Source organism: Peptoniphilaceae bacterium AMB_02, from assembly GCA_036321625.1.
GTDB classification, from domain to species: Bacteria; Bacillota; Clostridia; order Tissierellales; family Peptoniphilaceae; genus Microaceticoccus; species Microaceticoccus formicicus.
In genome coordinates, this window is the sequence record CP143259.1 from 1,902,747 (window position 1) to 2,133,432 (window position 230,686).

194 protein-coding genes, 1 tRNA gene, 3 pseudogenes and 1 riboswitch (2 of these 199 only partly in view) are annotated in these 230,686 nt (G+C 34.9%); of the genes and pseudogenes, 55 read left to right on the plus strand and 143 right to left on the minus strand.

The genetic code is table 11. The annotated features are described in order from the left end of the window. The 4 genes from VZL98_09140 to VZL98_09155 all read right to left on the minus strand — a co-directional run. Positions 1 to 984, minus strand: partial view of a sigma-54 dependent transcriptional regulator gene (locus tag VZL98_09140; GenBank protein WVH62856.1) — the 5' portion only. The gene continues 402 nt to the left of window position 1, outside the view; only the first 984 of its 1,386 coding nucleotides appear in the window; the start codon lies at positions 982 to 984; the stop codon falls past the left edge of the window. Then, positions 962 to 2,686: a transporter substrate-binding domain-containing protein gene (locus tag VZL98_09145; protein WVH62857.1), complete on the minus strand. Its 1,725-nt coding sequence runs from the start codon at positions 2,684 to 2,686 to the stop codon at positions 962 to 964. The genes VZL98_09140 and VZL98_09145 overlap by 23 nt, the downstream gene beginning before the upstream one ends. A gap of 156 nt (positions 2,687 to 2,842) precedes the next feature. Continuing rightward, a complete protein-coding gene (locus tag VZL98_09150; protein WVH62858.1) occupies positions 2,843 to 3,433 on the minus strand; it encodes an isochorismatase family cysteine hydrolase in 591 nt (196 codons plus the stop codon). A gap of 9 nt (positions 3,434 to 3,442) precedes the next feature. Further along, positions 3,443 to 4,495: an NCS2 family permease gene (locus VZL98_09155; GenBank protein WVH62859.1), complete on the minus strand. Its 1,053-nt coding sequence runs from the start codon at positions 4,493 to 4,495 to the stop codon at positions 3,443 to 3,445. A 413-nt stretch (positions 4,496 to 4,908) separates the two neighbouring features. Here VZL98_09155 and VZL98_09160 point away from each other — a divergent pair, with 413 nt between their 5' ends. After that, positions 4,909 to 5,796 carry a LysR family transcriptional regulator gene (locus tag VZL98_09160; protein WVH62860.1) on the plus strand — a complete coding sequence of 296 codons (888 nt, stop codon included), beginning with the start codon at positions 4,909 to 4,911 and terminating at the stop codon, positions 5,794 to 5,796. A 180-nt stretch (positions 5,797 to 5,976) separates the two neighbouring features. Beyond that, positions 5,977 to 7,203 (plus strand): IS256 family transposase, encoded by a 1,227-nt coding sequence (locus tag VZL98_09165; GenBank protein ID WVH62861.1) that lies wholly within the window; start codon positions 5,977 to 5,979, stop codon positions 7,201 to 7,203. A 662-nt stretch (positions 7,204 to 7,865) separates the two neighbouring features. Here VZL98_09165 and VZL98_09170 read toward each other — a convergent pair. The 3 genes from VZL98_09170 to VZL98_09180 all read right to left on the minus strand — a co-directional run bounded on the left by VZL98_09170 (position 7,866) and on the right by VZL98_09180 (position 12,396). Beyond that, on the minus strand, positions 7,866 to 9,044 hold the full coding sequence (locus tag VZL98_09170; protein ID WVH62862.1) for an iron-containing alcohol dehydrogenase: 1,179 nt from the start codon (positions 9,042 to 9,044) through the stop codon (positions 7,866 to 7,868). Positions 9,045 to 9,359: 315 nt separating this feature from the next. Next, complete coding sequence (gene mcrC, locus VZL98_09175) at positions 9,360 to 10,424, minus strand: 5-methylcytosine-specific restriction endonuclease system specificity protein McrC (protein ID WVH62863.1); 1,065 nt, start codon at positions 10,422 to 10,424, stop codon at positions 9,360 to 9,362. Continuing rightward, entirely contained in the window at positions 10,411 to 12,396 is a 1,986-nt protein-coding gene (locus tag VZL98_09180; GenBank protein ID WVH62864.1) for an AAA family ATPase, read from the minus strand. The genes mcrC and VZL98_09180 overlap by 14 nt, the downstream gene beginning before the upstream one ends. A gap of 274 nt (positions 12,397 to 12,670) precedes the next feature. On the opposite strand from VZL98_09180, the gene VZL98_09185 reads away from it, so the two are divergent. Beyond that, positions 12,671 to 13,105 (plus strand): OsmC family protein, encoded by a 435-nt coding sequence (locus VZL98_09185; GenBank protein WVH62865.1) that lies wholly within the window; start codon positions 12,671 to 12,673, stop codon positions 13,103 to 13,105. A 69-nt stretch (positions 13,106 to 13,174) separates the two neighbouring features. On the opposite strand, the gene iadA is transcribed toward VZL98_09185, so the two are convergent. From iadA to VZL98_09245, 12 genes are all read right to left on the minus strand, one after another. Further along, positions 13,175 to 14,326: a beta-aspartyl-peptidase gene (iadA, locus tag VZL98_09190; GenBank protein ID WVH62866.1), complete on the minus strand. Its 1,152-nt coding sequence runs from the start codon at positions 14,324 to 14,326 to the stop codon at positions 13,175 to 13,177. Beyond that, positions 14,323 to 16,023, minus strand: coding sequence for a M28 family peptidase (locus tag VZL98_09195; protein WVH62867.1), 1,701 nt, complete (start codon positions 16,021 to 16,023; stop codon positions 14,323 to 14,325). Before VZL98_09195 ends, iadA begins: the two co-directional genes overlap by 4 nt. Before the next feature lie 10 nt (positions 16,024 to 16,033). Further along, the gene (locus VZL98_09200) at positions 16,034 to 16,795 is read right to left on the minus strand and encodes a creatininase family protein (protein ID WVH62868.1); all 762 of its coding nucleotides are present in this window, start codon (positions 16,793 to 16,795) and stop codon (positions 16,034 to 16,036) included. Between the two features lie 60 nt (positions 16,796 to 16,855). Then, positions 16,856 to 18,352, minus strand: a complete 1,497-nt coding sequence (locus VZL98_09205; GenBank protein WVH62869.1) for a sodium/proline symporter — start codon at positions 18,350 to 18,352, stop codon at positions 16,856 to 16,858. Continuing rightward, entirely contained in the window at positions 18,345 to 18,602 is a 258-nt protein-coding gene (locus tag VZL98_09210) for a hypothetical protein (GenBank protein ID WVH62870.1), read from the minus strand. The genes VZL98_09205 and VZL98_09210 overlap by 8 nt, the downstream gene beginning before the upstream one ends. Positions 18,603 to 18,808: 206 nt before the next feature. Continuing rightward, a complete protein-coding gene (locus VZL98_09215; GenBank protein ID WVH62871.1) occupies positions 18,809 to 20,806 on the minus strand; it encodes a sigma 54-interacting transcriptional regulator in 1,998 nt (665 codons plus the stop codon). Between the two features lie 126 nt (positions 20,807 to 20,932). Beyond that, the gene (locus VZL98_09220; GenBank protein ID WVH62872.1) at positions 20,933 to 22,003 is read right to left on the minus strand and encodes an alanine/ornithine racemase family PLP-dependent enzyme; all 1,071 of its coding nucleotides are present in this window, start codon (positions 22,001 to 22,003) and stop codon (positions 20,933 to 20,935) included. Positions 22,004 to 22,030: 27 nt separating this feature from the next. Further along, on the minus strand, positions 22,031 to 23,473 hold the full coding sequence (locus VZL98_09225; protein ID WVH62873.1) for a Na+/H+ antiporter NhaC family protein: 1,443 nt from the start codon (positions 23,471 to 23,473) through the stop codon (positions 22,031 to 22,033). A 10-nt stretch (positions 23,474 to 23,483) separates the two neighbouring features. Beyond that, positions 23,484 to 24,608, minus strand: a complete 1,125-nt coding sequence (locus tag VZL98_09230) for an ATP-NAD kinase family protein (GenBank protein ID WVH62874.1) — start codon at positions 24,606 to 24,608, stop codon at positions 23,484 to 23,486. A 1-nt stretch (position 24,609) separates the two neighbouring features. Further along, a complete protein-coding gene (gene gcvPB, locus VZL98_09235; GenBank protein WVH62875.1) occupies positions 24,610 to 26,169 on the minus strand; it encodes an aminomethyl-transferring glycine dehydrogenase subunit GcvPB in 1,560 nt (519 codons plus the stop codon). Positions 26,170 to 26,186: 17 nt separating this feature from the next. After that, positions 26,187 to 27,584, minus strand: a complete 1,398-nt coding sequence (gene gcvPA / locus VZL98_09240) for an aminomethyl-transferring glycine dehydrogenase subunit GcvPA (protein ID WVH62876.1) — start codon at positions 27,582 to 27,584, stop codon at positions 26,187 to 26,189. 13 nt (positions 27,585 to 27,597) lie between these two features. Next, a complete protein-coding gene (locus tag VZL98_09245) occupies positions 27,598 to 28,374 on the minus strand; it encodes an SDR family NAD(P)-dependent oxidoreductase (protein WVH62877.1) in 777 nt (258 codons plus the stop codon). A 218-nt stretch (positions 28,375 to 28,592) separates the two neighbouring features. Between VZL98_09245 and VZL98_09250 the strand changes: the two genes are divergently transcribed. The 3 genes from VZL98_09250 to VZL98_09260 all read left to right on the plus strand — a co-directional run bounded on the left by VZL98_09250 (position 28,593) and on the right by VZL98_09260 (position 32,374). Then, on the plus strand, positions 28,593 to 30,299 hold the full coding sequence (locus tag VZL98_09250; protein WVH62878.1) for a sigma 54-interacting transcriptional regulator: 1,707 nt from the start codon (positions 28,593 to 28,595) through the stop codon (positions 30,297 to 30,299). Positions 30,300 to 30,959: 660 nt separating this feature from the next. Beyond that, complete coding sequence (locus tag VZL98_09255; protein ID WVH62879.1) at positions 30,960 to 31,109, plus strand: hypothetical protein; 150 nt, start codon at positions 30,960 to 30,962, stop codon at positions 31,107 to 31,109. Positions 31,110 to 31,357: 248 nt separating this feature from the next. Continuing rightward, positions 31,358 to 32,374: a hypothetical protein gene (locus VZL98_09260; protein WVH62880.1), complete on the plus strand. Its 1,017-nt coding sequence runs from the start codon at positions 31,358 to 31,360 to the stop codon at positions 32,372 to 32,374. Positions 32,375 to 33,079: 705 nt separating this feature from the next. Here the strand turns inward: VZL98_09260 and VZL98_09265 are convergent. The 5 genes and pseudogenes from VZL98_09265 to VZL98_09285 all read right to left on the minus strand — a co-directional run bounded on the left by VZL98_09265 (position 33,080) and on the right by VZL98_09285 (position 37,894). Further along, positions 33,080 to 35,161 carry a heavy metal translocating P-type ATPase gene (locus VZL98_09265; protein WVH62881.1) on the minus strand — a complete coding sequence of 694 codons (2,082 nt, stop codon included), beginning with the start codon at positions 35,159 to 35,161 and terminating at the stop codon, positions 33,080 to 33,082. Between the two features lie 73 nt (positions 35,162 to 35,234). After that, complete coding sequence (locus tag VZL98_09270; protein ID WVH62882.1) at positions 35,235 to 35,588, minus strand: DUF6110 family protein; 354 nt, start codon at positions 35,586 to 35,588, stop codon at positions 35,235 to 35,237. 243 nt (positions 35,589 to 35,831) lie between these two features. Further along, a complete protein-coding gene (locus tag VZL98_09275; protein ID WVH64558.1) occupies positions 35,832 to 36,608 on the minus strand; it encodes a M13 family metallopeptidase in 777 nt (258 codons plus the stop codon). Beyond that, positions 36,597 to 37,526, minus strand: a pseudogene (locus tag VZL98_09280) (hypothetical protein). Before VZL98_09280 ends, VZL98_09275 begins: the two are co-directional and overlap by 12 nt. Positions 37,527 to 37,687: 161 nt before the next feature. Next, on the minus strand, positions 37,688 to 37,894 hold the full coding sequence (locus VZL98_09285; GenBank protein ID WVH62883.1) for a hypothetical protein: 207 nt from the start codon (positions 37,892 to 37,894) through the stop codon (positions 37,688 to 37,690). Positions 37,895 to 38,105: 211 nt separating this feature from the next. Between VZL98_09285 and VZL98_09290 the strand changes: the two genes are divergently transcribed. Together VZL98_09290 and VZL98_09295 are read left to right on the plus strand one after the other, a co-directional pair. Next, a complete protein-coding gene (locus VZL98_09290) occupies positions 38,106 to 39,116 on the plus strand; it encodes a macro domain-containing protein (protein ID WVH62884.1) in 1,011 nt (336 codons plus the stop codon). A gap of 77 nt (positions 39,117 to 39,193) precedes the next feature. Then, complete coding sequence (locus VZL98_09295; GenBank protein WVH62885.1) at positions 39,194 to 39,847, plus strand: vWA domain-containing protein; 654 nt, start codon at positions 39,194 to 39,196, stop codon at positions 39,845 to 39,847. 534 nt (positions 39,848 to 40,381) lie between these two features. On the opposite strand, the gene VZL98_09300 is transcribed toward VZL98_09295, so the two are convergent. The 4 genes from VZL98_09300 to VZL98_09315 form a co-directional block, all read right to left on the minus strand. Next, positions 40,382 to 40,903 carry a cyclase family protein gene (locus VZL98_09300; protein ID WVH62886.1) on the minus strand — a complete coding sequence of 174 codons (522 nt, stop codon included), beginning with the start codon at positions 40,901 to 40,903 and terminating at the stop codon, positions 40,382 to 40,384. A gap of 204 nt (positions 40,904 to 41,107) precedes the next feature. Further along, a complete protein-coding gene (locus VZL98_09305; GenBank protein WVH62887.1) occupies positions 41,108 to 41,839 on the minus strand; it encodes an AraC family transcriptional regulator in 732 nt (243 codons plus the stop codon). A gap of 219 nt (positions 41,840 to 42,058) precedes the next feature. After that, positions 42,059 to 43,075, minus strand: a complete 1,017-nt coding sequence (locus VZL98_09310; GenBank protein ID WVH62888.1) for an ABC transporter permease — start codon at positions 43,073 to 43,075, stop codon at positions 42,059 to 42,061. Beyond that, the gene (locus VZL98_09315; GenBank protein WVH62889.1) at positions 43,062 to 44,540 is read right to left on the minus strand and encodes an ATP-binding cassette domain-containing protein; all 1,479 of its coding nucleotides are present in this window, start codon (positions 44,538 to 44,540) and stop codon (positions 43,062 to 43,064) included. Before VZL98_09315 ends, VZL98_09310 begins: the two co-directional genes overlap by 14 nt. A 147-nt stretch (positions 44,541 to 44,687) precedes the next feature. Between VZL98_09315 and VZL98_09320 the strand changes: the two genes are divergently transcribed. Beyond that, complete coding sequence (locus tag VZL98_09320; GenBank protein WVH62890.1) at positions 44,688 to 46,139, plus strand: nicotinate phosphoribosyltransferase; 1,452 nt, start codon at positions 44,688 to 44,690, stop codon at positions 46,137 to 46,139. Between the two features lie 45 nt (positions 46,140 to 46,184). On the opposite strand, the gene VZL98_09325 is transcribed toward VZL98_09320, so the two are convergent. Together VZL98_09325 and deoD are read right to left on the minus strand one after the other, a co-directional pair. Beyond that, entirely contained in the window at positions 46,185 to 47,396 is a 1,212-nt protein-coding gene (locus tag VZL98_09325; GenBank protein WVH62891.1) for a BMP family ABC transporter substrate-binding protein, read from the minus strand. A gap of 30 nt (positions 47,397 to 47,426) precedes the next feature. Beyond that, on the minus strand, positions 47,427 to 48,125 hold the full coding sequence (deoD, locus tag VZL98_09330; GenBank protein ID WVH62892.1) for a purine-nucleoside phosphorylase: 699 nt from the start codon (positions 48,123 to 48,125) through the stop codon (positions 47,427 to 47,429). A 150-nt stretch (positions 48,126 to 48,275) separates the two neighbouring features. Here deoD and VZL98_09335 point away from each other — a divergent pair, with 150 nt between their 5' ends. The 4 genes from VZL98_09335 (at position 48,276) to VZL98_09350 (ending at position 51,716) form a co-directional block, all read left to right on the plus strand. Continuing rightward, positions 48,276 to 48,956 carry a response regulator transcription factor gene (locus VZL98_09335; GenBank protein ID WVH62893.1) on the plus strand — a complete coding sequence of 227 codons (681 nt, stop codon included), beginning with the start codon at positions 48,276 to 48,278 and terminating at the stop codon, positions 48,954 to 48,956. Positions 48,957 to 49,089: 133 nt separating this feature from the next. Continuing rightward, positions 49,090 to 49,995: an ABC transporter ATP-binding protein gene (locus tag VZL98_09340; GenBank protein ID WVH62894.1), complete on the plus strand. Its 906-nt coding sequence runs from the start codon at positions 49,090 to 49,092 to the stop codon at positions 49,993 to 49,995. Then, positions 49,992 to 50,747, plus strand: a complete 756-nt coding sequence (locus VZL98_09345; GenBank protein ID WVH62895.1) for a hypothetical protein — start codon at positions 49,992 to 49,994, stop codon at positions 50,745 to 50,747. The genes VZL98_09340 and VZL98_09345 overlap by 4 nt, the downstream gene beginning before the upstream one ends. A 63-nt stretch (positions 50,748 to 50,810) precedes the next feature. After that, entirely contained in the window at positions 50,811 to 51,716 is a 906-nt protein-coding gene (locus VZL98_09350; protein ID WVH62896.1) for a HAMP domain-containing sensor histidine kinase, read from the plus strand. A 76-nt stretch (positions 51,717 to 51,792) separates the two neighbouring features. On the opposite strand, the gene VZL98_09355 is transcribed toward VZL98_09350, so the two are convergent. From VZL98_09355 to VZL98_09375, 5 genes are all read right to left on the minus strand, one after another. After that, positions 51,793 to 53,043 (minus strand): MFS transporter, encoded by a 1,251-nt coding sequence (locus VZL98_09355; protein ID WVH62897.1) that lies wholly within the window; start codon positions 53,041 to 53,043, stop codon positions 51,793 to 51,795. 162 nt (positions 53,044 to 53,205) lie between these two features. Continuing rightward, positions 53,206 to 53,634 (minus strand): winged helix-turn-helix domain-containing protein, encoded by a 429-nt coding sequence (locus tag VZL98_09360; GenBank protein ID WVH62898.1) that lies wholly within the window; start codon positions 53,632 to 53,634, stop codon positions 53,206 to 53,208. A gap of 149 nt (positions 53,635 to 53,783) precedes the next feature. Beyond that, positions 53,784 to 55,478, minus strand: a complete 1,695-nt coding sequence (locus VZL98_09365; protein WVH62899.1) for an ABC transporter ATP-binding protein — start codon at positions 55,476 to 55,478, stop codon at positions 53,784 to 53,786. Then, positions 55,471 to 57,171, minus strand: a complete 1,701-nt coding sequence (locus tag VZL98_09370; protein ID WVH62900.1) for an ABC transporter ATP-binding protein — start codon at positions 57,169 to 57,171, stop codon at positions 55,471 to 55,473. Before VZL98_09370 ends, VZL98_09365 begins: the two co-directional genes overlap by 8 nt. 21 nt (positions 57,172 to 57,192) lie before the next feature. Next, positions 57,193 to 59,622: a radical SAM protein gene (locus tag VZL98_09375; GenBank protein WVH62901.1), complete on the minus strand. Its 2,430-nt coding sequence runs from the start codon at positions 59,620 to 59,622 to the stop codon at positions 57,193 to 57,195. A gap of 309 nt (positions 59,623 to 59,931) precedes the next feature. Here VZL98_09375 and VZL98_09380 point away from each other — a divergent pair, with 309 nt between their 5' ends. Further along, positions 59,932 to 60,822, plus strand: coding sequence for a helix-turn-helix transcriptional regulator (locus VZL98_09380; protein WVH62902.1), 891 nt, complete (start codon positions 59,932 to 59,934; stop codon positions 60,820 to 60,822). A gap of 372 nt (positions 60,823 to 61,194) precedes the next feature. Here the strand turns inward: VZL98_09380 and VZL98_09385 are convergent, their stop codons facing one another. Together VZL98_09385 and VZL98_09390 are read right to left on the minus strand one after the other, a co-directional pair. Next, positions 61,195 to 62,532 carry a nucleobase:cation symporter-2 family protein gene (locus tag VZL98_09385; protein ID WVH62903.1) on the minus strand — a complete coding sequence of 446 codons (1,338 nt, stop codon included), beginning with the start codon at positions 62,530 to 62,532 and terminating at the stop codon, positions 61,195 to 61,197. 125 nt (positions 62,533 to 62,657) lie between these two features. Then, positions 62,658 to 62,834, minus strand: a pseudogene (locus tag VZL98_09390) (CC/Se motif family (seleno)protein). A gap of 420 nt (positions 62,835 to 63,254) precedes the next feature. Next, positions 63,255 to 63,398: riboswitch (Lysine riboswitch) on the plus strand. A 76-nt stretch (positions 63,399 to 63,474) separates the two neighbouring features. Between VZL98_09390 and lysA the strand changes: the two are divergent. From lysA to VZL98_09420, 6 genes are read left to right on the plus strand one after another with little or no spacing between them, the layout of a single operon-like run. Then, entirely contained in the window at positions 63,475 to 64,776 is a 1,302-nt protein-coding gene (gene lysA, locus VZL98_09395; protein WVH62904.1) for a diaminopimelate decarboxylase, read from the plus strand. Then, positions 64,773 to 65,963: an aspartate kinase gene (locus VZL98_09400; protein WVH62905.1), complete on the plus strand. Its 1,191-nt coding sequence runs from the start codon at positions 64,773 to 64,775 to the stop codon at positions 65,961 to 65,963. The genes lysA and VZL98_09400 overlap by 4 nt, the downstream gene beginning before the upstream one ends. A 14-nt stretch (positions 65,964 to 65,977) precedes the next feature. Beyond that, the gene (locus VZL98_09405; protein ID WVH62906.1) at positions 65,978 to 66,958 is read left to right on the plus strand and encodes an aspartate-semialdehyde dehydrogenase; all 981 of its coding nucleotides are present in this window, start codon (positions 65,978 to 65,980) and stop codon (positions 66,956 to 66,958) included. 18 nt (positions 66,959 to 66,976) lie between these two features. Then, on the plus strand, positions 66,977 to 67,864 hold the full coding sequence (gene dapA, locus VZL98_09410) for a 4-hydroxy-tetrahydrodipicolinate synthase (GenBank protein WVH62907.1): 888 nt from the start codon (positions 66,977 to 66,979) through the stop codon (positions 67,862 to 67,864). A gap of 4 nt (positions 67,865 to 67,868) precedes the next feature. Beyond that, entirely contained in the window at positions 67,869 to 68,618 is a 750-nt protein-coding gene (gene dapB, locus VZL98_09415) for a 4-hydroxy-tetrahydrodipicolinate reductase (GenBank protein WVH62908.1), read from the plus strand. Further along, positions 68,618 to 69,589 (plus strand): diaminopimelate dehydrogenase, encoded by a 972-nt coding sequence (locus VZL98_09420; protein WVH62909.1) that lies wholly within the window; start codon positions 68,618 to 68,620, stop codon positions 69,587 to 69,589. Before dapB ends, VZL98_09420 begins: the two co-directional genes overlap by 1 nt. A gap of 156 nt (positions 69,590 to 69,745) precedes the next feature. Here VZL98_09420 and VZL98_09425 read toward each other — a convergent pair whose 3' ends face one another. The 3 genes from VZL98_09425 to VZL98_09435 all read right to left on the minus strand — a co-directional run bounded on the left by VZL98_09425 (position 69,746) and on the right by VZL98_09435 (position 72,739). Beyond that, complete coding sequence (locus VZL98_09425; protein WVH62910.1) at positions 69,746 to 70,963, minus strand: MFS transporter; 1,218 nt, start codon at positions 70,961 to 70,963, stop codon at positions 69,746 to 69,748. An 868-nt stretch (positions 70,964 to 71,831) separates the two neighbouring features. Beyond that, positions 71,832 to 72,128 (minus strand): hypothetical protein, encoded by a 297-nt coding sequence (locus VZL98_09430; protein ID WVH62911.1) that lies wholly within the window; start codon positions 72,126 to 72,128, stop codon positions 71,832 to 71,834. Positions 72,129 to 72,130: 2 nt separating this feature from the next. After that, positions 72,131 to 72,739 (minus strand): hypothetical protein, encoded by a 609-nt coding sequence (locus VZL98_09435; GenBank protein ID WVH62912.1) that lies wholly within the window; start codon positions 72,737 to 72,739, stop codon positions 72,131 to 72,133. A gap of 787 nt (positions 72,740 to 73,526) precedes the next feature. Here VZL98_09435 and VZL98_09440 point away from each other — a divergent pair. Then, complete coding sequence (locus VZL98_09440; GenBank protein WVH62913.1) at positions 73,527 to 73,667, plus strand: hypothetical protein; 141 nt, start codon at positions 73,527 to 73,529, stop codon at positions 73,665 to 73,667. A 241-nt stretch (positions 73,668 to 73,908) separates the two neighbouring features. Here the strand turns inward: VZL98_09440 and VZL98_09445 are convergent, their stop codons facing one another. From VZL98_09445 to VZL98_09460, 4 genes are all read right to left on the minus strand, one after another. Then, positions 73,909 to 74,079 carry a hypothetical protein gene (locus tag VZL98_09445; GenBank protein WVH62914.1) on the minus strand — a complete coding sequence of 57 codons (171 nt, stop codon included), beginning with the start codon at positions 74,077 to 74,079 and terminating at the stop codon, positions 73,909 to 73,911. A gap of 807 nt (positions 74,080 to 74,886) precedes the next feature. Next, positions 74,887 to 76,146: a GHKL domain-containing protein gene (locus VZL98_09450; GenBank protein ID WVH62915.1), complete on the minus strand. Its 1,260-nt coding sequence runs from the start codon at positions 76,144 to 76,146 to the stop codon at positions 74,887 to 74,889. After that, complete coding sequence (locus VZL98_09455; protein ID WVH62916.1) at positions 76,125 to 76,835, minus strand: LytTR family DNA-binding domain-containing protein; 711 nt, start codon at positions 76,833 to 76,835, stop codon at positions 76,125 to 76,127. The genes VZL98_09450 and VZL98_09455 overlap by 22 nt, the downstream gene beginning before the upstream one ends. A 241-nt stretch (positions 76,836 to 77,076) precedes the next feature. Then, positions 77,077 to 78,297, minus strand: a complete 1,221-nt coding sequence (locus VZL98_09460) for an MFS transporter (protein WVH62917.1) — start codon at positions 78,295 to 78,297, stop codon at positions 77,077 to 77,079. Positions 78,298 to 78,741: 444 nt separating this feature from the next. Between VZL98_09460 and VZL98_09465 the strand changes: the two genes are divergently transcribed. Then, on the plus strand, positions 78,742 to 80,124 hold the full coding sequence (locus tag VZL98_09465) for a tryptophanase (protein ID WVH62918.1): 1,383 nt from the start codon (positions 78,742 to 78,744) through the stop codon (positions 80,122 to 80,124). A 184-nt stretch (positions 80,125 to 80,308) separates the two neighbouring features. Further along, positions 80,309 to 81,634, plus strand: coding sequence for a sodium-dependent transporter (locus tag VZL98_09470; GenBank protein ID WVH62919.1), 1,326 nt, complete (start codon positions 80,309 to 80,311; stop codon positions 81,632 to 81,634). Between the two features lie 1,135 nt (positions 81,635 to 82,769). Here VZL98_09470 and VZL98_09475 read toward each other — a convergent pair. Then, entirely contained in the window at positions 82,770 to 84,203 is a 1,434-nt protein-coding gene (locus tag VZL98_09475; GenBank protein ID WVH62920.1) for an amino acid carrier protein, read from the minus strand. A 271-nt stretch (positions 84,204 to 84,474) separates the two neighbouring features. On the opposite strand from VZL98_09475, the gene VZL98_09480 reads away from it, so the two are divergent. Beyond that, on the plus strand, positions 84,475 to 85,749 hold the full coding sequence (locus tag VZL98_09480; protein WVH62921.1) for a helix-turn-helix domain-containing protein: 1,275 nt from the start codon (positions 84,475 to 84,477) through the stop codon (positions 85,747 to 85,749). A gap of 55 nt (positions 85,750 to 85,804) precedes the next feature. On the opposite strand, the gene VZL98_09485 is transcribed toward VZL98_09480, so the two are convergent. The 3 genes from VZL98_09485 to VZL98_09495 form a co-directional block, all read right to left on the minus strand. Beyond that, positions 85,805 to 86,014: a TOBE domain-containing protein gene (locus VZL98_09485; GenBank protein WVH62922.1), complete on the minus strand. Its 210-nt coding sequence runs from the start codon at positions 86,012 to 86,014 to the stop codon at positions 85,805 to 85,807. Positions 86,015 to 86,103: 89 nt separating this feature from the next. Continuing rightward, a complete protein-coding gene (locus tag VZL98_09490; GenBank protein ID WVH62923.1) occupies positions 86,104 to 86,862 on the minus strand; it encodes an S-methyl-5'-thioinosine phosphorylase in 759 nt (252 codons plus the stop codon). Positions 86,863 to 86,875: 13 nt separating this feature from the next. Beyond that, complete coding sequence (locus tag VZL98_09495; protein WVH62924.1) at positions 86,876 to 87,919, minus strand: s-methyl-5-thioribose-1-phosphate isomerase; 1,044 nt, start codon at positions 87,917 to 87,919, stop codon at positions 86,876 to 86,878. Between the two features lie 278 nt (positions 87,920 to 88,197). On the opposite strand from VZL98_09495, the gene VZL98_09500 reads away from it, so the two are divergent. The 4 genes from VZL98_09500 to hemB are packed head-to-tail and all read left to right on the plus strand — an operon-like array spanning position 88,198 to position 92,204. Next, positions 88,198 to 88,824, plus strand: a complete 627-nt coding sequence (locus tag VZL98_09500) for a bifunctional precorrin-2 dehydrogenase/sirohydrochlorin ferrochelatase (GenBank protein ID WVH62925.1) — start codon at positions 88,198 to 88,200, stop codon at positions 88,822 to 88,824. Continuing rightward, the gene (gene hemC, locus VZL98_09505; GenBank protein WVH62926.1) at positions 88,821 to 89,729 is read left to right on the plus strand and encodes a hydroxymethylbilane synthase; all 909 of its coding nucleotides are present in this window, start codon (positions 88,821 to 88,823) and stop codon (positions 89,727 to 89,729) included. Before VZL98_09500 ends, hemC begins: the two co-directional genes overlap by 4 nt. Then, positions 89,729 to 91,237, plus strand: coding sequence for a uroporphyrinogen-III C-methyltransferase (gene cobA, locus VZL98_09510; protein ID WVH62927.1), 1,509 nt, complete (start codon positions 89,729 to 89,731; stop codon positions 91,235 to 91,237). The genes hemC and cobA overlap by 1 nt, the downstream gene beginning before the upstream one ends. Next, positions 91,230 to 92,204, plus strand: coding sequence for a porphobilinogen synthase (hemB, locus tag VZL98_09515; GenBank protein WVH62928.1), 975 nt, complete (start codon positions 91,230 to 91,232; stop codon positions 92,202 to 92,204). Before cobA ends, hemB begins: the two co-directional genes overlap by 8 nt. Before the next feature lie 74 nt (positions 92,205 to 92,278). Here the strand turns inward: hemB and VZL98_09520 are convergent, their stop codons facing one another. Next, the gene (locus VZL98_09520; protein ID WVH62929.1) at positions 92,279 to 92,743 is read right to left on the minus strand and encodes a hypothetical protein; all 465 of its coding nucleotides are present in this window, start codon (positions 92,741 to 92,743) and stop codon (positions 92,279 to 92,281) included. Positions 92,744 to 92,956: 213 nt separating this feature from the next. Between VZL98_09520 and VZL98_09525 the strand changes: the two genes are divergently transcribed. From VZL98_09525 to VZL98_09540, 4 genes are read left to right on the plus strand one after another with little or no spacing between them, the layout of a single operon-like run. Then, complete coding sequence (locus tag VZL98_09525; GenBank protein WVH62930.1) at positions 92,957 to 93,535, plus strand: sigma-70 family RNA polymerase sigma factor; 579 nt, start codon at positions 92,957 to 92,959, stop codon at positions 93,533 to 93,535. Between the two features lie 44 nt (positions 93,536 to 93,579). Then, a complete protein-coding gene (locus VZL98_09530) occupies positions 93,580 to 93,795 on the plus strand; it encodes a DUF1659 domain-containing protein (GenBank protein ID WVH62931.1) in 216 nt (71 codons plus the stop codon). 17 nt (positions 93,796 to 93,812) lie between these two features. Next, on the plus strand, positions 93,813 to 94,031 hold the full coding sequence (locus tag VZL98_09535; GenBank protein ID WVH62932.1) for a DUF2922 domain-containing protein: 219 nt from the start codon (positions 93,813 to 93,815) through the stop codon (positions 94,029 to 94,031). A 15-nt stretch (positions 94,032 to 94,046) separates the two neighbouring features. After that, on the plus strand, positions 94,047 to 94,193 hold the full coding sequence (locus tag VZL98_09540; GenBank protein WVH62933.1) for a YvrJ family protein: 147 nt from the start codon (positions 94,047 to 94,049) through the stop codon (positions 94,191 to 94,193). Positions 94,194 to 94,233: 40 nt separating this feature from the next. On the opposite strand, the gene VZL98_09545 is transcribed toward VZL98_09540, so the two are convergent. The 3 genes from VZL98_09545 to VZL98_09555 all read right to left on the minus strand — a co-directional run bounded on the left by VZL98_09545 (position 94,234) and on the right by VZL98_09555 (position 98,913). Further along, entirely contained in the window at positions 94,234 to 95,094 is an 861-nt protein-coding gene (locus VZL98_09545; protein WVH62934.1) for a hypothetical protein, read from the minus strand. 600 nt (positions 95,095 to 95,694) lie between these two features. Beyond that, entirely contained in the window at positions 95,695 to 97,218 is a 1,524-nt protein-coding gene (locus tag VZL98_09550) for an IS1182 family transposase (GenBank protein ID WVH62935.1), read from the minus strand. Positions 97,219 to 97,650: 432 nt separating this feature from the next. Next, positions 97,651 to 98,913: a DUF2254 family protein gene (locus VZL98_09555; protein ID WVH62936.1), complete on the minus strand. Its 1,263-nt coding sequence runs from the start codon at positions 98,911 to 98,913 to the stop codon at positions 97,651 to 97,653. Between the two features lie 99 nt (positions 98,914 to 99,012). On the opposite strand from VZL98_09555, the gene VZL98_09560 reads away from it, so the two are divergent. Beyond that, positions 99,013 to 100,230: an IS256 family transposase gene (locus tag VZL98_09560; GenBank protein ID WVH62937.1), complete on the plus strand. Its 1,218-nt coding sequence runs from the start codon at positions 99,013 to 99,015 to the stop codon at positions 100,228 to 100,230. A gap of 313 nt (positions 100,231 to 100,543) precedes the next feature. Beyond that, complete coding sequence (locus tag VZL98_09565) at positions 100,544 to 100,924, plus strand: hypothetical protein (GenBank protein ID WVH62938.1); 381 nt, start codon at positions 100,544 to 100,546, stop codon at positions 100,922 to 100,924. A 98-nt stretch (positions 100,925 to 101,022) separates the two neighbouring features. On the opposite strand, the gene saoD is transcribed toward VZL98_09565, so the two are convergent. The 10 genes from saoD to saoT form a co-directional block, all read right to left on the minus strand. Continuing rightward, the gene (gene saoD / locus VZL98_09570) at positions 101,023 to 101,355 is read right to left on the minus strand and encodes a DsrE-related protein SaoD (GenBank protein ID WVH62939.1); all 333 of its coding nucleotides are present in this window, start codon (positions 101,353 to 101,355) and stop codon (positions 101,023 to 101,025) included. A 146-nt stretch (positions 101,356 to 101,501) separates the two neighbouring features. Continuing rightward, a complete protein-coding gene (gene saoL / locus VZL98_09575; protein ID WVH62940.1) occupies positions 101,502 to 101,975 on the minus strand; it encodes a MerB-like organometallic lyase SaoL in 474 nt (157 codons plus the stop codon). Between the two features lie 12 nt (positions 101,976 to 101,987). Continuing rightward, entirely contained in the window at positions 101,988 to 102,740 is a 753-nt protein-coding gene (gene saoA, locus VZL98_09580) for an ABC transporter ATP-binding protein SaoA (protein WVH62941.1), read from the minus strand. Next, a complete protein-coding gene (gene saoP / locus VZL98_09585) occupies positions 102,737 to 103,537 on the minus strand; it encodes an ABC transporter permease subunit SaoP (protein ID WVH62942.1) in 801 nt (266 codons plus the stop codon). Before saoP ends, saoA begins: the two co-directional genes overlap by 4 nt. Next, complete coding sequence (saoB, locus tag VZL98_09590; GenBank protein ID WVH62943.1) at positions 103,498 to 104,016, minus strand: ABC transporter substrate-binding (seleno)protein SaoB; 519 nt, start codon at positions 104,014 to 104,016, stop codon at positions 103,498 to 103,500. The genes saoP and saoB overlap by 40 nt, the downstream gene beginning before the upstream one ends. A gap of 42 nt (positions 104,017 to 104,058) precedes the next feature. Next, positions 104,059 to 104,307 carry a hypothetical protein gene (locus tag VZL98_09595; protein WVH62944.1) on the minus strand — a complete coding sequence of 83 codons (249 nt, stop codon included), beginning with the start codon at positions 104,305 to 104,307 and terminating at the stop codon, positions 104,059 to 104,061. Continuing rightward, the gene (saoX, locus tag VZL98_09600; GenBank protein WVH62945.1) at positions 104,270 to 105,364 is read right to left on the minus strand and encodes an ABC transporter substrate-binding subunit SaoX; all 1,095 of its coding nucleotides are present in this window, start codon (positions 105,362 to 105,364) and stop codon (positions 104,270 to 104,272) included. The genes VZL98_09595 and saoX overlap by 38 nt, the downstream gene beginning before the upstream one ends. A gap of 20 nt (positions 105,365 to 105,384) precedes the next feature. Next, a complete protein-coding gene (gene saoC, locus VZL98_09605) occupies positions 105,385 to 105,858 on the minus strand; it encodes a Cys-Cys-COOH (seleno)protein SaoC (protein ID WVH62946.1) in 474 nt (157 codons plus the stop codon). Further along, positions 105,858 to 106,934, minus strand: coding sequence for an efflux transporter SaoE (gene saoE, locus VZL98_09610; protein ID WVH62947.1), 1,077 nt, complete (start codon positions 106,932 to 106,934; stop codon positions 105,858 to 105,860). Before saoE ends, saoC begins: the two co-directional genes overlap by 1 nt. A 10-nt stretch (positions 106,935 to 106,944) precedes the next feature. Further along, on the minus strand, positions 106,945 to 107,217 hold the full coding sequence (gene saoT, locus VZL98_09615) for a thioredoxin-like (seleno)protein SaoT (protein ID WVH62948.1): 273 nt from the start codon (positions 107,215 to 107,217) through the stop codon (positions 106,945 to 106,947). A gap of 232 nt (positions 107,218 to 107,449) precedes the next feature. Here saoT and VZL98_09620 point away from each other — a divergent pair, with 232 nt between their 5' ends. After that, positions 107,450 to 107,767 carry a zinc ribbon domain-containing protein YjdM gene (locus tag VZL98_09620; GenBank protein WVH62949.1) on the plus strand — a complete coding sequence of 106 codons (318 nt, stop codon included), beginning with the start codon at positions 107,450 to 107,452 and terminating at the stop codon, positions 107,765 to 107,767. A 449-nt stretch (positions 107,768 to 108,216) separates the two neighbouring features. Here VZL98_09620 and VZL98_09625 read toward each other — a convergent pair whose 3' ends face one another. The 3 genes from VZL98_09625 to VZL98_09635 form a co-directional block, all read right to left on the minus strand. Next, positions 108,217 to 110,235, minus strand: a complete 2,019-nt coding sequence (locus VZL98_09625; GenBank protein ID WVH62950.1) for a urocanate hydratase — start codon at positions 110,233 to 110,235, stop codon at positions 108,217 to 108,219. Between the two features lie 30 nt (positions 110,236 to 110,265). Next, complete coding sequence (locus VZL98_09630) at positions 110,266 to 111,579, minus strand: YjiH family protein (protein ID WVH62951.1); 1,314 nt, start codon at positions 111,577 to 111,579, stop codon at positions 110,266 to 110,268. Positions 111,580 to 111,867: 288 nt separating this feature from the next. Next, entirely contained in the window at positions 111,868 to 113,511 is a 1,644-nt protein-coding gene (locus VZL98_09635; GenBank protein ID WVH62952.1) for a sigma 54-interacting transcriptional regulator, read from the minus strand. Between the two features lie 436 nt (positions 113,512 to 113,947). On the opposite strand from VZL98_09635, the gene VZL98_09640 reads away from it, so the two are divergent. The 5 genes and pseudogenes from VZL98_09640 (at position 113,948) to VZL98_09660 (ending at position 119,173) form a co-directional block, all read left to right on the plus strand. Next, the gene (locus tag VZL98_09640; GenBank protein ID WVH62953.1) at positions 113,948 to 114,514 is read left to right on the plus strand and encodes a pyridoxamine 5'-phosphate oxidase family protein; all 567 of its coding nucleotides are present in this window, start codon (positions 113,948 to 113,950) and stop codon (positions 114,512 to 114,514) included. Then, positions 114,501 to 115,178, plus strand: a complete 678-nt coding sequence (locus VZL98_09645) for a Crp/Fnr family transcriptional regulator (GenBank protein ID WVH62954.1) — start codon at positions 114,501 to 114,503, stop codon at positions 115,176 to 115,178. The genes VZL98_09640 and VZL98_09645 overlap by 14 nt, the downstream gene beginning before the upstream one ends. A gap of 85 nt (positions 115,179 to 115,263) precedes the next feature. Continuing rightward, positions 115,264 to 117,091, plus strand: a pseudogene (hcp, locus tag VZL98_09650) (hydroxylamine reductase). A 10-nt stretch (positions 117,092 to 117,101) separates the two neighbouring features. Continuing rightward, on the plus strand, positions 117,102 to 117,653 hold the full coding sequence (locus tag VZL98_09655; protein WVH62955.1) for a hemerythrin domain-containing protein: 552 nt from the start codon (positions 117,102 to 117,104) through the stop codon (positions 117,651 to 117,653). Positions 117,654 to 117,832: 179 nt separating this feature from the next. Then, positions 117,833 to 119,173 carry an MATE family efflux transporter gene (locus VZL98_09660; protein WVH62956.1) on the plus strand — a complete coding sequence of 447 codons (1,341 nt, stop codon included), beginning with the start codon at positions 117,833 to 117,835 and terminating at the stop codon, positions 119,171 to 119,173. Positions 119,174 to 119,267: 94 nt separating this feature from the next. On the opposite strand, the gene VZL98_09665 is transcribed toward VZL98_09660, so the two are convergent. The 5 genes from VZL98_09665 to VZL98_09685 form a co-directional block, all read right to left on the minus strand. After that, complete coding sequence (locus VZL98_09665) at positions 119,268 to 120,296, minus strand: hypothetical protein (GenBank protein ID WVH62957.1); 1,029 nt, start codon at positions 120,294 to 120,296, stop codon at positions 119,268 to 119,270. Between the two features lie 333 nt (positions 120,297 to 120,629). After that, on the minus strand, positions 120,630 to 122,225 hold the full coding sequence (locus tag VZL98_09670) for a cell wall-binding repeat-containing protein (GenBank protein WVH62958.1): 1,596 nt from the start codon (positions 122,223 to 122,225) through the stop codon (positions 120,630 to 120,632). A gap of 73 nt (positions 122,226 to 122,298) precedes the next feature. Beyond that, positions 122,299 to 123,351, minus strand: coding sequence for a M20/M25/M40 family metallo-hydrolase (locus tag VZL98_09675; protein WVH62959.1), 1,053 nt, complete (start codon positions 123,349 to 123,351; stop codon positions 122,299 to 122,301). Beyond that, positions 123,351 to 123,962 (minus strand): NAD(+) synthase, encoded by a 612-nt coding sequence (gene nadE, locus VZL98_09680; GenBank protein ID WVH64559.1) that lies wholly within the window; start codon positions 123,960 to 123,962, stop codon positions 123,351 to 123,353. The genes VZL98_09675 and nadE overlap by 1 nt, the downstream gene beginning before the upstream one ends. Further along, on the minus strand, positions 123,910 to 124,158 hold the full coding sequence (locus VZL98_09685; protein ID WVH62960.1) for a hypothetical protein: 249 nt from the start codon (positions 124,156 to 124,158) through the stop codon (positions 123,910 to 123,912). Before VZL98_09685 ends, nadE begins: the two co-directional genes overlap by 53 nt. Before the next feature lie 195 nt (positions 124,159 to 124,353). Between VZL98_09685 and VZL98_09690 the strand changes: the two genes are divergently transcribed. After that, a complete protein-coding gene (locus tag VZL98_09690; protein WVH62961.1) occupies positions 124,354 to 125,346 on the plus strand; it encodes a hypothetical protein in 993 nt (330 codons plus the stop codon). 115 nt (positions 125,347 to 125,461) lie between these two features. Continuing rightward, positions 125,462 to 126,940, plus strand: a complete 1,479-nt coding sequence (locus VZL98_09695; GenBank protein ID WVH62962.1) for a hypothetical protein — start codon at positions 125,462 to 125,464, stop codon at positions 126,938 to 126,940. 102 nt (positions 126,941 to 127,042) lie between these two features. Here VZL98_09695 and larC read toward each other — a convergent pair whose 3' ends face one another. Continuing rightward, entirely contained in the window at positions 127,043 to 128,413 is a 1,371-nt protein-coding gene (larC, locus tag VZL98_09700) for a nickel pincer cofactor biosynthesis protein LarC (GenBank protein WVH62963.1), read from the minus strand. A gap of 120 nt (positions 128,414 to 128,533) precedes the next feature. After that, complete coding sequence (larB, locus tag VZL98_09705) at positions 128,534 to 129,286, minus strand: nickel pincer cofactor biosynthesis protein LarB (GenBank protein WVH62964.1); 753 nt, start codon at positions 129,284 to 129,286, stop codon at positions 128,534 to 128,536. Positions 129,287 to 129,440: 154 nt separating this feature from the next. On the opposite strand from larB, the gene VZL98_09710 reads away from it, so the two are divergent. Next, the gene (locus tag VZL98_09710; protein WVH62965.1) at positions 129,441 to 130,346 is read left to right on the plus strand and encodes a TraX family protein; all 906 of its coding nucleotides are present in this window, start codon (positions 129,441 to 129,443) and stop codon (positions 130,344 to 130,346) included. 26 nt (positions 130,347 to 130,372) lie between these two features. On the opposite strand, the gene VZL98_09715 is transcribed toward VZL98_09710, so the two are convergent. The 13 genes from VZL98_09715 to VZL98_09775 all read right to left on the minus strand — a co-directional run bounded on the left by VZL98_09715 (position 130,373) and on the right by VZL98_09775 (position 141,843). Continuing rightward, positions 130,373 to 130,855, minus strand: coding sequence for a metallophosphoesterase (locus tag VZL98_09715; GenBank protein WVH62966.1), 483 nt, complete (start codon positions 130,853 to 130,855; stop codon positions 130,373 to 130,375). After that, positions 130,830 to 131,462 carry an RdgB/HAM1 family non-canonical purine NTP pyrophosphatase gene (gene rdgB / locus VZL98_09720; GenBank protein WVH62967.1) on the minus strand — a complete coding sequence of 211 codons (633 nt, stop codon included), beginning with the start codon at positions 131,460 to 131,462 and terminating at the stop codon, positions 130,830 to 130,832. Before rdgB ends, VZL98_09715 begins: the two co-directional genes overlap by 26 nt. Beyond that, a complete protein-coding gene (locus VZL98_09725; GenBank protein WVH62968.1) occupies positions 131,459 to 131,983 on the minus strand; it encodes a DUF5698 domain-containing protein in 525 nt (174 codons plus the stop codon). Before VZL98_09725 ends, rdgB begins: the two co-directional genes overlap by 4 nt. A gap of 34 nt (positions 131,984 to 132,017) precedes the next feature. After that, complete coding sequence (locus VZL98_09730) at positions 132,018 to 132,539, minus strand: DUF5698 domain-containing protein (protein WVH62969.1); 522 nt, start codon at positions 132,537 to 132,539, stop codon at positions 132,018 to 132,020. Position 132,540: 1 nt separating this feature from the next. After that, the gene (gene gatB / locus VZL98_09735; protein ID WVH62970.1) at positions 132,541 to 133,968 is read right to left on the minus strand and encodes an Asp-tRNA(Asn)/Glu-tRNA(Gln) amidotransferase subunit GatB; all 1,428 of its coding nucleotides are present in this window, start codon (positions 133,966 to 133,968) and stop codon (positions 132,541 to 132,543) included. Continuing rightward, complete coding sequence (locus VZL98_09740; protein WVH64560.1) at positions 133,968 to 135,002, minus strand: amidase family protein; 1,035 nt, start codon at positions 135,000 to 135,002, stop codon at positions 133,968 to 133,970. Before VZL98_09740 ends, gatB begins: the two co-directional genes overlap by 1 nt. Beyond that, complete coding sequence (locus VZL98_09745; GenBank protein WVH62971.1) at positions 134,953 to 135,369, minus strand: amidase; 417 nt, start codon at positions 135,367 to 135,369, stop codon at positions 134,953 to 134,955. Before VZL98_09745 ends, VZL98_09740 begins: the two co-directional genes overlap by 50 nt. A 9-nt stretch (positions 135,370 to 135,378) precedes the next feature. Next, complete coding sequence (locus tag VZL98_09750; GenBank protein ID WVH62972.1) at positions 135,379 to 135,663, minus strand: Asp-tRNA(Asn)/Glu-tRNA(Gln) amidotransferase subunit GatC; 285 nt, start codon at positions 135,661 to 135,663, stop codon at positions 135,379 to 135,381. A gap of 58 nt (positions 135,664 to 135,721) precedes the next feature. After that, on the minus strand, positions 135,722 to 137,710 hold the full coding sequence (gene ligA / locus VZL98_09755; protein ID WVH62973.1) for an NAD-dependent DNA ligase LigA: 1,989 nt from the start codon (positions 137,708 to 137,710) through the stop codon (positions 135,722 to 135,724). Then, entirely contained in the window at positions 137,710 to 139,923 is a 2,214-nt protein-coding gene (locus VZL98_09760; GenBank protein ID WVH62974.1) for a UvrD-helicase domain-containing protein, read from the minus strand. The genes ligA and VZL98_09760 overlap by 1 nt, the downstream gene beginning before the upstream one ends. A gap of 139 nt (positions 139,924 to 140,062) precedes the next feature. Continuing rightward, positions 140,063 to 140,758: a hemerythrin domain-containing protein gene (locus tag VZL98_09765; GenBank protein WVH62975.1), complete on the minus strand. Its 696-nt coding sequence runs from the start codon at positions 140,756 to 140,758 to the stop codon at positions 140,063 to 140,065. Between the two features lie 41 nt (positions 140,759 to 140,799). Next, positions 140,800 to 141,357, minus strand: coding sequence for a TIGR01440 family protein (locus VZL98_09770; GenBank protein ID WVH62976.1), 558 nt, complete (start codon positions 141,355 to 141,357; stop codon positions 140,800 to 140,802). 21 nt (positions 141,358 to 141,378) lie between these two features. Continuing rightward, the gene (locus VZL98_09775; protein ID WVH62977.1) at positions 141,379 to 141,843 is read right to left on the minus strand and encodes a YbaK/EbsC family protein; all 465 of its coding nucleotides are present in this window, start codon (positions 141,841 to 141,843) and stop codon (positions 141,379 to 141,381) included. An 81-nt stretch (positions 141,844 to 141,924) separates the two neighbouring features. On the opposite strand from VZL98_09775, the gene VZL98_09780 reads away from it, so the two are divergent. Together VZL98_09780 and VZL98_09785 are read left to right on the plus strand one after the other, a co-directional pair. Next, positions 141,925 to 142,001: transfer RNA gene (locus VZL98_09780), tRNA-Pro, on the plus strand. A gap of 197 nt (positions 142,002 to 142,198) precedes the next feature. Next, complete coding sequence (locus VZL98_09785; protein WVH62978.1) at positions 142,199 to 142,375, plus strand: hypothetical protein; 177 nt, start codon at positions 142,199 to 142,201, stop codon at positions 142,373 to 142,375. A gap of 35 nt (positions 142,376 to 142,410) precedes the next feature. Here the strand turns inward: VZL98_09785 and VZL98_09790 are convergent, their stop codons facing one another. The 8 genes from VZL98_09790 to VZL98_09825 are packed head-to-tail and all read right to left on the minus strand — an operon-like array spanning position 142,411 to position 151,084. After that, a complete protein-coding gene (locus VZL98_09790) occupies positions 142,411 to 143,343 on the minus strand; it encodes a hexose kinase (GenBank protein WVH62979.1) in 933 nt (310 codons plus the stop codon). A gap of 1 nt (position 143,344) precedes the next feature. Next, positions 143,345 to 144,454: a sn-glycerol-3-phosphate ABC transporter ATP-binding protein UgpC gene (ugpC, locus tag VZL98_09795; protein WVH62980.1), complete on the minus strand. Its 1,110-nt coding sequence runs from the start codon at positions 144,452 to 144,454 to the stop codon at positions 143,345 to 143,347. Then, positions 144,442 to 145,419: a BadF/BadG/BcrA/BcrD ATPase family protein gene (locus VZL98_09800; GenBank protein WVH62981.1), complete on the minus strand. Its 978-nt coding sequence runs from the start codon at positions 145,417 to 145,419 to the stop codon at positions 144,442 to 144,444. The genes ugpC and VZL98_09800 overlap by 13 nt, the downstream gene beginning before the upstream one ends. Continuing rightward, entirely contained in the window at positions 145,420 to 145,599 is a 180-nt protein-coding gene (locus VZL98_09805; GenBank protein WVH62982.1) for a hypothetical protein, read from the minus strand. It abuts the gene before it with no gap. Between the two features lies 1 nt (position 145,600). Further along, positions 145,601 to 147,763, minus strand: coding sequence for a 1,3-beta-galactosyl-N-acetylhexosamine phosphorylase (gnpA, locus tag VZL98_09810; GenBank protein ID WVH62983.1), 2,163 nt, complete (start codon positions 147,761 to 147,763; stop codon positions 145,601 to 145,603). Positions 147,764 to 147,799: 36 nt separating this feature from the next. After that, a complete protein-coding gene (locus tag VZL98_09815; GenBank protein ID WVH62984.1) occupies positions 147,800 to 148,657 on the minus strand; it encodes a carbohydrate ABC transporter permease in 858 nt (285 codons plus the stop codon). Positions 148,658 to 148,701: 44 nt separating this feature from the next. Further along, positions 148,702 to 149,592, minus strand: coding sequence for a sugar ABC transporter permease (locus tag VZL98_09820; protein WVH62985.1), 891 nt, complete (start codon positions 149,590 to 149,592; stop codon positions 148,702 to 148,704). A gap of 58 nt (positions 149,593 to 149,650) precedes the next feature. Beyond that, positions 149,651 to 151,084, minus strand: a complete 1,434-nt coding sequence (locus VZL98_09825) for a carbohydrate ABC transporter substrate-binding protein (protein WVH62986.1) — start codon at positions 151,082 to 151,084, stop codon at positions 149,651 to 149,653. Between the two features lie 259 nt (positions 151,085 to 151,343). On the opposite strand from VZL98_09825, the gene VZL98_09830 reads away from it, so the two are divergent. After that, positions 151,344 to 152,222, plus strand: coding sequence for an AraC family transcriptional regulator (locus VZL98_09830; GenBank protein WVH62987.1), 879 nt, complete (start codon positions 151,344 to 151,346; stop codon positions 152,220 to 152,222). Positions 152,223 to 152,253: 31 nt separating this feature from the next. On the opposite strand, the gene VZL98_09835 is transcribed toward VZL98_09830, so the two are convergent. From VZL98_09835 to VZL98_09950, 24 genes are all read right to left on the minus strand, one after another. Continuing rightward, positions 152,254 to 152,943: an amino acid racemase gene (locus VZL98_09835; protein WVH62988.1), complete on the minus strand. Its 690-nt coding sequence runs from the start codon at positions 152,941 to 152,943 to the stop codon at positions 152,254 to 152,256. A gap of 4 nt (positions 152,944 to 152,947) precedes the next feature. Beyond that, complete coding sequence (locus tag VZL98_09840; protein ID WVH62989.1) at positions 152,948 to 154,162, minus strand: dicarboxylate/amino acid:cation symporter; 1,215 nt, start codon at positions 154,160 to 154,162, stop codon at positions 152,948 to 152,950. A gap of 126 nt (positions 154,163 to 154,288) precedes the next feature. After that, positions 154,289 to 155,605: a sodium-dependent transporter gene (locus tag VZL98_09845; GenBank protein ID WVH62990.1), complete on the minus strand. Its 1,317-nt coding sequence runs from the start codon at positions 155,603 to 155,605 to the stop codon at positions 154,289 to 154,291. A 229-nt stretch (positions 155,606 to 155,834) separates the two neighbouring features. Continuing rightward, entirely contained in the window at positions 155,835 to 156,566 is a 732-nt protein-coding gene (locus tag VZL98_09850) for a biotin--[acetyl-CoA-carboxylase] ligase (GenBank protein WVH62991.1), read from the minus strand. Beyond that, on the minus strand, positions 156,550 to 157,020 hold the full coding sequence (locus tag VZL98_09855) for a winged helix DNA-binding protein (GenBank protein WVH62992.1): 471 nt from the start codon (positions 157,018 to 157,020) through the stop codon (positions 156,550 to 156,552). Before VZL98_09855 ends, VZL98_09850 begins: the two co-directional genes overlap by 17 nt. A 66-nt stretch (positions 157,021 to 157,086) precedes the next feature. Then, entirely contained in the window at positions 157,087 to 157,515 is a 429-nt protein-coding gene (fabZ, locus tag VZL98_09860) for a 3-hydroxyacyl-ACP dehydratase FabZ (GenBank protein ID WVH62993.1), read from the minus strand. Continuing rightward, complete coding sequence (fabF, locus tag VZL98_09865; protein WVH62994.1) at positions 157,515 to 158,756, minus strand: beta-ketoacyl-ACP synthase II; 1,242 nt, start codon at positions 158,754 to 158,756, stop codon at positions 157,515 to 157,517. Before fabF ends, fabZ begins: the two co-directional genes overlap by 1 nt. Then, the gene (gene fabG, locus VZL98_09870; protein WVH62995.1) at positions 158,756 to 159,487 is read right to left on the minus strand and encodes a 3-oxoacyl-[acyl-carrier-protein] reductase; all 732 of its coding nucleotides are present in this window, start codon (positions 159,485 to 159,487) and stop codon (positions 158,756 to 158,758) included. Before fabG ends, fabF begins: the two co-directional genes overlap by 1 nt. Next, a complete protein-coding gene (locus VZL98_09875) occupies positions 159,484 to 160,410 on the minus strand; it encodes an ACP S-malonyltransferase (GenBank protein WVH62996.1) in 927 nt (308 codons plus the stop codon). Before VZL98_09875 ends, fabG begins: the two co-directional genes overlap by 4 nt. Then, positions 160,407 to 161,459, minus strand: a complete 1,053-nt coding sequence (locus VZL98_09880; protein ID WVH62997.1) for a nitronate monooxygenase family protein — start codon at positions 161,457 to 161,459, stop codon at positions 160,407 to 160,409. The genes VZL98_09875 and VZL98_09880 overlap by 4 nt, the downstream gene beginning before the upstream one ends. Next, positions 161,449 to 162,381: a nitronate monooxygenase gene (locus tag VZL98_09885; protein ID WVH62998.1), complete on the minus strand. Its 933-nt coding sequence runs from the start codon at positions 162,379 to 162,381 to the stop codon at positions 161,449 to 161,451. Before VZL98_09885 ends, VZL98_09880 begins: the two co-directional genes overlap by 11 nt. A 7-nt stretch (positions 162,382 to 162,388) precedes the next feature. Beyond that, positions 162,389 to 163,318, minus strand: a complete 930-nt coding sequence (locus tag VZL98_09890; protein ID WVH62999.1) for a beta-ketoacyl-ACP synthase 3 — start codon at positions 163,316 to 163,318, stop codon at positions 162,389 to 162,391. 2 nt (positions 163,319 to 163,320) lie between these two features. Further along, a complete protein-coding gene (gene accA / locus VZL98_09895) occupies positions 163,321 to 164,109 on the minus strand; it encodes an acetyl-CoA carboxylase carboxyl transferase subunit alpha (protein ID WVH63000.1) in 789 nt (262 codons plus the stop codon). Then, entirely contained in the window at positions 164,106 to 164,981 is an 876-nt protein-coding gene (accD, locus tag VZL98_09900) for an acetyl-CoA carboxylase, carboxyltransferase subunit beta (protein ID WVH63001.1), read from the minus strand. The genes accA and accD overlap by 4 nt, the downstream gene beginning before the upstream one ends. Beyond that, the gene (locus VZL98_09905) at positions 164,971 to 165,591 is read right to left on the minus strand and encodes a hypothetical protein (protein ID WVH63002.1); all 621 of its coding nucleotides are present in this window, start codon (positions 165,589 to 165,591) and stop codon (positions 164,971 to 164,973) included. The genes accD and VZL98_09905 overlap by 11 nt, the downstream gene beginning before the upstream one ends. Further along, positions 165,557 to 166,357 (minus strand): biotin carboxylase N-terminal domain-containing protein, encoded by an 801-nt coding sequence (locus VZL98_09910; protein WVH63003.1) that lies wholly within the window; start codon positions 166,355 to 166,357, stop codon positions 165,557 to 165,559. The genes VZL98_09905 and VZL98_09910 overlap by 35 nt, the downstream gene beginning before the upstream one ends. After that, positions 166,350 to 166,787 (minus strand): biotin/lipoyl-containing protein, encoded by a 438-nt coding sequence (locus VZL98_09915; GenBank protein ID WVH63004.1) that lies wholly within the window; start codon positions 166,785 to 166,787, stop codon positions 166,350 to 166,352. The genes VZL98_09910 and VZL98_09915 overlap by 8 nt, the downstream gene beginning before the upstream one ends. A 6-nt stretch (positions 166,788 to 166,793) precedes the next feature. Beyond that, positions 166,794 to 167,018: an acyl carrier protein gene (gene acpP / locus VZL98_09920; protein WVH63005.1), complete on the minus strand. Its 225-nt coding sequence runs from the start codon at positions 167,016 to 167,018 to the stop codon at positions 166,794 to 166,796. A gap of 267 nt (positions 167,019 to 167,285) precedes the next feature. After that, the gene (locus VZL98_09925) at positions 167,286 to 167,561 is read right to left on the minus strand and encodes a DUF4368 domain-containing protein (GenBank protein ID WVH63006.1); all 276 of its coding nucleotides are present in this window, start codon (positions 167,559 to 167,561) and stop codon (positions 167,286 to 167,288) included. A 449-nt stretch (positions 167,562 to 168,010) separates the two neighbouring features. Next, a complete protein-coding gene (locus tag VZL98_09930) occupies positions 168,011 to 168,424 on the minus strand; it encodes a sigma-70 family RNA polymerase sigma factor (GenBank protein ID WVH63007.1) in 414 nt (137 codons plus the stop codon). 302 nt (positions 168,425 to 168,726) lie between these two features. Next, positions 168,727 to 169,482: an ABC transporter permease gene (locus tag VZL98_09935; protein ID WVH63008.1), complete on the minus strand. Its 756-nt coding sequence runs from the start codon at positions 169,480 to 169,482 to the stop codon at positions 168,727 to 168,729. A gap of 2 nt (positions 169,483 to 169,484) precedes the next feature. Next, entirely contained in the window at positions 169,485 to 170,423 is a 939-nt protein-coding gene (locus VZL98_09940) for an ABC transporter ATP-binding protein (GenBank protein ID WVH63009.1), read from the minus strand. 1 nt (position 170,424) lies between these two features. After that, positions 170,425 to 170,880, minus strand: a complete 456-nt coding sequence (locus tag VZL98_09945) for a GyrI-like domain-containing protein (protein WVH63010.1) — start codon at positions 170,878 to 170,880, stop codon at positions 170,425 to 170,427. Next, complete coding sequence (locus tag VZL98_09950; protein ID WVH63011.1) at positions 170,880 to 171,743, minus strand: AraC family transcriptional regulator; 864 nt, start codon at positions 171,741 to 171,743, stop codon at positions 170,880 to 170,882. Before VZL98_09950 ends, VZL98_09945 begins: the two co-directional genes overlap by 1 nt. A gap of 331 nt (positions 171,744 to 172,074) precedes the next feature. On the opposite strand from VZL98_09950, the gene mobC reads away from it, so the two are divergent. The 4 genes from mobC (at position 172,075) to VZL98_09970 (ending at position 175,658) form a co-directional block, all read left to right on the plus strand. After that, positions 172,075 to 172,425 carry a plasmid mobilization relaxosome protein MobC gene (gene mobC / locus VZL98_09955; protein WVH63012.1) on the plus strand — a complete coding sequence of 117 codons (351 nt, stop codon included), beginning with the start codon at positions 172,075 to 172,077 and terminating at the stop codon, positions 172,423 to 172,425. Positions 172,426 to 172,430: 5 nt separating this feature from the next. Then, complete coding sequence (locus tag VZL98_09960; protein ID WVH63013.1) at positions 172,431 to 173,690, plus strand: relaxase/mobilization nuclease domain-containing protein; 1,260 nt, start codon at positions 172,431 to 172,433, stop codon at positions 173,688 to 173,690. A 125-nt stretch (positions 173,691 to 173,815) separates the two neighbouring features. Next, positions 173,816 to 174,223, plus strand: a complete 408-nt coding sequence (locus tag VZL98_09965; GenBank protein WVH63014.1) for a transposase family protein — start codon at positions 173,816 to 173,818, stop codon at positions 174,221 to 174,223. A gap of 118 nt (positions 174,224 to 174,341) precedes the next feature. Continuing rightward, entirely contained in the window at positions 174,342 to 175,658 is a 1,317-nt protein-coding gene (locus VZL98_09970; protein WVH63015.1) for an ISL3 family transposase, read from the plus strand. Positions 175,659 to 175,773: 115 nt separating this feature from the next. Here the strand turns inward: VZL98_09970 and VZL98_09975 are convergent, their stop codons facing one another. From VZL98_09975 to VZL98_10005, 7 genes are all read right to left on the minus strand, one after another. Next, the gene (locus VZL98_09975) at positions 175,774 to 195,687 is read right to left on the minus strand and encodes an isopeptide-forming domain-containing fimbrial protein (protein WVH63016.1); all 19,914 of its coding nucleotides are present in this window, start codon (positions 195,685 to 195,687) and stop codon (positions 175,774 to 175,776) included. 101 nt (positions 195,688 to 195,788) lie between these two features. Beyond that, entirely contained in the window at positions 195,789 to 201,482 is a 5,694-nt protein-coding gene (locus tag VZL98_09980; GenBank protein WVH63017.1) for a SpaA isopeptide-forming pilin-related protein, read from the minus strand. A gap of 350 nt (positions 201,483 to 201,832) precedes the next feature. Continuing rightward, the gene (locus VZL98_09985) at positions 201,833 to 202,627 is read right to left on the minus strand and encodes a class B sortase (GenBank protein WVH63018.1); all 795 of its coding nucleotides are present in this window, start codon (positions 202,625 to 202,627) and stop codon (positions 201,833 to 201,835) included. Further along, positions 202,614 to 203,201: a TlpA disulfide reductase family protein gene (locus VZL98_09990; protein WVH63019.1), complete on the minus strand. Its 588-nt coding sequence runs from the start codon at positions 203,199 to 203,201 to the stop codon at positions 202,614 to 202,616. The genes VZL98_09985 and VZL98_09990 overlap by 14 nt, the downstream gene beginning before the upstream one ends. Positions 203,202 to 203,284: 83 nt before the next feature. Further along, entirely contained in the window at positions 203,285 to 203,491 is a 207-nt protein-coding gene (locus tag VZL98_09995; protein ID WVH63020.1) for a group II intron maturase-specific domain-containing protein, read from the minus strand. A gap of 173 nt (positions 203,492 to 203,664) precedes the next feature. Then, positions 203,665 to 203,985: a reverse transcriptase domain-containing protein gene (locus tag VZL98_10000; protein WVH63021.1), complete on the minus strand. Its 321-nt coding sequence runs from the start codon at positions 203,983 to 203,985 to the stop codon at positions 203,665 to 203,667. After that, positions 203,946 to 204,215, minus strand: coding sequence for a metallopeptidase TldD-related protein (locus VZL98_10005; GenBank protein ID WVH64561.1), 270 nt, complete (start codon positions 204,213 to 204,215; stop codon positions 203,946 to 203,948). Before VZL98_10005 ends, VZL98_10000 begins: the two co-directional genes overlap by 40 nt. 299 nt (positions 204,216 to 204,514) lie before the next feature. Here VZL98_10005 and VZL98_10010 point away from each other — a divergent pair, with 299 nt between their 5' ends. Both VZL98_10010 and VZL98_10015 read left to right on the plus strand, forming a co-directional pair. Beyond that, a complete protein-coding gene (locus tag VZL98_10010) occupies positions 204,515 to 204,730 on the plus strand; it encodes a hypothetical protein (protein WVH63022.1) in 216 nt (71 codons plus the stop codon). Positions 204,731 to 204,900: 170 nt separating this feature from the next. Then, positions 204,901 to 206,379, plus strand: a complete 1,479-nt coding sequence (locus tag VZL98_10015) for a hypothetical protein (protein WVH63023.1) — start codon at positions 204,901 to 204,903, stop codon at positions 206,377 to 206,379. A 171-nt stretch (positions 206,380 to 206,550) separates the two neighbouring features. Here VZL98_10015 and nagB read toward each other — a convergent pair whose 3' ends face one another. The 16 genes from nagB to VZL98_10095 form a co-directional block, all read right to left on the minus strand. Next, entirely contained in the window at positions 206,551 to 207,285 is a 735-nt protein-coding gene (nagB, locus tag VZL98_10020; protein WVH63024.1) for a glucosamine-6-phosphate deaminase, read from the minus strand. Positions 207,286 to 207,442: 157 nt separating this feature from the next. Next, positions 207,443 to 208,411, minus strand: a complete 969-nt coding sequence (gene galE / locus VZL98_10025; GenBank protein ID WVH63025.1) for a UDP-glucose 4-epimerase GalE — start codon at positions 208,409 to 208,411, stop codon at positions 207,443 to 207,445. Continuing rightward, positions 208,399 to 209,586 (minus strand): galactokinase, encoded by a 1,188-nt coding sequence (locus tag VZL98_10030; GenBank protein WVH63026.1) that lies wholly within the window; start codon positions 209,584 to 209,586, stop codon positions 208,399 to 208,401. Before VZL98_10030 ends, galE begins: the two co-directional genes overlap by 13 nt. Next, positions 209,573 to 210,553 (minus strand): galactose-1-phosphate uridylyltransferase, encoded by a 981-nt coding sequence (gene galT, locus VZL98_10035; protein ID WVH63027.1) that lies wholly within the window; start codon positions 210,551 to 210,553, stop codon positions 209,573 to 209,575. Before galT ends, VZL98_10030 begins: the two co-directional genes overlap by 14 nt. Further along, positions 210,554 to 211,396, minus strand: coding sequence for a hypothetical protein (locus VZL98_10040; protein WVH63028.1), 843 nt, complete (start codon positions 211,394 to 211,396; stop codon positions 210,554 to 210,556). A gap of 8 nt (positions 211,397 to 211,404) precedes the next feature. Then, on the minus strand, positions 211,405 to 212,439 hold the full coding sequence (gene mglC, locus VZL98_10045; protein ID WVH63029.1) for a galactose/methyl galactoside ABC transporter permease MglC: 1,035 nt from the start codon (positions 212,437 to 212,439) through the stop codon (positions 211,405 to 211,407). 9 nt (positions 212,440 to 212,448) lie between these two features. Then, positions 212,449 to 213,921 carry an ATP-binding cassette domain-containing protein gene (locus tag VZL98_10050; protein ID WVH63030.1) on the minus strand — a complete coding sequence of 491 codons (1,473 nt, stop codon included), beginning with the start codon at positions 213,919 to 213,921 and terminating at the stop codon, positions 212,449 to 212,451. 94 nt (positions 213,922 to 214,015) lie between these two features. Continuing rightward, positions 214,016 to 215,143 carry a galactose ABC transporter substrate-binding protein gene (locus tag VZL98_10055; GenBank protein WVH63031.1) on the minus strand — a complete coding sequence of 376 codons (1,128 nt, stop codon included), beginning with the start codon at positions 215,141 to 215,143 and terminating at the stop codon, positions 214,016 to 214,018. A gap of 288 nt (positions 215,144 to 215,431) precedes the next feature. Next, positions 215,432 to 216,649: a hypothetical protein gene (locus VZL98_10060; GenBank protein WVH63032.1), complete on the minus strand. Its 1,218-nt coding sequence runs from the start codon at positions 216,647 to 216,649 to the stop codon at positions 215,432 to 215,434. Then, positions 216,646 to 217,218 (minus strand): prepilin-type N-terminal cleavage/methylation domain-containing protein, encoded by a 573-nt coding sequence (locus VZL98_10065; protein ID WVH63033.1) that lies wholly within the window; start codon positions 217,216 to 217,218, stop codon positions 216,646 to 216,648. The genes VZL98_10060 and VZL98_10065 overlap by 4 nt, the downstream gene beginning before the upstream one ends. After that, positions 217,157 to 217,504 carry a type II secretion system protein gene (locus VZL98_10070; protein ID WVH63034.1) on the minus strand — a complete coding sequence of 116 codons (348 nt, stop codon included), beginning with the start codon at positions 217,502 to 217,504 and terminating at the stop codon, positions 217,157 to 217,159. Before VZL98_10070 ends, VZL98_10065 begins: the two co-directional genes overlap by 62 nt. Beyond that, positions 217,504 to 217,944 (minus strand): type II secretion system protein, encoded by a 441-nt coding sequence (locus VZL98_10075; GenBank protein ID WVH63035.1) that lies wholly within the window; start codon positions 217,942 to 217,944, stop codon positions 217,504 to 217,506. The genes VZL98_10070 and VZL98_10075 overlap by 1 nt, the downstream gene beginning before the upstream one ends. Then, the gene (locus VZL98_10080; GenBank protein WVH63036.1) at positions 217,944 to 218,684 is read right to left on the minus strand and encodes a prepilin peptidase; all 741 of its coding nucleotides are present in this window, start codon (positions 218,682 to 218,684) and stop codon (positions 217,944 to 217,946) included. The genes VZL98_10075 and VZL98_10080 overlap by 1 nt, the downstream gene beginning before the upstream one ends. A 14-nt stretch (positions 218,685 to 218,698) precedes the next feature. Further along, the gene (locus tag VZL98_10085) at positions 218,699 to 219,082 is read right to left on the minus strand and encodes a prepilin-type N-terminal cleavage/methylation domain-containing protein (GenBank protein WVH63037.1); all 384 of its coding nucleotides are present in this window, start codon (positions 219,080 to 219,082) and stop codon (positions 218,699 to 218,701) included. A 43-nt stretch (positions 219,083 to 219,125) separates the two neighbouring features. Continuing rightward, positions 219,126 to 220,226 (minus strand): type II secretion system F family protein, encoded by a 1,101-nt coding sequence (locus VZL98_10090; protein WVH63038.1) that lies wholly within the window; start codon positions 220,224 to 220,226, stop codon positions 219,126 to 219,128. Next, positions 220,192 to 221,418: a GspE/PulE family protein gene (locus tag VZL98_10095; GenBank protein WVH63039.1), complete on the minus strand. Its 1,227-nt coding sequence runs from the start codon at positions 221,416 to 221,418 to the stop codon at positions 220,192 to 220,194. Before VZL98_10095 ends, VZL98_10090 begins: the two co-directional genes overlap by 35 nt. Before the next feature lie 259 nt (positions 221,419 to 221,677). On the opposite strand from VZL98_10095, the gene VZL98_10100 reads away from it, so the two are divergent. Both VZL98_10100 and VZL98_10105 read left to right on the plus strand, forming a co-directional pair. Continuing rightward, entirely contained in the window at positions 221,678 to 222,379 is a 702-nt protein-coding gene (locus VZL98_10100; GenBank protein WVH63040.1) for an ABC transporter ATP-binding protein, read from the plus strand. A gap of 6 nt (positions 222,380 to 222,385) precedes the next feature. Next, positions 222,386 to 226,555, plus strand: coding sequence for an FtsX-like permease family protein (locus tag VZL98_10105; protein ID WVH63041.1), 4,170 nt, complete (start codon positions 222,386 to 222,388; stop codon positions 226,553 to 226,555). Between the two features lie 152 nt (positions 226,556 to 226,707). Here the strand turns inward: VZL98_10105 and VZL98_10110 are convergent, their stop codons facing one another. Continuing rightward, complete coding sequence (locus VZL98_10110; GenBank protein WVH63042.1) at positions 226,708 to 227,613, minus strand: NAD(P)/FAD-dependent oxidoreductase; 906 nt, start codon at positions 227,611 to 227,613, stop codon at positions 226,708 to 226,710. 175 nt (positions 227,614 to 227,788) lie between these two features. Here VZL98_10110 and VZL98_10115 point away from each other — a divergent pair, with 175 nt between their 5' ends. Then, complete coding sequence (locus VZL98_10115; GenBank protein ID WVH63043.1) at positions 227,789 to 229,021, plus strand: MFS transporter; 1,233 nt, start codon at positions 227,789 to 227,791, stop codon at positions 229,019 to 229,021. A gap of 90 nt (positions 229,022 to 229,111) precedes the next feature. Here VZL98_10115 and VZL98_10120 read toward each other — a convergent pair whose 3' ends face one another. Together VZL98_10120 and hutH are read right to left on the minus strand one after the other, a co-directional pair. Continuing rightward, positions 229,112 to 229,996, minus strand: a complete 885-nt coding sequence (locus VZL98_10120) for a patatin family protein (GenBank protein WVH63044.1) — start codon at positions 229,994 to 229,996, stop codon at positions 229,112 to 229,114. A 245-nt stretch (positions 229,997 to 230,241) separates the two neighbouring features. Further along, a protein-coding gene (gene hutH, locus VZL98_10125) for a histidine ammonia-lyase (GenBank protein ID WVH63045.1) crosses the window boundary here: on the minus strand, positions 230,242 to 230,686 show its final stretch. It continues 1,085 nt past the right edge of the window; only the last 445 of its 1,530 coding nucleotides appear in the window; the start codon falls outside the window, past its right edge; the stop codon is at positions 230,242 to 230,244.

The window sequence follows — 230,686 nt, forward strand, 5'->3', positions numbered from 1 at the left end:
GTAAATAAAGAGTTCAATTAACTTAAAAAGATCTTCCTTTCTTTCTCTCAGCGGTGGGACATGGATGTTAATAACATTTAATCTATAATAAAGATCTTTTCTGAATTTTCCTTTATTTATCAGTTCTATTAAATCTTGATTGGTTGCTGCTATTAGCCTTACATCAACTTTTTTTGGACTAGACCCTCCCAATGGAAAAACTTCTTTTTCTTGAATTACTCTAAGTAATTTTGTTTGAAGGGCTAAATCCATTTCTCCTATTTCATCAAGTAAAAAAGTTCCCCCATTTGATAATTCTATCATTCCTGCTTTATCGCTTGCGGCTCCAGTAAAAGCTCCCTTTTTATAGCCAAATAATTCTGACTCCAGTAAGTTAGAGGGAATAGCAGCACAGTTAATTGCGCTAAATCTATTCATTTTTCTATTGCCTTGATAATGAACATGTTTGGCTAACATTGTCTTCCCTGTTCCACTCTCGCCTGTCAAAAGTATTGTGGAATTAATATCCTTAACCTTTTCAATTGTTTCTATTACCCTTTTCATTCCGGGAGATTCTGCTATTATGCCGTAGTCTGAGTACTTTACATTTAGCCTTTCATTTAAATATTCTATCTCTTTATATAAGTCACTAAATTTTAATCCTTGTTCTATAATAAGCTCAAGCTCATCCAAATCGACAGGTTTATTAATATAATGAAATATACCTTCTTTAATTGCCTTTATTATTAAATCAACACTACCATATGCTGTCATCAAAATTACAACACAGTTGGTGTTAATGGATTTTAATCTACTATAAAGATCCATTCCTGATTCTAGTCCAAGTTTTAAATCCGTTATAACAAGATTAATAAACTCACCGTTGTAAATATCAAGTGCTTCTTCGATATTTGTCGCAGTAAAGATATCATACTTATCTTTCAATGCAAACCGTAAGGTTTCACATATTAATATATCATCATCAACGATTAATAATTTCTTCATTTAACTCTCCCATATATTTTAACAAGCTCAGTGTTACTTTTGTTCCATTTTCAGTACTGTCAATATTTATTGAACCTTTATTCTCTGCCATTAGCTGATGGCATATATATAAACCAAGTCCAGTTCCTGTATCTTTGTCGGTAAAAAATGGATCAAAAACATAGTCTATCTTCTCTAAACTAATTCCAGAACCTTCATCGATTACTTCAATATTAAAAGATTTTTCATCATCACTTCTTCCTGTCTTTATAATAATTTTATCCCCGTCCTTCGATGCTTCTACAGCATTAAGTACAACATTTGTAATTATTTGCCTCAAGTTCTTTTTGTCGACCCAGACTAATTGATTTTGTTCTATTTCATTAAGGATATCGATTTTTTTATTAAATTTCATAAGTTTAATTGTTAAATCAACAACTTCCCTACAGTCAATTACTTCCATATATGGTTTTTGTGGTTTAGTATATTGCAGAAGCTCATCTATTAGCTCGTTAATTAATTCTACTTGTTGAGGTAAATTGTTTATTATAGACTCTCTAAACTTTGTATCATCATAAAGTTTTGGTAATAAATCAACATAATTTTTTATAGATGTCAACGGATTTTTAATCTCATGAGCTACACCTCCTACAATCCTACTTAAAGATTTTAACTTATTATAGTTCTTCAGTTTCTTATCTGCTATCCTTGCCTTAGTTTCATTTCTAATACTTAAAACTGCACCATTTATATTTCCCAAATTATCATGGACTGGAGTTGCACAATAAGATAGGTATAAATCTTGTTCATTAATTCTGGTCTTTACATTATTCAAGATACTCTCTTCATATCCATCCATAACTCTCCTTATAATTGCTACTGGAATGATTCCATCAATTCCAGAAGATAACACATCTTTTCCTACCAGTTCTATGTTGCCAAAAAGTCCTGCTGCTATCTTGTTTGCTCTTATAATTTTCCCGAAAGCATCTATATATATTACAGCTGTATCAGTATAGTCAACAAATCGCTGATCAAACCTACTTATTATAACACCAAACCATTTCTCATAAATTCTATTATATTCACCTGTACTAATAATTATTTTAAGTCCTTCGTTTATTAATTCCATTACCTGTTTATTATAAGGTCTTACAGCATAACAAAGCTTAGACATTTCAATTGGTTCACCTATAGTCATAACCTCTTTATCCTTAAAATGCTTGTTCATTAAATAGAGAATGGTCATTCTGTTTCCAGCAACAGCATCAATATTTCCTTTGAATAATTCATCTAGAATAACCACATGATCTGAGTAAAGCTTTAAATCACCAATTTTGATAGTCTCTTTTCTTTCCTCAAGAAAATCGTGTGTAACAGCATCCTTTTGAACCCCAACTCTCATGTCTTTCAACTGTCCGAAACAAACTGAATTATTGCAAGACTTATCAACAAAAAACGAATGTGAAACAGTAAGATAACTATCTGAAAACTCTAAATATTTTTTTCTTCCTTCAGACCAGAATATTCCTTGATATATGTAATCAAAATCTGACTTAGTGAACTTAATAACCTTCGCCCAGTCTATTAATTCTATACTTGACTCCAATCCCAAAACTTTGCAAATAGCATTAGTTATATCTGCATTAAACCCCATAATCTTACCATCTTCTATATAATCAAATGGGGGATAGTTACTCTCCCCTAAAAATTTGTATATCATGATACCTCCCTCTTTTGATTAGATATTTAATCTTAGAAAATTTTTACTGTTAACTTGTTTTTTACATCCCGTATAATATAGTATGCAATTATTAAGCCAAGTATTCATCAAATAAAAGACTGTTATATTATCAACTATATAACAGTCTTTATATTATTATTTGATATTCTCTTTTAATTGATTTGAAGTCACAACATCACCGATTACATAATCAATGTTTTGCAAAAAAGCCTCATGCAGTTGTATGCTCGTTCCCGCAACAGCATCTTCTACTACTATTGGTTGGATATCACGTTGTATAGAATCAAATGCAGTCCCATAAACACATACATTAGTAGCAACTCCAGTAATTATTAAACAGTCCCTATCAAAAGCTCTCATAAGGATTTCTAAGTCAGTTAAATAATAACCACTATATCTTCGCTTTTTTATTACATACTCATCATCTTTTGGTTTAAGTTCTTCTACTATTTCTACACCCTTTGTTCCCTCAACACAATGCTCAGGTTCACTTCGTATTAACTCTAATCCAAAATCTATTTTTTGAAATCTATGTTCTTCTTGAGTATAAAATACGGGTATTTTCAAAGAATGAGCCCATTTCTTTAAATCTTGAATCACAGGTATTAATTTTTTCCCATTTGGACATTCTATAGGTGCTCCTTCTTGTATAAAGTCATTTTGCATATCAATTATAATCAAAGCACAATTTTTTGCGTTCACTCTTGCTAGATTTGAAATACTCATATTCTCCTCCTAAAATATCATTAATATAAATTTTACTACTAGACCCGCCAACATCCCAATGAACGGATCTACTAACGCAGTTACTAAGCTTGTAACACCAGCGATTGCAGGATCTGCTTGAACTGCAGCAAAGATATTACTTGGAAACACTATTACTGCACCTAAAATAAACAAAAATCCACATATAGTCTCATTTTTTATGTATTTCGCAATTCTAGGTAAAATTTTAAGTAACAATACAACCATTAATATTAACATCATAATTATTCCACTCATTTTGGGGTTGGGAGCCACTGCAGTTCCACTAATAATTGCTTCTACTGGACCACCTCCGAATAGAGCACTTACAGAATCTCCAATACCAGAGTATATAGTTATGAAATCAACATTAACTTTTGTTTTTGCCAATTCTCCAGTTATACTACCGTAAGCTATATTCCCACCGATTTGCAATGTAACTAAGGCCAAGGTATTTCTTATTATTTTTTTTGTTAATTTTATTTTTAATAAACTAAACTTTTCGTTTTTTAGATCTGTAACTTGATTACTGACGTTGTTTTTATTAATAATATTGTCCAACAAAGCACTACCAAATACACAAAATACAATGGTCATAACTAAATCTTTTGAGATGAAGTAGCTTAATAATGCAATGGCAAGTGAAGTTCCTCCTACCATTTTATTGCTTTTTATCATATCGATTGATACTTTACAAAGTGTTATACCAACTCCCGCCATCATTCCTTGTAAAATTGCAGGTCCAATAAACTGAATAGTAGGCTCTAAAAGTCCTAACACTCCTATTATAGTCATTACAATCCCAGTAAAAAATACTATGTTCAACCGTTCTTGCCTATTATCTCCTAATTTACCAGCTAATACAATGGATTCAGCTTGGAAAGATATTGGTGCTATTTGATTGAAAGCTACCATGCCGATTATTCCTACTCCAAAAGCAATGGCTGTAGGGAATGCAGCAAACCCATAAGTTAAAGCTAGTAAACCTTGGGGTAGTCCATTCATAACAACAGCAATTGCTGCTAAAATATCTTGAAAGTTCATATTCTCTCCTTTAATTATAGTAATTTTATCGATTATCTAAACAAATTTCACAAATCGTCCCAACCTATTCGTGTACACAATTATTGAACAGTATAAATATCCAATATAAACCAACTTACTACCACTTCAGTTCCATATTCTAAGCATTGGTTTTATACTTGTATACCTCTTTCAATAAGTCTTTACAAAGTTCTAAACTCGCATCAACATAAATCACTATATTAGTATATCGATAAATATACTTGCTTTAACCTAGGTTGTTTTTAGTATAGCACTAAACTAAAGTTATGTATAATACCGATTTGCAATCGTTATTATAGCATTGTGCTATATTACCTTGCTATAATTGTTTATGATGTATATAATGATATAAAAATAATATAATCTATATAGAAAAGGATGATATGAATAGTATGAAATTTAATATTTATAAGTATGTATTAATATTAGCAGAAGAGCGGAACTTTACAAAAGCTGCAAAGAGATTATATATATCACAACCATCATTAAGTCAAATAATAATGAGGGAAGAAGAAAGACTTGGAATGGAGTTATTTCATAGACAACGTAACTCTATAGTTCCAACTATTATAGGAGAAGAGTATATAAAATGGGCTGAATTAATTTTAGACATTCGAAATAAGATGGATAAAAGACTTCAAGCTGTATCTAAGTCAGAAACATATATTATAAACATAGGAATCCTGCCTGAATGCTCTGCCTTTATATTACCAACACCACTAAAACAATTTAGGGAACTATATCCGAATACAATTGTAAGAATATTGGAACTCAGTAGTAATGATTTAGAAGATAAACTAGAAAATGATGGGCTAGATTTTATAGTTGGACTAACTCATCCAGATGCAATTCGTTTTAAAAATATCCCACTTTATAACGAAACAATTGTACTTGCATACTCAAAATACAATCCTATTATAAATGATGCATTAATGGAAATTAATTTATCTGATTTAGAAGATATTCCCTTTATTACTATGAATGAAGGGCAGTTTTTAAATAAAGTCACGTTCAATTTATGTAAAGAAGCTGGGTATCTTCCTAAGATAGTGACTGAATGTTATAACCTTGAGACCGCATTACACATGGTTAAAGCAGGTGTTGGAGTAGCATTAATTCCTGATTTAATGATAAACTTAGTCGATGGCATAAAAGGTTTGAATTTAAAAGAAACCAAAATGAATTCTCAGATTTCTATTGTGTTCCAAAGAGAACAGTATTTAAGTAGACAAGTATTAAAACTGATTGATTTGATTAAATACAACGCTAACAATAGTTAGCAATTAATTATACTCATTCGATTAAATCTCTTCAGATTGTATATATTTTTTTGCAATAACAATAATCCATCTTGATAAAGTCTATATAATGGTGTAAATTGGTTTTACAAAAAAATATGAACTATCCCCAACCTTTTGGTATAATAGTTTCACCACAAAACTAACCAGGAGGTAAAAGAGATGGTCTGGCTATATTTTACACTAGATTCAGAAATAATTAAAGGTTTATTTTCAGCTTCAGCTAAAGAAAATGCTATTGCAAAACTCTTAGAATCAATTTTAAACCAAGTTTTAGAGGCTCAAGTTACTGAGGCAATCGGAGCTAAGCCTTATGAACGTACTGAAGAACGTACATGTTACAGGAACGGTTCTAGAGTTAGACAAATTAAAACTCGTGTAGGAACGTTAGAATTGCTAGTACCAAGAGTTAGGGGTGGTGAGTTTTCTCCTGATTTATTCAATCGATATCAACGAAATGAACAAGCTTTTGTACTGGCTATGATGGAGATGGTAATCCAGGGTGTCTCCACAAGAAAAGTAACAAAAATCACCGAAGAATTATGTGGAACATCATTTTCAAAATCAACAGTATCAAACCTCTGTTCAAACTTGGATCCTTTAGTTGATGAGTTTCGAAACAGACCATTAGAGTCACAATATCCTTTTATCGTAGTTGATGCTATGTATTTAAAATCAAGAGATGCAGGAAAAGTTAGAAGCAAAGCTCTAATGATTGCAATAGGAGTTCGCTCTGACGGTATCCGTGAAATTCTTGGTTTTATGTGTGGTGATAGTGAGACTGAACTAGGATGGAGAAACTTCTTTTCATCATTAAAGGATAGAGGATTATCAAATGTTGATATAGTTGTTAGTGATTCACATAAAGGCTTAAAATCTGCAATCCTTAAAGAGTTTCAAGGCAGCTCATGGCAGAGGTGTCAAACACATTTTAGTAGAAACATACTTGATGTATGTCCTACTAGACTACAGCCTGAGATAAAAAATCGATTAAGAGAGCTTTATGATGCGCCAACTACAGAAGTTGCCAGAACAGTATTAAATGATATCCTTGATGAATACTCAAATACTGCACCAAAGGCTATGGAATTACTAGATGCTGGTTTTGACGACATAACCCAAGTATTAAATATTCCAATAAAGTATCGAAAAAGATTAAGGACATCAAATATCATTGAACGTCTAAATCAAGAGATTCGTCGTAGAGAACGAGTAATACGAATATTCCCAAACGATGAATCCATGAACCGTTTAATTGGAGCAATATTAATTGATTTAGATGAGAAATGGAGTAGCGGGAGAATATGGTTGGATATGCATGAATACCATGAATCCAAGCAAGATCAAGCCGAGCTTCAACAAGTTGAACCTACAAAGGTAGTTGCATAAGTCTGAGTTTAAGCTAATGCACCGCCAGCCTTGCACCAAGAACTTAAAAAACGGTAAGTGTTAACCACCGAAGGCGATAAACTCACAACAAAATGGTGTAATTATCCTTCGTTTTTTTAGTGTACCATTTTTTAAGTACTTGCCACAAGGCCAAGCCCTTCGGGTGGCTGATGTAATACCTCAGGCTCCAAATCTACAACAAATCAAAAAAAGAAACTGCTAATCAAAAGGTAAGATAAAACAATTTACACACTAATTTGGACTTGACTTCCATCTTTGGATAGGCAACCTTACTTTAAACAAAATCATGTTTTATCCTTTTGACTTATAAACTTACCAATCTATAATATTACTTACTTTTATTAGTTTAAATTTATTAGTAGCTTTTCATTTTTCCTTTATCAACTATTTAATCTCTCACCAACTTACAATCCTTTAACCATTGGATTCCGTTTTGGTTCGTTGAATCAAGATATCGCTATCGTTTCTTCTTTCAACACTTTAATATTTGAAACATTCAAGTTACTATCAGATTCGTCGATAAGTACGCTCTTTAAGAATCTCACCTCATCATTGAGACGTGCCCGTTATAAAAAACCCCTCAATCCCATTTCCGGATTTCGGGGTTTGTTTCTCAATATTATGAGTTTTATATTATTCTATTAAAAATCTACATCTTTACCTTCATAGATATATTTAAATAGTTTTTCCATGTTTTCAGGATCTATAGTTCTTGGGTTGGTTCCTGTGCAGGCGTCTACTACGGCATTTTTAGAGATTTCAGCGATTTTTTCTTTGAATTCTTCTTCAATTATACCGAAGTCTTTAAGATTTAAAGCTATTTCAAACTCTCTGTTTAATTCACGAATCATTTCGATTAATTCTCTGGTTACTTCTTCGTCTGATCCGGTTAGGTTTAGGGCATGGCCTATTTCAGCATATCTTTTTAAAGTGTTTTCGTCTTTCATATTGTACTGAATAACATATGGTAGGTACATTGCATTTGCGTAACCGTGGATGATGTGGCCTGTTGAGAATATTGCGCCTGTCTTGTGAGCCATTGAATGGACAATTCCTAGAAGTGCATTTGTGAATGCTTGTCCTGCAAGGCATTGTGCATAGTGCATTTGCTCTCTTGCGTCTTTGTCTCCATTATATGATTTTCTCAAGTATTCAAAGACCATTTGAATAGCTTTAATTGCAAGTGGATCTGTAAATGGGCTATTTGCTGTAGAAACATAAGCTTCAACTGCATGAGTAAGTGCGTCCATTCCAGTATATGCAGCTAGGTGTGCAGGCATTGTCTCTGGGATAGTTGGGTCAAGTATTGCAACATCAGGTGTAATTTCAAAGTCTGCTAATGGGTATTTAATTCCCTTATTGTAGTCTGTGATTACTGAAAAAGCTGTAACTTCAGTTGCTGTTCCAGATGTAGAAGAAACTGCAGCAAATCTAGCTTTTTTTCTTAGTTTAGGGAAATTAAACGGTATGCAAAGTTCTTCAAATGTTACTTCAGGATACTCGTAAAATGCCCACATAGCTTTGGCTGCATCTATTGGTGATCCTCCACCAAGTGCTACTATCCAATCAGGACCAAACTCTTGCATTTTTTTAGCTCCGGCCATTACAGTCTCTACTGAAGGATCCGGCTCAACATTTTCAAATAGTTCAACTTCCATGCCGCCCTCTTTAAGATTATTGACAACTTTATCTAAGAAACCGAATCTTTTCATTGAACCGCCACCAACTACTACAATGGCTTTTTTACCGCCTAAGTCTTTAAGTGCATCTAATGCACCTTCTCCATAGTACATATCTCTTGGTAATGTAAATCTTTTCATATAAACAACTCCTTTTATTGTTAAACATTTTTCATTCAAGAATAAATTATACTCCCCTACTGTTTTGCTGTCAATTTATTAGTTAATGTTTTATCCTTAAAAGTTGTTATTTTGCATTTTCTTATAAAACATTATTTATCATGTTATTTTAACACTTTATAACCAGCGTTATTAACATAATGAAACCCCAAGAGTTTCAAATCTCTTGGGGTTGTTCAGTTACTCTATTTTCTAATATCTGCTAGTTTGGTTTTCATATCCAAAAATAAAAAATTAATTCATAAGGTTTTTATATTATTATTACTTTAGTTTCCATTAGGATATGCATGCATAACTTTTCCATTCATCGACTATGTCGTCAAGCTGTTTGGCAATATAACTAAATTCACGATTTAAATCTAAGGTTCTAATGTATATTTTATTGCCTCCTATTACATATTCACTATTTGGAGATATTTCTTCATCTGTCTTAGCATATAGTAATAGTCCTGAGATATCACCTAAATTATTTATATCTTCATTTTTTACATAAGTAAATATTTGATAAAGATTATTCGATCTGAGTGTGCTCTTATTGTACTGGCTATGTGTTTGCCAACTCTTCGAGTAATATTTTGTGTCTATTATAAGCTTTTTATTCTTACTTTTTAGAACTATATCCGTTTGCATTACCGGTAAGAAGCTTTCTATACCCTCTTCAATATCCCAAGGTATCTGAGGAGATGAGACAGATAGTCCACTATGATGTTTCTTATAATACTCTCTTACAAAACTCTCAAACAGTGCATACATTCTTTGCTCATCTAAGAAATTCGCCATCTTATGTTTGCCTTTTTGAGTAGATAAAATCAGCCCACTGATTACATAATTGCAAATATTAAGCAGCATCTTGTAGTTTTGATTACTTTTGTGAAATATTAATTTATTCCACATAATCTTATCTACTTCAAGTTCATCTACTTCTCCGAAAAATATCATAACACTTTTTAGTGCTTCCCTATTCTCTTTACTCACTCTATTTTCTCTAATTAATAGTAGAGAAGTAGTTTTTAGTATCTGATTAAAAATATTGTTTTCTGAGAATTCATCAAATTCACAAACCAAGGAATGTTTTTTCTGTATATTGTTTTGTAAGGATCCATAGATATCAAGCTTACCTCGTAATGTCTTGAGATTTTCAGTTCTTGATATATATTCCCTATATAGTCCTTGTTTAAGTTGAGCAGAGATTCCTTTATATAAAATAGCCGCAAATAAATTATGGATTTGTTCAAATTCTTCAATTTCTATTTCTTCAAAATTCTTTTGATTCAGTACCTTAAAAGCATATGCCAACATATAGTAGATATTCTTAATTAGAATATGTTTATTTTTGTTCATCTAGTATCCCTAATAATTCATTTTTCCACTTTACATAGTTGTTTTCGTCATCAAAAAAGTACTCTTTTAGCATAGGTAATAAATCATAATTAATAACAAGTCTGATCCAATCATCATCAGATACCGTCCTACCGCAAAAGTAGCTATGCCCTATACAAAATCCTCTTCCAAGTGAACTGTCTTTTTCTATCGCATTATTAAGATCTTCAACTTTACTTATCAGCCTATCAAAGCTGTCGTGATTTAGCGTTTTCTGATATTCTTTAAATCCGATTGACTTAAAAGCCGGTTCCATTTCAAAAAAGCTGAATCTTCTCCTAAGAGCATAATCTATCATTGCCAAACTTCTGTCCGCTGTATTCATCATTCCGATGATATAGAGATTTTCAGGCACACTAAAAGACTCTTTACTATATGCTAAAGTCAATTTCTCTCCTCTTTTATCAGCTTCAATTAACATCAATAACTCTCCAAATATCTTGCTTAGATTCCCCCTATTAATCTCATCAATGATAAAAAAGTATTTGCTTCCCGGATTCTCATTCGCTTTTTTGCAGAATTTATAAAAAATACCATCTTCAAGCTTAAATCCATCATCGATAGGCTTATATCCCATAACAAAATCTTCATAAGAATAATTTTGATGAAACTGAACCACTTCTATCTTGTCATCATCTTTTTCTCCTAAAATAGAGTATACAAGCCTTTTAGCCATAAAAGTCTTGCCAACTCCTGGAGCGCCTTGAAGTATTATATTCTTTTTTTCATCCAGTAAATTTACAAGCTCGATGTATTTGTCTTCTTCAAGATATACATCCTTTAAAAAGTCTTGTTTTGTGTATTTTATGACATCCACTTCTTCTAATTCATATAATTTTATCTCTGTGAAATCAAATTTTTCTAAAGCTTTTTTAAGTTCAGGGCGAAGTCTCCATTTATATATTCCATCATCCTTATTTTTTGTATATCTGCCTAGGTATAGAATTGGCCACCATTTGGAATTTTCTGTATCTCTTTCCATTACCGGACAACCAGTTTCTCTTGCTATTCTCATCGCTAAAGAACTCGATCCTGAATTGTATAGATTTATATGTCCACCATATTTTTCCGAAAGCTGTTTACAGGTAGCTGAACCTCCTATATCAAGCATTCGTTTCATAATACGTAAACTTTGATTATTGAAAATTCTTTCATTATGAAGTAATTCTTCCCATTTTTCTGAAGATATTCCAGGATGATAATGTTCAGGAAACCAACCTTCAAGAGTATTGTTTTCGTCATTTGCCTTCACGTCTTTATATTCTCTACTTGTAAAATAACCGAAATCTATCGCCAAAGTTTTTGACTCGGGATCAGGATAGGACTTATCAGACAAGAAAGTTTTAACCATCTCCTGTAGCTCTTCATCTTGCTTTAAAGCCAATGAAATCTGATTATAAAGTTTATATCCTTCTAATACATTATCAACTTTCCCATTTCTTTTTGGTGTAAATGAGCTTTCGATTATTTCTGCAAGTCTTAAATACTCTGAATATTTATATATATAGTATTTATCAGGATACTTGAGCCATAAATATGTACTTATAGCATTTATATCTTGATAATGGTTTTTACCAGGTTCTCCAAACTTTTCATTAAGATCATTTGCTGTAATCATAAAATTACCAATCCTAGTTTCTAGCGGTAAACTTTCATCGTAGAGAATTAAAAACATTTCTCTAACATCACTTTCTGCAGCTTCAATTAATCCTAAAAGTACCCCTATTGGAAATCTATTATATGATGTCAACAAATTGTCTGTCATACTTAATGATTCCTTTACCATCTGGTAAAAATCAGACGTTTCTATATCCCAATGTTCTTGAAAATGCTGTACAGCTTCCCATTTATATACTTCCACCTTCCAATCTGGTGTTGGAAAAACTTTTTTGTACTCAGTTAAAACTTGTTTGAATTTAGTTTCGTTATACATTTTGCCTCCAGTTAAACAATTTTTTATTTACTGTATTTTTTATGAAATTCAGTATTATTTCTCAACTATATTTATTTCACACGTTAACTAACCGATAATTATATACATATAATACCATAACTCCCACTTTTTCAACAATCATCCCCAAAGGTTAGACAATGTATCATTTGTAAAATTTTTCTATACTTTTCACATATTTTTCTCAATCTATGCATTAAATTTAACAAATGTGGTATAATAAATAGTGTAATATAATTAGAAAGGTGGATTTGAAATGGCAAAAGAAGTTTTTAAAGCAGTGGTTGAACCTAGAGAAGGACTTACAATGGCTTGTAAGGTTAGAGAGTTTGAGATGTTGCTTGATGAACCTGTTGAGCTTGGAGGAAATAATAAGGCTATGAACCCTGTAGAAGCTCTACTTTCTTCTCTTGGAGCTTGTAAGGCTATCGTTATGAGATGTTTTGCACCTGCTCACAATATTAATCTGGTTGATTTCAAAATTGAGCTTGAAGGAGATTTAGATCCCGATGGATTCCTTGGTAAAAATCCGGAAGCAAAGATTGGTTTCTCTGAAGTTCGTACACATATAACTATAGATGCTGAGAATACTCAAGAAGAAATAGAAGCTTTTATAGAATTTGTTGAAAAGACATGTCCGGTTCAAGACACATTGGTAAACGCTGCTAATTACAAGATTATAATTAACTAAAAAAGATGGCAAATCAGATTTTATAATTTCTGATTTGCCATTTTTGTTTAAAAGCTTAATTAGTGCATATTATAAAACTACATTTTCATATGTGCCTAATTTTAGTATTTTTTCCCCTTCCATTAAAACTTCACCTTTAGCAATAACACCATATAGCGACAAATCTTCATTCAGGATTAATAGGTCTGCATCAAGACCATCATTTAATCGTCCTTTTTGCTTCGAGATTTTTAGGGCATCTGCTACATTTGAAGTAAAGAGCGAAATTACATCTTTCATACTATGGCCTAAACTTACTAGTTCCTTGATTTCTGCCAAGAGGGTATCTATCGGTGTGACACCTATTTTTACTAGATTACCTGCATCGTCATAACTTGACCAAGATCCATATCCGTCAGAGCTTACAGTTATATTTTTGAGGGGAATATTCTCTTCCTTGGCAATATCTAAAATATCAGATATCGATATTTCTGAAGGTATACCACAGGTTATATCAATAAAGCCACCATTTTTTGCAAACTCAAGAGTTTCAAGACAAAGACTTCTCTTTCTATTGATATGAGTAGGTCTAAATACAGTCACGGGAAGATTGGATAGTTTTATTGCCTCGTTTATCTCACTCATATTATATTTTCCGCTACCCATATGGACTGTAACATGTCCTGATTTACCGGATAACATACCTGCAACCCTTGCTTCAGTTCCAAGCCTTGCAAGTTCACGTACCGATATTGCAGAATCTCTATGGTCATTGGTCGCAATTTTTACGCCAATTATCTCTTCAATAAATGTTATATCTCTCTTAACAGAACCGGTTATAGTAGGTGAAGGATACTCATAAGCTCCGGTTAATGCATATGCCGTTATTCCTTCTATGTTTAAAGCCTTTGCTTTTGCAACTAGATTCTCAACAGATCTTGTAGTGGAGTCAGTCCCTAGCAGACCAACAACTGTAGTAATTCCTGCTTTTATAAATGAACTAAGCTGCGCTTCAGGAACCCTTGTATTAAATCCACCTTCTCCTCCACCACCGGTAATATGAACGTGCTGATCGATCAGTCCCGGAATTATTATTTTCCCGGAAGCATCTATAATTTCGGCATCTTCTATTTTAGGGATATCTTTACTGATCCTTAGTATCTTCCCTCCACCGATTAGGATATCTGATTTACCGATAGGCTCGGGTGTGTAGAGATTTCCACCTTTAATTATTTTAATCATAGTTTCTCCTTTGTTCTCGACTTTAATAACCTCATCACTTCAATCAAAATATTCAAAACTCTATTTTTTTCAGAAGTTAAATGCTTATCTAATATAAATCTATATTCTATTTTATTAGAAGATTCATAAATTCTAAATATTTCACTAAGTCGAGGTATAGGTTTCTCTTGTAGGGCATAATCCTGTAAATAAATTTCTCTACTTACATAATATATTCGATTAAGTAGCTTAATCAGATTCAATTTTTCATCTTGGTTTAAGGTATCTTCTAAACTTGTAAATAAACCCCATGTTTCCTCAACCTTATCTATTAATGAGTCCAGATTTTTAATATAAAAATATTCTTTATTATATTCATTAAGTGTATCATATATTAATTTAAACAATTCTTCTATATTGAAGGCGTTTAATCCATAAAGTAATAGGTCATTAATTGCAGAAATATATAGAATTGTATCCTTTTCCAATACATCCATGTCAGAATATTTTAGTAAATCTTTTTCCGTATGCCACCACCAACTCATAAATGTATCGTTTGTTGTATCCGGGTGGTTTTTTTCTAATGTTGATCCCCAGATAAAATACGGTGTTATTCCAATATTTTGAAAGGATTGATCCCACCCACGAACTGTACCTGAATAAAATCCTATTTGATTTGTAACTTCAAATATCTTCTGCTTCGATAATTCAATCAAGCTAGGCCCCGAACTGATATTTGTGTAGTCATTAGCTCCTCTTAACCCTGGCATATCAATATTTACATATGCTATGCACCCTTCTAGAAGTTCCTCGAATTTATCAGCTGCATAAGCAGAAGAACCTGCATATCTTCCATTTGAATGACCTGACCACCATGCAATCTTTACTCCTATGTTAAATTTACTTATTATACTTTTATAATACTTTGCCAGGTATAGTGCAAGTGCATTTCCAGTACCATTATCGGTCGCACCATAATGCCATGAATCGATGTGATTACCAATTAATATAAATTTACCATCGTTATCATTCTTAGGTTCAATATTTGCTTCAAGAATAGGTATTAATTGTATGCCTTCTTCTAAAACTGTACACATTGATACATCAATTCTTTCGTAAGATAGTTTTTCAACAATTTTCTTACCATATTTACCATTAATAGCGATTATAGGTATTCTTGGATAATAGTCTATATCTTCGTATCCTGGAGCTCCCCAAATCGGATTATAAATTCCCTCATGTATTTCGTTTTCATTACCGTTCCAGTACTGAATAAATCCTATTGCTCCCCTGTTCTGGACTTCAAGAACCGATATGGGATTTAAAGACTCACTGATTACTATTTTGTTTTCTAAATCTTTTTTTAAGTCTGTTTTTTTAAGATTGTATTCAATAATAGAATCTATTAAACTTCCCTCATCAATATAGATTAGTTCTCCTTTGATTTCTTTGCCAAAGGTATTCTTTGAAAAACTCCTTGTCTTAGCTTCTATTTCTGTTTTACTTGAATCTTCTAAAATATACAACTTCCCATAAACTGGATTGCTTAAATAAGCAGGATATTTATATAAAGTATTTGATATACCACACTTATTTAGTTCTTCTTGAATAAACTCTAGAGCATTTAGTTCCCCTTTCCCTCCAGATAATCTATCATATTTTACAATGTTATTAAGATAATAAGTAAGTTCACTTTTATTAATGTCATGATCTATCATTAATATACTCCTATCTGTCTAGCTTTATTTTTTTAAACTCCTCAATAAAATCAACTAGATATTTAGCAGTTGCGTTTAACATACTCTCTCCTTCTTCTTTTGTTGCAAAAGCAGGATCATCTTTACCAAACCAACCACTTTCTACTACATCTCTAACATCTCTCATTATTTTAATGCTTGCACCTTTAAACTCCACAGTATTTATATTTAAACATTTTAACTCATCTGTTAAATTCTTATAATCCAATGGTACCACTTCATTTAAGTCAATTAAATCTTCATCTATTGCCATAATTGCAGAAGCTTCTTCTCTTCCTGCATGCCCTCCAACCCATTCATTATTGAGTTGTCCAGCTAAAACCCACCAATCAACAGTTGCAGCAATGCCACCTCGATTGTAGAGTTCCAGTGCAACCATATCAAGCGAACTATCATTACCTCCATGTCCGTTCAAAAACACGAATTTTTTGATTCCTTGTTCAAACAATGAAAAAACTATGTTTCGTACTACCATTTGTAAAGCATCATGTCCAATATTAATTGTCCCAGGAAAACTCTTATGATGTGGACATACTCCATATGGTATTACTGGCAATACTATTACTTCAGTTTCTTTTTCTATCATCTCTGATAATCTTTCTGGTATTAAATAATCTGTCCCTAAAGGACCATGCGTTCCATGATTTTCAACACTTCCAACAGGTAAAATTGCTATATCTACTCTTTTAAAGATATTTTCTGCTTGTTTCCAACTCAAATGTGATAATTTCATTATATACCTCCAAATTCACATGGACAAAAGTGATGAAATATCACCTTTGTCCAATTTTGATTAGTTTTGTAATTTATAATCATCTAAATAATTAAAATGTCTATCTATTATTTCATCACTTGGTGGATTTGTAACTAAACTTACTACGATCATAACTATTGATCCTATTGCTGCAGACACAATTAAGGGATGAAAACCAAACGCTAAGTTTTTGAATTTAAATGTTATAGAAATCATTATTACTACTGTAACAATTACTGAAGATATAGCACCTTGTAATGTAGCTCTTTTCCAGTACATCCCGAAGAGTACAGGAATAACGAACGCCCCCATTCCACCAAAAGCGAATAATATTATCTGGAATATACTTGCTGGTCTAAAAATACCAAATAAAATAACTACAATACCAATTGCCACTGTTACGAATTTTGATATCTTCATAACATCGTCATCTGTAGCATCTTTATTAATTACTTTCTGATATAAATCCCTAGTTATCGCACCTGTTGACATAATCAAAACACTGTCAATAGTTGACATCCCTGCTGCGACTATTCCTGCAATAAACAATGATGCCATGAACGGATTTAATCCTCTTTGTAATATCATAGGGACTATATTATCAGATTCTTTTCCAACCAATCCCTTAATAAATACCGATGCATTCACACCTGACCATTCTATCAATGTAGCTGCAAACCACATTCCCAACGTCCCAAGTAATACTGCTTTAAACATTGTTTTATGATCTTTCATGGCGAAAAATTTTGTAAAAAGTTGTGGTTGTCCCATAGTAAAGAAACTCCACAAAACTATTTGAGAAACATAATTTTGCCAAGGCATATAATTGTTTCCACCAGGGAATGAGAGCATTTCTGGACTTGTAGAAGCTAAAGTTTCATTTATGCTCGACAATCCACCTCCCATTTTTACAGATAATACAAATGTTATAATAGCTGTACCAACCATAAGTAAACCTTGAATTACATCAGTAATCATTGCCCCTCGTATTCCACCAGCCATACAGTAAATAATTACAATAATACCCATACCTACAACTCCTACCCATACGGGTAAACCTGTAAAGACATTTACTATTACACCAGCTCCTATTGTTTGAGCACCCATGTTAGGAATTAGAAAAATAATCATTAATATAGCTAATAAGATTCGTATTGTGTTCGATCCATATCTATCAGCTAAATAATCCGCCATAGTTAAAAGATTAAATTTTCTACCCATAACTATCAATTTCCTACCGATTAATATGGCGGGAATTATCATACTAAAAACTAAGCCTGGAACTGAAACCGCTAATCCTGCATAACCAACATTATAAATTGTTCCTGGTACTCCCATAAATGTACTCATGCTATATTGTGTTGCAAAGTACGCTAATCCACTAACTAAAGCGCCTGCTTTTGCATTCATAACAAAAAATTCACTCAAGCTTGTAGTTTTTTTTGATGCATACCAACCTATGTATGCCATACCAATTAAATACAATGCTAACACAGTATAAAATGGCAATGGTGTAGCTTGTACAGAATTATTCATAATCTTGCCCCTCCTCATTATTAAATATTTGGTATTCTTTCCTAGCCAATGCTTGTCTTGAATAGATGAATATTAAAACAAAGGTCATTGCTGTATGCACTATCCACCCAACTAAAAACAACGGAATCCCAAGTATTGACGGGATGTATCGTGTACTATAAAAGAATGGAAATGGTAGCATGATAAGTACATACATTGCAAAGAAAATCAGTATCCATTTTTTTTCAAATTTTTTATAATCAGAACTCATATTCTTAACCTCCCTATTAGTTTTATAATCTAAGGAACTATCCTCCTTTCATTTTTAGAATTCTTATTTAACATATAATGCACATACTATGCCAAAATAACACTTTACTATATGTTAGTATTTTTAGTGCTTTTCATGCATCCAAAGCCATAAAACAAAAAAACAAAGGGGTATTCATCCCTTTGTTATCCCGATTGTCCCATTATTTATAAAGACTCTGTTTTCAAGTAATTAAGTCCTTTTATTGTAATTTGTAGTCCTTTCCGTCCTATGCAAATATCAACTAATCCATTTGCGCTCATATTATTTATTATCTTACGAACTTTGCTTTCTGATATTCCAGTTAGCTCAGATAAAGATCTTCTCCCAATAGGGATATTCATCCCATTATAATTTTTTATATTCTCCAGAATTACTAAATCAATATTTGATTTTACCTGTTTCATGGTATTTAAATTTTGAAGTTCAATTGGCAAATCAACTTCCTCTGGAATAGTATTCTCTGCTATATTTATTAAATATTCAACTACATTTCTTAATTCACGTATATTACCTGGCCAATTATATTTGAGCATAGCATTCTTAATCTTAGAAAAATATTGTTCCTCATCAATATTATTATCTGGATGAAAATTCTTATAGAATGAGTGTGCTAATATCATTATGTCGTTATTTCTATCTTTTAAAGAAGGTATATGAAATGGTAAAACATTTAATCTATAATAAAGATCTTCTCTAAATTTTCCTTCTTGTATAAGCTTTTTTAAATTTTTATTGGATGCAGAAATAATACGAACATCAATGGGAATTACTTTATTAGCTCCAATCCTTCTCACTTGTTTTTCTTGTAATACTCTCAATAATCTAATCTGAAAATTTACCGGAGCATCACCTATCTCGTCCAAAAAAATTGTACCTCCATGAGCCTGCTCAAATAATCCTCTCATACCACCTTTTTTTGCACCTGTAAAAGATCCTTCTTCATACCCAAATAATTCACTATCTAATAAAGTGTCTGGTAATGCAGCAAAATTAATTGCTACAAAAGGTCCTCTTTTTCTTTTAGAGGAATTATGAATTGCTTGAGCAAAAAGTTCTTTTCCTGTTCCACTCTCTCCTTGTATTAAAATAGGAGAATCAGAACTTGAAATTTTGAGAGCTTTACTCTTAGCATTTTTAATTGCGACACTCGATCCTTCAATATCTCCAAATGTGTATTTTGCAAAATGTTGTGATAAAACAAGCTTCCTACGCAATTCTTCCTCTAACCTTATTATTTCTGTCACATCTTTTAATGTATAAACTTCTCCCTTATGCTTACCTGTGTATTTCATTCTCCTCTTTTTAACAATAAATTCTTTATCTTTAATCTTAATAAACTCTTCTTTATCTGTTCTACTGTTTGAAAGTGCATCGTCTACAAATTTTTTTAAGTTCTTGTCAAAACTATTAGACAGTAAGATGTTTTTTGATATGTTGAAAATCGTCTCAGCTATGGGATTAAAGACAGTTATTTCTTTATTTTCATCATAAGCAATAATACCATCATTCACAGTATTTATTATCGTTTCAAATTTTAGGCTAGAATTCTTTTGAGTTTCCATCATTTGTTCTTTTTTCTTTATCAAATCTATAATATCAACAACATACTTTGCTGATAGAATGTTTGCTTTTTCATCCATCAAGTTAAACTTGATTAATATTTCTACCAATGTTGTAAAATCAATATTTCTAGTCTTTATGTCAACTATTTTATTAATATTCTTTGGCACTAAATCTATTTCTCCTACTGTTACTGCAATATTACAATCAACGTATTCTGTTATCCCCGGATAATAAGGATGAAATGTAATAAAATCTATACCTAGTGCATAAAGTAACTGAATAGTCTCATTAGCAGTATCTTTTAGATCATTAACTAATAATACATCACTTCCTTCTTTAATGCTGAATAATTCACTAATCTCATGATAGTTTATAGACCTTCTTGCTATTAAAATATCAGATTTCTTGTCTATATATTTTTTTGCATCATCGTAGATACTTTTACTAGTTATGAGTATTAAATCATCGCTAATTTGGGTGTGTATTTTTTCATCCAAATGAAATCCACGTATAGCAATTTTATCTCCAATGAGGTTATGTATTTGACTTTTTAAAACTTCAAGTGTAAGTTTTGTACTTGTAATAATCGTTAATCCCATGGTTTCCCCTCCTTCCTTCACTCTTAATCAGTTTATCATATATTGAATTTAAATTGTATTTATTACATAAAAAAATAAAACAACAACTTAATACTAGCACATTAGAAAGTTGTTGTTTCTTAATATTTAGAATTTACTGTTCAGAAATACTTTTTCGACATAGGGAGAATTCATAACTCTAAGTATACTCATATACCCAAGTGTAAAACTAACTATATCTCCTACTTTATAATCAACATCTGCTAAGGTACAATCTAATATAAAATGGTCTGAGCTTCCTCCCAAAATTCTTAAAGAATCATCTTTTGGTATAATAAAATCGAAATCAATATCTTGGCTCCCTATCGCGCAAATCATCCTTTTGATATTACCCCTATCATCAAATGAGGGTACTTTATTGAATGCATTTAATGCAAGTTTCCCATGTGGTATTGAAGGTTTTTCTTTAACTTCAATTACTTCTGCCTCAAGTGTAAAAGCATCATTGTAACAGCCAGGTATAATTTTATTAAATGATGCTTCTGTGCCAAGTATTAAAGCCTCTCCTAATCGTATATTATTTATACCATGAAATCTTTCAGTCTCAATCAAATAAAAAGAAGATGAATTTCCACCAGATAACGTATTTACATTCAGCTTATACTTGTCGGCCAACTGCTTAGTAGTTACTGTTAACTCTTCAAGCGTTTTTTCTGTAGGAATTATAGCTCCAAAACACTTCATATTTATCCCAAAACCTACAATATCTATGTTTTTAAGCCGCAGGGTTTCTTGAATTATTTCTTCTAATTCAATCAAACTATAAACCCCTTCTCTCAAGTCTCCTTTATCTATCATAATGATTATTTTATGTCGTTTACCATTTTTTTGTGCAGCTAAGGACAAACCTTTAATAGTTTTTATTTCCGTGTTGTAAGAAATATTACAATATTTTACTACATCTTCAACTTCTGACAACATTGGTATGCGGATTAGAACTTTTACAACATTGTAACTCTCTAGTTTTTTGAGGTTTAAAATCCTAGAATCTCCAATTGTTTTAATTCCAGCTTGTATCATCACTTCAACTATTTGTGGATCTGCACAGAATCCCTTCGTTATAGCTAAAATCTCGATTCCATGTTTTTTACAAATCTCTAAAACTATTCCTGTATTTTCTTTAATCTTTTCTAAGTTTACCAAGAGTCTAGGGTACATCCATGCATTCCTTTCTAGTACATTTCATTAGTCCTTTCTCAATTTCACATCTGGTTCACTTGGAATTGCAAAAAATGGTATATACTTATCAAATCCTGTTATAGTTAATATAAGTATTGAAGCTACTGCTATCATGGCCATATAATTCTTTGAGATAACTTGTATAGCATTAACTTGCTCTAAAGGATAAACTGTATTTGCTATTGTAACAAAAAACGCCATATATACATGCCATGGTACTAGTTGAGATCCAAATACTCCCATAGCATCTGAAAAAGTAGCATTTCTTAAATCTAATTTATACATATTTTCTTTAGAAGCTTCAACATTTTCGTGAGTCATTTCTCTAATAATCGGCCCAACAGTAACTATTTGTGCCATTTCATCAGCCAATGCAGCATTTCCTATCAATGTAAATATTCCATTATAAAACATAAGTTGTCTTACACTTTTACTTATCCTTAAGAAAAACTTAGATATAGGTTCAAAAGCATGCATAGCTGACATAATTCCTCCAAAAGCACCAATCCATAACATCATCGCTATAGAAATACTACCTGCATCTTGAAAACCTGTAAGCACTAATTCTAAAAATTCTGATACACTTCCTATTGTGCCTGCAATAAGACCTAAAACACAAGATAGTATTATTCCTGCACCTAAACATATTAGAGTTGGTTTCGCCATAAAAGCTAATGCAATAACTGCTAGCATAGGTATAACCATATAGTAAGGTACACCAGATTCTACCTGATTTAACAATGCTACTGCAGCTGGACGTTCTTGAGCAAGACTTTCAAATACTTCATTAGGTATTGCAGCAATAGCAGCATTAGCATCCCCTTGTACCGATGAGAGTCCCATGGTAGAACTTACAAGAAATATTACTAGTGCACTGATTATCAAAAGTAATCCTGACCATACACCTTGATGCCTAACTCTATCAGTTATTTTTACTCCTTGTAAACCTGAACTCACTACTGTAGTATCAGATATTAATCCAATATTATCACCAAAACATGATCCTCCAGCTATAGATGCAATTACTAATACTATTGGTCCATTTACTATATGTGCTAGCCATAAAAAAATTGGTGCACAAGATGCAAATGTACTCCATGAAGAACCAGTCGCAATTGATAACACACAAGTTACAATAAACCCAACTGTAGCAACCGTTTTCCCTGTTACTCCAAGCTTAAGTGCTATTAATATAACTGATGCTCCAACACCAGTAGCCATAAATGCCTCCGCAACAGCATAAGCAAACATAAGTACAAAAAACACCATAATCATTTCTTTTACAGCTTCAATACCTTTGTCCATGGCCTCTTCGAATTTATATTTTTCTACAATTGCAGCAATTATAACCGCATAGAAGAAAGCAATTGGTGCAGCTATTAATAACTCCATTCCATATACCATTAGTCCTGCTAGCAAAAATATAGGTGATATTTTAATTAACGCCATAATTCTCCTCCTAGAATTTATTAGTTACTTTATACAACATATCTCTTCCATACCCAATCTTAACTTTGTAATAACCCGAAAAATCGTCGTCGATTACATCATTGCCAGTATATATTATTAATGGCCTTCCTCTTAGATTAATTAACTTACTTATATCTGCAAGTATTCTTATATTCTCCTTTCCTATTTTCCGCAAAACTACATCACTTATTTGTTGATTACCTCTTCCAAATATAAATCCTTGTCCTCCAGTTGGTGTGATATATAGTATGCACTTTCCCTTTTTAGCGAATTCTAATAAGTCTTTTTCATTACAATCCCTTCTTATTAGCTCTCTATTCCTTATAACATCTACACCAAGTAGTGAGTAATCAAGACTTAATTTTTTCATTATATAGCTAGTTGTTGTACCTGCTCCAATAAAATAATAGATATCATTTTCTAAATTATCTATTACATCCAAACTAATTGCTTGTAGTGTTTCTTCTTGCGAAAGTGGAGTAGGTGCTTTTTTGTTTTGTAAATATTTTTCTTTACGTGGAATTTTCAAATATCCATATAAATCAGTTACTACTATATTATTTCTATACATTTCTTCATTTAGATCAACGACCTCTTCTAATCCTGTTGTTAATCCTTCAATTAAATACTCTTTCGTAAGCTTACCTGATACTTTAGGGTTTATTGCAAAAACTGATGAGTGAATTTTAACACCTGTTGGTATTGCTACACAAACAATGTTTTCTTTTATAATATTAGCAACCAATCGTGCTGTTCCATCTCCGCCTGCAAATAATAATATATCAATATCATAGTTTATTAAATTTCTCAGGAGATTTTCACTATCTTTTTCTGTTGTATAAATTATTCCTTCTGACTCTTTATACGCTAACTCATATTTAAAGCCAAGTTGTTTCAGAACATTCTCACCCAATTCACCTGCTCCTGTTATGAACATAACTTGATCTTGTATTTCATTTAATTCTTTCAATGATTCAATGACTTTGTTAGGAGCGTTTGGTAACGCCCCTAATTTTATCGCCTTGAAAAGAGTATCTTTCCCGTCTGTACCCTTTAACCCTACTGAACCTCCCATGCCCGATATGGGATTTATTAATAACCCTATTTTTTTCATATTACTTCCCAATTTTTTCTAGATACACCCTCCATGTTGGACACCAGTTCTCAGGATCATCTAAAGATGACTCATCCACTCTATGAATCGTACTCTTTGTAGGTGCATCTATTATAACCTGCGGATTTTCATATGCTTCATCAAATATTTGATGCAATGTAGCCACATATTCATCAAGATCTTGTTTTGAAGGCGTCTCTGTTGGTTCAAGAGTAATGGGCTCTGGTATATATTGAGGATGGTGACTAGACCAAATATGTTTGCAAAAATCCATCATTCTATTTGACACTTCTCCAAACCCTATTCCTGTTTCATTTTTCATTTTTTCAATGGTATATCTGTTTTGCTCAATTCTTTGGATATTATCAGGATATGGATTACTAATTGCTTTGTGCTCTAGTACTTTTTTCATTAAATACAGATTATTTAACGCTGCAACTTTCCCGACTTCATATAAACCATCAGCGCCAAGACTCATCATCCATGCATAAGCCTTTACCATAACTTGTGGTGTACCTAAAAACATTTTTACTCTACCAATGGTATTCTTAAGGTTATAATTTAAGAAATATTCATCATTTCTTTTATCTATGAGTGGTACTGGAAGATACTCTATTAATTCTTTTACAACCCCTATCGCACCCGATCCGGGACCACCACATCCATGAGGTGTTCCAAATGATTTATGCATATTAAAGTAACAAATATCAAAACCAGCTTCTTTTGCTCTGGCTATTCCAAATAAACCATTAGCATTCGCTTGATCATATAAACATAACCCACCATTTTCATGTATTATGTCTGTGAACTCCTTAATTCTAGGATTGTATATTCCAGTATCTTCAGGATTAGCCACAATCAGACCAGCAGTTCTTTCACTAACTGCATTTTTGAATGCTTCATAATCTGGATGACCACTTTCATCTGCAGGTATATATATTATCTTGTAACCTTTTAAAGCTGGAGCCGCTGCATCAGAAGGGTGCGAATACAATGTAGTTATCATTTCATCTCTTTTTTCTTCTTCGCCTCTTACTCTATGATACATTCTTACTATTGATGCCATAGCCATCGTTGCTTGGGAACCACCACCTGGTTGAAAACTAAATTTATCCATTCCTGAAATTTCTTGCATCATTAAGTCTGACTCATGCATTATTTTCAGTATGCCTTGTAGTGTTTCAACTGGTTGTTCTGGATGCAAAAATTTAACTTTATCTCTATTTGCTAAATCGTCATTTACAATAGGATTATATTTGACTGTACATGTCCCTTGACCAATTTCAGGGTTCAGATTTCCACCAAGTACTTCTTGTGATAATCTAAGATAGTGCATTAAAACTCGTTTTTGGTTTATTTCAGGTAATTTAGGTAGTTTCTTTCTTCTTAATGATTTAGGAATACTATCTACTCCATTTCCAACAATATCTTCTATAGCTTTTTCACATTTTGGTACTAAAATTCCTCTTTCTCCTGGTTGATGAAGTTCAAAAATTATTGGTTCATTCCACCTTGCTTGGTGAACATCTCTAACGAGTCCTTCTCTATTAATAGCTTTCATTATATTACTCCTTTACTCTAAATAATAGTCGATAATTCTTTAATAAGCTGATCGATATCTTGTTTGAAATGAACTTCTGTTACAGAAAAAAGTGCACAATTTTTTAATTCAGGAAACTTTTCACTAAGATCAATCCCTCCGAATATGCCTTTTTTAAGTAGTTCTTCATTGATTTCTTGAATAGTCTTCCCGGTGTCAGAAAAATCTACTACAACATCTCTGAAGTTAAATGAATTAAATCGTTTGCTTTTAACTCCATCTAACTTTGATAATTCCGATACTAGATACTGTCCTTTCTGAATAATATTTTGACCTAGTTCATATAATCCTTTTGGTCCCATAAGCGAAAGATATACACCAGCAGTAATCGCAATTAACGAAGTTTGTGTGCCGACATACTCTTTTCCTTTTTCTCTTAAATCTCCAAATGATGTCCTATCATATGCAATATCTCCAAATCCATATTCACCTTCTTTAATAGTTGGTGCAATTCCAAAAAGTCTTGAAGGGAATTCAAGAACAAATTTAGGATCATTTAAAGTTGAAATAAAACCAGACTGACTTCCACCACAATTCATATTATTACCAAGTGATTGCAAATCTCCTACAATTATGTCTGCTCCAAATTCTCTTGGAGATTCAACTATACCTAGACTAATAGGATCTACCCCAACTATTAGAATGCTTCCATTTTCTTTTGTCATTCTTCCGATTTCATTAGCCTCATCTTCAAAAACTCCAAAATAATTTGGATTCTCAAAATATACTGCTGCTACTTTTTCATTTAATTTTCTTTTTAAATCTTCAAGGTCTAATCTACCTGTTTTTTTACAATAATCTACTAATACAAGTTCAACACCTGGATCACAATAATTTCTCATAATCAATAACTTATTAGTGTCTATGGAACCATTAACCAGTACTATTTCTCTTCCTTTAATTCTAGATGCCATCCTTGCACCGGTTGCTGCAGCTTGAGCCCAATCAAATGTTGGTACATTTACCACTTCCATATCAATTAACTCTGCTAATAAGGATTCATATTCAAAAAGACTTTGAAATCTACCATGATCATTGTACGGTTCACCAGCATACCCACTCAAGAACTCAGCTCTTCCATTTATCTCGTTACAAATAGCAGGAACATAGTGATTCCAACATCCTCCACCAAGAAAACTAATATACTCATTTGCTGTCATATTCTTATTAAGTATCCTATCTACACCACGTACTAATTCATATTCAGATTTATAAGGTTCAGGTAGATTCATCTTTCTATTAAGTTTCAAATCCTTAGGAATTTCAGCATGTAAATCTTCCAATGATTGCAGACCAACCTCTTTCAGCATCTCTTCCTGAATTTTTCTATCTGAATTAGGAATATATGGGTGATTCTTATAACCTATGTTTTTCATTTTCTTCCTCCTCTTATGCTATTCCTCCACCATCGACAACCAAAGCTGTTCCAGTTATCCATGATGATAAATCACTAGACAAAAATAGTACCGCGTTTCCAATATCCTCTGGCATACCTATTCTCGCTAATGGTCTACCTACTCCACAGTCTTTAAGATATGCGTCCATATCCTTTTCTCCAGTTTGAACACCTTCATCTCTCAACATTTCAGTATCGGTATCCCCAGGGTTAACCGAGTTTACTCTAATATTATCTTCTCCATGATCTATTGCCATCCCTCTTGTCATGTTAACAATTCCACCTTTTACGGCATTATAAGCTACAGCAAGATTACCTCCTTTTAACCCCCATCCAGATCCACAATTTATAATACTCCCACCTCCACTTTTTCTCATCAGTGGTATAGAGTACTTACTCATTAAAAAAGTCCCTTTTAATCCTACATCAATAACAAAATCCCATTCTTCTTCAGATAATTCAGTAATCTTTTTTCTAACAGTTGCCCCTGCATTATTGAAGAGTATATCTAATCTACCAAATTTTCTATCTACTTCTTCAATACAGCTTTTACAACTACTTTCACTAGTTACATCACCTTGAATGAACATCACATCTAGTCCTAAATCCATTAATTCCTTTTCAACTTTTTTACCTTTATTCTCATTTGTGCCTACCATTACAACAGTCGCTCCATGTTCAGCTAATACTTTAGTACTTCCTAACCCAATTCCTGATGCTCCACCAGTAACGACAGCAACTTTTCCCGTTAAATCTAATAAATTTTTCATATACCCTCCTATTTAGTCGTTTAACTAAAGAGAATGCAAATGCCATGCCAGAAAAACGTTTGCATATTATTTTGTATTATCTTTGTTGAAATTTAAACATCTATTTAGTAAATTTAAATTCTCTTCCTTTGTTAAGTTTGACATTTTAAATTGATATGGTAATATATAATTGTCATATATGTCAATTTTATAGGTTTTTATTGCCAAAGGAGTCAAATATGAAACTTGTTAAACTAAAACCAATAATTAATCAACTACTTGCAACTATGTCTCACTTAACAAAAGTTGAATTTGCGGTGTTTAGCTCTACCGCTGAATTAATAACCTGTACACCTATGTACTTAGAAAAAAAAGGGAAAAATGTTCATTCTGAATCTATTTATGAAGTAATAAATCAAGGGAATGTTATTGTAAACAAGCCCGGGGAAATGAAATCATGTCTTGGATGTAGGTTTGTAAATAACTGCCCCGCAACTATTGAAATCCTGTCTTGTATAGATTTGAAAGATCACCCAATTGGCGTATTAAGTTTGACCTCATTTTCAAAAGAAGGTCATAAAATGATTGAAGAGGACATTAGAGTTTACTCAAGTATTTTAGAAAACATAACAAAACTAATTGTAATGTATGCTGAGCACGAAGAATTGTACTCTAAAAATGACGCTCTACATAAAGCTATAGAAAACCTTGTAAATACGGATCAATTTAATCATATTATTATTGATTACAAAGGATCTATAATTCACATGGATGCTAAAATTGAAGAATTATTTCCTACCTGTGAACTCTTATACCACAATATTGAAACCATATTTCCCATTGATTTGATTAACTGGATTCAAACCACAAAAGTTCCAAAGAGGAAATATTTCTCATCAAAGACCTTTAGTGGAATGATTTATCTATCCCCGCTCGAAGTAAAAGGAACGATAGTCGGATATTCCATTAAAATAGAAATAGATAAAGAAAACAAAATCTATGAAGGTAGTACTTATCTAGATCAAATATTATCTAGTGACAAAAAAATCGAAGATATAAAGAATAAAATAGTTAAAATTTCTACCTCTCCTTCCACAGTTCTAATTACAGGAGATACTGGAACAGGTAAGGAATTAATAGCTAAAGCAATACATTATACTAGCTCAAGATTATCTGCTCCTTTCGTCCCTCTAAACTGCGCAAATATTCCAGATAATCTATTTGAAACAGAACTGTTTGGATATGAAGAAGGTGCATTCTCTGGTGCTAAAAAGGGTGGTAAACCTGGAATTTTTGAAGTTGCAAATGAAGGAACAGTATTTTTAGATGAAGTTGGAGAACTACCTTTGCATTTACAAGCTAAGCTTTTAAGAGTATTGCAAGAAAACGCTATTCAAAGAATAGGTGGTTTTTCGATAATACCTGTTAATATTCGTATAATTGCAGCAACCAATCGTAACCTTGAAGATATGATGCAAGAGGGATTATTTAGGGAAGATTTATTCTACAGATTGAATGTAATCCCTTTACATATACCACCTCTTACAGAAAGACCAATTGATATCGAGTTATTGACTCATCATTTTATCGAAAAATACTCAAAACGATTAAACAAATCTATACTAGGCATTTCAAAGGAATGTATGAGTATACTAAAAACCTATGATTGGCCGGGTAATATAAGGGAACTAGAAAACGCAATCGAGTATGCAGTCAATTTAGAAGATAAGGAAATTATTAGTATTAATTCGATTCCAAGTAGGGTGTTTGTAAAAAAAGAAAATCCTCAAGAGATTAAAGAAATAGTTCATCAAACTGAATATGAACTATTGATAAATACTTTAGATAAACATGGTTGGAGTTTAGATGGAAAAACTGCTAGTGCAAAAGAGCTAGGAATAAGTCTAAGAACACTGTATAGAAAACTTAAAACTCACGGGATTTAGTTACTTAATACATTTTATAAACCTTACATTAATCATAAACAAGAGTAAGTCAATTAAGAATTACAAATATTCTTATACAAATTTCATAATAACTTAGTACATTCCACGACAAAAACCACTTACTGCTGCAATCAGTAAGTGGTTTATAGTTTGTATGATTTTTTAACGTAAGAAAATTTCTATTTAAATCTGTCCAACAATTAAGTAAAGGACGATGCTATGCCACCTAAGACTCTAAATCAGTTCATCTATTTAGGTTTTATAAAGCGGCTTCTTATATTCCATCTTTTCTTTATTTTAATTCCTGTACTCATTTGTTTTTTCGTGTAATGTAATTTCTTATTACAAGTATATTTTACATTTAACTTGTGTATAAAATGTATGTTTTTTGCTACAGTTTTGTAAAGAAATTTCAATATTTTGATAAATTCTTCAAAACCAAAGTTTTTATATTTTTTGACTGAAGTACGAATAGTATAGTTCCTCTTACAATAAATGTTTTTTGGACGACAAGACTTCCGAGGATAATTTCTGCATTTCTGTTCGATGCCGCTCTATCTGTTTCAGATGCAGTTTTCAAATATCTTTTTAAAAATTCACTAGACTCGCCATATTATAGCTCTAGTCGAAAAACTTAAAGAAAAACATATTGGAGTCATGATGACAACACATTTTCCCGATTATGCCCTTCAGTTAGAATGTACTACAGCAATACTGGACAATAAATCCATAACAGCGATTGGACCGGCTTCAGAAGTCATAACCAATGAAAATATGTCGTGTATCTACGGCATCGACGTGAGTGTATAAAAAATAGGAGACAGAAGTTTTTGCATCCCCGGGAAATACGATTTTAATAGAGTGCTGCTTTAAAATTAAATATTTACTACCGCCTAGTCCCTATGTCGACTGGGCTTTTTATTTTTTTGGCAATAAATTTTCACTTTCTACTATTTCATCTTTCCTAATTATATGATATGATTATGGACACAATTTCTCTTTTCTATAAAATTTCTAATAATAATGCAGTTTAATTCTGCAACTCAAGGAGGTATCATTTGTTTAATAGTAATGACCCTTATGATGTAGAAATATGGCAAAATAATTATGAAACAACCGGTAAATTTCTAAAAGCTGATCCTTGGAAATATTTTTCTGACAATAACATGCTCATTTATTATGTAAGTGATTACGCCACTATGTGTTTTTGTGTTTTATCAAAACCGACAGAAGAACCCTTAAGTATAAAAATATTTGAAGACCAACGGATGGCATTAAACTACCTTGATGCTAAATATAAGAATAATATAAAAGATAATGATTTTTCTGATTATTATTTTGAGTACACCGAAGTCCTATTCGACAAGCCTGAAAATATACCCGAAGAACAATTAGAAATCTATTCAGATTTTAATGTGTTTACTAATAAGGAAGAGCTATTACCTCTCTATATTCTTAGAAATAGTGGCTTTAAACCTATTCTTTGCTGTTATGACGACCTTTTAATAATAAATGAAATATTGGAACAGGTGGTAGTGATTATTAATAAAATAAATTATGGTGAACTAAGTACCAATACCAATGAAGGCTTTTTTGGATATGTGTATTATAATCAAAATATCCATACTTGGGACTATGATGAAACCCATATTGATAGTGATTTTAACTCATTTCACCGTTTTTACCTAGATGGAGAAGAACTAATAAATGAAATTAAAGATACTCCTATAAATTCTCATTCAGTCGAGCTTGATTTGTTTTATTTAAATGGAGAAAAATATTGTATTTATGAAAGAAGACAAAAAAAGCTGTTAATTCTATCTTTTGTCGATAGAGAAACCCGTAAATTATTAGATTTTACAGTAATTGAAGAACCTGAGCGAGTCCCTTATATTATAGCCGACTTCGTTACCAATGACTACATTCCAAAATATGGACGAATGAAAAAAATATTATACAGAAGCAATATAGTTCTTCCATCACTAATAAAACTTTTTGGACTATTCGGTATAGATATGGAATACGATAATTTATATGCTACAGATGAATCCATTAATGAATTAGGCTTTATGTAATTGATAAAGGTAGTGTGTCAGAATAAATAAATTCTGATACACTACCTTTTTTAATTCATTTACTAGGTAGAGGAAGTGCCCACACTTCCACGTTTGTACGCTCATGAATTATTGGTATTTGATATTCAATGGAGCAAAGGTTAATTAGTTGCAAAAATGGAGCTGAGGCAGCTCCTCTACTTTCAAGCAAGAGTAATGGTTGCCTGGGTTTTCTCTCCCTCCGAGTTTGCTTCGCAAACCCACCTCCCTCGTCAGAGTGAGGCTTTCAAAGAGCTCTCAACTAAATCTATGAAAGAAGTAGAGGAAGTGCCCACACTTCCACGTTTATACGTTCATGAATTATAGGTATTTCATATTCAATGAAGCAAAGGTTAATTAGTTGCAAAAATGGAGCTGAGGCAGCTCCTCTACTTTCAAGCAAGAGTAATGGTTTCCTGGGTTTTCTCTCCCTCCGAGTCGCTTTAGCGACCCACCTACCTCGTCTGGCAGTCGAATTCTAGCCAATCACCTTGTTCTTGGGAATTCTTTGCATAAAACCTACCATAATTTCGAAATGCATCTCAATTGGTTAGGTTGTTAATGGAGGCTCTCAAAGATCTCAAAACTAAACCTATAAAAAAAGTAGAGGAAGTGCCCCCACTTCCACGTTTGTACTTCAACGTACCCATTTAATCTCAGGTATTATTTCTAAATAGCTCCTTTTCCCTAGGCTTTCAGTACATTTTTCATATTATTTAAAGACAGGGCGATGGTCGATGCATTGTGAATGAGAGCTGATGTTGTCGGCATCATAAATCCGCCTACGCCGAGCAGTATAAGAGCTGCATTTATCCCTACTATCCACTTATAGTTGGAGTCTATTCTTTTCATAGATTCCATACTTAATTTTCTAAATGTGACTAATAGATTTAAGTCATCCTTCATCATCATTACATCGGATATCTCTCTGGCGAGTTCCGCACCTTGGTCCATTGCAATACCGACATCAGCTGCCGATAGAGCCGGTGCATCATTTATACCGTCTCCAAGCATCGCAACTGTATTGCCATTATTTCTAACTTCTTCTACATAATGAGCTTTCTGATCGGGCAGTACCTGTGCATAGTATTTGTCGATTCCCACCTTTTCAGCAATCGAACTGGCTACTCTGTCATTATCTCCGGTCATCATAACAGTCTTCTTGATTCCAAGTTCTTTTAATCCGCTTACGACTTTTGCTGCCGACTTTCGTAAAGGATCTTCTATAAGCAAGACTGCCTCTAGTTTATCCTCAACTGCATAGAAAAGGTGCGAGTATTCTTTTGGAAGATTTTCATAAACTTCTAGATATTCTTCCCTTACATGACATCCTTCGTCCTGGAATATAAAGTGTTCACTTCCTACCATTACTTTAAGTCCATCCACATAAGACACTATGCCATGAGCTACTATATACTCTACATCGGAGTGCATCTCCTCGTGTTCCAAACCTCTTGCTTTTGCTTCGTTTACAACAGCTCTTGCAACGGAATGAGGGAAATGTTCCTCCAAACATGCAGCAATCCTGAACTTTTCGTTTACATCACCTGGACCAAAGTTTACGATATCTACAACTGAAGGTGTTGCTTCAGCGAGCGTGCCCGTCTTGTCAAATACTATTGTATCAGCTTCAGCCATGGCTTCGAGATATTTTCCACCCTTGATATTGATATCCAGCTGTCTACCTTCTCTTATAGCCGATAGAACGCTGATTGGTATTGCGAGTTTTAATGCACAAGAAAAGTCTACCAAAAGCACAGTCAAGGTCTTAGAGATATTTCTAGTGAGAAGCCATACCAAACCGGTTCCAATAAAAGTGTATGGTACAAGTCTATTTGCCAAATCCTCTGCCTTATTTTCAACTTTTGATTTTAAGTTCTCGGAATCTTCAATCATTTTGACAATCCTGTCATAACGTGTTGTTCCGGACAACTCTTTAACGCAAATGGTGATTTCACCCTCTTCAACAACCACCGTTCCGGCATATACATAGGAATCCACCTTCTTATGAACCGGCGTTGACTCTCCCGTAAGTGAAACCATGTTTACCATGGCATCACCCTCTACGACCAGTCCATCAAAAGGTATCATATTTCCCATGTTAACGACCACATTGTCTTCAACTTCTATAAGTGATGAATCAATAAGTGAGCTCTCTCCATTCGTCTTAATCCAGACCTTGCCGGTATTTAGTGCCATGGTATTTGCCAGGTCTGTAACTGACTTCTTATGAGTCCATTCTTCAAGTATTTCCCCAATAGTCAAAAGAAACATTATTGAGCCGGCAGTTTTAAAATCTCCAAGCAAGAACGAAGTTCCAATCGCTGTAGCATCGAGCACTGATACATCGACTTTCCCTTTTGCGAGCGACTTAAGACCTGTATAAATAAACTTTAAAGACCTTATGGCTATATATGCAAATCCAAATACCTGAGGCATAACAGATTTCATAAAATACCTTAAGGTTATCGTCTTAATCAGTTTTTCTTTGTATTCTTCATTTAATTTTCTTGAAGAATGCTTTCCAAACCTCTCAGGAACAGTGACATTCTCATAACTAAAATCATCCAGTTTTTTAAGTAGTGAATTTATGTTTCCCAAATATGTTATCGCCACCCCACCTGTTCTTAGGTAGGTTTTGACCGATGTTACAAATGGCAATCTCTTGAGGTAGTACTCAATACAATCAGCTTGATCAAAGCTTAGAGCACTGGATTTCATACGAATTCTTACCCTACCCTTAGCCATATGTTCTAGAGTATATTCCATATGTGACCTCCTCTTCTTTCATAGATTTACTTAAAAAGGACCTGAGCAAAATCAAGGTCCAATTTAAATTCTATTATTCGTTTGGCTCTTCAGTTTTATTCATTTCCTCAGCATATGCAGCTTGTTCTGTATTTTTATCAGTTTCGCTGTTGCCTTGAGCATAAGAAGCCTCTGCAGCAGCTTTAGCCGCTTCTCTTCTAGCTCTTTCTTCATTTATAAGTTTTGCTTCATAAATAATATCCTCAGTATGCTCTTGAACAGTGGTTGCTGTTTTCACTACCTCGTCCTTTGCACGAAGAGCTGCTGCCATACCCTTAGTATAGACTTTTTTAGCACGTTTTCCGGATAGTACCTTAATCCCTGCAGTACCGAAAAGTACACCTCCTAAAAATATTCCAACTCTTTTTAGTTTTAAATGGTCTAACATAAAATCCTCCTGTATGTATATATTTGATAATCCCTATATTCACGGAAGTTATACAGCCCTACCCCATGATATCGATTATCATTATCATTATAATTTTACCAAATATTTTTCTTTTTGTCACCATTTTGGAGATATATTTTAGTTATCACTAACCATCGTTAAACCTTGATATATACGGTAAATATAAAAGACATTTCACCCCGGTCATAAAGCACCGTTTTGAACTGTCTTTTTAAATATTTATTAATATAATGCGATTCTCTTTTCAGGAACTACATACATTTTATCTCCTTCTTTAACGTCAAATGCCTTATAAAAACCCTCAGATGAACTAAGGGCTGCATTTATTCTTACATTGTTTGGAGAATGTTCATCATGCTGAATCTGATCTTTAATCTCATCATCACTTACTATACTTGCAAATGAATACGCATAATTGGTATACATCTCCTTCAATGCATTTACATCATCTGACAGTATCGACGAAACTACGGAAATTCCACCAAGATCTGCTATATTTTCTCCAAGAGTGAGCTCGCCATCTACCTTGTGACCTGGTATAGCTTCAAAATTCCCGTAATATTCGATGAACTTATTAGAGAGTTTATTGAATTCATTATGGTCACTATCCGACCACCACTGTCTAAGATTACCTTTTTCATCGTATTTTGAACCATTGTCATCAAAAGCATGCGTAATCTCATGACCGATTACAGCACCTATGCCACCGAGGTTTTTAGCATAACTTTGATTTTCATCATAGAATGGTGCTTGAAGCATTGCTGCCGGAATCACGATATCATTTGTAAGATGATCATAATATCCATTTATAGTCTGTGGTGAAATACCCCATGCACTACGATCCACAGGAGTATTTACTTTCTCAGTTTCTAATTTTGCACTCCATTTATTTATAGCTACAATTTTGTCTATAAAACTACTTCCCTTGCCACTTGTTTTTATTACACCTTCATTAACCCAGGTCTTGTATTTATCTGGATATGCAATCTTTAACTGCATTGTTTCAAGTTTTTTAATTGCACCTTTCTTACCTTCTGCACTCATCCATGTCAAATTCTCAATTCTCTTTTTGTATGCTTCTACGATATCTTTAACTATTTTTTCTACTGCTGCTTTCTTTTCAGGAGAAAAACTTCGTTTTGCATATAAATCTCCTATTTCTTTCTCAGCCGCTTTCTTAACGGCATCCCATGCAAGGTCTTCCCCTTCGGATGGAAGCTGATTATACTCTGCATTAGCGCTTACATATTCATTATTTAAATATGGTGCATAGTCATTTAGCAACATGACTAGAGAGTAGTTCTTTAAAAGTTCCAGGTTTTCTTCTGTAATATATTTATTTAAAATCGGTAGCATTTTCGGATTTGTAACTATGATATTCTCGTATCCTGCTCGTCCACTATTCTCTAGATAAGAATTTACATTAAGATTTGGCATCTTCTCAGTAATCTGTGCAGATGTTAAATAGTTAATTACCTTTTCAGTATCATATAATTCATTCTTAGACAGTGAATTTTCTGCAAGTTCCTTCTTTAAATCTACAATCTTAGAGCTCCATTCTTTGGCTTTATTTGAGTCCATACCATTGATGCTTAGTAATTTCTCTATATATTCTTTCATTTTATCTATTGTTTCATCATCTTGCATATGCTCTTTTTTTGCGATAAGATGTGGGTCTTCCATCACTAATGCATGTACATTTGTATCTTTAACATTTGGTTCAGGATTTAGTGAAATTAAACTCTTACTGCCCAGCTCCTTTTGAATCTTCGCAATAGCTGAAAGATATGCATCGACAGAATTAGCTGCCTTTAATTCATCTATATATGTGGCAAGAGTACCAAGTCCAACTTTTTCTCTAGTTTGAGAGTCCAATGCACCTTTGTATAACTCGGCAATAGCTCTTTCTACAGTGCCTTCCTTGTACTCTTCCCTCTTATTTTTAAATCGTCAGAAGTTTTCATAAGGTCCTCTTCAATTTTGCTTTCCATATCTGCAAAATGATCCCATCCTTGAGAATCCTCTTCCTGTACTTTATCCTTTAACTTTTCATTTTTAACATATTCATAAAAATTATCTTACGGTCTAACAGTTTCATTCTTAGAGTCAGTCCCTTTTTCATCTCCCACTTCCTTGGAAGTATCTTCTTTAACTACATTTTCTGTGGTTTCACTCTTAGGTTTTACATCTGTTTTGGTCTTTTCTACATTTTTACCACAAGCTGATAATAATGCCGTAACTGAGATAATCCCAACCAGCATAATCGCTATAATTTTTTTATTCATATCATTCTCCTTTAATCATATTTCAATACTCAAATTAGAAAATTTATCTTCTTTCTAAAGGAATTATAAACTGGAAATATGTACAATTTATGAAGAAAGTATTACTTATTTAACTTCTAAAAATTATCTGTATCGGATGCAAATCCCATATCCTTGCAATGATTATTTTTTTAACCTATACTTAATATAAGAACCAGATATGGAGGTTAATATGCCATTATTAATAGTACATGACGACATTACAAAACTTGAAGTCGATGCCATTGTGAATGCTGCGAATAGAGAACTTAGCATGGGCGGAGGTGTTTGCGGTGCTATTTTCAGAGCTGCAGGACCCAGTCAAATGCAAGCTGCTTGCGATGCACTATCCCCTATAAAGACTGGCGAAGCAGTTCGTACTCCGGGTTTTAATCTGCCTGCAAAAAACGTAATTCATACTGCCGGACCTATATATGATGAATATCAAAGAAGTGAGTCTAAAAAACACCTGAGTGATGCATATCTGAATTCATTAGAAATCGCAAAAGTTGAAGGTTATGAAAGTATTGCCTTTCCTCTGATTTCAAGTGGAATTTATGGATACCCTAAGGCTGAGGCTTTAGAAGTTGCCACTGATTCGATTAAGAGTTTTCTGGATGAATACGACTTGGATGTCTACCTAGTAATTCACGATAGAGATACATTTGAAATAAGTAAAAGTCTTGAGGAAGAAGTATCGGAGTATATCGATAATAGGCTAAATATAATGCCGGTATCTGAAGAAATTACGAGATTTGAATATGAAAAATACCTTGAATCATATACTGTTCAAAGCATTGAAACGGATACAGAACCCACAAGAAAATCAGAGTCTAAAGACTTAGATGAAGTGCTATCTCAGTTGGATGATAGTTTTTCCACAACATTATTAAAATTAATTGACTCAAAATCCATGACAGATGTTGAGGTCTATAAAAGAGCTAATATTGATAGAAGACTGTTTTCCAAAATAAGATCTGATGAAAACTACTCTCCAAGTAAACGTACTGCCATAGCATTATCCATCGCTCTTAAACTAAATCTCAAAGAGACTAACAAACTGCTTGAACTTGCAGGATTTGCACTTTCTCCGAGCTGTATTTTCGATGTTATAATCGAATACTTCATTATAAACGAAAAATACGATATCTTCGATATCAACGAGGTACTCTTTAAATACGAGCAACCGCTACTAGGTAGTTAATTTGTCGCTTTGAAAGCGACCATCTTACACATCTTCCATGTTATTATCTAATTAAATAAAACAAGGAGGACAAAAAGATGAAAGCAAACAAAAAAACTATAACGGAATTAGTATTTATATTGGACAATAGCGGATCTATGGACGGACTGGAAAGAGATACAATTGGAGGCTTTAACTCCATGTTGGACAAACAGAAAAAGCTAAATGATGAATGTTATGTGACTACTATCCTTTTCAATCATGAGTTTGAAGTGCTTCATGAAGGTATCAGAATTGAAGATATCCCTCATATTACTGAGAGAGAATACTATGTAGGCGGCATGACAGCATTATACGACGCAGTCGCGATGACCATACAAAGAATGCCTCTTTACCGTGATTTGCCTAATAAAAAGAAACATAATCGCAAAGTACTTTTTGTCATAATCACTGATGGTCACGAAAACTCAAGTAGAGAGTACAGCCAGGCCGCTGTTAAATCCCTAATAGAGCATAGAAAATCTGAGTTTGGATGGGAATTCATCTTTCTTGGAGCAAATATCGATGCACCTAGCGTTGCAAAAGATATAGGAATTGATACAGAGCGTTCAGCTAATTACATTGCAGACAGTAAAGGAACGGAGCTTAACTTTAATATACTCGAGTCGATGATTTATGAATACAGAAAATTCGATAATATATCTGACAATCATTTGAATAAGATTAGAGATGATGAGAAAAAAAGAAGATAGAATGAAGGAGCTTTGAAATCTTCAGATTTCAAAGCTTTTTTTAATGTTTTGTTTTTGACCTACCTATAAAAAATGTGGTGTGAGAGGAAGTAGCGACGTGAAGATGTCATCTTTTGTTTTTTATGGCTCCATCTTTTGGCAGTCGAATTCTAGACAATCACTTCGTTCTTGGGAATTCTTTGCATGAAACCTATCATAATTTCGAGAAGCATCTCAATTGATTAGGTTGGAAAGGGAGCTGTCAACTCGGTTGACTGAGGGAGAGACTAGCAATGAAGAATTTGAAAAATTCAACTTTTATATTTTGAAATCTTTTCACTTGGTATACTGAATGTAACGACGTGAAGATTTCGCTTTGTGTAAATCTCTCCCTCCGAGTCGCTTTAGCGACCCACCTCCCTCGTCAGATGGAGGCTATGTGATTGCCCCACTTCCACGTTTGTGAGCTTTTTAGAGGCCTTCGAAGAATTCTACCTTTATATTTTAATCTGTTTTGTCATCATAATCTTAAATGTGCTTTTATCTAAGCACCCTCTATTCCTCAATTATTGCAATGGCTCTTACCGGAGAGCCGTCGCCGGACTTTATTTTTAACGGTAGACCTATGAACATAAAAGTCTTTGATTTAGGAATTTTGTCCAGGTTCACCAAATCTGTATAAGTTATTATTCCATGCTTCAATAACTCCCTTTCCAGTTCTTCGTCTAAGTCTCCGCCGACAAATCTCGGCTTGGATTTAAGAATCCTCTCGAGGTCTTCAATCCCAATCATTTCTTGAAAAAGTAATCCGATTCCCGGTTCCCAATCGTCTTTTCTGGCTACCAACTGAGCTTTTCCCATAAATCTCTCTATGGGTATTTCATCAATCGACTCCATGCCAATATGCATATGCGAAAAGGCATCTACATGAGTTCCCGTATGAGAGCCCATCTGAATATAGCTAAGCTCCCAAGTATGAGAGCTCATAGTTTGAACTTTTTCTATTTTCACTTCCGGATCTCCCGGGTAAACATGCATTCCTTCTTCTATTGTACGACTTAAATCAATTATCCTCATCACTCTCACACCCTTCTCTTTAGTAAAATTACCGTTCTTACTAATATCATTTTACCCAATTTTTCTTATATCTACTTTTTTGCAAAGAAAAAGAACTGAAAACTTAGTTCAGTTCAAAATCGTAGACTACGCCCAATTAGACCAGAATTCTTCTATAGTCTGCCAGCTTTTTCCAAGTTACTGTCTTTTATAACTTCAACTTTCTTACCTTTTATCTCTAATGTACTTTCTGTACTGAGATGGTGCTAAGCCTATTCTTTTTTTAAATATCCTACTGAAGTAGTAAGGATCATTATACCCTAAAAGTAAACTTATTTCCGAGATTTTATACCTGTCCTCGGCTAATAATACACATGCGATGTCCATTTTAATATCAATAAAATAATCTATAGGTCTTTTTTTCGTGTATTTATAAAATATATAGGAAATTCGATTTGTACATGTCTTGCAATGCTCTGCCAATATACTCAGGTCTATTTTCAGATTTGGATTGTCGTTCATAAAATCAATAGCATTAAACAAGATATCCAGGTCTTCATTAGCTCTTTCAGGCTTTCCAAATAATGTCCTGAAGAAGTCTTGAAATAAAAGATGGATTTGTATCTTATCCGGATATTCGGTCTTCTGAATTTCATATATGGAAAACAGTATCTCGTGGAGTTTCTTGGAACCTCCCAATATTACCCTAAACGAATCCACTTCCACATCCGAATAATAGAAAAGATTAATATGCTTAAATACTCCATCCTCGGTACACTTAAAAGATATCTTGGTACCGGCTTTTATATTAAAGAAACTATTTCCATCACAGGGATACTCAATTCCGTCCATAGTAATACATCCCTTATTCAAAGGCATTACTATGGCATTGTACACGGCAGGATATTCGACACTGTCTCTATGATGCTCAAATACCGAAACATGATTTAATCTCATATCTCCCAAATCATATAGTTCTTTTAATTTACTTAATATAATAACCTCACACCAGTTCTTTAAATTCCTATGTATTTTATCTTTTATATACTTTTTCTCGATTGTGTATTGTATTTAAAAATCACTGTAATAATATTATACCCCCACCGGTTAGTTATGTCTAATATGGTGAGGGTATATTTAAGTTTTATAAAATTCTAGTAAAATACCCGGATAAATTTATGCACCGGTCTTAGTTGCCTTGCTCTGTACTTCTCTTACTTTAGGCATTAGGATTATAATAATCAAAACTCCCTGTATTATCATCGTTAAATCCGGACTTATACCTGTTTGTCTGGACATAATATTCATGCCCGTTCTAATATAGGCAATTAAAAGTGATGAAAAGATAACCTTTATGGGATTTTGTTTTGCCATCAGTGCAATGAGAACTGCATCCCAACCAAAACCCGGCATTCCGAGCCAGTTAAACCTCTTAAATGCACTGAGAAGGTATAATCCTCCGGCCATACCGGATAGTGAACCTCCAATAAATTGAGAGAAGATGGAGATTAAGGGTGCATTTATGCCGAGATTCCCGGCGTATTTTAGATTATCTCCCGTAATTTTAAGCTTTAAACCGAATTTTGTTTTGTATAGTACAAAGTATATAAGGATTGCAAGTGCTATTGCTACTAAAATCCCCAAATCAATATTTCTAAATATAAAAGGCAATTTAGCTGTTTTGGGTATTTCTTTGGAGACTATCATCCCGGCATTCGGATCCCTCATATGATTGGTTAAGTAATAGTTGGAGAAATAAAATACTATATAATTAATCATTAGAGAAGCTATGATAATATCGGTTTTTAAGTATTCATCAACAAGCGCACATATAAGACTTACAATTCCTCCGGCGACTGCTGCCATTGTAATTACAAGAACGGGATGTAATGCAGAAGACACTATAAACTGAGTTGCTATTATGGACGCAGTTAATCCTCCCAATATAAAGGAACCTTCACCCGACAGATTAATCTTTCCGGAATAGAGCATCATGGTAAATCCAAGACCTGCTACCATCAGTGGTACAGTTAGAATGAGTACTTCTGTAATACTTCTGATACTACTCACCGGTCCTATAAATAAGTATTTTAATGCTGTAATAGACTCCCCGGTCATCATTATCATAGCTAATAGTAGGAGAGTAAAGGTAACTGCTATAATTGTTATTCCTCTTCTTTTAAGCCTTTCCACTTTTACCTCCAATTAGTTTTACTGCAATTTCAGATGCAGTAGTATCCCTTGTTTTTTTAACCTCTCTTATCATTCCGTCAATCACTATCCCAATCCTGTCGCAAATCTCTACTAAAGTATCCATCTCGGAACTTATTAGAATAGTTGCCGATCCGCTTTCAGCTTTTTCCTTTAGCAAATTCTTTAAATTATAAACAGATGCAATATCCAGTCCTCTCTCAGGTTCGTGAGCTATAATCAGTTTTGGGTTTACTGAAAACTCTCTAGCCATAATGAGTTTCTGGAGATTCCCACCGGACAAACTTCCTGCAGTGGCATTTTTGTCCTTACATTCTATCCTATATTTTTTAATACATTTAGCTGCATTTTGCTCTAGCTTGACCTTATTCAAAATACTCTCCGATGTCATTTCCGGATTTATAAGATTTTCTGAAATACTTAATGTTAAAGCAGCTCCCTCATTTATCCTGTCTCTGGGTATATACGAGATACCAGCATTTCTTCTTTTTATAGTGGAGTAGTTACTAATGTTTTCACCATCAAGGATTATTTGACCCTTGTTTCTTTCAAAGCCCATAATCCTTCCAATCAATTTCTCGCTGACTGCATTTTCAATTTCTGCAATCCCAAATATTTCTCCTCTTCCAATTTCAAGACAGTTTATCCCATCGATTTCTATTAATTCGCCGTCGCAGATTTCAAATCTTGTTCGTGTAATCTCTTTATCCTTTTCGGATTTTACAAAATCCAAGTAATCACCGGAAATCATTCTCTCTATTTCTTTTAATTCTGGCTTATCATGATAAAAACTCCCTATGACTTTCCCTTTACTCATTATGGTAATTCTGTCCGAGATTTCAACCATTTCTTCTAAATCATGAGATATGATTACTATGCTTTTCCCCGATTCTTTCAGCCTTTTTAAAATCTTAAAGAATTCATCTTTCTCTTCTATATTGAGTATGGTCGTAGGTTCGTCAAAGATAAGGATATCATTATTTTGATATAGAAGTTTTAGTATAATTGCCTTTTGTTTCTCCGACATATTGAGTTTTGAAGACTCTGTATCGAGATTCATATGTATTTTGTACATTTCAGATATCTTTGAAATTTCCGATTTAGTTTTATTCCTATCAAAAAATGAGAAGATAGACGAAAATTCGAAGCCAAGAGCAATATTTTCAAATACTTTCAGTTCATCAATGAGATGGGGTTCTTGCGGAGAATATCCTACATGGTTTGATGCTTTTGCCTCACCTTCATTTACCATTTCTATGCTTCCCGAATCATAATCAAGTAGACCGGACAGGATTTTCATAATAGTAGTTTTACCTGCACCGTTTTCCCCAATCAGTGCATGTATCTCACCCGGGTATAGATTAAGGTCTATATCTATATTTGCTCTTACTCCATTGGCATAGGTTTTATTCAGTTTTTTAATTTTGATAATTGGCTTGGCATCCATATTCTCTCTCCTTTATAACTGCTTAAATGTTATCATATGCGGAATATCATGTCTACATAGATTTTAGTTATTTATAAATGGCAGTATCTAGAGTTTATGGTATAATAAATAGATAGTATTTAAGTATTTTAGAGAAGGAGAATATATATGAACTGGAAAGACCAAAGAAACCTGACCATGCTTGCCGATTTTTATGAATTTACGATGGCAAATGGTTACCTTGAAAACGATATGCATGATATAGTTGCATATTTCGAACTTTTTTTTAGAAATGTACCTGATAACGGAGGTTTTGCTATAGCAGCTGGACTTGAGCAGGTTATTGAGTATATCCAAAATTTAGAGTTTACAGAAGAAGATATTGAATACTTTAAATCTAAAAATATTTTTTCAGAAAAGTTTTTGGATTATTTAAGAAATTTTAAATTTACATGTGATATCTGGGCTGTCCCCGAAGGAAGAGTTGTTTTCCCGAGAGAGCCTCTTGTAATCGTTAGAGGACCTGTAATTCAGGCACAGATGCTTGAAACCATGCTTCTACTGACTATAAATCACCAAAGTTTGATAGCTACGAAGGCCAACAGAATAGTTAGAGCCTCCCAAGGAAGAGCTGTTATGGAATTCGGATCCAGGAGAGCTCAAGGTGCGGATGCGGCAACATATGGTGCAAGAGCTGCATATATTGGAGGTGTGGTTGGTACTGCAAATACCATTGCAGATAGGGATTTTAATGTTCCGGCACTTGGTACCATGGCGCATTCTTGGGTGCAATTATTCCCAACTGAATTAGACGCATTCAAAGCCTATGCCAGAGTATTCCCTACCAATTGTGTACTTCTCGTAGATACTTATAATACTTTAAAATCCGGAGTACCTAATGCTATCAAGACATTTGACGAAGTATTAAAACCGCTGGGCATCAGACCTAAGGGAATAAGACTTGATAGTGGAGATATTGCATACCTTTCTAAAAATGCCAGAATTATGCTTGATGAAGCGGGCTATGAGGACTGTCCAATCGTAGCATCCAGCTCACTTGACGAATATAAGATTAGAGATATGCTGCTTCAGGGATCTAAACTGGATTCATTTGGCGTTGGCGAAAGACTTATTACCTCTATGACAACACCGGTATTTGGTGGAGTATACAAGATCGTAGCCATAGAAGAAGAAGGAAAAATAATACCTAAGATAAAAATCAGCGAAAATATAGAAAAGATTACAAATCCTGGATTCAAGAATCTTTACAGACTATATGACAGATCGACTAATAAAGCTGAGGCAGATCTTTTAACTTTACATGATGAAGTAATCGACGATACAAAACCGCTTGAAATATTCCATCCGATTCACACTTGGAAGAGAAAGACACTGACTAATTTCTACTCGGAAAAACTACTTGTTAAAATCTTTGAGAATGGTAATTTAATCTATGATATGCCAAGCTTGGATGAGATAAAGGAGTTTTGTCATAAGGAAGTAGAATCATTATGGGATGAGGTTAAGAGATTTGAATATCCTCACACTTATATTACTGACCTAAGCCTGGACCTTTGGACTATCAGAGATACAATGCTTGCCAGTAATGATAAAATTTAGAACAAAAAGAAACCTCGGAAGCACTAAGGCTTTCGAGGTTCGTTTTTATTTTACGCTCTCTATTATTCTTTCTATATCTTCGTTTGACTTACCAAAAGCTGATTGAACTTCAAGTTCGCCGGCAATCAATCTCTTTTCGGTTTCCTCTATTTCCATTTGTATATTTTCAGGGATCATCTTTTTATAATTGTCGTTCTTTATAAGCCCAACTGCACCTTCTTTTATTCCCAGCACTTCTTCCTCGCCAAATTTAAGCTCACCGTTTTTATACAGCTTGATGGCTCTTTCAATTGCCTTATCTACATTTTTAAGCATTGAAGTCGGGATATGAGCTGATCTTGGTTCTCCAACGAGTTCAGCTTGGTCTGAGTCAACTCCTATGGCATATTTATTTGCTTCAAGAGCTGCATCCAGCTGACCTAGTCCTGCAAGAGATGCTACATTGAAACCAACGTCGACTCCGTCATTTTGGTATTGAACAAGAGCAAGTGATTTACCCTTCGGAGCATCAAAGAAGTCATTAATGTAAGAAACCACAACTTTTACATTTGTATCGGCAGCTACAGCTCCCTGAATGTATCCAACTAAAAAGTCGTTTATAACCGGGTTTGACATGCCACCTAAGAATCCGATTTTGGATTCGCTTGGATCAATTTTCGGGTCACCTTCTACTTTGCTGAGTTTTGCCGCTAAATAGCCTGCCAAATAAGAACCTTCATTTTGTTTAAACTTTACCGAATAAACATTTCCATATTTTCCTTCAGTATAATCAAGTGCATCATCATATATGATGAACTTTTGTTTAGGATGAGCTTCAGCTACTTCCATTAGTGGTTCAACCATTTGCCAAGTACCAACTATTATAATATCCCAATCTCCTGATTCGGCATACTCGTATAGTGTCGGTAAATGTTTTGTAGTATCATCAGTCATCTCAACTGATTTATACTCAAAATCATCTTTAAGCTGAGCCTTTAGATTCGACAGTCCTCTCTCAGCAGAATCGTGAAAAGATTTATCACCTAGAAAACCGTTAACCAAATGAGCAACTCTGACTTTTCCCCTACTGACAATGATGTCTTTTTCCTTTTCCGGTTCCTTGGTTTCCAATGCACTTTCTTCAGAGATTGTCTTTTTCTCTTCGACTTTTGGAGTATCTTCTTTTGTTTCTGTTACATTTTTCGTTTTTTGTTCACATGCAGTGAATATAAGTACTAAACATAGTATAATTCCTAAAAAGTATTTAATCTTCTTCATAATCAATTCTAGAGATTTAGATCAAAAGACCTAAATCTCTAGCGCTACCTCCATCATATTAGTAAAACTTTTTTCTCTTTCTTCTGCTGTTGTAAGAGTTTGGTGTACTAGTGAATCTGAAACTGTAAGTATTGTAAGTGCATTTACCCCTGCCTTTGCAGCATTACAGAACAGTGCATAAGACTCCATCTCTACTGCAAGCACGCCCATTCCTGCCCATTTTTTCCAACTTTCCGGATTATCATCATAGAATATATCCGATGTCATGATATTTCCTACAAAATGTCTCAAGTTCTTCTCCTCAGCTATTTTTACAGCTTTATAAAGCAGTTCCCAAGATGAGATTGCTGAATAAGTTCCATTCAATCCGTATTGAGAAGCATAACTGGAGTTTGTACATGCAGCTTGTGCTATAACCAAATCATATAATTCAAGTTCAGGTAAATAAGCACCACAGGAACCGACTCTTATCAGATTTTTTACACCATATTCGTGAATTAATTCATAGGAATAGATACCTATAGAAGGAACTCCCATTCCTGTTCCCATTACAGAAACTTCTTTTCCCTTGTATTTTCCTGTAAATCCAAACATATTTCTTACAGTGTTAAACTGTTTTACATCGTCGAGAAAATTCTCAGCTATATACTTTGCTCTAAGTGGATCTCCCGGCAATAGTATTTTTTCAGCTATATCTCCCTTTTTTGCACTATTATGTGGTGTAGTCATATTAACCCTCCTATTTTTAATAATTAAATAACCATAAACAACTTGTAATATTGTTCACTTCTAGTATATCATAGATTCATGAACTGATTTATTAAATCTTTTTATAGCTTTAATATTGATATAATATGTAAATTATGAAAGGAATAAAATATGGAAACCAAGAGAATACTTATCGTAGAGGACGATTCTGAAATAAATAAATTATTATCTATAATAATCTCTGAGATGGGACATGATTTTGTTTCAGCCTACTCAGGTACAGAAGGCTTGTTGCAGCTGGAAAATCATGATTTCAACTTAGTTCTTTTAGATTTAATGCTGCCGGGCATGGACGGTATAGAAGTGCTTAGTGAAATCAGAAAAAAGTCGTCTATCCCCGTTATTATTATCTCAGCAAAGTCAGGAATTGAAGATAAGGTAAAACTACTTAAGATAGGTGCAGACGACTACATGACCAAGCCTATTGAAAGAGCAGAAGTAGAGGCCCGCATTGAGGTTCAACTAAGAAGAGAGGTTAATTTTAGGCATGATGATATGGATCTAATAAAATATAAGGAGATAAGCATAGATAATAATAAGCGAAAGGTGAGTCTTGATGGTGTGGTTGTCGAACTTACGAATTCCGAATATGACATCCTGCTCTTAATGGTACAAAGACCTGGTCATGCATTTTCAAAATCTGAAATTTACACAGGTATTTGGAATGGACCGTATTTAGGTGATGACAATACTATAAGTGTTCATATTTCAAATATTAGAAAGAAATTCTCCAAGATTACCTCAACAGAATACATCAAAACCATTTGGGGAATTGGCTTTAAACTGGAATAAAGTACCGAGCTGACAGTCATAGATTTTGATTGCCGGCTTTTTTTATACTTTAATCTTTATGATTTCTTTAAACTTTCTTTAAAGTATATTAAAACCGCTTATTTTATAATAAAGCCATAAGGAGGATCGAAATATGAATACAATAATAAAAACGGATAACCTTACAAGAGTCTATAAATCAAAAGCAGCATTAAGTGGCATAAATTTCAGTTTATATGAAGGAGATATATGTGCACTGATTGGAAATAATGGTGCCGGAAAAACTACTCTAATGAAAACAATAGCCGGAATAATATTTCCGAGTAGCGGAAGCTTCTCATTATTTGGAGATACAGGTTCGGAGGTTTTAAGGCAGAGAAAGAGAATAGGTTTTGTCTTGGAAAATAATTTCTTTGAAAATTATAATGCGTATCAAAATCTGGACTATTTCAGAAGACTAAAAGGTATAACAGATAAGAGAATAATTTCAGAAGTTCTAAGAATTGTAGATATGGAAAAAAACTCTAAAAAGAAATTTAAAGAGTATTCCACAGGAATGAAACAAAGACTCGGTTTGGCCCTAGCGCTTATGTCTCATCCGGATGTCCTCGTACTTGACGAACCTACAAATGGACTTGATCCTGAAGGAATAAATGATATGAGGAGACTTCTCGTAGATTTAAATAGAAACGAGAACATAACAATCTTAGTTTCAAGCCATATTCTTTCGGAACTTCAAAGTTTTGCAACCAGATTCGTCTTCATCGATGAAGGTAAGTTGGTTGGAGATATCAGCAGGGAAGAATTTGATAATTTGAACACCGGGAAAATCCTGGTTACAGTTGATGATGCAGCAAAAGCTTCTCAGATCTTAGAATCACATTTTGATAATATAAATTATTCGGTAATGCCAAACAATACCATCTCTATAACTGACAAGATAGAAATTAAGCAGGTCAGTAAGGTTCTTATAAATGCAAATATTGGTATTTACGAAATCAAAAATGTACATGAGACTCTGGAAGAACACTTTCTAAATACAGTAGGAGGCAAAAAATGATAAACTACTTAAATGCAGAAAATAATAGATTTTTAAAATCCAAGACTTTTCATATAACAAATTTAGTATTACTGTTATTGATAATAGCCGGAACAACTGCCGTCTATATATCTTCAGGTCAGGCACCGGAAAACGCCTCTCCTACTCCTGCAGATGTGTATTTTAGAATAACTCTCGGAATGGTTACAATGATAATATTTGTGAATATCATTTATGCATCTGTATTAAATTCAAAAGACCTGAATACAATTCCCCTCGCTCTACAAAACGGAGTTAGTAGGAGAGAAATATATATTACAAAGCTAATCATAATTCTCTTTTATATTCTAGTTACAGAAGCAGTTTTCATGGGTATAATTGTAGCATTTAGTGAACTGCTATTTAAGTCAGGAGATATGAAATTATTATCAAGATTCATTTTCTCATACTTAAATCTACTTCCTATGATAATAAGCTCCCTTGTGTTGACTTATGTACTAATAGTCAATAAAGTAAAAGAAATATTCGCAACAGGACTAGTGTTCTTATTGTTCGGTGGTCCACTGAAGTTTTTGATATTGATGATTGGCAATATATACCCGGACGTTCTAAAAATAATGCCCTACACGCCAACATATATTATAGAAAAGACAATATTAATGATTGCATTTGATAAGGTCGGTTTTTACAAAGAATCCTATTTAGTTGGATTAGTTATTACTGTATTGTGTTTAGGAATAAGTTATAATATATTTGTCAAAAGAGATTTTTAATAGATTTAGGAGATCGAATGATCTCCTAATCTTAATATAGAATAATAAAAAGAGGATCTAAAAATGATTTATTTTACAATTGCTTCGGTCATAGCTCTTATAATAGTCTCAGTTTTATTGTATCTTCATGTCCAAAATAAAAAGAGTATGACAAAACAGATAAGAGATATAATTGAATTTGAACAAACAAACTACAAAGTTCAGGACCTAGTCCCGCTCAAAACTTATAGTGAACTAAATTTTGAGATAAATAGACTACTTGAAAACATAACAAATGACAGAATCCAGTTCAATAAAAAGACCAAAGCATATCAAGAGGAAGTGCTCAATATTTCACATGATTTGAGAACACCCCTGACGTCAATGAAGGGATTTATGGATATTATTGAATCGAAATATCGAAATGGTGAAGATATTAGCGAGTATTTAGCAATTGTAGACAATAAAATTGAAGTCCTCAACAATCTGGTGGAAACTTTTTATGAAATATCTCAAATTGAGTCGGATGACTATTTAATAGAACCTGAGTTTTTAAATTTAAACGAACTGATATCCGATACCATGCTTGCATTTTACGGCGATTTTGAGATGAAGAAATTGGATGTCGAAATGAACCTTTCAGACGCATTACCGGATCTTTACCTGGACAGAAAGCTAGTCCTCCGTGTAATAACCAATATAATACAAAATATCTTAAAATACGGGAAAACTCACTGTGGAGTAAAAACAATATCTGCTGAAAATGCAATTCAATTGGTCTTCATAAACGACATAAGTGAAGATCTCGCACTAAATGAAGACCTTGAGAAAATCTTTAACAGATCCTATACAGCAGATAGTTCTAGAACCAAAGGCAGCCTCGGACTGGGTCTTGTAATAGTAAAAAAACTGGTAGAACTACAAAATGGTAGAATATCTCCACAACTGGAAGATAATATCTTCCGAATAACCATCGAATTTAAAAAGTAAAAACCTATAAAAAGATAGCCGAAATTATACAAATAATTGAGGCTATCTTTTTTTGCGATAAGTATTAAGATTTTAATTATCTTGCTTCACTTATTCTTTCTGCTTGTACTTCATTTAAACTACCCATTTTCTTTAAAGCCCCTTGTAGCATCCAATAACAAGACACCAGCATTATCAAAACTCCAAAAAACTTAATTACATCTGTTAATATAAAATATTTCCCTAAAAATCCACCTAATAGTGCTCCTAATGGTGCAAGAGCCACGGACAATCCAATCATTCCTCCCATTGCACCGGCAACGCTCTCTTTTGGAATCATAAGCTGAACTATGGTTTGAGAATAGATATTTAACATACCGATAAAAACCCAGCCCGCTGTAAAAAGGAGTATGGTAATAATGCTGTTTGATGCATGCATAGAATCAAATAAACTCATCCCCATCCAAGCTAAACCTGCCAATGCAATACCATATATATATACTTTCCCAAGTTTTATTTTTTTGACATACCCTAGATTTGCAATGAAAGAACCCAATAGTATCCCTATTCCTGAAGCACTTAAAAATAAACTATAGTAAAGTTCATTTTCTGAATATGCCGGAAGTATCGAATAGATTCCCGAGGCAGCAAAGTTTATTATAATCACGCCTAATAGAAGTGGGAACAGGATTTCATTTTTCCACAGTTTTAACCCACTCTTCAGTCTTGAAAAATGGCTACTTATCAGATTTTCATTTTTACTAGAACTGCTTGAATTTACTTCTGAAACAGCCCTAGACAAAAATAGAAACAAAAAAGAGTTAATAAAAAAAGTCGCACTGTCTATATAGTAAGCACTCATTAGACCGTATGCTAAGATGACAACACCGCTTAGTGCATTAAAAATAGCATCTGTCCCTTGATATGCAATACTGAAAAGTGAGTTTGCAGCAATCAGTTTACTTTCATCCATAATCTTTGGTAAAAGGGATAGCTGACCCGGATACACTAACTGGTTTATAAAGCTGACAATCGGCATTATAATAAGAACATGGTAGACTTCTAATGCTCCCATAATTTTAAGAAGCGGAATGATTAAAAGCAATATACCTTGGCACAATTGCGAAAGTATTAAAAATCTCTTCATATTGATTCTATCTAGTATAGGACTTAGTATGAGCTGAAAGATTCCCATTATCGATGTCAAGAAAAGTGCCAAGCCGGTATATAAAGTCGACCCGGTCATATTGTAAACCAGAGACATCGTTGCAATCGTATAGATACTGTCTCCAAAATTAGTGATAAACCTTCCCAACAAAAGCAATAAAAAATCATAATTCTTTAACATGTCGTTCTCCTTTAACGTTGTAATTTATTTTTCTGTTTGCCATTTTTTTATGACCTCTCGGTCATTTAAGTAATCATAAAATTATATGCATGTGTTTATATATTATTTATCGTTGTAATTATTTTTACTGTTAGCCTTTTTTAATGACCCTTTAAAGGGTCATTAATCAATCTTCCATAGATTAAATCTTATACTGTCTTTTCCTCCATTGTCCACTGAGTATCTTTTTACCAATTCTTTAAATTCGGACATGAACTGTTTTTCATCATCCATAGAAATGCTGAAAACCTCACTTTCCCCATTTAGAAAATTACTAAAAATACTCGGGTCCGGAACAAAAGCAAGAGCTGTCGGAAGATAGTATTTTTGTACTATACCATTTACCATATCAGTGTCCACAACTTCAATAAAACCCATATCTTCCATAATTTTCAGATGATAATGTATCCTGCTTCTAGGAATCCCCAGTGAGTTTGCAATCTCTTGACTGTTTTGTGGAGTCTTCCCAAGCTTCATCAGGATATCTACCCTTAGTGGATCACTTAATGCCTTAAGTTCCTCTAAATCACTTATATAGTATATTTCTTTCATATAAAACACATCCATTTAATTATATTCTATTACTTATAAACTAGTATACAATATAAAATAGTTACTGTCAAATATATTTTATCGTTTATTAACTATTTTACGTTTGATTTATTCTTTATGATTTGATTTCTTTCTTTGATTGTTTTGTATTATTTTTTGTTCGCAGAAAAATATAATTCTTTAAAGTATGAATGGTTTCTGATTAGCTCTTTAAACCTTCCTTCTCCAACTAAACGACCATGATTCAATACATATATTTTGTCATAATTTTCTATGATTTCTTTATTTAGTCTATGTGCTATGGAGATTATTGTTAGCTCTGAACTTAACAGCTTTTTCTCAATCTTCTCAAATGTATTTATGTCCAGGGCAGAAGTGGATTCATCTAATAGAATTATTTTCTTTTTGTTTAGTATTCCTCTTGCAAGAGATAATCTCTGTTTTTCTCCTCCGGAAAATGAGCTTGAATTCCTGTCTGTCTTGTATTCCTTTCCTCCTTCAAGTTCATATACTCTATTTTCAATCTCTGAGAAACTCAATGCAAAGTCTATATCTTCGTCTTCTATTGTTTCAAAAAGTGTGGTGTTTTCTTTTATACTACCATCAAAAAATACCGGTTTTTGAGGTACATATGAAATATTATCGTAAATATATTTAGAATCCAATGTCTTAAAATCTTCACCATCAATTGATATATCACCGGTATACATCGAAAAGAATTTTAGTAACAGTTTTAAAATTGTGCTCTTACCCGATCCACTGCCTCCAACTATTAAATATTTTTTCCCTATCTCAAAATCCAATGAGATGTCCTTTAATATTTCTTTATTACCGAGTGTTAAGATCACATTTTTAAAAGATATATTGTTTTTTATTGGATTGCTTGGAATTTTAAACTTTTTATCAGATTTTACATATATATGTTTTTCTATATAATCATCGCATCCTTTTATCTTAGGTAGAAGACTACTGATTCCAGATAATGGACCTAGAATATTTCCGGACAAAAAGCTTATCGTAAATACTTGTCCTATTGTCAAAAAACCCGATATTCCCAAATACATGGCAACTAGTAGAGAGCTGAATACTACAATTAATGCTGATATATTTCCAACCATCGACACTATATCTATAAATCGAAAGGCATCCCTCTTATTTAATGCCATCTGATCATTACTGTCCATATGTTTATTTATTGCTTTGTCTTGTGCATTGTATGTTTTAAATACTTCATAACCCGAAATTATTTCATTTAAACTCATAGTATATGATTGCATACTGGCATTATATTTAGCGACTTTATTCCTTAATTTACCCATAAACATTTTAGGAAGTAATATTGGAAGTAAACCTATTACTAGGATGAATAAAGTTATATATGGACTTATTACCATTAATGTATATAGGGTTACAACTAGTACTATCATCTGATTTATCAATAAAAAGATAGGTTCAAAGAACTGTTTTTCCAGTAAATTTATCTCATTTATTAGTAGTGAACTATAATAAGAAGGCTCTTTGGAGATTAAGTATGCCATTTCTTTATTAATATTCTCTCTAAATATTTCCGTTCTTGTATAAAACAGTATTTTAGAGTAACACTTTTTTTCAAGTAGTTTGGATATTAGATATAAAACGAGAGTCAGAGTTAGTACGTATAATACTCTAATTAGATATAATCTAAATTGATTTTCATCTTTTAAAGCTATGTCAAAGCCTTTCCCCATCAATTTAGTAACTTCGGTAATGAAAATTGTATAGGCAAATAGAGCGATAATCATCATTGTCAGAATTATTTTGTTTGTTATGAAAGCTCTAACTAAAACACTGTTTTTCTTATTCATGTTTATCACCATTATTCTCGAATTTTAATTTTTCCAAGCCATGACTGTTATTGTTCAACAGTTCTTCATAACTTCCACTTTCATTTACTTTCCCATTCTTTAAGAATAAAATTTCATCATATTCACGAATTAAGTGATTTACTCGATGTGAAATAGAAAAAATTGTTCTGTCGGACTCCAACAACTTCTGTTCAACTTCCAGTGCTTTTATATTATCTAAGGCAGATAATGCTTCATCCATTATTAAGATTTCCTTATCCATAACTATTGCTCTCGCAATTGATATTCTCTGTTTTTCACCTCCGGATAAGTTTGAGCCTCCTTCTTTGACCGGTTCGTAAATTCCACGTTCAAATGATTTTACAAGTTCACTCAAACCTGATATTCCTACAGCTTTTTCCACAGACTCATCAGGGATATCTTCATTAAATAGAGTAATATTATCCTTCAAATTTCCATTCATCACAAAGACATTTTGATCTATAAAAGCTATCTTATCCCAAAACTTTTCAATATTTAGCTCTTTTAACTCAGTGTCATCTATAAGGACTTTTCCTTCATAGTCTTCCTCATACCCCATTAAAACTTTTAAAAAGGTTGATTTGCCAGATCCACTTTCTCCAAAGATGATATATTTCTTGCCCTTCTCAAATCTATAATTGAAATTATTAAGCACTTCATTATTACCATATGAGAAGCTAAGATTATTGAAAGTAATCTGTTTATTAAACTCGAAGTCAGTTCCTACTGAGTCTTTATTTTTTATATTCTTCTCTAAAATCTGATTAATCTCTCCTCTGATTTTCTTTGTAGAGTCAATCATGGATAAATTTATAAGTATCTTGGATAATGGTTCTCCAATATTATTTACATATCCAAATAGCACCGTTGCAAGTGACAATAAGAGTATTCCGTTTATGCTGTCATTTACAAAAAACAATAATGATACAACTTTTACTATGTATACTGCCAAGAGAATAAATGTATTATTTGTCGCCTTCCATCTCTCTTCGTATAACCTGATATCTTCATAATTTTTTACATCTGTTATGTACTTATTTATAAAAACATCATCCTTATTGTATGTCTTGATTAATTCTATGCCCTCAGAATATTCCAAGGTCTTTTCTGTTAAAACTCCTAAACCCTTAGCAGTTTTTTGCCCTGAATCATTTATTACCTTCCTAAATATAAATTTCTGAATTACTGATGGAATTAAAAGTATTAAAACCAGAAACACATACCTGATATTGATTCTCCCTATTGCCACTAACATAATTAAAAACATCGATAGACTATTTATTATATTTAGATAAGCTTCTAGGAATAATGATTCCAACTTTTCAACATCATTGATAATTACCGATAATAGATTCCTCTCTTTCAGCTTTCTAGCCTCGGAAAAACTTGTCGAAAAAAATTTTCTTATAATGTCTTCTCTTAGTTTCTTAGAAAACTTATAAATGATATTTCTTTTAACAAAGATACCTATGATATCCAAAATGAAAAGTGTTGCAATAACCAGCATTGTATAAATAGTTATCTGGTATGCCGCATCCATATTTGAAGATTGTACTGTCTCTGTAATAAGTCCATAGATTTGAAACAATACCACTCCAACAAGTCCTGTTATAACTGAGAAAATTGTATATATTAGAATATGTGTATTTATTTTTTTAATATTGTTTTTCAAAGATATCACCGTCTTTTGTAATTATAATACTCTTCTAACATCAATTATAGCATTCTTGTTCATTCTAAGTTCTATTTCAATAGGTTCCTCAATTTCTTCTTGATTCAAACTCATTTTTTGTAATTTTATAACATTAACCGGGAACTTTATTCTCTGAATCTCCTTCTTTTCTAAGGCAAAAAAATACAAGCTTTTCCCTAATTCAAACATTACATCTAAGTGTTGATCATTTATTTTCTTCTTTAATCTGTTTTTAATTATTTCAATCATTTTCACATTATTATCCCTTAATTCTTTGTACAAATCTATATCTTTTTTTGACTCTCTTAAGGTCTCAATACTATGTATGATTAAATCTTCGTTATTTTTATACATTCTTAAATAATCATTATTATACGCTTCTGAGTATTTCTTATATATATACTTAAAGTACTTATTCATGAATAATAAATTTGCTACAAAGATATCTAGATGTTTGAAATTCAGTCTAATCTCAGTATCATAGGTATAAAAATTCGAAAACAATGCTTTATGCTTTCTTATCAACTCAACCATTTCACTTAAATATCTTTCTTCGGCAGGAAAAGCATTGATGTTTTTTTCATCAAAATACAGTAAATTTTTAGTTTTTCTCATTTCTTCGGTTTTTGGTAAAACCATTAAAGGATGCATTTGTATATTAGTAATTCCTAACTCTAACATTTTTGATACAAGTCGCATCGAATCTTCTAGGTCTTCTATAGATTCATCTAAGAAGCCATATATAAATGAACACGTCACTCTATACCCTTTCATGGCCAGATAGCTTGTTTTTAACAATATATCATCTATTTTTATGTTTTTGTTTATTATTCTTTGCATTTTAGCTGAACCCGTTTCAATCCCTAGGTATATATTTCTACAGCCCGCTTCATACATAATATCAATTATTTCTTTACTTAGAGTATCAACTCTAGCAGAACATCCCCATTCTATATCTAACTTCTGTTTAATCATTTTCTCGCATACAGATCTAACTAATTTTTTATTGAGAGTAAACAAATCATGATTAAAAGAATATCTTTTTATACCGTATTTGTTCTTAATATATTTTATCTCTGCTACAATATCATCTGGACTTTTCAACCTATACTTTCTTTTCCAATAATAACTAGTACAACAGTAACTACATGAAAATGGACATCCTCTTCCAACATCTACTGGATAATAATATATATCATCTTTCAAATATCTATCCAATATATTTTCATCAATTAAAGGAATTGTTTTTAAGTCCACTAGTTCAGTATGCATAATATTATTAAATATCTTATTTCTAATTTCTCGTTCTAAAGGTTCTACTTTGCCATGGATTGCCATGTTTCCTAAATGGAATAGTTTACTTTCTAGACTTGTCATGTTCAAGTTTTTTGTCGTAATAAGTTTTCTTTTTGCCATTGTCAATTCTTCATCACTCACACCGCTAAAAGTTATCTTATTTAATTCTTCAATAACTACCTTAAAAACCTCCTTGCTTTTAGATTTTTCAAAAACCGATGTTAACCCTAGTGTGCAACAATCCTTATACTTCGCTACAAATCCACCCATAATATAAACTAAACTTCTTACCTCTCTTAACTCTTTATATAACCTATTACTTAAAATAGGGTCAGCTAAGATTATTGAGAGTAATTCTGTATATAATACTTCATTATTAGCGTATATAGGAATTCTAAATCCAATAGATGCAGTGTTGTTATTAGTTACACTATTGTTATCATAATATACGCCAGTTTCATTATCAGGTAACTCACTATAAACTTTGGTCGATCTGTCTTCTAAACTTTGAAATTTCTCATAAATTAAGTGTTTTAATTCAGAGTAATCTATATCTCCAACTACAATAATAATTGTATTCTCGGGTGTATATGTATCCCAAACTAACTGTTCTACCTCATCTATCGTAAAATTATTTAAATTTTGAATAGACCCTAGTATAAGCTTACCTATATCAAAATTGCCATACAAGGCTTGTCCTGTTCGTTCTGCTATCTGATTAAAAGATGAGAAAAAACTAGAAAGTTCTCTTTCTATAACTTTTTTTTCTTTTTCAAAAACAGTATTTTCAAATTTAAAATTTTTTATCATAGCTAACATAGTGTCAAGACAAATTCTAATATTATAACTCATAGTTTCAAAGTAAAATCTAGTACACTCCTTAGTAGTCGATGCATTACACATGATTCCATTTTCATTTATTTCATTAAAACAATTTTTTAACTGAGTATTATGTATATTATTTCTATTAAACACCATATGTTCTGCAACGTGTGAAATTCCATTATTATCTATATGTTCATTCCTACTTCCTTGTTTTATCCACATACCAATTCCGACAACTTTTGCTTTTGGTATTTTATGAAATATAACTTCAATCCCATTATCTAAAAAAAACGTAAATAATTCATTCATTATTTTCTCCTATTTCCATATAGCTATCTATGTCTTTATACACTTGTAATTAACATCGTTTTCTCTCTTTATAGCTCATATCCCCCAATGTTAGAGTACTTTGTAGAATAATTATTGTCCTTTTCTACTACATAAGAGTTTAAGCTTAAAAGATTTACAAAAACTACAAATAGTAGTAAAATTAAACATGAGTATGTTTTTAATAACTTTTTCAATTTTCCCCTCCACAAATATTATTACTAGGAAAATATTACAACGAAACACAACTTATTTCCAGTTGGAATTACAACTTGACAAGTAGGTGAATTTATGTTATCTCATGAAAAGATAGGAAAAAATTTAAAGTCTATACGTACTAATTATGGTATAAGCATTGAGACAATGAGTCTAGAAACCGGAATTTCTCAAAGTGTCATCAAGGGGATTGAATCGGGTAATAATTCGATAAATCTTTATACCCTTAATATTATCTGTTTGTTTTTGGGAGTTGAGGTAATTGAGTTAATGAATAATAGTATAAGCGAAGAGATCCTGATATTTAGAAAAACTTTGAGTAAAATAGAAGATAAAATTCACAAGTATGACTTTGCTAATATTACTGCTGACTTAAGGACATTGAATGAAATCTCGAAACTTGGAAGTATATCCCAATTGTATGAAGTTGATTCTATTTTAAGTTTTTACTACGCGCTGGACTTTTTTGCAAAAGAAGAATACTCTGAGTCCATAATCACATTAAAATCAAGTTTGAATAGAAGTAGCAAAAGCCTTCGTAATTTAACTACAGTAATTGATAAGTCACGAGTCGACATGTTAATCGCTATAAATTTAGCATCAAAAGGAGATTTAAGTGGTGCAATTAAACTTGAACTGGATCTTATTTCTCAAAACAAAGATCCCATCGTTAACTCCAAGATTCGTCTTAACTTAGCCAAACACTACTATTCAAAAAAACAATACTTAAAAGCTTATGAATTAACTTTGGGTAATATAGATATGCTTAAAAATAATAAACTATTTAGCAGATTACAAGGTGCCTATTGGATGAAAGGCATTTGTGAGTACATGATGAATAAAGAATTCTCCCAAAGTCTTAAAACAGCCATACATATTGCTCACTCATTTAATCTGACCAATCAATGTAAACTATTTATAAACTCCGCAAAAAACGATTATGGCTTAAATATACAGCTCCCCTAACCCCTATATGCCAATGCAATTAAATAAATAAAAAAGAAAATAATATTTTCTAGAATTTTGAATCAAAAAAACAAAGATAAACCCAATGACCCTAAGGTTTATCTTTGTTTTTGTAATGAAATATCTAATTTAATTATCTTTTAGGGTTAATGCAATAGCTAAAGTAATTGTAGCCTTGGTTTTTCTCTCCCTCCGAGTCGCTTAAGCGCCCCACCTCCCTCGTCAAATGGAGGCTATTAAAGACTAAAATCCATTGTTGAAAGTTCTACAATAAACATTAGACCATGGATTAAATTCAAGTCTTTTAATCTCTTTACCTAAATAAAAAACCAAGCCATTTATGACCTGGTTTGGTTTTTCTTTATTTGTTTATTATTCGGTTTCCTCTTGTATTTCTCTACCGGGTAGTATTAGGTTTAGGGCTATGGCGAAGATGGTGGCGGTGGTCATTCCGGATCTGAATATTATTTGGACAGTTTCAGGAAGATGTGATAGGATTTCAGGTTTTACTGCTACTCCCAGTCCAAGTCCTAATGAGATTGCCAGTATCAGACTATTCCTTTTATTAAAGTCTACTTCTTGAAAGTTTTTAATTCCCCCTACTGCTATCATTCCGAACATTATGACTCCTGCTCCCCCGAGAACAGGGCTTGGCATTATGTTTACAAGTGCTGCAAGTTTTGGAAATACTCCCATAAGCATAAGGATTCCTCCTGCAATTGCAACTACATATCTGCTTGCAACTCCGGTTAGAGGTATAATTCCTATATTCTGACTAAACGAAGTATTTGGTCCCGCTCCAAAAATACCTGCCAGCATCGATCCTACTCCATCCCCGAGCACAGATCCCGAAAGCTTTTTAGAGCTGTACTTTTCATCACATGCTTTGAATATCAGCAGTCCTCCTCCGATAGTCTCAACAGTTGTTACTAAATATGCAGGGACAAAGGCCAATAATGCGGGCAAATCAAATTTTAATCCATACTTCAATGGCTGAGGCATTACGAAATAGCCGGCTTCAAATACTGATGAAAAGTCTATCATATTCATAAATGCAGCGAGTATATATCCCACTATAATTCCGATAAGTACTGCAGCTGAGCTGAAAAATCCTTTACCGAACTGGTTTAATAATATGATTACTATCATAACTGTAGCTGCTAGAAATAAATTCTTTAGTATTCCGTATTCTCCATATCCTCCAATCCAGTCTATGGCCACAGGTATCATTGTAAGTCCAATGGAAACTATTACAGTTCCGGTTACAATTGGAGGAAATATATTTCTTAACTTTTTAATAAATCTGCTAAGTATGATTTCTATAAATGATCCGAAAAATGTAGCTCCAAAATATCCCGGTAATCCCAATGTCGAAGCAACTGCGATTCCCGGTCCAACAAATGTAAAGTCAGTTCCCATTACCATAGGAATCTTTCCTCCTACCGGTCCAATACCCACAGCTTGGATTATGGTTGCAATACCTGAGACAAATAATGTCATACTAATGATATATGTATTTTGTTCAGCTGTTAATCCGAGTGCGTTTCCAACAATTAGCGGTACTGCTACAATCCCTGTAAATGCCGCAAGTATATGCTGGATTGCAAGGGCAATTGACAATGCCAATGGCGGTTTATCATCCACTCTGTACTTTATTTCCGATTCTTCTCGGCTCTTTTTATCTACTCCATCTGTCGTTAAATGCTCCATATATTCACTCCCCTTTAATAAAATCTCTTACTAATTTTATCACATAATTGGAATGAAGTTAAGTTAATGTTTTATCAATGCTGCATATAAAAAAACCGATACAAAAAGTATCGGTAATTTTAAACTTAAGCTAAGGCTCCATCCAGTACCAAACCTTCATTCCATAGGAATTTAGCATGGTCTATTTTCAATGTATCGTCTTTTGCTTCGACGCCTTTCTTTACGTAAACCTTAACTCCATCCACATTATACTCGGTGTAATTGTGGTCATCCGAGGGTATTCCCACCAAAACTGATGGTCTATATACTACGCCTGCTCAGGAGCTACAAGCAACAACTTCTGCTCTTACAGCTTCCATCTTATGTTCTTGGATGTATTCTTTAGCTTTTTCTGTAATAATTATTTTCATAATATTTACCTCCTTAGTTTTATTATAAAGTATATCTACTTTATGCGATATATACCCATATTTATAAGCTTATAAACAATATTTATAATACGTTAATTTCAATGTTATAAGGATATAGTTTAGAACTTTATGATTCCCGGTACTTAAAGCGTCTTTGATTTCTCGCAAGTCTAAATTTTTCATTTTAAGAAATGATAAATTAAATCTTAAAAATACAGTATTTTAAAATTTTCCATTATACCAATAATTTGTAAATAATTTTATTTGACTAATGTATAAAACTATGATAGTATGTATGAAACTAAATACACAGTGTAAGTTAGAGGCTGCGGGTGCAAAGAGTAGATTTCGAAAGGTGTAACCGCCGAAATGCCGAAAGGTGTTGGGACCATGCTTAATAGGTATGGTACTGTCAACGGGAGATGCCCATTTCCCGGTTGGTGAGCTTCTTACATTGAGGGCAGAAGGAATATCATGAGTGCCTTTTGCTCATGATTTTTTTGTATATTTTTTTATTTAAAGGAGTGATGGGATGAAGCTATTTGGAACAATGAGTATCAAAGAAAATGAATTAATTATAGGCGGTATAGGGGTAAGTGAGCTGAAATCCAAACACGGCACTCCTCTTTATATAATTGACCAAAAAGGATTTGAAGATAAAGCCAATTTATTCATAAATAATTTTAAATCTAATACATTTGATACGAGAGTAATTTATGCATCCAAGGCATTTATGAATCTATCAATTGCAAAACTCGTATCTAAACTTGGATTATGTATTGATGTAGTAAGCGGCGGAGAGTTATATACAGCTCTTAAAGCCGGATTTGATCCTAATAAAATATATTTTCACGGCAATAATAAATTGTACGATGAACTAGTCTTAGCAGTTCAAAATAGAGTTGGAACCATTGTAGTAGACAACGAGTATGAATATGATTTGCTTAGCGGTATATCAGGAGAATTCGAAACAGTAACAAGAGTGATTTTAAGAGTTAACCCCGGCATTGAAGCTCATACACATGAATATATACAAACTACAAAAAATGATTCCAAGTTTGGTTTAAGTATCTTCGATGATAAAACTATGGATTTTATAATCAAAATGAGTTCTGATCCGAATATAGATTTTGCAGGTATTCACTGTCATGTAGGATCGCAGGTCTTTGATGAAAATACTTTCTTAAAAGAAGCAGACGAGATGATAAAATACGCTAAAGAAATCGAAAATGAAGCACAGGTTGTATTTAAAGAGCTTAATCTAGGTGGAGGATTCGGTGTCTACTATACAGATGAAGATAATCCTTTCGAACTTGGAAGTTTCTTAGGAAGATACACTAAACACATAGAGCACAAGCTTTCCGAATTGGATCTTAATCCTGAAATCATAAGTATTGAACCCGGAAGATCGCTCATTAATTCATATGGTTCAACTCTTTATACAGTAGGAGCAATTAAGAAAACAATGGCAGGTCTACCCTATGTTTTCGTTGATGGAGGAATGACCGATAATCCTAGACCATCACTATACCAGGCAAAATATGAAGCTGTTATAGCAAATAAGATGGATGATACGGACCTTGAATCCTATCGTATTGCAGGAAAATGCTGCGAAACAGGAGACATCCTAATTAAAGATGCCTCTCTTGCAAACCCAATGCCCGGTGATCTGCTTTTAATAAGTTCTACAGGAGCATACAATTATTCGATGAGTTCAAACTATAACAGAATACCTAGACCTGAGGTGGTCTTTGTAAAAGACGGAGTTTCGAAAACGGCAGTAAAAAGAGAAACTTATGAGGATTTAATAAGAAATGATGAGGTGATAGATTGAGTAGGGTTGTAATGAAATTCGGTGGTTCATCAGTAGCTACATCTGAAAAGATGAAAAAAGTTTCAGAATTAATACTCAAAAGAAAATCTGAATATGATGATGTAGTAGTTGTAGTATCTGCAATGGGAAAAACCACAAATAATCTTATAGCACTGGCTAATGAACTTAGTGATGAACCAAATAAAAGAGATATGGATATGCTTTTATCCACAGGAGAAATGGTTTCTGCTTCACTGATTTCAATCTATCTGAATTCGGTAGGACATAAGGCAATAGCACTTACAGGTTTCCAATCAGGTTTTAAAACCATCGGTGAATACTCCAAGAGTAGAATCGAAAAAGTCGATACCGAAAGACTGGAATCCGAATTAAATGATGGAAAAATTGTAATAGTAACCGGTTTTCAAGGCATGAATGAACTTGGAGACATCACGACACTTGGAAGAGGCGGTTCTGATACCTCTGCTGTCGCTCTAGCAGCTTCACTTGATGCAAGCTGTGAAATCTACACTGATGTTAAGGGGATATATACAGTAGATCCACGTATAAGACCAAAGGCTCGAAAGTTAGAATATATCACTTATGAAGAGACTATGGAGATGGCAAATCTTGGAGCGAAGGTAATCGAACCCAGGTCAGTAGAAATGGCAAGTAAGTATTCAGTTCCTCTTTATATAGCACTGAATACAGGAGATGTAAAAGGCACATATATCAGTACGGAGGTGGATAATTTGGAAAAAAGCGCCATTACGAATATATCAAAAATAGACGGAGTCCTACTCGTAAGCATGAGTGAACAATTAGGAGTTGATTCCAAGATTACAGAATGTTTTGTAGAATTGGCAGTTCAAAACATAAACCTTGATATCATCAGTCACTCGCTAGATGACGAAGGTAAGCCTATCACCTCTTTTACAAGTACTGTAGACAATAAATCCAAAATTGACAGCATTCTAAATAATATGGATATCAAACACAGATTTACCGAAGATGTCAGTAAAGTATCAATCATCGGAACTGCAATGCGAAATCAAGTAGGAGTTGCAGCAAGGGCTTTTAAAGTATTTTTAAGTGAAAATGTTGATTTTTATGAAGTTTCTACATCAGAGATAAGCATTTCTTATGTAGTGGATAGCGTTAATGCTCTTAAAATAGTAAATGCACTAGCAGACGAATTTAATTTATAATTAGGAGGAAAATGATGAAAAAAGCGAATTTGGCAGTAGTTGGAGCAACAGGAATGGTCGGTAATACCATATTAAAGGTATTAGAACTAAGAGATTTTCCAATAGAAAATCTGTACTTATTCTCATCGGCAAAATCAGCAGGAGAGGTTATCAACTTCAGAGGTAAAGACGTAGTCGTTGAGGAACTGAACGAAAACTCATTTGACAGAGACATCGACATCGCTCTATTCTCAGCAGGAGGAGCAATCTCAGAAAAATATGCACCACTTGCAAATGAAAAAGGTGTAATAGTTGTTGACAACAGTTCATGTTTTAGAATGGATGAAAATATACCGCTAATGGTGCCGGAAGTAAACCCTGATGCACTTAAAGAAGATTCAATGCTGGTATCAAACCCTAACTGTTCAACAATTCAATCTGTAGTAGTTCTTAAACCACTTTACGATGCATTTGGACTAAAAAGAGTTGTCTACAATACTTACCAAGCAGTTTCAGGATCTGGAGTTGCGGGAGTTAAAGACCTGGAAGAAGGAACATGTGACAACTACCCATACCCAATTAATAAAAACTGTTTACCACATATAGACTCATTTACTGAAAACGGCTATACAAAAGAAGAACTTAAAATGATCGATGAGACACATAAGATACTAGGTGACTATGACATCAGAGTAACTTCTACTACAGTCAGAGTACCGGTTAAAAACTCACATGCCGTAAGCATGAATATCGAATTTGAAAAGCCATTTGAACTGGAAGAAGTATTTGAAGTATTAAGAAATGCACCTTGCGTAGTTGTTGAAGACGATGTAGAAAATCTTGTATATCCTCTACAGCAAAACGCAGATGAAAAAGACGAAGTATTTGTAGGAAGAATAAGAAGAGACTTTAGTGTTGACAACGGAATCAACCTATGGTGTGTTGCAGACAATATTAGAAAAGGAGCCGCTACTAATACAGTTCAAATCGCAGAACTGATTTTAGAGAGGTTGTAAGCTAACAAGGAGGATAAAATGTTATTTAGAGGATCAGGAGTTGCAATAGTTACCCCTTTTAACGAAGACGGTAGCGTTAATATGGAAAGTTTTGTTACACTTTTAAATTTTCATCTTTCACATGGTACGGATGCCATAATTGTAACAGGCACAACAGGTGAAGCATCCACAATGACTGAGGATGAAAAGTTCGCAGTTATATCTAAAGCTGTCGAGGTTGTAAATGGTAGAATACCGGTGATTGCAGGAACAGGGAGTAATAATACGGCTGCTTCGGCAGCCTTCAGTAAAAAAGTTGCTGCTCTAGGAGTTGACGGACTACTGGTAGTAACTCCATATTACAACAAGACAAGTAAAAGAGGTTTGTACGAGCATTTTAAATGTATCGCAGAAGCTGCCGCTCCTGTCCCGATTATTCTCTACACAGTTCCGGGACGAACAGGGGTGGAAATCCCGGTAGAAACGGTTAGTGAACTTTCAAAAATTGATAATATAGTAGGAATTAAAGACGCAACCGGAAGCATCGGATATGCGATAAATGTAAGAAATAACACACCGGATGATTTTGCAATTTATTCCGGAAACGATGATATGATAGTACCTCTTTTATCTGTCGGAGGAGCTGGTGTTATATCTGTACTCGCAAACTGCATGCCTCAAGAAACTCATGACATGATAGAAGAATTCTTTAACGGAAATGTACAAAAAGCTACGAATCTTCAGTTAAAACTAAATCCTTTCATTGACGCATTATTTGTAGAGACAAACCCTATACCGGTAAAAGCGGCGATGAATAAAATGGGATTTGATGTCGGTAGTTTAAGACTTCCTCTCTATGAAGCTGAAGATTCTACAAAAGAGCTTCTTAGAAGAGAAATGATGGCACTTGGAATAGTTTGCTCGTGATATTATGAAAATACTTTTATCAGGAGCAACCGGACAAATGGGAAAGGCGATTACCGAGGTAATCGCCTCCCATAATACAGACCAAATAGTGGCAGGTTTTGCAAAAGATGTCAATGATGCTCTTCCCTATCCGGTTTATAACCATTTAGAAATTTCAGAAGAAATAGACGTAATCGTTGACTTTTCGTCTCCTGCAGCACTTAGAGAACTATTGGATTTTGCCGTTTCAAAAAATATCGGCATAGTCCTTGCATCTACAGGTTATTCAGATGAAGATGTTTCTGTAATTAAAGACGCATCTACAAAAATACCTATTCTTTATTCAGGAAATCTAAGCCTTGGAGTAAATGTTATGCAGATAATCGCTGAAAAACTTGCATCAATGCTAGAAGATTTCGACATAGAGATAGTTGAAAAACATCATAGGTATAAAGTAGACTCTCCTAGTGGAACTGCCAAGATGCTATTTGAAGCTGTGAATAAAGGAAGAGACAATAAGCTTAACGCACTTCAAGGAAGAGACGGATTCTATAGCGAAAGAACGGTTTCAGAAGTTGGAGTATCATCACTTAGAGGCGGAAATATAGTAGGTGAACATACCGTTTATTATTGCGGTGAAGATGAAGTAATAGAACTTAAACATATTGCGGCATCTAAAAAAATATTTGCAAATGGAGCAATAAAAGCTGCGAGATTTCTAATAAATAGAGCTCCCGGCTTATATAATATGAATGATGTATTAATGGAGGTTTGATGAAAAAAATAAGAATTGGAATCGTAGGATATGGAAATTTAGGTAGAGGTGTTGAAACCGGTTTAAAATACGCTGAAGATATGGAATTAGTAGGTGTATTTACAAGAAGGGATGCATCTGAGATAGAGTCTGAATCTAAAGTTTATAATTTAAAAGAGATTGATAATTTTAAAGATTCTATAGATGTTTTAATCCTCTGCGGCGGATCAGCTAATGACATCCCCGAGCAAGCACCAAGACTTGCAGTTGACTTCAACACAGTTGACAGCTTCGACAACCATGCTCATATACCTGAATACTGTAATAAAATGGACTCGATATTAAAGGAGAATAAAAGGACATCCGTAGTATCTTCAGGCTGGGACCCCGGACTATTCTCTATCAACAGAGTTCTCTCAGAAGCAATCCTACCGCATGGTGAAACATTCACATTTTGGGGAACCGGCGTAAGTCAAGGTCATAGTGATGCAATAAGGAGAGTAAGTGGAGTAAGTGCAGCGGTTCAGTATACCATACCAAGTACTGAACTTATAAACGCAATTGCAAATGGTGAAAAAGTAAACTACAACTCTCATACAGCTCATAAAAGAAAGTGTTATATTGTTGCAGAAGAAGGATCAAACTTAGATACCATAAGAGAAACCATTGTGAACATGCCGGATTATTTCGTAGGCTATGAAACAGAAGTCGAATTTATTGATATGGAAGAATTCGAAAAAAATCATAAAGGCATGCCCCATGGCGGAAAAGTTATAAGAAGAGGATTCACTGACGATGTAAATATGTCCCTATATGAATTCTCATTAAACCTTAACAGCAATCCTCAGTTCACAGCAGCCGTCAACATTGCATACGCAAGAGCTTGCTATAAACTGCATAATGAAGGCATCTACGGAGCAAAGACAGTGTTGGATGTACCTATTCGATATCTGTCACCAAAATCATATGATGAATTATTAAAGATGATATAAGTATAGCAGCGAACAATATTCGCTGCTATTTTTATATTGACAATTAAATTAAAATGCTTGATAAAACTTCACTTCATTTTCGCGCTGAAAAAAACTCCCTTAAATTTAAATGCTTACACATTTAAAGGAATACATCATTCACTATTTGGTATTTAATTAATCAAGCTTCGGTAATTTCAGTATTACAAATAATCCGGTTAGAAATAGTGGTAGAATTCCAAGAATAGAATATCTAGGGATTTGTGTTATATCCGCTATTAAAGCCATTATCAAAGGTCCAAAAACTGCTGCGAATTTTCCGAATATATTGTAGAATCCGAAAAACTCATTTGAATTTTCTTTTGGTATTATCTTTGCAAAATAGGATCTTGATAGGGCTTGGATACCACCTTGAGCTGATGCAATCAATAATCCAAGAATAAGAACATGTGAAACGGAGGTTATAAGATAGGCAAATATTACCACAATCATATATGTTATTATCCCTACTATTATCATAAATCTAGTGCCATACTTTTCGCTTAATTTCCCATATATAATTGCTGATGGGAAAGATACAATCTGTACGATTATTAATACTCTTAAAAGCAAAAATATATTTAAGTTTTCTGCACCGATTACTTCCCTTGAATAAGGCACAACCATCCTTATTATAGTATCTACTCCATCGATATATAAGAAGTATCCAATGAGAAATGTGAATACTATCTTATGTTCTCTTATATTTTTTATCGTTCTAAATAGTCTTTTAAAACTATTAATTACAGGATTGGGTTCTTTTTCAACACCATACACTTGATTCACATTTTTAATAATCGGAATAGATAATAAACCCCACCATATTGACGTTATTAAAAACCCAATCTGATACCCAATTAAACGATCCATTCCCATACTAAAAATAATAAACAGGGATAACAGTCCGGGAAGTACGCTTGTGATATATCCAAAAGCAAATCCGCTAGTAGAAACACCATCCATTCTTTCTTCTGTCGTTACATCTACCAAAAAAGCATCATAAAAAATATTAGCTCCCGAAAAACCAATTGCAGAAAAAATATACAATAATACGAGCATTTGCCATATACCTAGTGGTATGATGGCCATAGTTCCGGTTGCGACAATTCCCAACATTAAAAAACTAAGGAAAAACTTCTTTTTGTAACCTCTATAGTCTGCTATTGTTCCCAAAACCGGACTTATTATAGCGATAATTATGCTGGATAGAGAATTGAAGTATCCCAGCTCCATTCCTCTTCCTATTTTAAACATGCTGAAATATAGCGGAAATAGTGCAGTTACTGCCATTGAATATGCCGAATTTGCACAATCATACAGAATCCAGCTCCATTCCTTTTTATTAAATTTCCCCATAGCTTCCTCCACTTTATAACCTACTCAACAATTCCTATTCATCTATTTAACATAATAAATTATCCAACTATATTAATCTGTTTGTATTATACTTTTATTATATCATGCGATTTGGTATATTGCATATATTAGATTAGAATACTTAAATTTAATCTAATTGTTAATAATCTGGGTATTGTTGGATTACTTAATTATGTTTCTTGGGGAGTTGGGTAGTGGTGAGAGATTAGGGATAAGTCTGAAATATAAAGGTAGAATTCTTCTAATTCCTTTGTTATATCTCTCCCTCAGTCTGCTATCGCAGACAGCTCCCTCGTCAGATGGAGCCATTCGAAGAACGAAGTGATTGGCTAGAATTCGACTGCCAAAAGATGGAGCTGGAAAACATCAGGCAGCTAACGCTGCCTGACATTAATAGTTTGTGATTAATGTATATACCAATACTATTTGATAAGGAACCTGATTTTTTACACTAAAACTACATTTTTTGAGATTAGTTTGCACAATGATAATATTCGCTTCTCTTCGTAATACCTATCACCAACCAGATCACTATTATTGCAACTAAAAGATGCTCGTATACTTGATTTTTTTTAGTACATCTCTTTATACTTTCTTAAGCCTGAGCTTTTATAAAGCCTTCACACTATAATATTTATTTAGAATTTAATATATACAGAATCAACCTGACTATAGTACCAGAATATAGCATAATTTGAAAAAACTATTTCTTTGTACAAAATTCAGATTACCCAACAAATTCTAGTTATTAGATCCATGTTACATAATCTTAATTAACATCTTCTATTCAATAATATGAACTGGCTAAAAAACCTGAAAAGCTGTAAATATTCTGCTTGCGTAAATTCTATCTTATTCTTAAAAAAAGTGCGATAATTAAAAGAATGCTTCCAATCGTGACCACTGTTAATCCTACTGATTTTAAAATAATATCAATTACTATTTCATTAGGCAGAGGTTGAAAAGTTTTATTGCTCTTTTGAAAATAAAGCCTAGTTTCAAATACACTCAGAACTAAAAGTACTAAAGCCACATACCAAAACTTAAGTTTAGCAGACATTAAATATATTGATATACTAAATGTTAGTAGAACTAATATATTTAATGCATATAAAGATTTTATAGAAATTTTTTTATTTTTCATCATTATTTACATTGATTAGTTACATAAGTCCAACCTACACTTGATACACCAGCAACTATTACAGCAGCCACAGGACCACCTACTAGAAATGCGGTTTTCGTATATAAAGCACTAACCGATGTTCCTACTAATCCTACCAAATAAGGACACCACCAAGGAGAGCCGTAAGTAATGTATTCTGGTGAGCTATATAGAATATTATTAAATGCCCCTTCATTATCCTTACCTAAAATCATTTTATTTCCATCTTCCTTTATAAATTCTATAGTTTCTGGAACAGAATCTACAGAGTTTACCCTAATTTCAGAGCTCAAGTCTTCATGAATTTGAATCAATCCTACGGTTGAATTATCATCATTAGTATAATAGATAAAGTCAACACCTTTTATGTTCATTACATTATGGTCAATCATGAAATTATGATGTTCTAATTCTTTAATTCTATTTTTCAAATCCTCATTGTTACTAATTAGGTTGTTATAGTAATCCTGATCTTTTATCTCAACAATTAAATCATCAACTTCTGATGCATTAACAGATGTAGTTACGATGTTGAAACATATTATCAATAACATTACTAAAGCAATCTTAATAGTTATAGTTTTTTTCATTATATTCCCTCCTAATGCTATTTTCCCTCGACTTGCTTCTTTAGTTAGATTTTAGTCATCTATTTTTATTAGAGCATCAAAATATCCAAATAATAGTTTCATGCTTAATCTGCTATTCTTCCGTATCATTGAGCAAAAACTCAAGCTGATAAGAATACCGGAATAGATAATTGGGCTGTAAAAAATTCGTCTTAAATAAACTTTATATACCCGTAGTAAATATTAACAATGCTTTTACACTAGGCAGCTGTCGCTGCCTGATATTTATAATTTGTGCTTAATTCCTATACTAACACTTTTTGAGAAAGAACCGTTTTAAATAAAATGTAGTTTCAATCATCCGAGATAGAATAACTTTAAACAATAAAACACCCATATACTCTATAGAAATTGAAACACCTACACCTACTATTGTTGAAAGTACTAAATCCACACCATGGTAAGTGGTTTAAATCTTTTGTTATTTACAAAGTAGTAAATAACAGGAGTTGTGATTCCCATACCTACATCTGAACTTATAAGAAAAACCTCGTTAAGACCACCTCTCGCAAAAAAGGCATTAAATATTGGAATAGATATAGCTGGAAACATTGCAATTATTATAACAGTTAAAAAAGTTATTTTTTAAGTATCTAAATTTTCGTTCGATTTCATTTTTCACCTACATTGCATTTTGTAATAATTTAAGATCCCTTCTTATTTAAGTATTTGTACATATACTAAAAACTTAAAGCTGGATATTTCTATCAGTCTAAATCCATATTATTGACTATAAAACACTAAGATTTTGATGATAGATATCCACCATACAGCTGCTGAAATTATTCCAACAGCAAAAGCAGCAAACCCACCACCAATTGCACTTGCTACTGCTGCAAAAACTGCCGTAATGCTTGAACATATCATTCCAAGTAAGAATGTTACATAGTTTTGTATTTAGGCTAGGTTTTGAATTAGTTATAATAGTTGTATCTGAGTCATAATCATCAATAGAGATGTGGGATTTGAATTTTCCTTGGTTTACGTACAGTCTTTCTCAATTTTCAATTCGTAAAAACCTTCTTTGAATTCGCCATTATAAAAGTTTATACTTCTAGCATCATATACTTGCCATCTTTAATTTGTATCATCCCTTCTATTCTTTTATCTTCATTATTATAATATATGACTTATGAATCCTCAGCAGATATGATGTTTTTTAATTGCATCCCAACTTCATTTAGATTAATTATTTCATCCTTAAGTCCTTCAATGTCATGACTAATTTCATTAATCTTATCTATATTATTTATTTCTATTTCGCTACTAGCTTCCTGTGCATATACTACAGTGTTATGCATTATAACTACTTATGCTATCACTATGCTTATAACCAAGATGCTGTCTTAATTAATACTTTCATTTAAATCCTCCTATTTTATATTATTCTATCTATAATAATGGTAAAATATCTATAACCGTCAAATAAATTTGATTAATTTCAGTTCATCAACACCTATCAAGCTTATAGTTTAATCTCCTAAAATAACTCTAGAACAAAAAGAACGCTTCATTTTAAAGTTATTGCTATGCCTATTAATTTTAAGGGATATTTAAAATTATATTTTTCCTGAGATAGTTCGAAATTTTTATCGCTTTTGTAAATCATAACATAGTTTCAAATTCACTTTTACTAAGAAGTACTACATATATACCAAATCTTAGATTCAGCAGAAATTGAACACATTTACACATACACATTAATAATAACAATATATTAAGAGCATATAGAAATTTTATAGAAGTCTTTTTTATCTATTCTATTCACACTATTATCTAATCAGTCTAATCAACTATGAAATTAACGTCTATGTTAGAATATTACATTAGTCAATAGTTTTTCAGATAGTCTATTATTTATAAACGTACTATTCAGCAATAATACCTCCTTCTTTTTTTATTTTAATATTATATTTAGTGTTTGTTAAAGAGAGCACATACTCTCTTAAATTACTACCTATGATGTTGGCATCACATGCTTATTGATATAAACCATTATATAGACTTTGTCCATCAATAATGATTATAACATCTATTATTTAAAATGATCAGATTCTTGCACAATCTGCTATTTTTCTGTTGCATTCTGTAAAAATAACATTCTAGACTCATAAATAAACTGGAAGTGATAATTTGACTTTAAAAAATTCGTCTTGACTAAATTCTATATATCCTTCGTAAGAATCAACAATACTTTTAACGCTTTCGATTCCAAAACCGTGTTTGCTTCTGTCTTTTTTATTTGTTGTTAATTCAACATTTTTGTACTTATATGAATTTATCATTCTACATTGAAGTACATGTCCTTCTTTTCGAATCATTATATCTAAAAATCTGTTATCCTTTTTTAAACTCATATTAGCTTCAATCGCATTGTCTAGAAGATTACCAATTATAACGGTTAAATCTCCCTTGTTCATTGGGATTTCTTGTGGTATGTCGCAATAAATATTTAAATTACTAGAATCGATGTCTAAATAGTCTAGCTTTTGATTTAAAAGGTAATTTATTGATTTGTTTTCTGTGAAAAGCTTTATGCTTTCTGATTCTAAATCTCTTATTATTTTTCCAATTAATCTATCTTTAACTTCAGGTTCAGAATCCTTAATATCAATTAGCATATTTTTAAAATCATGCCTAATTCTATTGATTTCTCTATTTTGTTTTTCAGCGATAGAATAATATTCTTTTTTTGCTTCAATTTTAAATTGAAGTTCATTCCTTTCCATTTCATACTTTTTTTTAAGTGCTTGTTCATAAATAGACCTATAAGCAAAAATAAATGAACTTACTATCATCATCATATTTATAATAATTGGCAATTGAAAATTTATATTTTTTAAAAATAATTCACTGGAAGTTGAGTAAATAATTGTCACCATAATAAATACCACAAAATATAGACTATATTTTTTATTAACATCTTTGAATTTAATCGGCTTAAAACTCATAATCATTAAAATTGCTAACAATAATACAATACAATTTATTATTATCGGCAGAATATAATAATCTTGATAATTTTCAATGTGTTTTAATGATAATTGATAGATTACTAACCAAATCAAAACTGTTAAAGCTATGAAAAAGAAAATGAAAGCAAATTTTTTTATATCCATTTGCTTGTAGTTAATTAGTCCGATTAAGAAAAATGCCTGAGTAATTAAAATATGATTCATCATCAAATCAATATTTAAACTACTGACCATTGTTTGGGAAATTATTATAATTACGGTCGATATTATGAGCGTGATATTTTTATTTTTTCTTTCGAAGAAATACTCAAAAAATAATACAATGGCTACGCATTTTATAGTTTCATTAAATAGATACAACAAAAAGTCCATCATAATTTCTTCAAACTCCATTTTGAAAGTGCAAATTTAAAGTCTCGATATCCGCTTCTACTAAAAGGGATACTTTCTCCATTAATCATTCTCGCTACAATTTGACCGTGTATTTCATCTGTTTGGGTAAGATATAAAGGGTTTATATACGAGGATTCACTTACTCTAATGAGCTGATTATCTAATCTACTTCTCAAATTTTTTAATGAATCATAAACTTCAAACTCATCAGTCCTAGTCGTAATACTGCATGTCCGACCTGTCCTTTTTATTGATAGAATATGATCGATTTTTATAATTTGTTTTTTATTAGCTACAGTTATTTCGAGTAGTGATTTTCCAGAAGCTCTATCTTTAATAATTTCATTTAGGACAGTCTTTAGCTTTTTATTATCTATAGGTTTTAGTAAATAGGCCATAGGCCTTGCATCATATCCAGATACTGCATACTTTTCATGCGATGTAATGAATATAATTTCTGCAATTTCGTTAGTTTCTCTAATCTTTACAGCATAGTCTACTCCATTTTCTGCACCTATTTCTATGTCTATGAAGTAAATATCAAATTCTTCTTTATCTCTAGCAATATCTAATTCTAAGCAGGACTTATATGTTTTAATTTTAAAACGGGTTCTAAAATGATTCTCAATAATTTCTTGAAGCTCCTCAATTATTTTTACGTCATCATCTAAAATTGCTACACTAATCATATCTCACCTCATTAAAGTTTATTAGTTTTAATTTTTATACAAGCATAAATAAATTCTAGTCTTTATCAACAAAAGAAAGCATGCTGTTTAGGGATATGCTTTCTTTATGATTCTATATTATTTTTTATATGAGACTAATTTTAGCTTTAAAAATTTATTCACATGTTAAGCCAGTATGTTATTAAATAATATAAAATAGTCCTACATTTTAAAATATTCTAAATTGATATCGTATTTTAGACTAATCCAATTTCGGAAGTCTCAATATTATAAATAGTCCAAGTAAGAATAATGGAAGGATTCCTAAGATGGAATATCTAGCTACTCCTGTAATGTCTGTTATCAAGGCCATTATAAGTGGTCCGAAGATAGCTGCAAATTTTCCAAATATATTGTAGAATCCGAAGAACTCATTTGCGTTTTCTTTAGGTATGATCTTTGCAAAGTATGATCTTGATAATGCCTGGATACCGCCTTGAGCAGATCCTACCATAGCTCCCAATATAAAGATATGGGTTACGGAACTTATAAAATATGCAAAAATTACACCGATAATATAGGTTATAATTCCCACTATTATCATAAATCTGGTTCCATATTTATTACTTAGTTTTCCATAGATAAGTGCTGCCGGGAAAGCAATAATTTGGATAATCAAAAGTATACCCAGTAATAGGAACATACTTAAGCTGTCTCCACCTAGTACGGTTTCAGAATAAGGTACTACCATTCTGATAATCGTATCTACCCCATCTATGTATAAGAAGTATGCAATTAGAAATGTAAAGACAACTTTATGCTTTCTAATATTTGAAAGTGTATCAATTAATCTTTTAAAACTGTTTACTACAGGTTTCGGTTCTATGTCTACCCCATAGATTTGATTTACATTTTTTAGCATAGGTACTGTAAATAATGCCCACCAAAGTGCAGTTACAACAAAGCCTATCTGATAACCTATAAATCTATCCATTCCCATTAAGTAAACAACTGCAAGTGATATCCCAAAAGGAATTACACTGGCAATATAACCATATGCAAAACCACTTGTCGATACTCTGTCCATCTTGTCTTCAGTAGTAACATCGACTAAAAAAGCATCGTAAAAAATATTTGCTCCGGAAAAACCAATAGCTGAAAGTACGTATAAAAATACTAATAATTGCCAAACACCATAAGGTACTAGTGCTAATGATCCCGTTGCCACAATTCCGAGCATGAAGAAGACAGTAAAGAACTTCTTCTTATATCCCCTATAGTCTGCTATTGTCCCAAGTATTGGACTCAGAACCGCAACAATTATACTGGCAAGTGAGTTAAAATAACCCAAATCCATACTCTGTCCCCTTTTAAACATCCCAAAGTAAACAGGTAATAATGCGGTAGTGATAGCCATGGAATACGCCGAGTTACCACAGTCGTAGAGTATCCAACTCCACTCTTTCTTGTTCAATTTACCCATACAATCCTCCAATCTATTCTTTGAGATAATCGTTTTCAAAAGGTCGAGTAGTGTGAAATCTCAAAGAACTTATTGACATTAAAATAATATGTGTCCACATCATTTGTTATTATACCATATTACTCAATTATAGGCACTTATCAAATACGTAAATTGCTTGTAAATTTTAAACTATCTTTCTAAAACATTCTAAAAGACGTCGATTCTGCACTTAGTCTGAGCTTGAAATCATTTTCATGATAATTTATATCATTTAATAACTCTTTTTTGAGAAATTATTATTAATTTTTCGTGAATTTGTTTAAATTTTATATTGACACATGCTTTTCTGATTGATATAATTGTATTATGTAAGAATTATTTATTACTTTTTTATGATTTATCAAATTTAATCGTAATGATAAAATCATGAAAACCTTATTATAAAAATTAGGAGGGATTTACATGAGTTACAAATATGTACCGGAACCATTCAGAATTAAAATGGTAGAAACAATCAAGATGCTTACAAAAGAAGAGAGAATTGAAAAAGCTAAGGAAGCTAATTACAATATGTTTAACCTTAGAGGCGAAGATGTATACATTGACTTATTGACAGATAGTGGAACAAACGCAATGTCTTCAAAACAATGGGCAGGCGTTATGGAAGGTGACGAAGCTTACGCTGGAGCAAAATCATACTATAAATTAGTCGATGCCGGTAAAGATATTTTCGGTTACGAATTTATTCAACCTGTACATCAAGGAAGAGCTGCTGAAAAAGTTCTATTCCCTCTTATGATGGGTCCGGGTAAAGTTGCTATTTCAAATATGTTCTTCGATACAACCAGAGCACATGTTGAAATCGCTGGTGCAAGAGCAATTGACTGTGTTGTTGCTGAAGCTAAAGATCCTAGCAAGAGAGCTCCTTTCAAAGGAAATATGGACGTTGAAAAACTTGAAAGATTAATCAACGAGCATGGTCCGGAAAATGTAGCATTAATCGTAATGACTATTACAAATAACTCTGCAGGTGGACAACCTGTTTCTATACAAAACCTTAGAGAAGTATACGAAGTTAGTAGAAAATACAATATTCCACTAGACATCGATGCTGCAAGATTTGCTGAAAATGCTTACTTTATCAAGCAAAGAGAAGAAGGATATGCTGATAAGAGCATAAAAGAAATCGTAAGAGAAATGTTCAGCTATGGTGACTCATTTACAATGTCAGCTAAAAAAGATGCTATTGTAAACATGGGTGGATTAATCGGTATTAAAGACAATGCAGAACTTTACCAAAAAGTTAAAGGAAATACCATTTCATTTGAAGGTTTCGTAACTTATGGTGGACTTTCAGGAAGAGATCTTGAAGCATTATCAATTGGTCTTTACGAAGGTATTGACGAAGATTATTTAAAATACAGAATTGGTCAAATGGAGTACTTTGCAGCTAAACTAGATGAAGCAGGTATAGCTTATCAATCACCTGTTGGTGGACATGGTCTATTTATAGATGCAGCAGCTCTACTTCCTCATCTAAAATACAATGATTTCCCGGGACATGCACTTGCAGTTCAATTATATATTGAAGCTGGAATCAGAACTTGTGACATCGGTTCATACATGCTTGGTAATGACCCTGACACAGGTGAGCAATTAGAGTCTGAATTTGAATTTACAAGATTTGCAATACCAAGAAGAGTTTATACACAAGCTCATATCGACATAATGGTAGATGCACTAATCAAGATAAAAGAAAATGCAAAAGACGTTCCTGGATACAAAATCACTTGGGAACCACCGATTTTAAGACACTTCCAAGCTCACTTAGAACCTAAAAAATAAAAAGCTGATCGAGAGTGGCAATGCCACTCTCGGTTTTAAAATCATATTTTTTTACTCTGAGGAAAACGTTTCGTATTCTCTCGGAGCAATTATTTTTTATTTAATGCTTTAATGATTTAAATAGGTTGAATAAGTAATCTTTTATGATATACTTAAAATAATAATATAGAAAAGGAGTGGAAAAATGGTAGATAAAACAAACAACCGTGACCATTGGAATAGCCGTACAGGATTTATACTGGCATGTGTTGGATCAGCGGTAGGAATGGGAAATATCTGGCTCTTCCCGTATAAGACGGGTAAAAATGGAGGAGCGGCATTCTTAATCCCATATTTCTTATTTGTAATCATCTTAGGTTATACCGGAGTAATTGAAGAGATGGCACTTGGTAGAGCTTACCAAAGTGGACCAATGGGAGCCTTTAAAAAATCTTTCGAAAAGAAAGGAATGGGCTTCGGACATATTATCGGTTTAATACCGGTGCTGGGATCTGTTGGTATCGCAATTGGATACGCAGTAGTAGTTGGATGGATACTTAGATTTACAGTTGGTTCATTTACGGGCGCTGTGACAGGAGCTGCAGACTCCGGAGCGTATTTCGGAATGATAGCAGGACCTTACGGAAGTTTGGTATGGCATGTACTTGGACTTATTATTACATTTGCAATAATGCTTCTAGGTGTATCTTCAGGTATTGAAAAAGTAAATAAATTTATGATGCCTGCATTCTTCTTACTATTTATCGTTTTAGCAGTAAGAGTTTTCTTCCTACCAGGATCAGCCGCTGGTTATGAATTCTTATTTAAACCGGATTGGTCATTACTACTTAAGCCAATGACCTGGGTATTTGCACTTGGACAAGCATTCTTCTCCCTATCCTTAGCGGGAAGTGGTACTGTCGCCTATGGATCGTATCTGTCACCTAAAGAAGATATTCCATACAGTGCAAAATTAGTTGCATTATTAGATACTGTTGCTGCTATGTTAGCCGCACTTGTAATTATTCCGGCGGTATTTGCATTTAATCTTGAACCGGGAGCTGGACCTCCACTGATGTTTATAACTATGCCTCAAGTATTTAAAGCAATGCCGGCAGGACAATTATTCTCAATCATTTTCTTCGTAGCAGTACTTTTCGCAGGAGTTACTTCACTTATGAACCTGTTTGAAACTGCCGTAGAAACCCTACAAACCTATTTCAAACTTTCCAGACTTGTATCTGTAGTAATAATGGCAGTTCTTGGCTTTGGAGTTGGAGTATTCCTAGAAGACGGTGGAAAATTAGGTGATTGGATGGATATGGTAAGTATTTACCTAATACCACTTGGCGCTCTACTTGCATCAATCGTATTCTTCTGGATAAACGGAGACGATTTTGCAAAAGAACAAGCTTCTATTGGAGCATCCAAACCACTTGGAGACAATTTTGTGTTTATGGGTAAATATATATTCTGTGGATTGACAGCATTTGTATTTATAATCGGACTATTCGTCGGTTCAATAGGATAATTTAGTTTTAAAAGCTGTATCAGAAATTTATACTTTCTGATACAGCTTTTTTGTTTTGGTAACTATTAATACTTAAAGACGACTAATTAATGAACATAAAACTTGGAAGTGTGGGGAAAGTTGTCAATCACATAGCCTCCGTTAACAACCTAACCAATTGAGATGCTCTTCGAAATTAAGGTAGGTTTTATGCAAAGAATTCCCAAGAACGAAGTGATTGGCTAGAATTCGACTGTCAAAAGATGGATTCAAAAAAAAGCGATATTTCTTCGTCGCTACCTTGAAAATCTAACCTCAAACCTCTAATTTTTCACATCTAAAATTGTGAGGTGGGTCGCAAAAGCGACTCGGAGGGAGAGAAATATAAAAGGCGACATCTTCACGTCGCTACATTCAGTATACCAAGTGAAAGGATTTCAAAATATAAAAGTTGAATTTTTCAAATTCCTCTTTTATATCTCTCCCTCAGTCAACCGAGTTGACAGCTCCCTTTCCAACCTAATCAATTGAGATGCACTTCGAAATTATGATAGGTTTCATGCAAAGAATTCCCAAGAACGAAGTGATTGGCTAGAATTCGACTGCCAAAAGATGGAGCCAGAAGACCAGAAAAGTTTAAACTTTATATACACAATCTATTGTACAAATGTAGGTGTTTAAGTATTGTCTTTGAGAGCCTCCATCTGACGAGGGAGGTGGGTTTGCGAAGCAAACTCGGAGGGAGAGATTTGCAAAAAAGCGACATCTCTAAGTCGCTACCTTCAGCTCCCCAGATGAGTTGAATAGTTTAAATATATCAGTAGAATTCTTCGAATTCATCTTAGTATGTCTCTCCCTCAGTCAGCGGAGCTGACAGCTCCCTTTCCAACCTAATCAATTGAGATGCACTTCGAAATTATGATAGGTTTCATGCAAAGAATTCCCAAGAACGAAGTGATTGGCTAGAATTCGACAGTTCAAAAATAGGAGTGTGTACATTTCCTCTACATTCCGAAATCCAAAACAGAACTCTAAGTTCACGAATGTATTTAACACAAAAAGCAAGCCCGATATCGATTATTCGACATCGGGTTTGCCTTACTATTTTAAGAGGTTGGGACGCTAATAACTAATTAATGTTCTATAAACCAATGGTCTAATTTTTACTTGGTGCTCCTTTAAGTTTGGATTTCTTTGCTCCTGGATAAAATTCAGGATTGTTAAAGAAATCATTTTTAAGATCTTTTATTTGGCCACTCATCATTACAAGTCCAATCATATTTGGTATAACTACCAGTCCTAGTGTTATATCCAAGAAAGTCCCTGCATTGTCGAAGCTTAAGAAGATAGCCAGGATTATCATAAAGGTTGACAACCATCTAATAATATTTCCTGCCTTAGTTCCGAATAAGTACTCTCCAAGTTTATCAGTATAAAAAGCTATAACTATTATCGTAGACATTACAAATAGGAATAGACATACTGAAAGAACTAACGATCCTATTGAACCAAAGCTTGAATTGAAGACTCTTTCAATTGCAACAGGTGAAACTGCTTTCATCTCTGCTGCACTCATTTCCGGATTCCATACACCTGTAGTAAGTACTAGTAATGCAGAAACTGTACATACGATTAGAGTATCTACTATTACTTCGAAACATCCCCAAAGTCCTTGTCTGGCCGGATGATCAGTGGTTGCTGCTGCATGTCCATACGGTGCAGAGCCCATGCCGGCTTCGTTGGAATAAACACCTCTGGCAATACCATTTTGAATAATTGCCTTAAGAGTTGCTCCTCCAACTCCTCCAACAACAGCCTTCGGATTAAATGCACCTACAATTATCATTTTAAATGCTCCCGGAATTGCGCTAAAATTCATAGCAAGAATAATAGCACCGAAAACTAAGTATATAACTGCCATAAAAGGCACCAATTTTTCTGTAACTTCTCCTATGGCTTTAACTCCACCGTGAACAACAAGGGATGTCAGTATAAAAATGGCTATAATAGCAATAGTCTTTATTAATCCCGTATTTGCCATTCCGAATGATGAACCCATCATTTCGATTGCACCAGCTGCAGATAGAGTCTGAAGAGTAATTGAAGGGAAAATTTCAATCATAAAGAAGAAAGCTGTAAATGCTCCTATTATCTTTCCTAAATTTCCTCCTATTCCCTCTTTTAGATAGTAACAAGCACCTCCTACAAAGTCTCCGTCCTTATTTGTCTTTCTGTACTTGATACCCAATGCTACCTCTCCAAACTTAGTTGCCTGTCCTACTATTGCTGCGACCCACATCCAAAATACCGCTCCGGGTCCTGCCGCAAATATTATCGTAGGAACAACTACGATATTTGCAGCTCCTATAGATGAAGCAAGGGCTGTTGTCATAGCCTGGAAAGCTGATACAGTTCCTTCTCCTTCCGTTTCCTTAGAGAACATTTTGCCAAAAGTCTCTTTTAGAATAAATGGAAGGTATCGAATTTGAAAGAATCCTGTTCTTAGCGAAATTATTAAGCCTCCACCAACTATTAGAATAAGTATCGGTGGTCCCCATAACCAATTGGCAAGCTTAACGAAAAAATCCATTTGTCTCCTCCTTTTTTCTACAGGCTTATTATAAGCCTTAGATTTTTATTTACGCAAAACGTTATCCATATAAAAATACATAGCGCATATACTTTTATGAATAACATAAAAACGTTTTCGTTAGTTCTTAGATTAATTATACATATCATCTTGATTCATTATGAGACAAATCCGAATTATTTTTTTGTATTAAAATGATTTTATAGATAGTCTATTTTATTCATAAATAAGCTATGCTATACTATGATTATATAATTATAGGAGCAATAATATGTTTTCTAAAGATAAAAATATTGTCGTTCAAAATGACATATCCAAATCTACGAGCATCATCAATAAAACAGTCTTAGCTATAGACCTTCAATATTTGACAACTCCTACCTATCCAATACTACACCAAAATGCAAGATTTTGGTATATTCTAGAAGGTAGGGGAAAATTTGAAATTCAAGGAAGGAAAATTGATATTGAGCCCGGTGTTTTAATCGGGGTTTTGCCATGGCAATGTACTGAAGTCATTGAAGTTATAGAGCCCATTAAGTACTATGTGATAGTCTATGAATTCGATCTGGTTAATGGTTCGATGAAAAACTCCTTGAATGTTCTAAAAGAGAACTACGATGTATTTGGAAATATTTACTCGAACACCTTCGTTAAATGCAATGAAATTCAATCGGAGTATGTTGAAAGTATATGCAATAATATCCAATTTGAACTGGGATTAGAGTCGGAGAAGAAAATAGTTCCTGAAAGACCGCTCAATAATATCTTTCTGTTCACTCTACTGGTTGATCTTTGCATAATATTTTATAGAGCCTCTCAAGATAAAAAGCTATCTGATACAAACGATTCTAAGCGCAGGAGAACTTCACATAAGATAGAGATTTTTCACTATATGTACTTTAAATTAAACAGTAGAATTACTCTTCAAGATTTATCAGATAGGTATTATATGAGCAGGTCTGCAATAAGCAAATACATCTATGACTCTATAGGAATATCATTTAATGAACTCGTATCTATAATGAGAATGGCAAGACTTTTGAATTACATTCACTTTTCAGATATGACGCTTAAAGAACTGGCTATGCTTCTTGGCTATTCAGACGCATCTCATATTTCAAAGTTCTTTCATTCTAAATTTAAAATGAATATTTCCGAATATAAGAACGCTAAATCTGAAGATATAAAAACACTTAGAATTAAAGAATATGAGAAATGCAAAAATGTCATAATGTATATTTTAGATAATTACTATTTAGATTTAACTCTGGATGAAGTTGCTATCGAACACAATCTGTCCAATGATGATGTCAACAATATCCTCGAGTATTTTATGGAAAAATCCTATACTTCATTTTTGAATTATGTAAGGATAATTAAAGCCTCGGAGATTCTGCTAAAAACAGATAAATCCGTTTCCGACATAGCTTTGGAAGTCGGGTATAATAATTCCAGAACCTTTAACAGAAATTTCATGAAGACATATAGCCTATCACCTACTGAGTTTAGGAAAAAGACAAAATGCCAAGATGAACTATTGTAAATTAAAAAGCCTGTAAATTACAAATCTCGTAATATACAGGCTTTTACTTTAAACTTTAGTCTACTCCGACCATTACATTAGTAGCTTTAATAACAGCATATGCTTCTTTTCCTACTTCAAGTCCTAACTCCTGGATTGCATTCATAGTTATAGTTGCAGAGATTTTATTTCCTCCACCAATATCTATAACCACAACTCCATTCACTGCTCCTTCAAGTATGTCAACGACTTTACCCTTTAATTGATTTCTTGCACTAAGTTTCATAATATTCTCCTTTTTATATATTAGTCTCACTTTATTTATTACCCAAAGATTCACTTATCGAAACACAAATTATAACTGTAGTTATAGGATTAGATTAAAGAATCAGCACAATTGCAATGTTCTTGATCCAAACCATCATTAAAAACTTTTACAAAAAGTTCGGTTAATGTGTCCTTTCTTTGATTCATCGTGGCATCTATATCATGACCTGCAATTTCTGTAGTCATTCCCGTACACCAGTTCGTGATTATCCCGACGGCACTATAACACATGCCGAGTTCCTTAGCCAGTGTAACCTCCGGTACATTAGTCATTCCAACGATGTCCCCACCTATCATCTTCATAAATCTAATCTCTGCAGCAGTTTCAAACCTTGGACCTTCAGTAGTCACATAGACTCCCTCTCCCGCTATCTTTACTCCTTCATTATAAGCCAGTGCATTTAACTTAGCTCTCATATTCTTGCAATAAGGATCTGACATTTCTACATGCCTTACTCCATGTTCACCGCCTGTAAAAAAGGTATGTTCTCTAACTTTTGTAAAATCTAGAAAATCATTTGCTATTACAATATCTCCCGGTACAAAATCCTCATTCATGGATCCTACAGCTACAGTTGCGTAGATATATCTTACGCCCAGTTCGTGAAGAGCTTTCATATTTGCCCTATAGTTAATTAAATGAGGAGGTATTGAATGGTCCTTTCCATGTCTTGAAATAAAAGCTATCTCAGTTCCGTTTATTTCAAGCACATCAACATCGACATCCCCGTATTCCGTGCTCACATTTATAGTTCTGCCTTCCCCAGCGCTGTAAACTCCTGTCCCACCAATTATTGCGTATTTCATGTAATTCACCCCATCAATAAAATTCTGTTTTCTCTTTTTTATATTCTTTCAGTTCATCCAGCATAAGTATGCCTCTATCTGTAACATATCCCGTAACAAGCTCAGGAGGAGTAATGTCAAAAGCGGGATAAATCCCTTCCACACCCTCAAGAGTAGTCCGTAATCCCATAAAAGAGGTAATCTCATTCGGATTTCTGAACTCTATGTCAACATCATTTATGGCCACATCATCCGGAATCCCCGTCACATAGTATGGAACTCCAAAATGTTTTGCAAGTATTGCTATTTGTAGCGTACCGACTTTATTCACCACATATCCGTCTGTCGTTATAGTATCTGCAGCAGAGGTAAATAAATTAACACCATAATGACTTATTGCCCAAGCTGCCATATTATCACTTATCAACTTAAGCTCAAAGCCCATCTCGTGAATTACAGAAGCTGTAAGTTTTGCGCCTTGTAAAAACGGTCTGGTCTCAGGCACTACAAATTTCGGTTTAATTCCCATCCTGTTTGCAGCTCTAAGCATGGTCCCAACCACAGTTTCTCCATAACATTGAGTCATAATTACTGAATCCTCTTTAAAAAGCGAGGCAAGATTATCCCCAACAATCTGCATTACCTTATATCTTCTATTAAGCGAATCAATCGTCCTGTCAAATATTGCTTGATATGGTTCTCGTCCATCTTTATCAGCATTTTTTGCAGCCTCTAGACATCCTTTCGTTACAACTCTCATCCTCGAAGTAGTTGTCGGTCTTGCAGTAGATAGAGCCTCTCCCGCATCTTCTAATACCGCCATAAGTTCATCGCCCTTAAGTTCTCTATTATTAAAAGCCGCAAGTGTCATCCCCATTCCGGCAGCAGTATAAGGACCTGCTGACTGGGTTACCATATCTCTTATCGCAGCAGCAACCTCCAAATGAGTTTTGCAGTCCACATATCGCTCCTCTGCCGGATAGTATCTCCTGTCGAGTATTCTGACGATTCCGTCACTAAACCAAGCAACATTTTCATATTTTAGTATCTTTGCCAAGTCGTAATCCTGTCTTTTCATAATCAACCTTTCTCTCTATCTTATCTATATTTTACCATTTATTGGATTCTAATACTAATATGCCCCATATTCAGATATTTAATCTACTTATATTATTTGCCTAAACTAACTATATTTAGTATGATAGTTTAGTGTAAGTTTTATACTGTTTCCTATAGTACATTGTTAAAGATAAGAGACTATTAATTACATAATTTTGCTTTTTGATTTCTCGTTGATTTAGGATATAATTAAGTAATATGACTACAGGAGGTAAAAGCTCAAGCTTTTGATTTATAATGAAAACATATCCCATTATGCTCAACTTAAAAAACAAGAGAGTTCTAATAGTTGGTGGTGGTTACGTAGCTACCAGAAAGCTTAAAAATCTAATCGGCAAAGGCGCAAAAATCACCGTAATATCACCTAAATTTACCGAAAGAATTTTAGAACTGCATTCTAAAAATTTAATAGCAATCGACAAGAGATATCTTACAATCGACATGGTCGAATACGTGAAGAGTTTCTTTATGGTAATCTTTGCAACAGATGATTATGAACTCCAAGATAGATATGAAGAGCTTCTCACCGATTCAAACCTGCTCTTTGTCCGAACTGATAAAAGAGATGCAAGCAGATTTATAACACCGACTGTAATGGAGATAGATAATATAACCATAGCTACATCCACTCAGGGGTTATCCCCTCTTTATAATAAGTATATCCACGAACAGATAAAAGAGAAAATAGATCTTCAGGAAATCGCCAATAAAATGGAGATGTACTCTGAAGTTAGGGAAATGCTCAAAATAAGATACGAAGATATTGAAGACAGGAAGTTAATACTTAAAAAAATACAGGATTGTAATTTAAGTGAACTTACAGAACTGCTGGATAAATTAAAACAAGGAATTGATATTTTATGAAAAAAAGAATAGTGATAGGAACTAGAGGTTCAAACCTTGCAGTTTCTCAAACAAATACGGTTAAAGAAATGATATTAAATCACTATCCCGACTATGAAGTTGAAATAGAAATAATAAAGACCTTGGGAGATTTAAGACGAGATGTGGCGCTTGATGCATTGGATAGAAAAGGCATTTTCACCAAAGAAATCGAAGATAAATTGATGGACGGAAGCATTGATATCGCTGTTCATTCTATGAAGGATATGCCCTCTGAAGTAAACAGTTCTCTTCACTTTCCCATAACCTTAAAAAGAGAAGATCCTTCAGATGTACTGGTTATGAAAGACGGAATTACACTGGAAGATATAAGAGGTGCAAACCTAAAAATCGGCACCGGATCAAAGAGAAGAATCCTTCTTTCAAGACTATTTTTAGGAGCCAATCCTACAGTTCCGATTAGAGGAAATGTCGAAACCAGGATAAGAAAAATCTATGATATGGAACTGGGCGGAGTTATACTCGCAAAGGCCGGAATAAATAGACTTAAGCTTAGTTCTTTGAACGAATATATTCTACCCAAAGACGAGTTTCTACCTGCACCTTGTCAAGGCATACTTGCTATTCAAACACTGAAATCAAACCGGGAAATAAACGAGATCCTCAAACCTCTAAACCACGATGAAACCTATTTTGAGATGACTGTTGAACGCGAATTCATGAGAACACTGGGCGGAGGATGTCACTCACCGATGGGTATATCTATCTTAAAAGACGGAGAATCCTATACGGTAAAAGGACTTTTCGGTACAGAGGATTTAGATAATTATATAATAGAAAGCATCAAAACTAATCGTGAAAATGCAGTAGCGGATTCCATCCTACTTGCAGAAAAGCTGAAAGAAAAAATCAGAGAGGTAAAATAATGGGAAAAGTTTATCTTATCGGGGCAGGTCCAGGAGACCCCGGACTAATTACAGTTAAGGGACTTGATATACTTAGAAAAGCTGATGCCATACTCTACGATAGACTCGCATCACCTGAACTATTAGACGAAAATAAAGATGCCTTGAAAATATACTGTGGAAAAGCTGCAGGTCATCACTCTATGACACAAGATGAGACGAATGAAAAACTGTATGAACTTTCAAAAGATCATGGTATAGTCGTCAGACTTAAAGGTGGAGATCCTTATGTCTTCGGTCGTGGCGGTGAAGAAGCTGTGTATTTAAAGGATAGGAATGTAGAATTTGAAATCATCCCCGGCATTACCAGCGGAATAGGCGGATTTGCATATGCGGGTGTTCCCGTCAGCTACCGCGAAATCGCAACCAGTATTCACCTTATAACAGGCCATCTTAAAGATGCTGAAGCAATAGACTTTAAAACCTATGCAAAACTTCAAGGGACCCTCGTATTTTATATGGGAGTTGCGAACCTAAAATCAATTGCCGAAGGACTTATCGAAGGAGGCATGGATGCTTCTATGCCGCTGATGGTTCTCTACAATGCCACCCTTCCGGACCAGGAATCTCATCTACTAACTCTAAAGGAAGTGGTAGAACTCGAGGATATGAAGAGATTTAAAACTCCATCCCTCATACTGGTTGGTGAAGTGGCCGGTTTTTCAGAAAAGATTAACTTTTTAGATTTTCTGCCTCTCAATAAAAAGAGAATAGTAATAACCAGAAGTAGAGCTCAAAGCAAGAGAACCATAGACAGATTTAGAGAACTCGGAGCAGAAGTGCTTTCCATTCCAACGATAAAAACAGAACTAATTGAAGACTATAATCTTGAATCGCTTTTGAACAAAATCCCGAATGGCATCATTGCATTTTCAAGTGCAAATGGTGTAAACTACTTTATGGACTTACTCTTGAGTAAAAAGGACATTAGAGCACTGGGTTCATATAGAATCGCATCCATTGGAAAAGAGACTACCAGAACTTTAAAATCCTACAATATCACACCTGATATAGAAGCTGTTAACTCAACCTCTGAAGGCTTTTCTAAAGAGATTCAAAAAAACAGCACAACTGGTGAGAGCCTAATAATTGTAAGACCGGAAGACTCAAGAGGTATTATTTCAAATATCTGTTCAGAAAACTTAAACTGCACAGAAGCTATTATCTATAGGACAGTCCCTGAAGAACTTGACTTGGGTTCCCTATCCGAATTAAAAGAGGGTTTTGACTTTATATGCTTTACCAGCTCATCTACAGTTCATCACCTTATGGAAGGCATTGAAAAGTCCTGTCTCAACACATTTGAGAAAGATTTAATATTAAAAGAAATATCCAAAAAAGCTGTATCAATTGGTCCTATTACAACAAAGACCTTAAATAAATACAATATAAAACCATGCATAGAATCACCGGAGAGTTCCGTAGAATCCATGGTCAGTTCCATTTGCAAAGGAGTTAAGAATGCTTAGATCAAGAAGACTTAGACAAACAGAAAACCTTAGGAGACTGCGTAAAGAAACGCATCTTCATATCGATGACTTTATCTATCCCCTATTTATAGTACCGGGAGAAGGAATCAAAAAAGAGATTCCTTCATTAAAGGATCAGTACCATCTATCGGTGGACATGCTTGAAGCTGAAATCAATGAAATTACGAGCTTAGGACTAAAATACGTCATGCTTTTCGGACTTCCGGAATCAAAAGACGAATTAGGTACTTCAGGTTTTATCGAAAATGGCACAATCCAAAGAGCCGTCAGAAAAATAAAAGAAGTAAATCCCGATATCGTAGTGGTTACAGATGTATGTATGTGCGAATACACATCACATGGACACTGCGGAATCCTGGATGACTGTGGCTGTGTCGACAACGACTGCACACTTACTTATCTTTCTAAAATTGCACTTTCTCATGCACAAACAGGTGCTGATATCATCTGTCCTTCCGACATGATGGACGGAAGAGTTGAAGCAATCAGAAAGACTTTGGATGAAAACGGATTTGTAAATACTCCGATTCTGTCACATAGTTCAAAATTTGCATCTTCTTACTACGGTCCATTCCGTGAAGCTTGTGACTCTGCTCCATCACACGGAAACCGTAAAGGATATCAGCTTGACTTCCACAATGGTAGAGAAGCGATAATGGAAGGTGAGTTTGATATGATGGAAGGAGCAGACATACTTATGGTAAAACCTGCACTAGCATATCTGGATGTCGTAAAAGCTTATCGTGAGAATTTCAATCTCCCAATAGCCGTATACAATGTCAGCGGAGAATACCAAATGCTTGTAAGTGCAGTAGATTCAGGCATCGTTTGTGAAGATATCATCTATGAATCACTTATCGCCATGAAAAGAGCCGGCGCAGACATCATCGTAAGTTACTTTGCAAAATACGCTGCTAAAAAGATTCAAAGCGGCGAATGGATCTAATATAATACTATAAAAGCGTAGATTTTGAGAAATTGGATTTAAGTGTCCAGTCTCTATAATCTACGCTTTTTTTCCTATATCCTCATCTCTAAATCCTGTAAAATAAAATGAACATCCTTTAAATTCCTCTTAATAGTCCTATCGGAGGTATAGGTCTTTAGCTTTTCTCCATTATTGTATCCAATGACTCCGTCCTTTACGCTGTCTATGTACCTGCTGTTTACATAGCTCATAGCACCGTCATTCTTTCCTATGGGCTGTCTTGTTTTAACAACTATATAAATATTTTCCCCATTGTAAACAAGTGGAATATTACGTTTTTTATCTAAATACTCACTATAATAGCGCCTGCTTTCAGCTAAATCCAATAGAAAAAATTTTGCAATATTACTAAGTACCGTCTTGATATTCCTTTCAATTAGTATTTCTTCGTCTTCCAATTTAATAATAGTCACATCTCCTATTCCTTTTTTATATACAGGGGAAATAGCCACTATTCCCCTTTTCAGAATGTCTGACCATTCTCTTCTTTTCGGCATATTATCCCTCCTTCATTTTATAGCTATATTTTACCGAACATATGTTCTTTTGTCAATCTAAACTTTTCCTTTTCTCCCAAACCGTGAATAAGCTACATACACCTATTTATAAGATATGAATAGGTCCATCTCTTTCTTTAACTTATTTCCCATACTCCTGTAGGATTGGATATGCCGGTAATAAATAGCAGTCGACTGCTCACAGGAGCAGAAATGAATAAAAAGATTGATAACGAAATGATTGAAAGAGCACTCAAAGGCTCTTTGGAAGACAAAGATACCATAGTCGAACTCTTGGAACCTCTTATTAAGTCGAGTATTTCAAGATACTACTATAGAGCTCACCTCTACGATGATTTGATGCAGGACGGAAAGCTCGAGATACTAAAATGCTTTAAAAACTTCGATCCATCTCAAGGAGTCTACTTTCTGGGTTATGTAAAAACCATGCTCAGATACTACTATCTCAACAGAAATAGGGATAAGGAATGTTTTTCACTTGATGAAACCAATGAAGAAGGCTTATGCCAATTAGAATTACTAGAAAGTGATGAGAATATCGAAGAAGATTATATCGAATCAGAGACAAATGATGAATTAAAAGCTGCCATGGCTGTACTTACGGAGATTGAAAAGTCCGTAATAGTGGATTTCTATTACAATAATCTTTCACTACATGAGATAGCCGACAAAAGGGGAATCAAGTACAGAACAGCAGTAAACAACAAGACTAGGGCGATATATAAACTAAAAACTCATTTTGAAGAAATAAATTTTAAATTTGAATGGTAATAAATTCCTGTCAGAGCAATATATGATTTGAAAGGAGTGATAAAATGGCAACAAAAAATCTTGAATCTTTAAGATTAAAGCTAATCCTGGACGGAGGAACTGTCGACGGAAAAATGGTAAGAGTCAACAAGACTTATAGCCAAATCAAAAAGACTGCGACAGATAAAAACCTACTTGGAGCAGCAGGAGAAATAGCGGGATTGCAAAACAAACCCGTTATCAATGTAGTCAGACTCGAAGAGTCAACACTGAGTGAATAATTGAAAGGAGGATTTAGATGGACAAGAAAATCTTAGAACTTGAGTTTAAAGACGCTCAAGACAAAAAATTCTTTTTAAGAATTGACGATCCAAAAAATGATTTGGACGAAGAAAAAGTATCTGCCGCAATGAGCAGATTGATTGGATTCGATGTATTGGCAAATAGAGAAGTAGATATAAAAGAAGCAGTTGCTGCCAGAGAAATAGTAACAACGGTTTCTGAATACTCTATTTAGTAGCTAGGTGATTTAATGGACGAGATACTTCAATATGTTTCAAACCTTGGTTTTCCAATAGCACTGTCGGTATACTTGCTCGTAAGACTGGAAGGTAAGATGCAAGCGCTGACTCAAAGCATTGAAAATCTAAGCGTGGCAATAAGGAGTAAAGAACTATAAAGAAAACTGCAGATCATTCGGTCTGCAGTTTTTTTATTCACTAGAACATTCCGGGTATATATCCCGTTAAAATTATCCCCACTATTAAAGATAGAGTATTCGCCATAAACGAGTAGAACCACACAGTAAAAGTACCTACCGGTTTTTCATCAGCTGTCTTCAACTTCGCCATATAAATAAATGCCTCAATAACAAATACCACAATTTCAAGCACTATATAAGCAAGTACGAAAAGTAGTCCCCCAAGGAAATACAAAACTGCAAATAACAGCACATTTAAAAGACCTTGAGTAAAGACATTGGTAAGTGCAATTGTCTTAAGCTGCTTCCTGTATTTGAATCCGAAGAGCAGAGCAACTGCCAACTCAACTGCAATAGTTAAAAGCATCCTTAGTGAAATCCCAAGCGCTTCTTGACCAATATTATATGATCTGACAGGATTTACAATTATCGTATTTCCATTAGCATTACTTATCTCAAAAGGTATGCTTACATTATAAAATGTTTTGAAAGCAAAAGTCTTTAATGGAGTTTCACTCACAATATAACTATCAGTAGCCGGTACATACATTAGTACCTTAAAATCATTAGGAGGATAATAACTCCAATGCATTTTACCATCTTTTAATTTGTAGTGATTATCGATATAAAAGTACCCATCTTCATCCTTAAACTCGCTAAACTTCTTAGAAATCTCATTTTCATAACTCTCTTTAGCCGAATAAGGACCATATCTCGATGTTTTCGATAATAGTGTTATGTACACTTCATTTTCAGGATTCCCACCCTTAACAACAATAGTCACTGAAGGCTTAGGTCCAACATCTGCGCTCGCCCTTACCGGATTAAAAAACCCGATTATAGCCAAAACTAAAAGAGCATATATCTTAAATCTTTTCATCTTCCTCACCCTTCCTAATGATTTAAATTCCATAATCCAAGTCATTAAAAGCAAACTTCCTATGCGCGTATTATATCATAGATTATTTAGGGATAGTGAAACTTTATAATGAAATTATGTTTTTTATTGTTTTGAGGTATTGCTTGGAGGTGTTTGGGATAAGTGTGAAATATAAAGGTAGAATTCTTCGAATTCCATTGTAATATCTCTAATTGATAATGAACATAATTAAATTGGTTTTGGAAACAAACGTGGAAGTGGGGGCACTTCCTCTACTTCTTTGATAGGTTTAGTTGTGAACTCTTTGAAAGCCTCCATCTGACGAGGGAGGTGGGTCGCCAAAGCGACTCGGTGGGAGAGAAAAACCTAGACAGCAATTACTCCTGCTTAGAAGTAGAGGAGCTGCCTCAGCATTTTTGAATCTATTTTATCTCTGTGTCATTAAATATTTAATATCCATAAATCATTAACTCACAAACGTGGAAGTGGGGGAGTCTGCTGAAAAAGCAACCTTTTTCCACATCATTTTTCTGTAAAATATTCGTGTATTTTATAAATATCTCAATTTCTTTGAATTTTAAAAAAACAGGAGCGATTTTATCACTCCTGTTTCATCTTATTTAATGCATATCGGTTAAAGTTGACCATCAAGGCTCTTAGTAATCCATTTTTACGCGCACTAATCAAGCCATAACTCTGCTGAGTTTTGCCTTCAAATACGTTCTTTAATTCATGGTTTATGCTTTCATGAACCGATCTCTGTTTAGCTATTTCTTTTGCACCTTCTTTTTGCATTACCGCTGCACACTTATTATATACTCCGTAATTTATTGTGCATTCTATTCTTTTTGCAACATATTTTTTCTCGGTAACGCATTCTTTTCGATCAGGACATATTTTACACATTTTAGAATTAAAGGTATATACTACTCGTCTTGTTATCTCAGAGTCTTTTTCTTTTATTTTGCATACTGAAACTGTTTCGTTTCCATGTTTACAGGTAAATTGGTCAGCATCTTTGCAATATTCAAAACCCTCTTTCTCTTTGTAACTCCCTAGGTTTATTGGGATATAGGGTTGTATTTCTTTTTCATCTGCTGTTTTAAGTATTTCGCCTTTGAAGTATGCTTTATCTCCTAATAGTTTTTCTGGTTTTATTCCCAGTTTCAATACTTTATCAAGTAGTTCTTTAAATTCCATACCGTCACAGTAGTTTCCGGGATAGGTATTAGTAGCTAGGATATATCTACTTTCTATGTCTGCTATTAGTTCGTCTTTGTATCCATAAAATACTTTGTTCTTACTTTTATGACCTACTCGTGCATCTGGATCTGATAATGAGTGCTCTTCTAATCCTTTTAAAAATCTTTCATCTTCTATTTTTTCTTTTAGTTCTGTTTTTAGTGATTGATACTCTTCCATTTCTATACTTATTTTTAAACCGGGGATTATGTTTTCTTCATCTTCGTTTTCTAAGGATTCAAGCATTTCTAGTGTTTCTTTTACTTTACTGATAACTGTTTTTACTTCTTCTTTTATTGATGTACCTCTTGGTATTTTGGGTATATCAATACTTATTTCTTCTGCTGTATTAAATTTAAGTATTTCATTTAGCTGTTTTAAAAGCTGATTAAGATATTCTCCAGGTGTTAATTTCTTGGCTTTTGATGCACTGTGTGTAGCATCTATACTTATTATTTTACCTTTAATCTCCTTCTTTTTGATTAATTGAATGTTTAAACATGTTAAGAGATTATTTAAGATGTCTTCATTTAGTCTTTCAATCCTAAATTTTGCTATCGTAGAATAGGTAGGTACATTATCATAAAGCCCAAGTCCTACAAATCTTTTGTATACTAGATTAGATTGAAGGTGCCATACTACTTCTCTATCTGTAAATTTTTCAAAGTATTGGAGTATGATGGTTTTTAACATCACTTCTACAGGATAAGCAGGTCGACCATTGTCTAAGCAGTAGCTATTGGTTATTTCTTCAACTATTTCTGAGAAATCAAAGTCATTTATATAGTCGATTTTAGATGTTGGACATCCTAATGCTTCAATTAGATTGTCTAATTCAATAGTATCTATAGTTAGTTGCTTATTTTCTTGGTCTTTTAACATGATAATCTCCCTTTAATATATTATATATATTATCTCATGAAATAGGGCTCTAATCAAGTGTTTTCAACGTTTTAATGGGTTTTAATCAAGAATTTTCGCTAGGGGTTTTTCAGCAGACTCGTGGGGGCACTTCCTCTACTTCTTTGATAGGTTTAGTTGTGAACTCTTTGAGTGCCTCCATCTGACGAGGGAGGTGGGTTTGCGAAGCAAACTCGGAGGGAGAGATTTACTAACAAAAGCGACATCTTCTCGTCGCTTCCTTCAGTTCCCCAAAGAAAAGATTTTGAATTTATTCGACTTTGAAGGATTTGGCTAAGAAAAATCGTTGTAGGAGTTGAAGGGCTTTGATTCCATTCTTACAAGCGAAGCGGTATTGGAATCACTGGAAACTCCGAAACAAATTTTTCTCCAAATCATGAACGAAGAAGAAATTTAAAAACTTTGAGCCCCTTCTTCCCTCACCGCATAAGCATCGCTCTCTTCATCTTTGTTCTCAAAAAAATCATCCCTTATATCCTTTATATGTTTTTTGTCAAATTCAGTTTTCATCGACTGGTAGATTACATCATATGCGTAGTTGAAGAACTCAACTATACTATCCTTTGCACTATCATCAGCTATCATATAGATTAAGTATAGTCCTTCTAGAATTGAGTATCCAACTGATGGATCTTCCTTGCCGTAAAATATGAGTTGATAAAAACTTAAGTATAATTCTTCTTGAGTAGAATAGGAAGTATAGATGATCTTGGCATTTTCGGTGCTTTTTAGCACAATAAACTTATTCTCGGTTGAAAAAAGCTGACCTAGTAGATTGGAAATCTTGCCTATGGCATTTATCGCAGTGTTCGGATCGTTGATTCCGGGACTTATTGCTCTTAGTGCAATTTCTATCAGTGTAGTAATCTCATAATGATAATCTTGAGACATGTTTTTCGTCTTATTGATTAGGAAAGAGTCCGATATTTTATTTAAAAACTCGCCCTTCTCCTCTTTAAGTTCATCAGGTAATTCGGATTCGGTTAAATTCAAGTCGGCTATGTAAACGCCTTTTGATATATACTCCCCTATCTTCTTATGAATTACCAGTTCGCAAGAAATATCACCAATTTGTTTCATGATTCCTTCAAAGTCTACATCGTAAAAATAGCCTGTCTTGTTTGCATATATACCAATTGTCTTGCCTATTTTTTCTTCTTCAAATCTTTGAGAATTCTTTCTTTGCTCAGCTTCAATTCCTACTAGTATCAAAGCTTCATCGTAGATATCCTGGATAAGATTTACAACTTTTATATCTCGAATGACCTGCTGCACGAATAACATGAATACAATTATACTCGTAATCGCATACACAACCCCTAAAGTGCCCGCAAATACTTTTTGCCCACTTGATACATATTGCATGATAAAAAGACTAAGTACTGAATAAAAGAAACCACCAATAAAAATTCCAATAAGACTCAATACATGCGGCTTATCGATAAACCTCTGAACAACTCTTGGAGTAAAGCTTGAACTATAAGTGGTCATAACAGTAAGTATTGTCGTAAAAGTAAAGGTAGCTACTGTTAGGAATACACCGGCTAGAGTTGATAAAAAAGATTTTGAAACATCCACTGACAATAGTAAAAATTGAGGCAGCATTGATTTGATTTCTATATCCTTAATATCCAAAAACCAAACAATCAGTATCATCACTAGAGATAGAACTGGAGACTGCGAAAAAAAGTCTGTAAATATTGAATAGCTTCCTATGATTAGTTAAAATAAAAATAACATAGGAGGCTTTTTAAAATGGCAAGAAGAAAAAAATTAAGTGAAGGAAAAAAAGAAATCATATCTTATCTAATCAATGAGTATGAAATTGAGTCAGCAAAGGACATACATGATGCTATTAAGGATTTACTAGGAGATACTATAGAAAGCATGTTAGAAGCCGAAATGGAGCACCATTTAGGATATGAAACAAACCAAAGAAGTGACAATGAAAACTCTAGAAATGGATACAAAACTAAAAGAATACGATCAAGTATGGGTGAATCTGAAATATCAGTACCTCAAGATAGAGACTCAAGCTTTGAACCTCAAATTGTAAAAAAGAGACAAAAAGACATATCTGAGATAGAAAATAAGGTAATAGGAATGTATGCAAGAGGTTTGAGTACTAGACAAATATCTGAACAAATCTATGATATCTATGGATTTGAAGTTAGTGATGGACTGGTTTCAGACATAACCGACAAAATTCTGCCGGAAATAGAAGACTGGCAAAAAAGACCACTGTCAGAGACTTATCCTGTAGTGTTCATTGATGCTATTCACTTTTCTGTTAAAGAAGAGGGTTTAATATCAAAGAAAGCAGCATATATAATACTCGGAATAAACGAAGATGGGCTTAAAGAAGTATTAGGAATATATGTAGGACAAAACGAAAGTAGTAAATACTGGTTAGGAGTCCTAAATAGCCTAAAAAACAGAGGAGTAAAAGATATCTACATTATCTGTTCAGATGGACTAATAGGTATAGAAGAGTCCATATCAGCGGCATATCCAAAAGCTGAGTGGCAAACCTGTATAGTTCACATGGTAAGAAACACATTAAAATACGTATCGTACAAAGATAGAAAACAATTTGCAAATGATTTAAAAACAATATATCACGCACCTGACGAAGAAGTAGCAAATAAGAATCGTTTGAAAGTAGCTGAAGCATGGGATAAAAAATATCCAGGATCAATGGATAGATGGGAAAGGGAGTGGAATTCAATAACGCCAATCTTTAAGTATTCTAAGGAAGTTAGAAAAATAATATATACTACGAATGCTATAGAGAGTTTAAATAGCTCATACAGACGGTTAAACCGTAATAGATCAGTATTCCCAAGTGCTACGTCACTGATGAAAGCACTATACTTAGCTACAAATATAATTGCAAAGAAATGGAATATTCCATTAAGAAGTTGGGGATCAATAGTAGGAGAATTGAGAATAATGCATGATTTAGAGAACTAACACACTCCGCCACCATTGACAAAGAACCTAAAAAATGGTGCAAGGTAAATACCGAAGGCGAAGCAAAGACTGATAAGTATGTATTTTGCCTTCGTCGGCTTAGTGTACCATTTTTTAGAACCCTTATCAATGGTCCCCTTCGGTGGCTCCTCTTATTATTTACCTCAGGCTCTGCAAAGAAAAAATTGACAATATATCAAGCTTGATATATAAATAAATAATGAGGGCAGTAAAATCCACCCTCATAAACATTAACTAATTATAGGAAATAAATAATTTACAGAGATTATTTCGCACTGCCGATTAAAGACTAATGTACTCTATATTTGGTTGGATAAGTGCAGGTATTCTGGGGATATTATTACTGCCCTTCATATTATTAAGATTGAACAAATATATTTTCAAAACTAAAAGCAAGGCTTTTTTCAACTCAATCATTGTTTTAAGGAGATTGCATAAACCGCTTGGAGTTTTGTTTTTAGCCGCTGCGCTATACCATGGATATTTGATTCTCGGTAGAATTACCCTTCATACCGGAACTGTTCTCTATTCTATATTAATATTGACAGCGGTATTTGGAGGCGGATATTACAGAACCAAGAATTCTAATTTCCTTAAATTACACAGACTATTCGCAGCGTCAGCTCTTGTAATGTTTTTAGTACACTTTTTCTATCCATATGCATTTAGTTAATAAAAGTGTTGTGTCTGGAATATAAAAACTGACACAACACTTTTTTATTTTGATAATACAGATTATCGCTGACAGTAGTTAAGTTTTGTAAACTTAGTTTAGAGAGTTATAACTTGATCAAGTTCTACATTCGCTAAGCATCCGTAAAGCACCGGGAAGCATCCTATGTCAGCACCTGAAATCAATTTGTCTTCAATCTCTCTTTCTAAAACGCATTGATCACAAGCAAGTAGTATCATCCCTGTTTCTTCGTGTAGTTTTTGTAATCTATGCCCAAGATCTGTATTTTCAAGAAGCATGAACGTATTATCGAAAACAAAGAACATACCGACTACTTCAGCTACATGATCTCCTGCCTCCATTTGAGGAATCACCATATCCCTCAATATTCTTCTCGATTCACTTGAACTCAATACATATGCTACTTTCATTTTTCATCTCCTCCTGATGTAAATATTTTTTTACCAACTTCAAAAGCTGTCTTTAAGTCCAGTCCAAAGCTGGTATCATAATCCAATTTATTGTCTTTAAAGTATTCCATCATTTCATTCTCCCCACGGAAGAAGTTCATGATATTTCAACAAGATGATGCCCATTCGGTATTAAGAGAAAGGTCTACATGTATAGCTTGTATGCTTTTGGGACTATATTCAACAATCTCACCATCTGAGATTTTGATATAAATAGGATCTCCAGTAACGGCACATTTAGATTCTATTGTCAAATCACTGTGGAATGTAAATGACGATCCTAAAGAGTCTATAGCACACATGGCATAGTAGTCTCTGCCGTCATCCAAAATTATACGATGCGCTGTCTGAATACTTGATACAGGATATGCAAATTTTACTTTATTATCTTCTACTACGATCTTTTTCTTTTTTATAAGTTTATTTACCATTATTTTTAAATCATATTCCATACATTCTAAATCCAGTGGGCCTTTTTCAGCTATCATGCGATTTAGTATGGTAATCCTAGCTTCTTTTTCGCCACTAGTAAGTCCTGTCTCTAAATTAATTACATTATTTATATCAATTTTTTTCTTCATGATTTCTCCATATTATTCAAAATCTCCTAATGAAATTTTGTCACTCAAAGTTCTGACCAGTTCCAAGAATTCAGGCGAAGTTCGATTTCTTGGTCTTTCAAGATCTATTTTCTGGTTTACTACGATTTCTCCTTCATTTGCAGACATTAGTATTACTCTGTCACTAAGATATACAGCTTCTTCTACATCATGGGTTACCATTATTATGGTCAGTTTCTCGTTTGTCCAAATTTCTTCTAATTCCGATTGTAGTTTTTGTCTCATTCTCATATCCAATGCACCGAGCGGTTCATCCATAAGTAATACTTTTGGCATGTTTGCCAGTGCTCTTACAAGAGCTGTACGCTGTTTCATTCCTCCTGATATTTGATGAGGATAAAGTTTTTCATGTCCTTTCAGATTGGATATTTCAAGTAAGTAATCCATTAAGATATTCTGTTTTTCTTTAGATACTTTCATCTGTACCATGGGAAACCTTATATTATCTTCCACAGTCATCCAAGGGAAAAGCGCATAATTCTGAAAAACAAATGCTCTATCCGGTCCTGGTGCTGTTATCACCTTATCGTCAAGTTTTACAACTCCGGTGTCTGCTGTTTGGAAACCGGCAATAATAGTAAGCATTGTAGTTTTCCCGCAGCCTGATGGTCCTAGGAGAGTTATAAACTCCCCATCAGCAACTTGAAAACTGATATCAGTCAAAACTCTATGTATCTTTCCATGATTATTAAAAGTTTTTGAAACATTATCAATTTTCAGTTTCATTCTTGATACCTCCATTTCGTCAATCTTTTGTTGACTATTTGTAAGATTTTATCAATAAAAAAACCTACAAAAGCTGACATAAACATCAGCGCAATAAGCACATTTGTCTGCATTAAAGACTGTGCTTCTACCATAGAGTAGCCAAGCCCGGCACTCGTCGCTATGAATTCCGCTCAGATTACGGACATCCAGCCACTGCCAATTGCCAGTCTTGCTCCTACGAGTATATCAGGCAACGCCCCTGGAAGTACGACATTTTTAAATATACTCATTTTACCTGCTCCCATACTCTTGGCTGCATTATAATAATCTCTTGAGATGCCTGATACTCCAGAAGTTGTATTTAATATTATTTGAAAAAGACCATTTATAGCTATCATAAAAAGAGTTGGTCCGTCACCTATTCCAAGCCAAATAATCGTCAGAGGCACCCATGCCATCATCGGAACCTGTCTTAGTGAGTGGATTAATCCACCAAAGACAAAATTAAAGGTCTTAGATAGTCCCATTGCAAGACCTAGTGGCACTCCGATTGCAAGTGCAATTAACCATCCCTTTATTACTCTACCAAATGTAATTCCAACATTCATCATAATCTTTTGGTCAAAAAGCGAGCTGACAAAAGCTTTTAGGGTCGACATTGGACTCGGTAACAATAAAGGTATTCCTATTCTCAAGGAAAGAACTTGCCAGATAACAATTAGCAGTACATAGAACAGGATTTTTATTAGATTCTCTTTAAGCTGAATTTTCTGAGCTAGTTTGGTCCATTTATTCTCAGCAATTTTACTTTCCATTCCTCTCTTCTCCTTTCATTTAGATTTGAATATTCCATCATGTAGTCTGTAATCTCCTCTGGCTTGGTCAATCTCTCTATCGCTTCATTATACGAGCTTACAAACTCACGAAATTCATTTGTTTTTATATAATCACTTTTTACTATTAGTACATAAGTTACATAATCTTCCTTCGAGGGTTCTATCACCTTTCCTTTTAGGTCCCCAAGTTTAGTGATGTCCATAATAACAGCATCTACTCTCCCTGTTTCATAGGAGTATGGCAGTGCTTGTGCATTCATTTCATGCAGTTTTACATCACTGTATTTTTGTATTATAAAATCCTTATGGAATCCCTTATTGGCTGTCATCCCTATTTCTTTAATTTTATCGCTTGAGATAAGTATAATATCGGAATTCATAACAAGAGGAGCATATATTTCAAAATCATTATTTACTGCAATATACTCCTCAGCAGCTTCTTTGCAAACTATTGCCATGGAGTATACATCCGTTCTCAATGCCCATTGAGAGGTTTTAGTTCAGCAATCTCTTATAAAGTATGGTTGTAATTCAAATCCGAGTTGATTTCTCATCTCATCCTTCATAAAGGATAAGACTAAACCGGAGATATCATCTCCGGCACCGATCTTTACTACTGATCCAACTGTAGTATCCCTATATTTCCTATTATCGACAATAATTCTCAGCGATAAAAGAATTAAAGCACATGTTATAATTATAGTTAATATACTAATCCAATTCGTTTGCCACTTTTTCAAACTCTTCATATGTCATTCCTAAAGGAAGTACTGGGTCTACTTTTTCTTTGATGAATTGATCGAAATCATCAAGTTCAGCTTCTGCGTATAGTTCTTTATTAACAACATCTTCAAACTCCGGAATATTTTTTATAAGATCCCATTTTTCATATGTTTTATAAGCGTGTTTAAATTGATTTTCATCTAATTTCCAAGTAATCGTTCTTCCTTCATTAACACATTTCATGTAGATTGTCTTCATAGCGACTTCTATAGGAACGCTATAATACTCAGCAAATATCTCTGCAGCCTTTTTTGGATGCTCATAGCAATATTTAACACTTTCAACATGAGCTTTTAAGAGTTTTTTAGCTAATTCTCTATGTTCTTTTATAAAATTCTTGTTCATAGAAAATGCACAACAAACCCCAATATCTCCATCCATTAAATAATAGGTCGAAATTATTTTACCAACACCTTCGTGCTCTGCCATGGATCCCCATGGATCACAACATGTATAAGCCTTAATCTGTCCTGTTGTAAGTGCAAGGTATGAGTCAGCATCAGAATCTGTGTTTACCAATTCATAATCTTCCGGATCAGTTGAAAGGTTCAAGTCTTGTGAATACCCACATAACCATCCTTCTTCTTTTGAAGGATCTCCTATAGCAACTTTTTGTCCATATAAATCTTCAGGTTTTTCTATATCGTTTGAAACTACTAAGTACATAGATCCTCCGATATGATTATTAGCTGCATAGACAATCGGAGCTCCTTCTCCATTTGCAGCAACCAATCCTCTAGCCCCTATGTAACCTGCATCCATTTGTCCTGCTGCCATTGCTTGAGGAACTTTTCCATTTCCGGTAAGTTTAACATTTAATCCATGAGCTTTGTAGATCCCTGCCGCTTCTCCAATGGGACCTGGAACCATATGGTCGCAGTTATAATATCCTACAGTTATTTGGTGTGAATCAACCTTATCTTTACTCTCATCCCCACTCTTTTCAACTTTATCTACTCCTCCTCCACAGGCAGTTAATAGTATTGAAAAAAGCACTAAAATTGCAACAAATCTTTTTTTCATATATACTCTCCTTTTATTTATTAACAACAATCTTCCATATTTTCACTAAATAAATCTCGAAGCTGTTTTTCTTCTGATAATCTATATATGGCATAACCATAGTTTCCGTCTTTACTTCCAGATACTATAAATTCCATTTCGTCTTTTTCATCTATATCTTTAAATTGTATTTCTACATTTTCGTATGGTGCAGGTATGCTCCCAGTAATAAAATATTCATCTTTAAAGTCCAATACAGCACACATAAAATTTTTATCCTGCTCATTATCTCTATAGACGACTACCAAATCAGGTATCAAGTCATTGTTTATATCAGCATAACCCGCTTTGACCGGAACTTCACTTTCAAAGACTTCTTTAAAATGTCTTAGCAGTTTATTGTTTTCTTCTACTCCAATATCAGTATCTAGTACTATCTCACGATTTATTGTGTATATAGCATAACCTCCAATTAAGATAGCTACGATAATTAATGTTGTGATTATTTTTTTCATTATGCGAACCTCTGTTCTAAGAAACATCTTAACTTTTGATACATTGCATATGAAAAGAATCCAAATATTATAGTTGAAGCAGCATACTTGCTCCACTCAGGAAATATTACCATTAGTTTATTTGCATAATTAATTGAGTAATCTATGGAACTGATGCTTATGGATGGTTTAAACCCAGGCATAAGTATTAGATTAGTTATATATCCAAAGAAAAGAGACAGTAATGTTACAAAACCACCATACAATATCGCTGCCCTTTTACCAATCATCTTATATATGCTTATAAGCTCCGCAATATTGGTGGAAGCTCCAGCTATTAGAAAAGTTACGGCAGATCCTGGCGATGCACCACTCGCAATCATGGCAGCAATAAAAGGTATATGCCCCACTGCACATACATACATGACAGATGCAAGTATTGCTATATTTAACAATGATAAAGCACTTGGATTCCCTAAATATTTTTGTATTAAAGATGAAGGAAAGGTAACCAGAATAAATCCAGCCATTAGCATACCCGATATTACATACTTACTTATGGTTAATCCAAAGTCGTTTATAACCCAGCTCATACCGTCTCTTAGCTTATCTGTAAGACTCCTTTCATCTCGCAATTCACCTTGCATATGAACTGAAGCATTTTCAAAGCATAATTCCTCTCCTGCTAGATTGTTTCCTACTATCCCAATAATAAAAGGAAGTATAAATCCTATACCTATATACAAGAGAGTAATATCCCTTCCTAGTAATCCATAGGAAAGTACCACCGCTATTGGATTTATAACTGGAGTTGAAGTCATAAAAGCTAAAACAGGTCCTAAATACGCTCCAGAATAATACATGCTAATACCTAGCGGTATAGTTCCACAGCTACATATTGGCAGAAACATACCGGAAATGGTAGTATATAATATTGCTGAGATTTTTTTGGTTCCAAGGTGTTTTAAGAACTTACCTGCAGGTAGTACATCATGTAGCAAGCCTGCAATTATGTAACTGCATACTATCCAAGGTGAAGCACTGTTTAAGATACTTATCGAAGCCCTGATTATGGCCGATATATACTCTATAATCATATTATCACCCCTATTTCATTTTCCCTTTTAGTTCTTCAACAGCTTGTCCTATCTCTAATTCTATATTTTTTCTACTAAGCCTTGTTATTCTCTTTTCTTCATTTATAATCATTGTTCCGCTAAATATCATGCCGTATTTTGCAATATAATCCATATCTTTTCCTGTTTGGTACAGTTTTACTTCAACCAAGTCCCCGTATTTTGATGCCACATCCTGGACATTTCTCCCTATGGAGTCACAGCTAGGTCAAGTATTAATAAATTCGACTAATATTCTACTCATTTTCATCACACTTTCTTTAAATATACGTATTTCTTCTGATAGTATTATATATTCAAAAGCTTACAATGTAAAATTAGATTTATCTATATGATAAGGTTTATGATAAGTATTTCTTATAGATAAAGTAATTACTTAGTTATTTCACATTAAACTTCCTTGACTCATTTTTATAATTCATAGGTCTTTCACTTTTTCTCCATTATGCTATACTCTTATATTGAGGAGGGATATTATGATTAATTGCCCGAAATGTAATGGTGAGTATGGATATGAAGATGGAAATGGGTATTCTTGTCCTGAATGTGGACACTTCTGGACTGATCTATGTCTGGAAGAAGAAAAGGTAATGGATGCGGTTGGTAATGAACTTCAAGATGGTGATGATGTAACCCTCGTCCAAGATGTCAAACTAGGTAAACAGGTACTTAAGAGAGGAACCAAGGCAAAATCTATAAGGATTATCGAGCCGGTTGACGGTCACGATCTTGAAGGTAAAATTGACGGTGTTGGAAATCTCTATTTGAAATCTTCAATCGTAAAAAAACTATAAAAATAAAGGGGCTGCATCTAAACGACCCCTCAAACTAAAAAGACCAATCTAAATGAAAAGGACCTACCTAAATAACAGGTCCTTTTTTAGTACAATAATCCACACCAAAAAACCAAAAATTAAGGGGGTCAGGCTTCCATTATTTTATTTTTTGCATGATTATCCCTATATTTGCATACACTTCACTAATGTTAACATCTATTACAAGACATTGTCTATGTTTGCCTTCTTCAAATTAGATGTATTTTTATGTATAAAATGCGATATTTAAAAGCCTGACCCCATTCTAACGTTGATATCTAGACGTTTTCTAAAACCGAAAAATGTATAGTTCGCTATTTAATCGGCTTTGTTTTTTTGTGTTTTCCTATATTTATAAAAAGAAGGTAGTGCATCAGAATTTAGTTTATTCTGACGCACTACCTTTATTTATTAGTTTTTTTGGGATTTTAATATTCTTTCATTGCATCTTCAATTATAGAGTCTTCTACGAAGTAAGGAAGTGTTATATGGTCTTGTCCTTCCATTACTTTATTGTACTCGATTGAAGTTTCGATTGCGTTTTCGTTTCTTGCCCATGCACGTCTTGCAACTCCACCCATAACGTCCCATGGCATAGCTGATTTAAGGATTTCATCTATTCTTTCAGATCCGTCCAGTACACAACCGAACCCTCCGTTTATAGATTTACCAATTCCTACTCCACCGCCATTGTGTAATGCTACAAGGCTCATACCTCTTGCTGCATTTCCTGCAAAGATTTGAGTAGCTTGGTCAGCCATTATATTTGATCCGTCTTTGATATTGGATGTTTCTCTAAATGGTGAGTCGGTTCCGCCTGTGTCGTGGTGGTCTCTACCTAACATGACAGGTCCTATTTCTCCATTTCTTACCATTTCATTGAATTTAAGCGCTATATCTCTTCTACCGAATGCATCAGAGTACAGGATTCTTGCTTGAGTTCCAACTACAAGTGCATTTTTCTCTGCATCTCTAATCCAAATCCAGTTATCTCTGTCTTGATATCTTCTATCAGGGTCTATACATTCCATAGCTGCTGCATCAGTCTTTCTAAGGTCTTCAACATCTCCGCTTAGGCATACCCATCTGAACGGACCGTATCCAAAGTCGAATAGTCTAGGTCCTAAAATGTCTTCTACATAAGATGGCCAAATAAATCCGTCTTTTTCGTCGATTCCGTTTTTGGAAATCTCTTTAACGCCTGCATCGTAGATTGCTTTCATAAATGAGTTACCATAATCGAAGAAATAAGTTCCTGCTGCAGTAAGTTTTTGAATTACATGGAAGTGAGTAACCAGTGATTTATTGACAAGTTCAACAAATTTTTCATGGTCTTCAGCAAGAAGTCTTGTTCTCTCTTCAAAGGTAATACCTACCGGACAATAACCTCCAGTATATGGTTCGTGGCATGATGTTTGGTCTGATAATAGGTCGATGTGGATATTATTATCTACTGCATATTGTAGTAGGTCTACTACATTTCCGTGATAAGCTATTGCTCTAGGTTCTTTTTTATCCATTGATTCTTGAGCCAATTTGTATGCTTCTTCACAGCTGTCAACTACATCGGTTACCCAACCTTGTGTATATCTGGTATCTATTCTGGACTTGTCAACTTCAGCTATAATTGAAACTCCACCTGCAATTATACAAGCTTTACCTTGAGCTCCACTCATTCCACCAAGTCCTGATGTAACGAATAGTCTTCCTGCAAGATCACCCTCATTAGGAATACCAAGTACAAGTCTACCTGCGTTTAATAATGTATTATATGTTCCGTGAACTATACCTTGAGGTCCAATATACATCCAGCCACCTGCTGTCATTTGTCCGTAGTTTGCGACTCCAAGTGCAGAAGCTCTGTTAAAGTCTTCAAGGTTGTCAAACATACCGATCATTAGACCATTTGTAATAATTACTCTTGGAGCTTCAGGTTTAGAATGGAATAATCCTACCGGATGTCCTGAATATATTACTAGAGTCATGTTTTGATCCAGTACTTCCAAGTATTTTTTAATTAGTGTGTACTGCATCCAGTTTTGACAAACCGCACCTGTTTCTCCATAAGTGATTAGTTCGTATGGGTAAAGAGCTACGTCAAAGTCAAGGTTATTGTCAATCATTACTTGGAATGCTTTACCTTCTGTACAATTGCTCTTGTATTCGTCGATTGGTTTTCCTTTTAGTTCTCCATGTGGTCTGTATCTATATCCATAGATTTTACCATGTTCTTTTAATTCTGCTAGGAATTCTTTAGCCATAAATTCATGATGCTGCTCAGGGATGTATCTTAAGGCATTTCTAAGTGCTAATTCTACTTCTTCTTTTCTAAGTTTCGCTTCTCTTTTAGGAGCTCTTCTTATTCCTTCCTTGAAAGTAGGATACTCCGGTAGTTCATCGTCAAGTTTAATTTTCATTGCTGCTTTAATATCTGGGTTTTGAATCATTTTGTACCTCTTTAAATTTTTATTATTTTATTATCTAAAGAAAATCATTATTATCGGCATGGTGATTATTATAGAAAGAATTACCCTCTCTACCCATATAATGATATAGTCTCTCATCTTTAGTGGTATTTCAGTAGCCATCATACATGGTATTGATGCCGAGAAGAACAGTATTTCCGATATACATACTACCGCTACTAAAAATCTTGTGGCAAATCCGCTCTCAGCTACAAATGCTGCAGGTAAGAACATCTCTGCTATACTGGTTGATAGAGCAGTCGCTACTTGCATTGCATCTGGAATTCTAAACAATGCCAATATCGGATAGAAAATCAATCCAACTACTTTGAAAATAGGTGTATAATGTGCCAGGATAAGGCCCAAGGTTCCTATTGCAAGCAGTGATGGTGCAAGTCCTATGGCCAACTTAAATCCGTCAACTAAATTTCTTTTCGTATTTTCTAAAAGTCCAGGTGCATTTGCACTTACATCAAGTGCCGTATCAAGAGCTACAGTAAACTTATTACCCTTTACATCTTGTTCTACCTCACCCATTTTACCTAGGTAAAATTCATCCGGTTTATTTCTTAATGGATAGATTCTGGCTGTTATCGCTGATACTAGGAATGTTACGAATACTGTTATAAAGAAGTAAGTAGTCCACATATCCATAAGTCCTAGAGTCTTTGCTACTATTATCATAAAAGTAGCTGATACAGTAGAGAATCCGGTGGCTATAATCGCCGCTTCTTTTGCCGTATACTTCCCTTCGGTATAAACCCTATTGGTTATAAGTAGTGCTATTGAGTAAGATCCTACGAAGGATGCTACAGCGTCTATCGCAGACCTACCCGGAGTCTTCCAGATTGGAATCATTATAGGTCTCATAAATACACCTACAAATTCCATTAGTCCATAGCTAACTATCAGTGCAAGAAATATAGATCCTATGGGTACAATAGTCGTTACGGGAACTACTATCTTCCCATAAATAAATGGTATCATTCCCGGTGCCATCAAGGATGCCGGACCTATTTCAAAAACAGCCATAATTACAAAAGGTATTGCCAGTAAATTTATAATAGAAAATACCTTTTTCATAGTTGTCTTCTTCCAGCTACCATTTACAAATGGCAGTATTACTCCAATAAATACAAGTACGAGTCCGTATACCTTGGTATAATACGGTATCTTTTGAATAAAGTTTACCAGGTGATCCAGTGGTATACTACTCTTTTCGATAGTAATAGGGATAAAGAACATAAAAATCCCAATTGCTGAAAATAGTAGAAATCTCGTTAGCGCTTGATTTCTTCCCATTTTTCTTGGTGTGTTCGTTTCCATGCAAATCTCCTTCCTCGTTTACAATTCTTTTGTTATATTTAAAGCAAGAATGATACCAAGTTTTTAAAACCCACAAAATAGCCAATTATCTAAAAATGATGAATTAAATTTAGCAAAAGTGTAGATTTTTCTACAGTAATATTCCTGCATCATATATATATGAAATTTATATCATTTATTATGTAAACGTTATCAGTAATTAAGCCATTTACCAAAACTAATATTCTTAGTTTAATAATTTCTTAAAAAAAGCATAGGTGTAGACTATTATACACTATGTACAATTTTCTACACCTCCTCCGGTTTTTCTATCTTATACTTCTTCATTCTATAAAGTAAATTTTGTCTTATTAGCCCCAGTTTCTTACTGGTTCTAGTTATATTATATGAATTTTCTTCGAGTGCCTTTAGAATTATTCTTCTTTCGAACTCTTCAACTCTTGTTATTAAATCATCAGTACTACTTTCTTCAGTTGCTAAACTTCCCAGTATTCTCTTCCTTAAATACTTCGGTATATGATCAATAGTCAGATATCTCTCTTCAGCATTCGCCGCTATGAGCATATTTTCTACTAAATTCTCAAGTTCTCTGATATTTCCATTCCAAGCATAATTTGTTAGAATTTTTCTAAGTTCATCGTCAACACCTATTATTTTCTTCCCCATCAGCGAAGAGTATCTTTTTAGAAAATACTCCAACAATAATATTATATCACTCTTTCTGTCCCTAAGAGCAGGAATGTGAAGATTAAATCCTGCTAATCTATAATATAAATCCTCTCGGATTATTCCCTCTTTAATGGCTTCAAAAGGATTTTGATTCATCGCAGAGATAACTCTGGCTTTTAGTTCATAGGATTTTGAATCTCCAAGCCTTGTTACTCTTCTCTCTTGTAGTACTCTAAGGAGCTTAACTTGAAGGGTTATGGGCATAGAATTAATTTCATCTAGAAAAAGAGTTCCTTCTCCTACTTCTTCAAAAATCCCAACATGATCGACCGCACCCGTATATGCACCTTTTACAGTTCCGAACAATATACTTTCAAGTAGGTTTTCCGGTATGGCCGAACAGTTAACACCTATAAATCTTTCTTTTGACCTCTTGCCATGATTATGAATACTTTGAGCAAGTACTTCTTTTCCGGTACCGGTCTCTCCATGTATAAGGATATTATTGTCCATCCAAGAAATAGTCTGAGCTTCATTTATTAAACTCTTTATTATTTCAGACTCTCCTATAAAATCAGAAAAACCATAAGTTGTGCCATTATCAGAATATGTCCTACCGGTTTGAAGATTGTAATTTACATTATGAAGTCTTTTAACCTCTGTTGCCTTCCTAAGCCTTTCATGAATAACCTCTTCATTTGCCGAAACAGTTACAACTCCGATTATCTCTCCATTTGAAAAGATTGGATAGGTACTGTAATTGGTATAGAGCGGTTCTCCATCGACTAGAGTATGCGCAGAATACATATTCTCAAGTGCTTTACCGGATTTGAATACATGTCTATGTTCAGAAGCGGAATCGTCTTCATAACCGTATGCATCCCAAAGATACTTCCCAATCATATCTTCACGAGTCATATTCTCAAGCTTTTCCATTGCAGAATTATAGACGATAATCTTACCTTCTTTGTCGCTTATCATAAGACCGTCATTGAGTTTATCAATAACCCCCATCAACAGCTCCCTAACCCTTTTAGCATCGCTGTCCTTAACAGGAAATACCTCAAAACGATTCTTCTCAAGCTCATTTATAAAATAAATACTGTCAAAACCGCCAATAGAAATAAGCCTCTCCCCTCTTAAAATGGCAGCAGCTAAACTTTTATTCAATTCACTTGTAAGATTATCGACCGTTCCGTCGAGCACTATCAATTCATCCTCTTTTATCTCAACTATAAACGACTCATTAATCCTCTTCTTCATAAAAGCCACCCATTTTCGATATAACTTCTAATTTCCAGCCTCCAAATCTAAAACCACAATTATATTATATCACAACCCCTTTCCCTAAAGCATCTCCCATGCTTGTTTAATATATTAATCGAAACTCCATATTTGTTTAATATATCGAAGGGGGTCAGGCTTCCATTATTTTATTTTTTGCATGTTTTTGCTCTCTCGCGCATACTATTTGTATTATTGGATAGCTATACAACGCCATTTTATGCATTTCCCCAATGTGTTTCAGTGTATATTTATTTATAAAATACACATTTTAAAAGCCTGACCCCATTTAATTGCATTTAATTGTTGGTATTTACCGTTTTATCACTTTGAGAATATGTATATTGTAGATATAGTTATCGTTTAGTTGGGTATATCTTTGGTTTTTATTGTATAATATAGATGAGGTGATTATATGCGTAGAAAAGATCGTGAAATGGACGAAAAGTTTGCTATTGATGTTATAGATAATTCCGCGTTTGGCGTTATGGGTTTGGTGTCAGATGGGATTCCTTATACTGTTGTTCTATCGATTGTCAGGGTTGATGATAGGCTCTATTTTCATAGTGCAACATCGGGTAAGAAAGTGGATTTAATCGCTCAAAATGAGGTAGTTTCCGTTAGTTTTGTTTCAAAAGCTAAGGTGCCTTCCCTATTCAGCAGAGAAGAGATTATAGATTTGGTAAATGAAGGTGATTTTAGAGCTATTGGTTCCAAGGTTTATACTACTGAGTATGAATCCGCTCATGTTATGGGTAGGATTTCAATGGTTACAGATGCTGTAGAAAAGTCCGATGCTCTGATCGCAATTTGTAAAAAGTATACTCCCGAAGTATATGATTTAGCTGCACCTTTTATTTCAAATAGCAATCATAGAACTTTGGTTTTTCGTATAGATATAGATGAAATACATGGTAAGAGGAAGGCATTTAATACTAGTGGAGAGGAGCTTAAGTGGGGAGCTGACGATGATAGATCTTAAGACTTTAAATTGTAAGCTGTTTAACGGTTTAAGTGATGACGAGTTTAAACTGATAGAATTGAATTCAAATTTAAGAGTTTTTGATTTTAATAATGGTGAGAATGTTTTCGTGGCAGGTGATGAGCCTGAGTTTTTATTCGTTTTGATAGAGGGCTCGGTAACCATTGAAAAAACCGATATCAATGGTAAGAGGACAATTGTAAACACTTTTACGAATCGTGGAACTGTTTTTGGAGAGGTTTATTTGTATTTAAGGGAAAGGTCTTATGATTATACCTGCCATTCTATACAAGCTTCTAAGGTTTTAGCAATTCCGAAGGAATTTATTATCAGTTTAAGAACGGAAGATTTTGAATCTTATAGCATAATCGTTCAAAACATGCTCGAAATCCTTTCTGAGAAAGCATTTCACTTAAATCAAAAACTTCTGATTCACAGCAGTTTTTCTCTAAGACAAAAGATTTCCAATTATCTCTTACAGGTTTCAGGAAATTCTGACATTATAAAGCTCGTATTCAACAGAGAAGAGTTGGCCCAGTATATTGGAACTACAAGACCCTCTCTATCCAGAGAGCTTATGAATATGGAAGAAGAGAATATAATCAGTGTAGATAAGGACACAATTCATATATTAAATAGAGATTATTTAGAAGGTATTATTTAGTTACGTAACATTGGTTACCGATTTATTTTCTTATACAGTTTATAATATAGACAAATAAATAATTTGGGGGTATGTTATGGAGCAAATGTTTTGTTATCAGTGCCAAGAAACAGTACAAAATAAAGGATGTACTGTAAAAGGAGTATGTGGTAAAACTCCTCAAGTCGCGAAAATCCAAGATCTATTGGTATATGTTACCAAAGGATTAGCAAATGTTCTTGTTCAAATGAGAAATGAAGGACTTGAAGTATCTAAAGAATTAAATCATACTGTAACTTTTAACCTATTTACTACTATTACGAATGCCAACTTTGATGATGATGCATTGATGGAAAGAGTGCATTATACTATAGATTTAAAAGATAAGCTCATGGCTGAATTAAAAGATGTCTCTTCGCTCAGCGAAGCTGCTAAGTATAGCGAAAAGGATACCGAAAAACTTTTAGAAAAAGCTGAAGTTGTGGGTGTTCTTTCTACTGAAAATGAAGATGTCAGAAGTTTAAGAGAGCTTACGGTATACGGAGTAAAAGGTCTATCAGCTTACACAAAACACGCAAATGTATTACTAAAGGACGATGACGAGGTCGATCTATTTATCCAAGAAGCATTGGTGAAAACAATGGACGACAGCCTAACTGTAGATGAACTTGTACAGCTTGTTTTAGATACAGGTGCTGCAGGCGTTAAAGGTATGGCTCTATTAGATGAAGCCAATACTTCTACTTATGGTCATCCTGAAATCACCGAAGTTAATATCGGCGTAAGAAATAACCCTGGTATCTTAATCTCCGGTCACGATTTAAGGGATATGGAAATGCTACTGGCTCAAACGGAAGGAACAGGTGTAGATGTTTATACTCACTCAGAAATGCTTCCTGCAAATTACTATCCTGCTTTTAAAAAGTACGAACACTTTGTAGGTAACTATGGTAATGCGTGGTGGAAACAAAGAGATGAGTTTGAATCATTTAATGGACCGATTCTAATGACTACGAACTGTATCGTTCCTCCAAAGGATTCCTATGTAGATAAATTGTATACAACAGGTGCTGCAGGATATCCCGGTTGTAAACATATACCTGGTGAGATTGGACAGCCAAAAGATTTTTCAGAAATCATCGAACACGCTAAAAGATGTGATGCTCCGACTGAAATTGAAACTGGGAAGCATTATCGGTGGTTTTGCTCATGAGCAGGTATTCAAGCTTGCCGATGCTGTCGTAGAAGCAGTAAAATCAGGTGCGATAAAGAAATTTGTAGTCATGGGTGGATGCGACGGTAGACAAAAAGATAGAGATTACTACGAGGATTTTGCAAAAGCACTTCCAAAGGATTCTGTTATCTTAACTGCCGGATGTGCAAAATACAGATACAATAAACTAAATCTTGGCGATATCTCAGGTATTCCTAGAGTACTTGATGCCGGACAATGTAATGATTCTTATTCTTTGGCCGTTATCGCTCTTAAACTAAAAGAAATATTTGAACTTGAAGATATCAACGATCTACCTATAATTTATAATATTGCATGGTATGAGCAAAAAGCTGTAATAGTTCTACTTGCATTACTATCTCTAGGTGTTAAGAATATCCATTTAGGACCTACACTACCGGCTTTTATTTCTCCTAACGTCGCTAAAGTACTTGTTGAGAATTTCGGAATTTCCAATATATCAACTGTTGAAGAAGATATTAACGAGTTCTTCCCTGAGTTACAAGAAGCAAACGGCAAAATTATTGGTTCAACTTTAATCGGAGATATCTTGAGACTTAGACCGGATAAAGTAGATGTATTGCTTTCAATGGGAATGCACTGTTTAGGATGTCCTTCCTCCCAAATGGAGACTATCGCAGAAGCTTGTATGGTGCACAATGTTGACCTGGATACAATCTTGGAAAAACTGAATTCTTAAGGATATATAGATGAAATCAATTGAGATTTTAAATGAAGAGCATCAAAATATCCTCAAACTTATTAAAATAATGAGACAAATGTGTATTGATGTATTAAATGGCGGACATTTCAATACGGGGGATTTAATCCTTGCATCTGAATTTATAAGTGGCTATGGCGATGCTATTCACCACTCCAAAGAAGAAGAGATACTATTCAAATCCATGCTCGATAATTTAGGACCTCTTGCAGAAAAATTGATTAGTACGGGTATGATGATTGAGCACGATTTGGGTAGATACTATAATATGTCTTTAAAGAAGGCCATTGCAGATTATGATAGCAATCCAAGTTCTGAAAATGCACTGGATATTATCACCTATATTATGGCGTATTCTGACTTGTTAAAAAGGCATATAGAGAAAGAAGATACCGCTGTTTATCCATTTGCTCAAAGAAGTTTAAGTGAGGATGCAAAAACGGATATAGAAGAACAATCGGCTAAGCTTGACGATAGCCAGGTTGAAGATAAAGAAAAATTTTTGAAAATCTTAGACAAATTAAGTGCTAGAATAAAGTAAACTTCGGTTTTTCCGAAGTTTACTTTTTGACTTTTAAAAATGTTTGAATAATGAGCTTTTGTGGTATAATATAATATTGAGTGGTTATTTTATTTGCAATAAAATTACGACTCGTTTGGGTATGTAAGGGGTGATGTACTATTAACAGAAATAATCAATCTTTGATTTTGGAAGGCAACATGACTAAAGCAATCATGAACCTAGCTTTCCCGTTGATGATAAATAATCTTATTCAAACATTATACAATATGGTTGACGGTATATGGCTCGGACGTCTAGGTGCAACAGAATTTGCAGCTACGACTTTTGTGTCGCCGGTAATATTTTTATTTATTACAGTCGGTTCCGGACTCTCTGCAGCAGGAACGACTATCATGTCTCAAATGCTTGGCTCAGGCAAGAAGAAAGAAGCCAGTGGTTATGTTTTTCAGTTATTTGTAATCGGTCTGGTTTTATCTTGTGCAGTATCCGTTTTGGGTTTTGCCCTATCACCTTTTGTTGTACGAGGAATGGGTGCAACAGGTGAACTAGCAAGTTTTAGTACTACTTATCTGTCTATTACTTTTCTGGGGTATCCTCCGGTGCTGATAGCTTTTGCTATGGCAGCAGTAATGCAGTCTCAAGGAAATACCAAAGCAATAACTATTGCAAGCGGTCTTTCATCCATTGTAAACATTATTCTAGATCCAATTTTCATTTTTGAAAAGATACCTTTAATCGGTACACCAGGTTTAAACTTAGGAGTCGCCGGAGCTGCATTGGCGACCATTATCTCACAATATGTAATGATGCTAATCGGAATATGGATTGTAACTCATTATAATGGTGATATAGAAGTTAAAATTAAAGGTCAAAAAATCGATAAAGAAAAGATTAAACATTTGATCAAAATTGGTATTCCGAGTATAATCGGTCAATCAAGCGCTTCGATAGGCTTCATAGTGCTCAATGTATTTATCACAGCATATGGAACTGCAGTTCTGGCAGCTTATGGAGTAGTGAACCGAATCACTTCACTATTGATGATGCCTACCATGGGTATAGGAGCAGCTATACCTGCAATAATAGGCCAAAATATGGGAGCAAAAAACTATGATAGGGTAAGGGAGTGTTTTAATAAATCTCATATTATAAGTTTTGTAGTCTCAACTGCCGGTGCATTTTTAATGTATTTCATGGCAAAACCTATGATAATGATATTTATTAGAGCGGATGAAATTGCAGCCTTGATGCCCGATGCAATGGAATACATTATCTACTCCCTATTCATAATGCCGATGATGGGTGGATTCAGCGTATTCCACGGTTTCTTCCAAGGTACTGGACATACCGAATACGGCATGAAGATGTCCATGTATAGACTATGGCTAATAAGATTACCTATGATTTTCGTCCTCCAAAGAGTGACAAACCTAGGGGCTTCAGGTATCTGGATTTCCATGCTCCTAAGTAATCTATTCGTAAATATATATGCTTATTATCACTATAAAAAGGATAATTGGATGGTGCAAGTTGTTTAATGCCAATAAAAAGGTAGCGAATCTGAATTATTATTTTATTCCGATTCACTACCTTTTTTAGGAGTCTAAACTAATGTTTTTATAAACAATAATTCTATTTAAGTATTTCAAAGCCGGTCAGTTTTTTGGAGATGTTTTCGTAGTCATCGTCAAATTCTCTCTGAAGTCCAAAGAAAAGACCGTTTTTGTCTTCGGAGTTGTCGCTTATTCCGTATATTCTAAAACCTTTAATCATCATAGAATTGTATATGGGATCTCCTTCATGAGTGAGGGCTATCCATGTTCCAATTGATGTAATATTTTCTCTTTTTTGGGTATCTTTTAGCTGTGAAATGAACAGGTTTTTTTCGATATCATCTGGAGTTTTTCCGTTTAAATCAACGAGAAAAGATCCGTCATGTCCTAGGTATTCTGTGTATTCGCCGCTTTTATATTTCTCTTTTACTTTGGCTAACTGTTCTTCCATTCTTTTATAATCTTCACCAAAGAATGTCTTCCATCCGTCAGGGTCTGTATATACTCCAAATCCATATTCAACTTCACTGCCTTCACCCCAGCTTGCATGGATTTTTATTACTCTAAACTCTTTTCCGGGAGCATGCAGTTCAGTTGATGATATGGCCATAAGACTTGGATGATTTCCTAGTTTAAATTGGACCACACCATCTTCACGAATCTCAGCTTCTCTATAAAAAGATGTTCCTCTTATACCTTGTCCGTCTGTACCGGTTGCGGTTATTAGACTATCTTCAATAGATATCTTAGAAGGAGCGGTACTTGGGTCTTTAAATTGCAATACTATATCTGTGTCTTTGACAATACGTATAGATTTCGTTTTATCTTCAAGTACGATTTGCTCCATCGACATTCTATCGTATGTGGCACCAGCCCAAGTATCTTTCGCAGCAACAGCCATCATTCCTGCAGTCTCGTCGTAATACTTTACCATTAGTTCGGGTGGTTCTTCAGGAGGATTATTGTCGTTTAGTTTAATTTCCTGATTCGCTATATCCTCATCAGTTTCTACTATTTTAAATAAAGCTCCTTTATCATTTATAGTATTGGGATCAGGATTCTCTTTTACTGTAGGCTCTTCCGGTTCTATTACATCCTCGTGTTCCACAACGATTTCCGTTTTTTGCGAGCTAACTTCGCAATCAGTTCCGTCACCTCATCCATTAGGAGCAGGCTCATTATTTTTAGCACAGCCAACAAATATCGCCAAAACGCCAATTAAAAATAGTATTCCCAGTTTTCGTTTCACTTTTACTACCTCCTTTATATCTATTTACTACCCCATTTACAATAAAACGTTTAATCTCTGTTTATGTGACAAATCGCAATATTATTTCAAATATTTCCCCTAAACAATATAGTTTTTTCCAAAATATCGGTTAAAAAAGCCCATAGTTGTGCTATAGGCTCTTAAAGTGTCAAACTTCAATTAAATTATTTATTATCTTGCATGGAAATATAGATATCCTACTGTAGGCGTTATTCCCTTGTGTTGGAAAAGTTCCGATAGTGTAACCAATTGGAAGCCTTTTTCTACCAATTTCGGAATAACCATCTCTGAAGCTGTTGCAGTGGGTTCGTGAATATCATGCATCAGTATGATATCACCATCTTGAACATTATTCATGATGATATTATAGATAGAGTTTGGATTTCTACTTTCCCAGTCCCTGGTGTCTACTGACCAGTTTACCAAGGGCAGAAAAACAGCATCTCTTACATTTTGATTTACAGCACCATAGGTCGGTCTGGCAAGCTTCGGATATATTCCGGTTGCATTATATACAGCATCTTGAGTCCTAGATATCTGTGATTGAATGGCTGCATATCCAAGTCTTGTCAAGTCGGGATGTCCATAGCTATGATTGCCTATTTCATGACCTTCCGCTATTTGTCTTTGTAAAATGGCTTCTCTGGATGGGATTCTGTCACCTAAAACAAAAAATGTAGCTTTCGCATTATTTTGCTTTAATACATTTAAAATTCTTTCTGTTGTCCCAAAATTTGGACCATCATCATAAGTCACTGCAATCATTGGTTTACTTGGATCTATAGCACCGGGCTCCGGTTCAGGCTCCGGTTCGGGCTCTGGCTCCGGTTCAGGCTCAGGAATAGGTTCCTTTGCTTCAAGCACATCGTCTGCCAGCGCATTTATACCGCCTATAAGGGTTACACCCGCTTTCTTCTCTTCAATAAAAGATTTTACATTTTCTTTCAGATGAGTAGATTGTGACAGTAAAATATTTAAGTTTCTAACAAATGCGTAGCTTGCAACTGTAAAAGCATCTACAAATTCATAACCGTTAACTAGTACTACATCCTTCGCATCTCTTTGTTCTTTGTTTAGTTTGGCTATTTCTAAAGCTGTGTCCAGCCTATCACTGCCACTTATTCTGGAATTTGCACCTATTGTATTATATACCTCTTCTGATACCGAATTGACTCCGCCCAATACTACCTTTTCTTCGGATAATCCAATTACTTTATCAGATGGTTTATTAATGTCTATAATTAATAGTGGAATTTCGTCTCCTCTATATGCACTTGACGATACGGCATCAGGAATATTTGCAGTTATAGCAACTTTTTTAATCGCTTTAAGTGATTTGATTTCATCCAAAATCAGTTCCGAGGTCTCATATCTATCCTTACCGCCAATTCGTTTTACCACAAGTCCGAGGCTGTTTATCTTATCCTCTATTACCTGTTCAATAGTACTCGTACCACCTAGTACTATGGCTTCAGAAGCTCCAAGTCTTAGGATTTCTGTGCTGCTTACCTCCGGTAATGAATCTTTTTCGGTCAACAGTATTGGTGCTTTCAATATATTGGCTAAAGTTGAAGCTGCCAGTGCATCTACATAATTACGACCATTTGCAATTATTACTACTTTTGATTTATCATATGTTTTTTGAGATATGTTTACAGCTGTCTCGTATCTATTTGATCCTGCTATTCTAGTTATATCAGCACTAGCAATTATCGAACTCATAGTTAAAGTTAGAGCTATTGCCAATGCCATCATCTTTTTTAACATGTGTTCCTCCCATTTACTTTCATTCTTTAATTATACACGAAATCCGTATATTTTTCACGTATCTTACAATTCCTTAAGATTCTTTAGCTTTAAGCTTTAAAATAATACTTACGGCAAGCTTAACAGTATCTTTAAAATCTTGTAGTGATGCATAGGAATAATGGGAATGAATGTACCTACTGGGTATGCCTATTACTAAGCATGGAATCCCTAAGTTTTCAACATGAACAATTCCTGCATTTGTACCGCTACCTTTTCTTACTGCATGCTGTAGTTTAATACCAAGCTCAGCAGCAGATTCTTTAGCAAGTTTGATCAAACTTTCGTCAGAAATATATGAGCCGTCGTAGTGCCTGATTTGAGATCCCCCTCCCATCCTACATTGAATGGCATAATCAGGGACATAGAGGTCATCCGATGGAGATCCTTCGAACATGATGGCGTATTTAGGATTTACTTTCCGAGCGGTAATCTTCGCACCTCTTCCGCCGACTTCTTCTTGCACAGCTATCGCTCCAACTACCCCTTCCGAACTTTCGATTTCTCCAAGTGCTTTCATAGTCTCTACAACAGCAGCACAACCCAATCGATTATCAAAGGCTTTGCCCATCATCACACCGGTACTTGCGTTAAATTCAAATTTAACTGCCGGAACAATTGGATTTCCGACTTCTATTCCAAGATCAGCCAGTTCAGATTTGGTATATCCACCGAGGTCAATTCTCATTTCATCTATGGTTGGGGTTTTACCCCTCTCTTCATCTGTCATAAAATGTACGGGTTTGGTAACTACAATACCTTTATGGTATCCTTCATTTCCTCTTACATATACAGCCTGAGCAGAAACTGCACTGTCCACCCATCCTCCAAGAGGCAAAAAGGAAATTAATCCATTATCTTCAATAAATCTAACGATAAATCCCACTTCATCTGAATGTGCATCAAGCATAACCAGATTTTCAGACTCTTCGTTCAGATTAATATAAGCATTCTTTAAAACATCTGTTTGGTAGCTAAAATCACCAATATACTTTTCAATAACCGAATTGACTTCATCTTCAAAGCCCGGAGCCCCCATAGCATCACTGAGTTCTCCTATTAATGATAATTTTTCTGTTTCGCTCACTATTTCCCTCCGCTATTTTTGTCGAATTTATAAACATGTCCAACTTCCGTTGCCTTTATCTCCAAACCACTGTCATACATAGGTATTGGAATAAACTTAAATCTTGATATTCGATGTAAACTATCTATCTTTTCCTTAGTATCCATATCCTCGATTACACCTTCTCTAAGATATTTATTTAAAACTTCATATGTGAAACCTAAGACATCTTCGTCGGTCTTCCCGGTCAAGCCGTCAGCAGGTGGTTTGACCAAATATTTTTCTTCTATTCCGAGATATCTGCCAACTTGTATTACTTCATCTGATGTCAAGGTCGCCAGAGGCGAAAAAGCTCCTGCTGTATCTCCGTAAACAGTAGCATACCCAACCCAGTCTTCTGAAAGATTGGAGGTGTTTATAACCAAGGCACTATCCAGTGATTGTGCGTAGGCATAGAGCGTCGTCATCCTTATTCTAGGAGGAATATTTAATTTAGTTTGTTTTGATATCTCAAGTCCGGTATTTTTAACTCCTAACTCCACAGACTTTACAGTCTCAGCAATATTTATAATATGGTAGTTAATTCCAAAAGCTTCGCAAATTTCGATAGCTTCCAGAAAGATCTTCTTGATTACCGTTTGGCAGTATCAATCCATGAACATTTTCCGGTCCAATTGCAAGTGCACATAGAGATGCTGTAACCGTGCTATCCTTCCCTCCGGATATTCCAATAACCGCCTTTTTTGCAGATATATTCTTCATATTCGTTTTAATCCAGTAGATTATCCCTGAAGAGATTTCAGTTAACTGCTCATTTGTCAGTTTCATTTTTCCACCTCTACTTTTATATTCTTTATACCTGTAGAACCAAAGTATTAACAAAGATATTATATCATAATAAACAAGCGATAGTCACATTATCTAATTTATTACAAATTTGTAAACTTGACCTTAATTAGTGTTTTTTGGGGTATAATAGATTATAATAGAAATAATGGAAATTTATGATATGGAGGAAATAAGATGACAGAAATAATTGGACTGATAATAATCCTTGCCGGGGTTTTTCTAGTTTTTTCTCAAACAGGACTATTTAACTTATTTAGTGAAGTACTTGCTTTTTGGCCAATAGTCGTAAGTATTATAGGGATGGTTAGACTGGTAAGAGGTCAAGGTCAAAAATTGATTAATATACTGATGATTCCAACAGGCTTTTTTCTAGCATTTGTCGGCTATTTCTCCGGCTTTAGAGAAACCTTGCCATTTGCATGGGGAGTCCTCCTTATGTTATTGGGACTTGCAATGATAATCAATAGGAACTCAAAAAACACTACCAATAGCGCGGAAATAGAAAAAGGTCAAGAAGCCTATACATTTGAATTCGACAATGACCCTGAATCATTGGACTCTAAATGGTCTGAGTTAACGAAGGATGAAGCATGGGATTTTAATGATAATGATACTAATCAAGAAGAAAAGGAATCAGTATTTGAAAAGCCCAAGAAAAAAGTTAAACAAATGATAAATAAGGGCAAGCATTTTAATCCTTCCAATCAAGGATGGGTATCCGGTGAAGTACCTGAAGGAGCTTATGACAGAAATAAAAAATCCATCTTTGTCGATAATATCTCGTACACAAATGTAAACTCTGACAAATTAAGGGGCTTTAAAGTAAACAAGGACGATAAAATTGATAAGAGCTATATATTCAGTACCGAAAAAGGGATTTATAATTCCAATCATTTTATAGGAGGAAGAGTAAGCTCAGTCTTTTCAGATGCGTGGCTTGATCTTTCAAGGGTTGAGCCGCATATGCAGGATGTAAGATTGAACGTAAATGTGTTCTTCTCAACTCTTAATATCAGAGTTCCCAATAACTGGGTTATTTACATGTCCGGTAACACATTCTTTGGCGATAGTAATATTCCAACTGAAACAGCCAAAGATCCGAAGTATAGACTTTTCATAGACAATAATGTAACCTTTGGTTCCTTAAATGTAGAATACAGAAAATAAATGTCTTAACTATAAAAGAAGCTATCACGGCTTCTTTTAATTTTGTACTATTTTCTACATAATCTCTCCACAAATAAAGTTTAAAATGTATTTGAATAAAAAAGGAGTGATTCTATTGAAGAGTAAAAAAACTATATTAATAGCTTCTGTAGCTGCACTGGTCTTGGCATTCACAGCTTGCCAAAATCAACCTAAAACAGATCAAAAAGCTGCAGAGTCTAAAACTGATATTAAACAAGTTCAAACCAAAGATGAGATTAAAGATAACGCAAAAGAAGAAAAAGATATACAAGATAAAAAAGAAAATGAAGTAGTAAAAAGCGATAACCCAAAAGCATCTGAATTCGCCGAGAAGGTTTTTGAGAAAGTAAAAAATCACTGGCCACATATGAACAAAATTTGGCCTACTTATGATTATACCAAGCATAATCTAATACTATTCCATCTGGATGAAAATGGCGAACCGACAGATGCATGGAAGATAAATGTAAAGGGAATAAATAAACTACAAGCATCAGAATACGATAAGATAGACTACCCGCAAGTGGACGGATACTCAAATCTTGATTATCAAGGAAGTAAATCTATTGCCATGAGTTTTGATGAAGAAAGTCTGAAAGATGTAGACAAGAGTGCAAATACACTCCATGTAACCGCAAGTCATGAATTGGTACATTTCTATTATCAAGGAAAATTAGAAGTAGGTGGAACCAGAACCCAACCATACCCTGTCGAGAAAACACCGAGACAGTACAGATATATGGTCATGAAAAATCTCGAAGATGCATATAAGAATCCAAAAAACAAAGAAAAAGCATTGGCCCAGGCAAAATACTGGTACGAGAAATGGAAGACAGAGTTTCCAAATGAATATAATGATATAAGATCCACGGATATAGCTGAAGGTACTGCTAAATATACGGAGTACTTAAGCGAAATAGTAAATGACAAAACAGGCAAAGAAGACGTAAAAAAAGCTGTTCTTAAGCTTATTAATATCGACAGAGAATTCCTTTCAGCAGATTCCGAAAGTTATGAGATGGGAGCATTTTCAGCACTGCTTTTAGATGAACAAAACCCCAATTGGAAGAATAATTTCTATGAAAGCAATACTACTTTAGAAGAATTACTTCTAAAGGATGTCAAAGCTGTAGAAGAAAAAATGAATCCTGAAATAGAGAAAAAAATAAATGAAAATATAGAGTCTTTCAATGTCGACGTAAAGAAAAACCTAGAAAATATAACTAAAGTTTATGAAGACAAAAATATCCCGTATTTAAAAATCGACAAAAGTGAATCCACTGCCAGCTTTAGCTCAGAAGGAGTTTTTAAATACAAGGACCATGAAGTTGCAAGTAAATATTCTGCAGCATTCGGCGTAAAAGATAAAACCATTAAGATAAACAAATTAAGTTCCATAGAAGAGTTTGATGACACGAATGAGTATGTAATAATTCCACTTACTATGGAGCATAGCGTCAAAAATGGTGTGCTCACAGTTAAATCTAATGAGCTCGAAGTGAATGGAGTAGAAGTTAAAACCGAAAAAGACAGTGAAGGCAGAACCATATACAGTGTTAAAGTAGACAAATAAGACTTTTCTAAAAATAAAAAATATCCGGTCATAGCCCGGATATTTTTTATTTCTATTAAATTACAAAAACTGATAATATCTGATTTTAGAATCCATTTAAGATTAATTCTCAAGGCGGCTTTGTTTATCAGCATTTTCTAATATTTTAACAATATCTTCATACTCATGCTTGGATTTTTCCATATCTCCGAAGCCGGAAATTTTTTGGCGTATTTTCCCGAATTCTGTGTCCTTTTCCTCTATTCTTCTCTCCATCTTCATTCTGTTTACTTCACCATATCTAAAACCTATGGTTGTTGAATGAGAGAAAATGATTTTAGAAAATTCATCTAAATTCTCATTATTACAGAGAATTCTAACCGATATTCCCGGTCTGTTCTTTTTCATTTGAACAGGTGTATAACAGATATCTAAAGCACCTTCTTCAAGGACCTTATCCATAAAATAACCGAGTTCTTCTCCAGTCATATCATCGACTTCGAACTCAAGTTTTAGAATAGAGCTAGAGTTTTTTTTTACATCTCCGGCACTGATTCTTAAGATATTGGGGATTTCTAGATTTCTCTTTCCGGCTCCATATCCAATTCTCTCTACAGTCATGCCTTCCGGAATATCCATGTATTCATCTACAATTGCCGCCAATATTGCAGCACCGGTTGGAGTTGTGAGTTCAGCTTTGATGCCCTTGGAAAAAACCGGAATCCCGGCATCTTTAATTATTTCAAGTGTTGCCGGTGCAGGAAGCGGCATCATACCATGGGCACATTTCACAAAACCATTTCCTACATGTACTTTGGAAGAATAGATTTTCTCAGGAGCTATCGCATCAATTAATATGGCAGTCCCTACAATGTCAACTATGCTGTCAATTGCACCAACTTCGTGGAAATGCAATTCTTCGAAACTCTTGTTGTGGATTGTACTCTCCGCAGCAGCAACAAAATTAAACATCTTCTTGGACAGTGCTTTAACACCCTCGTTTAATTCTGAATCATCTATGATTTTTTCAATATCAAAAAGGTTCCTATGAACATGGTCGTGGTGATGATGATCGTGAACATGGTCGTGATGGTGGTGGGTATGCCCATGCTCGTGATCATGTTCATGATGGTGGTGTCCATGCTCATGGTCATGTTCATGATAATGATCATGATTGTGGTCATGTTCATGCTTATGTTCGTGATGCTCATGATGTCCATGATGATTATGGTCATGATGATGTCCATGGTTGTGGTCGTGTTCATGATTATGATGGTGAATATCTTCTACAGATACTCCTCCGCTCGTTACATCAAAATATGATGCTGAAATTCCTAATTTGTCAGTTTTTTCAAGACTGATTTCAAATTCGTCCAGCTTAAGTTTCTTTAATTCGTTTTTTAAATACTCAAAATCTACGATTCCAAGTTCCAATAATGCTGCAATGGTCATATTTCCACTAATTCCCGAAAAACAATCAAAATATAAGATCATACTATCCTCCTTGTTTTGGTTAGTCTTTATATGTTTTTTAAATCAGTTCATAGTTCCGATTTTGTTTTTTTAATCTGAATACGGATATTTTAATTAAAATCCGGTAGTTTCATTAAAAAGCTATTTTTCTCCCTTGTTTATCATTGATGCCAAGTATCCCGCACCAAATCCATTATCTATATTTACTACACTTACCCCGGTAGCACAAGAGTTAAGCATAGTCAAAAGTGCTGCAACTCCCCCAAAACTTGCACCATATCCAACTGAGGTCGGCACTGCTATTACGGGTACTGAAGCAAGTCCGGCTATGGCACTCGGAAGTGCTCCGTCCATTCCGGCTACGGCAATAATTACCTTGGCTTCATGTATCCTGTGATAATTTGACAATAGTCTATGAATACCGGCAACACCTACATCATAAACTCTGTCTACTTTGTTACCAAAAAACTCAGCGGTAAGAGCCGCTTCCTCAGCAACCGGTATGTCCGAAGTTCCGCCTGTTGCCACTACGATATTTCCTATGGCTTTATTTTCAGTCTTTCGTATCATTCCCAGTCTTGCAATCTCATTGTATTCAAGTTCTCCAAACTTCTCATGAAGTTTGACAAAGACTTCTTTCTGAAGTCTGGTGAGTAGGATATCAGTGCTGTCATTAGAGTTCATATGCTCAAGGATGCCTAGTATCTGTTCAAAGGATTTTCCTTCAGAATAGATGACCTCCGGATAGCCAACCCTAAGTGATCTGTGATTGTCAATCTTCGCATACCCAATATCTTCATAAGGTAAAAATTTTAATTCTTTGATTGCCTCATCTACAGACTTCTCTCCATCTCTAACCGATTCCATTAACTTCTTAATCATATTTTCGTTCATATTTTTCTCCATCCATTTTTTATCCGACTAGTTATATTTGTTTAACTCTATCATTACTCTTATTATAGACTATAATAGAGGATTAATATATAATAATTCTATCATTATATTACAATTAGTAAACCATTTTGACACGAAATGAAAGGGAAATCTTATGTCATATTTTGCGGTTAAGATGATTGCCATAATCACAATGTTTATAGATCATATTGGAGTTGTTGTAGGCAGCTCGGGACTTGGCATGATTACATATAATAATACATTTGTACTCAGAACTATTGGAAGAATTGCTCTACCTATTTTTGCTTACAATATTATAAACGGATGGAATCATACCAAATATAAGCCTAATTATATATATAGACTTATTCTTTTTGCATGCATATCCCAAATTCCATTCTCACTCGTTGTAAATCCAATAAACTATGCCATAAAGTTTGATACAATTAGTGCTTTTACAGCTCTTAATTTCGACACAATGCCTATTAATTTTTGGATTATTGCTTTAGTATTCTTGGCATCTCATATAATTATGTATAAAAACTCCGACCCGAAAATGACAATAGCACTACTGATCGCCACATTATTTACACTTATATCAGTTAGAACTGATGCCGGATTATTATACACGAATCCATATAAATTAAATGTATTCTATACCCTTGGTACCGCTGCTTATATTTTTGGTGAACTTGAAGCTTTTAGAAATTCATCAAAAGATAGTATTCCACTTATTAGGATTTTAAGAGTGTTGTCGATATTCACGATAGCTTTTCTATTTTGTTCATTTTCAGATTATTCATTTATGGGCTTATTTTTAATCCTAGCTATTTATGCTGCAAGGAACAATAAATTGTTACAGCTTACAATTATTGCATTTTGGTGTATCTTAATTTATAAAACTTCTATGTATTTTCTCACAAGTGCTCTTTTATCGGTTTTGGTAATCTATCTTTACAATGGTAAAAAGGGTTATAGCAATAAGTATTTGCAAATCTTAACCTATATATTCTACCCGCTTCACCTTAGTATTTTGGGTTTAATAGTCTTGTTTAAGTAAACAAAAGGAGATCTTCTGATCTCCTTTTATAGTATGACTTTTTCAATTTCTATATATTCACCCAAGTTCAATATCGCAACTGTTTTTTTCCTGTCATAATCCCTGGGTATTGTCGGACTGCCGGGATTTAAAAACACTATTCCATTATGTCTATCTTCGTTATAAAAATGGGTATGTCCATAGAGGACCAGGTCAGCTTCTTCTTGCATTGCCCATTCTGTCAGTCTCGTAAGATTAAATCCCACTGCTTGTCTATGTCCATGAACTGCTAAAATTCGAAACCTGCCTTCATTGAATACCAAACGCTCTTGAACTGCCCCAAAGGAATAGTAGTCATTGTTTCCAAGCACTGATAAGACCTTGATTCCGGTAATTTCCGATATATAATCAGCATCTTCTGCATGATCTCCTAAATGAATCATATAATCCAAACCGTGAAGGTTTTGGATGAGATTTACTACATTTCTGTATTCTCCATGAGTGTCACTTACTACAAGTATCTTCTTCATTTTTTTCTACCCCGATTCTCTCAAGTAAGTCTTTTAGCTGCTCCAGCGCAAGAGCTCTATGACTGATTCTATTCTTGGTATCTGAATCCAATTCAGCAAAAGTTTTATCGTATCCTTCAGGTATGAAGATTGGATCATAGCCAAAACCAAATTCTCCTCTTTCAGAAGTACTGATCGTACCCTCACACACTCCAAGCGCTTCGTGTTCATTACCTTCTCTATCAAGTATGACTATTGAGGTTATGAATCTTGCCGATCTCTCGCCAGCTTCTACACCTTGCATATCCTCAAGTAGTTTTATCCTGTTATCAGCATAACCGGCATGATCTCCGGCATATCTTGCCGTATGAACGCCCGGAAGTCCTGAAAGTGAGTCGACATAAAGTCCGGTATCATCTGCCAGCACTATATCGGCATCGCATCTATTAAGTATTGCTTTGGCTTTTAGAATGGCATTTCCCTTTAAAGTATCAGCATCTTCTACTACTTCAAGTTCACTCAATCCTACTTGATCCTTGGATAGAATCTTAAGTTTTAAATCTTTAAGTATACTTTTTATTTCCGCTACCTTGTCTTGGTTTCCAGTAGCTATTACCAGTGTTTTCACGCTTTTTTAGCTCCTCTAAAATATCCTCCGGTTATCGGATCTACAGTTGAGGTCATCATAAATGCTTTTTTATCATGACCGGAAATTATTTCTTTTAATCTCTTAAAGTCCTTTCGCTTGATGATTATAATCAGATAATCTCTCATCATGCTTCTTCCCTGTCCTTCAACTACTGTAACTCCAAAACCATTTTCTCTAATCTCAGATATCAATTCATCATTATCTGAATCTCTTAAAACTACATTGACAGCAAGTTCTCCAAGTGCAAGTTTTTCTTCTATCATAAGTCCTACAAAGTTACCGGCTGCAAATCCAAGTCCATAAAATACAATCTTCATTGGATCATCAAGATCTGTTACAATCTTTCCAAGTACTACTACATATACTATGGCTTCGAAGAAACCAATAACCATAACTATCAGTTTTCTTCCCTGAATCATAAATATAGTTCTCACTGTGGTGAGTCCAACATCGCAAATCCTTGCGAAAAATATCAGTAAATAAATTATAATATTGGGCATAATTACTCCTTATTTTAAAGTCCGAGTTATGGTTTTAATGTGTTCTGAGTCTTTTAATATATCCACCAAGTGCGTTTACAGGCGCAACCGAAACAAATGCATCTTCGGCACCATGTGAAATGATTCTTTTGAAGTTAATCAAATCTTTTCTATGAAGTGATACGATTAAAACATCTCTTGGACCTTTCTTTCCATCCCCGTTTAAAACAGTTACTCCGAGTCCCTCTTCTCTAATCGTCTTAATCAATTCATCATTATCAATGCCCTGTAAAATCACTGTAGCAGCAAGATTTCCGAGGCCTATTTTTTGTTCAAGCATTACGGCAAACATACAACCCGCACCATATCCCAGTCCATATACTACTAGAATTACCGGATTATCAACTTGTCCAATTATCTTAATGACTATCAGAGCAAACAAACTTGCTTCAAAAAAACCAAAGAAGGAAGAAATCAGTTTTCTTCCTTGCAGTGAATAAATCGTCCTAAAAGAAACTATCATGGAACTGATAACCCTTACAACAAATATTAAAAGTATATTTAAGACATGTTCCATCTTATGCTTCCAATCTTTCGAGAAGAAGTTTATTGAATACTTGCGGATTTCCCTTACCTTTACTAGCTTTCATGCATTGTCCGACCAAGTATCCGAGAGCTCTGTCTTTACCGGCTCTATAATCGATAATCGACTGCTCATTCTGATCAAGTACTTCCTCTACTATTGCTTCCAAATACGACTCATCTGAAATCTGAATAAGTCCTCTATCCCTTATCAACTTCTCAGCATCTTCACCGCTGTCAAATACTTCTCTAAGAAGTTTTTTACCAGTATTGGTGTTTATTTTTGACTCCAGCACGTATTTTATAATAACTGCCAGATTTTCTGCACTGAGCGTCATCTCAGAAGGATCTATTTCCTTTTCGTTAATGAGTCTTAAGACATCTGAGATTATCCAATTGCTTACAGCTTTTGAGTCTCCGACTTTTTCATAAACCGATTCAAATAACGAAGAAATATCCGCATTTCTGGATAGAATGTCGGCATCGTATTCAGACAGTTTATATGTTTCTATAAATCTTAAGGCTTTGGCAGCGGGAAGTTCCGGAAGAGATTTAGCAATTTTTTCCACATAAGACAATTCCAGATTGATTGCAGGTAGATCTCCTTCAATGGTGTATCTGTAATCCGCTCCCTGCTCTTTCATCCTCATTAACTGAGTTTCTCCAAGTAAGTCATCCCATCTTCTGGTTTGTTTGTTTTCAACTACTCCTGCTTCGAGAAGTTCTCTTTGTCTCACTTGCTCAAATTCTATCGCCTTTACGACTGCTCTGAACGAGTTCATGTTTTTTATTTCGGCAATACCGGTTTTATTTCCTGTTTCATCATCTACCATATTGATGTTAACATCGCATCTCAAGGAACCTTCTTCCATCTTGACATCTGATACACCGATATACTTCAGTATCTCTCTAAGTGAATTTAGGAAAAGATATGCCTCTTCAGCGGTTTCCATATCCGGTCTGCTTACGATTTCAATTAGAGGTACTCCCGATCTGTCGTAGTCCATTAGAGTATGTCCCGTTTCCGTGTGAACAGACTTTCCGGTATCTTCTTCTATATGAACTCTTTCTATTCTAATTTTCTTCTTGTAATCACCTGTATTGACTTCTATATATCCATCTCTGCAAAGAGGTTCTTTATCTTGAGATATTTGAAATCCTTTGACAAGGTCAGGATAAAAATACTTTTTCCTGTCCATTTTAGAGTGGAGGTTGATATTGCAATTTAGTGCCAATCCAGCTTTAATGGCATATTCCAGTGCTTGTTTGTTTAAAAGTGGCAAGGTACCTGGATGTCCTAAACAAATCTCACAAACATTTGTATTTGGAGGTGCTCCGAAGACATTCTTACATCCACAGAACATTTTTGTTTCAGTTGAAAGCTCAACATGTATTTCAAGTCCTATTAATGTTTTTATGCTCATTATTTAACCTCCTTATAAAATTTGTCTGCTATATTGAGTAATAGTTCATCTTCAAATCTATCGGCTATTAGCTGTACAGATCCCCCAAGTCCTTCATTCATAGGTATGGAAATCGCACAACTGCCTGTTAAATTTACTATTACATGATAATCCCCGCTGTTAAATGCTTCAACAGATCCTTTCTCTCCACCAAGTTTTGCAGGTAGATCAGGTGTTGAAGGTGTTAATATCAGGTCATAATCTTTAAATATGCTCGCCAGTTCATTTTTAATTTTAGTTCTTACTTTTATAGCTCTTTCATATATTTCTCTTTCGAATTCAGAGCCCAGGTAGTACATACCTATTGCGATTCTTCTTTGAACTTCTTCACCAAATCCTTCACTACGCGTCTTAACATACAATTCTTCGACACCTTCATAGTCTTCTGCTATATACCCGTATCTAATACCGTCAAATTTTGAAAGATTACTACTTGCCTCCGCAGTATTTATTACAGAGTAAGTAGGCGAAAAATATTCGCGGTTTTCAAATTTTATCTCCGTCAATTCAGCTCCGAGCTTAATAAAAGTATTGATGGCTTCGTTATAATCGTTTAATACTTTCTCATCTATATTGAATTGTTCAAAATCATATACATATGCGATTTTTATTCCGCGCAGATCTTCTCTATCCTCTAATTCCAAGTTCATTTCCTGCTTCATGGAAGTCGGGTCCTTTTGGTCATGTCCACCGATTACATTAATGGTATTCACTATATCTTCGACGGAGCCTCCAAAGATTCCAACTTGATCCAGTGAGTTTGCAAGTGATACTACTCCATATCTTGAAATACTTCCATAGCTCGGTAGGTAGCCCAGTAAGGAACAATAGCTTGCCGGTTGTCTAACTGAACCGCCGGTATCACTGCCAAGAGATACTACACTATAGCCCAGTTTTTGAGCTGCAGCAGCTCCTGAAGATGATCCACCGGGTATAAGAGTGTTGTCAATAGGATTGTTGACAGGACCAAAGTAGGATGTCTCTGAGCTTCCCACCCATTGCAAATTCGTCCATATTTGTCTTACCTATTATAATTGCATCAGCGTCCATAAGTTTTTTCACAATGGTTGCATCATAGCTTGGTATATAGTTCTCAAGCATTTTTGATGCACATGTAGTTTTAAGACCTTCTGTCATTATATTGTCTTTTAAGCTTACTGCTACTCCAAATAATTCTCCCGGTTCTTCATTGTTTTTTAACTTATCATCCAGTACAGCAGCCCTTTTAAGTGCTTCTTCTGTATTAACGGTTATAAAGGTATTGCATTTATCAGCTTCAATTTTTCCAAGGAGTTCTTTTGTATGGTCGAGGACGGTTATTTCACCATTAATAAATCTCTCTTTTAAATTTCTAATTATCATATATTCCTCCTAATCCAAAACTCTTTGCAATCTGAAGTATCCGTATTCTCTATCATTGGCATAGGATAGGGCTTTCTCTCTATCCATTCCTCCGACTGGAACATCTTCTCTAAAATATGCTTCGTTTTCTGTATTAATACATGTTCCCTCAAGTCCTTCAACATCCGCCTTGAATAGAATGCTATTGTATTCAATCAGCTTAGAGAACTTTTCTGTAATTTCATCCAGTTTATTCTCATCTAATTTTATATGAGCATCTTTATAGATACTCTTTACCTTGTCTTTATTAATCATATATTCGCTCCTCTGAAGTATACAGTACTTTTAATCAGTCTATTTTTAGTTCATCTATCTATTTTATCATGTTTTTAATAAATTCTTCAAGTTCTGATTCTCTAATTATCTTTGTACCCAGAGTTTCAGCTTGAGTTAATTTACTTCCGGGGTCTGTACCCACTATTACATAGTCGGTGTTCTTTGATACCGATGAACTGACTTTTGCACCTGCATTCATTAAAATCTCTTGAAGTTCTTTTCTCTTATAGTTTTCAAAGCTTCCCGTAATAACAAATCTCTTATCGGTAATTTCAGTCTCGGTGACTTCCCTACCACCTTCGAAAACAATGCCATGATTAATAAGGTCGGACAATGCAGTTTTTATTTCATCATCATGGAAGAATTCTACAATGCTTGCGGCGATTATTTCTCCAACATCCGGAACTTCCAATAGTTCTGATTCAGTAGCATTTGTAATTGCTTCAAGGCTTCCAAATTTTTCTTCCAAATCCATGGAGGTCTTGATACCGACATTTGGAATTCCAAGTGCATAAATAAATGATGCCAATTTTACACGCTTGCTCTTTTCGATGGCATTTAAGAGATTTCCGGCTCTTTTTTCTTTAAAGCCCTCCAACTTTAAAAGACTTTCTTCTTTTAGTTCATATATATCCGTTATCTTATTTACATCCAGTTCTTCGATTAGTTTTTCAACTGTTTTCTCACTTAAGCCTTCGATATCCATCGCATCTCTTGAAGCAAAATGAGTAAGCCTTGATATCATCTGAGGTTTACATGAAATAGAATTGGGACAAAATATATGGACTCCGTCTTGAATGAGTTCGCTATTACATGATGGACAGTGGTCAGGCTTTTGAATTGTTTCAGTTATGACATCCGGATCGGGAACTACTCCTAGTATCTCAGGTATTACATCTCCCGACCTTCTTATCAAAACTCTCGATCCAAGACTTAGGTCTTTCCTCTGTATATCGTCGTAATTATTAAGAGTGGCTCTTCTGACGGTAACCCCGCCAATATCAACGGCATCGACAATTGCTGAAGGTGTAACTTTCCCTGTTCTACCCACATTCCAGATTACTTCTCTCAGTATAGTCGTATACTCCTCAGCTTCAAACTTATAGGCAATTGCCCATCTGGGCGCTCTATTTGTATAGCCGAGTATTTCCCTGGTTCTCATATCATTTATCTTAATGACCATACCATCAGTCAAAACGTCGATATGCTTTCTAAGGTCCGATATCCTAGCTATTTCACTCTCAATCTCATCTATATTATTTACTACGGGTCTGTAATTATATACCTTAAATCTATTGTCTACTAAGAAACTGAGCATCTCTTCTTGTGAGTGAAATTCTCTACCTTCTATATATCCCACATTATAAAAATAAGCATCCAGTTTTCTACTCTCTGTAACTGCCGGATTTAGATTTCTTAATGCTCCAGCAGCTGCATTTCTTGCATTTTTAAGTGGTACTTCCGCAGATTCATTGTATTTTTCGAGCTGAGATAATGGCATTACTCCCTCACCCTGTACTTCCATAAGTCCGGGATAATCTATTCTTAGTGGGATGGATCTTATGGTTTTAATCTGAGGTAATATTTCCTCGCCCGTTATACCATTGCCCCTGGTTGAAGCATTTATTAAAATTCCGCCATTATAAGTCAGGTTTACTGTTAGTCCGTCAAACTTATACTCTAGTACATACTCAGGTTTAGGAAGTTTTTCTTCAGAGCTACTATTATAGTCGGCAATTAGTCTTTCAGTTCTGATAATCCAGCTCTCAAGCTCCGGCAGACTTTGTGCTTTATCCAAGCTATAGAGAGATGCTATATGTGTATGCCTTTGGAAACCAGGCAGAATTTGGGCACCTACCCTACCGGTTGGCGAATCAGTGTCAGCATAACCTCTTTCTCTTTCCAGTTCTACCAACTCATCGTATAGTCTGTCATATTCGGCATCCGATACAATCGGTTCATCCAGAGTATAATAGTGATAATTTAGTTCATTTATTCTATTTTTTAATTCTTCTATTCTGGTCATTATTTTACCCTTTCAAGTGGTGCTAGGTCACTTCTCAGCTTTTTTATTCCCATATTTTCAAAAGAAATCATAAGTTCACTTGTATTATCATCTTTTTTGTTTACATTAATTATAGTTCCAATTCCAAATTTTTTATGTTTTACTTTCTCACCCATGACATATTCTTCCTTGGTAGCCTTTTTTAGATTCTCTCTTCTCGATTCAATATCGTATTTAAGGTAGTTTTTATCCCAGTTTACATCCTCGCCCGTTTCCTTATAGGTTTCGACAACTGAACCGGAATACTTGTTTCTAAGTATATTCTCTACCTCTTCAATACTGTCTCCAAGTTCTTCCACAAATCTTGATTTCTTGGACGGTATTATCTGTCCAAAACTTCTTCTTATCGTCGTAGACGTAAGGTAGAGGTTGTCTTTTGCTCTTGTAAGCGCTACATAAAACAGTCTTCTCTCTTCTTCTACATTGTCCTCATCAATTGAAAATTTGCTCGGGAAAAGTCCTTCTTCCACACCTGTTAAGAATATGGTCTTATACTCCAGCCCCTTTGCTGCATGTATTGTCATCAAGTTGATACCTGACATAGCAGCATCAGTCTTGTCTACATCCGACATGAGTGAAACTGAAGCTAGATAGTCTTCTAAATCCGCATCAGGATTCTCAGCTTGATAACTTGCTATAGATGATACAAAACTTTCGATATTTTCAAGTCTGGTTCTAGATTCAACTGTGCCTTCATTTTTTAGATCTCCCGGAATTCCGGTTAAATTCACTATCTCATGAACGGCTTCAGATAAGCTCTTTTCATCAAGTAGCTCTATCGATTTACTAATGATCTTTTTAAATTCCAATAATCCGCTTGCAGCCTTGCCGCCAAGTATAACTTCAGATCCATTTGTCATAATATACTGTACAATCGACATGCTGTTATTTAATGCAGCATCTTCAAGCTTTCCAAGACCCGCTGCCCCTATACCTCTTTTAGGCTCATTTATTATCCTCTTTAATGAGATGTCATCCATTGGATTGACTATTATCCTTAAATACGCCAATAGATCTTTAATCTCTTTTCGCTCGTAGAACTTGAGTCCCCCGACTACGACATAAGGTATCTGTGCATGAACCAAAGCTTCCTCAAATTGTCTCGACTGCGCATTCGTCCTGTATAGGATTGCCATTTCACTCAATTTCTCACCATTATAAACCAAATGGTCAATCCACTCAACTACTGCCCTTGCCTCTCCATCTTCGCTATTAACTTCCTTGTATATCGGTTTTTGTCCACCGGTTCTGGAAGTCCATAGGTTCTTGTCTTTTCTCTGTTCATTATTTTTAATTACTTTGTTTGCAGCATCCAAAATGCCTGAGGTAGATCTATAGTTTTCTTCAAGAAGAACTACCTTTGCACCGGGAAAATCTTCCTCAAAATCCAGTATATTTGAAATATCTGCGCCTCTCCAGCCATAGATTGACTGATCTCCATCTCCAACTACACATACATTTTCATGATAACCGGAGAATAATTTTACCATCTCATATTGGGATTTATTTGTATCCTGATATTCGTCTACAAATACATATTTGAACTTTCTTTGGAAGTATGAAAGTGTATCATCATCGCAGTTTAAGAGTTCTATTGCCTTAATTATAAGGTCATCAAAGTCAAAAGAATTATACTCTTTTTTCTTTTTTTCATATAACTCGTATATATCTGCAATTTTCCTATTCATGAAGTCGTCGCCATAGACTTCCCAATAATTCTCAGGAGATACCCCTTCGGTCTTTGCTTTTGAAATATTTGCAATTGCTGTTGAATACTTAATTACTTTGTCACTTAAATTTATTTCAGAATATATTTCTTTTAATAATGATCTTTGATCATCTCTATCATAAATCGTAAAATTATTTGTATATCCTATTTTTTCTGCATTTATTCTTAAAATCCTAACAGCAATGGAGTGAAAGGTACCTATCCACATGCTGTCGATTGGTCTATTTAAAAGTTTTTGAACTCTTTCTTTCATTTCCTGAGCTGCCTTATTGGTGAAGGTGATTGCAAGTATGCTTCCGCTATCCACTCCAAGTTCATCAATAAGATAAGCTATCTTCGTAGTTAAAACTCTTGTTTTCCCACTTCCGGCTCCTGCCAATATCAACATCGGACCTTCAGTGTTAGATACGGCTTCCAGCTGTCTGTTATTTAAATTACTAAGCATTATTTCCCCTTTTCCGCTTGCTTTTCAGAATAAAAAAAGCAAAACTCTAAATCTTTTATGTCTTATATTTCTGTATTCTTCCCTATCTATTATAGAGTAGTTTGAGTAATATTAAAAGGACCCATACAGGCCCTTTAATCTAAGCAAAGTATTTCTCTTCATAGACTTCAAAAAGAAATGTATTTTCCTTGTATATGTGTAAAAATAAATCTTTCACTAATTCTCTAAACTCACTCATCATTAGATTGAAAAGTTCAGACTTTTTATGAACTATATTAAAATCATCTGTCAATACAATTAGTCTTGATACATACTCACCGATTATACTATGCACTTCTTCCGAATGTCTTATAGCATCCAAGATTCTCTTACTATATACTCCGGTCAACGCCGAAAGCTTAATTGCCGGGAAGATATCAACTTCTTCCTCAGCAAAATGTATTTGAATTTCAGCTTTTATATCGATAAATATATCCGCAATCTCTTTCATTAGTTCGGTATTCTCTAATTCGGGATCCTCTTGAAGTTCTGGAATAATTGTACCTAAATCTTTTAATACTCTATTTGTGAAACTATGATGGACTTCTAGGATATGGTCTATCATTTCAGGTATATCAAAGTCTTCCAACCCTTCTGGAAACCTGTCGGGATTTTCAAAAGAATCAATATAAGTCTCTAATTCTTGTATGGTCTCGTTGACCGGAAGCCCCCTCTTTTGTATTGCATCCTTCAACATAGTATTTTTCATACTCGAATAATCTATATTATTTAATCTAAAAAAGTTTATACTTATTGGATGTTTTTCGATTATCTTCTTTAGTTTCAAATTGCTCATATGCTTCCTATCTTTAATAAATATTTTCTAAATTTAGTTTTCTATCTTTTGTTATAAACAGAGTCCGGATACTCAGCTCTTGGACCGCCAATTAGTTTAGGTCTGGACTTAAGTGCGGTTACATGAGCCATCCCTATTTCTTTTATCTCAAGTCTTACAGGTATTTGAACGTATTTCACATGCATTCCTATTGATGTATCACCTATATCCAGTCCTGCTTTTGCGACTACATGTTCTATCATGACCGGGTCTTCAGCCAATTCATAAGCAGCCATACTGCATGCTCCTCCGGCATGAAGCGCAGGCTTTACAGTTACTTCCTCGTATCCATATGCTTCTTGAGCTTCCCTTTCGATTACAAGTGATCTGTTGATGTGCTCACATCCTTGTACTGCAAGATAGATACCTCTAGGTTTTAGTACTTCCAGTAGTCCTTTTACTATGGCATATCCGATATCTTCACTGGAGCTTTTTCCTATTTTCATCCCCTGTACTTCACTCGTACTTGCTCCAAGCACAAAAATGTCTCCTTCACTGAGTTTTGCATATTCGAGCAGCTCTTCAGCTGCTAATTTTACTCTATTTTTAATTTCTTCCATTTTACACCTCCAGGTGGTGGTTTAGTATTTTCCTACGTCTACCCAGTTTTTAAAACCGGATGTCTTTTCTAGTTCTTCCAAACTCAATTCTATGGTAGTATTATCTGTTCCGCAAGCAGGAAATACAGTCTCGAATCTCCTTAGCGAATTATCTAAATAAACTTCAACTCCATCTTTTATGGCAAATGGACATACTCCGCCTACATTATGACCTACAAGCTCTAACAGCTCTGTCGGACTAAGCATCTTGGCTTTCGATTTAAACTCATCTTTAAATTTTCTATTGTCTATTCTAACATCGCCTGCAGCAACGACCAGTACAGGTGTTGAGTTCACCATAAAAGCCAATGTCTTTGCTATTCTTTCTGGTTCACAACCTGCCGCTTCGGCTGCCAGTTCTACTGTAGCTGTGGAAGTATCAAATTCCATTATTCTATCACTTAAGCCGAATTGTCCTAAGTAGTTTTTAACTCTCTCTAATGACAATGTACTCACCTTAACCTTTTTCATCTATATTTTCATATTTAGAATTGATTTTTTTCATTTCGTAATTTATAATACTCGTATCGGGGTGTGGCGCAGCTTGGTAGCGCGCATCGTTCGGGACGATGAGGCCGTAGGTTCAAATCCTATCACCCCGACCATATTACATAATTAAAAACAGCATAGGCTGTTTTTTTATTACAGTTTAGGGTATAAATAGAAGTGATTCTTTCTTTTACAATAAAATCTATACACTTATTATAGCATATTGTGATGTATTTTTTTATATGGATATGTATTCTTTAAATAAAATGAGGTGGTTTATATAAATATTAAGAAAATATCTAATTTAAGTTTTATGATTGGTCTAGGTCTTGGTTCCTATGCACTATATAGGCTGGTATACAATTATTTTACCCTTCCCAAAGGAGTCTGCCCTCTTAACTCAGGAAGACCTTATGCATTAGCAGCTCTGGTTTTTATAGGAGTATCAGTACTCTTGGACTTAAAGAAAGATACAAAGAAAACAGAATAATTAAGCAAATAAAAAGGAATCGAAATGATTCCTTTTTAAATTAACTCTACTTTTATTTTTTCATAAATATCTTTAAAATCGCTAAGAGCTATATGTCCTGTAGTAATCTGCATCGCATTTAAGACTCCACAGGTCATTGCCGTCTTTAATATTTCAACATTGTCCAAACCTCTACTATATGCATGAATAAATCCGGCTACAGTAGCATCTCCACTTCCTACAGACGAAACTACTCTGACCTTCGGTGTATAGGCTCTGTAGAGTTCGTTTCCAAATCTTGCTATCGCACCTTCTTCGCCCAAACTCACGAGTATATTTGGAAGTTTTCCCAGCACTCCTTCTTTTAGGCTTGCTCCAACTCTATTAGTATCCGAACCGACTCTCTTTCCCAAGAATGATTCCAATTCTTCCAGATTGGGTTTTATCATAAATGGTAATGAGTCTGATTTTAATACTTCGCTAAGTGCTTCCCCCGAAGTGTCCAAGACGGCTTTTGCACCCTTCGAATTAACTATTTTTATAATCTGTGCATAATAATCGGCATTTAAACCGGGAGCTAATCCACCTGACATAGATACAATCATATCACTTTCGATTATCTTTTCAAGTTTTTCTAAAAGTGCAGCACTTTCAGCATCACTTATTCGAGGTCCGGCTTCTAGTATTTCAGTTTGTTTTTCATCGTAGATTATTGCTATACAATTTCTGGACGCTTCTTTTATTTCTACAAAATCGGATTTTATTTCTCTTTGTTTGAGTTCATCGGAAATGAATTCTCCGTTTCTACCGCCGAGAAAACCCGTTGCAATGACTTCATCTCCCAGTATTTTTAGTACTTTGGAGACATTTAAACCCTTACCACCTGCCGTCTTACTTAACTTCTGTGTTCTATTGATTGCATCTTCTCTAAATTCATCAAGAAAATAGGACATGTCAATCGACGGATTTGCAGTGATTGTAAGTATCATTTTAATCTCTCCTTAATGAGACATTGAGTTCTGTCTCTTTGTTAAAGAATTGCATTTTTTCAGAGTCAATATACAGTTTTATTTTCTCCCCTGTTATTACCGGATTATCGGAATTAACCTTTACTACCAGTCTTGTATTGTCTATATTTATATACAGATATTTCTCAGAGCCTAGCATTTCCATCAAGTCAACTTCACCTTCAAATTCAATTGAATTCAGCTTCATTTCATCATAGATATGTTCCGGTCTGATTCCAAGTACTAAATCCACTCCCAGCATTTCCCTCTCTTCCAGTAGTTTACCTATACCCACCGGATTTTCCGCTACGTTTCCAAAGATATTTACAGTGTATTTATCATTTTCTTTTTCAACGACGGTGTCTATAAAGTTCATCTGAGGTGAGCCTATAAATCCTGCTACAAACATATTTGTAGGATAGAAATAGACATCATGTGGTGTATCTACTTGCTGAATTATACCGTCTTTCATAATAACTATTCTATCCCCCATGGTCATGGCCTCGGTCTGATCATGGGTTACATAAATAAATGTAGTAGCCAACTTCTTGTGAAGTTTTATGATTTCCGACCTGGTCTGTACTCTCAGTTTTGCATCTAAATTGGATAGTGGTTCATCCATTAAAAATACTTTTGGCTTTCTAACTATTGCTCTTCCAAGTGCGACCCTCTGTCTTTGTCCACCTGACAGAGCTTTTGGTTTTCTATCCAAGTACTCAGTTAGTCCAAGTATTTCTGCAGCTTCATTGACCTTTTCATCGATTTCAGCTTTTGGCATCTTCCTTAACTTAAGTGCATAGGACATATTCTCTTTTACAGTCATATGAGGATAGAGTGCATAGTTTTGAAACACCATTGCAATATCCCTGTCTTTTGGTTCTACATCATTTACTAATCTGTCTCCAATATATATTTCTCCACTGGTTATGGATTCAAGTCCCGCCACCATTCTAAGTGTTGTAGACTTTCCACAGCCTGAAGGTCCTACGAAGACGATGAATTCTTCGTCTTGTATTTCCAGATTAAAATCCTCTACAGCTGTGACATTACCATCATAGACTTTATATACATTTTTTAAGCTTAATTTTGACATTCTATCACCTTATTTAAATTCTCTAAAAGTTCCACGCTTACAGTATTGCCATCAAGTACATATGCAAATAGTGCAGCTCCTCTTGCAGGTGTCGTCTTCTGTTCTTCCAAAATAAATCTTCCGTCTTTTTCTAATAACTCTTCCAGTGGGTCCAGTATTAAACTGCCAACTTTAAACACACCGCCTGATACGGAAACATATATCTTGTTTTCAAAGGATAGTTGGTTAGCTATTGCATATGCCATAAGATATAGTTCATAAGCAGCCTCTCTATAGGCATTAATTGCCGAAACATCTCCCTCGAGTGCGGCTCTATATAGAAGTTTTGCCAAATCCGCAATCGAAGTTCTGTCCTTTTTCAGCTCATCCTGTACATATGAGATAATTGAAAAATCGGTCTCGAGTTTTAGTTCTCTTTTAACTATATCATATAGTATATCTCTCTGTATACGTCCATCGGATTGTTTTGCAAATAGCTCTATCATGTATTTGCCGAGCCAGTATGCCGACCCTTCATCTCCACAGAAATCTCCCCAGCCTCCGGCTCGTATTTCCTTGCCTTCATCATCTCTTCCGTAGCCGATGGAGCCTGTACCGGCTACAATATTAATTCCGCTTTGACAGGCAAGTCCCCCTGCCCATCCTGCAACACAGTCATTACCGACTGTGAATCTATCGCTTTTTAAAAGTTCGGTTAGAGTCTCATCCACGTATTCGATTATTTCCTCAAATTCACCATAGCCGGGTATTCCGGCAAAGGTATAGGATATATCTGAGCTATCGATACCAGCTGCATTTATACAAGCTTCTATACCTTCACTTAATCTTAGCTTAAACTCCTCACCACTAATTTGCATCAAATGTGTTGTTCCTGTCTTATGAGTTTTAATTACATGTCCTAACTCATCTATAATCGTGTATTCGGTGCTCGTTCCTCCACCGTCAATTCCTAAATAATATTTCATCTATCTAAATTTCCTATTATAGATATAAAGCAAAGCTATAAAGGTTAAAAGTGAGAGTAATTGCAATGTCAAGCCTTTATAACCCCTTATACCATGACCTAGAAACTGGATATAAATAGCTAAAATGAAAACTATAGCCATTAGAACACCTTTTAATCTCTGCTTTTTGTATACGTCCATTTTAATCCTCCAATATCCATTTCATCTCCGATGGTTGAAGTGTGATTTCAAATGATTTGTTCTTGCCATATACTTTAGTCTGTACCAATTCATCAGAATTATTTATAGCTGCGAATTCAGGTCTGTCTGTGAATCCAAGAACTTCAACTCTATAATCTTCCGCATAAAATACATTTAACTCATCCTCTTTATGTGCTACATAATGTATAGCTCTTTTTAAGAGTCTGGTGTTTTTAAGACTGTATGGAAGTCCCGTTATATAAAATGATCTTCCTTTTCCATAATCCCTTGCAGCTATATTGACTTGATCATTTGTATATGAAAGTATCTCTGTTTTTTCATCCAAAGCGTAGATATTGTCTTTTCCCTCACCAAAGTCGAACTCATCAATACCTTTTGTAATAAAATGAGATTCAACTTCTGACATAAAGTACTTATTGGTACTTTGAGAAAATCCTATTTCCTTATCTACTCCCAGTACATCTGACATTTGGAAAAATGTACCGTTTTTAGAGTATGCACTTGGTTCACCTACACCGATAAAACCTCCGCCATCATATACGAATTGTCTTAAATTCTCTTGAACCACAGGATCTAAAAACTCACTTCCCCCGCTGAATGCAGTATATGCATCACCGGCATTTATTATTACATCGATGGATTCGTCTATACCGTTTCTGATATCATTAAAGTCAATAAATTCAACATCTACATCCATACCGCTGAGTGCTTCGGTTATCCCCTGGTATGAGTAGGAAAGTTTATACCTTTTGCCATGTGCAACGACATATGGCATCCAGGTTCTAATCTTACCCCAAGCATTAAGAACTGCTACTTTCGCACTCTTGTAGCTCTTACCATTTTCTACTTTCTCGTGTATCTCTCTAAACTCATCGGCAACCTTTTCTATATAGTCGATAAATTTTGGAAACTTATATGCAAGCGAAGGATATCCTCCATATCCTATTCTATCCAGCGGTTTTCTTACCAATGCTCTCCTGGCTTTTGTCCAATTATCGACAGCTTCGATACAAGGATCATTTCCTTCATAGAATGTATCCGGGAAGAAGTACGGCAAGAATCTTCCTTCTGTAAACTCCAGTCCTTCAATATCCGAAATTACTCTTAAGGTTACTCCATCTCCTACAGATCCTGCTACTCCATCCAGTCCTATATTTTTAAAATACTCACCATATGGTTCAGTTCCTATCCAGTTATCACCTAGGAACATTATCGCTTTTTTACCTGCTTCATGTACTAAATCCACTAGGACTTTTGCTCTGTCGGTGACAAATTTTTGCTGAAATTCCATAAAGTCCAAGAACTTTTTCGTAGGAACTCTGAAAATTGAATTATAATAACCTTCGTCTACGAAGTCCTCAGGGCTAAGTCTATATCCATACTCTTTTTCAAATTCCAGTATCGCCTCAGGTGAAACCGATCCGGTATAGCCAAACCACTCTACAAACTTTTCAAGACCAAGCTGATTGAATACGAGCGTAAAGTGATAGAAAAAAGTAGTAAATCTTACAACATCTGTCTTGGGATTTTCTTTAAGCCATTTTGTCAGTGCAGTTTTTGCATACTCCCAAGATTTTTTATATCTTATATCAAATGGGATATCTCTTTCGACACCTTTCCAATCATTTGTTATATAATTATACATCTGAGTCGGATCCCAGATTGCATAAGCTAAAAAGTTTAGAGTATAAACATGGTAGGGCACGGCTTTATTAAGTTTAACTGTATGGTTTTCAGTATCGTATTCCCAATCTTTGACGGGAACTACTTCACCTGTAGTTCTATCTATAACTTCCCACCATGTCTTGGGATCATTATCGTAATCCGGTTTGATTTGCTTATCAAAATAGCCGGACATAAAATCGATTATAAGAGTGTCTTCTGTAGCTGTTATTCTATCACTCATCAAATAAAAATGTTGACACTCGTTCAGGTTTTCTCTTGCAAAATCATTATGACCTCTTGCAACAAAATACTTGGTGTATATCGTAGCATCAAGATCTTTAACTTCCTCTGGAAGTTCCGTTCCATCCGCATCACGTATGGCATCCGCCTTCCATCTTTCCATAAGCTCTATGGTTTCCTTTAAAAAATTTTCTTCTCCGGGTAATGTCAATCTGCCGCCTTTATTCTTTATATCCATTTCATACCTCTTTTAAATTTATATTCATTATTAAATCTAACCCTTGTCTCCCCCAACCATCATGGCATCTGTGAGCCTTCTTTGAACCATCATGTAGAGTATAAGTGTCGGTAACATTACTATGACCAGCCCTGCATACATGGGTCCGTAATTTGCCGCTGCTCTCTGTGATTGCATTAGGCTTACCAGTCCTACCGGTAGCGTCTTTTTGGTGTCAGTCAATAAGGTCAATGCCATAATATATTCATTCCAAAATGCTAAAAAATTGAATAGTATTATCGTAATGATTGACGGTTTTGCCATAGGTACCATTATGTCCACCATGGTTTTAAAGTATCCTGCACCGTCTATATAAGCCGCTTCTTCATATGTTTTAGATATGGATCTGAAGTAATTGCTCAATAGATATACCGTGAAAGGTATGGCGGTAGCTGCGTATATCGTTGCCAAAACAAATAAGTTATTTGTAAATATAGGTTTACCAATCTTTCTGTTCCATGCCAAAAGCATTAGAAATATGGGTATAACAATATACGAAATATTTACAAAAAGCCCTGATTTTAAATATCTCGTTAAAAACTTCCTGCCTTTAAACTCCATTCTCGACAGAACATAGGCACATGGAATCGATACTACTAATAGTATGATAAGTCCCAGTGATGTAGTTATAACGGAGTTAAAGAAATAATCTCCCATACCTGCATCTCTCCAAGCTTTAAGATAATTCGACCACATAATGCTTGCAGGTAGTGTCCACGGATTGCCCTGGAATTCACTATTGGCCTTAAGCGATGCCATAAAGACCCATGATACCGGAACAATTATTGAAATAGCGAGAATTATGAGGCAAAGGTAAATAAATGCTTTATATAATCTGCCGGTTTCTTTATTCATAACAACCTCTTTTCTAGTTCCTTAAACAAAATTATTAAGTCATTCTAATACTGAATTGTATCTCTCTTCGTAACAAGATTTATAAGAGCTGAAAGCCCAAACGAAAAGATAAATACTACCACACCTAACGCCAAACCATATCCATAGCTTGAGTTATTGTATGCTTGATTGTACATATAGCTTAAAAATACATGGCTTGCACCATCAGGGCCACCTTGAGTCATTATATTAACCAATTGAAATGAAATATTGATATTTGATATGACATAAAATGTAAGTGTGGTTCTGACAGTATCCCAGGAAAGCGGCAAGGTGATATCTATAAATTGTCTAAACCTTCCTGCTCCATCAATTCCCGATGCTTCATATATATGGTTTGGGATTTGCGCCATTGAAGACATATACATGACCATATAGTAGCCAATTGCCTGCCAAATCAAAGCAAAGGCAATTGAATATACTACCAGTTTTTGATTTCCGGTGAACTGTATATTGGTCCATGTATCCGGTCTGAACAGTCTAAACAATCCATTTAATAGTCCTCTTTGCGGTTCATAGATAGCAGAGAATATCGACGCTATTACTGAGACCGAGAGGATATTCGGTATATAGAAAATTATTCTAAAGAAATTTTGTCCCTTGACCTTTTCTCTAGTGAGAACTGCTGCAAAAAATATTGCAAGTGTCATAGTTACAAGCGTGACTACCACTATTAGAAAAATCGAGTTTTGGAATGACTTTATAAAATTTGCATCTTTAAATAATATTTTAAAATTATTTAATCCGACAAAGCTCTTATTAGCCGAAAGACCACCCCATTTATATAAGCTCATCATAAAGATACTTATTGTGGGATATACCATAAATACGGTAAATAAAACGAATGCCGGTAATAAGCAAGCAATTATAAATCTTCTCTTTCTCTTACTTCTCATTTAGATCATCCTTTTCTGATAAAGAAAACGGTGAGAAGATTCCCACCGTTTTTGGTTTCTAGTGTATTACTGTAATTCTGCAGATATTTTTTCCGCTGCTCCTACAACTTCGGCTTGCCATTCTTCTACAGTTTTTTGCTCCTGACATAACTGAGTTAATAGTTTCGTAAAGAGCTGCCTTCATATCTACCCCTTCAACCGGTGGTGCTGCTACAAATCCGCCCATAGCGGCTTTTGCTCCATCTGCATAGATTGAATAGATTTCTTTATTTCCCGGATCAGTTATCATTTCTTCTGCACCTTTAACAGGTTGAACTGCTCCACCATTTTCAAAGAAAGCTTTAACCGCAACATCTGAGTAAAGGAATGCTACGAATTCTTTAGCTAGATCCTTTTCTTTTGCATCCTTAGGAATAAAGCATTGTTCGAAGAATGTGAACGCATATCTGTCTCCACCTTCCTTAACTGCAGGAAGTGCCATAAAACCCCACTCGAATCCTTCAGGTGTAGTTTCCTTCATCTCTTCAGGTAACCAGAAACCATTAGGAATGAATAATGCTTTTCCGTCTATAACAGCTTGTTGGTTGTTTTTGAAACCATCTTTAATATTGGTGTTTGATACTGTATCTTCTTGTAAATAAGGAGCTATCTTGCCAACTAAATTGAACATTTCAGTTGCTTGCTCGCCTTTCCAAGACTCTACATCAAAGCTCATAGCTTTATTAAAGAAATCAGGCCCACCTACCTCATTCATAAGTGCAGGCACGAATGAGTCAAAATATCCGGCTGTTGGATAAGTAAATAGTGCTGTTCCGTCAGCTTTTGCCTTTTCGCCTAGTTCAAAGAACTCGTCGAATGTAGTTGGTAATTCATATCCACCATCTGCAAACTTAGCTTTATCGTAGAAAAGTCCGCATGGTGTATAGAATAATGGTGCTAAGTATGTCTTTCCATCTGAGTATGGATTGGTATTATTTGTGTCTAAAAATCCCGGTACAATTTTATCTTTAACCGGTTTGTCTTCTCCCAGTGGTACTTTGTCGAATACATCGGTAATATCTTCAACTGATTGTTCCTTTATCATGGTTTCAGTTATTCCACCTTCACCACCGATTGCCATATAGATGATATCAGGTGAGTTTCCAGCTTGGATTTGAGGTCTGATTACTTCAGCTATATTCTTTTCAAATGTCGCTTCAATTTTCGCGCCTGTTAACTCTTCGAAAGCCGATATAACTTTTTTCCAACCTTCAGTTCCGTAACCACCGTCTAAACCTGCGATTTTAAGAGTTTTCCCTTCGAAAGGCTTATCTCCTGAAGTTTCTTCTTTTGCGTCTTCTTTTTTATCTTCCTTCGGTTCTTCTTTTACATCAGTTTTTTCTTCAACCTTTTCCGGCTCTTTCTTATCAGCTTCTTGTTTAGGTCCACAAGCAACTACAAAAATCATCATCAGTGCCAAGAATAAGGCTAAAAATCTTTTAGTATTTTTCATTTTACCCTCCTGTATTTGTTTTTAGATTTTCCAGATTAGAAATTTCCTTTACATATTCTTGTAATTCTCAACTTTATTATATGTAAAACGTTTTCTATGCCTCTATTATATACTTTGATACTTCTTAATAATATAATTATATTGACTTATCTTGTAACTTTATTGCATTTTGCTATAATATATATAGTTATTTTTAAAAATCTCTTGAGAATTAATCGTTTATTCATATATTTATTATCATAAAAGAGGAGTGCATTTTTTGAAAGCATTAATTAATTTTACCGAAATGGAGACCAATGTACATAAATTGGGATTAAAACTATTATATATCAAATCATACACAGCAGAAGACGACCTTCATTCACTTCTACACTACCATCCCTTTATGGAAATATTTTATGTAGTAAAAGGCAGTGGAACTTTTTTGTTCGAGAGTAAAGAAGTACCAATAAGTAAAGGCGATTTACTTATGATAAACTCCAATCTTAAACATACCGAAACGGTAGATGAAACAAATAATCTGGAATACATAGTCATTGGTGTTGAAGGTATGTCTATTATGCCATACCCTAAAAATGAATTGATCATAGACGAGGATAGTCCCTATGATTTAATCATTCAGCTCAATTTCTTCAAAAAGAATTTTCTCCACAAAACTGATGATATAGAAAAACCTATACTTTACCTTCTACAAGAACAAAATGAAAAGAAAAGTAATTATTTGGAATTTTCTCAAAACTTACTCGAGATTTTGGTTCTCAATATCCTAAGGAACTCTAATACCGGAATAGTTATTAAATCGGACGACAAAAGCAATAGGGAACTGGAGTATATTAAGAGTTTTATAGATATTCATTATTCAAGAGATCTTAATCTGGATGAACTGTCTTCTATGGTATTTGTAAACAAGTACTTTTTAATTAGGGAATTCAAGAAGACATATGGCGATACTCCAATGAACTATCTAAAAAACAAGAGAATAGAGGTTGCAAAAGATCTACTTAAAAACACGGATCATTATATAAAGGAGATAGCTTCAATTGTGGGATTTAATTCTCAATCTCATTTTAGTAGAGTATTTTTGCAAGCTACCGGCTACAAACCGCAAGAATACAGAACGATTCAAACTTCCAAATAAAAAAGGTGAGCATTTCGCTCACCTTTTTTCATTATTTATTTAGACATTTTCTTATCGACAAATCGACCAACTCATCCATGGCATCCACTGTTTTATCGATATACTTTGTACTATACTCTATAGATGAAAGCTCAGTACAAGCTAAGATAATACCGTCAGCTTCTTTAGTTCTTATCATCTCTTCAATCAATTCATCTATGACAGGTTGAACGACTATATTTGTCGATTTAACCTGATAGATAACTTCCATTACTCTTTCTTGTCTCTTCTCATCCAGTTCATAGTACTCCAAGCCTGACTTCTTAAACTGCTCCTTATATACTCCTGACTTTATAGTACCATTTGTGCCTAGTACTGCAATCTTCGATCCAAATCCGAATTTAGATTCAGCTTTTTCTACGGCAGTTTCAACCATATTTAAGACTTCTATATTTGTCATATTGGCTACATCGTCATAGAAGTAATGAAAAGTATTACATGGTATTGCTATATAGCTGCATCCTGCAGCTTCAAATAGTCTTAAATCTCTTTTCACAGCTTCAAATAATTCCTCACTGTCACCATTTAAGATTACCGATGTCCTGTCTGGCATGGAAGCATGACTTAGTATTATGGTATCTATATGTTCTTGATCGGAGTTAGCCGGGGTCTTCTTTACGATTCTTTCATAAAAGCATACCGTGGCATATGGCCCCATTCCTCCTAGTATCCCTAGCTTCATCTGTTTAATTAACCTCGCTAAGTTCTCCTTCAGATTTTGCTACTACTACTGCACAAGCAGCATCACCGGTTACGTTTACAGAAGTTCTTATCATGTCAAGGATTCTATCAACTCCGGCAATAAGTGCTATCCCTTCTAATGGCAATCCTGTACTTTGAAGTACTAGAGTCAGCATTATCATACCGGCACCGGGAACTCCCGCCGTTCCAATAGAAGCCAGTGTCGCCGTAAGTACGATTCCGAGTTGTTGTCCTATGCTTAGGTCAATTCCGAATACTTGAGCTATAAACAATGCACTTACTCCCTGATAGATTGCAGTTCCGTCCATATTAATAGTAGCTCCAAGAGGTAGTACGAAACTCGCTACAGGCTTGGATACTCCAAGATTATCTTCACAACATTTCATGGTAACAGGAAGGGTTCCTGAACTGCTTGATGTCGTGAATGCAAGTATCGATGCCGGGCTTATTCCTTTGAAGAATTTTATCGGACTCATTCCCCCTAAGAACTGTACCGATGCGGAATAGATAACTCCTGCGTGTATGAAACTTGCAACATACGCTATGATAATCAGTCTCAATAAGGACTGTAGAATTCCAGCTCCATGTTCAGCAATTACCGGTACGATTAATGCGAATACACCTATAGGAGCAAGTCTCATTATTGCACCTGTGATAACATACATGGTTTCAGCCAATGAATCAAATACTTGAAACAGTATTTTGCCCTTCTCACCCAATACGAGGATTCCTGATCCAAGTATTATTGCAAATGCTATGATTTGGAGCATATTTCCTTCTACGATAGCTTTAAGTGGATTAGCCGGTATAATTCCAAGTAGTGTTTCTACAACACTTGGTGCTTCTTTAACTTCCACTACTAATTCTTCTGTTGGCAGTACATAACCTCCTCCGACATTGAAAACATTGGCCATTATTAGTCCAAGGCTTACTGCAAAGGCTGTAGTTATTAAGTAAAATGCCAGTGTCTTTCCTCCAAGTCTACCTAGTTGTTTAACATCATTAAGGTTTCCGACACCTGTAATCAATGATGAGAATACAAGTGGTACAATGATTAATTTGATCAGATTTAAGAACAGTGTTCCAAATGGCTTTATGTAGTTAACTGCTATATCGGGATTTCCTCTAAGCATAAGTCCTACGATAACTCCAAGAACAAGTGCAATTAAAATCTGAACAGGTAATGATAATTTCTTCATATACTCTCCTCCTTTTCATTGAATTAATCGTATCATACCGAACGAATTAATGCAATAACTTAGTGAAGTGATTTTTGTTTAAATTAAAACAGCTCTCTTCCTGAAGAAAAGAGCTGCATTTTAAATTTAGAAAGCCACCTTAAATGCTAATGCTACAATACATAATATTATTGCAAGCGGTGTATAGAAGTATCTACCTAAATTATACCAAACATCACCATATATTTTGGAAGATGAGGTATTGATTTCATCCATTAGTTCATCCTTCTTAAGAATCCAGAACCATGAAATCGCACCAAGTGTAGCTCCCAGTGGAATTATATAGATAGAAACTATATCCATCCAAGGACCCCATTTTACTATGGCTTCCATATTAACCCCAATACCAAATGTTATAACACCAAGAATAACCAGTGTAACTTTTCTTGTCAGTTTAGGTATCTTATGCATAAGTGATTCGGCAACAACCTCAAACATATTTTGTAGTGATGAAACACCACCGAATACTACTGCTGTAAACAGAATTATCGCAAATATTCTTCCACCAGGCATATCTTGTAGAATGGTTGGAAGTGTAACAAATAACAGTCCAGGTCCTCTTGCTTGGTCTAGACCATAGGAGAATAATGCAGGTACCATTACAAATGCAGCTACCATAGCGGCAATTGTATCAAATATAGCAGTCTTCTTGGCGCCATCGATTATATCTTCCTTCTTAGAAAGATAAGCACCACACACAATCATACCGGAACCGGTAATAGAAAGTGAGAAGAATGCCTGCCCCATTGCCGATACTAAAGTCTGAGGTTTCATTATCTCTGCCCAATCAGGTTTAAACATAAATGCATAACCATTAATAGCATTAGGAAGGAATGCAACTCTTATAGCTAAAATAATAAATAATACGAAGAATAGCGGCATCATAAATTTATTAGCTTTTTCAATAGAATCAGCACCTGTGATACAAGTAAGTAATGTTACAACGACTATGATTATGTGGTATGGAATAACAGAATAATTTACAAGTGCAAAACTTTCAAACCATGGCCCCGGATTAACGGTCATCAAACTTCCTGTTATCGCTTGGAACAGTGCTTTAAGTACATAGGATATGATACAAGCATAACCGATTGCTATACACATTGATCCTGCTAGCGGTAACCATCCTACGATTTTACCTGCACCTTCCATTCCCCTACTCTTCCATGCATACTCATATGCACCGAGTGTACCTGTGTTTGCTCTACGTCCTATCGCATATTCTGCTGATAGTCCAATATAACCAAAAACGATGATAAAGAATAGATAAGCTATTAAGAACGCTCCTCCACCCTCTGTTGTCAGCTTGTATGGAAAACCCCAAACGTTTGCCATACCTACAGCCGATCCAACTGCTGTTAGAATAAATCCCCATTTGGATTTAAACTTTTTAGTATTGTCCATTTTCGCCTCCAATTTTTTATTCTTAAAATGACCCTGTCATTAAAAGTTCAATAAATCTGATAACGTTTACATAGAAGATAAAAAAATAAATTTGCGTAATGCATTATGCATCGCTAGTTAGTACAATAATACACTATAACATATACTTTTGTCAACTAAAATTTACTATAAAAAAACAAAAAAGCTCATAATGAAAAATCATCTGAGCTTTAATACATCGTTTTCAATGTTAAATAATTTCTAAAATATCGGCACTATAGATTCGCCTCATACCTTTATCATCTACTATAATCAAACTGTTGTCGATTTCAACTGAATGAATGAGAACTGTAGAACACAATCCGTTTTCTAAAACTCTACATCTTTTGCCTATGATGATGCTCTTTTGTAACAATTCATCATAATAATAATTGGGATCGGTTTCAAAGTTCTCTAAAACTTCAGTAAAAATCTCTACAAGCGACTGTTCAACCTCTTTTAAATCTATTTGCTTATTTAAGACAATGGACATTGAAGTAGATATATCTTTTATCTCTTCAGGGAAGTCCGTTGGGTTTTGGTTTACATTTAATCCTATGCCCACTACTACATGGGAAGGAGCTCCGGATAAAATAGAGGATTCACAGAGTATCCCACAAATCTTTTTCCCGGATATCAGGATATCATTTGGCCATTTTATTCGGGATTCTATTCCATACCCCTGTAAAAGTTTTGTAACTGCTATGGCAGCGATGGATGTATACGCGGAAATAATCTTAAGATTGGGATTTTTTACCAAAAAGCTTATTGCAAGCCCGCTCCCTGCTGCAGTGTGCCAAACTCTATCTCCCTTTCCCTTCCCTTTAATTTGATTATAGGTGCTGATGACAAACTCTCTATCAGTTTTATTCACTAACTCTTTTGCAGTATCATTGGTCGATTCCAACGAATCAAAATAGTATGTTTTAAACCTCTTCTTCATGACGTCTTTCTCTTATAAAAGAAGTTACTTCAGGCATCAGTTCATCACTGATTACTTTTAAAAAGTATTCCAGCTTTTCTATATCCTCTTCATTAAATCTCTCTTTGAATCTTGAAATAACTTGATCTACATATTCATTTTTTATTTTTAGATAATCGTAAAATCTATCGGTCAATTCAAGATAGTATTCCCTTTTATCTGCATCCGACTGAACTTTTACAACATATCCTTTTTTTACTAAACTAGCTACTTTATACGCAGCATTAGGTTGTGAAATATTTAAGAATAAGGCTAACTCATTTATGGTAGGTCTCTCCAAGGCATAGATTACCTCTACACAAAATGTTTCAAGTGCACTTAGAGATGCATCTCTATATTCAAAGCCACTGAAGATACTTCGATAAAAATTTAGTTTAAATTTCTCATATACTTCTTCAAATAATTCTTCTAGCATAATTGCCCCCTAAATGATTGTTGTATATAGCACGTTATATATACAATAATCATATTACATCTTCCCTTAGTCTGCAATATAGAACATCAATTCACATTCACATGCAATCTCGCCATCAACGGTGGCGACTCCATTACCTACTCCAATACTGCCTCGTCTTTTAATAATTTCCGTATTCAGTACCAGAGTATCTCCCGGCACGACTTGTCTTTTAAATCTCGCCTTATTTATTCCGGCAAAAAGGGGTGTTTTTCCCTTGAGCTCGTCCAATGTCAAGATTGCAATTGCACCAACCTGTGCAAGGGCCTCAATTATTAACACACCGGGCATGACCGGCATATCGGGATAATGACCGGCAAAGTATGGCTCCACATAAGAAACCGCCTTCTTCCCAATGGCAAACTCGCCCGGTGAATAATCCTCAACTACATCTACTAATAAAAACGGATGTCTATGAGGGATGATTTCTTTGATTTGATTGATATCCAGTTTCATTATTCCTCCCATTTCTTCATAATAATAGATATATTATGACCGCCAAATCCCAGTGAATTGCTTACAGCATATTTAATACTCATATCAACTGCACTGTTAACAACTATATCCAGGTCGCATTCTGGATCGTCTTTTTGATGATTAACCGTTGGTGGAATGAAAGCATTTTGAAGTGCCAATACCGTTATCAATCCCTCTATGGCTCCTGCCGCTCCAAGTAGATGTCCTGTCATGGACTTGGTTGAAGATATTTTAATCTTCTCAGCATGGTCCTTAAAGGCCAGCTTTATTGCTCTAGTTTCACAGATATCATTAAGTGGTGTTGAGGTCCCGTGTGCATTTATATAATCTATACTGTCATATGTGATGCCCGCATCCTCGATGGCATTTGTCATGGCTTTTGCGGCCCATGTGCCTTCTTCATTCGGTGCAGTGATATGGCTTGCATCACTCGTATATCCTACTCCTACGACTTCAGCATATATCTTGGCTCCTCTTTTTAAAGCATGATCGAGTTCTTCAAGTACCATAACTGCCGATCCTTCTCCCATGACAAATCCGTTTCTATCCAGGTCGAATGGTATGGAAGCCCTGTTCTTATCAGTTGAATTTGATAGTGCCTTCATCGCAGTAAATCCACCTACTCCAAGAGCTGTTATACTGGCTTCTGTTCCTCCCGCAAAAGAAATATCTGCATATCCGTCTCTAATACTTCTGAATGCATCGCCTAGAGCATTGGTTCCGCCTGCACAGGCAGTTACCGGGCAGAAAGATGCACCATTTATTCCAAGAGCTATGGATAACTGTGCACTGCTCATATTGGAGATTGCCATCGGAGTAAAAAATGGAGAAATTCTATCGAATCCCCTATCCAATCCCCTGATCATTTCTTTTTCTATGGTCTCCAGTCCCCCAATTCCACTGGATAAGTGAACAGTGACTCTATCATTGTTCTGGATATCTTCAGCACTCAGTCCGCTGTCAGCATAAGCTTTTTTACCGGCAACTATGGCAAAAGCAGTTACCCTGTCCATTCTCTTTAGTTCTTTTACACCTATATATTCTTTGAATGGAAAATCCCTTACCTCGCAGGCAAGTTTAACTTCTCTGCCAGTAGTGTCATAATGAGTGATTTCATCTACTGAGCAGTAACCCTTTTTAAGATTTTGTAATATCTCATCCAATTCCGAACCGATGGGACTAACAGCTCCCATTCCCGTTACTACTACTCTTCTTTTCATTATATATTCATACCCCCATCAACGCTGATTATTTGACCGGTTATATAGCCCGATTCCTCTGAAGCCAAGAATAATGCCAGATTTGCGACATCTTCAACTTCTCCAAGTTTGCCTAGCGGTATCTGCGTAAGCAGTGATTCAACTACATTTTCAGGAAGTACATCAGTCATATCGGTCTTAATAAATCCGGGAGCAATCGCATTTACAAGCACAGATCTGGAGGCAAGTTCTTTGGCTAATGATTTAGTCATTGCTATTACCCCGCCCTTTGCAGCAGCATAATTGATTTGACCTGCATTACCTCTTAAGCCCACTATGGAAGAAATATTTATTATCCTTCCGATTCTTTGTTTCATCATTATTCGGGCGCTTGCCTTCATGACGTTGAAAACTCCCTTAAGGTTTACTTCTATAACTTTATCGAAGTCTTCTTCGCTCATTTTTATTATCAATCCATCTCTTGTAATACCGGCATTGTTTACAACCACATCTATTGAGCCGTATTTTTCCATTGCAGTGTCCATTAGAGATTTTACATATTCCGATGAAGATACATCACCAGAAGACAGTACATAGTCACAGTTACGGTCACTAAATACACTTTCGGATTCCGCATCCCATTTCATATCATTTAAAACCAATGCAAAACCGGCATCAGCCAGTTTCAGTGCTATGCTTCTACCAATGCCTTTAGCTGCACCGGTGATTATAGCAGTTTTCATTTCTTTCATATAATAAACTCCTTATCTAGTCTTTCAATTGATTCCATAGTATTTAGAGCTATGACTTTAATACTTCTATCTATACGCTTAATAAATCCTTTAAAAATATCATTGTATCCTATCTCAAAGAAAGTATTTACTCCCATATCCATCATTTTCCTAAGTGATTTTTCAAAATAGGTGGTATGATTAGCTTGTTCGGAAAGTAGCTTTACAAATGATTCATTATTTCTAAAGCCTCCCGTTCTATTAAATACTATCGGAGTTTTCTCTTCTTTAAATTCGTATTCAGACAATTTCCGAACTAATTTTTCTGCAGCATCGTCCATTATCGAGGTATGAAAAGCTCCCTCGACTTCAAGAGGTACTATTCTAAGCTTTCCTACACCTGAAAAATAGTCCATAACTTCGTTGATATTCTCCTTTTTTATCCCTACGACAACTTGTTTTGGACAGTTTAGATTGGCGATTTCAATGAAGATTTCTCTATTTCTTAGCTCTAATATATGCTCCGAAATCTCACCTTCATCCAGTCCAAGCAGTGCAATCAGTGTAGATGGCTGAGCACTACAACAGTCTGACATATATTTAGCTCTGTTTTCTATGATTTCCATAACTTCAGGAGGGCTCAATACACCGGCTGCAGTCAGCCCTGAAAATTCACCGAGGCTAAGTCCTGCAATATAGTCGTACTTTACTCCCATTTCTTTAAGGAGTTCTAATACTGCAATATGAAAAGCTACCAATACCGGTTGAGTGTAAATTGTCTGTTTAAGTGTATTTTCATCGGCTCCAAAAGATATATCTCTTATATCAAAATCGAGTTTTAGTGAATCGTAAAATTTCCTTACACTCTCACTGCCTTTATATAAGTCGTATCCCATATTGGGTCTTTGACTGCCCTGTCCTGAAAAAAGTATTCCCAGTTTCATAGATTTCCTCCCATTACATTTTCCAAAACTTCTTTAACTGAAATTATTGATTTTATCTCGTCGACCCTGCTACCGCAAAAAACCAGTCCGTTTCCGACATCTCCGTTTGCAGTTTGAATTAATTTTTCACTTATGCAAAAATCAGTAGTCTTCGGATTACATGGTTTGAGGCAATTTATACACCTGGAAGGTGCAATTCTTCCGTCCTCTAGATCCTTTATGAGCTTATTATTTATAGCTCTTCCGTATATGCCGACAGGTGATTTAATTATTACCAGATCCTCGGAGGATGAGTCCACTATCAACTGCTTCATATTTTCATGAGCATCGGCTTCGGTAGTAGTTAAAAATCTGGTACCGATCTGTAGACCGGTAGCACCGAGTGAGCGATATAGATTTAAATCCTCATTATCCATTACAGATCCTGCAACAAATAGTGGTATCTTAACTCCATGACTGACTTCGTATTCCTTTAGATATTCCACAACTTCAACAGTTAAGTCTTCTAAATTGTGAACCGGATCGTCGAGCTCTTGAAGTGAAAATCCAAGATGACCACCTGCTCCTCTTCCTTCCAAGATGACAAAGTCCGGAAGAGTTTCAAATCTTCTAAGCCAGGTTCTGCATATGAGATCCAAAGCTCTTTTACCGGATACTATTGGCGCAAGCAGTTTTCCATTGATGTTTTTTTCAGGCAATTTAAGCGGTAGACCAGCACCTACTATCACCGCATCTGCTTCACTGTCCATAATTTCTTCTATCAATGCATCGTAATCTGTAGCTACAGACATCATATTTACGGCAATTAGTCCCTTACCTTTTGAGATCTCTTTGGCTTTTGCAAGTTCTTTTCTATATGCTCTGATATTTGCTTCAAGTGGCTTCTTCCAAAAGTCTTCTTCTTTAAAACCTATATCCACCATTGATATCGTGCCCATTGCTCCGAATGAAGCTACAGTACCTGCCAGTCTACCAAGAGATACTCCTACTCCCATTCCGCCCTGGATTATTGGTAGTTCAAGTGTCCTGTCCTTAATTTTAATATCCATTTGTAAACTTTTCCTTTTCAATTAGATAATCATCATAGAGATCTTTCATAAGTTCGGCAACTGTTTTTTCTCTATCGAGCTGTGCTACAGTAAGTCCCGCCATCAGTGAACCTGTCGATACATCCCCTTCGCGTACTGCTCTACGCAGTGCTCCAAGTGTAAACTTCTCCAGCTGAAACTTATCCCAGCCCAGGCATTCTTTTTCAGTATATTCCCTACTCATTTCATTTCTTAAAAGTCTTATAGGTATTCCAATATTCATTCCTATAATTGTAACATTTGTATCAGTAGCTTTAATGACTTTATCCTTATAAGCTTGGTGTATCGGACATTCTTTAGTTGCTAGAAAAGCAGTGCCTATCTGGAAGCCAATAGCCCCCATTATTTCACAAGCCAGCATTTGAATCCCCGATGCAATCCCTCCTGCTGCAATTACGGGTATTTTTAATCTCTTTACAGTTTGAGGTAGAAGAGTCAAGGTCGTCATATGCCCAATATGACCTCCGGCTTCCATCCCTTCAGCTATAACGGCATCAACACCCAGCCTTTCCATCCTGACTCCAAGGGTGGGATTTGGAATTACCGGTATTACAATCATTCCGGATGCTTTCCAGTCCTTAATATATTTAGCAGGATTTCCCGCTCCCGTCGTCACTATCGGGATATTCTTCTTTATCATAAGTTCTGCCATCTCATCCACATCGGGATGCAGTAGCATTAGATTGACTCCGAAGGGTTTATCTGTAAGTGATTTTGCTTTGTCTATATTTTCTTCAAGTTCAGCAACAGACATTCCACCTGAACCTATTAGACCCAAACCTCCAGCTTCAGATACCGCTGCAGCAAATTCTCCCGTTGCAATATTGGCCATTCCGCCTTGTATAAAGGGGTATTTAATCCCCAGCATTTCTTGTAATTTCATTTTCCACCTACCATGTTATCAAGGTTGAACAGTAACTAAGTCCTGCTCCAAAACCAACGAAAAGTATTTTATCACCTTGCTTTAAAATACCTTCTCTATTCATCTCATCAAGTGCTATCGGTATGGTCGCAGCACTGGTATTTGCATACTTCGAAAGATTCATGTAGAATCTGTCTATATCGAGTTTTAACACCTTGGACACATGCTCTATAATCCTCTTATTCGCTTGATGCAGAACTATATGATCAATATCATCTATATCTATCTTATAATTTTCAAGTAAACGGTTTATAGTCAATGGAACCGATCTGACAGCAAATCTGAATACTTCCTTACCGTTCATCGTCACATAGTCAGGATGATTGCCGGTATTTTTAGCATGCATCATCAAACTTTCGTAACCTTCGACAACCCCAAAGTCAAAATACTGATCATCATCCGTTTTCTCGACAACTACAGCACCTGCTCCATCTCCAAATAATACGGCAGTAGATCTGTCTTCCATATTTAAATGCTTGGATATTACTTCTGAACTTATTACAAGTCCCAGTTCTCCATGCTTTAAAATACCTTCTGCAACTCTTAAAGCACCGCAAAAACCTGAACAGGCCATATTTATATCGAGTGAAAAAACCTCTTCAGCTAAACCCAATCTATTATGGATTAAGGAAGACATATTGGGCATAACTATATCCGGAGTAAAGCTGGCCGTTATTATGGCTTTGATATTGCCGGTATCGACTATATCCTTTAAGGCTTCAGCAGCAGCATGATATGCTAAATCCGAAGTATCCTCATTTTCCACATACCTTCTTTCGGCGATGCCGGTTCTCTTTTGAATCCACTCGTCGCTCGTATCCATAATTTTTTCTAAATCTGTATTTTTAACTATTTTCTGCGGAAGGTAACTCCCGGTAGAAATAATCTTTAAACCCATTATTACCTCCCTATATTTCTAAATCTGTTTATTCTTTTATCTACTAATTCACTTCCATCTTCACTGCATAATTCTCGGATTGAGGTGGATAGTAGTTCTTTAATTCTATCGAAAACCGGTGCATAATTTCCACTATTGAAATCTTCATTTTCTTCAATTATTTCATCGATTATCCCAAATTCTTTTAAATCAAACGAGGTTAACTTCATTAAATCACTCGCTCTTTCTACTTGAGATTTATCTTTCCATAGTATCGAAGAAAAACCTTCGGGTGATAATATTGAATAAACTGCGTTTTCAAGCATATAGATGCGATCGCCCATCGAAATGGCAAGTGCGCCGCCCGAACCTCCTTCACCTGTAACTATACAGATGGTGGGTACTTTTACCGCTTGCATCTCCATAATTAGCCTTGCGATGGCCTCTCCTTGCCCTCGTTCTTCAGCACCAATCCCGGGATAAGCTCCGGGAGTATCGACAAAGGTGATTATGGGACGATTAAACTTCTCAGCCTGTTTCATAAGTCTCATAGCTTTTCTATACCCTTCAGGATTAGTCATTCCGAAGTTGGCTTTTATACTGTCTTCAAAAGTGTGGGCTTTCCCACCGGCAATAAAAGTAATTGGCATATCCTCAAACTTTGCGATTCCTCCATATATGGATGCATCATCTGCAAATTGTCGGTCACCACTTAAGATTATTATGTCCTCAAATAAGTAGTTAACAAAGTCCATTGGCTTTGCTCTACCAACATCTCTGGCTTTTTGTACTCTTTCCCAAGGCGTTATCATATACCACACCCCACTTTTTGTTGATGCATCTCCATTAATTTTTCAATAGTCTTTCGAAGATCTCTCCTGCTTACTACCATATCTATAAAACCCGATTCACAAACGAATTCGGAAGTTTGAAATCCAACCGGCAACTCTTCACCTATGGTCTCTTTTATAACTCTTGGTCCCGCAAATCCTATAAGCGCACCCGGTTCTGCAATATTGATATCACCCATTAATGCAAAACTGGCACTTACTCCTCCTGTCGTCGGATGTGTGAGTAGTGAAAGGTAAAAAAGTTTTTTATCGTAAAATCTCTTAATTGCTCCCATGGTCTTTGCCATTTGCATAAGAGAAAAGATCCCCTCTTGCATCCTTGCTCCGCCACTAGCAGAAATCCCAAGTATGGGCAGTTTATTTTCAGTAGCGTATTCAAATGCTTTGGTTACCTGTTCGCCTACATAAGAGCCCATTGAACCCATAAGAAATACAGGGTCCAGTGCGAAGAAACAAACTTTATCGTCTCCGATCATGCCCACACCCCATTTTACTGCTTCATCTGTCCCGGTAGACTCTTTGAGTTGTTCAAGTTTCTCTAAGTAACCGGGATAGTCTATTCTATTTTTATATTCGACCTTATCCTGTTTTAATTCATAGTCGTCAAACAAATAATCAAGCCGCTTTTTAAGAGGCATTCTCAAATGGAAACCGCATTTTGGACAAAGGTGCAGATTATCTTCCACCATTCCTGCAATTAAAATATCCTTGCATGATGAACACTTAATAAAGTAATCACTCGGAAGCTCTTTCCTGTTTTCCCATTTAAGTTTATCTCTATTCTTTTTTATTATTTCTATAAGTTTTTTTCTATCGTGAAATCTATCTCTCATCAGTTTCCTCTATTTGGTTTATCCATTCTATAATTTCATCATGATACTTAGGAATGAATCCCGTATCATAATCACCTCGTATAAACTCGCCTACATGAAGAATACTGTATTGATATGCTAAATTCGTATTTATACCATAGATAATCGTCTCTTCTATAGCTCTTCTCATCTTTCTTATCGCTTCGAGCCTGGTTGCACCTTTTACGATAATCTTACCGAGCATTGAGTCATAATAAGGCGAAATTGTAACTCCATTAAATAAATAGGTGTCAAATCTGGTATTGAATCCACCCGGCCCAAAGAAAAACTCTATGGTCCCGGTAGAAGGCATGAAATTTTGAACGGGATCTTCACTATTTACCCTTACTTCTATAGCATATCCATCCAGTTTGATATCTTCCTGTCTAAATCCAAGTTTTAAACCTGCTGCAATTCTAAGCTGCTCTTTCACCAGGTCAACTCCTGCAATCATCTCGGTTACGGGATGTTCTACTTGCAGCCTCGTATTCATCTCAATAAAATAATAATTACCCTCTCTGTCTAAAATGAATTCCACAGTTCCGGCATTTTGATAATTAGAAGCTATTGCTGCTTTGATTGCAGCTTCCACCCATTTCTGCTCTAAGTTCCTCGGTCATGCCCTTTGCCGGAGATTCTTCAATAAGTTTTTGATTTCTCCTCTGTATGGAGCAATGTCTCTCCCCAAGATGAATGGTATTTCCAAAATTATCCCTTAAAATTTGAAATTCTATATGCTTAGGATCCATTACGAGTTTTTCTATATACACTCCATCCGAACCGAAAGATGCTGCTGCCTCTTGTTTGGCTGACAGATATCCTTCTTCCAATTCCTCTTCGCTGTAGATTCTCCTCATACCTTTCCCACCGCCACCTCTTGACGCTTTTACAAGTATTGGATATCCTATCTCTCTAGCGATTTTTTTTGCTTCTTCAATCGTATCCACTTCTGAATCAGAGCCCGGTACTACAGGTACTCCATTTGCAATCATCATCTCTCTGGCCTTAGCTTTATCTCCCATGTCCATAATGGTTTGAGCGGAAGGACCGATGAATTTTATATCTAAATCTTCGAGCACCTTTACGAATTCAGGATTTTCAGATAAAAATCCGTAGCCGGGATGAAGAGCATCACAGCCCGTCTCTGCAGCTACGGTTACAATTGAAGGTATATTTAAATATGAGTCACTTGCTCTGGCAGGTCCTATACAATAAGAATAATCGGACAGTTTTACATGTAACTGGTCCTTATCCTCTGTGGAATGAACGGTTACAGTTTCTATCCCCAGCTCCTTGCAAGCTCTGATAACTCTTAAAGCTATCTCTCCCCGGTTTGCTATCAATACTTTCTTAAACATCTTCAGCCTCTATTTCTACAACTCTGTCTCCAAATTGAACCAATTCTCCATTTTTCGGAAATATATTTACAACTCTTCCGGAGACCGGAGATTTGATTTCATTTATCATCTTCATTGCCTCGAGTATGAAAAGTACTTGACCTTTTTGTACATAATCTCCAATCTCTATGAAAGGATCACTTTCCGGTGAAGGTGCTCTATAAAAAGAAGCGACTAAAGGCGCTTCTACATAGAAATTTTCACTTTGTACACTTTCACTTTCTTCAGGCTTAAAATCATATACTATGTTTTCAACCGCTGAATCGCCAAGCTTTACAATCTTGGTCTTCTTTTTAAGACTCAATTCAAAGCCTTCATCTTTTAAATCGAGGACTGTGAGAGACGATTTGTCAAATTCCCTTAATAATTCAATAATATCCTCTTTTTTCATAATGGCCTACTTATTGTCGATATAATTTACAACGTCTTCTACTGTTACAAGACCTGCAAACTCTTCATCTTCGATAGTAATTCCAAACTCGTCTTCAAGTGCCATTGAAAGTTCTACAGCATCCAGTGAATCTGCACCCAAATCCTCAATCAGCTTTGATTCCGGTTTAACCTCTTCTGCATTTACCCCTAAGTTCTCAACTATTATTTCTACAACTTTATCAAATGTCATTTTAATCTCTCCTTTAATTATACTTAAATATTTTATATAAATATTTTTATATAAATTATTTTAAGTAAATTTTATACTTATTAATAATCTTTGTCAACTCTTAAAAGTATTTTTGCTAATATTATTAAAATAATTACTTATTTTCAGCAATATATAACTTTACATTCTTATTTTTCCAATAAAAAAACGGCATTTAGGGGCTCTTAATTAGGGATTTATTTCCTTAAAATTTAATCGGCATGAAGGTATTAACCTTTGTGCCGATTTTTATATGTCAATTTTCCCTATAAAGTTCCAATAAATCCAAATGGTTTGTTTCTTTAAATTTGTACCTGGAACTTTTTCTGATTGCTCTACATAAATCTTGTCTACAAAAGTTCTAATTATTTCTGGATCAAGTGCCTTAATATCCGTGTACTTTCTAACAAGTTTTAGGAATGATTCCACATTAAGTTCTTCTTCCTGCGATTTTGTAATAGTTTCTTCAAGTTCAGCTATTCTTTTTTGAAGTAGATTTTCTTCTTCATCATAAGCTTTAGCCATTTTCTCAAATCTTTGGTCAGATATTTTACCTTCCAAGTTGTCTTCATATAGGTTTTGAACGATAGAGTCGAGTTTGTCAATTCTGTTTTTAGAATCTTCTAATTCCTTTTTCTGACTTCTTAATACTTGATTTAACTCGCTGGTTTTCTTTTTTAAAACTAAATCTACAAATTCTTGCTCATGTTCTTTTGCAAAGGCTGTAACTTTTCTAATTTCTCTAAGAAGAATTTCTTCAGCAGGAAAGTTATGGCGTAAAATTTCTTTCGCTCACTAAGTAATTAAAAGTCCCGTCATGGTCTATTCAGTTGTCAAAGAACAATTATTTGAAAGGGATTTTCTTTACATCTTCCTGTTTGCCATAAATAGGTCATATCTCTTACAAAAGTAAAGGAGGTCAAACTCCCCTTCACTTTATATAAGGAAAGTTTGACCCCTTTGGTTACCGAAGTTTATAGATCCTCGATAAACTTTTTCAGTTTCTCAAGGATTTTATTTCTTCTCTTGATTAAAGCCGGATGTGTAATACTTTTTAATCTTGCTACTGATCGAAGCGTTTCGTCATTAAAGTACAAACGCTCAATGATGTCCCTTTCTTCATCTTTTAATCTTGATATAGCTTTCCTGACTGCCTCAATCATCAGCTGCGTTTCAACAATCTTTTCTACATTAACACTTTCATCAACGATATTGTCTACATAATGTCCATCATGATCCAATGATGAAAAAAAGAGCAAGTGGTTTTTCTTGTCCACCTGCTCTAAATACTTTTCGTGTTCTTTTTCCCGCCAGTAGACTTTGTATATTTTCTCACTCACCTTAACTGCTTTTCCAGCAATATAAAGGTAATATTCCTTTTTATCCATTGTGTATTCCTCCCTTTTATGTTCTCTGTTTTTGCTTTTTGAGAATAAAAAAGGAGGACTTCTACACTTAGGCGTAAAATGTCCTCTCGTCTTAACAACTAATGTTTTATATGATTTTTTATTTTGTTGTTTTTGGTAAAGTTTTATTGCTATGTGTAAGCAATTCAAAACATAAAAAAGGATGAATGTATCTTATGTGAATAACAGAATTTCGTGTTCCCATTATTTATCCCCCCATTACTTAACTACATATTCCCCCTCCTGAAATATTGATAAAATTAAAGTTGCATATTTTATATAATCTACAAATCCATCTCTTTTGTTAATTGCCTGTTTGCAAATATAAAACCAACTAAACATAGTAAACAAAGCAAAGATATAGAGCCATATATTTCTATTGTTTTAAATGTACCTGTGATTAACATTGAGCGTATACTGTTAATAACATGAGTAAAAGGATTCAAGTTTATGACTACCTTTAAAATTCCGCTAATTTCATCAACTGGAAATAAAGCTGAACTAAGAAAAAATATTGGTAATACAATCGCATTCATCACTGTTTCATACATCATTTCATTGGGAAGTATCAAACTTATTCCATAAGAAATACAAGCCATGAAAAATGCTGTTAAGAATATTAAAGAAAAGATAATCAATGTATTTGTAAATCCGCTAAATACCTTAGCTGAAAACAATAGACTTATGATTGCCATAATGCCCACTTCAAAAAAGGTACATACAACAGCTTCTAATATTTGTCCTAATATAATAGAACTTCTATTGACAGGTGCAATTAAAATTCGATAAAAACTTCCATCGGATTTCATCATATAATTCATAATCCCACTACTTCCACAAACGGAAAAACTTACAAGAATAATCAATCCGGGAAAAATATATGAAGTATAATTTTCTATTCCGGTATTTTTCATAGTTTTCCCTGCAACTGCACTATATATAACAAGCCAGAGAATTGGTTGCAAAATGGTGATTATCACAGTTAAGGCATTGTGATAACGCCATTTTATGTTCTTCTTCAATATTGCTAAAACAGTCAAATTTAGCCCTCCTTTCGATCCGTTAATCGTAAAAATACATCTTCTAAAGTGGGGTCAGATATTTCAATGCCTTTAAAATCAATTTTGCTATTCAGCAAGAACTTATTTATTTCAATAAAATCCTGTTTACTGGAAGCCGTTTCGATTAAAATAGAATTATTTTTTAAGTTATAATCTTTTTTCGGTAAATGTTTTTTTAATATTGCAAAACTCACTTTCGCTTGATTTCTATCTGCAAACAAAATTCTAATTGTCTTTTGATTGATAAATTCCCTTAATTCAAGAGGAGAGCCTTGAATGACTTCTTTTCCATCTTTCATAATGCAAATTGTGTCGCTTAGACTGTCTGCTTCCTCTAAATAGTGAGTTGTTAAAAAAATTGTAGTGCCGAAATTATCACGGATCTTTTTCAACATTTGCCACATTGCCATTCGGGATTGTATATCCATCCCAACAGTAGGTTCATCTAAAAATAATATTTTAGGATTGGACATCATATTGAGTGCAATATCCAAGCGACGTTTGATTCCGCCTGAATAAGAGGAAACAGGATATTTTAAATATTGGCTTAACTCAAATTCAACAATCAACTTTTCCATTCTTTTCTTGGCTTCATCTTTAGAAATCCCATATAAACCAGATTGAAACATCATATTCTCTCTTAAAGACAAATGCTTATCAATGGAAATTCTTTGTGCTACACAAGCTATATTATTACGGACTTTATTAGGGGAGACGATATTATTGCCTAAAATGGTTATTTCTCCTGTATCAGCTTTTAGATAAGTAGTGAGAATACCGATTAAAGTTGATTTTCCAGCCCCGTTTTGACCTAATAGCGAAAATATTTCACCCGTCTTTACCGATAGACTGATTCCATCTAATGCTTGAACTCCATTTTTATAAGTTTTTTTTACGTTTACTACATCAATGACAAACATATTATTCCACCTTTATTGGGAATTGAATTTCTGTAATATATTTATCAGGGTTTCCTTTAAGAAACATTCCCGGTCCTTTAATAAAGACTTCTCTAAAAGGACTGCAAAGCTCAATTCCATTTTCAGCAGCATATTTATCAATCACTTCATATGCTTTGTTTAGTGTTTCATAAGACCCTACATGAATGAGGCAAATCGCTTTTATACGTGGGATTTCCTTTATTTCTACACCATTTCCGACAGGCGTTTCATTGGTAGGAACGCATAATTCTATCTCCCCGATTTTTGTTTCAGGGTTCATCGCGATATAATTAAAAAATGGTGCTCCGTTGGATTTCCCACGAATTGACTTAAATACATTAGGAAATACTTTATTCGCTTCTGTGGCAACACCTTTATATCTCATATATGCGATTCTAACTGGCTCAATATCTTTAATTTCAATTTGATAATCCATTATTTTTCCTCCTCTTTTATTGCAATCCATACTTCGGAATGTCCTATTGTCAGCTTTTCATCATGAATTGGATAGACTTCAATATCAGGCAATCCCGCATATTCATAACCTGAAAACGGCAACCACTCTGTATAAAAGCGTCTAAAAACATTCTGAACATTTTCCTTTAAATAACCGTCATTTTCAAAAACGACCCATGTACTTGCAGGTATTTCATATTCAAACATACCTGCTGGAATTTCCTTATTTGTAGCAGAAGCAATATAATAGAATATATCTTTAGGATTTTTATAGGCACTGATACCTAATATACCTTTAGGCTCTTGATTGGAAAGTTCACATATTGTCTGAAATTCTTCTGTGGATAATGCTTTATCCCAAAACAGTGGAATAGATTTTAAATTTTCCTCCACATCCTCTGACAACTGTGTCCTTATCCCAACAATGCGTATTGCTTCTTTCTTTTCAATATGATATGTCATAGCATTTCCTCCTGTTACCTTGACTGAAAATTTTATAGCCGGATAAGCATTTAATTTACTTCCGATGTTCTTAGCTTCAAAAGGAGCTATTCCATGAACACTCTGAAATGCACGATTAAATGATGTCGGCGATGAATAACCATATTTAAGTGCAACATCTATCACTTTTTGTTCCGTTCGTTGTAGCTCAAATCCTGCTTGCGTCATTCTTCTACGACGGATATATTCGGACAAAGAAACTCCTGCTACATAAGAAAAAATCCTTTGAAAATAAAAAGTTGAACAGCAGGCTATCCTTGCAACTTCATCATATGAAATTTCTTCTTGTAAATTTTCTTCAATATACGCTATGGCATTACTTAAATTTTCTAACCATTTCACAGCTTTACCTCCTTCATAAATAGGATACATTTTCTTGAAATTATATTCCTCGCTTTTTATGTTATCTTTTGTAAACAAGTTTAATTGAATAAAAAATTTATGGCAATGAATTAAAATTTCTTATTTATGTGTTATAATAAAAATATAAATTTGATATATGCTTAATGCTTGCTACCATAATCATTCTTTTGTAGCAAGCACAGTAAGTGTACGGACACTTACGAAAAAATTGACGAAGCAGCCCTTTGGGATCTGCTTCTTTTTTTATCAATTTTTAGCTTGTTAGGGAGAACCCTAAGACCCCGAAATACATTCAAAGGAGGAACTACCTATGGTAAATAGAGTACGAAACGAAAGACTTGAAATTAAACTAACAAAAGAAGAAAAGGCTCTTTTTGAGGAGAAAAGAAAACTTTCAAAGCGCAGAAACATGAGCCATTTTATCCGCAAATGCGTTTTGGAAAAGGAGATTTATCAAGTAGATTTAGAACCTTTCCGAGATTTACAAGGCTTACTTTCCAATGCTACAAACAACATCAACCAGATTGCAAAACGAGTAAATTCGACAGGTGTAATCTATAAGGATGATATAAATGATATGAAAAAACAAATTGAACATTTCTCAAAAGAGCTATGGCAAATTCATTCACTGCTGCTTAACAGGACTTCCGGAGGTGATTAGTTTTTATGGCTATTACAAAAATACATCCAATAAAATCGACTCTTAATCTTGCAATCGAGTACATTGTAAATGGAGATAAAACAGACGAGCAGCTTTTAATCAGCACTCATAAATGCCACGAATCAACTGCTCACACTCAATTTTTAAGGACACGAAATGATGCAGGAACAAAAGGAACTGTTCTTGCAAGACATCTCATTCAATCCTTTTTACCGGGAGAAGCTACGCCTGAAATGGCACACCAAATCGGTATGGAGCTATGTAAAAAGATACTCAAAGACGAGTACGAATTTGTCTTATCTACTCACATAGATAAAGGGCATATTCACAATCACATCATCTTTAATAATGTAAATATGGTAACAGGTAGGTGCTACCAGTCTAATAAAAAAAGCTATCATAAAATCCGTTATCAAAGCGATAAGCTATGCAAAGAAAACAACCTATCCGTCATTGACGAGTTTTACGAAAGCTATAAGAAAAAATATAAGACTAACGGTAAGTCTTGGTATGAAAACGAACAGGTAAAGCGTGGTACTTCTTGGAAAAGCAGGCTTCAATTTGACATTGACAGAATAATAAAACAGTCTAAGGATTGGGGTGAGTTTCTAAAAAAGATGGCTGATCTTGACTATAAAATTAAGTATGGCAAACACATCGCTTTTAAGCCGAAAGATAAGCCAAGATTTACAAGAGCTAAAACAATCGGAGAAGATTATACTGAAGAAAGATTAAAAGAACGCATTGCAGAAAGAGTATCTATTAAAACCCCTGCTGTCAAAAAACGCATCGGCAAGGTTATTGATATAAACACCAATACAAAGGTAAAGGAAAGCAAAGGCTATGAATATTGGGCAACCAAACATAACCTCAATACAATGGCTGAGTCTGTTATCTTTCTTAGAGAACAAGGCATTAAATCCGTTAAGCAGCTTGATGATTACATCCAGAAAGCAGCCGATGAAAGACAAGATTTACAGGATAAAATCAAGGCTATTGATAAAGAAATGCAGGAGCTTTCTGCCGCTATGGAACAAGTTCATACAGTAAAAAAATACAGACAATACTACAAGGAATATAAGGCTAATCCGTCTGATAAGGTATTTTTTGAAGAATACAAAGCTCAGATTACCCTATATGAAAATGCCCTTTCCGAGCTTAAAAAATCCTATTCAAAGCTCCCAAATTCGAATGATATTTTAGCTGAACTTGATAAATTGCAAGAAAAAAAGAATACCCTTATGCAAGAGTATTCGGCTCTATAATTTATAGTGTTGGTGAAGAAATATTAGTTTCTTTGCTGGCACTATTTTCTTTTTAAAAAATAAAGACATAGTGACCAATTTCCTTTATAATTTAATCACTACAACAAAAAAATAAGGAGGCCACTATGTCTATTAGTAATTATATCTTAAATTTATTAGATTTAAAAGATGAAAATATTGAGATTTTTGAAAATGTCGAGAAGATTAAAAAGAAGAATATCTCTTACAATTTGATTTTTGGCCGGCTTACCTATAATGCTTCTGTTTGTCCCGTTTGTGGTAACGTGCATAGCCCAAGCATTATTAAACACGGCACTAAGTCTTCTGATATTAAACTTCTTCCTTTTAATGGCGAACCTACTTTCTTGAGACTTAAAAAGCAGAGATTTTTATGTAAGGAGTGTAATTCTACTTTTATAGCTGAAACTGATATTGTTAAAAAGAATTGTTTTATTTCTAATAGAGTAAAAGCTCATATTACAACTAATTTGACCATGAAAGTAAGTGAAAAAGATGGGCTCTATAATTTATAGTGTTGGTGAAGAAATATTAGTTTCTTTGCTGGCACTATTTTCTTTTTAAAAAATAAAGACATAGTGACCAATTTCCTTTATAATTTAATCACTACAACAAAAAAATAAGGAGGCCACTATGTCTATTAGTAATTATATCTTAAATTTATTAGATTTAAAAGATGAAAATATTGAGATTTTTGAAAATGTCGAGAAGATTAAAAAGAAGAATATCTCTTACAATTTGATTTTTGGCCGGCTTACCTATAATGCTTCTGTTTGTCCCGTTTGTGGTAACGTGCATAGCCCAAGCATTATTAAACACGGCACTAAGTCTTCTGATATTAAACTTCTTCCTTTTAATGGCGAACCTACTTTCTTGAGACTTAAAAAGCAGAGATTTTTATGTAAGGAGTGTAATTCTACTTTTATAGCTGAAACTGATATTGTTAAAAAGAATTGTTTTATTTCTAATAGAGTAAAAGCTCATATTACAACTAATTTGACCATGAAAGTAAGTGAAAAAGATATTGCTAATTTACATTATGTTTCTCATTCTACGGTGTCTAAATGTGTAGATCAAGCTTTTGAACAGTTTAAGCCTAATTATCAGTTTTTACCAGAACATTTATGTTTTGATGAGTTTAAATCCACAAAAACCGCTAAAGGATCTATGAGCTTTATTTTCTGTGATGCTATTACTCATGATATTATCGATATTGTTGAAAACAGGCAATTACACTATCTTAAACGCTATTTTTCTAGGTTTAGTGAATGTGCTAGAGAATCAGTTAAAAGTATATGTATAGACATGTATCAGCCATACATTAGTCTAATTTCTGATCTTTTCCCTAATGCTAAGATAGTATTTGATAAGTTCCATATAGTTAACCACTTATCTAGAGCATTGAACAAAACAAGAATAGAAGTTATGAATAGTTTTTCTAAGTATTCTATGGAATACAAAAGGTTAAAAAGGTATTGGAAGCTGATACAAAAGCCTTATTTAAAGCTTAATTCTACACGTTTTAGAAAGTGGATACATTTTGAAAGATGGAAAAGTGCTAGAGATGTAGTTATGGATAGTATTAGTGTCAACAAAACACTTCTAAATACTTATGATTGTTATCAGATTCTTTTAAAGGATGTAGAAAACGGAGATATTGCCTCCTTAAAGGCACATTTAGAATATTATTCAGATGAGGTATCAGATGCTATGAAAACTAGTATTAACACGCTTTTAAAGGACTTTGAGTACGTAAAAAATTGCTTAGAAGTCAATGTTACAAATGGATGTTTAGAAGGTATTAATAATTTTATTAAGTGTTTAAAAAGAGTTGCTTTCGGATACAGGTCGTACTATCATTTTAGGAATCGAATATTAATTTGCAAGAAAATGATAGTACCAAAAGACACTGTAAGTGTAAAAAAACGTCAGGCAGCTAACGCTGCCTGACATTAATAGTTTGTGATTAATTTATATACCAACACTATTTGACAAAGAACCCAAAAAGTTGGTTTTAGGTCCAACTTTTTGGGGTCAGTTCATTTAAAGTAAGCTCTTTTTGAAATTAATTCTTTCTTCTTCGCTTCAAGTCCGCGAACACAATTCCCATTGCTGCTAATACCATAGTTCCTATGTGTAATCCATATCCTTCAACTAAAGTAAAAGGATTTGTTTCTACTGGGTCTATTGGTTTTATTGGTTTCTCTGGACTTGGTGTTGGTTCAACTGGATCTTCTGGTTTGTCCGGTGTTGGATCTATTGGATCTACTGGTTTATCCGGTACTTTAGTGTTTATAATGTCATATCCACTGTAAGTTGCAGTATATCCAGTTGGTACAACTTCTTCTACTCTGTAGCTATAAGTCTTTCCATCTGCATCCTTTGTCATTACCTCTCCAAAGTCATAAGCCCAGTTGTTATCCTTGGTTACTGTTAATTCTTTTACTTCTCCAGTTGTTTCATTTATTAACTTAACAACTATTGAAGCAGGTCTTGTTGCTTCTGTGTCTCCAACCCATTTCTTAATACCATTAATATTTGTATATTCTGGTGTGCCTGGTGTTGGATCTTCTGGAGTCTTTGTATTAGTAATGTCATATCCACTGTAAGTTGCAGTGTATCCAGTTGGTACAACTTCTTCTACTCTGTAGCTATAAGTCTTTCCATCTGCATCTTTTGTCATTACCTCTCCAAAGTCATAAGCCCAGTTGTTATCCTTGGTTACTGTTAATTCTTTTACCTCTCCAGTTGTTTCATTTATTAACTTAACAACTATTGAAGCAGGTCTTGTTGCTTCTGTGTCTCCAACCCATTTCTTAATACCATTAATATTAGTATATTCTGGTGTGCCTGGTGTTGAATCTTCTGGAGTCTTTGTATTAGTAATGTCATATCCACTGTAAGTTGCAGTGTATCCAGTTGGTACAACTTCTTCTACTCTGTAGCTATAAGTCTTTCCATCTGCATCTTTTGTCATTACCTCTCCAAAGTCATAAGCCCAGTTGTTATCCTTGGTTACTGTTAATTCTTTTACTTCTCCAGTTGTTTCATTTATTAACTTAACAACTATTGAAGCAGGTCTTGTTGCTTCTGTGTCTCCAACCCATTTCTTAATACCATTAATATTTGTATATTCTGGTGTGCCTGGTGTTGGATCTTCTGGAGTCTTTGTATTAGTAATGTCATATCCACTATAAGTTGCAGTGTATCCAGCTGGTACAACTTCTTCTACTCTGTAGCTGTAAGTCTTTCCATCTGCATCCTTTGTCATTACCTCTCCAAAGTCATAAGCCCAGTTGTTATCCTTGGTTACTGTTAATTCTTTTACTTCTCCAGTTGTTTCATTTATTAACTTAACAACTATTGAAGCAGGTCTTGTTGCTTCTGTATCTCCAACCCAAGTCTTAATACCGTTAATATTAGTATATTCTGGTGTTGGTGGTACTTCTACCTTTTCATTTGTTACTGTTATTGCTACAGGCTTAGATGGATCTGTAGTATCTGGAACTGTAAAGTCATATCTGTTATCAACTGCTGGATCCTTATATCCGTTTGGAGCATTAGTTTCTGTGAAGTAATAACTTCCAGCTTTAAGTCCTCCAACTACGATTAATCCATTTGCATCTGTTGTATACTCTCCAATTAGAACATCTCCATCTGCGTTTACTTCTCCTACTGCCATTGGACTTACATCCGCTGCTGTCGTATTTGCAGTATTAAGATCAGCAATTTCAGTTTCTAAATCTGCAATCTTTGTTTCTAATGCTGTTGTATCAACTGTAGTACCAGCTTTCAAGCTATCAAGTTCGCTTTGAGCCTCATTAATATCACTATTAATTTGTGCAAGCTCACTATCAATATCTTGTATTACTTCTAGTGGTGTATCAGCTGTTACAGCATCCTTTTCAGCTTCAAGATCCGCATTTGTTGCATTAGCTGCACTATCAATATCTTGTTCTGTTGCTGCTAGTGTATCAGCTGTTACAGCATCCTTTTGAGCTTCAAGATCCGCTTTTGTTGCATTAGCTGTTACTAGATAAGCTTCAAGCTCTTGTATTCTAGCATCATTATTTGTGCTATTTGCAGCTGCAAGTTCTGCCTTAGCAGCTTCAAGCTCTGCATTTAGATTTTCTAATTCTACTGTAGTAGTATTTGTTCCATCTGCAGCCTTTGCCCAAAGTTCGAATACCGCTCCTGGAAGAACTTCACTTGTTACGCTATCAAGTTTTTGTAGAACTACACCATATTCAGTTTCAGGAATATTTACAAATACTGATCCACAAGGAAGAGTTCCCTTAACTGATCCATATCCTTCTACCTTAGTTTCTTCTACAGTGTATTCTATCTTATTGCCTGATTCATCAAATACTGGTAAATCAGTAAATACCTTAGTGTCATTACCTGTAATTGTGAAAGTTTCTAAAACTTCTCCATTTGCATATAAAGTGAATTCTGCAACATACTTACCTTGTTCTGGGCTAGTTCCATCAGGAGTTCCTTCTGGAATATCAGTCCAAATCTTTTGAACTTCAAAGTTTCTAACACTAGGTGTTACATTTACTGTATTAGAATTATTTTCTGGTCCATCATTAATTGATAATGTCGCAGTGTTTGGAACTACTTGTTTAATGTAGCCACTTAAATCTGCACCTGTCTTTATCTTAGCATTTATTGATAAAGTAATTTCTTTACCAACTAATTCATCAAGTCCATCTTTAATGTCTAATACTACCTTTGAAGTCGTAGCATCGACATCTGGAGTTAATGTGTCAACAACATCATTATTGACTTTAACTTCACAGCTTATTACTTCTAATACATCTTCTAAATCATCACTTAAAGTAAATCTTGTAGCTCCAACTGGAACTGTTGATTTTATATTATAAGTGAATACTTCTTCTAAGCTTGAAAGAATTTCATTTTCTTTACCATTAACATCCTTAACAACCTTTGGAGTTTCAGTTGGTGGTGTTACTGGTACTTCTTCTGTTTCTTTTGTTGTGTTTGTATCATCGTTTAAAGTTAGAGTTGCCTTATTTGGTACTGTGTTGTTTGTGTATCCGCTTAAGTCTGCTCCATCTTTAATTACTGCTGTTATTGCTAGATTTATTCTCTTTCCTGCTAAATCTGCAAATCCTTCTGTAATGTCTAATGATACTTTACTTGTTGCATCATCTAATACTACTTTTCCATTTAATGCATCGTTTGGTATTCCTGCTACTGTAACTTTTGTTCCTGTTACTTCTAATACGTCTTCTAAATCATCTGTTAGATTTAGTTTTGTATATCCTGTTACGTTGCTTGGAACGTCTACCCATACGTTGTATGTGAAGCTTTGATCTATTGATCCTAAGTTTTCACTTGCCTTACCATTTACATCTTTATGAGGTGTTGGAGTATCTCCTGGTGGAGTTACTGTTACTTCATTTGATGTTTTTGGTGTTCCATTAAATGTTAATGTTGCATTATTTGGTACTACTTGGTTTACATATGCGCTTAGATCTGCATCTGCTTTTATGCTTGATGTTATTTCTAAGCTTATTGTTTTTCCTGCGTAGTCTGCAAAGTTACTTGTGATGTCTATTGATACTTTTTGTCCATCTATTGTTGGAACAAGGTTTGTATCTTCTACTCCATCTACTTTTACTATTGCTTTTTCTGCTGCTAGCACGTCTACTAGAGTATCTTCTAACTTAATTTGAGTGTATCCATTTACGTTAGTTGGTACTGTTGTGTTTACGTTGAAGATGAATTTTTCATCTTTTGCTAACAGATTTAAGTTTCCTTTTGTTGTACCTGTTCCATCTAACTTACTTACTGTTTTTTCTACAGGTGGTTCGTTAGGATTTGGTGGTGTTACTGGTACTTCTTCTGTTTCTTTTGTTGTGTTTGTATCATCGTTTAAAGTTAGAGTTGCCTTATTTGGTACTGTGTTGTTTGTGTATCCGCTTAAGTCTGCTCCGTCTTTAATTACTGCTGTTATTGCTAGATTTATTCTCTTTCCTGCTAAATCTGCAAATCCTTCTGTAATGTCTAATGATACTTTACTTGTTGCATCATCTAATACTACTTTTCCATTTAATGCATCGTTTGGTATTCCTGCTACTGTAACTTTTGTTCCTGTTACTTCTAATACGTCTTCTAAATCATCTGTTAGGTTTAGTTTTGTATATCCTGTTACGTTGCTTGGAACGTCTACCCATACGTTGTATGTGAAGCTTTGATCTATTGATCCTAAGTTTTCACTTTCCTTACCATTTACATCTTTATGAGGTGTTGGTACTTCTCCTGGTGGAGTTACTGTTACTTCATTTGATGTTTTTGGTGTTCCATTAAATGTTAATGTTGCATTATTTGGTACTACTTGGTTTACATATGCGCTTAGATCTGCATCTGCTTTTATGCTTGATGTTATTTCTAAGCTTATTGTTTTTCCTGCGTAGTCTGCAAAGTTACTTGTGATGTCTATTGATACTTTTTGTCCATCTATTGTTGGAACAAGGTTTGTATCTTCTACTCCATCTACTTTTACTATTGCTTTTTCTGCTGCTAGCACGTCTACTAGAGTATCTTCTAACTTAATTTGAGTGTATCCATTTACGTTAGTTGGTACTGTTGTGTTTACGTTGAAGATGAATTTTTCATCTTTTGCTAACAGATTTAAGTTTCCTTTTGTTGTACCTGTTCCATCTAACTTACTTACTGTTTTTTCTACAGGTGGTTCGTTAGGATTTGGTGGTGTTACTGGTACTTCTTCTGTTTCTTTTGTTGTGTTTGTATCATCGTTTAAAGTTAGAGTTGCCTTATTTGGTACTGTGTTGTTTGTGTATCCGCTTAAGTCTGCTCCGTCTTTAATTACTGCTGTTATTGCTAGATTTATTCTCTTTCCTGCTAAATCTGCAAATCCTTCTGTAATGTCTAATGATACTTTACTTGTTGCATCATCTAATACTACTTTTCCATTTAATACATCGTTTGGTATTCCTGCTACTGTAACTTTTGTTCCTGTTACTTCTAATACGTCTTCTAAATCATCTGTTAGGTTTAGTTTTGTATATCCTGTTACGTTGCTTGGAACGTCTACCCATACGTTGTATGTGAAGCTTTGATCTATTGATCCTAAGTTTTCACTTGCCTTACCATTTACATCTTTATGAGGTGTTGGAGTATCTCCTGGTGGAGTTACTGTTACTTCATTTGATGTTACTGGTCCGTTACCAATATCTAGGTCAGCTGTGTTTCCAACTATTGCATTTGGATGAGCTTTCAAGAATTCTTCAAGATTAGTAATTGTCGCATCAAAGGTTAAGACAACGACTTTACCTTTCAGACCTTGAACTTTAGTTGGGTTGTTGTAGTTGAAGGTAATTAAGTTGTTTTCAAGTGTAAACTCAATATCTTCAACTTGATCACCTAATTTAACTTCTTGACCGTCTAGAGTTACTTTTACTGAGTTAGGATCAACTGTTAATTGTTCATCTACTTGGTCAGTAATTGTTAATTTAGTCCAACCATTTGTATCTTCTGTTGGAACCGTCACTGTATAAGTGAACTTTTCATCAACAGTACTTAGGTCGACATGGCTTAGATCTTTTTGATCTTCGTCACTTACAGTTTTAACTGGTTCTGGTGTTCCTGGTGTTACGTTGTTCCAAGTTAGAGCAATTGATTGAGTTTGATCTGCACTAATTGTAAATGTTATTGGCTTATCATTAATCATCAATCCAACTGGAGCTTCACTTTCTACAAAGTAGTAGTTACCTGCGTCAAGTCCTGTTACAGAAATTTGTTTTCCTGCTGAAGCTGTATATTCTGATTCAGTTTCAGAGAACGGAATCTCAACATCTACACCAGTGGTTGGATAAGCTGGCATATCTCCTACTTGTTTGTAAAGCTTAAACTTAGCTGCTTGATCTCCACTTAATGGTTCACCGTTTGCCAACTTAGTTAAGATAACATCTCCCTTAGGTGGTGTCACAGTAACTTCATTAGATGGTATAACCTCGCCATCATCATTAAGTTTTAAAGTAGCCTTATTAGGAACTTTATTATCAGTATATGCAGACAGATCTGCTCCATCTTTAATATTAGCTTTGATTTCTACTCGAATGGTCTTGCCCGCAAGTCTATCAAAGGCAGAACCAAAGATTGATGTCAAGAATCCACTATTGATAGTTAAGCTTACTTCTTGTTTTTCTGCATCATCTGCATCTTGTACAAGCTTAACTTCTTTAGTTAAATTCTCATCTTCTTGCTCATCTACATAAACTGTAATCTTATCTCTTGAAGTAGTTAATACTTTTTCAAGTGTATCTGTCATCACTAACTTATTAAAGCCAGTTACATTTGTTGGAATAGTGTACTTAACATTGTAAACAAATTCTTCTCCAATGCTTGCAAGATCTTCATGTGTCTTTGCATTTACTGTTTTCACAGGTGTTGGCGTATCTCCTGGTGGAGTTACTGTTACCTCGTTAGAATCTTTTGGCTTATCATTAAAGGTTAAGGTCGCCTTGTTTGGTATAGCTGACTCGCCATAAGCATAGGCAATTTGATCCATAGTTACAGAATCTTTAATCTTAGCCTTGATGACTAGGGTAATAGTCTTACCTGCATAGTCTGCAAAGTTTTCTGTAATTGTTAGACTTACCTTATTGCCGTCTACTTGAGCTGCAGGTCCCGCATAAGTTCCACTGCTCAATTCAACGCTTGGTTCTCCAACAATTTCTAATACTGATTCTAAAGTATCTTCTACAATAATATTCTTGTAGCCTTCAACGTTATTTGGAACGTCTACAGAAACCTTGTAAGTGAATGGTGTTTCTTTTGTCTTTAGAAGTAAGTCTTCTTTTGTCGCATCACTTATAAGAGCATCTGTTGTTTCAACTGTCTTTTCAACGGTAGGTTCCTCTCCTGGAGGAGTGATATTCACAGTATTAGAAGTCTTAGGATCGTTGTTGATTGATAATGTTGCTTCGTTTGGTACAACAACATCTGTTGATCCTTCAGCAATATAAGCCTTTAATTGTTCATCCGTTGTGTCAGCCTTAATATTTGCATCAATACTAATTCTTACTGTCTTGCCTGCTAGAGCTTTGAAGTCAAAGTTTGCTGTTTCTGGGATTTCAAACTTCACTTCTTGTCCATTTACAGTCAAGTAGTCTTCCTTGTATTGAGCATTCACAATATCGTTGATATAAACTGTAACTCTGTCTTTGTTTGTTTCCAATACATCTTTCAATGTATCTGTTATTACAAATGACTTAAAGCCGTTTGTATTGACTGGAACTTCGACACGAACGTCATAGAAGAAGTTTTGGTCTTTCTTGCCAAGGGTCAATTGGTCTTTACCATTTACTGTCTTCACTGGTGTTGGAGTTGTTCCTGGAGGTGTTACTGTAACTTCATTTGATTCCATAGGTTTATCGTTGAAGTTTAGAGTTGCCTTGTTAGGAACTTGTTCTCCTTGATACTTAGTTAAGTCTGCATCAGCCTTGATATTAGCTTCAATTTCAAGGGTTACAGTCTTACCTGCATAATCTTTGATAACTGATGACAAGTCTAAGCTTACAGTATTTGTCGCTTCATCAACTTTTGCTTGTGGACCTTCATAGTTTGAGGCATCACTTAATAGAACTTGCACAGTGCCTATTTTCAGCACGCTCTCAAGTTTGTCTTCGATTATGAACTCAGTGAATCCATTTGTATTTGTTGGTACTTGAACATTTACAAAATATTTGTAAGTTTCGTCTTTAGCTGCCAAGTTTAGATTTTCAGAAGTCTTATCTGAACCATCTTCCTTAGCAACTTCTTTGTTGATCTTTGGTTCCTCATCATTTGGAGGTGTTACAGGTACATCTTCTGTATCAAAGGATTGGTCTGGATTATCTCCAACTACCAATGTTGCCTTGTTTGGAACTGTATTATTTTCGTAGCCTGATAAATCAGCTCCGTCTTTAATATTTGCTCCAATGGATACTTCAATGTGTTTACCTGCATAATTTTTTAATTGTTCTACTGGAATATCTAATACTACAGTGTTATCGTCAGAGCCTTCAACCTTGTCATTTACTCCAAGGCTAACCATTCCTTTAAGTGTAGTATCTACATTTCCATTTACTCTTACAACAATTCTATCTAGAGCTGTTTCTAATACATTTTCTAAGTTATCTGATAATACATACTTAGTAAATGTAGATACATCTGCTGGTACATTTGCGTTGATGTGGTAGGTGAATTTTTGATCTAGTGAACCTAGGTTCTTAGATTTATCACCATCAACGTCTTTCACAGGTGTTGGATCTTCTCCAGGAGGAGTTACCTTAGCTGTATCTGTAATATCTTTTGTTGGGTCGTTTTGATATGACAATTTAGCTGTATTTGGTAATACACCATCTACAAGGTAATCTGCCAAGTTCATACCTGTGTTAATTGTTGCTGGAACTGTTACTTTAATTACTGTTCCTGCATACTTGTTAGCTTCTGCTGCTCCTACAATTTGTAGGCTTACTTTTTGGCCAACTGTTGTTAAATTACCTGCTGCTGATGTTGTTAATGCGTCATCCTTAACTCCATCTTTTGTTACTTCTACTGTTGCTGCTTCTAACTTAAAGATATTTAGGAAAGTATCTTCTAATACTATCTTAGTAATATCTTTTGTGTTCATTGGAACAGTGATGTCCATAGTGTAAGTTAATTGTTCATCTAAGCCTTCAATCTTAATTTCATCTGCTGGAGTATCGTTTGTTCCTGCTACAGCACCTTTTACCTTCTTGTCTAATGTTGGTTCTTCTCCAGGAGGAGTTACTAGTACTTCATTAGAGTCTGTTGGCTTATCGTTAAATGTTAATGTTGCTTTGTTTGGTACAGAGCCTGTCAAGTACTTGCTTAGGTCTGCTCCATCTTTAATGTTGGCATTAATTACCATTGTGATAGTCTTGCCAGCATATTTTGTGAAGTCTACTGTCGGATCTGTTGTCTTGTTAAGTTCTAAGCTTACTACATTTCCATTTGTCGTTGCTTTTAATGTAGTATCTTCCACTCCATTTACTAGTATCTTAACTGTTCCAACTTGAAGTACGTCTTCTAGTGTATCTTCAATCTTAATTTGATTGTATTCTGCTACATTAGTTGGTACTTTTACATCTACATGATAGATATATGGTGTTGTTAATGTTGCTAGTGTCAATGGATCTCTAGACACGTTGTCGTCAGCTGTTCCAACTTTCTTTTCGATTGTTGGTACTTCATCATTTGGTGGTATCACTGGAACATTATCTGTATCCTTAGCTGGATTATCGTTTAATGTTAAGCTTGCCTTGTTTGGAATTTCATTGTTTGCATATCCAGATAGGTCAGCGTCCTCTTTAACCTTAGCTGTTATTTCAAGGTTAATTCTCTTGCCAGCTAGCTTGTCAAATCCACTTGTAATATCTAATGTTACTACGTTTGTTCCATCTGTTGTTACTTGTACTGCACTTGTTAAAGTAGAATCTTCAACGCCTGCTACTGAAACTTTTGTTGAAACAACGTCTAATACGTCTTCAAGGTCGTCTGTTAGGTTTAACTTAGTGTATCCAGTTACGTTTGTTGGAATATCAGCCCAAACATTGTAAGTGAATTCTTGAGTCTTACTTATTAGACTATCCTTTGGCTTTCCGTTTACGTCCTTCTTAGGATCTGGTGTTGTTCCTGGAGGTGTTACTGTAACTTCGTTTGATTCCATTGGTTTATCGTTGAAGTTTAAAGTAGCCTTGTTTGGAACTTTTTCGCCAGTGTATGCTGATAAATCTGCATCTGCCTTGATATTAGCATTAATTTCAAGGGTTACTGTCTTGCCCGCATAGTCCTTTATTACACTGCTTAGGTCTAAGCTTACGGTATTTGTTGCTGTGTCTGTTGTTGGTTGTGGGCCAGCATAAGTTGAACCGTCACTTAATACAACTTTAGTTGATACTATGTCTAGTACACTTTCAAGTTTATCTTCAATTACAAACTTAACAAATCCGTTTGTGTTTACTGGAACTGTTGCGTTTACATAGTATTTATATTCTTCTGTCTTGCTTCCTAAGTCAAGATTTCCATCTGTCTTGTTTGTTCCGTCTAGTTTAGAAACTTCCTTCTTGATTGTTGGTTCTTCATCATTTGGAGGAGTTACTGGAACTTCATTTGTATCCATATCATCGTAAGGATTGTCTGTGATTGATAAGGTTGCTTTGTTTGGAACTGTGTTGTTAGTGTACTTGCTTAGGTCTGCGTCTTTTGCTACATTGGCGTCTATTGAGATTTCAATATATTTTCCTCTGTAGTTTAGAAGAGTATCTAATGGAATATTTAGAGTAACAATGTTCTTGTCTGTTCCATTTTCTGTAACAGTTACTAAGTCAGTTAATTCTGTTGATTCTGTTCCATTTACTTTTACTATTATTGTGCCTGGTACCAATACGTCTTCTAAGTTATCCACCAATACATACTTAGTGAACTTAGAAATGTCTGATGGTACTGTTGCTCCAACATGGTAAGTGAATACTTGGTCTTTTGCTCCAAGAACTAAACCATCTTTTCCGTTTACATCCTTCTTAGGTGTTGGATCTTCTCCCGGAGGTGTTACCTTTGCTGTATCGTCAATGTCCTTTGTTGGGTCATTAGTGTAGGACAAGGTCGCTGTATTTGGTAATGCACCTGCTACTAGATAGTCTGCTAGGTTCTTAGTTGTGTCGATAGTAGCATCAATAGTTACAACAATCTTAGTGCCTGCAAATTGGTCCGCATCTGCATCTTTAACTAACAATTCTAGTAATTGTCCGTCAACTTTTACTACATCAGTAATGTCATTAATAGCTGTTGTTAATTCTGCATTATCTGTTCCGTCAAGATTTACAACCTTCACTGTAGGAGTGGTTCCTAGCTTAAAGATTGGTAGGAAGGTATCCGTTAAATGAATCTTAGTAATGTCTTTGGTGTTGGCTGGAACGGTAATGTCCATTGTATAGGTTAGTTTTTCATCTAAGCCTTGAATAGTAATCTCGTCTTCACCATTGACCTTCTTATCAAGTCCTGGATTTTCTCCTGGTGGAGTTACCGTTACATTGTTAGAAGTAGATGATTCGTTGCCAACTGTTATCTTAGCTTCGTTTCCTACTACCGCATCTGGGTGAGCTGCTAGGAAGGCTTTGATATCAGTAATCTTAGCATTAAAGGTCAATACTACAGTCTTTCCTAATAGAGCCTTCGCTTTTTCTGCTGTGTCTAACTTAAAGGTAATCACATTGTCTGCATCAAGAGTTAAGCTTGCATCGTCTTGTGCAGCGATTGTATATTCCTTGGTGTCAATGACAACTTTAACACTGTCTTCATCTACGGTTAGAGCCTTGTCTACTGGGTCAGTTAAAGTAAAGTCTGTCCATCCGTCTACCTTGGTTACTGGTACTTCTACCTCGTAAGTGAATGATTCATCCACTGTAGTTAAGTCTACATGGTCAAGGTTATTTTGGTCTGAATCCGTTACATCTTTCTTAGGTGTCGGGATTTCAGATTTCTTGTTATCAACTGTTAGAGTCTCAAAATCTTCTAAACCAGTAGTTGTAGCTACCCCATTCTCTATTGTAATCGTAAATTCTTTATTGCCTTCACTGATTACAAAACCATTTGGAGCTACTGTTTCTTTAAAGTAGTATTCTCCATCAGCTAAGTTTTTAACTGTAATTTGGTCTTTTCCACCAACTTTTGTAGTTGAGTAAGTGCCAATTAGAGTATCCTCTGTAGCTGGATCCACTGCCTTCTTGTAAAGTTCAAAGGTTGCAGAAGTTCCAGCTGGAAGAGCCTCCCCTTCGGCTGTCTTAGTTAAGGTTACTTCACCAAGAACTGGTTTTACATCGACCTTGTTGGAAGATGTTGGGCCGTTGCCTACTTCTAGGTTAGCTGCGTTGCCTACAATTGCATCTGGGTGAGCCTTAATAAATTCTTCTGGTGTAACTTTGATCTTAGCTGTGAAGCTTAGAACAACATCTTGATTTTCTAAGTTCTTAATTTCAGCTGGATCAGTTACCTTGAAGGTAATTAGGTTATCTACAACATCAAATTGTGATGCGATCCCAGGTGCTGTCGGTGTATATTCTGTTGTTCCTACTGTTACTTTTACTGAACCGTCAACTATTTCTAGTGTTGAATCTACTGGGTCAGTTAGAGTGAATTCTGTCCAACCTGCTGTTGAGCCAACTGGAATACTTACTTCATAGTTAAATGGCTTATCAAAACCTGATAGGTCTAATTGGTCAATACTTAAAGTATCTTCTCCTACCTCCTTTTCAGGTGTTGGGGTTGTTGACTTAACGTTGTTAACTGTAAAGTTTTGTCCTTCTTGACCTTCAGGAGTGTAAGTGAAGTTGTTTCCTGCTACTGCTTGGATTGTAGTTGTTCCATCGTCAGCAGTTACAGCTTCAATAGTAAATTCTCTTGCTGTTTGGTCTAATACAAAGCCTGCTGGTGCAGTAATTTCCTTAAAGTAGTAGTTTCCTAGTTCAAGGTCTTTTACTGTGATTGATGCATCTACGCCAGTTGCGTATGAGCCTATCTTTGTATCTTCTGTAGCTGGCGCAACTGCAACTTTGTAAAGTTCAAAGACTGCTGCAGTTCCTGATGGTAATGCTGCACCATCTGCTAATTTATTAAGTGTTACTTCGCCTGTCTTTGGTCCTACTTTTGTAGTGTTTGAAGTTACTTCTGGTTCACCATTAAACATCAAGGAAGCATTGTTTGGAATCATAGATTCTTTAAATTCTGCCTTGATTTGGTCAATAGTTACGCCGGCCTTAATCTTAGCCTGGAAGGTCATTACTACATCCTTGCCAGCTGTGTCAAACATAGCTTTAAGATCCGCATCGTTTGCTGTATAAACTACAGAGGTCGTTTCATCTGCATTTACTACATGAGTTACTGTTGCGTTAGCATTTTCTCCACCAATAGTTACAGTAACTGGTTCCACAACTTCTAAGAACTTGTGAAGGTTATCTGTTAAGACAAATTCTGTTGGTACTTCTTTGATTTGTGTACCAGGGATTGTAATTACATATTCATGGACTTGATCCATAACATCAAGAAGTTTTTCTTCTGCCTTATCCACTGTCTTTTCTGGGGTTGGCACATCACCCTTGGTGTTGTTCCAGGTTAAGGATTTAGCTATAGTTTGGTCTGCTTCAATTGTAAATTCAATTGGTGTAGCATCCAGTACATAGCCTGCTGGAGCTTTAGTTTCCTTAAAGTAATAGGATCCAGCTTCTAAGCCATTAACTGTAATTTGATTATTTGTTGCGTTAACTTCAGCTGTATAAATTGGTGCTTCTACAGTTCCTCCTAGGGCTACTTGAGTGTCATCTTTTTCTCCATTTTCAGCACTATCAACTAAGCCTACGACCTTGTAAAGTTCGAAGCTTGCCGTTTGTTCATCTGTTAATTCTTTTCCATCTACCAACTTAGTTAATATTACATCACCCTTAGATGGAGTTACATAAACTTCATCCGTTGTTTTTTCTGGACTATCATTAAGTTTTAATTTCGCAGTATTTGGAATCTTGCCATCATTTTCAGCGTAAGCAGATAAGTCTGCATCAGCTTTAATATTAGCTTTGATTTCTACACGGATAGTTTTTCCTGCTAGGTCTTCAAAGGCATTGCCAAACAAGAAGGTTGCAAATCCTTTTGTTGTTTCTAACTTAATAGTTTGTCCTTCTGTAGCAGGATCTGCTGGTTCTGTTACTGTTATTGCATTTGTTAGATTATCATCTTTCTTATCATCTACATAAACAGTAATTCTATCTTTAGCTGTAACCAACACTTTTTCCAAGGTATCTGTCATCACTAATTTTTCAAAGCCAGTTACATTGGTTGGAATGGTGTATCTTACATTGTAGATAAATTCATCCTTGATGTTTCCTAACTTAATGTCTGTTTGAGCGTTAACATCTTTTGTTGGAGTTGGTGTATCTCCTGGTGGTGTTACGCCAACTTCGTTGGAGTCTTTTGGATCTCCATTAAATGTTAATGTTGCCTTGTTAGGAATTGTTGAGTTTCCATAGTTGTGAGCAATTTGGTCCATAGTTACAGAGTCTTTTATCTTAGCATTAATTACTAGGGTTATTGTCTTGCCTGCGTAATCTGCAAAGCCTTCTGTAATATCAAGGGTCAACTTATTAGTGTCAGTCGTATCTGTTACAACTTTCCCTGTTAAAGTATCGTCCTTTGTTCCATCTACTTGTACTTCATATGAAGATACTTCAAGTACATCTTCTAGGTTATCTTCTAACTTAATAGACTTGTAGCCTTCTACATTGCTTGGAACAGTTACATTAACCTTATAAGTGAATGGTGTTTCTTTTGCTTTTAGTAAAGCTGCTTCCTTAGTAGCTGCTACATCTGTAGTTTCTACTGTCTTTTCTACTGTAGGCTCATCTCCTGGTGGAGTTACGTTAACCTTGTTCGAAGTCTTAGTAGTGTCGTTAATCTTCAAGTCTGCTGTATTTGGAACAACTACTTCTGTTGATGGATCCACAATATACTTAGCTAGGTCTGCATCTGTTACTGTAGACTTGAAGTTTGCTTCTATAGATAATCTTACTGTCTTACCAGCAAGTGACTTAAAGTCAAAGTCTGGGTCAATATTAGTATTATCAATATCTAAAGCAATAACTTGTTTTCCATCAACATCAGTTGTACTTGTTACATATTGTTTCAAATCAGCGTTTACTAGGTCATTTACATATACTGTTACCTTAGATAAATCAGTTGGTGTTTCAAGAACACTTTCTAACTTATCTGTAATTGTAAACGATTCATATCCTGTAACATTTGTAGGAACTATTGCCCTTACATCGTAAGTGAATGTTTGGTCTTTGGTTCCAAGTTTTAATGGTGTTGATCCTTCTTTTGTTTGATCGTCTCCATTAATGGTCTTAATTGGACCTGGAATTTCTCCTGGTGGAGTTACCGTTACTTCATTGGAATCCTTAGGTCCATTTCCTACATCTAGGCTAGCTGTATTTCCTACAATCGCATTTGGATGGGCTTCTAAGAACTTAGCTAGATCTGTAATGGTAGCATCAAAGGTTAGAACGACAGTCTTTCCAAGTAAAGCTTTGGCCTTGGTTGGGTTGGTGTAGCTAAAGGTAATCTTATTAGATTGCTCAACTGTAAAGACTTCTCCTTCTTCTAAGGATGTTTCATCATATTTGTAAGTCTTATCGACTGTTCCATCAGCATTTTTGATTTCAACTTTTACATTTTCAACTTTAAGTTGACCATCAACTGAGTCAGTAAGTTCAAACTTAGTCCAACCATCTACCTTAGTTACAGGTACTTCTACCTTGTAGGTGAAGGTCTTTTCAATAGCTGATAGATCTAAATGTTTATCTGATTCATTAATAACTGTACCATCCTCAGCCTTTTCTCCTACTGATTTCTTAGGATCAGGTGTAGTAGAAGTGGTGTTGTCTACAGTAAAGCCAGTGAAATTATCTCCTGCAACGACTTCTATTGTCTTACCATCTTCTCCTAACTTCACTTCAAATTCTCTTGGAGTAGTATCTAATACATATCCCTCTGGAGCTTGGGTTTCTACAAAGTAGTATTTGCCTACGCCTAAGCCTGAAACTGTAAGTTTGCCATTTAAGGTTGTGTAAGAATTTAACTTTTCATCATTTAAAGTATCTGGTTTATCTCCTACTTGCTTGTAAAGGTCAAAGCTTGCAGCCATATTTGATGGAAGTTCTTTACCATCTATTGTTTTTGTTAAAGTTACTTTACCAAATGGAACTTCTACATTGGCGTCATCTGTTAGCTTAGGCTCATCATTCACCTTAAGTTCTGCTGTATTTGGAAGTTGTCCTTCTACTAAGAAGCTTGAAATATCCTTAGCAGGGTCAATATAGGCTGTAATTGTTAGAGTAATCTTCTTACCTGCATACTTAGCAATCTTGTCTGCACCCTCGATAGTGGCAGTTACTGTTGAGCCATTTTGAGCGACTTCAACTAAGCCATCAGTATCGTCATTGTCATTGACTCTTACTGTAGCCTTTATATTCTTTTCATTTGTTTTATCAGTGATAAATATTTCTTTCAGAGTATCGGAAATTTCAAACTTATTGTAGCCTGCCACATTTATTGGAACTGTTGCATCCACTGTATAGGTAATCGGCTGTGTTAAGTCTGTAATGACTTCAATATCTGTATCTTTTCCTTCTTTTCCGTTAACTTTCTTATCAATTGTTGGCTCATCTGGCGGAGTGACTGTTACAGTTGATTCATCCCCAGGCTCGTTATTTAAAACATACTGAGCCGTATTTGGAACTTGTGTTTTGCCACTTGTTTCGTCCTTATATGGAGCTAAGTCATCTGCTGTAAGTCCAGTTTTCAGACTAGCATCAAATTCCATAACAATAGTCTTGTTTACAAGTTTTGTAAAGTCATAGCCGTCTACAAATTTAGCTTCGATTAGTCCATCATCAGTAGCAGTTGATGCTGTATGAGTTAGGATATAGTCTGCTCCTTCCACTAAAGGAGTAATGACTCCCTTGTCATCAACATAGGTTAACTTAATAGCTCCTGGCACTTCCAAGACTTTAGCATAGGTGTCTTTTATAGACAGGCTAGCATAGCCTAATACAGATTCTGGAACCTTTGTGTCTACCTTATAAGAGAATACTTGATTTACACTGGTTAAGTCTAGATGTTCTTTTTCTTCAACTGTCTTCGTGGTTTCTGGTGTACCTGGTTCTTCTGGCACTACATAAACTGTATTGGAATCTGCTGGTGTGTCGTTAATGGTTAACTTAGCTGTATTTGGAATACCTGCTGTATTTTCTGGAATAGTTACATAATCCATTAAATCTTTCAGCGTCTTTCCATCAGCCACTTTCGCTTTAAAAGTCAACTTAACCGTTCTGTTTTCAATTTGATTAAAGGCAGCAATTCTATCTGCATCTGTTGCGGCAGATTTATCAATAGTAAACTTAATCGTTTTTCCTTCTACGGTAACACTTCCTAAAGACTTAATATCTTTACCATCAGCTGTAATTGTGGCTGAATCAGCTACAATTTCTAATAAGTCGTTAACAGTATCTTCTAAAACAAAAGTCTTATATCCTTCCACAGAAGTAATCGGTACTTCAACCGTATACTCAAAGTCTTTTGTTAAAGATTCAAGAGTATATGACTCTCCACCATTTACTTTCTTTTCAGGAGTTGGCGTTTCTGTCTTCTTATCTTCTACAGTTAATACTTGAACTGTCTTTTCAACTGTTTCTGTAGCTTCTGGATCTGTTTCTTGTCTGGTTTCTGTTGTTAGAGGCACTTCAACATTGGCAGTATCTCCTTCTGCCACATACTTGCTATAAACTTTAACATTTCCATCATTATCTACTACAAGGGTATATTCGGTTTCATTTACTAAATATCCCGCTGGAGCTTTAATTTCCTTCAGTTTATAAGTTGTATTCGGTTGTAAGTCAGAAAGATATACTTCCCCATTTTCTCCAGTTGTGATGGTTCTTACGATATTTTCGCCATTGGCATTGGTGTAGGTTAAGTTAAAGACTGCCCCAACTACTGCTACTGGAGTTTCTGAGTCATCCACTTTTTTCAATATAGTACTATTATTCGTATTACGCTTATTGGTTACTTCGATTGTATTGGTTAAAATATTTGGATAATAAATACTATTAGTTTCTACCTCTTCGTAGCTTGATGAGTAGCCATCCACTGGATGCTCAACAATATAATAATTATATAGGTTACCCTCTTCATCATATCGATAGAGATCTTCTCCCCAGAACTCTCCAGGGAATTGACCACGTTGGATTTCGATGGTGTACTGACCTGTTGTATCGTTTTTAGCCTTATTGTTGAAGTCAGCATCAAGGCTATCTCTTTCGTCACCTTCATCAGGTGTAAGATCTTCGTCAGTTAAGTCAAAACCTTTGCTAAAATCCACCTTATCCGGCTCACCCTTAACAATGATTCTCTGAATTGTCATTGTTAAAGCATCAGGTCTCATCTTATCTTGGTTATCATTGTCGTCCCAAATTTTATTGACCGGTACTCGAACTAATCGTCTGTTGGAGATCAATGCAGGATCTTCACCAGTCCCATCATAGGTGTATTCTTGACCATACTCAGCTGCAATAGTTGGGTCTTTAAGGATATCCTCATAGTTGGAAATACCCTTAATCTTAACAGCCTTCTTGGTTATCTCATTTCCGTCAGCATCTGTTTCAGGATTTCCATCAATATCTACTGGGACATCCACCCCTACCTCTACAACATATGCAGGATAGGTAGCAACGTATAGACCATCATGTGGTTGGCCATTTTCATCATAATATCCCGCCGGAACTCTAACCTCTTCAAGAATGTATTTGCCAGGAGCTAATTGATCTTCAATGGTGAAGAAACCATAACTATCAGAAGATAGATAAATCTTTTCTCCGTTGATAACTGGACCTGTTTCATCACCAAGTTTGTATTGTTTCAACATAAATTGCCCGAAGGCTAAACCGTGCTCTCCAAGGTCGTCCACTTTCTTGAAGGTAATGCCATAGACTTCTGGTGGTGTCACTGTGGCAGAACTTTCTACCTTATGACTATCATTCACAAGTAAGCTAGCTGTATTAAGAATCTTTCCATTGACTAAGGTCATCGTCGATTTATTCTTGTGGGCTGGATTGATTGCCACAGGAATCGTCAGTCGAATGACTTTTCCTTCAATGGCTTTAATGGTATCCTCACCCGTAATATCCAGTTCAACTTCATAGCCTTCTGTTTCTGGGTTCAGGCCTCTAGTAAATGAAATTCCTGCATAGGATGGGTCATCAGATTCGGCTTGGAAATTAGCTCCTTGGCCTGTACCAATTTCCATGTCTACGCTGGCACTATCTTTGATAATCAAATCTATCGGCAGAATATCAGTGAAATTCAATTTGCTGATTTCCGTCACATCATCTGGCATGACTATGTCAATCACATACTCAAAATCAGAAGCCAAAGTTGGAACGTCGTAGTGGCTGTTGGCATCGTGAATTTTTGCGGTAGTCGGCGTTTCACCTGCTGCAACTTCTGGATCTTTTAATGCATCAGGATTTCCGTCGGTGTAACCTCTTACCATCTTATTCAATTCAGGTAAGTGAGGTTTCGGGTCGACGATTTCGCCTAAGGCCTGTACTGGAATTCCTTGAGAAGAATCCCAGCTATGGGTAGGTTCATCTGGATAGGTTATATCACCATTCTCTCCCTTTTCGCCACGATACATCTTATAAGTGACTGTATATTCTTCAACGGTTCCTACATGGCCAAACTCTAGTTTGAAGTAGATATCATCTGCTATTAGGTAACCCTCCGGAGATCTGGTTTCTCTTAGGAAATACTCTCCCCCTTCAATTAATGGAACTATAACTTCTCCATATTTATTAGTTGTGATTTCTTCGCGAATTTTTTCTTCTGTACCCGCATTTAATCGATAGACATCAAAAGTCGCACTTTGTCCCTCTGGCAATGGCAGGGTTGTACCTTCTGTTTCTCCTTCTAATCTCTTAGTAAATTTAACAGAAACTAAATCACTATACGATCTAACTTCATTGGTTTCAATGCGGTTCTCAGGTTTATCGTTTAAGGTAAAGAAAGCTGTGTTTGGAGCATATCCTGTGTTACCAGTAACATATCCATCTCTCTTTAACAATTCAACTAATCTAGCCGTCGAAACTACAACCTTGGCATCAAACTCAAAGCGAAGGGTTGAATTTTCAAAACTAGGAATGACCGGTTCCGTTGTTCCCGGTTTTACCTCTAAGTTTTTAAAGGTAATGGTTCGTGAGTCTGGACTTAAAGTTCTTCTAAACCAGTTAGATACGTCCTGATTCGTTCCGTCCTCTTTAACCAAGGTCACTCTTGAACTATTTTGTATCACCGCTGCAACTTCATGGACTGTATCTTCCACTAGGATTTTGTTAATATCAGCAGTTCCTTTAATCGGAACATTAATAGTATAGGTAACTGGATTATTGATTAAATCGTTATGATAATTGTCAACATTCTTATCTACAGTTTCATGGGCTCCTCTAATTTTTTCTCAGGAATTGGTTCTTTGTAGTTATAGAATACATAGCCTTCTTGTCCAGTCTCAGTTCCAGTCGAATCAGTAACCTTCGCTTTATTAAAGCGATTTGGAATTAGATTGATGGCCCCATCCTTTTCGACATTCACCTGAACGGTTCCTGAGTTTACGATATAGTCTTCGGATACTTCGGTTTGTTTCTCTGAGATATAGTAAATTGTTCCATTAGAAAGTTCCCCAAAGTTTATAAAGCCATTTTTATCGGATTCATAATCACCAATGACATTATTATTTTTATCCCATAGAGTAAAGGTCGTTCCTTCAATTGGTTGATTTGTATCTCCGTCTTTCTTAATAATCGCGAACGGCGTGAACCTCAATTGGTTTTCTAAATCCATAGACAAACTTTCGTCTACATCAGTAGTTACAGGGTTATCTTGTTTAGGAACTAAGTCATAGTTAGGAATCGGATCTTCTTTGACATAGTAAATATACTCTTCACCTGATGGAGCATATTGCATCAGTGTTTTGTTAAATTTGTCTACTTTAAATAGGTAAGACCAAGGAAGATTTTGATAGGCTGTTGAATCTACAGTGACTTTTGCACTATTAACTTCTTCTTCTATACCATTTAGGCCAATCTTTCTGAAAAGTCTGACGGTAATTTCTTGAGGACGAGTGTCTTTTGAGTTGTCATCATCTCCCGTCCACGTTTTACTACCTCCACGTTGAACCGGCCTGTTATTAATAAGATTTTCTGTATCTGTAATTATGTTACCGTCTGGAGTTTTAAAGATAACTGCTCCGGGGTCTCCATCCTTAAGACTCGCATCATTACTTACGATAACCTCTACATAATCATATAAAGGTACTGTTCCAGCTGGTCTTAAAGTTTCCTTTAAAACATAGGTCCCGGCAGGCACATTGGCAAAGGAAATTTTCCCTGTTACTGAATTAGAAGAAGCCCTGTAAGGTTGATTAGTGAAAGGATTCAAAGCAGGGTTAATATCAACACTTGTTGTACCATCGTCCGCTTTATTCACTTTATAAAGGGCAAATTCTGCTCCTCCAAGAATTCCCAAGCCAAGTTTTTTGGTAAAGTTTAAATTTCTAAGGATGGTAGGTTTAATTCTAACAGTTGAGTTTTCAGAATGATCTCCATAGCTTAGGGTTGCTGTATTAGGTATGGTTCCATCAGGCTCCATAAAATACTTAATATTGCCATCTGCATCCGTGTATGTGGCTTCCATTAAATTTGTTCCTGGTTTTACAGAGGTCTTCACTTGGATTCTGATAATTGCATCAGCAAAGTCGCTTAGGTCTATATTTGCTGGCACCACCAATTTAATTGCATTTGGATTTGGAGGTGTTCCAACAGGTTTATAGAAGTTATCTGCAATTCCATGATTTGGTGTAAACGGTCCATAATCACCATTTGCGTCTTTTGTCGATACCAAGAATTCGATGGATTTTACATCAAAAATCGAAGGTACATTATCAATGACTGTATATTCAAAAGTGTTGTCTGGTGTTGCAGGCATTTTAATATCAACAGCATACTCCCAAACTTCCCCTATACCAATCGGCAAGGTTTCCCCTGAGTAAGCTAATCTTTCAGTATTAGTTGTTGAACGAATTTGTTTTGAAATTGTAGGGGTTTCAGCCTTTATGTTGGTGGCTTCCACATCAGTTGCCGTAATGGTTCCACCGGTACCTGGAATCGTAAATTCACCAAAGATACCACTTTCTTTAGCGTAACCAATTGGAGCAGAGGTTTCGATTAAGTAGTAGGTTCCAGTATCTAAATTATCAATAATGGTCTTATTTGGCCCTGTTACTGTAACAGACTGTACTAATTCGTCCGGAGTATTCACTGTGTCTGGTTTTAAGGCTCCAGATTCGTAGGTATCTATTGCACCTACAACCTTGTAAAGGTTGAATCCGGCGGTTATCCCCTCTGGTAAGGGAACTCGATTTGTATTGTTTGTATCATCAGCAATAAACTTAGCCAGAGAAACCGAACCCTTACTTACTTGGATTTTCGTTTCGTTAGTAGTTTTTGGTGTTCCATTTACAGCAAAATCTGCCTTATTAGGAATAATACCGTCTGGATATTTCTTAAATACTTCTTCTAAGTCTACACCAACCTTGGCTTTGAATTCAAAAACTAAGGTCTTATCCTTCAGTTGGTCAATATTTTGTGTAATAGAATAGGTTATCTCACCATTTGAAATCCCGCCCACACCTTCAACTTTCGTATTCGGGTCTTCGGCCGTATATACCTTGAAAGTATTAGGGTCTGGTACTAATAGGGTGTCCATTTGGTCGAAGAAGGTAAGCTCTGTAAAGGCTTCTGTAGAGCCAATAGGGACTTGGACCTTATAGGTCACTTCCTCCTCAAGTTTAGAAAGTTTTAAAGCAGGATCTGCTGTTGTACCTTCATGTTTTTTGTATGTGTCGTCAGCTGCCGTTGAAACTTTTACAAGTTTTTCAGGCTGCGGGGTTTCAGGTTTAGTATTTTCCACATCAAAAGGAGAGGTAACTATTGCATCACCTGTGGCATTGTCTTTAATTGTTACTTTATTTTGCTTGTCAACTGTAAGGGTCCAAGTTTTATTTACAGGTAAATATCCGCTCGGAGCTCCTGTTTCCTTTATGGTGTAGGTACGGCCTGGGATTAGATTTTCAAATTTAACCAAACCGTCGCCCCCAGAAAGAGTTGTCGAAACTTCAACTCCAGGCTCACCACCTGTAATGTCTGTTAAGGTAAATTTTGCACCTGAAAGAGGTTTATTTTCTGTATCAGAAATCTTTTCCACTTTATTCAAGCTTACATTTGGCAATGGGATGATAGCCGTTACTTTATTAGATTCTTTGACATACTTATCATTAATCTTATAAGAAGATATGTTGTGAATCTGAAGGGTCTTACTTATATCATCATATTTTTTAGACAAGTCTGCATTGTCCTTTACCTTCACAGGAAACTCAACAAAGAGCTGTTTTTCCGATAAGGTTGAGAATATAGCAGGGTCTTCTATAGTTACAGACAAGGTATGGTTCCCGCTAGCTGAATTGTAATCAATTGATACAGCAGGTAAAGTTAAGTCAGTTCTATCACCTGTATTTGGATCAACATAGTAGACCTTGATGTTATCTCCGTCAGTCTTACCAATAGTTTCATCTAAGGTATCACTGATTACTAAGGTTTCATAGGTTGTGGTATCGAAAGGCATATCGAGACGAATACGGTAATTATAAGCTTCTTGGGCATTATCAAGAATAGCAGAATAATCAGACCAATATTCTCCTGCATTTGTCTTTTGAATTTGTTTAGCAATATTTGGCTCTTGGAAAACTGGTGGAACGGCACGTACTGTATTAGACATAGTTGCCTTGCCATCGATTAAGAGTTCGGAGGTATTCGGAATCCCCTTCATACCGGCCTGGTCGCCTCCAATAGGCTCACGCATCGCTTCTATCAGGGCATCGGACACACCCTCTTTGATTTTAACTTTAACGACTAAGACATAATCTTTGCCTACATAGCCTCCGTATGGGAAGGTCTGTGTTCCAATGGTTCCAGGTTTTTCAGGTAAGGTATAAGTGATAACATTGTCTGTACTTATTGTTACATTAGGAACATTTGTCAAGTCACCAGACTCACTCCCTTCACCCATTTCCGCTATTAATGTTTGAGTATTGTTTGGTGTTGCTCCTGAAATAGCATCGGCTTCAGCAGCAGTATTTCCCGCTATTAAAAACACATCCACAATATCAAGATTTGGATCAATCTTATCTTGAATGACAAGAGTATCTTTAGCATCTTGTAATTTATCAGTAAAAGTATACTTGGTATCAAAGTAGAAATAATCTCTTCTCTTCTTAAGTTCCTTGTAATTAGTCCCGCCTCTATCATAATCCTCTTTATCTTCAGTAATAATCTTATTTAAAGAGATTTCACAGTCGGTTTTTGTGTTAGTTGAAAGATAAGGTAGGTCTTCTCCTTCAATACTTCCAATAGCTACATCTTTTCCTTCAAAGGTCATGGTAAGATTAACGGGATTAAAGGTTTTATTTGTGTCTGTATATCCTTTATATTCAGACTCAGACATATGGTAGGTGATTTTATATGATCCCGGCTTCATATCTTCAAAGTCCAGATACAACTTTTGTGGATCAGTAACAGTTTGAGCACCTGGTTTGACAGTTACCCATCCCCCAGTTGCGGTTGCGTCTTTTCTTTGAAGGGTATAGTTGCTAGCATTAGTATCTACTCCCAGAGTACTTGCAATGGTTACATTGTCTAAAACAGATGCGGCTGCTTTTTTAAAGGCTTTAGTTAATCGAGAAGTAAAGTCCTGAATGTTGCTGGATGTAATAAAAAAGTCATTGTTGCCTCCTGCCATATCTAAAAGCGCAGCATCAATTTTTGGTTTCATATAAGTGTCGTATCCACTTCCATAACCACCATTAGTACCATCGATTCTACCTGAACTTGTTCTGTCTTCCCAGAAAGCCGACACAAAAGTGGCAGCAGATTGCCCTACTCCGCCTGTTGTTCTTATTCCTGATGCAAGTCGTTTTTGCGCATCAAGCATTACTTTATAGGCTTCTGTTCTTAGATAGTTTGGGTAATAGAATGCCCCATCAGGATTTTCTCGTTCGTCTGACCAAACATAAGAAAGATTCGCATCTCCGCCTTTATAAGTTGTGTAGTCAGTAAACCAGTAAGTTGTTCCGCCAGTTGGCACAGCATAATAACCGCTTCCTGATGGTCCTTGTGTGCCAACTGGGGTAGATGAATAAGTATATCCACTCGGTTTGTAGTATCCTGTATATGGCCCATAATAATATCCGTTGTAGATTTCATAATATCTGCCATATTTATAGTCAACATTATCATATCGAACATAATTTGTTCCCGGAATTACATTACCAGTAGCTCCTGGTTTGTATGCACTAGAGATATTCAATAGATTTTGGGATTCTGTCGGAAGGTTATTCCACTTAGCAGTATTTGCAGCACCATCGGTAATCAGTATATAAACTGTTTTTCTTTGTCGGTCATAAGTTGTAGTCCCATTTGTAACCTTATATGTTGCCTTATTATAATTTGCAGTATTGGGTGTGGCTGCCTCATATCTTTTTTTTGCCTCCACCATTCCATCCACTGTTGGTGTAGCACCAGCTACCTTTGTACTTGTATAATTCGTGGTTACCCAATCGGTAATCTCTTTGGCATTTGTAGAAAGACCAGTATCTTGAATCTTATAACCATAATCATAGTTTGAACCCGTGTTATAAGTTGCGGTCCCTGATCCAGAAATAAAGGCTCCTCCCTGACTTCCTTGATATGTCACAATCATAGCTCTGTCTTTGGGAGAACCGTCAATATCAGTCCCAAAGTTGAGAGAGTTCACCATATTTTTGATCTCGGTACCAACGGTCGCAATGGTCCCTTCAAAGGACCCAGAAAAGTCTTGAATAAAGACAACGTCCACATAGGTAGAGGGTTCCGGCCAGTCAAAGGTAATTTCACCAGTGATATTTCTCTTACATAGTTTATCGTAGCCCTCATCAAGTGAGACTTTATGGGTTACATTTTGGAAAGACCCATAGGTTTTTGGTCCTACTTTCACTGAAATAGGATTACCATCTTTATCTGTAGCCACCACTTCTACTTTATCTGTATTCTCAGTAATTCCATCAGCCAGAGGGCGTACAAGATTACGTAAATTATCTAGCAAGCCTCCTGAGTTTTCTGCTGCATGGGCTGTTTCCACAAATGCTGACTTAAGTCCTTCAATTGGAACACCTCCTAGTAGCAATATCATGGCTAGTATAAAAGACAATAGTCTTTTAAAAAGTTTCTTTTCCATTTTACTCTCCTTTTTTAATAATTTTTATGTGAATAGATGTGTTTTTGTTTTTAATTCTTTTTCGCTACATCTTCATTACAAAAAAGAAATTTTTATTTTTTGTGTTTAAGATCTCTCCATTACGGCTTCGCTTTCAGTCGAGATGACTATAAGTCTTCTATCTTTTCTATTGCTTGGATAACTAATCTTCTATTATTATCAAAACAAGTTGATAGGGTTAAAAGTTTTTTGTTTTCTATGTTTTCGTCTGATAGCTGTGTTTCTATCATGTTGTCATCTATATATTTACCTACAAATTCTATAAATTCCTGATTGTTATTAAAGTTTCTTTCCCTATATGGTTCTTCTGGGCTAGCATAAAAAACATTTTTAACTTCATAACTTTTAAAACCTCCTAACGTATACAAGTTTATTTCTTTATGACTTTCGTAAAATTCTTGGTCCATATATTTTAATAGTTCATGGAATATTGTCTTTGCTTGTCTTATGTTATGGCCGTAAATCACTGAGTTTTTGTCTGTAAAATCTTTCTGATTTCTAGAGTCTAAATATACTTCCCCAAATTCATGGTAGTTTCCATTTTTGTCATGGTTTAAGTAAAATTGATTGTCTTCTCCTTGTACTATTTCATAAAGGATATTTGTCTTTGGTATCTCTATTATCCCTATTACTGATGGAGTTTTTTTTCGAATTTTTTCTACTTGATTTATGGCTGCTTGGTTTCTTTTTTTTATCCAATTTTCTCCTTCTGGCTTAGCTAGGTCGATTCCTATTTCTTTAGCTGTTTCTTTTAGGGAGACTTGGATTTCTGTTTGAACTTTTTCTTGTCTAGCAAGATATTCCCTATCGTCTATTTTTCTTTTTATGAAAAATCCTATTAAGACTAGTAAGACTGCTAGTAAGATGATTTCTATTCCTAGCCAAAGTCTACTTTTGCTCATTTATTATTCCTTCTAGCTTTTCTTTATAGGCTTCTACTGCCTTTTCAAAGTCACTTTCAGGTGTTGATCCTACTTCTATAGGATGGATTTCATACCCTTCCTTGTCTAAGTATAGGGTGGTTGGTGTTGAGCTTATTTTGTCTGAGTATTTTTCTAAAAAATCTATAGTCAGTTTATAATTGTTAAAAGTCAGATTTAAGTCTTGTATTTTTCCTAATATGGAATTATTGTCTTCTGCATAGGCTAAGCCTATAAAGTTTATATCTTGAAATTCTTTGTGTACTGCTTCCATAATTTTTAATTCTTCTTCACATGGTGGGCAGGATGGCTGCCATATGGATACTATGTTTATATCTTTCGTCAATAGGTCTGGGCCTAGTAACTTATCTGTTTCTAGGTCTTGGCCTTCTATTTCATATTTTTGTGAGTTTTTTTCTTCACTTGACATGCTTTCTGTTTTCGTTGTTTCTTCTGTAACTTTTTCTGAAGTTTGATTTTCATTTTTAGTACATCCGATTAAAACTATTGATGTAGCTATTAATAATAGTACAGTTGTTGTAATTTTATTTCCCATAATATATCTCCTTTTTTTGATCCTACTTATCCATACTTATTATAGCACAAATTGACTGCTATGTGTACGTCTTGCTAGGTCTTTTACCTAGTTTTTTGCAATCCCCACTGCCTCTTTGTTGGCACTTTCCACTTTTTCCAGATTATCATTCTTAATCTTGTTCTAAGGTGGGCGTCTATATCTCTTAGGGCTGTTTTCATGTTTCCTATGAGAAAGTAGTTTATCCATCCCCTAGTCACTTGATTTATTTTCTTTAGCCTTGTTATGAAATCTATTGATCTCTTTTTCATTGTCAGTTCTTTTAATTTTGATTTAAATTTCTTTACTGAGTCTTGGTATGGCCTGGTTTCCATGTTGAGCTTTTAAAGCCATACCAGAATCCGAATCCTAGATATTTTAATTTACTTGGTTTTGTTATTTGACTTTTCTCTGCATTTACTTTTAAGCATAGTTTTCTTTCTATCTAGTTTGTTACTGAATACATCACTCTATTTGCTGCTGATTTGCTTTTAACCGTTATAATACAGTCATCTGCATATCTTACAAAGTTTAATCCTCTTAATTCTAGTTCTTTGTCTAGTTCATTTAGCATGATGATGCTTAAGAGTGGTGAGAGGTTTCCTCCTTGTGGTGTACCTTCTTTTGATGGTTCGTATTGTCCTTTGTTCATGATTCCTGCTTGGAGGAATTTCCTTATCAATGATTCTGTTTCTGGGTCGTTGATATGTTCATGAACTAGGCTCATTAATTTGTCTTGTGGTACTTTGTCGAAAAACTTGTCCAACGATCTAAAAATATCATCGGTATACAAAATATTTTTATATACCCGACGTAAATTCCATCTTTTACTAGAATACCTTTTTTTATATTTATTACAAAATTTCCAGTATTCCAATCTATATTAGCTCCGCCAAACTCAATAGCTAACACCCCTAATTCAGTACTAGAAATGATATTTTCAAATTTAGCTTCCCCATTGTGCATATAAGTAGGTAACCTAATGAAGTTATACATCTCAGATTGCCTATTATAAAAATAATCAAAATTCATTCCTACCTCCTCTCTTTAAAATAAAAAAAGAGCAGCCTTATTTAAGCTACTCTTGTAGAAAGTATAAAATGGGTTTTATCTTATTATATTTTTCTTTGTGTCTCCTCATATCAGTTGCAAAACTACTCTTACGTCCATGTAGTTTTTTTGAGTCTTTTTGACGTATCCTTCTTCATCTTTATCAAAGACAAAATGCTTATAAAACTGCTTAAAATGCAGGATTTCTATATTTACATCTTTTGTAGTAACGCTATAGTCTCCACATGGCTAGAGAATGGTTAATGGATAACATGAGAATAGTTGCAATCTTTGATTTACCAGCTGGAGTTTTTGCTGAAACTGGAGTTAATACAACATTAATAGTTGCATATAAACCTTCAAAAAGTAGATTATCTGAACTTCAAAATAAAAACTACGAAGTTTTTTTAAAAAATATTGAGAATGTTGGATATGAGGTAAAAACAAAAAAAAAGGGTTAAAGTTTTTGAGCCTGTCTATGATATTGATTACGATAATTTTCAAGTAATAATGGACGAAAATGGAAGTCCATTATTAGATGAAGATTTTACAGAAACAGTTAAAGAATTTAAACAATGGGCTTTAAGTCAAGAAACAGAATCAATAGATCTTTTCGTAAAGGAAAAATAATATGAAATATGTAGATTCTCCCAAAACAGTAAAATATTGTGAAATAATTGAAAATAAGTCAAGCCTTTCATCATCACAATATAAAAAAACACTTCAAAGCACAACTAAAATGATTCCTCTTAAAAATTTTTTAGAAGAGCCCCTTACAAATAAGTTTTTAGGTAGTGAAATAGGATCAGAAAACTATGTAAAAAAATCAACACATTATTTCATGAGAACAAAAGCACTAAAAAATTACTCAAGTATCTTGAATTTTTCTAAAGAATCCTTAATTCCTATGAAGCCTGATTGTTTTTTAGGAAATGGATTAAGAAAAGGAGATTTACTTATCTCAAAAGATAGCAATATTGGAGAAATAGCAATTTCTCAAGGAGATTTTCCTAACATAATGTGTTCAGGAGCCATTTATAAGTTGCCCATCAAGGAAGAATATTCAAAATATATATTTGCACTTATAAAGCATCAAATGTTTAGAGAGCAACTAGATATATTAGTACCTAAAGGTGCAACTATTAGACATGCGAGAACATTATTTCTTGATTGTCTTATACCAGTTCCTTCAAAAAAAGATTTAGAACTAATTAATCTTCTAGTAGATTGTATTTTAAAAATAGAAATTAAAATTGATGAATTATTTAATAAAACTCTTCAGAGTATAAGTGAAGAGTTGAGAAATGAAACGCTTAACCATAAATATTCTATTAATTTTACTAAATACTCTGAAATAAAAAAAGCTGGTAGGTTAGATACTGGTCTTTATAGTCATAAATATGTGTCAGTAATATCAGATATAAAAAATTATAAACATGGTTACGCCACTGTTGAAGAGTTGGGATTTAAATTATCTAGAGGCCAAAATTTGCAAGTATCTAATATAGGTAAAAGTATATATAGTGATGAATATCACGACAATTTCTATACTTTAATTTTACCTAAGTACCTTTCTCAGTATGGTACTGTAAATAATTCATCATATTTAGGAAATATGAATAAATTAAAGACGCTTGAAAAAGGTGATATTATCTTTGGTGCTGAGGGGTTTGAAAAAGGAAGATCATTTGTAGTTATTGATAACATGGAAAACACCATTACTAATATTCACGGAATAACTATAAAGCAAAAAAAACACGACCTAAATAAAGGAATTTTCGTAAAACAAATTTTAGATTACTATAGAAGCAATGGTATTTTTGATACTATATCAGTGGGAGGAAATGGTGGTAGTATGGCTCAAGCATATTGGGACTATATTTTATTTCCTTTATTTCCTGATAATATTATTAAAGAAATTGCATCTAATTATTACAATGATTTTTACAAATTGAAGTTAGATAATCAAACTATTACTGAGCTTATTAACTCTCCTATTAAGTTTGCGGAGTATTTGAAATCTGGAATTATGAACTTAGATATTCTTTCAAAACATTTAAAGAATATGTTGAATAAATATATAAATCAAACATTTTTTAGTTGCTATTAGTTTTAAATTTGCGTTCATACTAATAAATTTAGTGGGTTTGTTCTATTATAAAAAGGTATTAAAAAGGCTATGAGTAATCTAAAACTCATAGCCTTTTATCTTGCCACCTAAAGACTTATCAAATCAGTTTTCTAAAACCCCTAATTCAACGAGCCTTTCTGCCGTTTTTTATTATTTACCGACTAAACCGTAAGCGTCCTCGTCTATTACCAATACCACATTATTGTGTATGTGTAGCATAGATGCAGGGAATTTAGTATCCAATCTGTCCCCTTCGATTAATTCTTTTACCGCTTTTTGCTTTTTAGCTCCGGATGCAAGGATAAGTATTACCTCTGCATTAAGGATATCCTTAATTCCCATAGAGATTGCTCTTTTTGGTACATCTTCTTCATTTTCAAAGAATCTGGAATTAGCCTTAACTGTATCTTCAGTAAGCTCAACTATTGAAGTTCTAAGATTTAACTTAAAAGCAGGCTCATTAAATGCGATATGTCCATTTTCTCCAATGCCCAGTATTTGTATATCTCTTCTACCTACATAGTCTAATTTTTCATTGTAGTCTCTAACTGCTTCGTCCAGCTTATCCTCAGATCCGCTTGGAATATGGATATTTTCTTTTCTGATATTTATTTTGTCAAAAAAGTTTTTTTGCATATAGTAATGATAGCTCTGTGGGTTTTCAGGATCAATTCCCACATACTCGTCAAGGTTTACTGTTTCAGCATTTAAGAAGTTGATGTCATTACTCTCATACATTTTTACCAGCTCTTTATAAAGTCCTTCAGGTGATGAGCCTGTAGCCAGTCCTAATTTAGGTCTATAGTATCTGCCGATAACGTCTTTTACGACCATCGCAGCTTTCTTTGACATCTCCTCATAGTTCTTACATACGATTATTTTCATTTTGTTCCTCCATTGTATATTCTATCTTGATAAATTATAGTCAGATACATTTATAGTATTACTACACTTACATATTATATTTTAAACTAAAATAGCCGGTTATGCAATATTTTTACATCATATACCGGCTACTGGACTCTTGTTTTAGATTTACACTTTAGTTTTTATTGTAATAATTCCACGCATCTCTGATAATTTCATCCAGGGAAGAGTGCTTGGGTTCCCAACCTAAAACCTGTTGAGCTTTTTCACTTGAAGCGATAAGTACTTCAGGATCGCCTGCTCTTCTTTCTGCTTCTACAGATGGTATCGGATGAGATGTTACTGCTCTTGCGGTATCTATTACTTCCTGAACTGAAAATCCGCTACCGTTTCCAAGGTTAAATACATCACTTCCATTACCGTCTAGAAGATACTTAAGTGCCAGATAATGAGCTGATGCAAGGTCCTGGACATGTATATAATCCCTGATAGCCGTTCCGTCAGGTGTATTATAATCGGTTCCAAAAATACTGATATTCTCCCTTACTCCAAGCGGTACTTGAAGTATGAGTGGTATTAAATGAGTTTCGGGATTATGTCTCTCTCCCAGACTCATATCTTTAGAAGCACCTGCTGCATTAAAGTATCTAAGTGCAACATATTTCATTCCATAGGCGGTATCAAACCACTTCATCATTTTTTCCATTGCAAGTTTTGTTTCGCCATATGGATTGGTCGGTTCGGTTTTGTCCGACTCTTTTATCGGTACGCTTTCCGGTTCGCCATAAGTGGCAGCTGTTGACGAAAATACTATATTATCTACTTCAGCAGCCTGCATCGCTTTTAAGAGAGACAAGGTTCCCACTACATTGTTATCATAGTATTCATAGGGTTTCACCATGCTCACTCCTACGAGTGAATAAGCTGCAAAGTGGATTACACCTACGATATCATGTGATTTCATGACATCTATAAGAGCATCTGTATCCCTTATATCGAGTTCATAAAATGCATCTGCTATAACGCTATCTCTGTATCCGGTCTCCAAATTGTCGACTACGATTACTTCTTCACCTAATTCTTTTAAATACTTACATACATGACTTCCTATATAACCGGCTCCTCCGGTAACTAGTATTCCCATCTTTCAACCTCCAATTCACAGGGTCCGGATCCGATGACAGTCTCATAGAAGTCTACTTCAAGTCCGGTTTCTTCTTTATATAGTCTTCCTGCCGTCTTTTTAAATTCATCAAGTTCATCTTTTTTTACAAGAGCAATACCGCAGCCACCAAAACCTGCACCTGTCATCCTTGCTCCAAATGCTCCGGCTTTTCTGGCAGCAGCCGTAATAGCATCAAGATGATCCCCGGTTACTTCATAATCATATTTCAATGAGTAATGGGATTCGTTTAACAGATTTCCCAGTGCTTCCATATTAGAATTTTTAATTGCTTCAATGGCTTTTTGAACTCTTGCATTTTCTGTTACAGCATGTCTTACTCTTCTTCTCTCATTCTCTAAATCCAGAACACTAAGCGCATCCTCAAGATTTTCTTCAGTTAAGTCACAAAGATTTTCGATTTCAAATTTGGGTTTAAGTTTGACAAGTGCTGACTCACACTCGGCCCTTCTCTCATTGTATTTAGAATCCACCAGCCTTCTGCCCTTATTAGTATTTAATATGACCAGCACGGAATCTCCTAAATCTGCATCCACGTATTCATAGTCAAGGGTTCCTGTCTTTAATAAAATGGCACTCCCACTACTACCCATAGCTATTGCAAATTGATCCATAATACCTGAGTTAAGTCCAATGAAGTCATTCTCTGTTTTCATCCCTAAAACTGCAAGGTCTTTCATGGAAATTTCCGAATTATTGTATAGATCATTTATAATCTTACCTATGAGTATTTCCAGTGAAGCAGATGATGACAGTCCGGCGCCGGTTGGTATATTTCCATAGATTATGCCTTCCAAACCGCCTACTTCATAACCCGATTCAGAAATTGCATTTATCATACCAAGTGTGTAGTTTATCCATTTATTATTAGGATTAAATTCGGAACCTATAAGCACTTCCTTGTAATACTGAGCATTGTATGATCTCAATCTGATTACATCACGCACCGCCGGTTTAACCAGCGCATAAGTGCCGATTTCTATAGCACATGGCAGTACATTCCCTCCATTGTAGTCAATATGTTCACCTATTATATTGATTCTACTTGGAGAAAAAAACAGTCTGTAGTCAGCCTTACCAAAGTTTAGGATGGCTCTGTCTTTCATTTTTTTGTATTCTTCTTTAGTGAGTTTCATTAAATCTTTCGACCGCCTCTCTCAGTTCACCGGCTGTTTGTTCTGAAACCCTGGGATTACCGTAAGCTCCAGCAGCCGTCTCGCTTGAAGCATTCCATTTTATGCTATGCTCTCCACGAAGTGGCGGGAAGAATTTAACATGAAAACGGAAAAAGTCTTCTGCATCGGAATACTCTTCACTGTTTACCGGTGCATTGTATATTCCCATCATGTATGGAAAGTCTCTATTGAAAAGAATATCATATGATCCGACTATTGTCTTTAGAATATCTGCAAAGTCTTTTATATGTTCACTTTTAAAGTCTTTGAATGAACTTAATTTGCATTTATTGAAGATATAGATACCATATGGGTACTGAGCAAAAAATGGGATAAAAGCTGTAAAGGTTTCATTCTCATATACCAATCTGTCTTTAAATCTTATCTCCTCAGCCAACATATCATCATATAGATTGGACTTATTATTTTCATAATAGCTCTGAGCATTTTTCAGTTCTATATCTACCATCTTAGGCATAAATGAATAGCCATATATTTGCCCATGAGGATGCGGCATGGTCGTTCCGACCTCGGCACCTCTGTTCTCGAACGGAAACACGTATTTTATCTTGGAATCTTCAGAAATTTCAGTAAATCTGTCAATCCAAAGTTTTACCAGTTTTATTAAATGCTCCTCACTAAGCTCCCATAATTTACCATTATGATCGGGAGAGTATAGTATGACATCGCATTTTCCATAGGATTCCTTAGTATGATAAGGACCTCCGGCTACATCGTCTTGTTGTGGAGGATTTGTCGAAAGCATCGGGAAGTCATTGTCATATTTATACACATCGTATTCATCAGGAACTTTTCCTGATCCAGGGCAAAACGGACAATAATCCTTTGGCATATTAGGCCTTTTATCTCTACTGCCCGCAACCATAGTATAATCGTCAAGTAGTGGATTGTATCTTAACTCCGCCATTTACTTCATCCTCTCTATTATAATTTTAATTTCCCATCTATCGTATTCATTTGCCTCTATGGGCTTTAAACCGTTATTTACTGCCCTATCCAAACTATCGTAAAAACCGTTGCTTGGTTCCAGTGCCACATTATAATCACCTTTAAAACCGCCTTTCGTTAACCAAACACCAAAAAAAGGCTGCTTTTCAAAATCAAAAACCAGCTTGTATCTTAGACCTAAACTCGGATGATAAATCGCCGCTTCCGACCTGTCCAATGCTTCATTATTGTAAAACTTATAGGCTCCATTGTCCGGGTATTCGGCAATTTTTGTAATATTAAATCTGTATTTTAGGTCATTATGAACATTAAGTGCATCATGTCTTGAATAGGGAAGTTCGATTCTGGTATCTTTTTCGATATTTAAAAGTCCATGATGAGCCCATAGATAATGCATTGCCTGATCACTTGTATTATGGACTTCGTACTCTAATTTTATTTCATCACCTTCAAGTGAAATTTTCCTCATAAAAGTAAATCCCAAGCTCTTTGAGCTCGTTTTGGATATGATCACATTATCATCTTTTATATTTTCCCAGTTTGCAGACCAAATATCACCATGATCTGGAAGTTTTATTCCCCTATAGACACAATCATCTATCGTTGGGAAGCATTCATCAATTCCCGAGGTATCATAGATAGAAAAATCTGAACCATACTCGGGTTTCTTGTATTCTTTCAATTCATTTTGGAAGACAAATTCAAAATCCGTCTTTTTATCTTTAATTGAAATAATTTTTGCCCCGAAGTCATCGAGTAACTCCAGGGAAAGATTATTATTTTCTAATTTTATAGTGTTCACTATCTCACCTATTTTTTCTTTAAGTACTTTCTAACGTCGATAGCTACGGCTACGATTATTATTAAACCTCTGATTATAAATTGGATATATGGATTTACTCCAAGGTAGTTTAGTCCATAAGTTATAAACTGCAGAATTGTTACACCGATAAGAATGCCCGGTATTGTTCCGACTCCTCCTGAAAAAGATACCCCTCCAACAACGCAGGCGGAGATTGCATCAAGCTCATATGAGAATCCTGTAGCTGCAGTAACCGAACCTATACGGCCTGCCTCTAAAAATCCTGCTATACCGTAAAGTACTCCGGACAATAAATAAATCAGCATTATGTTCTTAACAAGGTTGACCCCGGATACTTCAGCAGCTTCCGGATTTCCTCCTATAGCGAACATATTTTTACCAAGCTCGGTTTTATTCCAAATTAACCAAACGACTACGGCTGTAATCATTAAGAACCAGACTAGATTGGGAATTTTTAAGAATGAACCTTGAGCCAGCATTTTATACTTGTCTTGCAATGTTCCTATCGGCTGAGCTCCCTTAGCTTGAGAGTCTATATAAATTTGAATAAGTCCAAAAGCAATTAACTGGGTTCCAAGTGTTACTATAAAAGCATGGATTTTAAGAACTGCAACACCAAATCCATTTATTAATGCAAATACAACAGCAACTGCAATAGCAATTAATAGAGGTATTAGCATATTAAGCTCCGGTAAATTAGGATACATTCGGGATCCGTATTGCAAACTCTGTAATAATGATGCCGATATAGCTGCAGATAGACCCAATATCCTTCCTGCAGATAAGTCTGTACCCTGCAATACTATTAAGCCTGCAAGCCCAAGCGCCATTATTCCTCTGGTTGAGGCTTGAGTTAATATATTTGTAAAGTTTTTTACAGATAAAAATGACGGTTCATAAGCAATCATACCTACAATCATTATGCCTAGGATAAAATAAAGTGCGTAATTAAGTAAAAATTCCTTAGTTCTCTCATTTCGTTTTATCTTGTCTATATCTGTGTGAGTATTCTTTTCGTTCATTTTCGCCTCCTATAGATATTTACTAGCGAGGTGCATTATCTTCTCTTGATTCAGATTTGCTACATCCTCTATACCAGCAACTCTTCCATCACTCATAACCATAATCCTGTCACATATACCTAGTAGTTCGGGTAGTTCGGATGAAACCATGATTACACCTTTACCATTGTTGACAAGATCCAGTATCAATTTATAGATTTCATATTTAGCTCCTACGTCTATCCCCCTGGTAGGCTCATCCAATAGCAGTATTTCAGGATCCGTTAATAACCATCTACCAATGATTACCTTTTGCTGATTACCGCCTGATAATGATTTTATATGAGTCTTTTGAGATGGAGTTCTTACATTCATACTCTGGATAACCCAGTCTGTACTTTTCTTCACCTTGCTATCACTAATAAATCCGGATACCTTATGATTTTTCAAGCTCGATACTGTGGAGTTTGCCGCAATGTTTAACATTGGAAATATCCCCGTTGCTCTTCTCTCTTCCGTTAACAGCGCAAATCCATTGTTGATTGATTCTCTAGGATTTTTATTGGTTAATTTCTTACCATGAAGTAAAATTTCACCCGATTCAGATTTATTGACACCGAATATAGTCTCCAATAGTTCTGTACGGCGTGAACCGACCAAACCTGCAACACCTAAAATTTCACCTTTTCTAAGTGAGAAAGATACATCCTGTATCGATGGTTGATATTTTGCAGTAAGATTCTTAACTTCTAATATAGTTTCGGAAGGCTTATTGGTTTTCTCAGGAAATCTATCTGTAAGCTCCCTTCCAACCATCAGTGCTATTATCTTATTGTTGTCTAAGTTTTCAGCTCTTTCGGTGGCGACCCATTGTCCGTCTCTAAATACGGTAATATCGTCCGATATTCTAAGTATTTCTTCCATTTTATGTGAGATATAGACGATGCCCATACCTCTATCTCTTAACATATTTATAACATCAAATAATATCTCTACTTCTTGCTCCGTAAGTGAGCTCGTCGGTTCGTCTAAAACAAGAATTTTTGCATTATAGGAAACAGCTTTTGCTATCTCCGCCATCTGCCTTTGTGAAACCGATAATTTATCCATCCTGGTTCTTGGATTGATATTTAATCCTAAATCCTTAAATGCCTCTTCCGTAAATTCATACATCTTCTTATGGTCAATCAGCATACCTTTTTTAGGAAATCTCCCAAGCATCATATTTTCAGCAACAGATCTCTTCATAACTTGGTTTAACTCTTGATGAACCATTGAAACTCCATTTTCCAGTGCTTGTTTAGGATTCTCAAATCTAACTTTCTCCCCTTGAAGAAATATTTCTCCTTCATCTTCCATATAAATCCCGAATAGACATTTCATCAATGTGGATTTACCGGCACCGTTTTCCCCCATCAAGGAGTGTACTGTTCCTGGTCTTACTCTAAATTGTACTTTGTCTAGAGCTTTAACCCCCGGGAAACCCTTTGATATCCCTTTCATCTCAAGTAAATAATTAGATTCACTCAGTTTGATCACCCCTTCTATGTAATATTAATTTTTGAGGTCGCCGTTTTGGCGACCTCTTAAATTAAAATTATTTTGCTTCGTATGGTAGATATGGAATTCTGACAGCTATTCCACTCTCGTCATATTTATAATCTGTACCTTCGATAAACTCTTTTCCTTCTAGAGAGTTCATAGTCATTAGATGCATTGCTTTAGCCATTGCATCAGGATCTTGTTTAACTGTTCCTGTCATAGCTAAATCGTTAATAACTTTTTGAGCTTCTTCAGTAGCATCAACACCAAATACTCCAACATATTTAGCTGGATCTATCTTACCGTCAACTACTTGATTTAAGCCTGCAGCTTGAAGAGCAGTTAGTGCACCTATAGCCATACCGTCATTGTTTGCTATAACAACGTCGATATTATCAAGGTCTTTTGCAAGCCATGATTCCATTGCAGTTAGAGCTTTTGCATTGTCCCAGTCAGCGATTTGTTCAGCAATCTTATTTACTTCGATTCCTGCTTTTTCTAATTCTTCTACTGAATACTTACTTCTTGCAACTGCTTCAGCATTTTCTATACCACCATGAAGTAATACATAGTCAAGTTTACCATTGCCATTTCTGTCATGGTTTCCTTCTTCCCAGTAAGCTTTAATAAGCTGACCTTGTAGAACACCGGCTTCTTCGATTTTAGTACCTACGAATCTAGCTTTATCGTATGATTTATAAACATTTCCGTCGGTAGGCTCTCTATTGAAGAATATTATAGGTATTCCGGCAGCCTTTGCTTTATCTATTACGATATCCGCAGCTCCGAAGTCAACTATATTTACTACTAGAACATTAGCGCCTTTTTGGATAGCTACGTCAATTTGGTCATTTTGCTTAGCTTGGTCGTTTTGTCCATCGTATTCTGTTAATTCTACATTTGCATCGCCTTTAACCAATTCAGTGAAAGCATTTCTTACAGTTGAGATATAAGTATCGCCATAGTTATAGTAGAAAACTGATACGTTTTTCTTGTCGCCTGCTGGCTCTTCTTTTTTATCTTCTTCTTTAGGTTCTTCTTTCTTATCTTCTTTTACATCTTCTTTCTTTTCTTCAGTCTTTGCATCATCTTTAGCCGGCTGCTCTTTTGGAGTACAACCTGCAAAAACTGATAGTAACATGACTAGTACTAATAATAATGATACTACTCTTTTGTTAAACATATATTAAAACCCCCTTATTATTTTAATGGATAAGATACTTAGTCTATTAAAACACCTCGTTTTACTCCATTAATATAGTAGTTATAATATCAAAACCTCTTAATCCTGTCAATACATACGTTTTCATAAGCTCTTGGCAGATATAGTATTTATCCGATTTTTAAAAACTTTCTCAATATATGTAAAACAAAAGTTAAGATACCACTACTATAATAAGGCATAAAGAATGCTCCTCTACGCCATTGACTGGTATTAAATCATACTCTTGCGTCGATATTGAAATTCATATTAATAAGAGTAACTTAGTTCCTGCACCTTCGGCTCTATAAAATTCCTATATATGGAGCCATATTTTTCAAATCTCGACGCCTTTGGTATTAGTGCAATGCAGTCCGGTTTACCGACAGCCGTTAGAATAGCCCCTGTAACCTCTATATTTCCCTTTTTGATAATTGGATTACCCTCGAGCATAAGCACACCTCTTATTTCTATATCAGAATCTATTACGGTATCTTCATCCATTTTTATTAACCCCGATAGAATCAAAGTACTATCCGATGAATAAACGGTATGAGGTCCTATTACAAGTCCGCTGTACGTATTTTTGTCTATGATGGTCCAATCTTCAGGTTTGTTTTCTGATTTATCATCGACTTCATCTTTAGTTTCTTCTGACTCTTCAGAACTTTCATCATTCTCATATATTATTTCAGTTTCTTCCTCTTCTATAGGATTCTTTTGATCTATCTCTTCCTCGTTTACAGATTCATCTCTAGCCTCATCGTCTCTGGTTTCATCATTAGATTTAGTGCTAGCAACTACGTCCATATTATCTTCAGCATCATTTTCAGAATCATCATTTTTTATATCCTCTGCCCCTATTTCGTCCTCAGTGAGATCAATTTCTCCTTCGACTTCTTCGTCATCTTCGGTATAGACCCTATAGGCAAGTTTACCATCTTTTTGAGTGAATATTCTCTTAATGCCATCTTCCAAAAATAAAACATCTTCTATATACTTGTCGATGTAACCTGCTTTTTGAAGATTATCGTATTCTTCGGCATTATCCTCTATATCGATTAAAAGACTATCGTCATAATACAAGTCATTAAATAACTTTATCGATCCCTTATTTTCATAGACAATGCCATCATAATAATTTTTAAACTCAAAATCTAAGTATCCTTCCGTATTTTTAGTATATTTTACATCATATTTTTCTTGACCTTCAAATATAGGGTCTATGGATGCTTCTAGCTTCCACTCTTTTCCTGAATTTATCCTACTCGCTCTTGTAATGTTATCATCAATCAATCCGGAGCTTATCAAATGATCAATTGCCAAATAGGCATTTGACTCTGTTAGATATTTTTGGTTTATATAGTCTTCTGAATAAACTACGATTCTGTTTTTATTTATGACAGCTTCAGTTATGGATACTACGACCATAAATAGTAGTGCTATCGCAAATATCGCATAGACATAGATATATCCTCTTTTTTTCATGGACTATCAACCCTTTGTGCATAGATCTGTGTTGTATACAAATCCTTCTTCGAATTATTGACTTCAACTACCAAATCTATCAGTTTAGATTCCGTATTTAAGCGTGAACCGTCGATTGATACTACATTTTCTATTATGGAATTAACACCCTTGTCTTTCAGGCTTTTAAAAGATATCTTTTTGGGATCACTTTCAGCTGTATTGAAAGCTATTCTCCAGATATTGGAATCCTTGTAAGCATAGTATACGTACTTATAGTTGGATCCGTCCATTATCCTCAATACAAATCCTAAATTACAGCTATAATTCTCATTTAAAATAAATTCGCTACTATCATAAACGACTTCAGATTTAATTACATCGTCATTGATAAGTCCAAATAGATGTATTCCCGAGTAGATATTATCATTTACCGTATATGAATATTCCAGATTTTTAAAACTAAAGTCTACGAGCATCGAAAAAACACCGATTAATATACTCGCTATAAAGACGGTTACAATTAATTCAATTAGCGTAAATCCCCTTTTCGTTTGGCAGTGCCAGCTTGGTTTTAAACTCTTTTTCATCATCTATTATCCTCACTTCGACAATTGTAAATCTTCCGCTCACTTCTTCCTCAACCTGATATTCCAAATCTTCTGGTATATTCAACTTTGTATCTATACCGGTAAAATGTTTGGATTTAAAATTCTCCATTATTGCCTGTGCATAGTAGGCATTTTTAATATCATTTGATTTATCATTTCTCTTATTATGATTAATGTAAATTGCAGGAAGCAAATATACCACTACAATTGCAAGTATTGAGAGGGCTATTATTGCTTCGAGTAAGGTAAATGCAGGTCTCTTCATTATCTTTCACCTCTTATATACACCTTTCCACTTGCAACGCCTATGGTCACCGTATAGTATTTTTTCTTTCCCTTATATTCTATCCTTCCACCTTTATTGGGCATCCCGTCGTTCTTAAAATGAAGTTGTTCATCATAATATGTGGTATTTACTCTGCTTAATTTTTCTAATTCTACTTTTTTTACTTCTTTATTTGTTTTTTCACCGGCTTGAAAAATTTTATAGCCATTAAAATCCGTAACCACAACTTGGAATTCTACATTTGATTTGGACACTATCGCCAAATTACGGGCATATTTAATATCATTTACAATTGCGCGAAATTCAGCTCTCTCCTTGATTTCATCAATGGCTCCGACTTTGAGGATGGCAATGGAAAAAACTATAGCTATAATAGCTATCGTGGAAATTAATTCCAGATATGTAAATGCTCTTTTCATTATATCCACCTCATCAACTTTAAAATGGCATTCCCATAATTGACGATAAGAAAATAAGACGCAAGTATAAATGGCAGAAAGGCAATCTTATTCTTTCTACCAGCACCTTTAAATATTAAAACAGGTATGTAGAGAGCTGCAGCCCAAAAGGACATAAATATCAACATGATTCCATTTAGAAAATCAAAAAAACTTAGAAGGGATATAAATACCAATAGATCTCCCTCTCCTATCGGTGTATTTTCAAGTCTTCTAAATTTTAAAAACAGCAAGAATAAAAGCATCTGCATAATTCCCACGACCGGATTAAACTCACCTATGATAAATTTATAAAATAATGCAGCACCTGCCATTATAAATAGGACTATAAGATGTGAATCGTATATGGTATTGGAGTTTAAGTCAGTTAAGACCAAAATATATAGTACCGAAAATATCACCATATACTCTATAGTAAGTAAGCTTGGTCCAAGATTGTATAGCCCGATAACATATGCTACCGGAACAATCAGTTCAGAAATAAATACATCGAAAGGTATTTTTTTATTACAAAAACTGCATCTGCCTCTTTGAAATATATAGCTAAATATGGGAATCAGAGAGTAGATTTTAAGTCTTTTATTGCAATACATACAATGCGAAGGAGGGGCAATTATAGATATGCCCCTTAGTTTCCTGTTCGCAACTAGATTAAGGAATGAACCCATTATCATTCCGAAAATAAAAATTAAGTGATACATATTTTTACCTATAATTAACCATCAGTTCCTGGATTGGTATTTCCTTCACTTGACTCATCTTCCCCAGGTGTAACGGTAATCTCCCCTTTATCAGAGATTGTCACTTTATAATCTCCACTTTTTAAAGGATTTTTTGGCCATTTATCGATATATTTTTCCCAATTCTTTGACTCTACATCCCATACTACTCCATCTTTAGGATTACCCTCGTCAGCTAAATATGTAGTAGCTGCAGATTTAAGCACCCTGACATTCGCAATATGTGCAGTCTCCCTAGCTTTTTGCCTTGAATTTACAAATTTGGGCAGCGCTATTGCCGCAAGCAGCGCCAGAATGGCAATGACAATTACGAGTTCGACGAGTGTAAATCCTCTCTTCTTTCCTTTTCTAATTAACAATTGTTTCCTCCTTCATAATTTATTTTAAAGATTTCTCTTTAAATCAAAAATCAACAAATGTAACCAAATCAAACATAGGAATGGCAATGGATAGTACGATAAATCCGACTATGAGCGCCATAATCAGAATCATTATCGGTTCAAAAATCGATATAAGTGCATTCATGGAATCGTTCAGCTCTGATTCATAATAAAGGGCTGTCTTTTCCATTACTTTATCGAGATTTCCGGTTTCTTCTCCAATTTTTAGCATTGATATAAATAGAGCCGGAAAGAAACTATCCACCGAAAAACTTTCGTTTAACGTACTCCCGCATGTAATTGCTGTAATTACATTTTCGTAAATTTTATAGATATATGTATTTGATGTACTGTTTTTAATTATTTTTAAGATCTCCAGAACTGGTACACCGCAGCCACTCAGTATTGAAAAGTTTGCAGCAGCATTGGTCACGGTCCGGTATTTAATATACCTTCCGATTACGGGCAGCTTTAAAGCAGTTATGTCTACTATGTATTTAAATCTCGCATTTTTCTTATACAATAGATAAATTCCTATGTTAAATACTATAAAACCAAATAATATAATCAAGCCGTGACTTGAAAGCAGCTTACTTATTGCAATAAGTAACCTAGTTGATTTAGGCAGTATTCTGTCCGAGCTTTCGAACAGATTGAGAAAGATTGGAAATACATAGGTCAAGACAAATCCCAATACTATTATCGAAGTAATCATTAGGATTGCAGGATAGATCAAAGCACTTTTGATTTTCCTATTATTTTCCGCCTTTTTAATATAGAATTCTGACATCATGGACAGAACCATATCAAGACTTCCACTCATTTCTCCTGCATTTATCATTGCCGAGAGTAATTTTTTATTGTCGAAATCTTCTTTCGATACGGCTTCTGAGAACGATAGCCCCGATCTTACTTCAATCAATAATCTGTCTACGATTTTTTTCAGTTTAGAACTTATCGATTGTTTTGAAACTATTTCAAGCGCATTATGTATACTGATACCGGCAGATATCATTACTGATAATTGATTTAAAAGCATACCTATACTTCTGGTATCAGGTTTAAAACTTATATCTTGATTTAGAAAACTAACCGTCTTTCTTAATAGATTGGATTTGTCCATTACATTCTCCTAAATTGTAAGCATGTCTTAAGACATCGTCTATATAAAGTTCCCCTTTGATAACTCTGGATAATCCGTCATAGACTAAGGATTTAATCCCCTTCTCTTCTCCGATTTTTCTAAGAGTATTTATATCCGATTTATTCTTAATTGCATCTATAAAATCTTCATCTATCTCAAAAACTTCTGAGATTACTTGCCTTCCTCTAAATCCATTCGTACAATGTTCGCAGCCCATAGGAGCTTTTAAATTGATATTTTCAGCATCTCCAATAACAGATTTAATAATACTTAATTGCGAAATATTAGGTTCCATTTTGACCGAGCAATGTGGACATAATCTTTTAACGAGTCTTTGTGACTGAACACCTGCCAGCGCAGATGCTATAAGGTATGGTTCTATTCCCATATCTAAAAGTCTGATTATCGCTGAGTAAGAGTCCATGGTATGTAGTGAGCTGAGGAGTAGATGCCCTGTAATCGCTGCTCTAATCGCAATTTCAGCCGTCTTTGTATCCCTTATTTCTCCGACCATAATTATATCGGGATCTGATCTGAGCATAGATCTTAATCCGATACTAAAATCCATTCCGGCCTTCTCGTTAACTTGGGTCTGATTTATTCCCTTTATTTTAAATTCAACGGGATCTTCAATGGTTATGATATTGGCTTCTTCATTATTTAGTTCTCGTATTAATGCATATAATGTCGTCGACTTACCACAGCCGGTAGGTCCCGTACTTATAAGCATTCCACTTGATTTACTTAAGATACCCTTTAAGGTATTGTAGTTTTCTTCTGAAAACCCAAATTTATCAAGTCTCATATCATATCTGGTGCTGTTTAGTATTCTGATAACGGCTTTTTCTCCGTGTATCACAGGCGTAATAGCTACTCTTAGATCAGTATCTTTCGAGTCATTCCATGAAATTCGACCGTCTTGTGGAAGTCTTCTTTCAGCTATGTCGAGATTTGAAAGTATCTTTATTCTGGTAATAATTTCAGATTGTCTTTCAGAAGGAATATCGCATATTTTTATTAGATCTCCATCTATACGGAATCTTATCCTGGTAGTTTCACTCTCTGGTTCTATATGTATGTCCGATGCCTCTACTTCTATGGCTTCGTTTATTATTTCTTCAATAAGTTGTGATACTTCAAGATATTTTATTTTTTCGTCTTTGCTCTTCACTTTAATCACCTGCCAATAATAGTATACCCTACCCATCAATTGGTAAAACAGTTTAATCATCAATTAACAAAATATTCCTTAATAACTTAAATATTTTGTTCTTAAACTTCACTATATCTATTATTGACGATATAATTATACCCCCATTTATATATTTAATTAATATAATCTATTACAGGGTATATATAATACAATAAGAGTGATATACTTTTATTAATCAGTTTAATTAAGTGTTTTTATGTCTAAGGATGGTGGAAATATGAGTTATGTAGAAATGATCGATTCTTCCAAGTTTTATAAAATGGGAGACCTTGGGATTATAGCTAACAATAAAATCAACTTTAAAATAGAAAAAGGCGAACTCGTAGTTATCGTAGGTCCCTCAGGTGCAGGTAAATCGACTGTACTGAATATACTTGGAGGGATGGATAAAAATGACGAAGGCAGTGTTATAGTTGACGGGAAAAATATCTCTAAATTAAACGAGCATGATTTGACTACGTATAGACGTTATGATGTGGGTTTTGTATTTCAGTTCTATAATTTGGTTCCAAATTTAACAGCAAAGGAAAATGTAGAGCTTGCATCTCAAATAGTACCTGATGCACTCAATGTAGACGAGGTCATGGAAAAGGTTGGATTGGAGCACAGAAAAGATAATTTCCCCGCACAATTATCGGGAGGAGAACAGCAAAGGGTGGCTATTGCCAGAGCTTTGGCTAAAAACCCAAAATTGCTGCTATGCGACGAGCCGACAGGAGCTCTTGATTACAAGACAGGTAAATCAATTCTAAAACTATTACAAAACACTTGCAGAGAAACAGGAACAACCGTAATTATAATTACACATAATCAAGCAATCACACCAATTGCCGATAGGATTATAGAAATAAACGATGCCAGAGTCAGAAATATTACAGTAAATGAAAGGCCTGTATCAATAGACGAGATAGAATGGTAGGATATTATGAAGAAATCAGCTCTTAACAAAGATATAATTAAAGAGTTTTTTAAATCACGGTCCAGAGTACTTTCCATTATTGCTATGGTCGCTCTTGGCGCGCTTGCAGTTATTGGTTTGACTGTAACCGGTCCGACTATGAGAGAGACTATTGAAAAAAGACTGGTCGATTATAATATTTCCGACCTGATTGTGCAATCCACTTACGGACTGGATTATGAAGATCGTGCAGCAATCGATAGAACCAAGGGTTTTAAAAAAGTCGAATATGGTTATCAGCAGGATATTGTAATAAAAGGCACTGACAATCTCATCAGGTTGGAATCGATTGGTGAGACAATGCCTAAATATAAGGTAGTGGAGGGAAGACTCCCGGATAAGATTGGTGAGCTCGCAATAGATGCTCACCTGCCGGATGAATCCATCAAAGTCGGACAGACGATAGGTGTTCTTAAGGGAAATACTGACCCGATTAAAGACGAACTTAAAACCGATGTTTTTAAAATTGTAGGCAAGGTGGAATCACCTGAATACATCAATATAAATATTAAAGGCAGAAGCAGTTATGGTAAGGGACAGTTAGATGGATTTGCAATTGCTATCGAAGAAAACTTTGATCTTGAAGTTTTCACAATAGCCAGAATACTACTTGATGAAACCTCAAATTTATATAAATATACGAGTGAATATAATAGTATATCAGAAAAATATAAAAGTGATCTCACATCTAATTTAGAAGATCGTCCAGAAAAAAGACTGGCGAAAATAAAAGATGATGCAGAAAAAGAGATTAAAGATGCTCAAGAAAAAATCGACGATGCGAAAACCGAGATCTCCGATGCAGAAAAGAAACTGAAAGATGCCAGAGCCGAGCTTGATGATGCTCTCGTAAAGTACTATGACGGTAAGGAAGAATACGAAAGAGAAACTACCAAGGCTAAGAATGATATAGATAAAGCCAGAGTCGAACTGGCAGATGCCAAGAAAAAGCTGGATGATGGTCGTAAAGAGTACAATGATGGTGTCGAGAAGTTTAACAAAGAAATAGGCGATGCCGAGAAGAAAATCGAGGATGCAAAAAAAGAGCTCGCCGATGCAAAAATAAAACTGGATGACGGTTATGAAGAGTACGAAAAAGGTTTAAGTGAATACAATGACGAAATCTCAAAAGCTGAAACTAAATTAAATGATGCAAAAAAAGAACTGGATGATGCCAGAAAAAAACTTGATGACGGATGGAAAGAATATAATGACGGAGTAGAAGAATTCGAAAGGGAAATTGCAAAAGCCGAGAATGATATCATAGATGCAGAAAACCAACTTGACGATGCTAGAAAAAAACTCGATGATGGTTATCGTAGAATCGAATCTGAAGAACAAAAACTTAAAGCCGGTTGGGACGAATATAATTCAGGACTTGCAGAACTTGAAGCACAAAGACCGGCACTGGAAGCTGCAAAGGCACAGCTGGATGCCGCTCAGGCTCAAATTGACATGGGCTATCAAGAACTTAATTCCAATGAACAAGCCTTAATTGTTCAAAAAAATCAGTTGGAACAAGCAAAGGCAGGCATTGAACAGCAAATTCAGCATCAGCAAGCGATTATCGATAATCCTGAATCGACACCGGAAGAAATAGCTGCAGCTCAAGCTGCTCTTATCGCACTTCAAGCACAATTAGCCGAGATAAATGGCGGTTTAGCGGATGTTGAAACCGGTCTGGCTCAAATAGCTCTTTTAGACCAAAGCCAAGCTGACCTCAATCGTAAGAAAGAGGAGTTTAATGTCGGATACCAGCAATTCTTGGCTGCCGAGCAACAATTAATCTCAGCTAAAGCTAAGCTGGAAGCAGGAGAAATAGAAATTGCAAAAGCAAAAAATGAATTAAATGTTGGGGAATTTGAGTATTCTCAGGGTCTTAAAAAGCTGGAGGAAGGTAAAAACACTCTTGCTTCCGAAAAAATAAATGGCAAACAAAAGCTAAATGATGCACTTAATGAACTTGACGATGGAGAAGTCAAATATAGTGACGGAAAGGCCGAATACGACAAAGGCCTTGAGGAATTCAATGAAGAAAAGGCCAAGGGAGAAAAGAAACTTGCAGATGCAAAAATAGAACTGGATGATGGCCAAAAAGAATACGATGACGGTCTTAAAGAGTTAGTAGAAGCAGAAGAAAAATTAGCCTCCGAAAAGAGCAAAGGTGAAAAAGAGCTAAAGGATGCTCTGGACGAATTAAATGATGGAGAGAAAAAATACACTGACGGATTAAAAGAACTGGAGGACGGTATTGCTGAATACAATAGCGAGGTTGCAAAAGGAAGAGCTGAACTTGAAGATGCTTACAATAAGATTTTAGACGGTGAAGAAGAATATAAAGATGGATTAAAGGAATTTAAAGACAAGACTAAGGATGCCGATGCTAAAATCTCCGATGGAGAAACTGAAATAGCCGATGCAAGAAAAGATCTGGCAAAATTGAAGTTACCTAAGTATTTCGTTACGGGTATTAATGATAATGTGGGAATATATACCTACATAGGCAACTCCAGAAGAATGGATATGCTGGCACTCATATTCCCTATTTTCTTCTATGCTATTGCAATGCTGGTCACCGTAACGACGATGTCCAGAATGGTAGAAGAGCAGCGAACTCAAATAGGCACATTGAAGTCATTAGGATATAGTACCGGCAGCATACAAAAGAAATTCCTAATCTATGGTGCACTGCCTGCTACATTGGGTGCAATAATAGGAATAGTCTTTGGACATACTCTTCTTGCCGAGATGATTTTCAAAGCTTATTCGACCGGTTTCGTAGTCGGTGAGATGCAGCTGAAACCTTATCCACAGTTTGTAATACTTGCATTTACTGTTTCCGTTTCACTTATAGTCCTTACTTCCCTATTTACTACCAATAGGACATTGAAACATAATGCAGCTCAATTACTAAGACCTAAGACGCCAAAGAGCGGAACCAGAATTTTCCTTGAAAGGATTAAACCTATTTGGAATAGGTTGTCATTCTTATACAAAGTAACTGCAAGAAATATATTCAGATACAAGGCCAGAATGACGATGACGATAATTGGAGTTGCAGGTTGTACAGCACTCTTATTTATGGGATTCGGGATCAAGGATTCCATCACGCAGATAAAACCTCTTCAATACAATGAAATCATCCACTATAATTTGGCTCCGATAATCGATGATGAAGCTGATAAAGCTGATATTGATAAGGTAAATGAAATTCTGAAAACAGATGATAATATAGATAAACATACTGATGTACGCTATGAATCCGGACTTGTCGAACTTACAGGAAGACCGGATCAGGAAGTCAGTATCATAACTGTATTTGACGATATCGCATTTAAGGAATTCGTAAGTTTACGGAACAGAAAAGACGGAAAACCTATTTCTCTAAGTAGTAGTGAGATAGTACTTACCGAAAAACTCGCTAAGCTGCTAAAGCTAAAAGTTGGAGATGACTTTTCATTAGAAGATAAGGATAATGACATCAGGAAGTTAAAAGTAGGTGCCATAACCGAAAACTATGTTAACCATGGAATCTACCTAACTCCTAAAGCTTACAAAGAAATCTTTGGGAAAGATTCAGAAATGAACGCAAAACTTCTTATCATGAATAATAAGAACAGTACAAACGAAAAGGTAATCACTGAACTCGTTTCAAAGCTCATGTCACAAAAAGCTGTACTGTCAATTGTCGATATGACTAGGGTGAATTACCAGATAGGAGAACTTTTAAATTCACTGAATCTAATTGTATTGGTACTCATCGCCATATCCTCAACGCTGGCCATAGTTGTACTTTATAATCTTACCAATATAAATGTAAGCGAGAGAATAAGAGAGCTTTCAACGATAAAAGTCCTCGGATTCTACTCAATGGAAGTAACCTCATATGTGTATAGAGAAACCTTCTTCTTAACAATTATAGGTATAATCGGTGGCTACCTGGCCGGTCATATTCTCCATTGGTTTATAATTAATGCATTGGTACCTGAAAATATTATGATGTCGCCAAGAGTTCTGCTTTCTAATTATTTAGTCTCAGCACTTATAACCTTGGTATTGTCAATAATAGTAATGTTTTTGATGCATAGAAAACTAAGGAAAGTTGACATGGTAGAAGCATTGAAAGCTATCGAATAATTGTAAATTGAGTCGTTAAATCGTTCCACATATTCTAAAGGACCCATCGAAAAGATGGGTCCTTTTTTACATAAAAATGAATGATGCAAACTTAAAATTTTCAAGTAAATACGTAAAAACCTTAAAATAACTAATCATTAGACTTAGATATACTAGCCTTTCCTAATATAATTGTATGCTTCAATGCCGGCTAGCGTTCCATCAGAAACAGCAGTAGATATTTGCCTCATCTCTTTTACATTAATATCTCCACATGAATATACTCCCGGAATGCTCGTCCTTATACCATCTGATTTTATATAACCGTCTTCCATTTCAAGTAAATCAATAAATAAACTGCTATTAGGAGTCTGTCCTATATATGCGAAAACGAGATATGGACCATCGGCATATTGTTTAACCTTACCCGTAACTATATCGATTATATTGACTTCCGTTATTTCATCTTTATCGACTTTCAAACTTTCAAGCTCTGAAGATGTATGGACTATAAACTTATCATTGTTTTCAATCTGTTCTTTAAATTCATGAATTGTAAGTAGTGCGTTTTGATTTTGTACAATATGAACTCTCCTTGCGTATCTTGCCAGACTTATTGCTTCCTTACAAGCCCCATCGCTTCCTCCTAGCACAAAAACTTCCTTATCTTTTGCATCAGCAATTTTCTCATAGACATTGGGCTTGATTAAATATCCATCTGTTTTATCAATTGGTGGTAATTTTGGCTCAGAACCTGTAGCGATGATGATAGTTTTTGCTTCATACTTTGAATTAGAAGTATAAACGGTCTTTATTTCACCTTCCAATTCAACCTTTTCCACTTTTTCAAATATTACTTTGGTATCATTTGAGTTTAGCTGTTCTTCAAGCTTTATTCCAAAACTCTCACCTGACTCATCTGTATCCAAACCGGGATAATGGCTCACTATTGTAGTCAAAGTTATCAGACCTCCTATCCTGTTCTTTTCAAATAGAAGTACTTCTAAACCTCTGGCTCTTGCATAATTGGCAGCGGCTACCCCAGCGGGTCCTCCACCTATAATTATTACATCTATCATTTCTTCAATCCTCCGAATTTTATTAAGTTAGACATTGGTAACCAGTTTTATTTTATCATATTTGGGATTTTTATTTCAATATTTATGAATAGTGGATTACGGCTTTACGCTTTTACATGCTTATGCTATAATGTATCGAAGTGTTGCGATATTTTGTTCTAAGGGAGTGATTTGTTTGGAAAAGAGAATTATTAGATTATTTATCGGTACCATAGTCCTATTAATGTCAGGACTTATGTACGCTTGGTCAGTTTTATCAATTCCGATAAAGCTCGATTTGCCGAGTATTAATCAAGGTCAAATATCATTGGTATTTTCATTTGCAATGGCTTCATTTTGTCTAGGTGGATTAGCTAATGGACTATTAAAAATATTAGGACGAGGAAAAATTTCAATATTTCTGGCGACGATATTGATGCCCTTAGGCTACATAATAAGTTCGTTATCAACAGACATTACCCAAATTACAGTAGGCTATGGAATTCTCGTAGGTTTTTCAGTCGGTATTGTATATGCTTACATACTGAGCAATATTACCTGCTTATTTCCCGGAAAACAAGGTATCATCTCCGGTATTTTGCTATTCGGTTTCGGTATGAGCAGTTTGGTTTTTGGACCGATTTATACTAAATTGGTAGCTGGTAGTCCGGATTTGTGGAGAACACTATTCAGATATTATGGAGTGATAATGCTGGCAGTACTATTTCTATCAGCCATTTTTATTCCCGATCAAAATCCGAAAAAAGATAATATAGAAGATAGTACATCGACCAGACCAAGTTCCATGGTAGGTACGAGTGCATTTTGGATTATATTTCTGTTTTGCTTAATAGCATCGGGCACAGGTTTAGCCATAATATCTCAAGGAGCCAATATAGTAAGCACAAGCATTAGAAATATTTCTCCGGAAAAAATAGCATTATATATCGGAATTATATCCATCTCAAATGGATTCGGAAGAATTCTGGTAGGTCATCTTTTTGATACATTGGGATATCTTTTCAGCATGAGATTTATTACAATTACAGCATTATTATCACAGCTATTACTCATACTCAATACGTCCATCGGATCAAATACCTTAATACTTATAGCTTTTATACTACTTGGAATATCGTATGGAGGAGCACCAAGCTTCAACTCTGCAATAGCAATAAAACTATTTGGTCAAAGATACTACTCCATAAACCTTTCACTGCTGAACTTACAGCTCTTAATAGCATCTACATTCAGCACTATTTCCGGCAATCTTTTCGATAAATACAACTCCTATCTCCCGACATTTTATTTATCCATAGGAGCAGTATTAATTGCCTTTATTCTGATATATTTCATGCAAAAAAGTGTGGAAACAATAGAAAAGTCAGTCGAAAAAAACATAAGGCATAAACAGGCTCAAAAAGCCTAAAATCTAAATCAAAGTCTTATTTCAATCAATAATTATTTTTTATATTAGGATTCTGACTCGCTTCATTATAAAAAAGAATGCCCGAATTATTTATTCGGGCATTCCTAGGAATTGTTTAAGGTCATTTATTTGTCTGTTTCCTTGATTTATTCCAAGTTGGTACATTTCTTCCAATTTTTTTATGTCTTTTTCCCTATTGTCGATTGGCATTGAATCCGGATAGATTACAAATGCTTTGTTCTCTCTTTCCAGTTGTTTGATGTATTCCATTGTTTTGTTGTATTCAATGTATCTGTTCATTATAGTTTCCAATGTCTTTGGATAGCTTTTAAATAGTCTTTTTAATATTCTCTTTCTGTTTGGAGGTCCTTTTATATATCCTTTTTCTCTGGTTAAAACTATTACAAATTTCTCAAATCCCCTATTCATGGCAGCATCTAGCGCTATTCCACATTGGATTCCTCCATCTATATACATTTCACCTTTTACTTTTGTCGGAGGCATAAAAATCGGAAGGCTGGAACTGGCTCTGACCATCAGCATGAGGTCTTCCATTTTCTCAACATCTTTTCTGGACCAGTATACCAATTCAGATCTATCCATATTAAAGGCCCCGATGTCAAAATCAGCCTCATTATTTAGGAAGTTTTCAAAATTATATGGCAGTGTACTTCCGGGCAGGCAGGATTCACAATAGATGTACTGGGCATTGAAAAAACCCTTGCCTCTTAAGAAAGTCCTCCAGCCACCAAATTCAGGATCTTTTACAAAGTCTACGAATGAGGCTTTGGTTCTCTTTTTGTCTCTAGATAGATAATTGAGTGTACAGCTTGAACCTGCAGAGATTCCGGCAATATAGTTGAAGTATAATTCATTTTCTAAAAGTGTATTTACTATTCCTGAGGTAAAGCTTGCTCTCATTCCTCCACCTTCAAATATCAATGCCGTATCAAATATATTACTCTTTAATTCCATAATATCACCATTTCTATATTCATAATTTTTCAGCTCTACAATTTTTTTAATATTGCACTCTATATTATAACAGATTAATAAATCCTTTTAGTAATTGTATTGAGTTTGATTATTAAACTTTTTCATTTCCGAGCTTACATTTTTATATTATAACAGATGTTCTTTACAACTTAAACTTTTGAATTTTATTAACAAAAAAAGAACCCAAGTAAAATCACTCTTACTTGAGTCCTTGTGTTTTAGTACTAGAATAGATCTCCAACAATCGGTTCTACTGCTGAATAGATTTTTCCTGAAACTACCAGTTCTGTAACTGCTTCAATGTCTATATTCATAATTCTGTCTTTGTCATAGAAAGTAACTGCATCTCTAACTAGTTCATAAGCTTTTTCAGTACCTGCTCCAAGTTTTTTCTTGCCTCTTAAATCGATAGCTTGGCAAGCACAAAGTATTTCCATTGCGATAACTCTACTAGCATTGTATAGTATTTCACTTGCTTGTCTAGCTGCTATGGTTCCCATAGATACATGGTCTTCTTGGTTCGCAGATGACGGAATAGAGTCAACACTTGCAGGATGTGCCAGTACCTTGTTTTCAGATACAAGCGCAGCTGCTGCATATTGAACAATCATAAATCCTGAGTTTAATCCACCTTTTTCAATCAAGAATGCAGGTAGACCACCGCTTAAT

Excerpts from the sequence above, each read along its gene's own strand:
- VZL98_09435 (WVH62912.1), bottom strand. The coding sequence starts at position 72,739 with ATGAAAAAAACTATAACTATTAAGATTGCTTTAGTAATGTTATTGATA.
- VZL98_10055 (WVH63031.1), bottom strand. The coding sequence starts at position 215,143 with ATGTTTAACAAAAGAGTAGTATCATTATTATTAGTACTAGTCATGTTA.
- VZL98_09335 (WVH62893.1), top strand. The coding sequence starts at position 48,276 with ATGGAAACCAAGAGAATACTTATCGTAGAGGACGATTCTGAAATAAAT.
- gcvPB (WVH62875.1), bottom strand. The coding sequence starts at position 26,169 with ATGAAAGCTATTAATAGAGAAGGACTCGTTAGAGATGTTCACCAAGCA.
- ugpC (WVH62980.1), bottom strand. The coding sequence starts at position 144,454 with ATGTCAAAATTAAGCTTAAAAAATGTATATAAAGTCTATGATGGTAAT.
- VZL98_09465 (WVH62918.1), top strand. The coding sequence starts at position 78,742 with ATGAGTTACAAATATGTACCGGAACCATTCAGAATTAAAATGGTAGAA.
- saoD (WVH62939.1), bottom strand. The coding sequence starts at position 101,355 with ATGAAAGTAGCATATGTATTGAGTTCAAGTGAATCGAGAAGAATATTG.
- VZL98_09315 (WVH62889.1), bottom strand. The coding sequence starts at position 44,540 with ATGGATGCCAAGCCAATTATCAAAATTAAAAAACTGAATAAAACCTAT.
- VZL98_09220 (WVH62872.1), bottom strand. The coding sequence starts at position 22,003 with ATGTACCCTAGACTCTTGGTAAACTTAGAAAAGATTAAAGAAAATACA.
- VZL98_09645 (WVH62954.1), top strand. The coding sequence starts at position 114,501 with ATGATAGATCTTAAGACTTTAAATTGTAAGCTGTTTAACGGTTTAAGT.
- VZL98_09625 (WVH62950.1), bottom strand. The coding sequence starts at position 110,235 with ATGATTCAAAACCCAGATATTAAAGCAGCAATGAAAATTAAACTTGAC.
- hemC (WVH62926.1), top strand. The coding sequence starts at position 88,821 with ATGAAAAAAAGAATAGTGATAGGAACTAGAGGTTCAAACCTTGCAGTT.
- VZL98_09945 (WVH63010.1), bottom strand. The coding sequence starts at position 170,880 with ATGGATTATCAAATTGAAATTAAAGATATTGAGCCAGTTAGAATCGCA.
- VZL98_10060 (WVH63032.1), bottom strand. The coding sequence starts at position 216,649 with ATGAAAAAAAGAGGATATATCTATGTCTATGCGATATTTGCGATAGCA.
- VZL98_09630 (WVH62951.1), bottom strand. The coding sequence starts at position 111,579 with ATGGAAACGAACACACCAAGAAAAATGGGAAGAAATCAAGCGCTAACG.
- VZL98_10010 (WVH63022.1), top strand. The coding sequence starts at position 204,515 with ATGGCTAGAGAATGGTTAATGGATAACATGAGAATAGTTGCAATCTTT.
- VZL98_09845 (WVH62990.1), bottom strand. The coding sequence starts at position 155,605 with ATGGACAATACTAAAAAGTTTAAATCCAAATGGGGATTTATTCTAACA.
- VZL98_09385 (WVH62903.1), bottom strand. The coding sequence starts at position 62,532 with ATGGAGCATTTAACGACAGATGGAGTAGATAAAAAGAGCCGAGAAGAA.
- VZL98_09725 (WVH62968.1), bottom strand. The coding sequence starts at position 131,983 with ATGCCCAATATTATAATTTATTTACTGATATTTTTCGCAAGGATTTGC.
- VZL98_09295 (WVH62885.1), top strand. The coding sequence starts at position 39,194 with ATGAAAGCAAACAAAAAAACTATAACGGAATTAGTATTTATATTGGAC.
- VZL98_09150 (WVH62858.1), bottom strand. The coding sequence starts at position 3,433 with ATGAGTATTTCAAATCTAGCAAGAGTGAACGCAAAAAATTGTGCTTTG.
- VZL98_09730 (WVH62969.1), bottom strand. The coding sequence starts at position 132,539 with ATGGAACATGTCTTAAATATACTTTTAATATTTGTTGTAAGGGTTATC.
- VZL98_09805 (WVH62982.1), bottom strand. The coding sequence starts at position 145,599 with ATGGACGTATACAAAAAGCAGAGATTAAAAGGTGTTCTAATGGCTATA.
- VZL98_09800 (WVH62981.1), bottom strand. The coding sequence starts at position 145,419 with ATGAAATATTATTTAGGAATTGACGGTGGAGGAACGAGCACCGAATAC.
- VZL98_09155 (WVH62859.1), bottom strand. The coding sequence starts at position 4,495 with ATGAACTTTCAAGATATTTTAGCAGCAATTGCTGTTGTTATGAATGGA.
- VZL98_09355 (WVH62897.1), bottom strand. The coding sequence starts at position 53,043 with ATGTTAAAGAATTATGATTTTTTATTGCTTTTGTTGGGAAGGTTTATC.
- VZL98_09790 (WVH62979.1), bottom strand. The coding sequence starts at position 143,343 with ATGATACTTACAATCACTGCAAATCCGTCGATTGACATGTCCTATTTT.
- VZL98_09225 (WVH62873.1), bottom strand. The coding sequence starts at position 23,473 with ATGGCGTTAATTAAAATATCACCTATATTTTTGCTAGCAGGACTAATG.
- VZL98_09820 (WVH62985.1), bottom strand. The coding sequence starts at position 149,592 with ATGAGAAGTAAGAGAAAGAGAAGATTTATAATTGCTTGCTTATTACCG.
- VZL98_09195 (WVH62867.1), bottom strand. The coding sequence starts at position 16,023 with ATGATAGATCATGACATTAATAAAAGTGAACTTACTTATTATCTTAAT.
- VZL98_09185 (WVH62865.1), top strand. The coding sequence starts at position 12,671 with ATGGCAAAAGAAGTTTTTAAAGCAGTGGTTGAACCTAGAGAAGGACTT.
- VZL98_09520 (WVH62929.1), bottom strand. The coding sequence starts at position 92,743 with ATGCCGAAAAGAAGAGAATGGTCAGACATTCTGAAAAGGGGAATAGTG.
- VZL98_10065 (WVH63033.1), bottom strand. The coding sequence starts at position 217,218 with ATGAAAAAGAGTTTAAAACCAAGCTGGCACTGCCAAACGAAAAGGGGA.
- VZL98_09145 (WVH62857.1), bottom strand. The coding sequence starts at position 2,686 with ATGATATACAAATTTTTAGGGGAGAGTAACTATCCCCCATTTGATTAT.
- larC (WVH62963.1), bottom strand. The coding sequence starts at position 128,413 with ATGATCTTATATTTTGATTGTTTTTCGGGAATTAGTGGAAATATGACC.
- VZL98_09885 (WVH62998.1), bottom strand. The coding sequence starts at position 162,381 with ATGAAATTACAAGAAATGCTGGGGATTAAATACCCCTTTATACAAGGC.
- VZL98_09640 (WVH62953.1), top strand. The coding sequence starts at position 113,948 with ATGCGTAGAAAAGATCGTGAAATGGACGAAAAGTTTGCTATTGATGTT.
- VZL98_09530 (WVH62931.1), top strand. The coding sequence starts at position 93,580 with ATGGCAACAAAAAATCTTGAATCTTTAAGATTAAAGCTAATCCTGGAC.
- VZL98_09535 (WVH62932.1), top strand. The coding sequence starts at position 93,813 with ATGGACAAGAAAATCTTAGAACTTGAGTTTAAAGACGCTCAAGACAAA.
- gnpA (WVH62983.1), bottom strand. The coding sequence starts at position 147,763 with ATGGATATAAAGAATAAAGGCGGCAGATTGACATTACCCGGAGAAGAA.
- mobC (WVH63012.1), top strand. The coding sequence starts at position 172,075 with ATGGTAAATAGAGTACGAAACGAAAGACTTGAAATTAAACTAACAAAA.
- accD (WVH63001.1), bottom strand. The coding sequence starts at position 164,981 with ATGAGAGATAGATTTCACGATAGAAAAAAACTTATAGAAATAATAAAA.
- VZL98_09365 (WVH62899.1), bottom strand. The coding sequence starts at position 55,478 with ATGAATAAGAAAAACAGTGTTTTAGTTAGAGCTTTCATAACAAACAAA.
- VZL98_09815 (WVH62984.1), bottom strand. The coding sequence starts at position 148,657 with ATGAATAAAGAAACCGGCAGATTATATAAAGCATTTATTTACCTTTGC.
- VZL98_09825 (WVH62986.1), bottom strand. The coding sequence starts at position 151,084 with ATGAAAAATACTAAAAGATTTTTAGCCTTATTCTTGGCACTGATGATG.
- VZL98_09495 (WVH62924.1), bottom strand. The coding sequence starts at position 87,919 with ATGAAAAGACAGGATTACGACTTGGCAAAGATACTAAAATATGAAAAT.
- VZL98_09325 (WVH62891.1), bottom strand. The coding sequence starts at position 47,396 with ATGAAGAAGATTAAATACTTTTTAGGAATTATACTATGTTTAGTACTT.
- VZL98_09990 (WVH63019.1), bottom strand. The coding sequence starts at position 203,201 with ATGGGAAATAAAATTACAACAACTGTACTATTATTAATAGCTACATCA.
- VZL98_09360 (WVH62898.1), bottom strand. The coding sequence starts at position 53,634 with ATGAAAGAAATATACTATATAAGTGATTTAGAGGAACTTAAGGCATTA.
- VZL98_09840 (WVH62989.1), bottom strand. The coding sequence starts at position 154,162 with ATGAAGAAATTATCATTACCTGTTCAGATTTTAATTGCACTTGTTCTT.
- VZL98_09205 (WVH62869.1), bottom strand. The coding sequence starts at position 18,352 with ATGAATAATTCTGTACAAGCTACACCATTGCCATTTTATACTGTGTTA.
- VZL98_10100 (WVH63040.1), top strand. The coding sequence starts at position 221,678 with ATGAGTTATGTAGAAATGATCGATTCTTCCAAGTTTTATAAAATGGGA.
- VZL98_09880 (WVH62997.1), bottom strand. The coding sequence starts at position 161,459 with ATGGATATTAAAATTAAGGACAGGACACTTGAACTACCAATAATCCAG.
- VZL98_09215 (WVH62871.1), bottom strand. The coding sequence starts at position 20,806 with ATGGGATTAACGATTATTACAAGTACAAAACTTACACTTGAAGTTTTA.
- VZL98_09300 (WVH62886.1), bottom strand. The coding sequence starts at position 40,903 with ATGAGGATAATTGATTTAAGTCGTACAATAGAAGAAGGAATGCATGTT.
- VZL98_09965 (WVH63014.1), top strand. The coding sequence starts at position 173,816 with ATGTCTATTAGTAATTATATCTTAAATTTATTAGATTTAAAAGATGAA.
- VZL98_09305 (WVH62887.1), bottom strand. The coding sequence starts at position 41,839 with ATGAGATTAAATCATGTTTCGGTATTTGAGCATCATAGAGACAGTGTC.
- VZL98_09785 (WVH62978.1), top strand. The coding sequence starts at position 142,199 with ATGATTGGTCTAGGTCTTGGTTCCTATGCACTATATAGGCTGGTATAC.
- VZL98_09760 (WVH62974.1), bottom strand. The coding sequence starts at position 139,923 with ATGCTTAGTAATTTAAATAACAGACAGCTGGAAGCCGTATCTAACACT.
- VZL98_09345 (WVH62895.1), top strand. The coding sequence starts at position 49,992 with ATGATAAACTACTTAAATGCAGAAAATAATAGATTTTTAAAATCCAAG.
- VZL98_09470 (WVH62919.1), top strand. The coding sequence starts at position 80,309 with ATGGTAGATAAAACAAACAACCGTGACCATTGGAATAGCCGTACAGGA.
- VZL98_09270 (WVH62882.1), bottom strand. The coding sequence starts at position 35,588 with ATGTTAGACCATTTAAAACTAAAAAGAGTTGGAATATTTTTAGGAGGT.
- VZL98_10090 (WVH63038.1), bottom strand. The coding sequence starts at position 220,226 with ATGGACAAATCCAATCTATTAAGAAAGACGGTTAGTTTTCTAAATCAA.
- VZL98_09320 (WVH62890.1), top strand. The coding sequence starts at position 44,688 with ATGAACTGGAAAGACCAAAGAAACCTGACCATGCTTGCCGATTTTTAT.
- VZL98_09420 (WVH62909.1), top strand. The coding sequence starts at position 68,618 with ATGAAAAAAATAAGAATTGGAATCGTAGGATATGGAAATTTAGGTAGA.
- dapB (WVH62908.1), top strand. The coding sequence starts at position 67,869 with ATGAAAATACTTTTATCAGGAGCAACCGGACAAATGGGAAAGGCGATT.
- VZL98_10075 (WVH63035.1), bottom strand. The coding sequence starts at position 217,944 with ATGAAAAGAGCATTTACATATCTGGAATTAATTTCCACGATAGCTATT.
- VZL98_10015 (WVH63023.1), top strand. The coding sequence starts at position 204,901 with ATGAAATATGTAGATTCTCCCAAAACAGTAAAATATTGTGAAATAATT.
- VZL98_09350 (WVH62896.1), top strand. The coding sequence starts at position 50,811 with ATGATTTATTTTACAATTGCTTCGGTCATAGCTCTTATAATAGTCTCA.
- VZL98_09475 (WVH62920.1), bottom strand. The coding sequence starts at position 84,203 with ATGGATTTTTTCGTTAAGCTTGCCAATTGGTTATGGGGACCACCGATA.
- VZL98_09165 (WVH62861.1), top strand. The coding sequence starts at position 5,977 with ATGGTCTGGCTATATTTTACACTAGATTCAGAAATAATTAAAGGTTTA.
- VZL98_09545 (WVH62934.1), bottom strand. The coding sequence starts at position 95,094 with ATGAAAAGATTTAAGATATATGCTCTTTTAGTTTTGGCTATAATCGGG.
- VZL98_09490 (WVH62923.1), bottom strand. The coding sequence starts at position 86,862 with ATGAAATACGCAATAATTGGTGGGACAGGAGTTTACAGCGCTGGGGAA.
- saoX (WVH62945.1), bottom strand. The coding sequence starts at position 105,364 with ATGAAAAAAAGATTTGTTGCAATTTTAGTGCTTTTTTCAATACTATTA.
- VZL98_09210 (WVH62870.1), bottom strand. The coding sequence starts at position 18,602 with ATGAGTTCTGATTATAAAAAATTTGAAAAAAAATGGATACTGATTTTC.
- VZL98_09425 (WVH62910.1), bottom strand. The coding sequence starts at position 70,963 with ATGGGGAAATTTAATAAAAAGGAATGGAGCTGGATTCTGTATGATTGT.
- VZL98_09445 (WVH62914.1), bottom strand. The coding sequence starts at position 74,079 with ATGCATAACACTGTAGTATATGCACAGGAAGCTAGTAGCGAAATAGAA.
- VZL98_09930 (WVH63007.1), bottom strand. The coding sequence starts at position 168,424 with ATGGATAAAAAGGAATATTACCTTTATATTGCTGGAAAAGCAGTTAAG.
- VZL98_09835 (WVH62988.1), bottom strand. The coding sequence starts at position 152,943 with ATGAAGCTAGGGATACTAGGAGGAATGGGGCCATATGCCACGGTATGC.
- VZL98_09265 (WVH62881.1), bottom strand. The coding sequence starts at position 35,161 with ATGGAATATACTCTAGAACATATGGCTAAGGGTAGGGTAAGAATTCGT.
- saoB (WVH62943.1), bottom strand. The coding sequence starts at position 104,016 with ATGGCAATAGTTTGCAAAGAAGCTGCTGAGGAGTATATTGCAGTAAAT.
- VZL98_09525 (WVH62930.1), top strand. The coding sequence starts at position 92,957 with ATGAATAAAAAGATTGATAACGAAATGATTGAAAGAGCACTCAAAGGC.
- saoA (WVH62941.1), bottom strand. The coding sequence starts at position 102,740 with ATGAAACTGAAAATTGATAATGTTTCAAAAACTTTTAATAATCATGGA.
- VZL98_09715 (WVH62966.1), bottom strand. The coding sequence starts at position 130,855 with ATGAAGAAGATACTTGTAGTAAGTGACACTCATGGAGAATACAGAAAT.
- VZL98_09180 (WVH62864.1), bottom strand. The coding sequence starts at position 12,396 with ATGTATAACGAAACTAAATTCAAACAAGTTTTAACTGAGTACAAAAAA.
- VZL98_09380 (WVH62902.1), top strand. The coding sequence starts at position 59,932 with ATGTTATCTCATGAAAAGATAGGAAAAAATTTAAAGTCTATACGTACT.
- saoC (WVH62946.1), bottom strand. The coding sequence starts at position 105,858 with ATGAAAAAAATAATCACAACATTAATTATCGTAGCTATCTTAATTGGA.
- cobA (WVH62927.1), top strand. The coding sequence starts at position 89,729 with ATGGGAAAAGTTTATCTTATCGGGGCAGGTCCAGGAGACCCCGGACTA.
- VZL98_09710 (WVH62965.1), top strand. The coding sequence starts at position 129,441 with ATGTCATATTTTGCGGTTAAGATGATTGCCATAATCACAATGTTTATA.
- VZL98_09290 (WVH62884.1), top strand. The coding sequence starts at position 38,106 with ATGCCATTATTAATAGTACATGACGACATTACAAAACTTGAAGTCGAT.
- VZL98_09745 (WVH62971.1), bottom strand. The coding sequence starts at position 135,369 with ATGATAATTAGAAATTTAAAAGAGAGATTTATTAATGGTGAAATAACC.
- VZL98_09200 (WVH62868.1), bottom strand. The coding sequence starts at position 16,795 with ATGAAATTATCACATTTGAGTTGGAAACAAGCAGAAAATATCTTTAAA.
- VZL98_10070 (WVH63034.1), bottom strand. The coding sequence starts at position 217,504 with ATGAAGAGACCTGCATTTACCTTACTCGAAGCAATAATAGCCCTCTCA.
- VZL98_09850 (WVH62991.1), bottom strand. The coding sequence starts at position 156,566 with ATGAAGAAGAGGTTTAAAACATACTATTTTGATTCGTTGGAATCGACC.
- VZL98_09230 (WVH62874.1), bottom strand. The coding sequence starts at position 24,608 with ATGAAAAAAATAGGGTTATTAATAAATCCCATATCGGGCATGGGAGGT.
- lysA (WVH62904.1), top strand. The coding sequence starts at position 63,475 with ATGAAGCTATTTGGAACAATGAGTATCAAAGAAAATGAATTAATTATA.
- VZL98_09245 (WVH62877.1), bottom strand. The coding sequence starts at position 28,374 with ATGAAAAATTTATTAGATTTAACGGGAAAAGTTGCTGTCGTTACTGGT.
- VZL98_09925 (WVH63006.1), bottom strand. The coding sequence starts at position 167,561 with ATGGCTAAAGCTTATGATGAAGAAGAAAATCTACTTCAAAAAAGAATA.
- iadA (WVH62866.1), bottom strand. The coding sequence starts at position 14,326 with ATGATTAAAATAATTAAAGGTGGAAATCTCTACACACCCGAGCCTATC.
- VZL98_09460 (WVH62917.1), bottom strand. The coding sequence starts at position 78,297 with ATGGGTAAATTGAACAAGAAAGAGTGGAGTTGGATACTCTACGACTGT.
- mcrC (WVH62863.1), bottom strand. The coding sequence starts at position 10,424 with ATGAACAAAAATAAACATATTCTAATTAAGAATATCTACTATATGTTG.
- VZL98_10120 (WVH63044.1), bottom strand. The coding sequence starts at position 229,996 with ATGGAATTAAAGAGTAATATATTTGATACGGCATTGATATTTGAAGGT.
- VZL98_09160 (WVH62860.1), top strand. The coding sequence starts at position 4,909 with ATGAAATTTAATATTTATAAGTATGTATTAATATTAGCAGAAGAGCGG.
- VZL98_09875 (WVH62996.1), bottom strand. The coding sequence starts at position 160,410 with ATGAAACTGGGAATACTTTTTTCAGGACAGGGCAGTCAAAGACCCAAT.
- VZL98_09500 (WVH62925.1), top strand. The coding sequence starts at position 88,198 with ATGAAAACATATCCCATTATGCTCAACTTAAAAAACAAGAGAGTTCTA.
- accA (WVH63000.1), bottom strand. The coding sequence starts at position 164,109 with ATGATAACGCCTTGGGAAAGAGTACAAAAAGCCAGAGATGTTGGTAGA.
- VZL98_09660 (WVH62956.1), top strand. The coding sequence starts at position 117,833 with ATGACTAAAGCAATCATGAACCTAGCTTTCCCGTTGATGATAAATAAT.
- VZL98_09970 (WVH63015.1), top strand. The coding sequence starts at position 174,342 with ATGTCTATTAGTAATTATATCTTAAATTTATTAGATTTAAAAGATGAA.
- VZL98_09985 (WVH63018.1), bottom strand. The coding sequence starts at position 202,627 with ATGAGCAAAAGTAGACTTTGGCTAGGAATAGAAATCATCTTACTAGCA.
- VZL98_09480 (WVH62921.1), top strand. The coding sequence starts at position 84,475 with ATGTTTTCTAAAGATAAAAATATTGTCGTTCAAAATGACATATCCAAA.
- VZL98_10005 (WVH64561.1), bottom strand. The coding sequence starts at position 204,215 with ATGTATAACTTCATTAGGTTACCTACTTATATGCACAATGGGGAAGCT.
- VZL98_09770 (WVH62976.1), bottom strand. The coding sequence starts at position 141,357 with ATGGAAGAAATTAAAAATAGAGTAAAATTAGCAGCTGAAGAGCTGCTC.
- VZL98_09275 (WVH64558.1), bottom strand. The coding sequence starts at position 36,608 with ATGCAGTTAAAGATTGCATATCCAGATAAATACAAGACCTGGGTTAAT.
- deoD (WVH62892.1), bottom strand. The coding sequence starts at position 48,125 with ATGACTACACCACATAATAGTGCAAAAAAGGGAGATATAGCTGAAAAA.
- VZL98_09910 (WVH63003.1), bottom strand. The coding sequence starts at position 166,357 with ATGTTTAAGAAAGTATTGATAGCAAACCGGGGAGAGATAGCTTTAAGA.
- nagB (WVH63024.1), bottom strand. The coding sequence starts at position 207,285 with ATGAAAATAATCGTATGTAAGAACTATGAGGAGATGTCAAAGAAAGCT.
- VZL98_09450 (WVH62915.1), bottom strand. The coding sequence starts at position 76,146 with ATGGAGTTTGAAGAAATTATGATGGACTTTTTGTTGTATCTATTTAAT.
- VZL98_09540 (WVH62933.1), top strand. The coding sequence starts at position 94,047 with ATGGACGAGATACTTCAATATGTTTCAAACCTTGGTTTTCCAATAGCA.
- VZL98_10030 (WVH63026.1), bottom strand. The coding sequence starts at position 209,586 with ATGAAACTCACTAAAGAAGAATACAAAAAAATGAAAGACAGAGCCATC.
- VZL98_09565 (WVH62938.1), top strand. The coding sequence starts at position 100,544 with ATGTACTCTATATTTGGTTGGATAAGTGCAGGTATTCTGGGGATATTA.
- VZL98_09455 (WVH62916.1), bottom strand. The coding sequence starts at position 76,835 with ATGATTAGTGTAGCAATTTTAGATGATGACGTAAAAATAATTGAGGAG.
- VZL98_09170 (WVH62862.1), bottom strand. The coding sequence starts at position 9,044 with ATGAAAAGATTTACATTACCAAGAGATATGTACTATGGAGAAGGTGCA.
- saoL (WVH62940.1), bottom strand. The coding sequence starts at position 101,975 with ATGAAGAAAAAAATTGATATAAATAATGTAATTAATTTAGAGACAGGA.
- ligA (WVH62973.1), bottom strand. The coding sequence starts at position 137,710 with ATGACCAGAATAGAAGAATTAAAAAATAGAATAAATGAACTAAATTAT.
- gcvPA (WVH62876.1), bottom strand. The coding sequence starts at position 27,584 with ATGAAAAACATAGGTTATAAGAATCACCCATATATTCCTAATTCAGAT.
- saoE (WVH62947.1), bottom strand. The coding sequence starts at position 106,934 with ATGATTATAGAGTATATATCGGCCATAATCAGGGCTTCGATAAGTATC.
- mglC (WVH63029.1), bottom strand. The coding sequence starts at position 212,439 with ATGAACGAAAAGAATACTCACACAGATATAGACAAGATAAAACGAAAT.
- galT (WVH63027.1), bottom strand. The coding sequence starts at position 210,553 with ATGGCGGAGTTAAGATACAATCCACTACTTGACGATTATACTATGGTT.
- hemB (WVH62928.1), top strand. The coding sequence starts at position 91,230 with ATGCTTAGATCAAGAAGACTTAGACAAACAGAAAACCTTAGGAGACTG.
- VZL98_09485 (WVH62922.1), bottom strand. The coding sequence starts at position 86,014 with ATGAAACTTAGTGCAAGAAATCAATTAAAGGGTAAAGTCGTTGACATA.
- VZL98_09750 (WVH62972.1), bottom strand. The coding sequence starts at position 135,663 with ATGATTAATAAAGACAAGGTAAAGAGTATCTATAAAGATGCTCATATA.
- VZL98_09635 (WVH62952.1), bottom strand. The coding sequence starts at position 113,511 with ATGAAGAAGAGGATTAATGAGTCGTTTATAGTTGAGATAAAAGAGGAT.
- VZL98_09960 (WVH63013.1), top strand. The coding sequence starts at position 172,431 with ATGGCTATTACAAAAATACATCCAATAAAATCGACTCTTAATCTTGCA.
- VZL98_09765 (WVH62975.1), bottom strand. The coding sequence starts at position 140,758 with ATGAGCAATTTGAAACTAAAGAAGATAATCGAAAAACATCCAATAAGT.
- VZL98_09405 (WVH62906.1), top strand. The coding sequence starts at position 65,978 with ATGAAAAAAGCGAATTTGGCAGTAGTTGGAGCAACAGGAATGGTCGGT.
- VZL98_09855 (WVH62992.1), bottom strand. The coding sequence starts at position 157,020 with ATGCTAGAAGAATTATTTGAAGAAGTATATGAGAAATTTAAACTAAAT.
- fabG (WVH62995.1), bottom strand. The coding sequence starts at position 159,487 with ATGAAAGAAATGAAAACTGCTATAATCACCGGTGCAGCTAAAGGCATT.
- VZL98_09670 (WVH62958.1), bottom strand. The coding sequence starts at position 122,225 with ATGTTAAAAAAGATGATGGCATTGGCAATAGCTCTAACTTTAACTATG.
- VZL98_09655 (WVH62955.1), top strand. The coding sequence starts at position 117,102 with ATGAAATCAATTGAGATTTTAAATGAAGAGCATCAAAATATCCTCAAA.
- gatB (WVH62970.1), bottom strand. The coding sequence starts at position 133,968 with ATGAGCATAAAAACATTAATAGGACTTGAAATACATGTTGAGCTTTCA.
- VZL98_09595 (WVH62944.1), bottom strand. The coding sequence starts at position 104,307 with ATGAAGAGTTTGAAAAAGTGGCAAACGAATTGGATTAGTATATTAACT.
- VZL98_09685 (WVH62960.1), bottom strand. The coding sequence starts at position 124,158 with ATGAAACTGACAAATGAGCAGTTAACTGAAATCTCTTCAGGGATAATC.
- VZL98_09555 (WVH62936.1), bottom strand. The coding sequence starts at position 98,913 with ATGATACTGATTGTTTGGTTTTTGGATATTAAGGATATAGAAATCAAA.
- VZL98_09250 (WVH62878.1), top strand. The coding sequence starts at position 28,593 with ATGAAACTTGTTAAACTAAAACCAATAATTAATCAACTACTTGCAACT.
- VZL98_09690 (WVH62961.1), top strand. The coding sequence starts at position 124,354 with ATGACAGAAATAATTGGACTGATAATAATCCTTGCCGGGGTTTTTCTA.
- VZL98_09995 (WVH63020.1), bottom strand. The coding sequence starts at position 203,491 with ATGAAAAAGAGATCAATAGATTTCATAACAAGGCTAAAGAAAATAAAT.
- galE (WVH63025.1), bottom strand. The coding sequence starts at position 208,411 with ATGGGAATACTAGTTACCGGAGGAGCCGGTTATATAGGAAGTCATGTA.
- fabZ (WVH62993.1), bottom strand. The coding sequence starts at position 157,515 with ATGAAACTGGATATCAATCAAATCAAAGAAATCATCCCTCATAGACAT.
- VZL98_10110 (WVH63042.1), bottom strand. The coding sequence starts at position 227,613 with ATGATAGATGTAATAATTATAGGTGGAGGACCCGCTGGGGTAGCCGCT.
- larB (WVH62964.1), bottom strand. The coding sequence starts at position 129,286 with ATGAACGAAAATATGATTAAGAAGTTAATGGAATCGGTTAGAGATGGA.
- VZL98_09430 (WVH62911.1), bottom strand. The coding sequence starts at position 72,128 with ATGAAAAATAAAAAAATTTCTATAAAATCTTTATATGCATTAAATATA.
- VZL98_09285 (WVH62883.1), bottom strand. The coding sequence starts at position 37,894 with ATGAATAAAAAAATTATAGCGATTATGCTGGTTGGGATTATCTCAGTT.
- VZL98_10050 (WVH63030.1), bottom strand. The coding sequence starts at position 213,921 with ATGAAAGGGATATCAAAGGGTTTCCCGGGGGTTAAAGCTCTAGACAAA.
- VZL98_09560 (WVH62937.1), top strand. The coding sequence starts at position 99,013 with ATGGCAAGAAGAAAAAAATTAAGTGAAGGAAAAAAAGAAATCATATCT.
- VZL98_09550 (WVH62935.1), bottom strand. The coding sequence starts at position 97,218 with ATGTTAAAAGACCAAGAAAATAAGCAACTAACTATAGATACTATTGAA.
- acpP (WVH63005.1), bottom strand. The coding sequence starts at position 167,018 with ATGACATTTGATAAAGTTGTAGAAATAATAGTTGAGAACTTAGGGGTA.
- VZL98_09890 (WVH62999.1), bottom strand. The coding sequence starts at position 163,318 with ATGGGTTTAAAGATTATTTCTACCGGGAGTTACCTTCCGCAGAAAATA.
- fabF (WVH62994.1), bottom strand. The coding sequence starts at position 158,756 with ATGAAAAGAAGAGTAGTAGTAACGGGAATGGGAGCTGTTAGTCCCATC.
- VZL98_09255 (WVH62879.1), top strand. The coding sequence starts at position 30,960 with ATGACAACACATTTTCCCGATTATGCCCTTCAGTTAGAATGTACTACA.
- VZL98_09340 (WVH62894.1), top strand. The coding sequence starts at position 49,090 with ATGAATACAATAATAAAAACGGATAACCTTACAAGAGTCTATAAATCA.
- VZL98_09620 (WVH62949.1), top strand. The coding sequence starts at position 107,450 with ATGATTAATTGCCCGAAATGTAATGGTGAGTATGGATATGAAGATGGA.
- VZL98_09375 (WVH62901.1), bottom strand. The coding sequence starts at position 59,622 with ATGAATGAATTATTTACGTTTTTTTTAGATAATGGGATTGAAGTTATA.
- VZL98_09940 (WVH63009.1), bottom strand. The coding sequence starts at position 170,423 with ATGTTTGTCATTGATGTAGTAAACGTAAAAAAAACTTATAAAAATGGA.
- VZL98_10105 (WVH63041.1), top strand. The coding sequence starts at position 222,386 with ATGAAGAAATCAGCTCTTAACAAAGATATAATTAAAGAGTTTTTTAAA.
- VZL98_09915 (WVH63004.1), bottom strand. The coding sequence starts at position 166,787 with ATGAAAAAAGAGGATATTATTGAATTATTAAGGGAATTTGACAAATCG.
- VZL98_10080 (WVH63036.1), bottom strand. The coding sequence starts at position 218,684 with ATGTATCACTTAATTTTTATTTTCGGAATGATAATGGGTTCATTCCTT.
- dapA (WVH62907.1), top strand. The coding sequence starts at position 66,977 with ATGTTATTTAGAGGATCAGGAGTTGCAATAGTTACCCCTTTTAACGAA.